Origin of the sequence: Arthrobacter endolithicus (assembly GCF_026627425.1) — a bacterium.
Lineage (GTDB): Bacteria > Actinomycetota > Actinomycetes > Actinomycetales > Micrococcaceae > Arthrobacter_M.
Map to the genome: position 1 here is coordinate 1 of NZ_JAPNLH010000006.1, position 225,968 is coordinate 225,968.

General features: G+C 64.4%; 211 protein-coding genes, 2 tRNA genes, 1 pseudogene and 1 riboswitch. Of the genes and pseudogenes, 157 read left to right on the plus strand and 57 right to left on the minus strand.

The features are described from left to right. From OS914_RS06655 to OS914_RS06690, 8 genes are all read left to right on the plus strand, one after another. The coding region (locus tag OS914_RS06655; RefSeq protein ID WP_267545279.1) for an HNH endonuclease at positions 1–571 on the plus strand (571 nt) is incomplete at its 5' end. A gap of 282 nt (positions 572–853) precedes the next feature. Further along, on the plus strand, positions 854–1,696 hold the full coding sequence (locus OS914_RS06660; protein ID WP_267545280.1) for a PP2C family protein-serine/threonine phosphatase: 843 nt from the start codon (positions 854–856) through the stop codon (positions 1,694–1,696). A gap of 25 nt (positions 1,697–1,721) precedes the next feature. Then, entirely contained in the window at positions 1,722–2,225 is a 504-nt protein-coding gene (locus OS914_RS06665; RefSeq protein WP_267545281.1) for a GNAT family N-acetyltransferase, read from the plus strand. A gap of 166 nt (positions 2,226–2,391) precedes the next feature. Continuing rightward, positions 2,392–3,141, plus strand: coding sequence for a 3-hydroxybutyrate dehydrogenase (locus OS914_RS06670; RefSeq protein ID WP_267545282.1), 750 nt, complete (start codon positions 2,392–2,394; stop codon positions 3,139–3,141). A 480-nt stretch (positions 3,142–3,621) separates the two neighbouring features. Next, a complete protein-coding gene (ligA, locus tag OS914_RS06675) occupies positions 3,622–5,811 on the plus strand; it encodes an NAD-dependent DNA ligase LigA (protein WP_267545283.1) in 2,190 nt (729 codons plus the stop codon). Positions 5,812–5,915: 104 nt separating this feature from the next. Then, positions 5,916–6,719 (plus strand): inositol monophosphatase family protein, encoded by an 804-nt coding sequence (locus OS914_RS06680; RefSeq protein ID WP_267545457.1) that lies wholly within the window; start codon positions 5,916–5,918, stop codon positions 6,717–6,719. Further along, positions 6,716–7,258, plus strand: coding sequence for a DUF2087 domain-containing protein (locus tag OS914_RS06685; RefSeq protein ID WP_267545284.1), 543 nt, complete (start codon positions 6,716–6,718; stop codon positions 7,256–7,258). The genes OS914_RS06680 and OS914_RS06685 overlap by 4 nt, the downstream gene beginning before the upstream one ends. A 241-nt stretch (positions 7,259–7,499) precedes the next feature. Next, on the plus strand, positions 7,500–7,985 hold the full coding sequence (locus tag OS914_RS06690) for a GNAT family N-acetyltransferase (protein ID WP_267545458.1): 486 nt from the start codon (positions 7,500–7,502) through the stop codon (positions 7,983–7,985). A 70-nt stretch (positions 7,986–8,055) separates the two neighbouring features. Here OS914_RS06690 and OS914_RS06695 read toward each other — a convergent pair whose 3' ends face one another. After that, a complete protein-coding gene (locus OS914_RS06695) occupies positions 8,056–8,580 on the minus strand; it encodes a HEAT repeat domain-containing protein (protein WP_267545285.1) in 525 nt (174 codons plus the stop codon). 140 nt (positions 8,581–8,720) lie between these two features. Beyond that, on the minus strand, positions 8,721–9,185 hold the full coding sequence (locus OS914_RS06700; RefSeq protein WP_267545286.1) for a DUF805 domain-containing protein: 465 nt from the start codon (positions 9,183–9,185) through the stop codon (positions 8,721–8,723). Between the two features lie 163 nt (positions 9,186–9,348). Between OS914_RS06700 and gatC the strand changes: the two genes are divergently transcribed. The 4 genes from gatC (at position 9,349) to OS914_RS06720 (ending at position 13,734) form a co-directional block, all read left to right on the plus strand. Then, complete coding sequence (gene gatC, locus OS914_RS06705; protein ID WP_267545287.1) at positions 9,349–9,645, plus strand: Asp-tRNA(Asn)/Glu-tRNA(Gln) amidotransferase subunit GatC; 297 nt, start codon at positions 9,349–9,351, stop codon at positions 9,643–9,645. Next, complete coding sequence (gene gatA / locus OS914_RS06710) at positions 9,645–11,192, plus strand: Asp-tRNA(Asn)/Glu-tRNA(Gln) amidotransferase subunit GatA (protein ID WP_267545288.1); 1,548 nt, start codon at positions 9,645–9,647, stop codon at positions 11,190–11,192. The genes gatC and gatA overlap by 1 nt, the downstream gene beginning before the upstream one ends. Next, complete coding sequence (gene gatB, locus OS914_RS06715; RefSeq protein ID WP_267545459.1) at positions 11,189–12,697, plus strand: Asp-tRNA(Asn)/Glu-tRNA(Gln) amidotransferase subunit GatB; 1,509 nt, start codon at positions 11,189–11,191, stop codon at positions 12,695–12,697. Before gatA ends, gatB begins: the two co-directional genes overlap by 4 nt. A 155-nt stretch (positions 12,698–12,852) precedes the next feature. Next, a complete protein-coding gene (locus OS914_RS06720; protein ID WP_267545289.1) occupies positions 12,853–13,734 on the plus strand; it encodes a hypothetical protein in 882 nt (293 codons plus the stop codon). On the opposite strand, the gene OS914_RS06725 is transcribed toward OS914_RS06720, so the two are convergent. Together OS914_RS06725 and OS914_RS06730 are read right to left on the minus strand one after the other, a co-directional pair. Further along, positions 13,634–15,127 (minus strand): arylsulfatase, encoded by a 1,494-nt coding sequence (locus OS914_RS06725; protein ID WP_267545290.1) that lies wholly within the window; start codon positions 15,125–15,127, stop codon positions 13,634–13,636. The genes OS914_RS06720 and OS914_RS06725 overlap by 101 nt on opposite strands. A gap of 54 nt (positions 15,128–15,181) precedes the next feature. Continuing rightward, positions 15,182–16,180 carry an SUMF1/EgtB/PvdO family nonheme iron enzyme gene (locus tag OS914_RS06730; protein ID WP_476375312.1) on the minus strand — a complete coding sequence of 333 codons (999 nt, stop codon included), beginning with the start codon at positions 16,178–16,180 and terminating at the stop codon, positions 15,182–15,184. 257 nt (positions 16,181–16,437) lie between these two features. On the opposite strand from OS914_RS06730, the gene OS914_RS06735 reads away from it, so the two are divergent. From OS914_RS06735 to OS914_RS06760, 6 genes are all read left to right on the plus strand, one after another. Next, positions 16,438–17,481: an ABC transporter permease gene (locus tag OS914_RS06735; protein WP_267545292.1), complete on the plus strand. Its 1,044-nt coding sequence runs from the start codon at positions 16,438–16,440 to the stop codon at positions 17,479–17,481. A gap of 59 nt (positions 17,482–17,540) precedes the next feature. Beyond that, positions 17,541–18,464, plus strand: a complete 924-nt coding sequence (locus OS914_RS06740; protein WP_420713889.1) for a carbohydrate ABC transporter permease — start codon at positions 17,541–17,543, stop codon at positions 18,462–18,464. Between the two features lie 16 nt (positions 18,465–18,480). Then, complete coding sequence (locus tag OS914_RS06745) at positions 18,481–20,151, plus strand: type 2 periplasmic-binding domain-containing protein (protein ID WP_267545294.1); 1,671 nt, start codon at positions 18,481–18,483, stop codon at positions 20,149–20,151. Between the two features lie 130 nt (positions 20,152–20,281). Then, positions 20,282–21,325 carry a LacI family DNA-binding transcriptional regulator gene (locus tag OS914_RS06750; protein WP_267545295.1) on the plus strand — a complete coding sequence of 348 codons (1,044 nt, stop codon included), beginning with the start codon at positions 20,282–20,284 and terminating at the stop codon, positions 21,323–21,325. A gap of 17 nt (positions 21,326–21,342) precedes the next feature. After that, on the plus strand, positions 21,343–22,545 hold the full coding sequence (locus tag OS914_RS06755) for a Gfo/Idh/MocA family protein (RefSeq protein WP_267545296.1): 1,203 nt from the start codon (positions 21,343–21,345) through the stop codon (positions 22,543–22,545). Between the two features lie 2 nt (positions 22,546–22,547). Continuing rightward, entirely contained in the window at positions 22,548–24,428 is a 1,881-nt protein-coding gene (locus tag OS914_RS06760; RefSeq protein WP_267545297.1) for a glycoside hydrolase family 35 protein, read from the plus strand. 31 nt (positions 24,429–24,459) lie between these two features. Here the strand turns inward: OS914_RS06760 and OS914_RS06765 are convergent, their stop codons facing one another. Continuing rightward, positions 24,460–25,365: a LysR family transcriptional regulator gene (locus tag OS914_RS06765; RefSeq protein WP_267545298.1), complete on the minus strand. Its 906-nt coding sequence runs from the start codon at positions 25,363–25,365 to the stop codon at positions 24,460–24,462. Between the two features lie 212 nt (positions 25,366–25,577). On the opposite strand from OS914_RS06765, the gene tdh reads away from it, so the two are divergent. The 3 genes from tdh to OS914_RS06780 all read left to right on the plus strand — a co-directional run bounded on the left by tdh (position 25,578) and on the right by OS914_RS06780 (position 29,037). Further along, positions 25,578–26,624, plus strand: a complete 1,047-nt coding sequence (gene tdh, locus OS914_RS06770; protein WP_267545299.1) for an L-threonine 3-dehydrogenase — start codon at positions 25,578–25,580, stop codon at positions 26,622–26,624. 13 nt (positions 26,625–26,637) lie between these two features. Beyond that, a complete protein-coding gene (locus OS914_RS06775) occupies positions 26,638–27,861 on the plus strand; it encodes a glycine C-acetyltransferase (protein WP_267545300.1) in 1,224 nt (407 codons plus the stop codon). A gap of 99 nt (positions 27,862–27,960) precedes the next feature. Further along, entirely contained in the window at positions 27,961–29,037 is a 1,077-nt protein-coding gene (locus OS914_RS06780) for an NAD(P)/FAD-dependent oxidoreductase (RefSeq protein WP_267545301.1), read from the plus strand. A gap of 167 nt (positions 29,038–29,204) precedes the next feature. Here the strand turns inward: OS914_RS06780 and OS914_RS06785 are convergent, their stop codons facing one another. Further along, positions 29,205–29,921 carry a LysE family translocator gene (locus OS914_RS06785; RefSeq protein ID WP_267545302.1) on the minus strand — a complete coding sequence of 239 codons (717 nt, stop codon included), beginning with the start codon at positions 29,919–29,921 and terminating at the stop codon, positions 29,205–29,207. Positions 29,922–30,088: 167 nt separating this feature from the next. Between OS914_RS06785 and hutI the strand changes: the two genes are divergently transcribed. The 7 genes from hutI to OS914_RS06820 all read left to right on the plus strand — a co-directional run bounded on the left by hutI (position 30,089) and on the right by OS914_RS06820 (position 37,038). After that, positions 30,089–31,321, plus strand: coding sequence for an imidazolonepropionase (gene hutI / locus OS914_RS06790; protein ID WP_267545303.1), 1,233 nt, complete (start codon positions 30,089–30,091; stop codon positions 31,319–31,321). Positions 31,322–31,556: 235 nt separating this feature from the next. Next, positions 31,557–32,450: an SIS domain-containing protein gene (locus tag OS914_RS06795; RefSeq protein WP_267545460.1), complete on the plus strand. Its 894-nt coding sequence runs from the start codon at positions 31,557–31,559 to the stop codon at positions 32,448–32,450. A 35-nt stretch (positions 32,451–32,485) separates the two neighbouring features. Then, positions 32,486–33,526 (plus strand): ROK family protein, encoded by a 1,041-nt coding sequence (locus OS914_RS06800; RefSeq protein ID WP_267545304.1) that lies wholly within the window; start codon positions 32,486–32,488, stop codon positions 33,524–33,526. Between the two features lie 110 nt (positions 33,527–33,636). After that, on the plus strand, positions 33,637–34,587 hold the full coding sequence (locus tag OS914_RS06805) for a 1-phosphofructokinase family hexose kinase (RefSeq protein WP_267545461.1): 951 nt from the start codon (positions 33,637–33,639) through the stop codon (positions 34,585–34,587). Then, positions 34,578–35,456 carry a class II fructose-bisphosphate aldolase gene (locus tag OS914_RS06810; protein WP_267545305.1) on the plus strand — a complete coding sequence of 293 codons (879 nt, stop codon included), beginning with the start codon at positions 34,578–34,580 and terminating at the stop codon, positions 35,454–35,456. Before OS914_RS06805 ends, OS914_RS06810 begins: the two co-directional genes overlap by 10 nt. After that, complete coding sequence (locus OS914_RS06815; RefSeq protein WP_267545306.1) at positions 35,453–36,244, plus strand: DeoR/GlpR family DNA-binding transcription regulator; 792 nt, start codon at positions 35,453–35,455, stop codon at positions 36,242–36,244. Before OS914_RS06810 ends, OS914_RS06815 begins: the two co-directional genes overlap by 4 nt. Positions 36,245–36,291: 47 nt before the next feature. Further along, positions 36,292–37,038 carry a CPBP family intramembrane glutamic endopeptidase gene (locus OS914_RS06820; protein WP_267545307.1) on the plus strand — a complete coding sequence of 249 codons (747 nt, stop codon included), beginning with the start codon at positions 36,292–36,294 and terminating at the stop codon, positions 37,036–37,038. A 100-nt stretch (positions 37,039–37,138) separates the two neighbouring features. Here OS914_RS06820 and OS914_RS06825 read toward each other — a convergent pair whose 3' ends face one another. Beyond that, complete coding sequence (locus OS914_RS06825) at positions 37,139–37,777, minus strand: VOC family protein (protein WP_267545462.1); 639 nt, start codon at positions 37,775–37,777, stop codon at positions 37,139–37,141. A gap of 165 nt (positions 37,778–37,942) precedes the next feature. Then, a riboswitch (SAM riboswitch) is annotated at positions 37,943–38,056 on the plus strand. Between the two features lie 84 nt (positions 38,057–38,140). On the opposite strand from OS914_RS06825, the gene OS914_RS06830 reads away from it, so the two are divergent. Next, a complete protein-coding gene (locus OS914_RS06830; protein ID WP_267545308.1) occupies positions 38,141–39,457 on the plus strand; it encodes a bifunctional o-acetylhomoserine/o-acetylserine sulfhydrylase in 1,317 nt (438 codons plus the stop codon). Between the two features lie 26 nt (positions 39,458–39,483). After that, on the plus strand, positions 39,484–40,737 hold the full coding sequence (metX, locus tag OS914_RS06835) for a homoserine O-acetyltransferase MetX (RefSeq protein WP_420713890.1): 1,254 nt from the start codon (positions 39,484–39,486) through the stop codon (positions 40,735–40,737). Here the strand turns inward: metX and OS914_RS06840 are convergent. Beyond that, positions 40,653–41,492, minus strand: a complete 840-nt coding sequence (locus tag OS914_RS06840; RefSeq protein ID WP_267545309.1) for an SGNH/GDSL hydrolase family protein — start codon at positions 41,490–41,492, stop codon at positions 40,653–40,655. The two genes, metX and OS914_RS06840, sit on opposite strands and share 85 nt — an antisense overlap. A 208-nt stretch (positions 41,493–41,700) precedes the next feature. Here OS914_RS06840 and OS914_RS06845 point away from each other — a divergent pair, with 208 nt between their 5' ends. From OS914_RS06845 to OS914_RS06855, 3 genes are all read left to right on the plus strand, one after another. Continuing rightward, a complete protein-coding gene (locus OS914_RS06845) occupies positions 41,701–42,465 on the plus strand; it encodes a GNAT family N-acetyltransferase (RefSeq protein ID WP_267545310.1) in 765 nt (254 codons plus the stop codon). Between the two features lie 63 nt (positions 42,466–42,528). Next, complete coding sequence (locus OS914_RS06850; RefSeq protein WP_267545311.1) at positions 42,529–42,975, plus strand: ASCH domain-containing protein; 447 nt, start codon at positions 42,529–42,531, stop codon at positions 42,973–42,975. Next, on the plus strand, positions 42,972–43,637 hold the full coding sequence (locus tag OS914_RS06855; protein ID WP_267545312.1) for an alpha/beta hydrolase: 666 nt from the start codon (positions 42,972–42,974) through the stop codon (positions 43,635–43,637). Before OS914_RS06850 ends, OS914_RS06855 begins: the two co-directional genes overlap by 4 nt. Before the next feature lie 38 nt (positions 43,638–43,675). Here the strand turns inward: OS914_RS06855 and OS914_RS06860 are convergent, their stop codons facing one another. After that, on the minus strand, positions 43,676–43,903 hold the full coding sequence (locus tag OS914_RS06860) for an RNA-binding S4 domain-containing protein (RefSeq protein ID WP_267545313.1): 228 nt from the start codon (positions 43,901–43,903) through the stop codon (positions 43,676–43,678). Positions 43,904–44,196: 293 nt separating this feature from the next. Here OS914_RS06860 and OS914_RS06865 point away from each other — a divergent pair, with 293 nt between their 5' ends. From OS914_RS06865 to OS914_RS06900, 8 genes are all read left to right on the plus strand, one after another. Then, positions 44,197–45,582 carry a glycine--tRNA ligase gene (locus OS914_RS06865; RefSeq protein ID WP_267545314.1) on the plus strand — a complete coding sequence of 462 codons (1,386 nt, stop codon included), beginning with the start codon at positions 44,197–44,199 and terminating at the stop codon, positions 45,580–45,582. Positions 45,583–45,589: 7 nt separating this feature from the next. Further along, the gene (locus tag OS914_RS06870; RefSeq protein WP_267545315.1) at positions 45,590–46,591 is read left to right on the plus strand and encodes a GNAT family N-acetyltransferase; all 1,002 of its coding nucleotides are present in this window, start codon (positions 45,590–45,592) and stop codon (positions 46,589–46,591) included. Positions 46,592–46,715: 124 nt separating this feature from the next. Then, complete coding sequence (dusB, locus tag OS914_RS06875; protein ID WP_267545316.1) at positions 46,716–47,897, plus strand: tRNA dihydrouridine synthase DusB; 1,182 nt, start codon at positions 46,716–46,718, stop codon at positions 47,895–47,897. A gap of 25 nt (positions 47,898–47,922) precedes the next feature. Continuing rightward, on the plus strand, positions 47,923–49,203 hold the full coding sequence (locus OS914_RS06880; protein WP_267545464.1) for a deoxyguanosinetriphosphate triphosphohydrolase: 1,281 nt from the start codon (positions 47,923–47,925) through the stop codon (positions 49,201–49,203). A gap of 77 nt (positions 49,204–49,280) precedes the next feature. Further along, on the plus strand, positions 49,281–51,305 hold the full coding sequence (locus OS914_RS06885) for a DNA primase (RefSeq protein WP_267545317.1): 2,025 nt from the start codon (positions 49,281–49,283) through the stop codon (positions 51,303–51,305). 74 nt (positions 51,306–51,379) lie between these two features. Then, positions 51,380–51,452: transfer RNA gene (locus tag OS914_RS06890), tRNA-Asn, on the plus strand. A gap of 223 nt (positions 51,453–51,675) precedes the next feature. Then, positions 51,676–52,170, plus strand: coding sequence for a hypothetical protein (locus OS914_RS06895; protein WP_267545318.1), 495 nt, complete (start codon positions 51,676–51,678; stop codon positions 52,168–52,170). Positions 52,171–52,498: 328 nt separating this feature from the next. Then, positions 52,499–54,475 (plus strand): APC family permease, encoded by a 1,977-nt coding sequence (locus OS914_RS06900; RefSeq protein ID WP_267545319.1) that lies wholly within the window; start codon positions 52,499–52,501, stop codon positions 54,473–54,475. 5 nt (positions 54,476–54,480) lie between these two features. On the opposite strand, the gene OS914_RS06905 is transcribed toward OS914_RS06900, so the two are convergent. Next, the gene (locus OS914_RS06905; RefSeq protein ID WP_267545320.1) at positions 54,481–55,629 is read right to left on the minus strand and encodes a cation:proton antiporter; all 1,149 of its coding nucleotides are present in this window, start codon (positions 55,627–55,629) and stop codon (positions 54,481–54,483) included. 133 nt (positions 55,630–55,762) lie between these two features. On the opposite strand from OS914_RS06905, the gene OS914_RS06910 reads away from it, so the two are divergent. Further along, positions 55,763–55,921 carry a hypothetical protein gene (locus OS914_RS06910; protein ID WP_267545321.1) on the plus strand — a complete coding sequence of 53 codons (159 nt, stop codon included), beginning with the start codon at positions 55,763–55,765 and terminating at the stop codon, positions 55,919–55,921. A gap of 108 nt (positions 55,922–56,029) precedes the next feature. Here OS914_RS06910 and OS914_RS06915 read toward each other — a convergent pair whose 3' ends face one another. The 3 genes from OS914_RS06915 to OS914_RS06925 form a co-directional block, all read right to left on the minus strand. Next, positions 56,030–56,437, minus strand: a complete 408-nt coding sequence (locus tag OS914_RS06915; RefSeq protein WP_267545322.1) for a hypothetical protein — start codon at positions 56,435–56,437, stop codon at positions 56,030–56,032. A gap of 43 nt (positions 56,438–56,480) precedes the next feature. Beyond that, a complete protein-coding gene (locus OS914_RS06920; protein WP_267545323.1) occupies positions 56,481–56,654 on the minus strand; it encodes a hypothetical protein in 174 nt (57 codons plus the stop codon). Positions 56,655–56,771: 117 nt separating this feature from the next. Next, positions 56,772–57,992, minus strand: a complete 1,221-nt coding sequence (locus tag OS914_RS06925; protein WP_267545324.1) for a multidrug effflux MFS transporter — start codon at positions 57,990–57,992, stop codon at positions 56,772–56,774. Positions 57,993–58,137: 145 nt separating this feature from the next. On the opposite strand from OS914_RS06925, the gene OS914_RS06930 reads away from it, so the two are divergent. The 6 genes from OS914_RS06930 to OS914_RS06955 all read left to right on the plus strand — a co-directional run bounded on the left by OS914_RS06930 (position 58,138) and on the right by OS914_RS06955 (position 63,726). Then, the gene (locus OS914_RS06930) at positions 58,138–59,556 is read left to right on the plus strand and encodes a sugar porter family MFS transporter (protein ID WP_267545325.1); all 1,419 of its coding nucleotides are present in this window, start codon (positions 58,138–58,140) and stop codon (positions 59,554–59,556) included. Positions 59,557–59,709: 153 nt separating this feature from the next. Next, positions 59,710–60,561 (plus strand): phage holin family protein, encoded by an 852-nt coding sequence (locus tag OS914_RS06935; protein ID WP_267545326.1) that lies wholly within the window; start codon positions 59,710–59,712, stop codon positions 60,559–60,561. Positions 60,562–60,594: 33 nt separating this feature from the next. Further along, entirely contained in the window at positions 60,595–61,233 is a 639-nt protein-coding gene (locus OS914_RS06940; protein ID WP_267545327.1) for a CDP-alcohol phosphatidyltransferase family protein, read from the plus strand. Continuing rightward, on the plus strand, positions 61,230–62,153 hold the full coding sequence (locus OS914_RS06945) for a DMT family transporter (protein ID WP_267545328.1): 924 nt from the start codon (positions 61,230–61,232) through the stop codon (positions 62,151–62,153). The genes OS914_RS06940 and OS914_RS06945 overlap by 4 nt, the downstream gene beginning before the upstream one ends. A 240-nt stretch (positions 62,154–62,393) precedes the next feature. Beyond that, on the plus strand, positions 62,394–63,569 hold the full coding sequence (locus tag OS914_RS06950; RefSeq protein WP_267545465.1) for a glycosyltransferase: 1,176 nt from the start codon (positions 62,394–62,396) through the stop codon (positions 63,567–63,569). An 83-nt stretch (positions 63,570–63,652) separates the two neighbouring features. Beyond that, positions 63,653–63,726 (plus strand) — tRNA-Ile (locus OS914_RS06955). 82 nt (positions 63,727–63,808) lie between these two features. Here the strand turns inward: OS914_RS06955 and OS914_RS06960 are convergent. After that, positions 63,809–64,183 carry a DUF4282 domain-containing protein gene (locus OS914_RS06960; protein WP_267545329.1) on the minus strand — a complete coding sequence of 125 codons (375 nt, stop codon included), beginning with the start codon at positions 64,181–64,183 and terminating at the stop codon, positions 63,809–63,811. Positions 64,184–64,456: 273 nt separating this feature from the next. Here OS914_RS06960 and OS914_RS06965 point away from each other — a divergent pair, with 273 nt between their 5' ends. Continuing rightward, positions 64,457–65,644 carry an acyl-CoA dehydrogenase family protein gene (locus tag OS914_RS06965; RefSeq protein ID WP_267545330.1) on the plus strand — a complete coding sequence of 396 codons (1,188 nt, stop codon included), beginning with the start codon at positions 64,457–64,459 and terminating at the stop codon, positions 65,642–65,644. On the opposite strand, the gene OS914_RS06970 is transcribed toward OS914_RS06965, so the two are convergent. Beyond that, positions 65,641–66,192: a M23 family metallopeptidase gene (locus tag OS914_RS06970; RefSeq protein ID WP_267545331.1), complete on the minus strand. Its 552-nt coding sequence runs from the start codon at positions 66,190–66,192 to the stop codon at positions 65,641–65,643. The genes OS914_RS06965 and OS914_RS06970 overlap by 4 nt on opposite strands. 373 nt (positions 66,193–66,565) lie before the next feature. Between OS914_RS06970 and rpsB the strand changes: the two genes are divergently transcribed. The 6 genes from rpsB to OS914_RS07000 all read left to right on the plus strand — a co-directional run bounded on the left by rpsB (position 66,566) and on the right by OS914_RS07000 (position 72,062). Then, positions 66,566–67,504, plus strand: coding sequence for a 30S ribosomal protein S2 (gene rpsB / locus OS914_RS06975; protein ID WP_267545332.1), 939 nt, complete (start codon positions 66,566–66,568; stop codon positions 67,502–67,504). Positions 67,505–67,655: 151 nt separating this feature from the next. Continuing rightward, positions 67,656–68,492 carry a translation elongation factor Ts gene (tsf, locus tag OS914_RS06980; RefSeq protein ID WP_267545333.1) on the plus strand — a complete coding sequence of 279 codons (837 nt, stop codon included), beginning with the start codon at positions 67,656–67,658 and terminating at the stop codon, positions 68,490–68,492. A 173-nt stretch (positions 68,493–68,665) separates the two neighbouring features. Beyond that, positions 68,666–69,451 carry a UMP kinase gene (gene pyrH, locus OS914_RS06985; protein WP_267545334.1) on the plus strand — a complete coding sequence of 262 codons (786 nt, stop codon included), beginning with the start codon at positions 68,666–68,668 and terminating at the stop codon, positions 69,449–69,451. Between the two features lie 122 nt (positions 69,452–69,573). Further along, entirely contained in the window at positions 69,574–70,131 is a 558-nt protein-coding gene (frr, locus tag OS914_RS06990; protein ID WP_267545335.1) for a ribosome recycling factor, read from the plus strand. A 395-nt stretch (positions 70,132–70,526) separates the two neighbouring features. After that, positions 70,527–71,357: a phosphatidate cytidylyltransferase gene (locus tag OS914_RS06995; protein ID WP_267545466.1), complete on the plus strand. Its 831-nt coding sequence runs from the start codon at positions 70,527–70,529 to the stop codon at positions 71,355–71,357. Positions 71,358–71,471: 114 nt separating this feature from the next. Then, positions 71,472–72,062 carry a DivIVA domain-containing protein gene (locus tag OS914_RS07000; protein WP_267545336.1) on the plus strand — a complete coding sequence of 197 codons (591 nt, stop codon included), beginning with the start codon at positions 71,472–71,474 and terminating at the stop codon, positions 72,060–72,062. Between the two features lie 144 nt (positions 72,063–72,206). Here the strand turns inward: OS914_RS07000 and OS914_RS07005 are convergent, their stop codons facing one another. The 3 genes from OS914_RS07005 to OS914_RS07015 form a co-directional block, all read right to left on the minus strand. Then, on the minus strand, positions 72,207–72,929 hold the full coding sequence (locus OS914_RS07005) for a hypothetical protein (protein ID WP_267545337.1): 723 nt from the start codon (positions 72,927–72,929) through the stop codon (positions 72,207–72,209). Between the two features lie 2 nt (positions 72,930–72,931). Further along, positions 72,932–73,351, minus strand: a complete 420-nt coding sequence (locus OS914_RS07010; RefSeq protein WP_267545338.1) for a DUF4383 domain-containing protein — start codon at positions 73,349–73,351, stop codon at positions 72,932–72,934. A gap of 178 nt (positions 73,352–73,529) precedes the next feature. Continuing rightward, a complete protein-coding gene (locus tag OS914_RS07015; protein ID WP_267545339.1) occupies positions 73,530–74,006 on the minus strand; it encodes an Lrp/AsnC family transcriptional regulator in 477 nt (158 codons plus the stop codon). Between the two features lie 267 nt (positions 74,007–74,273). Between OS914_RS07015 and pdhA the strand changes: the two genes are divergently transcribed. From pdhA to OS914_RS07030, 3 genes are read left to right on the plus strand one after another with little or no spacing between them, the layout of a single operon-like run. Beyond that, a complete protein-coding gene (gene pdhA, locus OS914_RS07020) occupies positions 74,274–75,347 on the plus strand; it encodes a pyruvate dehydrogenase (acetyl-transferring) E1 component subunit alpha (RefSeq protein WP_267545467.1) in 1,074 nt (357 codons plus the stop codon). Beyond that, the gene (locus OS914_RS07025; protein ID WP_267545340.1) at positions 75,347–76,357 is read left to right on the plus strand and encodes an alpha-ketoacid dehydrogenase subunit beta; all 1,011 of its coding nucleotides are present in this window, start codon (positions 75,347–75,349) and stop codon (positions 76,355–76,357) included. Before pdhA ends, OS914_RS07025 begins: the two co-directional genes overlap by 1 nt. 2 nt (positions 76,358–76,359) lie before the next feature. Continuing rightward, a complete protein-coding gene (locus OS914_RS07030) occupies positions 76,360–77,805 on the plus strand; it encodes a dihydrolipoamide acetyltransferase family protein (protein WP_267545341.1) in 1,446 nt (481 codons plus the stop codon). A 145-nt stretch (positions 77,806–77,950) separates the two neighbouring features. Here the strand turns inward: OS914_RS07030 and OS914_RS07035 are convergent, their stop codons facing one another. After that, positions 77,951–78,610, minus strand: coding sequence for a TetR/AcrR family transcriptional regulator (locus OS914_RS07035; RefSeq protein WP_267545342.1), 660 nt, complete (start codon positions 78,608–78,610; stop codon positions 77,951–77,953). Positions 78,611–78,745: 135 nt separating this feature from the next. Here OS914_RS07035 and OS914_RS07040 point away from each other — a divergent pair, with 135 nt between their 5' ends. The 8 genes from OS914_RS07040 (at position 78,746) to OS914_RS07075 (ending at position 87,881) form a co-directional block, all read left to right on the plus strand. Next, on the plus strand, positions 78,746–80,353 hold the full coding sequence (locus tag OS914_RS07040; protein ID WP_267545343.1) for a carboxyl transferase domain-containing protein: 1,608 nt from the start codon (positions 78,746–78,748) through the stop codon (positions 80,351–80,353). Between the two features lie 4 nt (positions 80,354–80,357). Next, positions 80,358–82,577, plus strand: a complete 2,220-nt coding sequence (locus tag OS914_RS07045; RefSeq protein WP_420713881.1) for an acetyl/propionyl/methylcrotonyl-CoA carboxylase subunit alpha — start codon at positions 80,358–80,360, stop codon at positions 82,575–82,577. After that, positions 82,570–83,733 carry an acyl-CoA dehydrogenase family protein gene (locus OS914_RS07050; RefSeq protein WP_267545344.1) on the plus strand — a complete coding sequence of 388 codons (1,164 nt, stop codon included), beginning with the start codon at positions 82,570–82,572 and terminating at the stop codon, positions 83,731–83,733. The genes OS914_RS07045 and OS914_RS07050 overlap by 8 nt, the downstream gene beginning before the upstream one ends. 71 nt (positions 83,734–83,804) lie before the next feature. Next, a complete protein-coding gene (locus OS914_RS07055; RefSeq protein ID WP_267545345.1) occupies positions 83,805–84,596 on the plus strand; it encodes a CoA transferase subunit A in 792 nt (263 codons plus the stop codon). A gap of 1 nt (position 84,597) precedes the next feature. Next, complete coding sequence (locus tag OS914_RS07060; protein WP_267545346.1) at positions 84,598–85,251, plus strand: CoA transferase subunit B; 654 nt, start codon at positions 84,598–84,600, stop codon at positions 85,249–85,251. Next, positions 85,248–85,757, plus strand: coding sequence for a MaoC family dehydratase (locus OS914_RS07065; protein ID WP_267545347.1), 510 nt, complete (start codon positions 85,248–85,250; stop codon positions 85,755–85,757). The genes OS914_RS07060 and OS914_RS07065 overlap by 4 nt, the downstream gene beginning before the upstream one ends. Then, a complete protein-coding gene (locus OS914_RS07070; RefSeq protein WP_267545348.1) occupies positions 85,754–86,566 on the plus strand; it encodes an HpcH/HpaI aldolase/citrate lyase family protein in 813 nt (270 codons plus the stop codon). Before OS914_RS07065 ends, OS914_RS07070 begins: the two co-directional genes overlap by 4 nt. Positions 86,567–86,816: 250 nt before the next feature. Beyond that, the gene (locus OS914_RS07075) at positions 86,817–87,881 is read left to right on the plus strand and encodes a sodium:calcium antiporter (RefSeq protein WP_267545349.1); all 1,065 of its coding nucleotides are present in this window, start codon (positions 86,817–86,819) and stop codon (positions 87,879–87,881) included. Between the two features lie 50 nt (positions 87,882–87,931). On the opposite strand, the gene OS914_RS07080 is transcribed toward OS914_RS07075, so the two are convergent. Further along, the gene (locus OS914_RS07080) at positions 87,932–88,942 is read right to left on the minus strand and encodes an aldo/keto reductase family protein (RefSeq protein ID WP_267545350.1); all 1,011 of its coding nucleotides are present in this window, start codon (positions 88,940–88,942) and stop codon (positions 87,932–87,934) included. A gap of 223 nt (positions 88,943–89,165) precedes the next feature. Between OS914_RS07080 and dxr the strand changes: the two genes are divergently transcribed. The 9 genes from dxr to OS914_RS07125 all read left to right on the plus strand — a co-directional run bounded on the left by dxr (position 89,166) and on the right by OS914_RS07125 (position 98,467). Then, the gene (gene dxr, locus OS914_RS07085; RefSeq protein WP_267545351.1) at positions 89,166–90,410 is read left to right on the plus strand and encodes a 1-deoxy-D-xylulose-5-phosphate reductoisomerase; all 1,245 of its coding nucleotides are present in this window, start codon (positions 89,166–89,168) and stop codon (positions 90,408–90,410) included. Between the two features lie 19 nt (positions 90,411–90,429). After that, positions 90,430–91,758 carry a M50 family metallopeptidase gene (locus OS914_RS07090; protein ID WP_267545352.1) on the plus strand — a complete coding sequence of 443 codons (1,329 nt, stop codon included), beginning with the start codon at positions 90,430–90,432 and terminating at the stop codon, positions 91,756–91,758. A gap of 206 nt (positions 91,759–91,964) precedes the next feature. After that, positions 91,965–92,642, plus strand: a complete 678-nt coding sequence (locus tag OS914_RS07095) for a MarR family transcriptional regulator (protein ID WP_267545353.1) — start codon at positions 91,965–91,967, stop codon at positions 92,640–92,642. A 102-nt stretch (positions 92,643–92,744) separates the two neighbouring features. Beyond that, entirely contained in the window at positions 92,745–93,170 is a 426-nt protein-coding gene (locus OS914_RS07100; RefSeq protein WP_267545354.1) for a hypothetical protein, read from the plus strand. 56 nt (positions 93,171–93,226) lie between these two features. Next, positions 93,227–93,520, plus strand: coding sequence for a YciI family protein (locus tag OS914_RS07105; RefSeq protein ID WP_267545355.1), 294 nt, complete (start codon positions 93,227–93,229; stop codon positions 93,518–93,520). 127 nt (positions 93,521–93,647) lie between these two features. Beyond that, on the plus strand, positions 93,648–94,814 hold the full coding sequence (ispG, locus tag OS914_RS07110) for a flavodoxin-dependent (E)-4-hydroxy-3-methylbut-2-enyl-diphosphate synthase (RefSeq protein WP_267545356.1): 1,167 nt from the start codon (positions 93,648–93,650) through the stop codon (positions 94,812–94,814). 19 nt (positions 94,815–94,833) lie between these two features. Continuing rightward, complete coding sequence (locus OS914_RS07115; RefSeq protein ID WP_267545357.1) at positions 94,834–95,661, plus strand: GNAT family N-acetyltransferase; 828 nt, start codon at positions 94,834–94,836, stop codon at positions 95,659–95,661. A gap of 164 nt (positions 95,662–95,825) precedes the next feature. Next, positions 95,826–97,892, plus strand: coding sequence for an NADPH-dependent 2,4-dienoyl-CoA reductase (locus tag OS914_RS07120; protein WP_324290626.1), 2,067 nt, complete (start codon positions 95,826–95,828; stop codon positions 97,890–97,892). A gap of 2 nt (positions 97,893–97,894) precedes the next feature. After that, positions 97,895–98,467 (plus strand): PadR family transcriptional regulator, encoded by a 573-nt coding sequence (locus OS914_RS07125; RefSeq protein WP_267545358.1) that lies wholly within the window; start codon positions 97,895–97,897, stop codon positions 98,465–98,467. A gap of 181 nt (positions 98,468–98,648) precedes the next feature. Here the strand turns inward: OS914_RS07125 and OS914_RS07130 are convergent, their stop codons facing one another. After that, positions 98,649–99,392, minus strand: coding sequence for an ABC transporter permease (locus tag OS914_RS07130; RefSeq protein ID WP_267545359.1), 744 nt, complete (start codon positions 99,390–99,392; stop codon positions 98,649–98,651). 8 nt (positions 99,393–99,400) lie between these two features. Next, positions 99,401–100,144: an ABC transporter ATP-binding protein gene (locus OS914_RS07135; RefSeq protein WP_267545360.1), complete on the minus strand. Its 744-nt coding sequence runs from the start codon at positions 100,142–100,144 to the stop codon at positions 99,401–99,403. Between the two features lie 317 nt (positions 100,145–100,461). On the opposite strand from OS914_RS07135, the gene OS914_RS07140 reads away from it, so the two are divergent. Further along, on the plus strand, positions 100,462–102,261 hold the full coding sequence (locus tag OS914_RS07140; protein ID WP_267545361.1) for a proline--tRNA ligase: 1,800 nt from the start codon (positions 100,462–100,464) through the stop codon (positions 102,259–102,261). After that, entirely contained in the window at positions 102,258–103,058 is an 801-nt protein-coding gene (locus tag OS914_RS07145) for a sulfite exporter TauE/SafE family protein (protein ID WP_267545362.1), read from the plus strand. Before OS914_RS07140 ends, OS914_RS07145 begins: the two co-directional genes overlap by 4 nt. Positions 103,059–103,086: 28 nt before the next feature. Here OS914_RS07145 and OS914_RS07150 read toward each other — a convergent pair whose 3' ends face one another. From OS914_RS07150 to OS914_RS07160, 3 genes are all read right to left on the minus strand, one after another. Beyond that, a complete protein-coding gene (locus tag OS914_RS07150) occupies positions 103,087–104,103 on the minus strand; it encodes an aminoglycoside phosphotransferase family protein (protein ID WP_267545363.1) in 1,017 nt (338 codons plus the stop codon). A 101-nt stretch (positions 104,104–104,204) separates the two neighbouring features. Further along, on the minus strand, positions 104,205–104,939 hold the full coding sequence (locus OS914_RS07155; protein WP_267545364.1) for a VIT1/CCC1 transporter family protein: 735 nt from the start codon (positions 104,937–104,939) through the stop codon (positions 104,205–104,207). Positions 104,940–105,005: 66 nt separating this feature from the next. After that, positions 105,006–106,445, minus strand: a complete 1,440-nt coding sequence (locus tag OS914_RS07160) for a DUF4439 domain-containing protein (RefSeq protein WP_267545365.1) — start codon at positions 106,443–106,445, stop codon at positions 105,006–105,008. Positions 106,446–106,613: 168 nt separating this feature from the next. On the opposite strand from OS914_RS07160, the gene OS914_RS07165 reads away from it, so the two are divergent. The 5 genes from OS914_RS07165 (at position 106,614) to rbfA (ending at position 112,499) form a co-directional block, all read left to right on the plus strand. Then, positions 106,614–107,273, plus strand: coding sequence for a ribosome maturation factor RimP (locus tag OS914_RS07165; RefSeq protein ID WP_324290627.1), 660 nt, complete (start codon positions 106,614–106,616; stop codon positions 107,271–107,273). A 1-nt stretch (position 107,274) separates the two neighbouring features. Continuing rightward, entirely contained in the window at positions 107,275–108,255 is a 981-nt protein-coding gene (nusA, locus tag OS914_RS07170) for a transcription termination factor NusA (protein ID WP_267545366.1), read from the plus strand. A gap of 271 nt (positions 108,256–108,526) precedes the next feature. Then, positions 108,527–108,751, plus strand: coding sequence for a YlxR family protein (locus OS914_RS07175; RefSeq protein WP_267545367.1), 225 nt, complete (start codon positions 108,527–108,529; stop codon positions 108,749–108,751). Between the two features lie 186 nt (positions 108,752–108,937). Then, complete coding sequence (gene infB, locus OS914_RS07180; protein ID WP_267545368.1) at positions 108,938–111,940, plus strand: translation initiation factor IF-2; 3,003 nt, start codon at positions 108,938–108,940, stop codon at positions 111,938–111,940. 85 nt (positions 111,941–112,025) lie between these two features. Beyond that, positions 112,026–112,499 carry a 30S ribosome-binding factor RbfA gene (gene rbfA / locus OS914_RS07185; protein ID WP_267545369.1) on the plus strand — a complete coding sequence of 158 codons (474 nt, stop codon included), beginning with the start codon at positions 112,026–112,028 and terminating at the stop codon, positions 112,497–112,499. Positions 112,500–112,596: 97 nt separating this feature from the next. Here rbfA and OS914_RS07190 read toward each other — a convergent pair whose 3' ends face one another. Then, the gene (locus OS914_RS07190) at positions 112,597–113,760 is read right to left on the minus strand and encodes a ScyD/ScyE family protein (RefSeq protein ID WP_267545370.1); all 1,164 of its coding nucleotides are present in this window, start codon (positions 113,758–113,760) and stop codon (positions 112,597–112,599) included. A 235-nt stretch (positions 113,761–113,995) separates the two neighbouring features. Between OS914_RS07190 and OS914_RS07195 the strand changes: the two genes are divergently transcribed. The 9 genes from OS914_RS07195 (at position 113,996) to OS914_RS07235 (ending at position 123,958) form a co-directional block, all read left to right on the plus strand. Next, positions 113,996–115,630, plus strand: coding sequence for an arylsulfotransferase family protein (locus OS914_RS07195; RefSeq protein ID WP_267545371.1), 1,635 nt, complete (start codon positions 113,996–113,998; stop codon positions 115,628–115,630). 22 nt (positions 115,631–115,652) lie between these two features. Continuing rightward, complete coding sequence (gene truB / locus OS914_RS07200) at positions 115,653–116,591, plus strand: tRNA pseudouridine(55) synthase TruB (RefSeq protein ID WP_267545372.1); 939 nt, start codon at positions 115,653–115,655, stop codon at positions 116,589–116,591. Positions 116,592–116,600: 9 nt separating this feature from the next. Further along, on the plus strand, positions 116,601–117,035 hold the full coding sequence (locus OS914_RS07205) for a hypothetical protein (RefSeq protein ID WP_267545470.1): 435 nt from the start codon (positions 116,601–116,603) through the stop codon (positions 117,033–117,035). Positions 117,036–117,037: 2 nt separating this feature from the next. After that, entirely contained in the window at positions 117,038–117,466 is a 429-nt protein-coding gene (locus OS914_RS07210; RefSeq protein ID WP_267545471.1) for a hypothetical protein, read from the plus strand. Beyond that, the gene (locus OS914_RS07215; RefSeq protein ID WP_267545373.1) at positions 117,463–118,686 is read left to right on the plus strand and encodes a GNAT family N-acetyltransferase; all 1,224 of its coding nucleotides are present in this window, start codon (positions 117,463–117,465) and stop codon (positions 118,684–118,686) included. Before OS914_RS07210 ends, OS914_RS07215 begins: the two co-directional genes overlap by 4 nt. Next, positions 118,686–119,630: a bifunctional riboflavin kinase/FAD synthetase gene (locus tag OS914_RS07220; protein WP_267545472.1), complete on the plus strand. Its 945-nt coding sequence runs from the start codon at positions 118,686–118,688 to the stop codon at positions 119,628–119,630. The genes OS914_RS07215 and OS914_RS07220 overlap by 1 nt, the downstream gene beginning before the upstream one ends. A gap of 182 nt (positions 119,631–119,812) precedes the next feature. After that, the gene (rpsO, locus tag OS914_RS07225; protein ID WP_196396229.1) at positions 119,813–120,082 is read left to right on the plus strand and encodes a 30S ribosomal protein S15; all 270 of its coding nucleotides are present in this window, start codon (positions 119,813–119,815) and stop codon (positions 120,080–120,082) included. Positions 120,083–120,355: 273 nt separating this feature from the next. After that, positions 120,356–122,599, plus strand: a complete 2,244-nt coding sequence (locus OS914_RS07230) for a polyribonucleotide nucleotidyltransferase (RefSeq protein ID WP_267545374.1) — start codon at positions 120,356–120,358, stop codon at positions 122,597–122,599. 3 nt (positions 122,600–122,602) lie between these two features. After that, positions 122,603–123,958, plus strand: coding sequence for a M16 family metallopeptidase (locus OS914_RS07235; protein WP_420713883.1), 1,356 nt, complete (start codon positions 122,603–122,605; stop codon positions 123,956–123,958). Positions 123,959–124,017: 59 nt separating this feature from the next. On the opposite strand, the gene OS914_RS07240 is transcribed toward OS914_RS07235, so the two are convergent. The 7 genes from OS914_RS07240 to OS914_RS07270 form a co-directional block, all read right to left on the minus strand. Beyond that, positions 124,018–125,898, minus strand: a complete 1,881-nt coding sequence (locus tag OS914_RS07240) for a cation:proton antiporter domain-containing protein (RefSeq protein WP_267545375.1) — start codon at positions 125,896–125,898, stop codon at positions 124,018–124,020. A 35-nt stretch (positions 125,899–125,933) separates the two neighbouring features. Next, positions 125,934–126,200: a MoaD/ThiS family protein gene (locus tag OS914_RS07245; protein ID WP_267545376.1), complete on the minus strand. Its 267-nt coding sequence runs from the start codon at positions 126,198–126,200 to the stop codon at positions 125,934–125,936. Beyond that, entirely contained in the window at positions 126,201–127,301 is a 1,101-nt protein-coding gene (gene moaA / locus OS914_RS07250) for a GTP 3',8-cyclase MoaA (protein WP_420713891.1), read from the minus strand. A gap of 203 nt (positions 127,302–127,504) precedes the next feature. Further along, positions 127,505–128,962: a glycosyltransferase 87 family protein gene (locus OS914_RS07255; RefSeq protein ID WP_267545378.1), complete on the minus strand. Its 1,458-nt coding sequence runs from the start codon at positions 128,960–128,962 to the stop codon at positions 127,505–127,507. A 186-nt stretch (positions 128,963–129,148) separates the two neighbouring features. Beyond that, positions 129,149–129,625 carry a hypothetical protein gene (locus tag OS914_RS07260; RefSeq protein ID WP_267545379.1) on the minus strand — a complete coding sequence of 159 codons (477 nt, stop codon included), beginning with the start codon at positions 129,623–129,625 and terminating at the stop codon, positions 129,149–129,151. Between the two features lie 2 nt (positions 129,626–129,627). After that, entirely contained in the window at positions 129,628–130,074 is a 447-nt protein-coding gene (locus OS914_RS07265) for a molybdopterin-dependent oxidoreductase (protein WP_267545380.1), read from the minus strand. Beyond that, positions 130,071–130,787, minus strand: a complete 717-nt coding sequence (locus OS914_RS07270; protein ID WP_267545381.1) for a hypothetical protein — start codon at positions 130,785–130,787, stop codon at positions 130,071–130,073. The genes OS914_RS07265 and OS914_RS07270 overlap by 4 nt, the downstream gene beginning before the upstream one ends. Positions 130,788–131,125: 338 nt before the next feature. On the opposite strand from OS914_RS07270, the gene OS914_RS07275 reads away from it, so the two are divergent. Together OS914_RS07275 and OS914_RS07280 are read left to right on the plus strand one after the other, a co-directional pair. Then, positions 131,126–131,284, plus strand: coding sequence for a hypothetical protein (locus tag OS914_RS07275; RefSeq protein WP_267545382.1), 159 nt, complete (start codon positions 131,126–131,128; stop codon positions 131,282–131,284). Continuing rightward, complete coding sequence (locus tag OS914_RS07280) at positions 131,281–132,909, plus strand: molybdopterin-dependent oxidoreductase (RefSeq protein WP_267545383.1); 1,629 nt, start codon at positions 131,281–131,283, stop codon at positions 132,907–132,909. The genes OS914_RS07275 and OS914_RS07280 overlap by 4 nt, the downstream gene beginning before the upstream one ends. 72 nt (positions 132,910–132,981) lie before the next feature. Here the strand turns inward: OS914_RS07280 and OS914_RS07285 are convergent, their stop codons facing one another. The 4 genes from OS914_RS07285 to OS914_RS07300 are packed head-to-tail and all read right to left on the minus strand — an operon-like array spanning position 132,982 to position 136,205. After that, positions 132,982–134,055, minus strand: coding sequence for a sulfate/molybdate ABC transporter ATP-binding protein (locus OS914_RS07285; protein WP_267545384.1), 1,074 nt, complete (start codon positions 134,053–134,055; stop codon positions 132,982–132,984). A 19-nt stretch (positions 134,056–134,074) separates the two neighbouring features. Then, a complete protein-coding gene (locus OS914_RS07290) occupies positions 134,075–134,905 on the minus strand; it encodes an ABC transporter permease (RefSeq protein WP_420713884.1) in 831 nt (276 codons plus the stop codon). A 2-nt stretch (positions 134,906–134,907) separates the two neighbouring features. Further along, positions 134,908–135,798, minus strand: a complete 891-nt coding sequence (gene modA / locus OS914_RS07295) for a molybdate ABC transporter substrate-binding protein (protein WP_267545385.1) — start codon at positions 135,796–135,798, stop codon at positions 134,908–134,910. Next, entirely contained in the window at positions 135,795–136,205 is a 411-nt protein-coding gene (locus tag OS914_RS07300) for a TOBE domain-containing protein (RefSeq protein ID WP_267545386.1), read from the minus strand. The genes modA and OS914_RS07300 overlap by 4 nt, the downstream gene beginning before the upstream one ends. A gap of 221 nt (positions 136,206–136,426) precedes the next feature. Between OS914_RS07300 and OS914_RS07305 the strand changes: the two genes are divergently transcribed. The 11 genes from OS914_RS07305 (at position 136,427) to OS914_RS07355 (ending at position 145,017) form a co-directional block, all read left to right on the plus strand. Further along, a complete protein-coding gene (locus tag OS914_RS07305; RefSeq protein WP_267545387.1) occupies positions 136,427–137,044 on the plus strand; it encodes a TIGR03086 family metal-binding protein in 618 nt (205 codons plus the stop codon). Between the two features lie 38 nt (positions 137,045–137,082). Then, a complete protein-coding gene (locus tag OS914_RS07310; protein ID WP_267545388.1) occupies positions 137,083–137,487 on the plus strand; it encodes an SRPBCC family protein in 405 nt (134 codons plus the stop codon). 71 nt (positions 137,488–137,558) lie between these two features. Next, positions 137,559–138,893 carry a molybdopterin molybdotransferase MoeA gene (locus tag OS914_RS07315; protein ID WP_267545389.1) on the plus strand — a complete coding sequence of 445 codons (1,335 nt, stop codon included), beginning with the start codon at positions 137,559–137,561 and terminating at the stop codon, positions 138,891–138,893. A 146-nt stretch (positions 138,894–139,039) separates the two neighbouring features. Next, complete coding sequence (gene moaC, locus OS914_RS07320) at positions 139,040–139,465, plus strand: cyclic pyranopterin monophosphate synthase MoaC (RefSeq protein ID WP_420713892.1); 426 nt, start codon at positions 139,040–139,042, stop codon at positions 139,463–139,465. After that, positions 139,453–139,950, plus strand: a complete 498-nt coding sequence (locus OS914_RS07325; RefSeq protein WP_420713893.1) for a MogA/MoaB family molybdenum cofactor biosynthesis protein — start codon at positions 139,453–139,455, stop codon at positions 139,948–139,950. Before moaC ends, OS914_RS07325 begins: the two co-directional genes overlap by 13 nt. Then, a complete protein-coding gene (locus OS914_RS07330; RefSeq protein ID WP_267545392.1) occupies positions 139,940–140,482 on the plus strand; it encodes a molybdenum cofactor biosynthesis protein MoaE in 543 nt (180 codons plus the stop codon). Before OS914_RS07325 ends, OS914_RS07330 begins: the two co-directional genes overlap by 11 nt. 10 nt (positions 140,483–140,492) lie before the next feature. Further along, positions 140,493–141,332 carry a 4-hydroxy-tetrahydrodipicolinate reductase gene (dapB, locus tag OS914_RS07335; RefSeq protein WP_267545393.1) on the plus strand — a complete coding sequence of 280 codons (840 nt, stop codon included), beginning with the start codon at positions 140,493–140,495 and terminating at the stop codon, positions 141,330–141,332. 2 nt (positions 141,333–141,334) lie between these two features. Beyond that, the gene (locus OS914_RS07340) at positions 141,335–141,796 is read left to right on the plus strand and encodes a hypothetical protein (protein WP_267545394.1); all 462 of its coding nucleotides are present in this window, start codon (positions 141,335–141,337) and stop codon (positions 141,794–141,796) included. A gap of 60 nt (positions 141,797–141,856) precedes the next feature. Continuing rightward, complete coding sequence (locus OS914_RS07345) at positions 141,857–142,210, plus strand: VOC family protein (RefSeq protein ID WP_267545395.1); 354 nt, start codon at positions 141,857–141,859, stop codon at positions 142,208–142,210. A gap of 161 nt (positions 142,211–142,371) precedes the next feature. Beyond that, the gene (gene dapA, locus OS914_RS07350; protein WP_267545396.1) at positions 142,372–143,277 is read left to right on the plus strand and encodes a 4-hydroxy-tetrahydrodipicolinate synthase; all 906 of its coding nucleotides are present in this window, start codon (positions 142,372–142,374) and stop codon (positions 143,275–143,277) included. A 78-nt stretch (positions 143,278–143,355) separates the two neighbouring features. After that, a complete protein-coding gene (locus OS914_RS07355; protein ID WP_267545475.1) occupies positions 143,356–145,017 on the plus strand; it encodes a ribonuclease J in 1,662 nt (553 codons plus the stop codon). 66 nt (positions 145,018–145,083) lie between these two features. Here the strand turns inward: OS914_RS07355 and OS914_RS07360 are convergent, their stop codons facing one another. After that, a complete protein-coding gene (locus tag OS914_RS07360; protein WP_267545397.1) occupies positions 145,084–146,613 on the minus strand; it encodes a fibronectin type III domain-containing protein in 1,530 nt (509 codons plus the stop codon). Between the two features lie 479 nt (positions 146,614–147,092). Here OS914_RS07360 and OS914_RS07365 point away from each other — a divergent pair, with 479 nt between their 5' ends. The 5 genes from OS914_RS07365 to OS914_RS07385 all read left to right on the plus strand — a co-directional run bounded on the left by OS914_RS07365 (position 147,093) and on the right by OS914_RS07385 (position 152,530). After that, positions 147,093–150,056: an FtsK/SpoIIIE family DNA translocase gene (locus OS914_RS07365; protein WP_267545398.1), complete on the plus strand. Its 2,964-nt coding sequence runs from the start codon at positions 147,093–147,095 to the stop codon at positions 150,054–150,056. 93 nt (positions 150,057–150,149) lie between these two features. Next, positions 150,150–150,743: a CDP-diacylglycerol--glycerol-3-phosphate 3-phosphatidyltransferase gene (pgsA, locus tag OS914_RS07370; RefSeq protein ID WP_267545399.1), complete on the plus strand. Its 594-nt coding sequence runs from the start codon at positions 150,150–150,152 to the stop codon at positions 150,741–150,743. Further along, on the plus strand, positions 150,740–151,231 hold the full coding sequence (locus OS914_RS07375; protein ID WP_267545400.1) for a CinA family protein: 492 nt from the start codon (positions 150,740–150,742) through the stop codon (positions 151,229–151,231). Before pgsA ends, OS914_RS07375 begins: the two co-directional genes overlap by 4 nt. Positions 151,232–151,360: 129 nt before the next feature. Then, on the plus strand, positions 151,361–151,798 hold the full coding sequence (locus OS914_RS07380; RefSeq protein ID WP_324290628.1) for a helix-turn-helix domain-containing protein: 438 nt from the start codon (positions 151,361–151,363) through the stop codon (positions 151,796–151,798). A gap of 84 nt (positions 151,799–151,882) precedes the next feature. Then, a complete protein-coding gene (locus OS914_RS07385) occupies positions 151,883–152,530 on the plus strand; it encodes a 4a-hydroxytetrahydrobiopterin dehydratase (RefSeq protein WP_267545401.1) in 648 nt (215 codons plus the stop codon). 39 nt (positions 152,531–152,569) lie between these two features. Here OS914_RS07385 and OS914_RS07390 read toward each other — a convergent pair whose 3' ends face one another. Continuing rightward, the gene (locus tag OS914_RS07390) at positions 152,570–153,169 is read right to left on the minus strand and encodes a MarR family winged helix-turn-helix transcriptional regulator (protein WP_267545402.1); all 600 of its coding nucleotides are present in this window, start codon (positions 153,167–153,169) and stop codon (positions 152,570–152,572) included. A 40-nt stretch (positions 153,170–153,209) separates the two neighbouring features. Between OS914_RS07390 and OS914_RS07395 the strand changes: the two genes are divergently transcribed. From OS914_RS07395 to dapF, 7 genes are all read left to right on the plus strand, one after another. Then, a complete protein-coding gene (locus OS914_RS07395) occupies positions 153,210–153,428 on the plus strand; it encodes a DUF3046 domain-containing protein (protein WP_267545403.1) in 219 nt (72 codons plus the stop codon). A 194-nt stretch (positions 153,429–153,622) separates the two neighbouring features. Further along, entirely contained in the window at positions 153,623–154,675 is a 1,053-nt protein-coding gene (gene recA, locus OS914_RS07400; RefSeq protein ID WP_267545404.1) for a recombinase RecA, read from the plus strand. 38 nt (positions 154,676–154,713) lie between these two features. Further along, positions 154,714–155,223 carry a regulatory protein RecX gene (locus OS914_RS07405; RefSeq protein WP_267545477.1) on the plus strand — a complete coding sequence of 170 codons (510 nt, stop codon included), beginning with the start codon at positions 154,714–154,716 and terminating at the stop codon, positions 155,221–155,223. Between the two features lie 78 nt (positions 155,224–155,301). Beyond that, on the plus strand, positions 155,302–156,615 hold the full coding sequence (locus OS914_RS07410; RefSeq protein ID WP_267545405.1) for a coiled-coil domain-containing protein: 1,314 nt from the start codon (positions 155,302–155,304) through the stop codon (positions 156,613–156,615). A 50-nt stretch (positions 156,616–156,665) separates the two neighbouring features. Beyond that, the gene (miaB, locus tag OS914_RS07415) at positions 156,666–158,234 is read left to right on the plus strand and encodes a tRNA (N6-isopentenyl adenosine(37)-C2)-methylthiotransferase MiaB (RefSeq protein ID WP_267545406.1); all 1,569 of its coding nucleotides are present in this window, start codon (positions 156,666–156,668) and stop codon (positions 158,232–158,234) included. A gap of 2 nt (positions 158,235–158,236) precedes the next feature. Further along, complete coding sequence (gene miaA, locus OS914_RS07420) at positions 158,237–159,142, plus strand: tRNA (adenosine(37)-N6)-dimethylallyltransferase MiaA (RefSeq protein WP_267545407.1); 906 nt, start codon at positions 158,237–158,239, stop codon at positions 159,140–159,142. Positions 159,143–159,151: 9 nt separating this feature from the next. Continuing rightward, positions 159,152–160,087, plus strand: coding sequence for a diaminopimelate epimerase (dapF, locus tag OS914_RS07425; RefSeq protein ID WP_267545408.1), 936 nt, complete (start codon positions 159,152–159,154; stop codon positions 160,085–160,087). A gap of 231 nt (positions 160,088–160,318) precedes the next feature. Here dapF and OS914_RS07430 read toward each other — a convergent pair whose 3' ends face one another. After that, on the minus strand, positions 160,319–161,080 hold the full coding sequence (locus OS914_RS07430; protein ID WP_267545409.1) for an alpha/beta fold hydrolase: 762 nt from the start codon (positions 161,078–161,080) through the stop codon (positions 160,319–160,321). 185 nt (positions 161,081–161,265) lie between these two features. Then, the gene (locus OS914_RS07435) at positions 161,266–161,895 is read right to left on the minus strand and encodes a class I SAM-dependent methyltransferase (RefSeq protein ID WP_267545410.1); all 630 of its coding nucleotides are present in this window, start codon (positions 161,893–161,895) and stop codon (positions 161,266–161,268) included. Positions 161,896–162,320: 425 nt separating this feature from the next. Between OS914_RS07435 and hflX the strand changes: the two genes are divergently transcribed. Both hflX and OS914_RS07445 read left to right on the plus strand, forming a co-directional pair. Then, on the plus strand, positions 162,321–163,841 hold the full coding sequence (hflX, locus tag OS914_RS07440) for a GTPase HflX (RefSeq protein ID WP_267545478.1): 1,521 nt from the start codon (positions 162,321–162,323) through the stop codon (positions 163,839–163,841). After that, positions 163,777–165,921, plus strand: a complete 2,145-nt coding sequence (locus OS914_RS07445; RefSeq protein WP_420713885.1) for an ATP-dependent DNA helicase — start codon at positions 163,777–163,779, stop codon at positions 165,919–165,921. Before hflX ends, OS914_RS07445 begins: the two co-directional genes overlap by 65 nt. A 97-nt stretch (positions 165,922–166,018) precedes the next feature. On the opposite strand, the gene lexA is transcribed toward OS914_RS07445, so the two are convergent. After that, positions 166,019–166,765, minus strand: coding sequence for a transcriptional repressor LexA (gene lexA, locus OS914_RS07450; RefSeq protein WP_267545411.1), 747 nt, complete (start codon positions 166,763–166,765; stop codon positions 166,019–166,021). A 384-nt stretch (positions 166,766–167,149) separates the two neighbouring features. On the opposite strand from lexA, the gene OS914_RS07455 reads away from it, so the two are divergent. The 8 genes from OS914_RS07455 (at position 167,150) to OS914_RS07490 (ending at position 173,554) form a co-directional block, all read left to right on the plus strand. Continuing rightward, positions 167,150–167,602 (plus strand): LysM peptidoglycan-binding domain-containing protein, encoded by a 453-nt coding sequence (locus tag OS914_RS07455; protein WP_267545412.1) that lies wholly within the window; start codon positions 167,150–167,152, stop codon positions 167,600–167,602. 55 nt (positions 167,603–167,657) lie between these two features. Further along, positions 167,658–168,755, plus strand: a complete 1,098-nt coding sequence (locus OS914_RS07460) for a histidinol-phosphate transaminase (RefSeq protein WP_267545413.1) — start codon at positions 167,658–167,660, stop codon at positions 168,753–168,755. A gap of 66 nt (positions 168,756–168,821) precedes the next feature. Then, positions 168,822–169,448, plus strand: a complete 627-nt coding sequence (gene hisB, locus OS914_RS07465) for an imidazoleglycerol-phosphate dehydratase HisB (RefSeq protein WP_267545480.1) — start codon at positions 168,822–168,824, stop codon at positions 169,446–169,448. After that, on the plus strand, positions 169,445–170,131 hold the full coding sequence (gene hisH, locus OS914_RS07470; RefSeq protein WP_267545414.1) for an imidazole glycerol phosphate synthase subunit HisH: 687 nt from the start codon (positions 169,445–169,447) through the stop codon (positions 170,129–170,131). Before hisB ends, hisH begins: the two co-directional genes overlap by 4 nt. After that, positions 170,132–170,290 carry a hypothetical protein gene (locus OS914_RS07475; RefSeq protein ID WP_267545415.1) on the plus strand — a complete coding sequence of 53 codons (159 nt, stop codon included), beginning with the start codon at positions 170,132–170,134 and terminating at the stop codon, positions 170,288–170,290. 70 nt (positions 170,291–170,360) lie between these two features. Further along, positions 170,361–171,104 (plus strand): bifunctional 1-(5-phosphoribosyl)-5-((5-phosphoribosylamino)methylideneamino)imidazole-4-carboxamide isomerase/phosphoribosylanthranilate isomerase PriA, encoded by a 744-nt coding sequence (priA, locus tag OS914_RS07480; protein WP_267545481.1) that lies wholly within the window; start codon positions 170,361–170,363, stop codon positions 171,102–171,104. Positions 171,105–171,109: 5 nt separating this feature from the next. Next, positions 171,110–171,979, plus strand: coding sequence for an SseB family protein (locus OS914_RS07485; protein WP_267545416.1), 870 nt, complete (start codon positions 171,110–171,112; stop codon positions 171,977–171,979). Positions 171,980–172,264: 285 nt separating this feature from the next. Further along, the gene (locus tag OS914_RS07490) at positions 172,265–173,554 is read left to right on the plus strand and encodes an MFS transporter (RefSeq protein ID WP_267545417.1); all 1,290 of its coding nucleotides are present in this window, start codon (positions 172,265–172,267) and stop codon (positions 173,552–173,554) included. 10 nt (positions 173,555–173,564) lie between these two features. Here the strand turns inward: OS914_RS07490 and OS914_RS07495 are convergent, their stop codons facing one another. Next, positions 173,565–174,011: a DUF1844 domain-containing protein gene (locus tag OS914_RS07495; protein ID WP_420713886.1), complete on the minus strand. Its 447-nt coding sequence runs from the start codon at positions 174,009–174,011 to the stop codon at positions 173,565–173,567. Positions 174,012–174,386: 375 nt separating this feature from the next. On the opposite strand from OS914_RS07495, the gene infC reads away from it, so the two are divergent. The 4 genes from infC to OS914_RS07515 all read left to right on the plus strand — a co-directional run bounded on the left by infC (position 174,387) and on the right by OS914_RS07515 (position 177,344). Beyond that, entirely contained in the window at positions 174,387–175,574 is a 1,188-nt protein-coding gene (infC, locus tag OS914_RS07500) for a translation initiation factor IF-3 (protein ID WP_420713887.1), read from the plus strand. A gap of 107 nt (positions 175,575–175,681) precedes the next feature. Further along, complete coding sequence (gene rpmI, locus OS914_RS07505; RefSeq protein ID WP_196396269.1) at positions 175,682–175,876, plus strand: 50S ribosomal protein L35; 195 nt, start codon at positions 175,682–175,684, stop codon at positions 175,874–175,876. A 102-nt stretch (positions 175,877–175,978) separates the two neighbouring features. Then, positions 175,979–176,362 (plus strand): 50S ribosomal protein L20, encoded by a 384-nt coding sequence (rplT, locus tag OS914_RS07510; RefSeq protein WP_196396270.1) that lies wholly within the window; start codon positions 175,979–175,981, stop codon positions 176,360–176,362. A gap of 64 nt (positions 176,363–176,426) precedes the next feature. After that, positions 176,427–177,344, plus strand: coding sequence for a TrmH family RNA methyltransferase (locus OS914_RS07515; RefSeq protein WP_267545419.1), 918 nt, complete (start codon positions 176,427–176,429; stop codon positions 177,342–177,344). Positions 177,345–177,470: 126 nt separating this feature from the next. Here OS914_RS07515 and OS914_RS07520 read toward each other — a convergent pair whose 3' ends face one another. Next, a complete protein-coding gene (locus OS914_RS07520; protein ID WP_267545420.1) occupies positions 177,471–177,743 on the minus strand; it encodes a GlsB/YeaQ/YmgE family stress response membrane protein in 273 nt (90 codons plus the stop codon). Between the two features lie 184 nt (positions 177,744–177,927). Here OS914_RS07520 and OS914_RS07525 point away from each other — a divergent pair, with 184 nt between their 5' ends. Then, positions 177,928–178,860, plus strand: coding sequence for a cation diffusion facilitator family transporter (locus OS914_RS07525; RefSeq protein ID WP_267545421.1), 933 nt, complete (start codon positions 177,928–177,930; stop codon positions 178,858–178,860). Here OS914_RS07525 and OS914_RS07530 read toward each other — a convergent pair whose 3' ends face one another. Together OS914_RS07530 and OS914_RS07535 are read right to left on the minus strand one after the other, a co-directional pair. Then, positions 178,861–179,832, minus strand: a complete 972-nt coding sequence (locus OS914_RS07530) for a S1 family peptidase (RefSeq protein ID WP_267545422.1) — start codon at positions 179,830–179,832, stop codon at positions 178,861–178,863. Between the two features lie 457 nt (positions 179,833–180,289). Further along, positions 180,290–181,480 (minus strand): MFS transporter, encoded by a 1,191-nt coding sequence (locus tag OS914_RS07535; RefSeq protein ID WP_267545423.1) that lies wholly within the window; start codon positions 181,478–181,480, stop codon positions 180,290–180,292. Between the two features lie 92 nt (positions 181,481–181,572). On the opposite strand from OS914_RS07535, the gene OS914_RS07540 reads away from it, so the two are divergent. Together OS914_RS07540 and OS914_RS07545 are read left to right on the plus strand one after the other, a co-directional pair. Then, positions 181,573–182,013 (plus strand): (deoxy)nucleoside triphosphate pyrophosphohydrolase, encoded by a 441-nt coding sequence (locus tag OS914_RS07540; protein WP_324290629.1) that lies wholly within the window; start codon positions 181,573–181,575, stop codon positions 182,011–182,013. A 67-nt stretch (positions 182,014–182,080) separates the two neighbouring features. Further along, complete coding sequence (locus OS914_RS07545) at positions 182,081–182,302, plus strand: DUF5302 domain-containing protein (protein WP_267545424.1); 222 nt, start codon at positions 182,081–182,083, stop codon at positions 182,300–182,302. A gap of 156 nt (positions 182,303–182,458) precedes the next feature. Here OS914_RS07545 and OS914_RS07550 read toward each other — a convergent pair whose 3' ends face one another. The 4 genes from OS914_RS07550 to OS914_RS07565 all read right to left on the minus strand — a co-directional run bounded on the left by OS914_RS07550 (position 182,459) and on the right by OS914_RS07565 (position 189,612). Then, positions 182,459–184,894, minus strand: coding sequence for a phosphoketolase family protein (locus tag OS914_RS07550; protein WP_267545425.1), 2,436 nt, complete (start codon positions 184,892–184,894; stop codon positions 182,459–182,461). Between the two features lie 205 nt (positions 184,895–185,099). Further along, positions 185,100–186,278 carry an acetate/propionate family kinase gene (locus tag OS914_RS07555; RefSeq protein ID WP_267545426.1) on the minus strand — a complete coding sequence of 393 codons (1,179 nt, stop codon included), beginning with the start codon at positions 186,276–186,278 and terminating at the stop codon, positions 185,100–185,102. Between the two features lies 1 nt (position 186,279). Further along, positions 186,280–188,394 (minus strand): phosphate acetyltransferase, encoded by a 2,115-nt coding sequence (pta, locus tag OS914_RS07560; RefSeq protein ID WP_267545427.1) that lies wholly within the window; start codon positions 188,392–188,394, stop codon positions 186,280–186,282. A gap of 117 nt (positions 188,395–188,511) precedes the next feature. Further along, positions 188,512–189,612 (minus strand): Rv2578c family radical SAM protein, encoded by a 1,101-nt coding sequence (locus tag OS914_RS07565; protein ID WP_267545428.1) that lies wholly within the window; start codon positions 189,610–189,612, stop codon positions 188,512–188,514. 172 nt (positions 189,613–189,784) lie between these two features. Between OS914_RS07565 and OS914_RS07570 the strand changes: the two genes are divergently transcribed. Next, a complete protein-coding gene (locus tag OS914_RS07570) occupies positions 189,785–191,308 on the plus strand; it encodes a long-chain-fatty-acid--CoA ligase (RefSeq protein WP_267545429.1) in 1,524 nt (507 codons plus the stop codon). Here the strand turns inward: OS914_RS07570 and OS914_RS07575 are convergent. Continuing rightward, entirely contained in the window at positions 191,283–191,984 is a 702-nt protein-coding gene (locus OS914_RS07575) for an SIMPL domain-containing protein (RefSeq protein ID WP_267545430.1), read from the minus strand. The two genes, OS914_RS07570 and OS914_RS07575, sit on opposite strands and share 26 nt — an antisense overlap. Further along, positions 191,981–192,478 carry a hypothetical protein gene (locus tag OS914_RS07580; protein ID WP_267545431.1) on the minus strand — a complete coding sequence of 166 codons (498 nt, stop codon included), beginning with the start codon at positions 192,476–192,478 and terminating at the stop codon, positions 191,981–191,983. The genes OS914_RS07575 and OS914_RS07580 overlap by 4 nt, the downstream gene beginning before the upstream one ends. 172 nt (positions 192,479–192,650) lie before the next feature. Between OS914_RS07580 and pheS the strand changes: the two genes are divergently transcribed. Continuing rightward, positions 192,651–193,733, plus strand: a complete 1,083-nt coding sequence (gene pheS / locus OS914_RS07585) for a phenylalanine--tRNA ligase subunit alpha (RefSeq protein ID WP_267545432.1) — start codon at positions 192,651–192,653, stop codon at positions 193,731–193,733. Beyond that, positions 193,734–196,310, plus strand: a complete 2,577-nt coding sequence (pheT, locus tag OS914_RS07590; RefSeq protein WP_267545433.1) for a phenylalanine--tRNA ligase subunit beta — start codon at positions 193,734–193,736, stop codon at positions 196,308–196,310. A gap of 20 nt (positions 196,311–196,330) precedes the next feature. Here pheT and OS914_RS07595 read toward each other — a convergent pair whose 3' ends face one another. Beyond that, on the minus strand, positions 196,331–197,296 hold the full coding sequence (locus tag OS914_RS07595; RefSeq protein ID WP_267545434.1) for a quinone oxidoreductase family protein: 966 nt from the start codon (positions 197,294–197,296) through the stop codon (positions 196,331–196,333). Between the two features lie 314 nt (positions 197,297–197,610). On the opposite strand from OS914_RS07595, the gene argC reads away from it, so the two are divergent. The 10 genes from argC to OS914_RS07645 all read left to right on the plus strand — a co-directional run bounded on the left by argC (position 197,611) and on the right by OS914_RS07645 (position 208,125). Next, positions 197,611–198,741, plus strand: coding sequence for an N-acetyl-gamma-glutamyl-phosphate reductase (gene argC, locus OS914_RS07600; protein ID WP_267545435.1), 1,131 nt, complete (start codon positions 197,611–197,613; stop codon positions 198,739–198,741). Continuing rightward, positions 198,738–199,889, plus strand: a complete 1,152-nt coding sequence (gene argJ / locus OS914_RS07605) for a bifunctional glutamate N-acetyltransferase/amino-acid acetyltransferase ArgJ (protein ID WP_267545436.1) — start codon at positions 198,738–198,740, stop codon at positions 199,887–199,889. Before argC ends, argJ begins: the two co-directional genes overlap by 4 nt. A 44-nt stretch (positions 199,890–199,933) precedes the next feature. Beyond that, positions 199,934–200,833 carry an acetylglutamate kinase gene (gene argB / locus OS914_RS07610; protein ID WP_267545437.1) on the plus strand — a complete coding sequence of 300 codons (900 nt, stop codon included), beginning with the start codon at positions 199,934–199,936 and terminating at the stop codon, positions 200,831–200,833. Continuing rightward, entirely contained in the window at positions 200,830–202,338 is a 1,509-nt protein-coding gene (locus tag OS914_RS07615) for an acetylornithine transaminase (RefSeq protein ID WP_267545438.1), read from the plus strand. Before argB ends, OS914_RS07615 begins: the two co-directional genes overlap by 4 nt. Further along, positions 202,335–203,372, plus strand: a complete 1,038-nt coding sequence (gene argF, locus OS914_RS07620; protein WP_267545439.1) for an ornithine carbamoyltransferase — start codon at positions 202,335–202,337, stop codon at positions 203,370–203,372. Before OS914_RS07615 ends, argF begins: the two co-directional genes overlap by 4 nt. Next, the gene (locus tag OS914_RS07625; protein ID WP_267545440.1) at positions 203,369–203,908 is read left to right on the plus strand and encodes an arginine repressor; all 540 of its coding nucleotides are present in this window, start codon (positions 203,369–203,371) and stop codon (positions 203,906–203,908) included. Before argF ends, OS914_RS07625 begins: the two co-directional genes overlap by 4 nt. Positions 203,909–204,000: 92 nt before the next feature. Further along, a complete protein-coding gene (locus tag OS914_RS07630) occupies positions 204,001–205,206 on the plus strand; it encodes an argininosuccinate synthase (RefSeq protein WP_267545441.1) in 1,206 nt (401 codons plus the stop codon). A gap of 2 nt (positions 205,207–205,208) precedes the next feature. After that, positions 205,209–206,666: an argininosuccinate lyase gene (gene argH, locus OS914_RS07635; RefSeq protein ID WP_267545442.1), complete on the plus strand. Its 1,458-nt coding sequence runs from the start codon at positions 205,209–205,211 to the stop codon at positions 206,664–206,666. 133 nt (positions 206,667–206,799) lie between these two features. After that, a complete protein-coding gene (locus OS914_RS07640; protein ID WP_267545443.1) occupies positions 206,800–207,318 on the plus strand; it encodes a pyridoxine/pyridoxamine 5'-phosphate oxidase in 519 nt (172 codons plus the stop codon). A gap of 33 nt (positions 207,319–207,351) precedes the next feature. Further along, positions 207,352–208,125 carry a maleylpyruvate isomerase family mycothiol-dependent enzyme gene (locus tag OS914_RS07645; RefSeq protein ID WP_267545444.1) on the plus strand — a complete coding sequence of 258 codons (774 nt, stop codon included), beginning with the start codon at positions 207,352–207,354 and terminating at the stop codon, positions 208,123–208,125. 135 nt (positions 208,126–208,260) lie between these two features. Here the strand turns inward: OS914_RS07645 and OS914_RS18185 are convergent. Continuing rightward, positions 208,261–209,022: pseudogene (locus tag OS914_RS18185) on the minus strand (CDP-alcohol phosphatidyltransferase family protein); the annotation flags it as partial. Positions 209,023–209,525: 503 nt separating this feature from the next. Here OS914_RS18185 and OS914_RS07655 point away from each other — a divergent pair. The 3 genes from OS914_RS07655 to OS914_RS07665 are packed head-to-tail and all read left to right on the plus strand — an operon-like array spanning position 209,526 to position 212,543. Beyond that, positions 209,526–211,256 carry a glycoside hydrolase family 15 protein gene (locus OS914_RS07655; protein WP_324290630.1) on the plus strand — a complete coding sequence of 577 codons (1,731 nt, stop codon included), beginning with the start codon at positions 209,526–209,528 and terminating at the stop codon, positions 211,254–211,256. Continuing rightward, positions 211,253–211,924, plus strand: a complete 672-nt coding sequence (locus OS914_RS07660; RefSeq protein WP_267545445.1) for a TVP38/TMEM64 family protein — start codon at positions 211,253–211,255, stop codon at positions 211,922–211,924. The genes OS914_RS07655 and OS914_RS07660 overlap by 4 nt, the downstream gene beginning before the upstream one ends. Continuing rightward, the gene (locus OS914_RS07665) at positions 211,917–212,543 is read left to right on the plus strand and encodes a CDP-alcohol phosphatidyltransferase family protein (protein ID WP_267545446.1); all 627 of its coding nucleotides are present in this window, start codon (positions 211,917–211,919) and stop codon (positions 212,541–212,543) included. The genes OS914_RS07660 and OS914_RS07665 overlap by 8 nt, the downstream gene beginning before the upstream one ends. Here OS914_RS07665 and OS914_RS07670 read toward each other — a convergent pair. Further along, entirely contained in the window at positions 212,525–213,955 is a 1,431-nt protein-coding gene (locus OS914_RS07670; RefSeq protein WP_267545447.1) for a dihydrolipoyl dehydrogenase family protein, read from the minus strand. The two genes, OS914_RS07665 and OS914_RS07670, sit on opposite strands and share 19 nt — an antisense overlap. 26 nt (positions 213,956–213,981) lie before the next feature. Here OS914_RS07670 and OS914_RS07675 point away from each other — a divergent pair, with 26 nt between their 5' ends. From OS914_RS07675 to OS914_RS07690, 4 genes are all read left to right on the plus strand, one after another. Next, positions 213,982–214,725 carry a class I SAM-dependent methyltransferase gene (locus OS914_RS07675; protein ID WP_267545448.1) on the plus strand — a complete coding sequence of 248 codons (744 nt, stop codon included), beginning with the start codon at positions 213,982–213,984 and terminating at the stop codon, positions 214,723–214,725. A gap of 685 nt (positions 214,726–215,410) precedes the next feature. After that, positions 215,411–216,919 (plus strand): hypothetical protein, encoded by a 1,509-nt coding sequence (locus tag OS914_RS07680; RefSeq protein WP_267545449.1) that lies wholly within the window; start codon positions 215,411–215,413, stop codon positions 216,917–216,919. Between the two features lie 90 nt (positions 216,920–217,009). Continuing rightward, a complete protein-coding gene (locus tag OS914_RS07685; protein WP_267545450.1) occupies positions 217,010–217,150 on the plus strand; it encodes a hypothetical protein in 141 nt (46 codons plus the stop codon). Between the two features lie 52 nt (positions 217,151–217,202). Beyond that, positions 217,203–217,883, plus strand: coding sequence for a haloacid dehalogenase type II (locus tag OS914_RS07690; protein ID WP_267545451.1), 681 nt, complete (start codon positions 217,203–217,205; stop codon positions 217,881–217,883). A gap of 121 nt (positions 217,884–218,004) precedes the next feature. On the opposite strand, the gene OS914_RS07695 is transcribed toward OS914_RS07690, so the two are convergent. Both OS914_RS07695 and OS914_RS07700 read right to left on the minus strand, forming a co-directional pair. Continuing rightward, entirely contained in the window at positions 218,005–218,559 is a 555-nt protein-coding gene (locus OS914_RS07695; protein WP_267545452.1) for a methylated-DNA--[protein]-cysteine S-methyltransferase, read from the minus strand. Then, complete coding sequence (locus tag OS914_RS07700; protein ID WP_267545453.1) at positions 218,556–220,139, minus strand: DNA-3-methyladenine glycosylase 2 family protein; 1,584 nt, start codon at positions 220,137–220,139, stop codon at positions 218,556–218,558. The genes OS914_RS07695 and OS914_RS07700 overlap by 4 nt, the downstream gene beginning before the upstream one ends. A 118-nt stretch (positions 220,140–220,257) precedes the next feature. On the opposite strand from OS914_RS07700, the gene OS914_RS07705 reads away from it, so the two are divergent. The 4 genes from OS914_RS07705 to tyrS all read left to right on the plus strand — a co-directional run bounded on the left by OS914_RS07705 (position 220,258) and on the right by tyrS (position 225,416). Continuing rightward, on the plus strand, positions 220,258–220,905 hold the full coding sequence (locus tag OS914_RS07705; protein ID WP_267545454.1) for a DNA-3-methyladenine glycosylase: 648 nt from the start codon (positions 220,258–220,260) through the stop codon (positions 220,903–220,905). 201 nt (positions 220,906–221,106) lie between these two features. Beyond that, positions 221,107–221,640, plus strand: coding sequence for an adenine phosphoribosyltransferase (locus OS914_RS07710; protein ID WP_267545485.1), 534 nt, complete (start codon positions 221,107–221,109; stop codon positions 221,638–221,640). 161 nt (positions 221,641–221,801) lie between these two features. After that, positions 221,802–224,042, plus strand: a complete 2,241-nt coding sequence (locus OS914_RS07715; RefSeq protein WP_267545455.1) for a HelD family protein — start codon at positions 221,802–221,804, stop codon at positions 224,040–224,042. 60 nt (positions 224,043–224,102) lie between these two features. Next, positions 224,103–225,416, plus strand: a complete 1,314-nt coding sequence (tyrS, locus tag OS914_RS07720) for a tyrosine--tRNA ligase (protein WP_267545456.1) — start codon at positions 224,103–224,105, stop codon at positions 225,414–225,416. Positions 225,417–225,968 lie beyond the last annotated feature (552 nt).

Genomic DNA, 225,968 nt, shown 5'->3' on the forward strand with positions numbered 1-225,968 from the left:
CGGCGGGGCCGGGACCGGCACGAAAAACGGACCCGGCGCTGAAACAGACCACGGACTGGCCACGGCGTTAGCGGACCCGGCGTTCCGGGTCTGGATCCGCCGCCTCTACACCGCCCCCGGCACCGGGCACCTCGCCGCCATGGACTCCAAAAAACGGCTCTTCCCACCCGGGCTACGCAGATTCATCATCACCCGAGACCAAACCTGCCGGACCCCCTACTGCGACGCCCCAATCCGGCACATCGACCACATCATCCCCCACCACAATCAACAAAAAAACAAAAACAACAGAAAAGACGGAAAGGACGGGCCCAGCGGACAGACCAGCGAATCCAACGGCCAAGGACTCTGCGAACGCTGCAACTACCGCAAAGAAACCCCCGGCTGGACCTCCACCCCATACCCCCGAATCCCACCCGGAAACCCGCCCGGTTCCGCACCTGGAACAAGCCCGGCAACCGGAACACCGCCACGACACACCGTCATAACCACAACACCCCTGGGCCATGTCTACACCTCCACAGCACCCGCACTCCCCGGCACCAACAGGAACGAACCACAGCAGCACTAGGGCCGCTACTACGGTCCACGTCGGGCCGAGCGGTAGCGCTCCGAGTTGGGACTCAAGTTCTACCACGGCATGCTATCCAGGCTGGTTCGGCTAAGGCATGGCTTGCGCCGCGCGGTGCGGCCGAAAGTTTCGTAGAGTGATAACAGTGCTCTGCCGCGGAGATCCAAAGCACCCACCGAATGGCCGTATACCCGTGACAGAACAGGACGAAACTTACCTCATGGCCCCTCAGCGCAAGCTCGTTAACTCCTCCGGCGTCCGGCAGTTCGTGGGTGGACGCGCTTGAGCCGCCGTGACGGGCTTGACGCCATTTGTCTCACCCCCGGCCACCGGACCGATATTGGACTGCGTCGGCAGGTTAACGAAGATTCCCTCCTGGCCCGTAGCCCGCTCTTCGCCGTCGCTGACGGGATGGGCGGCCACGAGGCCGGCGACGTCGCGAGCCGCTTGTGCATCGAGGAGCTGGCAGCGAATTCCAGCCTCTCCTCGAAAGGGGAGAAAATTAGCGCTGGGGATCTGCAAACGGCCCTGGAGCTGGCCGATGCCAGGATCCGGCAGGAAACGGGAGGCAGGGCCGGTACCACCGTATCCGGCGTCGTGCTGGTAGAGGAGTCTGGGCAGCCGTATTGGCTGTTCTTCAATGTGGGGGATTCGCGGTCTTACCGGTTGAATGCAAATGGGCTGGAGCAGGTGAGCGTGGACCACTCCGAGGTGCAGGAACTGATGGACCTGGGACAGATCACTGCCGAGGAGGCACTGGTTCATCCACGGCGCCATGTCGTAACGCGGGCACTGGGTGCCGGCACGCAGAACATGGCTGACTTCTGGTTGACCCCCGTGCAGGTAACGGACCGGATCCTCATCTGCTCCGACGGACTCACCGGCGAATTGCGGGATGAGCAGATCCAGGCAATCCTGCAGGCCAATCCCGATCCCCAACAGGCCTCCGAAGAGTTGGTTCAGGCCGCCCTACGCTCCGGTGGCCGGGATAATATCACCGTCATCGTCTTGGACGCAGCGCGACCATCTGCAGCCAACCGGGTTCCGGACGCGGAGCAGCCCGATCAGGACGGGTTAGGGGATACGGCCACAGTTTCCGGCGAACACACGAGGACCCGGAGCTAACCGGTTTTCCTGTCGGACTGGAACCATGCACGACGTCGCACTGACCCTTTCACGCGGCACTGTTGTACTGCGGCGCGCCACCGCCGCGGACCTGCCCGTGATTATCGGGCTGCTCGCGGATGATCCCATCAGCAGGTTCCGCGGCGATGCCGGTGGATCCGATGACTTACCCGCTTTAGACGAGGCCTTTGCCGCCATCGATTCCGACCCGGCCCAGCAACTTCTCGTCGTCGCCGGACCATCCGGAGACGTTGTCGCCACGATGCAGCTCTCCGTTATTCCGGGACTCGCCCGCGCCGGCGCGTCCCGCCTGCAGATTGAGGCAGTCCGTGTCCGGACCGATATGCGGTACCAAGGGATCGGCGGGGCGATGATCCGTTGGGCCGTCGACGCCGCTCCTGCGCTCGGAGCCGGGCTGGTCCAGCTGACTTCGGATGCCGCGCGCGTCGATGCCCACCGCTTTTACGAACGTCTCGGTTTCACCGCTTCGCACGTTGGCTTTGAGTACTCCGTGGCATCAGATTCCTGAGATTTTTTCGGTGCACTGGAGGCCCACGACGCGGCGCTGCGATGAGGCAAGATGGAACTGTAAGCCAAGCGGGCCCGGTCAAGACGGGCTTGGTTGGCTGCATCCCCAGCACAGAGGTCGGGTAGAGCGCAGCACTGGATTACTTAGTGAGATGAGGGAATGAATCATGACACAACAACTTCAGGGCCGGGCAGCCCTCGTGACCGGGGCCGCCAGCGGTATCGGAGAGGCTATCGCCAGAGCATTTGCGGCAGAAGGAGCACGGGTGATTGTTGCGGACCTCAACGGCGACGCCGCGGCAGAGGTAGCGTCGGGTATCGGCGGCGAGGCGTGGACCATTGACCTCACCGACCGGACGGCGGTTATGCAAAGACGGCTCGACGTCGACATCGTGGTGAACAATGCCGGCTTCCAGCACGTGCGTGAAATTCAGGACTTCGACCCGGACACGTTTCACAAGATGCTTGTACTCATGGTCGAGGCGCCCTTCCTGTTGGTACGCTCGGCCCTGCCGGCAATGTACGAACGAGGTTTCGGCCGGATCATCAATGTGTCAAGCGTTCACGGGCTCCGGGCATCCGCGTTCAAAAGCGCCTACGTGACCGCTAAGCATGCCCTGGAAGGGCTTTCCAAGACCATCGCGCTGGAAGGTGCTGAGCATGGCGTCACCAGCAACTGCATTAATCCCGGATATGTGAACACACCGCTGGTGCAAAAGCAACTGGCGGATCAGGCACGAGTCCACAACATCCCCGTATCTGAGGTAGTTGAGAAGGTATTACTGGAACACAATCCGATCAAACGGATGGTCGAGCCCGAAGATGTCGCGTCGCTCGCTCTTTGGCTGGCCGGGCCCCATGCTTCGATGGTGACCGGTGCCTCCTACTCCATGGACGGCGGATGGACGGCGCAGTGACAAATACGCCGCCGATCTCGAGAAGCATCCGGAAAGTGCCGCGTCAGCTTCGGCTGTACGTCGGCCCCTTCCAGACGCGCAACGAGTTGCATGTACTCTTCCAGCGCATGCAGCTGCCGGGCACGGACATGCCGGTGAAGCGGGCGGGGCGCGCTAGTTAGATGTACCCAAGCGCGTGGCCGAGCAGTGAGGTGCCGCTAGGGGCGCCTGCATGACGGTCGCGAAAGATTCCCACTGGGCTGGGCTGAACTGAGTGGATCGAGAGTTTCGGCGAACAGTTGGAGGCTTTCATGCACGCCGGTTGCTGTCCGCTCAAGGGTCGGGGAGGCGAGCGGAGGACGTTCGTTCCGGGGCGGGGATTGCCGACGACGACGGCGGACGGGCAAAGATGTGCTTGGCGTTTAGGTGGGCTCGCCCCGGTTATGAGCACGCCTGCTCACGCGCTGGGCTCGTGTCGGTGCCGTAGGGCAAGATAGAACCGTGAGTAAAGCCAAGGATATTGACGCCGCCATTTCCGGCTCCGCCGGTCGGGTGATTCCGCCTGAGTCACTGCGCGAGGAGTATGAGGCACTGGCCGATAAGGTGCGCGCGTACCGCTTTGCCTATTACAACGACGACGCCCCACTGGTTTCGGACGCGGAGTTCGACACGCTGTATAGACGGCTCGAGGAAATCGAAGCGCTGCATCCCGAGCTGGTCACTAATGACTCGCCCACCCAAGAGGTGGGGGGAGACGTTTCCGCCGCCTTCACCGCCGTCGAACATCTGGCCCGGATGTACAGTCTGGAAGACGTTTTTTCGATCGAAGAACTGCAGGCTTGGCTGCGGCGCGCGGAAGGTTCCGTCGTCAAACTGGGGGCGCAGGCACCGCTGAAGTGGCTGACCGAGCTGAAGATTGATGGGCTGGCTGTGAACCTCTTGTACCGGCACGGGAAATTGATCAGGGCCGCCACCCGCGGGGACGGTACGACGGGTGAGGACATTACCCACAATGTGGCGACGATCAAGGACATTCCGCAGCGGCTCAAGGGCGAGAACCTGCCGGCGGAGGTGGAGATCCGCGGGGAGATTTTTATTGCGTCCAAGAATTTCACTGTGCTGAACGAGACGATAGTGGCCGCAGGGAAAGCACCGTTTGCGAACCCGCGAAATGCAGCGGCGGGCTCGCTGCGGCAGAAGGATCCGGCTGAAACGGCCAAGCGTCCGCTGAGCATGTACGTGCACGGGATCGGCGCCCGATCCGGGCTGGACGCAGCGAGCCAGTCCAACAGCTACGAGTTGCTGAAATCCTGGGGGATGCCCACCAGCCCTTATTTCCAAGTGCTGGACAGCGAGGGCGAGGTGCTGGAATTTATTGCGCACTTCGGTGAGCACCGCCATGATCTGGTCCATGAAATTGACGGCATCGTGGTCAAAGTTGATGACTTTGCCACCCAGCGTGCGCTGGGCTCCACCTCGCGGGTGCCGCGCTGGTCCGTGGCCTACAAGTACCCGCCGGAAGAGGTCAACACCAAGCTGCTGGACATTGCCGTCAACGTGGGCCGCACCGGGCGGGTTACGCCGTACGGGGTGATGGAGCCGGTGCTGGTGGCGGGCTCTACGGTCACGATGGCGACGCTGCACAACCAGGATGTGGTCAAGGCCAAGGGTGTGCTGATCGGAGATACCGTGGTGCTGCGCAAGGCGGGGGATGTGATTCCGGAAATTGTCGGTCCCGTCATGGCGCTCCGCGACGGCTCCGAGCGCGCTTTCGTGATGCCCAGCCACTGCCCGTCCTGCGGTACGGCCCTTGCCCCGGCCAAGGAAGGCGACGTCGATCTGCGCTGCCCCAACGCGAAGTCCTGCCCGGCGCAGTTGGCCGGCCGGGTGGCGCACCTGGCCGGCCGGGGCGCCTTCGATATCGAGGCGCTCGGAGATGAAGCAGCGCTGGCTTTAACCAGCCCGGCCGCTCCCGAGACACCGCCACTGACTAGCGAGGCGGGGATTTTCTCTCTCACCGCCCAGGATCTGTCCAAAGTCATGGTCCGGCGGGAGAAGAAATCCAAGGGGGTGCCCACGGGTGAAAGCGAGCTGGTGCCCTACTTCTACACCAAGGCGGCGGCGAAGAAGCCCTCGGTGCCGGCCGCCAACACGGACAAGCTGTTCCGCGAAATGGAGAAGGCGAAGAGCCAGCCGCTATGGCGGGTCCTGGTGGCACTGTCCATCCGGCATGTGGGGCCGCGGGCCGCGCGCGCGCTGGCGACGGCCTTCGGCTCGATGCCGGCCATCCGGGCAGCCAGCGTTGAGGAGTTGGCGCAGGTAGACGGCGTCGGGCCGATTATTGCCCAGGCGCTGACAGAGTGGTTCACGGTGGACTGGCATCGGGAGATCGTGGACAGCTGGGCGGACGCGGGGGTCCGCATGGCTGATGAGGTGGACGAATCCATGCCGCGGACCCTGGAAGGGTTGACCGTTGTGGTCACCGGTTCGTTGGCTAATTTCAGCAGGGATGAGGCCAAGGAGGCCATCATCACCCGCGGCGGGAAAGCGTCAGGCTCAGTTTCGAAGAACACGAGCTACGTGGTGGTGGGGGAGAACGCCGGCACCAAGCTGGACAAGGCGGAGCAACTGGGGCTGCCGGTACTGGATGAGGTTGGTTTTGTGAAATTACTGGCGGAGGGAAGCGCATGAGCCCGATTTCGGATGTGCCGGCCGCAAAGGGTGCGGCAACAGATAATGCGGCATCGGGCGGTGCTGTGCCAGGGGCTGTGAATGCGGAGCTGTTGGCCGAGCTAATGGCGGTAGCGCAGAGGGCGGCAGCTGCCGGAGCTGCTGTGCTCGCCGGCCGTGATCCCCAGGCCTTTGACGCGACGGCCAAAACTTCCGACGGGGACTGGGTCACCGCCTTCGATCTCGCGTCCGAACGGGCGGTCCGGGAGGCCATTTCCAGCGCGCGCCCGGATGACACGATCACCGGCGAAGAACTGGCGCCCGCTGTTTCGGCCTGCGCCTCCGGTTATCGCTGGTCCGTGGACCCGTTGGATGGAACCATGAATTTCATCCGCAACATCGCCTATTACTGCACGTCGGTGGCCGTTGCCGGGCCCGACGGCGGCTGGCTGGCCGGCGTCGTCGTCGCGCCCGCACTGGGGCGGACTTACTACGCGACCCGCGGCGGGGGTGCGTGGCTGGCGGACCGCGACGTGACGGGGCAGCCGAGGAAGCGTCGGCTCGATGGGCCGACGACGGCGCGCAAAGGAAAACTGCTGGCGACTTCGCTGACCTACGATCCGCAAATCCAACGGCGGTTGGGCGGCGAATTGGCCGGAAGAATGCAGGACTTCAACGACTTCCGCCGCCTAGGATCCGCGGCACTGGAACTCTGCGCCGTAGCGGAGGGCGGGCTGGACGCGTACTTTGAATACGGCCTGTACGAACACGACTTTGCCGCCGGGGCTTTGATTGCCGAGGAAGCCGGTGCGTGGGTGCGGCGCGCCGAGTTAAGTTCCGCGCTCAACGGATTGCCGACGCCGGCGCAGGCCCTGACGAATTGGACGGGGGCTTCTATCCCCTCTCTGGCCGGAAAATATACGCCGTGACCGTCTCCTGGCAACAGCTCGTGGCCGCGCTGGGCAACGATCGGCTGCGCCGGGTTTACGCGGCCTGGGTACTCGCAGACGCGGACTCCCCAGACGCGCCGGATGCCACAGAGGCGGGTGCGGCGGTCGCGTTTGAACGAAGCGCGGAACGAACTGCGATTGATTTAGGAACTGCCGCAGAGCGCGCCAAGCTCACCCACGCGGGCCTGCTCATGGAAGTTGACGGCCGCCATCGGGTGGCCCGGGATGTCTTCAACGACGTCTTGGCTGCCGCGGGCAACAGCCGCCCCACCGGCGTCGACCGGTTCTTTGCGCAGGGCATGCTCACCGGGATTCCCCGCAACGCTGCCGACCGGGACGAGCTGCTGGGCCACCTTGTCATCCGGCTCTTCGGCAGCGAGGACGTACTGAGCGAACCGGAAGTTAATCGGCTGCTGTCCACCGTTACCGGCGATGTTCCCACCCTGCGGCGCGCCTTAGTGGATTTCGGCTTCCTGCGGCGCGACCGGGACGGAAGTCTCTACTGGCGCACCGCCTGACACTCTGTCGACTGGGTACATCTGCCCCTAAAAGGTGCCCCAACAGGTGCAGATCTCCACACTCGACGCCCTGGACGTAGGGCACACGCGCGCCGCTAGAATGGATTTTGCGCCGGCCGTCGGCAGCTCCGAGACCTCTACTGGAAGAACCATGACGCCCATCAGCTCCGCCAATTCATCTGTTCCCACTTCGCCTGTTTCTCAGCGCACGGTCGGCAGCAGCAGCGGGCCCGCCGTTACAGTGCGGTCTGCAGTTCCGGCAGACTATTCGGCAATCGCGCGCATCACCAGGGATTCGTATCTCACGGCGCGCTACTTCGACGACGCCGAGCACCCCTATATGCAGCGGATCCAGCAGGTAGCAGTCCGGGCTGCGGCTGCCCCCATTTGGGTTGCCGAGCGCGACGGCCGGATCGTCGGTTCTGTGACGTTGGCCGTGGCGGGGGATGAGTTTGCCGATATTGCCCTGCCTGACGAGTTGGAATTCAGGATGCTCGTCGTGGATCCAGCCGTCCAACGCGGGGGTATCGGCCGGGCAATGGTGGCGGCGATCATCGCGCACGCCCGGGCGCTGGACGGCATCAGCGCCGTGGGTTTGACCACCGGGCAGGATTGGCACGGTGCACATGCACTCTACGAATCGACGGGGTTCCACCGTGTGCCGGAGCGGGACTGGCTGGTCCCGCAGTCCCGGATCAAGTTGCTGGTGTATCGCCTGGACCTCTGAACGGCGTATCAACCTGCGCAGCGCCACCGAGTTTCCGCCCGGAGGTATCGCCCGGAACGGGCGGGTGCCGTTAGTTCCGCAGCCGCTTCAAAGCCGCTCCGGCCTGGCGTCGAACCTCGATATCCGAGTCCTTCAACAGTGCCTTGATAGCCGGGATCTGCCCGACAGCACCGATTTCCCCCAGCGCGCGGGCACCGGCGGCGCGTACCCGGGGGACGTCGTCGGCCATCAGACGCACCAGCTCATCCGCTACCGGAAGCTTGCGGAACGCAGCAACCTTGGCGCACATTTCCCGTACCCGCCACGCCTGGTTACCCAGTCCCGTCCGGATCGGTTCGGCCGCCGAATCGTCCCAGGTGTACATGAAGACCCGCGCGCCCCAGAGCTCCGGCCAGTACAGCGCCGGGGCACCGTTGATGATGCCCTCGGCATGCGCGCCGCCGGCGAAAAGCAGGAATTCCTTCGTCTCGTCCTCGCCGGCCAGGAGCGTGAGCGCCCGTTCGACGACGTTGTGCTGTCCATAAAGGGCGACGGCGGCGTCGATGCGGTCTGCGGGTGAGGCGTCAAGGGGTACTGGCGTTTCGTCGGTAGACATACCGACTAATCTACGCGGTACACGCACCCTGGACGGGCGAACCTGTACAGACGCCGACGTCCCATGCCGGCCGAACCCGCGCGGACACACACGAACGAGCCGCCCGATCAAGGACCGGGCGGCTCGTGTAGGCGCGGGTTTCAGGGCCGCTTAGCCGTTGGAGGCAGCCGCAATGCGTTGTAGCCGGAACCTTGCTGAACCGCTTCCGGTCCGTCAAAGCGCTGTCCCTGCGGGCTCGACGGCATCAGCGCCATGACCCAGAGGGCGATTGCCCCCACGAACGGGACGAGCCCGAGGAGGATGAACCACGCGCTGAAGTTTCCGTCATGCAGACGACTGGACAGCAGGGCCAGTCCCGGAATGATCGTGGCAAGACCCCATAGCCCAATGATTGCCGCGACAACGCCAAATCCCGGACCTGGAATGGACGTGCCATCGGCGGCGACAGTTGCTCCGGCGCCTCCGGCGATCGCGCCGATAATTTCCAGGACCAGGACGATGACGGCCGAAACCAGGGCCCACCACCAGTATTCGCTACGGCTGGCGCGGCCCGAGAATACGATATTTTGCCGCCAGGTTTTTGATACCGCGCGGTCCAGACCCATCCGGGGACGGCCGCTGCGGAGAATGTCCCTTTTGAGTCAGAGATGCCTTGGTCGGTAAATCGCGGTGCCGGTTCCCGCTTCGATGCTGCACAGTCCAGCCGCTACTGGCCCGCTGCCGCACAGTAGACTGGACGGGAAACAACAACTTCTGCAGGGGAGATCCATGGCTGCGATCAACCGTGACGACGTGGCGCATTTGGCGCAACTGGCTCACATCGAGATGAGTGCTGACGAACTGGACCGGATGGCTGGCGAATTGGCCGTCATCGTCGATTCGGTGAAATCCGTCAGCGAGGTTGCCGGTGCGGACGTACCGGCAACGTCACACCCGATTCCGCTGACCAACGTGCTGCGCGAGGACGTCGTGGGGCACGTGCTGACCGCCGAGCAGGCGCTCTCCGGTGCCCCCGACGCGCAGGGCGGCCGTTTCCGTGTGCCCGCGATTCTGGAAGAGGACTAATGACGGACCTGATTAAGCACTCCGCTGCTTCGCTGGCGGCCAAGCTCGCGGCCAAGGAAGTCTCCGCCGTTGAAGTGACACAGGCGCACCTGGACAGGATTGCCGCCGTCGACGGTGACGCCGAGCATGGTGTGCACGCGTTCCTGCACGTGAACACCGAACAGGCCCTCGCCGTCGCAGCCGACGTCGATACCCAGCGCGCCCGCGGTGGCAGTGCTGCAGCGGACCTGCATCAGCTGGCGGGCGTTCCGATTGCCGTCAAGGATCTGATTGTCACCATCGGCCAGCCGACGACGGCCGGGTCAAGAATTCTGCAGGGCTGGCACAGTCCCTATGACGCAACGGTGGTCAAGAAGCTGCGTGCCGCGCGGATGCCGATTTTGGGCAAGACCAACCTTGATGAGTTCGCGATGGGGTCTTCCACCGAGCACTCGGCGTACGGACCCACCCGCAACCCCTGGGACTTGGACCGGATCCCCGGCGGTTCCGGCGGTGGCTCGGCTGCCGCCGTCGCTGCCTTTGAAGCTCCGCTGGCACTCGGGACGGATACCGGTGGTTCCATCCGCCAGCCCGGGGCGGTCACCGGGACCGTCGGCGTGAAGCCCACCTATGGTGGAGTGTCACGCTACGGCGCTATTGCCATGGCCTCCTCGCTGGACCAGATTGGCCCCGTTTCCCGGACCGTGCTGGACTCGGCGCTGCTGCACGAACTGATCGGCGGCCACGACCCGCACGACTCGACGTCGCTGACGGATCCGTCCACCGGGCTGGTGGTGGCCGCGCGGACGGGCAATGTCAAGGGTTTGCGGATCGGTGTGGTGCAGGAGCTTGGCGGCGAGGGGTACCAGGCCGGCGTGCTGGCGCGGTTCAATGAGTCCCTGGATCTGCTCCGCGACGCCGGGGCCCAGATCGTTGAGGTCTCCTGCCCCAACTTTGTATACGCGCTCGGCGCCTACTACCTGATCATGCCGTCCGAGGCGTCCTCCAACCTCGCGAAGTTCGACGGCGTCCGGTTCGGTTTGCGCACGTTGCCCGCCGACGGCGCCATGACGATTGAGCGCGTGATGGCTTCCACCCGCGCGGCCGGGTTTGGTGACGAGGTCAAACGACGGATCATCCTGGGGACGTACGCGCTCAGCGCCGGTTATTACGATGCGTACTATGGTTCCGCGCAGAAGGTCCGCACGCTGATTCAGCGCGATTTCGACGCGGCCTTCACGCAGGCCGACGTGCTGATTTCGCCGACCGCACCAACCACCGCCTTCAAATTGGGCGAGAAGCTGGATGATCCGCTGGCAATGTACCTCAATGACGTGGCAACCATCCCGGCGAACATGGCCGGCGTCCCCGGTTTGTCGCTGCCGGGCGGCCTTGCCGATGAGGACGGACTGCCCGTTGGCATCCAACTGCTGGCGCCGGCCCGTGAAGATGCGCGGCTGTACCGCGTGGGTGCTGTGCTCGAAGAGATGTTGGAAGAACGCTGGGGCGGCCCGATCCTGAACAAGGCACCCGAGCTGATTCCGACGCAGATCCTGGAGGCAAAATAATGACCGACGCAACCCTGAGCTTTGACGTCGCGATGGAGAAGTTTGACCCGGTGCTGGGCTTCGAGGTCCACGTTGAACTGAACACCGCGACCAAAATGTTCTCCTCCGCGCCGAACGTCTTTGGGGACGAGCCGAACACTAATGTCAACGAGGTGGATCTGGGCCTGCCCGGCGTCCTGCCGGTGGTGAACAAGAAGGCCGTGGAGTCCTCGATCAAGATCGGCCTGGCGTTGAACTGCAAGATCGCCGAATCCTGCACCTTTGCCCGTAAGCATTACTTCTACCCGGACACTCCGAAGAACTTTCAGACCTCCCAGTACGATGACCCGATTGCCTACGACGGTTTTCTGGACGTGGAGCTCTCCGACGGCAGCACCTTCCGGGTAGAGATTGAGCGGGCGCACATGGAAGAGGACGCCGGCAAGCTGACCCACATGGGCGGCGCTACCGGACGGATTCAGGGCGCCGATTTTTCACTGGTGGATTACAACCGTGCCGGCGTTCCGCTGGTGGAAATCGTCACCAAGCCAATCGAAGGCGCCGGCTCCCGGGCCCCCGAACTTGCCAAGGCCTACGTGGCCGCGGTGCGGGAAATCGTGAAGAATCTGGGCGTGTCGGATGCGAAAATGGAGCGCGGCAACGTCCGCTGCGACGCCAACGTTTCGCTGCGGCCGTACGGCCAGGAAAAGTTCGGTACCCGGTCTGAGACGAAGAACGTCAATTCACTGCGCGCGGTGGAAAACGCCGTCCGTTTTGAAATCCAGCGCCACGCGGCCGTGCTAAATTCCGGCAACACGATTGTGCAGGAGACCCGGCACTGGCACGAGGACACTAAATCCACCACCAGCGGCCGGCCCAAATCGGATGCGGATGACTACCGCTACTTCCCGGAGCCGGATCTGCTGCCGATTCTGGCTACCCCGGCGTGGGTGGAGTCCCTGCGGGCCGAATTGCCCGAGCCGCCCGCGACGCGCCGCAAGCGTCTGCAGGCGGACTGGGGCTACACGGACCTGGAATTCCGCGACGTGGTCAACGCGGGTGTGATGGACGAAATTGAGGAGACCGTAGCCGCAGGAGCCACTGCCGCCGTGGCCCGCAAATGGTGGATGGGCGAGATCGCCCGCCGAGCCAAGCTGGCCGACGTCGACCCTGTCGCGCTCGGCGTGACACCCGCCGTCGTCGTCGAACTTGACGCCCTGATCCGCTCCGGCGCGATCAATGACAAGCTGGCCCGCGAGGTTCTGGACGGTGTGCTGGCCGGCGAGGGAACGCCCGCGGAAGTGGTTCAGACGCGCGGTCTGGCCGTCGTGTCCGACGACGGCGCGCTGCAGAGTGCGATCGACACGGCTCTGGCCGCACAGCCGGACGTGGCGGACAAGATCCGCGCCGGCAAGATCCAAGCCGTGGGCGCTATTGTCGGCGGGGTCATGAAGGTCACCAAGGGGCAGGCCGATGCGGGCCGGGTTCGCGAACTGATCCTCAAAACCCTCGGCGTGGAGGCGTAGCGCCGAACTAAGTGGCAGCATCTGCACGCAAAACCCGATTTGGGTGCAGGTGCTGCGACTGAGTTTGAGACGATGGCCACATGGCACCCAAGGCATTGCCGGTCGAGCACAGGTGGAAGATCCGCGCCCGCGTGCAGTCCTAGGGGGACGAACGTGTGCAGGAGGATGCCTGCGGATTTGTCGGAGCGAACGCCTGGATGATCGACGGGGCGACGTCGCTGCTGGAGCCGCTGGGCCTTCCTGCCGCCTCGGATCCGTCCTGGCTGGCGCAGACGCTGTCGGCGGCCTTGGCCGAGGCGGCGTACGCCGGAGCGCTCCGTGCTGCTGGTCCCGAGGAGCGCGTGGGGACCCGGGGGCTGCTGGCCCGCGGGCTGATCACGGTGGACCGTACCGGCGGACCGCTGGTGGGGGCCGAACGTGTGCGCTTTCCCAGCGCGGCCGTTTCCGTAGCGCACTTGCATGACGACGGCGTCGAAGTCCTCAGCCTGGCCGACTGCCACGTGGTGGTGGAGCTGGCAGACGGCGGCGTTGAGCACGTGATGAGTGAGCTGGCCGATGTCCGCGTACAGCGGAAACTGGAGCCGGCGCCGGGAGCACATGACCCCGCCGAGCGCAGCCGGCTGCTGCGGGCGGATCGCGAGCGGCGGAACACCGCCGAGGGACTGTGGGTTGCGCGGCGTGAGCCGGAGGCCGCAGCGCACGCGTTCGTGGCCCAGCTTGGTCCGCCCGCGCTGCTGGTGATGGCAAGCGACGGAGCCTGGCGCGCCGTCGACCTTGGCTTGGTTGCCGGCCCGGAAGAGTTCCTGCGCCGCGTGGCCGACCCTGTCGCGGCGCTTGAATTGATGCACCGGCTCCGGTCCCATCAGCGCGACATCGGTGAGGCTGCCGACGATGCGACGGTGCTCGTCGTCGAACCGGCGGACCAGGACCAGGACGTCACCCGGGCAGATGGGCTTCAGCGCCTGCCAACCGTTCGCGCGTGTGCCGGAGGATGGAGGTCACGGCCTTCCCCGCGACCAGCCGCCCGTCCTCGATAAAGCCCTCCTCCCGGCCGTTCAGGTCCCGGATCAGCCGGGACTTCCACAGTGCCAGCAGCTCGGCGTGCGCCGAATCATCCGCTAAATTGTCCAGCTCACCCGGATCCGCATCCAGATCGAACAGCTCTTCGGTGCCCCAGCCCGAGGCCCACAGGTACTTCACATGACCATCGGTGACCCACTGCAGGGACTGTCCGAAATAGACATGCTCGCCGTGCAGCCAGTCCCGGACCGGAACACCGGCTTCGCCGTGCAGCAACGGAACCAGGGATTTGCCGTCGCACTCCGGCGGGACCGGGATGCCGGCCAGGTCCAGCAGGGTGGGCATCACGTCCCGCAATTCCACAACCTGGTCGACGACAATCTGCCGGGCTGCCTTCGCATCAGAGGGCGCGGGGGCAATGATGAACGGGATCCGGGCCGAGCCTTCATAGCCGACGGCTTTGCGGTAGAAGTCGTGGTCGCCCATCATCTCGCCATGATCGCTGGTAAATGCGATCACAGTGTCGTCGGTGAGCCCAAAGTCGGAGAGAGCCTCCTGCATCCTCATGATCTGCAGGTCGACGTGGGCCATTAGCCCGTAGTAGCCGGCCCTTGCGCGGTGCGTCACCGCCTCGGGCAGGGTGCCGAACGCGGCCTGGTGCAGCCCATCGGTCCGGACGGAATCGAAATGGTGCTCCCAATTGCCCAACCGGCGTCCGAATGCGGGCAGGTCCAGATACTGTTCGAAGGCCCACGCCGGCGGATCGTAGGGCGGGTGCGGCCGGTGGAAGGACAGGTACAGGAAGAAGGGCCTGGTCGGATCCCGTCGGTACAACCAGTTAACAGCCTGGCTGCCGGCCCAGCTGGTCGGGTGCAAGCGCTCGGCCTTGTCCCAGGGACGGGCGACGGTGGAATTACAATTGACCCCGTGGTCGAAGTATTCCTCGTCCGGGTTCACGCCCGGCTGCCGGCGAAGCCAGGGGACGTAGTCGTCGAAGAACCTGAAATTGAGCCGATGCTGCTGCCGGGCGAAGTGTAGGAAACCATCGTGCAGGATGACGTCGTCGAAGCCGATTCGACTCCGCTCCGGGAAGACATGCATCTTGCCGATCGCTTGGGTTTGGTAGCCAGCCTTGCGGAACTCGCCCTGGATTGTAACGGGGTGCGCAACGTCGAAGGGGACGCCCTCCTGGTAGCCGACCCGTCCGTGCCGTTCCTGCGACTGGCCCGTGAAGAGTGCAACGCGGGCAGGCACGCAGGTGGGTGTGGCGGAATACGCGTGCTCAAAACGCGTGCCCTTGCGGGCCAGTTCGTCCAGATGTGGGGTTTGGAGGTAGGGGTGGTCAGCGCCGGAAAGGCAGTCGCCGCGCCATTCGTCGGCGCAGATCAGGACGACATTGGGTCGCCTCATGGGGACTGGCCACCTTTCCTTCGTTCGGTCCGTCCGGTTTTGTCCGGCCGCAACTCAGCCAACCGCCACGGTCCGGAAACCGCAGTTGCCCGCGGCCGAGTCGGGGGAGTTGGAACTGCGGGCGGCCAGCCGGTAACGGTTGCAGTACGACTCGTGGCACAGGTAGGAGCCGCCCCGCATTACCCGTCCGCGCCCGATGCTCGGCCCCTGCGGGTTTTCCACGGTTCCGACGGCGGCGCAGGTCCGGTAGTACTTGGGCAGGAACCAGTCGCTGCACCACTCCCAGACGTTGCCGCTGGTCTGGTACAGCCCAAAGCCATTGGACTCAAAGGTGCGCACGGGAACCGTGGTCGGGAAGCCGTCGTCGAGCGTGTTTCCGGTGGGGAAGACGCCCTGCCAGATGTTGCAGTGGTGCTCCGGGACGCCCCGCGCATCCAGCGGCTGCAGCTCGTTGCCCCACGGATAGCGGGCCTGGTTTAGCCCACCGCGGGCGGCGAACTCCCACTCTGCTTCGGTGGGCAGCCGGCGTCCGGCCCAGGCGCAGTACGCCAGCGCATCATTGTGGGAGACGTGTGTCACCGGGTGGTCCGGCGCCTCCAGCCAAGCGGAAAGGCGGCCCATCGGGTGTGCCCAGTCGGCTGCGCGCACGTTCAGCCACCACGGGACATCGCCCACTGTGCCAAGGATGTCCTGCGGTTCAGCGCGGACCGTGAGATGGAAAACGGCGGACGTGCCGTAGATTTCCGACTCGGTCCGGTATCCGGTCGTCTCGACAAAGGCCGCGAACTGGGCATTATTGACCGCGGCGGAGTCGATCCGGAAGGACTCCAGACTAACCTGGTGGACGGGCGTTTCACCGTCACCGGCGTAACCTTCCCCGAACGGATCCCCCATCGCGAAGGTGCCGCCCGGAATTCTGACGTCCTGATGGAAGACGGCGGCCGGCGGGCTTCCGTTGCCGGCCCCGCCGCGTTGGCTCTCTAGGCCGCCGGCGACATGACCGGCCACATCTGGAGGCTTGTCGCGGCCCTGCGGCCTGCAGCACTGCACCATGGATCCTCGGTTCGGTTCGGTTCGGTTGGTGGCGGCGGCGGCGGCGTTGATCGATGATTTAGGCCGTCCTCCGCTATATAGTAGCCCGACCAAGGCCCGATGTCGCCGGGCTACATGACGAAAGATGCATGTTACTCGTGAGTTCGATCAAGTTATTGCATTTCTGGAATTCATCCCTTACCTTTGTTAAACGGTTAACGAGGTGCAGGTCACAGTTTGCGTCCTTCGCCGCAGCCCAAAAGTAAGAGGAGACACGGATGAGCTCGACAACGAGTGAGGCACCGTCGGCGCCGGCGCCCGAACACGCCGCGGCTTCGACCGGACCGGGTAAATTCCGGGGCGGGAAGAAGAAAGCGTCCGCGGTCGCTAAACAGAGTTTCGCCGGACGTAGTTTCAAGGTGCGGTGGAAGCGCGACCGGCAGATGCTGTTGATGATGGTGCCGGGTGTGCTCTTCCTCTTGCTCTTCTTCTACATCCCCATTCTTGGCAATGTCATTGCCTTTCAGGACTACCAACCATTTCTGGGCATCGGAGACAGCGACTGGGTCGGTTTCCAGAACTTCGTGGATCTCTATTTCAACCCGGACTTCTGGGTGGCGCTGCGGAACACTCTGGTGCTGGCGCTCTGGCAGCTGGTGCTTTTCTTTCCGGTCCCGCTGGGATTGGCGCTGATTGTGGACTCGCTCATGAGCTCCAGGATCCGCAGGTGGTTCCAGAGCATTGTCTACCTGCCGCACTTCTTGTCCTGGGTCCTGGTTATTGCGCTGTTCCAGCAAGTGCTGGGCGGGGCGGGGCTGGTCAACAATGAGCTGCGGCACCTGGGACTGGATGCTCTTCCCTTCATGACCAACCCGGATACGTTCCCGCTGCTGGCCACCGTGCAGCTGGTGTGGAAGGACGCCGGCTGGGCGATGATCATTTTCCTTGCCTCGCTGGCCAGCATAGATGGGTCCCTTTATGAGGCCGCGGCCGCGGATGGGGCAGGGCGGTGGCGCCGGATGTGGCACATCACGCTGCCCGGCCTGCGGTCCATCATCATCCTGCTGCTCATCCTGCGCATTGGGGACATCCTCAGCGTCGGCTTTGAACAGTTCCTGCTCCAGCACGACGCGGTGGGTCCGGGGGCCTCGGAAGTGCTGGATACCTTCACCTACTTTGCCGGCGTGGTGGGCGGCGGCTGGAGCATCGGCGCCGCGGCCGGCCTCGCCAAGGGCATCGTTGGCGCACTCCTGATTTTCGCGGCCAACAAGGTGGCGCACAGGTTGGGCGAACCCGGAATCTTTTCGAAAAAGGCCGGCTGATTACGGGCCTGCGCCCGGAATCCAGCCACCTAAGGAGACATCTCATGGCAACAGACACAATGGTCCGGAAGACATCCGGCAGACAGACCAAGGGACTGACTTTTAATCCCACACGTCCGGCCTGGAAGGAACCGGTCTCGCCGCTCTACCAGGCCATCAAGGCCGTCGTTCTGGGACTTATCACGCTTTCCATCGTGCTGCCGATCCTGCTGGTGGTTTCAACCTCCCTGGCGGATGACCAACAGCTGGTGGCCGCGGGCGGCTACGTGCTGTGGCCCACGCACCCGACGCTGCAGGCCTACCAGGCCATCTTCAGCGGACAGTTCATGTTCCGCGCACTGGGGGTGAGCGCCGTCGTGACGGCGGTCGGAACCGTGTTGGCCCTGTTCGTCACGATCACCATGGCGTACGCCACCAGCCGTCCGGTGCTCTTCGGCCGGCCCGTGCTGCTGATGGTGCTCTTTACGCTGCTGTTCGCCCCCGGCCTGATTCCGATGTTCCTTATGGTCAAGCAACTGGGGTTGCTGGACACCTTGTGGTCGCTGATCCTGCCGGGCATCTTCGGAGCCTTCAACTTTGTGGTGATGCGATCCTTCTTCATGAACATTCCGCAGGAGCTCATCGAGGCGGCCCGGATCGACGGTGCCAGCGACGTCAAAATTCTGTGGAAAATCGTGCTGCCGCTCTCTAAGGCCGTGGTCGCCGTCGTCGGCCTGTTCTACGCCGTCGGATTCTGGAACGCCTTCTTCAACGCAATGCTCTACATCAACGACCAGACCAAGTTCCCCGTCCAGCTGGTGCTGCGCAACTACGTGGTGCAGGGCGGCGGCCTGGCCGACCAGCTGGGGATCGCCTCCACACCGCCGCCGCAGTCCATGCAGATGGCCATCGTCGTCGTGGCGCTGCTGCCCATTCTGCTCGTCTACCCATTCCTGCAGAAGCACTTCAACAAGGGCGTCATTACCGGCGCCATCAAGGGATAAAGAGAAAGGACATGCGATGACTCGCACCTCCAAAGATGCCGGCGTCAGCCGGCGCAACTTCCTGGGCCTCGCGGGGCTTTCCGTCACAGCCGTGGCCGTGGGCGGATCACTGGCCGGCTGCGGCGGTACTGGCTCCGGTGCCAGCGGCGGCGGCGCGGCATCCGCCGGCGTCAAACTGCCCACCTACAAGGAATTCACCGGGATTACCCCGGATTTCGCGGGCAACGCCAAGGGGTTGCAGGCTGGTTTCCTGACGATGCCCAGCCCGGTGCAGACGGTGAAGACGCCGCCGCTCAAGGGCAAGGTCACGGGCCTGACGGAAACCTTCGAGACCATGTCCCCCGCGATGGCGGACAACAAGTTCTGGCAGCGGCTCAACGCCAAACTCGGCGGCACACTGGACCTGCAGATCGCCGAGGACGTCGGAGATGGGTACCCGGCCAAGTTCGCCACCATCCTGGCCAGCGACACCCTGCCGGACATGATGTGGGTACCGCCGAACCAGGGTATCCCGAACATCGGCCCGATGCTGGAAGCCAAATTCCAGGACCTGACCAAGTACCTCTCGGGCGACTCCGTGCTGGAGTACCCCAACCTGGCCGCACTGAAACCGGACTCCTGGAAGACTGCCGTCGTCAACGGCAAGATCTGGGGCGCGCCGATCCCCAGCACCCCCTTCGGACAGGTGATGGCCGGAAACAAGACCACCTGGGCGCAGGTGGGCGGCCTGACCGCGGGCAGCGCGGATGAGTTCTTCCAGAAGGCGAAGGAGCTGACCCGGCCCAACGAGGGCAAGTACGCGCTGGAGCCGGCCTACATCAACATGCTGCACATGATCACCGAATGGCTCGGTGCCCCGAACGGCTGGGCGGTCAACAAGGACCGCACCCTCACCAACCGCTATGAAACGCCGCAGTATGAGGCGGGCCTGGAATATGCGGCCAAACTGTTCACCGCTGGCTGCTTCTACCCGGACGTCAATGCCACGGACATTTCCAACCGGATTGTCAACGGCACCGTCGCCGCCCAGGTGATCGTGGGACCCCACAACATCGCCCGCTACCGCAACCTGGACAAGGATGCCCAGACGGCGATCCTGATTCCCTTCGGTTTCGATGGAAAGATCAGGCCCACCTATGACATGGGTTACGGAACCGTTGGCTTCACGGCTTTCAAGAAGGCCGATGAGGGCAAGATCAGCGAGCTGCTGGCGCTGATGAACTACCTGTCCGCGCCGTTCGGCAGCGCCGAATACCTGCAGAAGAACTACGGCGAAGCCGGCCAGGACTACACGACGGACGGCGGCGGCAACCCGGTCATGACCGAATCCGGGCTGAAGGACATCCCCGGCGTAGCCAGCGCCCTGAACATCATGTCCAGCCCGGAGAACGTGGTGTTCAACCCGGCATTCCCGGATGACACCAAGTACATCTATGAGCAGGAAAAGAAGCTGCTGGACTTCGCCTGGCGCAATCCGACCAACGGCTCGTACTCGGACACCAACGCCAAGGTGGGGGCGAAGATCAACAAGATCATCACGGATAAGACCATCGACATCATCACCGGCCGCGCCAAGGTCTCCGACTTCAAGGATGCGGTGAAGCGCTGGAAGGCCGGCGGCGGAGACAAGATCCGCGAGGAGTACCAGAAGGCGCTGCCCGCGGACGTGCCGGTGTTCGGCGCCTAGCGTGATCCGCCGCGTTCGGCGGCACTGCCGCGGTGGCTGGTCCTCAGGGCCCGCCGCCGCGGCTACAGTAACCATCAGGTAGGACTTCAGCAGTGATTGGGGCATCGGAATGCGGGCTACTATCCGGAGTGTGGCAGGGGAGGCGGGAGTCTCGACGGCGACCGTCTCGTATGTACTCTCGGGGCGCCGCGGCGCCAAGGGACAGGCCGGGGTTTCCCCCGCCACGGTCCAGCGTGTCAGGGACGCGGCTGACCGGCTGGGTTACCAGCCGAATTCCGCGGCCCGGGCCATCCGGACCGGCCGGACGAATACGGTGCTGCTGTCCCTGACGATGCTCTCCGACCCATGGTCGCTGGAGGTCATCGAGGCCGTCCAACGCCTCGCCGCTCCGCTGGGCATCACGCCGATGATCCTGGCCGACGCGGACTGGGCCCAGGTACTGCGGAACCACGACGCGGACGCCGTCTTCATCGACGCCGTGCCGCCGGAGAGCCGGGACAGCCTGGGCAGGCTCGCGGAACGGGGCACCCGGCTGGTGGTATTCGACGAGACGCTGGCGCCGGAGGGCTTCGATGTGATCCGTTCCGTGGCCGGCCCCGGCTGCGTCCTGGCGATGGAGCACCTGCTCAAAAAGCACCGCAAGGTGGGCTGCCTGACCTCCGGCCGGAGCGCAGCGCCGGGACCTCCGTCGCGCTACCTGGCCTATGTCCAGGCCTTGGCCGGTGCCGGTCTGGAGCTGCGCGAGGACTACGTGGAGACCTTCGATGTCACGCCCGCCAGCGCCTACGCCGCCGCGGTGCGGATGCTCTCCGGCCCGGAGCGGCCCACCGCAATCTATGCCACCACGGACTATGCGGCGATGAGCGCGGTCAACGCCGCGCAGCGGCTGGGCCTGGCGGTGGGCCGGGACATTGACATCATCGGCGTGGGCAACACCGGGGAGGGGGAACGGATGACTCCCTCGCTGAGCTCGGTGGGACCCATTGATTTCTTCGACAGGGTGGCGCGGCTGCTGCTGGACCGGGCCACCGGCGCGGAGCGGGAAGCGGCCGTACTGGACTTCCCGTGGCAGCTGTTCGCCCGCGAATCCGCGCCGGCGCAGCGGCAGGCGCAGCAGCAGGTTCAGCCGCTTCAGCAGCAGGTACAGTCAGCAGATTTAGTCAGATTCAGGTAAGGGGAATGCAAAACGCAATGGACACAGTTGATATGAAGATTGGTGTTGTCGGATTCGGGCTGCGCGCGGGACTGTGGAAGCACGCGCACAAACCGGGCCAAGGCTCCGAGGTCACCGTTGTCTGCGACACCAGTAAGCGCGGCCGTGCCGATGCGGCGGCAAAAATTCCGACGGCGAAGGTCACCGACGACCTGGACGTGCTGCTGGCCAGCAGCTTGGATGCGGTCCTGGTCCTGACCCCGGACAACCAGCATGCCGTGGTGGCCGTTGAGACGCTCAGGGCCGGTATCCCGACGTTCTGCGAAAAGCCGCTGGACGTCACCCTGGAGGCCGCGGACCTGGTCCTGCAGACGGCCTTTGAGACCGGGACCCGGCTCTACGTCGGCCACAACATGCGGCACATGCCCGTCGTCGTGCAGATGCGCCAGCTGATACTCGACGGCACCATCGGCGAGGTCAAGGCCATCTGGTGCCGGCATTTCGTGGGCAATGGCGGGGACTACTACTTCAAGGACTGGCACGCCGAGCGGGCCAACACCACGGGCCTGCTGCTGCAAAAGGGCGCCCACGACATCGATGTGATCCACTGGCTGGCCAACGGGTACACAAAGAGGGTGTCGGCGGTGGGTGATCTTGCGGTGTACGGCGACGTAGCGAGCAGACGGGACAACTCTGATCGGCGCATGAGCGACTGGTTCAGCCTGGCCAACTGGCCGCCGACCGAGCAGACGGATCTGAACCCGGTCATCGATGTGGAGGACATCTCGATGATGCAGATGGTCCTGGATAACGGGGTGCTGGCGTCCTACCAGCAGTGCCATTTCACCCCCGATTACTGGCGGAACTACACGGTGATCGGCACCCGGGGCCGGATTGAGAACTTCGGCGACGGCCCGGGCGACGTCATCCACGTCTGGACCACCCGGACCCAGGACGGCTTCAGCGAGCCGGATGCAAAGGTGGAGATCCTCGACGGCGACGGCGGCGACGGCGGCCACGGCGGGGCCGATCCGAAGCTGATCGCCGAGTTCCTGGACTTCGCCCGCCACGGAGGCATGACTCAGACCAGCCCGGTGGCTGCCCGCCAGGCCGTGGCGGCCGGCGTGCTCGCCACCGAATCGCTGCGTACCGACGGCTCCGCGCGCACAGTGCCGGAACTGGCTCCCGAGCTGTTGGAGTACTTCAACGCCGGCCAGCCCGCACGTATGACGGCCCTGTAACCATGACGCACGCTCACCTCCGGCCGGGCATTCCAGGGACACCCCCCGCCGGCGCCTCCGCCCCCGAACCAGCACTCACCATCCGCGAGGGCGCGCTGTTCCGCAATGGCAGGGAGCACCGGATCCTGGCGGGGGCCATTCACTACTTCCGGGTCCATCCGGCGCAGTGGGAGGACCGCATAGCCCGGCTGGCGGCGATGGGCGCCAACACCCTGGACACCTATATCGCCTGGAACTTCCACCAGCCCAGGCCCGGTGAGGCTCCGGAGTTTTCCGGTTGGCGCGACGTGGCACATTTCATCCAGCTGGCGGAGCAGGCAGGTCTGGACGTGATCGTGCGCCCGGGTCCCTATATCTGTGCCGAATGGGACAATGGCGGATTCCCATCCTGGGTTACTGCCATCCCCGGTGTGGGGCTGCGCAGCTCGGACGCCGCCTTCACCTCGGTGGTGGGGACGTGGTTTGACCGGCTCCTGCCCCAGCTGGCGCCGCTGCAGGCGGGCCACGGCGGCCCCATCGTCGCCGTGCAGGTGGAGAACGAATACGGCAGCTATGGCGACGACCGGGACTACCTGCGATGGAACCGGCAGGCACTGCAGGAGCGCGGCATCACCGAGATCCTTTTCACGGCCGACGGCGGCACGGATTACTTCCTGGATGGCGGCGCCCTGCCGGATACCTGGGCCACGGCGACACTGGGCAGCCGTGGCGCTGAGGCCATTGAAACCTGGAAGCGCCGCCGTCCGGGCGAGCCGTTTTTCAATGTGGAATTCTGGAACGGCTGGTTCGACCACTGGAAGGAACACCACCATACGCGGGACGCGGCCGAGGCCGCTTCCGAGGTGCGCCAGATGCTGGAGCGGGACGGCTCCGTCTGCCTCTACATGGCCCACGGCGGAACCAATTTCGGGCTGACCTCCGGCTGCAACCATGACAAGATCCTGCAGCCCACCGTCACCAGCTACGACTCGGACGCGCCGATCGCGGAGGACGGTACCCTGACGGATAAATTCCATGCCATGCGTGCCGAGTTCCATGCCGCGGCCGGCAAAGAACTGCCGCCGCTCCCCGCTGGCCTCACGACGCCGACGGCGACAGTGGCGCCGCAGACGCTGGCCGTGCGCCCCGGCGTCGGGCTTCTGGATTTTGCGCGCTCGGGCCGGCCGGTGCGCAGCGTCCGGCCGCTCAGCTTCGAACAGCTCGGGCTTGACCGCGGGCTTGTCCTGTACAGTGCCACGGCCGTGCTGCCGGAGACGGAGACCACCATCGGCATTCGGGATCTGCATGACCGGGCCTACCTCTGGGTTGACGGCGCCTTCGCCGGGGTACTCGATGATGCCACCGCGGCCGACGGCGTCCCCGTCACGGGTGCGGGGAACCCGGTAAGGCTGGAGATCCTGGTCGAGAACCAGGGCCGGATCAACTACGGTCCGCTGCTGGGACAGGGCAAGGGCATCCTGGGCGGCGTCATGGTCGGACGGCGCCACGTCTTCCACTGGGAGCAGCGCCTGGTGCCGCTGGAGGAATTGGACGAGGGTCGCTTGGATGTGCTCTCCTCCACGGGACCCGCCGTCGAAGGTCACGCGATTGCTGGCGCGGGCTTCGCCGCTGCAGAGTTCGACCTCACAAAAGCCGCCGACGCCTACCTGGCGCTGCCCGGATTCGGCAAGGGCTTCGCCTGGGTCAACGGCTTCCTGCTTGGCCGGTACTGGGAGGCCGGACCCCAGATAACGCTGTACATCCCGGCCCCGCTGCTGCGCCCCGGACGTAACCGGATCACCATTCTCGAGCTGGAACACCTGGGGACCGAGCTGGAACTGCGCGACCAACCAGAGCTGGGATCTGACCCGTCGCCGGCCGAGGCGCTTCCCTCCATGAGCTGACTAGGGCGCGGTCAGTTGGCTCCTGACTAATTCAGCTGACCAGCTCTGCCATGGCTTCGTGCAGCGCATCGATCACCAGCAGGACGGACCGGCGTTTGAGGCTCTCCGGCCTGGCCAGAATGTCTATCCGACGGTGCGTGCTGATGCCGCGCAGGGGACGCAGTGTCACGCCAGGGCTCAGCGCCGGGCTCGCCGTGTAGCGCGGCAGCAGTCCCAGCACGCTTCCGGTGGCAACCAACGCCGCCACCGTGGAGTAGTCGTTTATCCGGTGCACCACGGCCGGCGGTTTACTGGAAACGGCGCCGACGGCGGCAAGGACGTCAGCCGGGGAGTAGCCGCCGCGGCTGGTCACCCAATCGTGGCCGGCGACGTCGCCGGGCGTCAGGGCCTCTAACGCGGCCAGCGGGTGGCCGGCGGCGAGGGCCACATCCAGGGGTTCGCGCGCTAACTCGATCACGCTGATTCTGCCGGCGGGCCATGGTGGGCTGTGATCCATCCGGTGCGCCAGCACAAGGTCATAGCGTGCGGTGAGCGCCGGGAAATCCTGTTGTGCCACGTCTTCATCCGAAAGCTGCACCTTCGGCGAACCCGGACTTTGCAGGAGCCGGACCAACGGGGCAAAAAGCGCTTGTCCGGCGCTGTGGAAACCGCTCATCGTGACGTGTCCGGCGCGGTCGTCCTGGTAGGCGCCGATGGCTGCCCGCGCCTCCGCCATGGCACTGATCACGTCGGCGCCGGCGTCGGCCAGTACCTGGCCCGCCTCGGTGAGGATCAATCTGCGCCCCTGCTTGCGGGTCAGCACGGCGCCGGTGCTCTTGTGCAGCGCGGCGAGTTGTTGGGAAACGGCCGACGGCGTCACAAACAGTGCCTGCGCCACCGCGGTGACGCTGCCGAGTTCGCCTAATTCCCGGAGCATCCGAAGCTGGTGAATTTCCATTCCAGCCAACCTAGCATGTAGGAAAACTTAATCCTCGATGGAGTTACTCCTAGTTGTTCTAAAGTGTCTTCAGACATCTAATGGAGGGTAGAAGCGCTGGGAGGGCCTGCACATAAAGCACGAACAGCGATGAAGCAACGGTCAGATGAAGGCACGGGTCACATGAAGACCCGCTGCGATAAAAGCACCGGTCATATGAAAGCACGGGTCAAATGAAAGCACTGTACAAATCCGGACCCCATGCGGGCTTCGAGCTCGTGGACCGGCCGGAGCCCGACGCCGGCCCGGATGAGGTGAAGATCCGAGTCATGACGACCGGCATCTGCGGCACTGACCTGCACATCGAGTCCTGGGATGCCTGGGCCGCGGAGAACATCAATGCGCCGCTGATCCCCGGGCACGAGTTCTACGGTGAAGTCGTGGAGATCGGAGCCCAGGTGCGGGATGTGAAGGTTGGTGACCGGGTCTCCGGCGAAGGCCACATTGTCTGCGGAATCTGCCGTAACTGCCGTGCGGGGCGCCGTCAGATGTGCATCAATACCGAGTCCGTTGGTGTGCAGCGCGACGGGGCTTTTGCCGAATATGTCGTGATACCGGAAATAAATGTCTGGGTACATCACGACACCTCCGTCACCCCTGCGCTCGGCGCCATCTTTGATCCGTTCGGCAACGCAGTACATACGGCGCTGAGCTTCCCGCTCGTTGGAGAGGACGTCCTGATCACGGGGGCTGGACCCATCGGACTGATGGCCATCGCCGTCGCCCGCCATGCCGGCGCACGGAAGATTGCGATTACGGATGTCTCCGCCCCACGGCTGGAACTGGCCCGCAGTATGGGCGTCGACCTGGCCGTCGATGTTTCGCGCACACGGGTAAAGGACGCGCAGCGTGAGCTCGGTATGCGGGAAGGGTTCGACATCGGCCTCGAAATGTCGGGCCATCCCACGGCGCTGCCGGAAATGATCGACAATATGAACCATGGTGGACGGATCGCCATGTTGGGCCTGCCCAGCGCCCCCATTGACATCAACTGGGGCAAGGTTGTCACCCATATGCTCACACTGAAGGGAGTGTACGGCCGGGAAATGTTTGAGACCTGGTACGCCATGAGCGCCATGCTGTCCTCCAACCAGGTGCTGCATCGGCACATTTCGGCGGTGGTGACGGACACGCTGCCGGCGGCCCGGTGGGACGAGGGCTTCGCGGCCGCGCGCTCCGGCGCCGGTGGCAAAGTGGTGCTGGACTGGACCGGATTCTAAGGAGCAAGGCTATATGTACACCGCAATGAAAGACCAACTGGCTGCCGAATTGGACGAAATCCGGGAGGCTGGACTTTTTAAGACCGAACGCAGGATCTCCTCGGCACAATCCAGCCACATTCTGGCCGGACCGCTGGACGGCAACGGCCAGGGCAAGCCGGTGCTGAACTTCTGCGCCAATAACTATCTGGGTCTGGCGGACCATCCCGAGATTGTTGCCACGGCAAAGTCCGCCATGGATGAACGCGGCTTCGGCATGGCCTCGGTCAGGTTTATCTGCGGCACCCAGGACCTGCATCTGGAACTGGAATCACATGTTTCGGCATTCCTGGGCACCGAGGACACGATCCTGTTTTCGTCCTGCTTCGATGCCAATGGCGGAGTCTTTGAATCCCTCTTCGGGCCCGAGGACGCCGTCATCTCGGACGCACTGAACCATGCCTCCATTATCGACGGGATCCGGCTCTGCAAGGGCAAGCGCTTCCGCTATGCGAATCAGGATATGGCCGAGCTGGAGGCGGCGCTCGTCGAGGCCGCTGCGCTAAATGACGGTGCCGGCGCCCGCCGCACCGTCATCGTCACCGACGGCGTGTTCTCCATGGACGGGTTCCTGGCACCGCTGGCGGCGATCTGCGATCTGGCGGACAAATACGGCGCACTGGTCATGGTGGACGATTCCCACGCCGTCGGCTTCATGGGTGCCACCGGTGCCGGCACGCCCGAGCACGCCGGCGTCTCGGACCGGGTGGACATCTATACCGGGACCTTCGGCAAGGCCCTCGGCGGCGCGTCCGGCGGTTATGTCTCCGGCCGGGCGGAAATCGTTGCGATGCTCCGGCAGAAAGCCCGGCCTTACCTGTTCTCGAATTCCCTGGCGCCAGCCATTGTCGCCGCCACGCTCAAGGCCCTGGAGCTGGTTCAAACCTCCGCGCAGCTGCGCAGCACGCTGTTCAGCAACGCAGAGCACTTCCGGCGCCGGATGACCGAAGAGGGCTTCGAACTGCTGCCGGGGGAGCATGCCATTGTTCCGGTGATGTTCGGCGATGCCGTTCTCGCGGCGACCATGGCGGATCAGATGCTGGGCCACGGTGTGTACGTGACCGCGTTCAGTTTCCCGGTGGTTCCGCGCGGCGCGGCGCGGATCCGGGTCCAGCTTTCGGCCGCACACAGCGCGGACGACGTCGAAACTTGCGTGCGTGCCTTTGTCGCCGCACGCGCTGGGGCGGGCGGAGAGTAGGGACTTGGCAGGCCAACCCCGACCGTATGCGGGAAAGCGTTGACGGGTGCAGGAACGCAGATGACTTTCGAAGGGTTGCACAGTGAATAGGGTTGCACAGTGAATACTGACGTGCTGATCGTGGGCGGTGGGATCGCGGGTCTGTCTCTGGCCTGGCAGCTGGCGCCGAGTGCCGCCGTCGTGCTGGTTGAGGCGGAGGGAACGCTTGCGTACCACACTTCGTCCCGCTCGGCGCGTCAGATGCAGCCCAGCTACGGGCCCGCTCCGATTCAGGAGCTGACAGCCAGGAGCATCGTGATGGTCCGCTCTATTTCCGCGGAGCGGGGGCATTCGATTTTGCTGCCGCGGCCGCTGATCTTCGTCGGCACGGTAGCGGATGTGGCCGCTGGAACCGCCGCCAACGGCCGGCTGAGACCGCTGAGCCATGCGGAGGCGCTCACCCGCTGCCCCGACTTGCGGCCGGATTCCTTCGAAGCCGCCAGTCTGGATGATTCCGCACTGGAAGTCGATGTCCCCCCACTGCTGGACCATTACCGGTCGGGTGCGGTCGCTGCCGGAGCCTTGATCATTACCGGTGCCCCGGTTCACACAGTGCAGCGGACCAGCGCGGGGTGGCTGGTTGGAGCGGGGGACGATGCTGTTGAGGCACCCATTCTGGTCAATGCCGCCGGAGCATGGGCCGATCCGCTCGCGGTGATTGCCGGCGTCGGAATTCAAGGTCTGCGTCCGCACCGACGCACCGCGGCCACCGTCATGACGGAACATCCCGTCGATCCGCAGGCTCCGATGATTGCCGGCGCAGACGATAGTTTTTACTACCGGCCGCAGGGCAGCGGTCTGCTGATTTCGCCGTGTGAATCCGTCCCGAGCGTGGCCGAGGACGCCCGGCCGGTGGAAGCGGATATCCGCCGCGTCATCGAGCGGATCAGTACCGTTTCGTCACTGGGGATCACCTCCGTGCAGCGGAGCTGGACCGGGCTGCGCACCTCGGCGGCTGACGGCCTGCCGGTCGTCGGCTTCGACCCCGAGGCGCCCGGATTCTTCTGGCTGGCCGGACAGGGCGGCTACGGCATCCAGACCTCCGCGGCCATGGCGGAGCTTGCCGCGGCGATGATCCTCGCCCCGGAAAGTCCGCTCTGTGCAGAGGCCCGGGCGCTGGCACCGGACCGACGGTAGGCGGCGCACGTACCGTAAGCGGCGGATAGGCAGCAGACGGTGAGCCTGAAAGTTCAGCAATCGTCCCCGGCGCGGAGGACGGGGGTCATGATGGCTACTGCCGGGACGGGGTGCCCTCGATGGTGCCGTTTAGGACGCAAAGGCTCCGCCCCGGCGCACCTTCCGATTCAGTTGGCGGCGCTGGAGACCAGGATACCGAGGCCGAGCCCGCCGATGATGGTGTTACTTGCTCGGTCCAGCCACAGCTCGACCTTGGGTTTGCGCAGCAGTCCCATGGCTTTGGCTGCGGCGAAGGCCACCAGGGACAGATAGGCGCCTCCGATCAGGGCCTCCACGCCGCCGAGCACCAGCGCGGTCAGCAAAGTGTCTCCGCCGTGTGGAATGAATTGAGGAACCAGGGCAAGGTAAAACAAGCCGACCTTGGGGTTTAATAAGGTGGAGAGAGCGCCCGCACCAAAACCGGCCAGATTCCCTTTCCATCTGGGCTGCCCCGCCCGCGCCTGTCCAGCGGCCTGCCGTGCGGCTTGCCCGGACAACTGTCCCGGCAGCGGCGCAGAATTTGCGGCCTCTGCGGTCCTGGCAGCTATCCGGACGCGTTCACGCCGGCCGCGCAGAAAAGCGGAAACGCCGAGATACAGCAGGTACACCCCGCCAGCGATCTTCAGCCAGCGGAAAACTTCGGCTGATTGTTCCAGTAGTGCTGCCAATCCAACCCCGACCAGCAGCGCCCACAGGATCCCGCCAATGGAACAGCCTGCCGCGGTTGCCAGCCCCGCACCGACGCGGCGCAGGGCGGTCCGCAGCACCAAAAATGTATCCGGCCCCGGTGTCAGGGACAGCAGCAGACAGAGGCCGGCGAAGGCCAGCAGGGAGGCGAAAGTCATGGTCCTATCTTCCTCGCCGATTCCCTGCGGTGCCAATGCCAAAACGCAACGTTGCCTGCGCCATCGCGAATGTTGCGTCCGGCGCGCGCTTCGGAACGTCCGGGATCCCAGACGCGGGGGCGCCGGGCTATCATGGCCGGCCCGCATGCCCGCCGTAGGGTGGACTTATGAGCCTTGTGATTACGAATATCGGCGAGCTGATGAGCCAGGACCTGCGCAATGGAGCGGGGGCTGCGGTACTGAGGGACGCCGCCGTCGTGATCGAAGGGGAACGGATCAGCTGGCTGGGACCGGCCGCATCCGTCCCCGCGGCCGACGAGTCCTTTGACGCGGGCGGCCGCGCGCTGTTGCCCGGCTGGGTGGACTCGCATACACACCTGATATTTGCCGGCGACCGGACCGCGGAATTCGAGGCGCGGATGGCCGGGCAGAGCTACAGCGCCGGGGGCATCGCCGTCACCATGGGGGCGACTCGCAACACCAGCGACTTCGACCTGACCCGACTGGCGATGGGGCGGGTGGCGGAGGCCGTTTCCCAGGGCACCACCTATATGGAGACTAAAACGGGGTACGGGCTGGATGTGGAGAACGAGGCCCGCAGCGCCCGGATTGCGTCCACCGTGGTGGATGAGGTGACGTACTTGGGCGCCCATTTGGTGCCGACGGGTGCGGATCCGGACGACTACACGGACCTGGTGTGCGGGGCCATGCTCGACGCCGTCCGCCCGTTCGTGCGCTGGGCGGATGTTTTCTGTGAGCGCGGCGCTTTTACCGAGGAGCAGTCCCGCCGGGTGCTCACTGCCTGCCGGGACGCCGGGCTGGGGCTGCGCGTGCATGGCAACCAGCTCGGCACCGGTGCCGGTGTGCGGCTGGCCGTCGAATTCGGCGCCGCCAGTGTGGACCACGTGAATTACCTGGACGACGACGACGTCGCCGCCCTTGCCGGCAGTTGGTCCGGTTGGGATCCGGTGACCGGTGGCGGTGTCCGCGGTACGGTGGCCACGGCGCTGCCCGCGTGTGACCTGTCCACGCGTCAGCCGCTGGCCCCGGCGCGGCAGCTGCTGGATGCCGGCGTCCAGCTGGCGCTGGCGTCCAACTGCAACCCCGGAACCTCGTACACTAGCTCGATGGCTTTTTGCGTAACGACAGCGGTGCTGCAAATGGGACTCAGTGTGCACGAAGCCGTGCGGGCCGCCACGTATGGCGGGGCGCTCGCACTTGGCCGCGAAGGCGGGATGGACGTCGACGGCGCGCGGGCAGTGGGTTCGATTGCCGTCGGGCATCGGGCGGATCTGCACCTGCTGAACGCCCCCGCGGCGACGCACCTTGCCTACCGTCCGGGGATTCCGCTGACCGCAGCCGTCTGGCGCGCCGGCGTCCGGCAGGGCCATTCTGTCTGAAAGACCGGCGCCGCTGGGGCTACCAGGGATTGAACGTGACTGAATATAGCAGAAAGCGATCATTAGTAATCATTTGAGTGTTAGACTGTGGTCAGAATCCCAGCTTGCCTGTACATGAGACGCAAGGAGATCTTCCCAGATGACCGACACTGCTTCCACCGCCCGCGCAAATGAAGGCCCCGCACATGCCGGCACCGCTGTCGCCGGGCCGACAAATACCCACGGCGGCGCGCATATGGACGAAGAACTGAGCAGTCAGCCCCAGATGTGGACCCGTGCCATTGCACAGGCGCTTGCGAACGGGAAGGAAGGGAAGCTACTGCCCGCCGACGGCGAGCGCGTCGCCGTGATCGGCTGCGGTACCTCCTGGTTCATGGCGCAGAGCTATGCAGCGGCGCGTGAAGCTGCCGGCAAGGGAGTCACGGACCCATTCGCCGCCTCGGAGGCATTTCTGGGTGCGGACAGGCAGTATGACGCCGTCGTTGCCATCACTCGCTCCGGCACGACATCCGAGGTGCTGGAGATCTTGCGCCGGCTCAAAGGAAAGGTGCGGACCGTAGCCCTGGTGGGGGATTTGAACTCGCCGATCATGACGCTGGCGGACGCCGTCGTCGAGCTTCCTTATGCCGATGAGAAATCCGTAGTCCAGACGCGTTTCGCGACAACGGCGCTGACTTATCTGCTCACCAGCGTCGGCATGGACCTGAGCCCGGCGGTGGAGGATGCGAAAACCGCGCTCACCGCGCCGGTGCAGCAGGAGCTGATCGACGCCGAGCAATTCACTTTTCTGGGCCGCGGTTGGACTGTCGGGCTGGCCCACGAGGCGGGACTGAAAATGCGTGAGGCCGTGCAGGGCTGGACCGAGAGCTATCCGGCGATGGAATACCGGCACGGACCGATCGCAATTGCCGCGCCGAACCGTGTGACATGGATGTTCGGCGAGCTGCCGGCGGGACTGGCCGACGACGTCGCCAAGACCGGCGCGTTGCTGGTCAACTCCGGGATGCATCCGCTGGCTGATCTGGCCCGCGTGCACCGTGTGACCTTGGAGCGTGCCCGCGCCCGCGGCTTGGATCCGGACGCCCCCCGCAATCTTTCGCGCTCGGTGATTCTGGACGCTGCGCAGTAAGGGCAGGGACGAGTAACCCGATGCCAACTGACCGAATGCCAACTGACCCGATGAACCCCCGGTCAACTCAGGCCGGGGATCTTCCGGCGGTCCTGGCCTTTGACGTCGGAGGTACGGACATGAAGACCGGAATCCTGGCCGGACCGATTGATCCGGGCGACGCGGTGGTCCGGGATCTGCAGCGGTTCCCCACGCCGAGGTGTCCGGAGCCAGCGGCGGGCACCGGGCCAGCGGCGAGTCGGCAACTGCACGACGGCGCCGTGCCGGGCTACACAGCCGGCTGCGGCGATGCGATAGTGCAACGGATCGTGGAGCTCACGGAGCGCTACCGGCGAAGCCACCCCGATATTGCACCGGCCGCTGTGGGCGTTACCGTCCCGGGGCTGGTGGACGAGGCGGCAGGAGTGGGACTGCTCTCGGCGAACCTGGGCTGGCGCAACTACCCCTTCGTGGAGCGGCTTGAGTCCCGGCTGGGCCTGCCGGTGGCGTTCGGACACGACGTCGGGATGGCGGGCGAAGCGGAGTTCCGGATCGGCGCCGCCCGCGGCCAGTCCGACGTCGTCGTGCTAGTGATCGGTACCGGGATCGCCGGTGCCGTCTTCAGCGACGGGCGGCGCGTGGCCGGTGGTGGCTTTGCAGGGGAACTGGGCCACGCCATGGTTCCCGCGGCTGACGGTTCCCTGCAGATCCTCGAAGCCACCGGATCGGCCGGCGGCATTTCCCGCCGGTACGAACAATTTAGTGGAACGCCAGTCAACGGTGCCCGCGACGTGCTGGAGCGCGCCGGAGCCGGGGACGTGCTGGCGGCCCGGATCTGGGCCGATGCGGTGGCAGCGCTGGCCTTTAGCATCGCCCAATGCGTGTCCATCCTGGGGACCGAAACCGTGGTGCTCGGCGGTGGGCTGGCCGAAGCCGGAGAGGCTCTGTTGGTGCCGCTGGCCGAGCGGGTGGAATCCCTGCTGACATTCCATCGCCGCCCGCACCTGGTGGCGGCGGAACTCGGACAGAATTCCGGTTTGATCGGCTCGGCCCTAAAGGCGCGCGACCTGCTGGCGCAACGGCAGGCGGCGCTGTGAGCGACTCAATAGGACGTGCTGTACGCGCCGCGGCGGCAGGCACGACGGCGGCCGCGACGGCGGCCGGTACTGTCGGGTCAGGCGCAGCAGCTGCCGGGCCAACGGGGGTCATAGTCACCGTCACGGCGAATCCCGCGGTGGACCTGACCTACACGGTGGCCGGCGTGCATCCGGGCGGTTCACACCGCGTAACTGCTCCGCTCCTGCGCGCCGGAGGGAAGGGGATCAACGTCTCCCGGGTCGCGCACCAGCTGGGCTTCCAGACGCTGGCCATCGCCACGACCGGGGGCAGCACCGGAGCCGAGTTTGCCTGGGAACTGGGCCGCAGCGGTGTCCCGCACCGGCTGATTCCGGTCGCCTCCGCAACGCGGCGGACCATCGCCCTGGTGGACACCGTTGCGGGGAATACTAGTATCTTCAACGAAGCCGGCCCCGCGCTCGCCGCCGGAGACTGGCAGCGGCTCGCTGCCGCCGTCATCGATTGCCTCGGGACCGCGGGCGTACTGGTTGGTTCGGGGAGTCTGCCGGCTAAGGCGCCGGCGGATTTCTACCCGACCCTGGTGGCCTTGGCTCAGCAGGCGGGTGTACCGGCGGTGATTGACACGTCCGGGCCCGGTCTGCTGGCGGCCGCGAGGGCCGGCGCGGACCTGCTCAAACCCAATAATGAGGAACTCGTTCAGGCCCTCGGTGAGAGCGACCTGGTCAGCGCTGCGCGGAAGCTGGTGGGAATGGGTGCACGGATGGTTCTGGTCAGCGCCGGCGCCGACGGTATGCTGGCCTTTGACGCACGGAGCCCGGACCGGTACCTGCGCGCACGCCTGCCGGAAGCGCTGCAGGGAAACCCGACCGGGGCCGGGGACGCGGCGGTCAGTGCCGCCGCCGTCGCGCTGGCCTCCGGCAACACCGATACCGAAGAAATCCTGCGGCGCGCCACCGCCTGGAGCGCGGCCGCGGTGCTGATGCCAGCGGCCGGCGAAATTTCGCCGCAGTATCAGGACTTAGCCGCCCGGCTGATCGTCAGCGCACACACCACCAACAACGCAAGGACACCATGGGACTGACCCCTACACGGACATTAATGGATGCGGCAGCGGCCGCGGGGACGGGGCAGGGTGCGTTCAACGTTATCCATTTGGAGACCGTCGAGGGCCTGGTCGCGGGGGCCGAGCGGGCCGGGCTGCCGCTGATTCTGCAGATCTCCGAAAACTGCGCCAAGTACCACGGCGGCCTTGAGCCGCTCGCGCTGGCCACCCTCGCCGCCGCCCGCGCAGCGTCCGTTCCGGTTGCGGTGCACCTGGATCACGCGGAGGACGAGCAGCTGGCCTATCAGGCGGTTGAGCTGGGCTTCGGCTCAATTATGTACGACGGCGCCGGCTTTGACTATGCGGAAAACGTGGCGGTGACGAGGCGGGTTACCGACTACGCACAGGCCCGCGGTGTGTACGTCGAGGCCGAGTTGGGGAAGGTGGGCGGCAAGGATGGAGCGCATGCGCCCGGCGTGCTGACCGACAAGGACGAGGCTGCGGCGTTCGTGGCCGCCACCGGCGTGGATGCGCTCGCCGTCGCCGTCGGCTCTTCGCATGCCATGACGGAGCGCAGCGCCGCGCTGGATCTGGACCGGATTGCCGGACTCAAGGCGGCTCTGCAGGTACCGCTGGTATTGCATGGCTCCTCCGGGGTTCCCGACGGTGCGATCGTGGCAGCGATCGCCGCCGGGATGACTAAGATCAACGTCTCAACGCACCTAAACGGGTTCTTTACCCGAGCCGTGCGGGGGTATCTCGCAGCCAATCCCGCCGTCGTCGACTCGCGGAAGTACCTGCGCGCCGGGCGCGATGCGCTAATTCCGGAGGTGGCGCGGCTGTTACGTTTGTTTGCGGACGTGCCCGAATCCGGGCCTGTGCTGACATCAGGGCAGGCCGGCAAATGAACCGGACCGAGCGGCTAAACGCCATCCTGGATTTATTGGCCGGTTCCGGGCAGGTCGAGGTGGACGACATTGTCCACCGTCTCGGTGTTTCGCCGGCCACCGCACGACGGGACCTGGATTCGCTGGCCAACGAGCGGCTGCTCACCCGCACCCGCGGCGGGGCCGTCCAGGGTTCCGTCGCCTACGACCTGCCCGGGCGCTACAACCGCGACGACAATGGCGGGCAAAAGCAGCAGATCGCCCTCGCCGCCAGCGCCCTGGTGCATAAAGGTGCAGTGATTGGGCTCTGTGGGGGAACCACCAGCACGGCGCTGGCGCAGGTCCTCTCCACCAGGGCTGACCTGATGGAGCATTCCGTCAGGCCAACGTTGACCGTGGTGACCAACGCGATCAACATTGCCGCGCAACTGGTGGTCCGACCGAACTTCAAGATCATGGTCACCGGGGGAATCGTCAATCCGCGCTCTTATGAATTGGTGGGCCCCTACACGGACATCATTTTGCAAAAGGTCGCGCTCGATTTTGCGTTCATCGGTGTCAACGGGATTGATCCGGAGGTCGGTCCCACCGTTGACGATGAGGGCGAGGCGACGGTCAACTCACTGATGGCGCGGCGCGCGTCCGAGGCCTACATGCTGGCGGATTCGTCCAAGATCGGCAAGCGCGCCTTTGCCACCATGGAGGGCTATCACTTCCACAAGCTCATTACGGATTCGGGAATCACAGCCGATGAGCTGGCGGCGTTCCAACGCAACAAGATTGACGTGATCGTCGCTCCAGGCGCCTGAATTGGCAGTGGATGAGAACGGTCAGCAAATACGGGCAAGATGGGCGTATGAACTCGTCAACTGGAACTACACGCGTGCGGCTGCGCATCGAGGTGTGGATTGTGCTGGGGCTTTCCTTGGGCCAGTCAGCCGTGTACGCCGTCGTCCAGCTGCTGGACAAGCTGACCCGCGCACCGCTGGCCCAGGGCACATCGACCCTGAATGCGGCACAAAGCACTCGGGAGTACTTTGACCTGACCTACCAGCTGCTGGGGATTATCTTCGCGCTGGTTCCGGTGGCCCTGGTGCTGTACCTGCTCTGGCAACCCGGACAATCCGCCTTCCAACAGCTCGGTTTCACGCTCCGGCGCCCCGGCCGGGATTTCCTTTGGGGTCTGGGCCTGGCCGCTGTCATCGGCATCCCGTCCCTGGGGCTCTATGCCGTCGGTCGGGCGCTGGGCATCACCACGGAGATAATCCCCAGCGCCCTCAATACGTACTGGTGGACGGTGCCGGTCCTTGTGTTGTCGGCCCTGAGGCATGCCATCGTGGAAGAGGTCATCGTCGTCGGATACCTGCTGGAGCGCTTCGGCCGGTTCGGCTGGCCAGCAGTGGCAGCTGTATTAACCAGCTCGCTGCTGCGCGGCAGCTACCACCTGTATCAGGGGTTCGGCCCGTTCGTGGGCAATTTCCTGATGGGGCTGATATTTTGCTGGATCTACCGGCGCTTTGGCCGGCTCACGCCGCTGGTGGTTGCGCACGCGCTGCTGGATGTCGCAGCCTTCGTAGGCGGCCCGGCGCTCGGGTTCGGCTGAGGTTTGCATCCTCCCGCGGCGCGCCCTTCTTAGTCGGCCTATCTGGCCGGACCGTCGGGGGGACTAAGTTAGCTGAACACCGGTCTGCCCGGATATGCGGCTAAATGGTGACAAGCCCATTTGCCGTCTCGAACGTGACACTCATGATGCCCGGCGTGCCGCGCGGCGCGATCCATTCCACGGCTACGTCATCCAGTGGCTTCTCCACTGGCTCGCCGAGCCACTCGGTGACCCGTTCGGCGCTGCCGGCAATGGTCAGCTTCGTCAGTCTGACGTTGGTCGGGGTGGCCAGCGACGGGTGCAGGGCCGGGTCGCCTTCCCACTTGAGCATGTAGGGAACCTGGGGATCGGCGATGAGTCCCTTGATGCCGATCTGCTGCCAGATGAGTTCCTGCCCGTCCGGGAACTTCCGATTGCCGGGAACGGCGCTTCGGCCAAGGCGTTCTTCGAAGGGGGAGAGATCGTCCACGGCGACACACCAGCCCATCCAACCACCGCCTGCTGCCGAGCGGGCACGCACCGCCTGACCGAAGGGAGCCTTGTCCGACGCCGGGTGCTCCAGGGCCTCCACGACCTCCAAATAATGGTGGTCCGTGAGCGGAAAAATGATGTTGCGGGTGCCGAACCGGGGATGGACTCCACCCCGAACGCGTTCGATTCCCAGGGCATCCGAGATGCGGGCGGCGGTGGCGGCCAAACCATCTGATTCACAGGCGTAAGAAACATGATCCATGCGCATGCCGTTCATCTTGGCACTTTGTGAGGAGCGTCTCGAGTTAGGTTCCACTTACCAAGGTGGGATCTCCATCCCGGGTTTCGGGCGGCCGATCGTCAGCAGCAGTAGAAACGTCATATTCAGTCATGTTATTGCCACCATCGGCATGGCAGCAGCACACTGGTCTGAGGTCATGAGTGCCAGCGACAAGCCCCGGCTCGCTGGCCGGCAACCCTCCGCTGCGGTGGGGTGCCCCGGGTGAAGACCAGGCCTTAACCACACGGTTAAGTGCAAGCGCAGGTCACAAAACCATCTTGGCTCAGCAGAGCGGGTACTTCCCTGTCTGCCCCGGATGAGTTTTGGTGACCCGGTTATGAGGAGCCACCCATGAGCAATGCATGGTCATTTGAAACCCGCCAGATCCACGTAGGCCAGGAACCCGATGCCACCACCGGCGCCCGCGCACTGCCGATCTACCAGACCACGTCCTTCGTCTTTCCCAGCACGGAAAGTGCGGCCAATCGGTTCGCGCTGACCGAACTCTCCCCGATCTACACCCGCATCGGCAACCCTACGCAGGATGCCGTGGAGCAGCGCATCGCCAGTCTGGAGGGCGGAATTGCTGCGCTCCTGCTCTCCTCCGGCCAGGCCGCGTCCACCTTCGCGGTGCTGAACATTGCCCAGGCGGGGGACCATATCGTCTCCAGTCCCAACCTTTACGGCGGCACGTTCAATCTCTTTGCGCACACGCTGAAAAAGTTCGGCATCCAGGTCACGTTCGTCGCGGATCCGGACAATACCCAGCAGTGGCGCGACGCCGTCCAGCCGAACACCAAGCTCTTCTTCGGCGAGGTCGTGTCCAATCCGCGCCAGGACGTGCTGGACATCGAAGGCATCAGTGCCGCCGCGCACGAGGCCGGTGTGCCGCTGATCGTCGACAACACCCTTTCCACGCCGTACCTGATCCGGCCGCTGGAGTGGGGCGCCGACGTCGTCATTCATTCGGCCACGAAGTACCTGGGTGGCCACGGTACCGCTATTGCCGGCGTGATTGTCGACGGCGGCACGTTCGACTACACGGCGGAACCGGAGCGTTTCCCGGGCTTCAATACCCCGGATCCCAGCTACAACGGACTGGTCTACGGGCGCGACCTGGGAGCGGACGGAGCGCTGGGGGCGAACCTCTCCTACATCCTCAAGGCCCGGGTGCAGTTGCTCCGCGACCTGGGATCCGCCGTCACGCCGTTCAACGCCTTCCTGATTGCCCAGGGCCTGGAAACGCTGAGCCTGCGGGTGGAGCGTCACGTGGAAAACGCCGTTAAGGTGGCCACCTGGCTGGAGGCCAACGAAAACGTGGAATCCGTCGCCTATGCCGGTCTGCCGTCGAGCCCGTGGTTTGAACGCGGCCGCAAGTACGGGCCCAAGGGCACCGGCGCCGTCATCGCCTTCAACATCAAGGGCGGTCTGGAAGCCGGGAAGCGCTTTGTCGACGGGCTGGAACTGCATTCCCACGTGGCGAATCTAGGAGACGTCCGCTCGCTGGTGATCCATCCGGCGTCAACAACGCATGCCCAGCTCACGCCGGAGCAGCAGCGCGCGGCGGGCGTGGAGCCCGGCCTGGTACGGCTGTCCGTCGGGCTGGAAAACATCACCGATATTCTCGCGGACCTTCAGGCCGGCTTCCGGGCGGCGAAAACGGCGTGAGCGCCCGCGCTGTGCCTGGGTTGCCGATCGGCGCCCCGGTCACAACCCGTGCGCCGCGCACACCGGCCGACGGCGGGGTGGAGACCGACGGCGAGATCCAGTACGCGCGGATCGGTGAGCTCGATCTGGAGGCGGGCGGGCGCCTCCCCGATGTCACGCTCGCCTATGAAACCTGGGGGACGTTGAACGCCGATGCCTCCAACGCGGTCCTGATCGCGCACGCACTCACCGGCAGTACCCATGTTTCGCGCGGCGGTTCTGCCGACGACGGCTGGTGGGAAGGGCTGGTGGGTCCGGGCCGGGCAATCGATACGGACCGGTACTTCGTGGTCTGCGCGAACATGCTTGGCGGCTGCTACGGCAGCACCGGCCCGTCCAGCATCGCCCCGGACGGGCGCCCCTGGGGGTCTCGATTCCCCTTTGTCACCCTTCGTGATTCCGTCCGGGCGGAGGCGCTGCTTGCGGATCAGTTGGGGATCGTGTCCTGGTACGCGGTCCTGGGCGGCTCGATGGGCGGAGCCCGGGCGCTGGAGTGGGCCGCAACGCTGCCCGCCAGGGTCCGCCGTTGCGCCGTCGTCGCCGCCTGTGCCGCCAGCACAGCGGAGCAGATCGCCTTCGCGCAGGCCCAGGTGCTCGCAATCCGGTTGGACCCGGACTTTGCCGGCGGCGATTATTACGACGGCGCTGCGCCAGTTGCCGGGCTCGGCCTGGCACGCCGGATTGCCCACATCACTTACCGGTCCGAGCCGGAAATGTCAGCACGTTTCGGGCGAAGGGCGCAACCGGGGGAGAGACCGGTGAGCCAGGGACGAATCCGCAACATCGCCGGTTCGTCCGCGGGGGAGCGGTACCAGGTGGAAAGCTACCTGGACCATCAGGCGCAAAAACTCGCCGGGCGCTTCGATGCCAACAGCTATCTGGTGATCACCGAAGCCTTGATGAGCCACGACGTCGGCCGCGGCCGGGGTCCGCTGCCGGAGGCGTTGACGGCCGCTGCTGACGTGGAATTTTTGGTGGCAGCGGTAGCGAGCGACAGGTTGTATTTCCCGGCCCAGTCTCAGGAGCTGGCCGCGGCGCTGCCCGGAGACGTCGCCGTGCACACCATCGAGTCCGGGATCGGGCACGACGGTTTCCTCACCGAGACCGACGCCGTCGGGGCACTGCTGCGCGGAACCTTCTTCGCTGAGCGCATCAGCTACCCGGCTCCTGGCGGCATCCCGGGGCCAAAGATCGGACCCGCCGTCGGCCGCTTCGCACTGACGCCGTCGCCGGAGGACTGATGGCGTACCCGTCGGAGCACCCAGGGGACAAAGAATTCGCGTGCCCAGACCAGGTCCTCCGACCGGGCGGTGCGCCAGTTCCGCACCGCGAGCGGCTTGGGGAACTGGGCCTGAAGGGTATGCGGTACGTTCAGCGACTCCAGCGCCATCAACGCGATGGTGTGGTGCCCCAACGGCGAGAAATGCAGCCTGTCCTCGGCCCACATCTGCGGATCCTTCAGCTGCCGCAGCGACCACATATCCGCAATAATGGCGTCGTGGCGTGCCGCGATGGTGCGCAGGTTTTCGTTGTAGATGGCGACTCTCCCGCGGACCAGGCCCAGCACCGGGGTGTCCCGGATATCGGGGCCATTGAACAGCAGGACGGTCGCTCCCGCCGCCGTCATTCGTTCCACCGCACCGTCCAGGGACTCGGCCAGCGCGTCCGGGTCCGAGCCCGGCCGGATCAGGTCATTGCCGCCGGCGGAGATCGACATCAGTCCCGGCTTGAGGCCCAGGGCCGGTTCCAGCTGCTCATTGAGGATCTGCTGCAGCAATCGACCCCGGATGGCAAGATTCGCATAGGCGAAATCCTCGTGCCCGCGGCTGAGCTCTTCAGCCAACCTGTCTGCCCAGCCGCGGTGGCCTCCAGGGCTGGCGGGCTCAGGATCTCCGATGCCTTCGGTGAAGGAGTCACCGATGGCAACGTAGCGGAGCCAGGGGTGCAGCCTCCCGGGCAGCTGTTCGGAGACGATGGGGGTGGCCTGCTCAGTCATGGGCGCCGCTTTCGATCGGGAGTTACCTCCCATCCTGCCCCTTTCGACCGGCGTCACGCGAGTCACTGGGAGTGGGCGGGCCGGGTGGATGGGCTAAGTGGACGGCGGGTGAGGGAAGGTACGACGGCGGCAGGCAAGCGCTGGGCGGCCGGCTCTGGTTTCCCATCGTGGCGGGGTTCTGGTTGACTTCTGCGAATGGAGAATCAGCATGAATAGGGACGCCGTACTCGCAGCCTTCACTGAGCAAATACGCCGACGTGCCGGGCACTCGTCCGAAAGCGACGGGTCTGTCGTCAGGCACATTGGCGCTGACTGGGCAGGCGTAACCTTCAGCGACCTGGCGCAAACCACCGCCGACGCCGCCATCGCGGCGCAGATTGAGCGCTTTGCAGGAGTGGGCCGCCCCTGGGAGTGGAAACACTATTCCTATGACCTGCCGGCGGATCTGCCGCAGCGGCTTCTGGCCGCCGGACTGACCGCCGAGCCCGCGGAGACCTTGCTGGTCGCCGAAATGTCTGATTTGGAGCTTAATCCCCGGCTGCCGGCAGGGGTGGAACTACACCCCGTGGTGGACGCCCAAGGCGCCGCGGCCGTCGTCGCGGTCCATGACCAGGTCTTCGGCGGGGACCATCGTGCAATCGGGCGGCTTCTGCTGTCCGGACTCGCAGAGGCTACCGAAACTGTGGCCGGCGTGGTTGCCATGGCCGGTGGAATCCCGGTCGCTGCCGGACGAGTGGAGTTTCAGGCCGGTACCGACTTTGCAGGCATCTGGGGCGGCGGCACCCTGCCCGGGTGGCGCGGTAAGGGCGTGTTTCGGGCGTTGGTGGGCTACCGCGCCGCACTGGCTGCGGACCGCGGATTCCGCTACGTCCAGGTGGACGCGTCGGCGCAGAGCCGGCCGATTCTCGAGCGGCTGGGCTTCGTGGAACTGGCGACAACAACGCCGTTCATGCACCCGGGAGGCCCCCGCTGATGACTTGCCGGGATGACTTGCCGGGATGGCTGCCCGGATGATGGAGCGGCCAGGCGGGCAGTCATGACCCTCCACTATTCGCCCGCGGAGGTCGCGGCCCTGCCTCCCGCGGAGTTCGGGTTTCCAGGACCACTCCGGGACCAACTTGTCGCCGCCATCCTGGACGGCAGCAAGACCAGCACCACCGGCCTGGTCATCGACTATGCGGTCTGCGGCGAGGCACTTCCCCGTGTCGGGGAGCGGTCAGCTGTCATCGATTCTCACTCGCGACCGGCAGCGGTGCTGGAGGTGACCGCCGTCGACGTCTGCGCCTTGGGCCACGTGGATCTGCAGCATGCTGTGGACGAGGGGGAGGGCTACACATCGCTTGCCCAGTGGCGGGCGGACCACGAGGCGTACTGGCACAGCACCCAGATGCGGGCCGCTCTTGAGTGTCCGGATTTTACTGTTGACGATCAGACCCAGGTGGTGCTCGAGCGGTTCCGGCTGATAGGTATCGTGGAGAGATGACAGACGCGACGAATGACCCCGGCTCTGCCCCCATCGTGACGTGGTCCAAAGCCGAACCGGACCGGCAGGGAACGCCGCTGCTGCTGATGCTGCACGGCTATGGCGCCGACGAGGCGGACCTCTTCAGCTTGGCACCGACACTGCCGGAGGAGTTTACCGTCGCGTCGCTGCGCGGACCGGAGCGTGCCGGGCCAGGCTATTGCTGGTTCCCGTTGCGTGCTGATGTGTCTTATGCGGTGGAGAACGTGACGTCGGCGACGGAGGCTGTGACGGCTTGGCTGGACACCGTCCGAGGCCAGCACAGCAGTGTCACGCTGCTCGGATTCTCGCAGGGCATGTGCATGGCCACCTCCCTCGCCCGACACCGGCCGCACGACTTTGCCGCCGTCGTCGGCCTGTCCGGCTTTGTTGTTGACGCCGGAACCCAGGGGGAGGGATTCTTCCACGACGCCGAACTCGCCGCCGCCCGACTTCCGGTTTTCTGGGGCCGTGACCAGGCGGATCCGGTGATTCCGGCCGAGGCCGTGGACTACACCGCAACGTGGCTTCGCACGCATTCGAAGCTGACGAAGATCCTCTACACCGGAATCTGGCACGGCATCAACGCCCAGGAAATGGCGCACGTCAAGGAGTTCCTGTCCCTGACTGTGCTCCAGAGGTAAGGCCTGCTCAACGGATGATCTGCGCAGTCACCGGCCGGTCAGGGTGCCGCTATCCGAACGGTTTCGCCGTTGACTGTCACGGTGTCTCCGGCGTGAAGTTGGCGTCCCCTGCGTTCTTCGATTTCGCCATTGACCTGCACCAGCCCGTTCTTGATCAGTTCCGCCGCCTCCACTCCGTCCTCCACAAGGGACGCCAGTTTCAGTAGCTGCCCCAGTCGGATCATGTCGTCGCGGATGGAAATTTCATTCGTATTATGGTTGCTCATATAAACCATGATCCCCGACCGCGGCTGGCGTTGCGCACCCGGGCGCGCGTCGCCGTCGTGCACGCAGCTCCGCCGTCGTGCACACCACCATGCCCGATTGCTGACGCGCGGATCATTGTGCCGGCCATCGGTAAGCTAGGCTTTAAACTTCTCCGGCGCATCGTCCGCCGCATCCCGGTACCGAAGGAAATCACCGTTGGTACCGGCCGCACTTCAACCGCAGGGCACATCCTCGGTTCAGGCGGACCGCACCCAGCGGCCCCGCATCGCTCCTAGAAAGGGACACCGCCGCCATGGCTAATAAATCCTCACTTGACCCGATCATTTCCCTGGCCAAGCGCCGCGGATTTGTGTTTCAGGCCGGTGAGATTTACGGTGGTTCCCGCTCCGCCTGGGACTACGGCCCCTTGGGCGTGGAGCTGAAAGAGAACATCAAGCGCCAGTGGTGGCAAACCTTTGTCCGGGGACGCGCGGACATGGTCGGCTTGGATTCCTCCATCATTCTTCCGACGCAGGTCTGGGAAGCGTCTGGGCACGTGGCCACCTTTACGGATCCGTTAGTGGAGTCCCTGCACACGCATAAGCGCTACCGGGCGGATCACCTAATCGAGGCGTACACCGCCAAGCATGGCCACCCGCCGGAGAACGGGCTCGCGGACGTGAAGGATCCGGACACCGGCCAGGACGGCAAATGGACCGAGCCGCAGATGTTCTCCGGGCTGATGAAGACCTTTCTGGGCCCGGTGGATAACGAGGCGGGCATGCATTACATGCGCCCGGAAACCGCGCAGGGCATTTTCGTGAACTTTAACAACGTGCTCACCACCTCCCGCAAGAAGCCGCCGTTCGGCATCGGCCAGATCGGCAAGGCCTTCCGCAACGAGATCACCCCCGGCAACTTCATCTTCCGCACCCGGGAATTCGAGCAGATGGAAATCGAGTTCTTCACCCCGCCGGCGGACGCGGACGAATGGTTCAAGCACTGGGTGGACGCGTGCTGGGAGTGGTTCGTGGATCTGGGCATCAAGCCGGAAAACCTCCGCAAATTTGATGTCCCGGAAGAAGACCGCGCGCACTACTCCGCCGGCACCATCGACGTGGAGTACCGCTTCGGCTTCCAAGGCTCCGAATGGGGCGAGCTGATGGGCATTGCCAACCGCACCGACTTTGATCTAAACAACCACTCCGCTGCCTCAGGCACCGAGCTAAGTTACTTCAACCAGGCCAGCGGTGAGCGTTTTACTCCGTACGTGATCGAACCTTCCTTCGGGCTGACCCGTTCGATGATGGCCTTTTTGGTGGACGCCTACACCGAAGATGAGGCCCCGAACGCCAAGGGCGGCGTGGACAAGCGCACCGTGCTGCGCCTGGATCCGCGGATCGCGCCGGTCAAGGCAGCCGTCCTGCCGTTGAGCCGCAATGAGGATCTGTCACCGAAGGCCCGCGACCTGGCCACCGCTCTGCGCAAGCACTGGAACATTGACTTCGACGATGCCGGAGCCATCGGCCGCCGCTACCGCCGACAGGATGAGATCGGCACACCGTTCTGCATCACGGTGGACTTCGACACCCTCGAGGACCAGGCAGTCACCATCCGCGAGCGGGACACCATGAGCCAGGAGCGCGTCTCTTTGGACAAGGTGGAGGCCTACCTGGCCGCCCGTCTGCTCGGCGCCTAGGACCCCGATGAGCGAATTGACCTACCGCGCCTGGCGCGAGGGGGATGACCTGGCGCTCAATGAGCTCTGGGGCGATCCGGAGACCTACCAAAGCGGTCAGTTCCGTGCCGCGTTCGCGCCGAATTCGGTTGGAAGGAACGGCGGCGGCACTGACGACGGCGGCAGCACCGTTACGGATGGCAGCTGGCGGCGCTGCATCGTGGCAGAGGATCAGGGTATTCCCGTCGCGGCCGGGGTGGTCTACGAGACCCGGCTGCATCCGGAGCGCCTTTGGGCCTACCTGGAAGTCGCAAGAGACCATCGCCGTGCCGGCGTCGGGGCCACCTTGCTGACCATGCTGCGCCGCGAAGCGGAGCGCGCGCCGTCCGGCGTGCGTGCGCTGCGGACCAAGGTGGAACCGGGAACGCCCGGAGCTGCCTTTGCCCAGGCCGCCGGATTGCGGCAGCTCCAGCGCAGCCGAATTGTCCGCGTGCAGCCGGGGGCATTGCGCCTTCCGGTCTTCGGGGACGGCAGCGAGGCGGCGGCCACCGCCCGGGTCCAGGATCTGGCCACCGGATCGGTGGAGTTGACGGACGTAGTGGGCCGTTACTACGCGGATGTCCATCAGTGGGACGCCACCGGTGTACTCCCGCCGGGGACGGTACAGCGGCTCTTCCTCGATGATCTGTCCGGTGCGCACGGGGCCGTCGTGTTGCGTCAGACGCCGGAAAGCGCGTTTGGTGCGACGGTGGCACCGAGCAAGAAAGGCAGTCTCCAGGCCTTCGCCGTGAGCTACAGCCAGGGTGCGACGGATGAGCCCACGGATGTTTTCCTCGGACATGAGCCGGCACTGCCCGCCGGAGAGGCAGTTGCAGCCGTCCGGGACCTGCTGGCCCTGATTGCCCACCAGTACCCGGTAGTGCTGGAACTGGACGATTCCATGGCGGCCCTGTCCGCCGTCGTCGAACCGATGCTTGCCAGCTCAGCGGCGCAGGTCCTGGGAGCCGAGACCCTCGTCGTCGGCGACTAAACTCCGCCCCATATCGCTGAGTGGGTACCTCTGCCCCTTCCGCAGCCTCCGGAAGGGGCAGAAGTACCCACTCGACGAAGGGTGCCTGTGGGCACGATTTGCGAACCTTTGAGAGAATCGATGTGTGACTGTTACCGATTTTCCCTCCAGTGCCACCAGGCTTGAGTTGCCACCGCTGCAGCTCGGACCGATTACCGTGCCAACTCCGGTGGTGCTCGCGCCAATGGCCGGCATTACGAACACCGCCTTCCGCCGGCTCTGCCGCGAATACGGGGGTGGCCTGTACGTCTCCGAAATGGTCACCTCCCGCGCACTGGTTGAGCGGACGCCGGAATCCCTGCGGATCATTGAGCACGACGACGACGAAAAGGTCCGGTCGGTCCAGCTGTACGGCGTGGACCCGGCCACCGTCGGCAAGGCCGTCCGGATGCTGGTGGAGGAAGACCGTGCGGACCACATTGATTTGAACTTCGGCTGCCCGGTGGCCAAGGTCACGCGCAAGGGCGGCGGCGCGGCGCTTCCTTGGAAGACGGACCTGTTCACCGGCATCGTGCAGACAGCCGTCCGTGAGGCAGCCAAGGGGAACGTTCCGCTGACGATTAAAATGCGCAAGGGCATCGACGATGACCACCTGACCTACCTTGAGGCCGGCCGGATCGCGCGTGACAGTGGCGTTGCCGCCGTCGCCCTGCACGGACGAACGGCGTCGCAGTTCTATTCCGGCACGGCAGATTGGACCGCCATAGCGCGGCTGCGCGAGGCGCTGCCGGACATTCCAGTTCTGGGCAACGGCGACATTTGGAGCGCCGAAGACGCCATCCGGATGGTCCGCGAGACTGGCGTCGACGGCGTCGTGATCGGTCGCGGCTGCCAGGGACGGCCGTGGCTGTTCGGCGATCTGATGGCGGCTTTTGAAGGCAGCGAGCGGCGGTTCAAACCCGGGCTGGCGGACGTTTCGGACAGCGTTTACCGTCATGCTCAGCTGTTGATCGACACCTTCGGGGATGAGGACAAGGCGCTGCGGGATATCCGAAAGCACATGGCCTGGTACTTCAAGGGCTACGTGGTCGGCGGGGACCTGCGGGCCAAGCTTTCCACGGTTCCCACCCTGGAAGTGCTGCGTTCGCTGCTGGACCAGTTGGATCGGGACGCACCGTACCCGGGGTCCGACGCCGAGGGTCCACGCGGGCGGGCGGGTACTGCGAAACGGACGGCACTGCCGGAGGGCTGGCTCAACGACCGCGGACTGAGCCCGGTGCAGCAGGCCGGCATCGGCGCCGCGGAACTGGACGTGTCCGGTGGGTGAGACCGACTCGCCGAACGGGCAGGGCCTGCACGGATACGCCGCAGCCCCGGGGGCCTACACCGGGCAGGATGCGCAGCGCTGGGTCCAGGAGGCCCCCAAGAGCAACTACCGAACGCCGTTTGAACGGGACAGGGCCCGGGTGCTGCACTCTTCGGCTCTGCGCCGGCTGGGGGCAAAGACCCAGGTCGTGGCCCCGGATACGGACGATTTTGTCCGCACACGGCTCACCCACAGCCTCGAAGTGGCGCAGGTCGGCCGGGATCTGGGGCGGGCGCTGGGTTGCGACCCGGACGTGGTGGACACGGCCTGCCTGTCCCATGACCTGGGCCACCCGCCCTTTGGCCATAATGGCGAATCCGCGCTGAACGACATCGCGCACGCCATCGGCGGTTTTGAAGGCAACGCACAGACCCTGCGGCTGCTGACCAGGCTCGAACCGAAGGTCCTCGACGTCTATGGCGGCCCGGCCGGGCTGAACCTGAGCCGGGCCAGCCTCGACGCCGCCTGCAAATACCCCTGGGCTGCGCCGGACGCGCCCATCATACACGGCCAGCGGACCAGTAAATTTGGTGCCTACCAGGATGACCTGCCCGTTTTCAGCTGGCTTCGTGAAGGTGCACCGGAGGCACATTCCTGCATCGAAGCACAGGTAATGGACCTGGCGGATGACATCTCCTATTCGGTCCACGACGTCGAAGACGCCATAGTGGCCGGGCATTTCCAGCTCAAATGGCTGGATAATTCGGACCAGCGCAGCCGGGTTCTCGGCTATACACAGCAGTGGTACCTTCCACACAGTGACACGGCGGAAATCGATCACGCTCTGCGCCGGCTGGAGGCAACCCCTGTCTGGGTTCGGCATGCGGACGGCAGCAGGGCCTCGATGGCCGCGTTGAAGAACATGACCAGTCAGCTGATCGGCCGGTTCTGCCAGAGTGCGCTGGAGGCCACCCGCGGGCTCTACGGTCCGCAGCCGCTGACCCGCTACGCGGCGGATGTGATTGTGCCGCAGGAGACCGTGACGGAAATAGCCGTCATGAAGGGCCTGGCCACCACCTTCGTCATGACCACAGACCACCGCCAGCCCATCTATCAGCGCCAGCAGGACGTGCTCCAGGAGCTGGTCGCCGTGCTCAGCGCAGGAGGTGCGCAGCATCTGGAGACAATGTTCGCCGCGGACTGGGCGCAGGCCGCCGACGACGGCGCAAGGCTTCGCGTCGTCGTGGACCAGGTGGCGTCCCTTACCGACGTATCAGCCTTAGCCCTGCATGAGCGCCTTGTGGGCGCACGCCGGACGCTGCTGTAGGCAGCCGGGGGGGCAGTGACTGCGGCAGCAGTGGTGGCCTAGCCGGCCGTGTCCGAGCGGTCACGTAAGCTTGTTCCATGGCCGGGCTGATCAAACGCGAAGACATTGACGAGGTCCGGTCGCGCACGGATATCAAAGAGGTCGTTGACGGATACGTCACGCTCAAGACTGCCGGAATCGGTTCGTTCAAGGGACTGTGCCCCTTCCACGACGAGCGCAGCCCCTCCTTCCACGTCCGTCCGCAGATGGGCTATTTTCACTGCTTCGGCTGCCAGGAAAGCGGCGACGTGATCGCCTTCGTGCAGAAGATGGACCACAGCAGCTTCAGTGAAACTGTGGAAAAGCTGGCGGCCCGAATCGGCTTCGAACTCCATTACGAAGACGGCGGCTCCGGACCGCGGCGAGAGGAAATCGGGCGGCGCCAGCGGCTGCTCGACGCGCATAAAATAGCCGGCGAATTCTTCCGCGAACAGCTGCTCACCCCGGCAGCGGCCACCGGCCGCAGATTCCTGGCCGAACGCGGCTTTGAACGCTCCGCAGCGGACCATTTCGGGGTCGGGTTCGCGCCGCAAGGCTGGGATTCACTGCTTAGGCACCTCCGTGGCCGCGCCTTCACGGAAGAGGAACTCAGGCTCACCGGAATGTTCTCCGGCGGGGCAGCCGGTGGGGCCGGGACGAACCGATCGGGCGCCGGCGGCAGGTCAGGCGGAGCGGGGCAGGAGCGGTTCTATGACCGCTTCCGGGGCAGGCTCATCTGGCCGATCCGGGATATCTCCGGGGACACCATCGGCTTCGGCGCGCGCAAGCTCTTCGAGGACGACCAGGGACCGAAGTACCTGAATACTCCGGAAACGGCCCTCTACAAGAAGTCCCAGGTGCTGTACGGCATCGACCTTGCCAAACGGAACATCGCCAAAAAACGCCAGCTCGTCGTCGTTGAGGGCTACACGGATGTCATGGCGTGCCACTTGGCCGGCGTGGACACCGCCGTCGCCACTTGTGGAACGGCCTTCGGAGCCGACCACATCAAGGTGGCCCGTCGGCTGTTGTCCGACGACGGCAGCGGGGGTGAAGTCGTCTTCACGTTCGACGGCGACGCGGCAGGCCAGAAGGCGGCGCTGAAGGCCTTCGACGAGGACCAGCGCTTCGTCGCCCAGACGTACGTCGCCGTCGAACCTTCCGGCGCGGACCCCTGCGAACTCCGGCAGCGCAAGGGCGACGACGCCGTGCACTCACTGATCCGCTCCCGGCGCCCGCTCTTTGAATTCGCGATCCGTTCCGAGCTGGCGAAATTCGACCTAAGCACTGTTGAAGGCCGGGTGCAGGGTCTGCGCGCCTGCGCCCCGGTGGTCGCCGCCATTCGGGACGGATCCACCCGGACGGGCTACAGCCAGGAACTAGCAGGCTGGCTCGGGATCGCCGATCCCAACGAGGTGTTGCGGGCTGTCAACACGGCGCTCAGGCGCGGTCCCGCCCCCGCCCGCTCAGGCCGTCCGGGATCACCGGCGACAGGCACCCTCGATTCCGGACCCGCTGATCCGAGAGGCGTCCAAAGGCCCGGTACCCAGCGGCCCGGCACGCACGCCGGTACGCAGCAAGCGGCCGTCCAGTCCGCCGCGCCGCGGCACGAGCGTCCCGATCCCAAGGATCCTGCCGTCCGGATGGAGCGTGAGGCGCTGGAAGTGGCTTTGCAGCAGCCGGGGCTGCTCAGCACCGACGATTGGGCACAATTCTCCGAGGCCGAATTCGCCGTCCCTGCTTATCGGGCCGTCCACCAGGCCATCCGTGCGGTGGGGGACGCTGGAACAACGCCGGCACAGTGGCTGGAGCAGGTCCGGCAGGAGCTTCCGGAACCTCTACGGCCGGTCGTTGCCGAGCTGGCCGTAACGCCGCTCCCGGCCACCAACGACGATACCCTGCGCAATTATTGTCTGGACATCATGCGCAGGCTCTTTGAAATGCAGATAACGCGGCTCAAGGCCGAGAAAATGGGCGCTCTGCAGCGCATGGATCCCAGCGCAGATCCTGCCGCTTCGCAGCAGCTGCAGAGGGAACTAATGGAACTCGAGATCCGCCGCCGGAGCCTGCGTGGAGACCGCTGAGCGCAGGGAAGGGAAGGCTCCCGCCTGGCGATTTCGCGCCAGTGAAAACCTTTGTTATTGTTGATTCTGCGCGATCCCCTGTAGCTCAATTGGCAGAGCATTCGACTGTTAATCGAAGGGTTGCTGGTTCAAGTCCAGCCGGGGGAGCGATAGGGAGGCTCTGGCCAGCGGAAACGCCGGTCGGGGCCTCTTTTCTTCTTGGTGTTGCGACGCTGGCGGTGGGCAGGTCCCCGTTTGGAAAGCGTAAAAACCCGGTTCTGACCGTTAAGGATCCGTTAAAGCCACGGCCCCGCAGGGCCGGCCAGCCGTAAAATCGATTGAGCCGGATAATCACCTTCCTCCCGGTCACCCGTTGTGGATTGGAACCGTCATGTGGAAACTGCAGCGTGTCCTTCCGGCCCGGTCCACCCGACGGACCACGTCGCTGGTCACCCCGGGCAGCCCTGTGCAAGGGGGGCCCGGGCAGGAGGCGGCCGTCACGAACGACACCGATTTCATCACCGTCGACGACGGCGGCACGTTCACTTACTACCCCTCCTCGGCCGCCCTGTGCGGGGACTTTGAATACGCCGGTCAAACCGAATCCATCATCGACCGCGGTGCCAACCACTACCCGCTCATTCTTGATAAAAGCCGCCATGTCGCGCTGGGACGTAGCCTGGGGAAGGCGGACATGCTTTGGCTGCGCACCGCGTGGCGCGAAGTCCAGGAAGCGGCGCCGCAGCTTTATCCGCTCAACCGTGAACTCGCCGTCGCTGACCCGGCGTTTTTGTCCGGTCTTCGAAATCCTGGAACTGACCGCCGGCTATCGGCCGGCAGACCGAGTTTGGACAGTAAGCCTGCCTGGGCAGGACAGCAACCTTGAATCGCTGCCCGATCTGACGGCGCTGCTCTTAGGACTGGCAGATCTGTCTGCAGTCACGGTCGAAGACCCGTACGGATGTCACTATCGGCCTACCTGTATTGACCGGCAAGGCCCCAGCATCCCGGGACGGCATTTTGTTCTCTACACCGAGATATCCGCAGCAAAGCCGGGGCGGAGGCCGCTGTAACAGCGCGGGACAATGCGCGATGCCGTGAGCCGTCCCGGCGTCGCGGCGTAAAGGTATCGTCAAGACCGCACTGCAGCTGTGCTGGCGGTGCTAGTGTCTGCTGTGATCGCGGTGCAGGGTATAGCGCGGAAAAGAGATACAGTGACGACGTTGAGCAGGCCGCCGGCGGATCCGGGTGAGCCGAGGGTCCGGCCGGGCGCGGCCATGAAGGCATGGCTCTTACATGGTCTGCCCCAGACGAAGGGGCTGCATCAAGGTCCTCATGCGGTGCCTGCCGCTGATGAGAAGAAGCACGCATGGTGGCAGGTCATGTGCCTCACGGGGGTGGATTATTTCTCCACCCTCGGCTACCAGCCGGCCATCGCCGCATTGGCCGCCGGTGTGATCTCGCCGCTGGCTACGCTGGTGCTCATCGGCGTCACCTTGTTCGGCGCACTGCCTGTCTATCATCGGGTGGCCACGGAAAGCCCCCATGGCTCGGGTTCCATCGCCATGTTGGAGCGGCTTCTTCCCAAGTGGGGCGGCAAGTTCTTTGTTCTGGCGCTGCTCGGCTTCGCGGCGACCGACTTCATGATCACCATGACCCTCTCGGCTGCCGACGCGACCGCCCACCTGATCCAGAACCCGTTGATGCCCGGCTGGCTGCATGGCCAGAACGTTCTCGTCACTGTTTTCCTGCTGGCGTTGCTGGGCGCGGTGTTCCTGCGCGGTTTCAAGGAAGCCATTGGCGTCGCTGTGGTGCTGGTGGGGATTTACCTGGGGCTGAACGCCGTGCTTGTGGTGGCGATGCTCGTGCAGGCCCTGACCCACCCGGTAGCGGTCGGAAACTGGTGGACGGCTCTGTCCACGTCCCACGGCAATCCGCTGATGGTTGTCGGGATCGCCGTGCTCGTGTTTCCCAAGCTTGCCCTTGGCCTTTCCGGTTTCGAAACCGGCGTGGCCGTGATGCCCCAGATCCGCGGAGATGCCGCCGATACCGAAGAAAAGCCGACAGGGCGCATCCGTGGCACGAAGCGGCTGCTGACAACAGCCGCGCTCATCATGAGTGCTTTCCTGATCACCACCAGCTTCACGACGGTGGTGCTGATCCCGGAACAGGAATTCCAACCCGGTGGCCAGGCCGACGGACGCGCTCTGGCCTTTTTGGCCCACCAGTACATGGGGGTGGGGTTCGGCACCATCTATGATCTGAGCACCATCGCGATCCTGTGGTTCGCCGGGGCCTCGGCGATGGCCGGTCTGCTGAACCTGGTGCCCCGCTATTTGCCCCGGTACGGGATGGCCCCGCAGTGGGCCGGTGCCACGCGGCCGCTGGTGCTGGTCTTTACTTTGATCGGGTTCGTCATCACTTTCCTCTTCAACGCCAATGTCGATGCCCAGGGCGGCGCGTATGCCACGGGGGTGCTGGTCCTGATGACCTCCGCCGCCGTCGCGGTGACGCTTTCAGCCCGGCGCCGAAGGCAGCGCCGGCTGGCGCTGGGATTCGGGGTGATTGCGGTCGTCTTCAGCTACACAACGATCACTAATATCATCGAACGACCCGAAGGCATCCGGATCGCCGCCATCTTTATTCTCGGCATCGTCGTGATTTCGATGCTCTCCCGGGTGCGCCGTTCTTTTGAACTGCACGCAACCTCCATCCGTTTCGATGAGCAGGCCATGGAATTTGTCGCGACGGACGAGACCGGACCGATCCAGATCATCGCGCACGAACCGAAAAAGCTCAGTGCCGCAGCCTACCGGCACAAACTGACTACCGCGATGGAGAGCAGTCACCTGAATGTTCAGGGACAGGTGATCTTTCTCGAGGTCGTGGTGGATGACTCCTCGGACTTTGAGACGGACCTTGAAGTGCACGGTATTACTCGGCATGGGTTCCGCGTTCTTCAGGTTCACGGACCGGTAGTGCCAAACACCATCGCCTCGGTACTGCTTCGCATCCGTGACGTCACTGGGCTGATGCCGCACATCTACTTCCGCTGGACCGAGGGTAACCCGATTAAAAATCTGTTGCGCTTCCTTTTCTTCGGACAGGGCGAAATTGCTCCCGTCACCAGGGAAGTGCTGCGCGAGGCCGAACCCGACGTGACCCGGCGGCCCTGGGTCCATGTTGAATGACCTCCCTACCTGATTCGTCCGCTGCTGGATTTTGCCCGCCGCGCGTAGATACTCGCGGCCGCCGCCGTGGTGGCCACAGTCACCAGAGCGCCAAGCAGGATTCCGGCATCCTCGCCTGCAGAGAGCAGACCCGATTGCACGCCCAGGGTCGCTGCCGCGATCGGAACGCCGAGCTGGCCGGCGGATACGATGCCCAGCAGCCATGGCAACCCGACTGCGCGCGCGGCCAGATGCGCAACGACTGCCGCACCGCCAAGGCACAGCCCGAGGATAATCATGCCGGGGTGCATGGCGAGTCCGTGCAAATCGATCGAGGAACCGAGCCAGATGAAGAACAACGGGCCGAAGAATCCTTCCGTGATGCCGAAAAGCTGCCGGGCAAGCCGCCGCGGTTCACCGATCGATCCGACCACCGAGCCGAGCGCGAATCCGGCCAGCATGATCGAGACATGGGAGACCTGTGCGAGCGCCGCCAACGTGAGCAGCAGAAGCAGGCTCACGCGAAGCTCGAGGGCAAACCGACGGCTCTCGGACCAACGGTGAAAACGCCGCAAAGCCTTCCGACGATCCAATACATGCAAAACGGCGAAAAGGACTGCGGCGGCTGCAGCGATTCCGAGTGTGCCAAGAGCCGCGGGCCCGGCATGGGCAGGGTCAATCGCCGACGGCAGGGCTACGATGCACACCAGATCGGCAACGGCCACCTGAACGGTCAGCCGCAGAACTGCGTTCCCACGCAGGTGCAGGGAACTCGTAATCGGCAAGATCAGAGCCGCCGACGAGGATGCGATCAGAACCGCATACAACGTGGCATGCCCTGTGCCGAATACGGCGGACAACGCCGCGCCCGCCCCCACGGCAACGGCACCGACAAGGACAGCGCCTTGGATGCCATGCTTGAGTGCTACGGCGACTGCCGGGTTATGTAGTGGTACGTGCGCCCCGACGATGAACATGGTGAGGCCGAATCCGATGTTCGCGAGCAAGCGGAACGTTGGCTCGGAGGGATCCACAAGTCCTAATCCCGACGCGCCGATGACAACGCCGGCCAACAACTCACCAACCACAACGGGAATATTCCACGAACGCCGGCCAGCGACGATCGGACCCAGTAAGCCGGCGAGCACAACGAGCGTAAGGGTTGCGAAGCTCATGTGCTCACACTAACCGCAGGCTCAGGTCACCGAACTGTCCCTGCGGGTGTTGGCGAACAGCACCGATGACCGGCAGCATCGGGCCCTGCCCGCGCTGCTATGCATATTTGGACTCGCATAGTACGTTTGTATAATGGTTGGATTAATAGCTGTACTTCTTGTCGTTTGGCTGGTCCTCGCGATCCTGGGTTTTGTGGTCAAGGGACTGGTTTGGTTGGCCGTCGTCGGAATCATCTTGTTCGTGGCCACTGGAGTCATCGGTTGGGTCCGGCGCAAGGCATTGAGTAAGTAATTCCCGAAAGGTCGGCCGCTTTGCAGCGGCCGACCTTTTGAGCTCCGTAGCCCCGTTCACGGTTGTTGGTTCCCTCTGCGGAAACAGCTGGAACTGCGGCGATGATTTCTAGACGAAGCTCATCTCAACCTGCAGGAAGCGTTCAGCTTCGGCCACCGCGGCCGCAAACGCTTCATCCTCGGTTGGGGATTGCCGTGGCAGGCGGGGGTGCCATTCGTGTGCGGATGAACGCACGCGTTCAAAGCCGGCTCCGGGCGGGGCATAAAAGATGCCAAAACGTTGTACCGGCCATTCCGGTGATGTCTCCGGAGCCACCAGCATTGCCGCACCGAGGGCTGGATTGAACCACTGGGCTATTGGCCGGCGTCGATCCTCGGCAAATAACCCGCCCGCAAAAAGGGTGGCAGATTCGTGGCCGGATTCCGCACACAAGCGATCCCACCACAGGCTCAAGAGAGAATTGTCCTGCCTTTGCCACGTGGCTGGAATCGGCTCAGGATACTGCCTTTTAGGCATGTACCGATTTTATCCCTGCGGGCGTCCCGGGAACAGAGGGCGGCTACTTGCCGCCGGGATTGACGCGGTACATGGCTGCTCCGAGGACTGCGGCGCCGATAATGGCGGGCCATAACCTGTTGCCGAAGTAGCCGCCCAGTAGCAAACCAAGAATGCCACCGAGGAGGATGCCGGCGAAAAGGCCGCGGCCATTGCGGTTCGGGCGGGAGTTGGACATGGGAAAATCTTACCAACCGTGAATGCCGACGACCGGGTCCATGTGGAAAGGACGACGGCGGCGGGCGGGGTACCCGCCGCGGGAAGCGGGCGCCGGACCCGGGTGGCGGACCCGGCACTACAGGGCAGGCACGGTTCGTGGCCTGACAACGAGCCAAAGGGAAATAATGAGCAGGGCTATACAGCCGGCCATAACGGCACCCATCGGGGTAGCGCTGCCAACGCCGAGCAGTCCCACAACAGGGGAGATGAGGCCGGCCACGCCGAATGTTGCCGCGCCGAGCAGAGACGCCGCTGTTCCTGCCTGATGTCCATGGTTGGAAAGTCCGAGAACCTGGATGCACGGGAAGACAAAACCGGTGGCCATGATGTAGAACCACAGCGGCACCATCACGCACCACAGGCCAAGATGGAACTGATCAAAGACCACGATCAACACAGCCATCAGCAGCTGCATGGCACTGGCCGCGGCAATCACCCATTGTGGACCAAGCCGACGCAGCAGCCGGGCGGAGGTCTGCACGCCGGCCACGATTCCGAGCGAATTTATTCCGAAGAGCAAACCGTACTGTTGCGGTGAAAATTCGTAGATTTTCTGAAAGAGGAACGGGGAAGCAGACAGGTAGGTGAATAGACCGCCGAAATTCAGACCGCCAACCAGCAGCGTGCCGACAAAGATCCTGTCCGAGAAGAGGATCCGGTAGCGCTGGCGCATGGTTGATCCGGAGCGTCGTCGTTGTTCTATCGGTAGAGTCTCGACGATCAGGAAGGACGCCGCCAGCAGCACGATGAGTCCATAGGAGGCCAGGAACCAAAAGATCCCGGGCCACGCCACTATGCCTAGCAGTTGGGAGCCGATGACCGGCGCCAGAATGGGCGCCATCCCGTTTACCAGGGCCAGACGTGAGAGCATCCTGACAAGCGGGTAGCCGCTGAATAGATCACGGACCATCGCCATCGCAACGACGCCACCGCCGGCTGCGCCGATTCCCTGCAGCACGCGGAACACCCCCAGCATGGTGATATCAGTGGACAGCGCAGCCCCCGTCGATGCCAGTACATGGACGGCAGTGGCCAGGATCAGCGGCATCCGGCGGCCGAATTTGTCGCTGAACGGTCCCACCACCAGCTGGCCAACGGCAAAACCTATGGTGGTCGCGGTGAGAGTCAGCGCAATTGCCGTGGCGCTGGCATTGAGTTCCTTTTCCAGGATGGGGAACGCCGGCAGATAAAGATCCACAGTGAAGGGGCCTAGGGCCGTGAGCAGCCCGAGGACCAGGATGTAGACAAATTTCTGCCGATGCGACAATTCGTCGCCGGGATGGGTATTCGAGCTCAAAAAAAGAATCCTCAGATGTTTAGGAAGCCGTAGCGTGCGGTTGGCCAGTCACTATGCTGGTAGTTCAGTGGTCACCTGCCGGCAATCCGAAAAGCAGATCGGCTGCGTCCTCATCGTAGGGCCTGAGTCAGTGGAGGAGAAAGTGATGGAATCCGAACAAGGGGCGGCCGCACCCAAACGGGGCAAGGTTATCGGGGTCACCATTGCAGCGGCACTGGGGGGGCTCCTCTTTGGGTTCGACACGGCCGTTATCAACGGTGCCAACGAGGCGATCCGCCAGGAGTTCGCCCTGGATCCTGCGGTCTTGGGATTTGTTGTCGCCGTGACGCTGCTTGGCTGCGCGGCCGGTGCCTGGTTCGCTGGCCAGTTGGCCGATCTTTGGGGCCGAAAAAAAGTCATGGTGTTGGCCGCCATTCTCTTCGTTGCCAGCTCGTTAGGCGCAGGCTTCTCCTTCGCCGCTTGGGATTTGATGATCTGGCGGTTTATCGGCGGCTTGGCAATCGGGACGGCCTCGGTGATTGCTCCGGCCTACATTGCCGAGGTCGCGCCCGCCAGGATGCGCGGCGCGTTGGGATCGCTGCAGCAGCTGGCCATCACCTCCGGAATCTTTCTGGCATTGCTCTCGGATGCGTTCCTGGCCGACTCCGCCGGGAGCGCTATGGACCAGTTCTGGCTCGGCCTGCCTGCATGGCGCTGGATGCTGCTGGTGGGCGTGATTCCGGCCGCTGTCTATGGTGGGCTATCGCTGGGAATCCCGGAGTCCCCGCAATATCTACTGCGAGTGGGGCGGGTCGACGAAGCGCGAAAGGTCATCACCAACGTCGTCGGCAGCCGTAACCCGGATGCGCGGATCAAGGAAATACAGGACAGTTTCGAGCGCGAAGATAAGTCAAGTTTCCGCGAACTGCGTGGCCCGATGCTGGGCCTGCAGCCCATTCTTTGGATAGGTATGGCGGTGGCGGCGCTTCAGCAACTGGTGGGCATTAACGCCATTTTCTACTACTCGAACACTCTTTGGCAGTCGGTGGGCTTTAGCGAAAAAGACTCCTTTACGACGTCGGTCATTACCTCGATCATCAATGTCGCCTTGACGTTCGTGGCAATATTCTTTGTGGACAAGGTGGGGCGCACCAAGCTTTTGCTGGTCGGTTCGGTGGGAATGTTCCTTGGTCTGCTGGCGGCGGCTATTTCCTTCTCGCAGGCATCCGGCAGCGGCGCCAATATCTCGCTGCCGGCACCGTGGGGTGCTGTGGCACTGGTGGGTGCCAACGTCTTCGTCATTTTCTTCGCAGCCACATGGGGACCGGTGATGTGGGTGGTGCTGGGCGAGATATTCCCCAACCGCATCCGCAGCATGGCCCTCGGACTGACGGCTATGGTCAACTGGATCTTCAATTTCATTGTGACGTTGTTGTTCCCGATACTCAGCGCGGCCGTGGGACTTGGCTACGTCTACGGGGGATTTGCGCTCTTTGCCGCCTTGTCCTTCTGGTTCGTGAAAACGAAAATGCCTGACGTCAGCGGCCGGGAGCTTGAAGACAAGGGCAAGCTGCTCAAGGCATGAGTTATTGGGGCGCTTTGCATCGGTGCCGGAGCACCATGGCACCGGCACCCGTTGGCTCGATGGTAATTTTGAGAAGTAAGGCGCCGGAGCGATCGGTGCATAGTGCACGTGCGGCCAGCACGTCTGCAGGTTCCAACGATGGAGGCGGTTCCGATGAGTAGTGCTCGACACGCCAAGACCGGTCCCCTGGAAGCGCGTTCCGCGGGCACCGGGTCCACCCTGATGGGCGCGCTTAAGCTGGTGTCCCGGCTGGTCCCCAAGCAGCTCAATGATGAATTGGCGCTGGCTAAGGCCGAGCTTAAACGCAAGGGTGTGGCTCTGGGCATTGCGTCGGCAATATTCGCGGTCGCGCTGGTCTTCCTGGCCCTCCTGGTGGTTGCCTTGATCGTGGCTGGCATTATGGGGCTCGCCTCGGTCATGCCGGCGTGGCTGGCTGCTCTCCTGGTTGCGGCGTTCTTCTTAGTGCTGCTGCTGATTGCTGGTTTGATCGGGTTCCTTAAGCTCAAGAAGGCTCTACCGCTTAAACCGGAGCAGGCTTTGACGGGGTTGCGCTATGACGTCGGCATTGCCAAGGAGGGCGGCACCTTCGATGCATCAACGCTGGTTGCCGAGCCGATGAGCAAGGCGGAGACGAAGGCCAAAAAGGCGGAGAAGGCGGCGAAGGCCAAGCGCGCCAAGGCCGAGAAGGAAGCCAAAGCAGTCCAGAACGGTCCTGCCCCCAGTGAGCACGATCTCAGCGCGCGGACCGCAGCGCGGCGGGAGCATTTGCTCGCACTGCGGGCCACGATCATTGCCCGCGCGGATATCCGAAGGGACGCGCGCATTCTTTGGCAAAACGCCAAAATTACGGCCGACGACGCCGCCGCTGACACCCGGCACAAGATGGCTGAGCTGTCGGGCACAGCTGCGGTTGAAACGGCCAAGGAACGTTGGATCCCAGCCAGTGTCTTTGTTGTTTCGACGGCCGTACTGGTTGTCCTCCTGCGAAGGCTGATCCGCAAATAGCAGGCTCGACCACGAGGCGCAGAGAGGGGCGGTGTGAGACTGATCGGCGCGGGTACCCGACGGGGTGCGGCCCTGACGGACCACGAGGTGGTCTTCACCGTCCCCAATGTACTCACTGTGCTTCGTTTTCTTGGCGTGCCCCTGTTCATGTGGCTCGTTCTGGCCAGGGAGCAATACGGCTATGGGGTCCTGGTCTTGGCTATCATGGCAGGCACGGACTGGGTGGATGGCTACGTCGCGCGCCGTTTCGACCAGATGTCCAGACTGGGACGGGTCCTGGACCCGATCGCGGACCGGCTGGCGCTGACTGCGGTGGCGGTGACATTGGTGATTGCCGGTATTGCGCCGTGGTGGTTGCTCGCCGCGCTGGTTATTCCGGATGCGATTTTGCTGGCGCTGTGCATAGTCTTCTTCCGTTGGCACCCCGACCTGCCCGTCAGCATCCTGGGCAAGGTGCGGATGGCCGCGCTGCTTCTGGGAACTCCGTTGCTCCTGCTCGCCAAGGCGGTGGGATCGGAGCCTAATGCGCTTCAGGTTGTCGCCTGGATTATTTTGGTCATTGGCCTTGCCGGGCATCTGATTGCGGCCGTGAGCTATTATCGGGCCATCGTGGAAAAGCACCGCCGGGAACCGAGGCCGAAGGGCCCGGCGGCAGAAGGTAGACCAACATGATGTTGCTTGCCGTCGCCTGTGCAGTGGCGGGAGCTTTTTTTCTGGCCTTCGGGGCCCAACGCCAGGGCAGCGCCGTTCAGGCTAACACCGGCGGGTTGGCCTTGGGGGGAAACGGTTTTCTCCGGCTGCTGCGCAATCCCCGCTGGGTGCTGGGCCTGTCGCTATTGGGTGCTGGCATGGCGTTGAATGTTGTGGCCCTGACGTTGGGTACGCTGACGGTGATCCAGCCGATCGGTGCCATCGCACTGGTGATCACCACCGTGGTCAATGCCAAGGATCAAGGCATCAGACTCAACCGGGGCACGGTCGTATCAATTTCTTTATGTGTGACCGGCAGCGCCCTGTTCGTCCTCCTCGCCGTGAACGTGGTGCGGGAAAACACGCACGTCACCGCTGTGGAGGAACTGACGGTCGTGCTGCTGCTTGCCGTCGTCGTCGGCATTCTCGGCTCGTGTATGGCGCTGTTCAAACACCGGCTGAAGGCCTTTTTTTACATCCTCGGCGCCGGCGTCCTCTTCGGTTTCGTGGCGGTGCTGACCCGAATAATCTCCAAGCAGCTTTTCGACCCGAACGGGCTGTTTCTGCTGAATTTGCAGTGGTACTCCATCCTGGCGATCGCCACAGCCGGCGGCCTTGGATCCTGGTTCGTGCAGAATGCCTATGCCAGTGGCCCCCCGGATCTGGTGATCGCCGGGCTGACCGTGATTGATCCCATGGTGGGCATTGCGATCGGCATCAGCATCCTCGGTGAATTGCGTCCGGATGTTCCCGCCGTGGTCGCGATTGGCATGGCTGGAGCCGCTTTGCTTGCTATCGTGGGAGTCATCGCGCTGTCCCGGCACCATCCGGATGTGGTCAAAAAACGGGACGAACCCCGAAAAGACCGCAGGAAGGGTCCGCGGAAAGCCGTGAAGCGGTAGCCGAGAAGGTTGCAGCAGCAGTACCGCAGATGCAGGACAGCAGAGCGGAAGTACGACGGCGCCGAAAAGCCCGGCGTGCGCCGGTTCGGTAGGAGCCGGTCCAGTGAGAAGCCACCAGGAGTAATTTCAGTGACATCCGCACAACGCACCGAACCGCAGCCGAAGCCGCAGGTCAGCACTGAGCCTACGAGCCAACCCAGGGCGCGTGCCAGCGCGGGGGGTCGGGCACAGACGAAGCCGCTGACAATCTTGATTGCCGCAGACACCTATGCTCCTCAGATCAATGGTGCGGCGATGTTCTGCTATCGACTGGCCAAGGGACTGACCGGCCGCGGACACGACGTCCATGTGCTCGCCTGCCGCGCCGACAAGGGCAAAAGTTTTACCGAAGTCCGTGAAGAAGGGCAAGTACACCGGTTGCGGGCGCATTCGGTGCCGACTCACGAATATTTTCGGGTCTGCCTTCCCTGGGAAATCAAAAAGGACATCGCGCTGCTCTTTGACCGGATCAAGCCTGACGTTGTGCATGTCCAGAGTCATTACATGATCGGTGAGCAGGTCGTCTATGAAGCCCAGCGCCGCGGTATCCGGATTGTGGCCACTAACCACTTCATGCCAGCGAACCTGAATCCCTTCCTGCCATTCCCGCAGTGGCTCAAAAACATTATCGCCCGTGTTTCCTGGCGGGACATGGGCAAGGTGATGGGCCGCGCAGATGTTGTCACCACACCCACTCCCTTGGCGGCCAAGGCCATGGTGGAGCACGCCTTCCTGTACCGGGTGCTGCCGCTGTCCAACGGCATAGACTCCGCCGCTTATGAGCTTCAACCTGGCGAAGTGGTTGAGCGCCATCGGTACCCTACCGTTCTCTTTGCCGGTCGGTTGGCGGAAGAAAAGCATGTCGATGTCCTGATCGACGCGGTGGCCAAGACGCCGGCTGGGCTCAACGTCCATTTGGAAATTGTAGGCGGCGGCGAGGTGAAGGCTGCCCTCCGGATGCAGGCCGAACGTCTGGGTCTGAAGGACCGGGTGAAGTTTTTCGGGCTGGCCAGGGACGAAGACCTGCGCAAGGCCTATATCCAGGCGGATCTCTTCTGCATGCCGGGAACCGCCGAACTGCAGTCGCTGGTCACGCTGGAAGCCATGAGCGCTTCCACCCCCGTGGTGTTGGCCGATGCCATGGCGCTTCCGCATCTGGTGGACCAGGGAGTCAACGGATACCTGTTCACACCCGGAGACAGTGCCGACCTGGCCCGCAAGATCACGACTATTCTGCAGCTCCCGGCACAGGAACGGGCCGCCATGGGGGAGGCCAGCCACGAGATGGTCGAAAAGCACAGCATCGCCCAAACGCTGGATACCTTCGAGGACCTGTATCGCGGGGGCACGTACGACGATTATGCTGATTCGCCCTGAAAGTGGAGATCGGCGCGGCCAATGTGCGGATCGTGACCGACGACTATTAGGATGGCCTTGTCAGTCATTCATCCGACGGACTTGGGGCTATAGCTCAGCTGGTTAGAGCGCGGGACTCATAATCCTTAGGTCCTCGGTTCAAGTCCGAGTAGCCCTACTACGAACACACGCAAGGCCCGATCCCCTTGGGGACCGGGCCTTGCGCAATTTACTTGTGATTTGTTTGCCTACCTACGCACCTAGGGTGCGGGTGGGGAGGCCGGGTAACCGGCATATGGCTGAGAGGGACCCTGACCATAGGCCGAGGAGGTGGCGCTGCCCTCCGGTGGCAGCGATCCGCCGGCCAGTCGCACCAGTTCCGCGGTGTTTTGGGCGGTCTTGATGCTGGCCAGCAAAGATTCCAAGCCGATCCGGATGAAGACTAGGTAAAGTAGTCCCACCAAGGGCCCGAGGATGAGTAAGACGACTACACCCAAAAATGCGTTAGCTCTGAAGGACGAGATGACGAAGATCAAATATCCCAGCGCGATAATCACCATTGCAAGGATGTAAACGATTTTCGCCACAGTCGGCGCAATGTACCTGTTGAAACTCAGGTCAAAAAGACTTTTCATAAATTTCCCCCTATTGACACGTGCGGTGAGGCCGGCCGGGTCGCTGAATGGACAGCCCCGGCAGTAAATAAGTACTGCCATCTGGGCAGTACTCTCCAGAGCATACTCGGCGGCCGCCTTCGCAGGGGAAGTGAAGTCATTTGTTGGAGCTGGCAGGGGAAGACTTTGCTGTCGCGGGCCATGTACGGTATGTTACTGATGAGTAACAAGCTCCAAACCGCTGATCCGCGAAGTAACCTCAGATCACCATTGATCACGAGCGAAGGAACGCCGATGCCCAAGGCCATTGACCTCAATAATCTCCCCTACGCCGATGGCGATTTCTATTCATTCGAGGATCTCCTCACGGGCGCGGAGCGTGAGCGCCTGCAGGAGGTCCGGGATTTTCTGACCAAGGAAGTCCGTCCGATTGCCGTGGACTGCTGGAACCGGGCCGAATTCCCGATGGACATTATTCCGAAGCTGGCCGAACTGGACATGGTAAGTCCCGTCCGCCGGCAGGGGTATTCAAATGTCTTTGCCGGTATGGTGCACGCGGAATTCACTCGCGCTGATGCCTCCATTGCCACATTTATGGGGGTCCACGACGGGCTGTTCACCGGTTCCATCGAGGAACTCGCGTCCGAGGAGCAGAAGGCCGCTTGGCTGCCGGACATCTACGCGCTGAAGAAAATCGGGGCCTTCGGACTGACCGAACCGTTGGGTGGATCGGACGTTGCCGGCGGGACCAGGACCACTGCCCAGCGCGACGGCGACAGCTGGATCCTCAACGGCGCCAAGCGGTGGATCGGGAACGCGACCTTTTCGGACTGGGTGGTAATTTTTGCCCGCGACGTAGCGGACAACCAGGTCAAGGGCTTTCTGGTGGATACGAAGTCCGACGGTTATGCAGCGACCAAGATTGAGAACAAGATTTCCTTGCGGACGGTCCAGAATGCCGATATCACGCTGACCAATGTGGTGGTTTCGGATGACTTCAAATTGGCCGGGTCGAACAGCTTCCGGGACACGAACAAGGTGCTGAAGGTGACCAGGCTGGGCGTAGCGTGGCAGGCTGTGGGTCAGCAACTCGCTGCCTTCGACGTTGCGCGCAGGTATGCGGTTGAGCGCCAGCAGTTCGGGCGACCGTTGGCGTCCTTCCAGCTGGTCCAGGATCAGCTGGTCCAGATTCTGGGTAATGCGGTCAGCTCGATGGGTATGATGATCCGGCTCGCGCAGCTGGAGGACGCGGGCGTGGCCAAGGACGAGCAGTCAACGCTGGCCAAGGCCTTCACCACGGCACGTATGCGAGAGAGCGTTGCCTTAGGCCGCAGCATCCTGGGCGGGAACGGCATTGTCACGGACTACGGGATGGCAAAGATTTTCGCCGATGCCGAGGCGATCTATTCCTACGAGGGCACGCACGAAATCAACACCCTCGTGACAGGTAGGGCCATTACAGGTGTTTCCGCAATCGTTTAGGGCGGATGGAGCGGCAGCAGGACTGAGGGCCGCCGGTCGAGGATAAACTGCAGCGGGTCCAGGTAGTGTTCGCCCTGCCGCACGCCCCAGTGCAGGCAGCCCGCCGGCGAGCAGTGGCCGCTGACTGCCAGGACGCCGACAGGCTGACCGATAATTACGGAGGTTCCTGCCGTCAGCGGGCTGTCCACAGGTTCGAAGCTGCTGCGAAGTCCAGGTGCGTGTTCAACGGTGAGGACGGGGCGGTCGACCACCCAGCCGGAGAAGACCACTGTTCCACTTGCTGGCGCCAGGATCGGGGTCCCCGAAGTCGCCGCTAGATCGATACCTCGATGTCCGGCCAGCCACGGCCGGGCAGGGGGATCAAATTTCCGGATGAGCCAAGGGCGGGGATCGACCGGCCAGCGCCAACCGGCCTTCGACGGTGCAGAAAGCGCAGCGTTGCCTGCGTGGGCCGCAGGGACGATCCCGGCGAGGGGGAGCGCCAGCTGCAGCAGCGCTGCTCCCAACGCCAGGCCTCGAAGTCCGGCAGACCGCCGTCGTGCATTCATGCACTCAGCTTCCCGCCTGCCCGCGCACAGTGGCAGCCCCGCTCGCTGGTTTGTGCATCAATGAACCTTCGCCGCACCTGTGGAGGATCAAAGGGCGCATGCCACAGACGACCGGGCTGCAGGCGGTACAGGACAGGTCAGGACTGCGAAGGGTCAGGCATCGCTGTAGTAGGATGAAAGAAGCAGTCTGCTGTGCAGGCTGACTACGCGTGCCCGAACCGCTATGGAAACAAGCGGACGGCGTCTCTTTCGGTCCGAGGGTCAGTAACTGATTCCCGGGTAGGGACGCTCTGGGCGCCAGGAGCAAGCCCCAGCAGAAATGTCTGCGGGGGTACGAGGCTAACAACCGTTAAATCATAGAAGGAGCGCCGGCATGCCCGTCGTAACCATGCGCCAGCTGCTTGACAGCGGCGTCCACTTTGGACACCAGACCCGCCGTTGGAACCCGAAGATGAAGCGTTTCATCTTCACGGAGCGCAACGGCATCTACATCATTGATCTGCAGCAGTCGCTGTCCTACATCGACCGTGCCTACGAATTTGTGAAGGCCACCGTCACTCACGGCGGAACCGTCCTTTTCGTGGGGACCAAGAAGCAGGCGCAGGAGGCCATTGCCGACCAGGCCACCCGCGTTGGCCAGCCGTACGTGAACCAGCGCTGGTTGGGCGGTATGCTCACCAACTTCCAGACCGTCGCCAAGCGCATCCAGCGGATGAAGGAACTCGAAGAGATTGACTTCGACGACGTTGCGTCCTCGGGCCACACCAAGAAGGAACTGCTGCTGCTGCGCCGCGAGCTGACCAAGCTGCAGACCAACCTGGGCGGTATCCGCAACCTGACGAAGGCTCCGTCCGTCGTCTGGATTGTTGACACGAAGAAAGAACACCTCGCCATTGACGAGGCCAAGAAGCTGAACATCCCGGTTGTCGCCATCCTGGACACCAACTGCGATCCTGACGAGGTCGACTTCCCGATTCCGGGTAACGACGACGCGATCCGCTCCGTAAATCTGCTGACCCGCGTGGTTGCTGATGCCATCGCTGAAGGCCTGATGGCCCGGAACAACAAGGCGTCGGGCAATACCGAGGCACCCGTGGAGCCGATGGCCGAGTGGGAGCGCGAGCTGCTGGTTGGTGCCGAGGCTACGGAAGGCGAAGCAAAGGCCGCTCCCGCTGAAGATGCAGCCGCTGCCGCCGAGACCCCAGCCGAGCAGGCGCCCGTCGAGGCTCCGGCCACCGAGGCTGCTGCCGTTGAAGCTCCGGCAACGGAAGCTGCTCCGACCGTCTCCGAAGAGACGACCGAGGGCAAGTAACTCCCTGGTGCTGCCGGGATACCTTTCGGTATTCCGGCAGCGCCATCTGCGCTCCGCGCAGCTTTGCCCGATTAGCGGGCCCTCAGCAATTGGCCCGATTAGCGGGCCCTCAGCAATTGGCACAAGAAAAGATTAGAAAGAGGAGTTCACTATGGCGAATTACACCGCTGCTGATATCAAGGCTCTGCGCGAGCGCACGGGCGCTGGCATGATGGACGTCAAGAAGGCTCTCGACGAGGCCAACGGTGATGCGGAAAAGGCCATGGAGCTCATTCGTATTAAAGGCCTGAAGGGCGCCACCAAGCGCGAAGGACGCTCCACCGCAGAGGGCCTCGTTGCCGCTGCTGTCAACGGCGGCGTTGGCGTCATGGTGGAAGTCAATTGCGAAACCGACTTTGTCGCCAAGGCCGGACCTTTCATTGAGTTCTCCAAGAAGGTCCTTGCTGCAGCGTTTGATTCCGGCGCGTCTGACGTCGATGGCCTGCTGGCGCACACCGTGGATGGCAAGCCGCTGTCCGAACTCGTGATCGAGGCCGGAGCACTGCTGGGCGAGAAGGTTGCCGTCCGCCGCATTGCCCGCATCGAAGGCAAGACCGTCGATGCATACCTGCACAAGACCTCCAAGGACCTTCCGGCCCAGGTTGGCGTGCTGTTCGCAGTCGACGGCGAAGGGGATGCCGCCGCGGAAGCCGCCCACGACATCGCCGTGCACATCGCTGCATACTCGCCCACCTACCTGACCCGCGACGAGGTTCCGGCAGACCTGGTCGAGAGCGAGCGTCGCATTGCGGACGAAACCGCACGCGCCGAGGGCAAGCCCGAGGCCGCCATGAGCAAGATTGTTGAGGGACGCCTGACGGGCTTCTTCAAGGAGAGCGTTCTGGTTGACCAGTCGTTTGCGAAGGATGCGAAGAAAAGCGTCGCCCAGGTTCTCACCGAGGCTTCAGTCAAAGCTACTGCGTTCGCCCGCTTCCGTGTCGGTGCGTAGCCCACGGAGCTGGTAATGCGGAGCTGGTAATGCCAAGGGGGCGGTCACTGCGGTGGCCGCCCCCTTGGCATGAGGAAGCTAAAATCTTAGAAGCCCATCGGATCAGACCGGACTTCGGGACGCAAGACATCAAGGCATAATGTCAAAGGCGCCAGCGCCAAATGGAAGGCGATATGAGCATCGATAATCTAGTTTCCACTGCCGGTTCGACACCCGTGCCTGCTACCCGCCGGGAGCCGCTGGGCGGGCACGCTGAGCCGCGCCGCCGCGTGCTCCTGAAGCTCTCCGGTGAAGTCTTCGGGGGCGGCAAGCTGGGCGTTGACCCGGACACTGTTCGCGGTATCGCCGAACAGATTGCCAGCACCAACGGCACCGTAGAAGTGGCCATAGTTGTTGGCGGCGGCAATTTCTTCCGCGGTGCTGAACTGGCGCAAAGCGGTATGGACCGGTCGCGTGCGGACTATATGGGGATGCTCGGCACGGTGATGAATTGCCTGGCACTGCAGGACTTCCTGGAGCAGGCCGGGGTGGAAACGCGGGTGCAGAGCGCCATCAGCATGGGACAGGTAGCCGAGGCTTACATTCCCCGCCGCGCCATCCGCCACCTGGAGAAGGGGCGGGTAGTAATTTTCGGCGCGGGTGCGGGACTGCCGTACTTTTCCACGGACACGGTGGCCGCCCAGCGTGCGCTGGAGGTGCATGCCGACTTGGTGCTGATGGCTAAGAACGGTGTTGACGGCGTCTATACAGCCGATCCGAAAAAGGATCCATTGGCGCACAAACTGGACAGGCTGACTTACGACGAGGCCATCCAGCGGGATTTGCGGGTGATGGATCAGACGGCGCTGAGCCTGTGCAAGGACAACAACGTCACCATGCTTGTTTTCGGTATGGAGGGCGAAGGCAACGTTGCCCGGGCCATCCTGGGCGAAGAGCTGGGTACGCTGGTCACACCCTGAACGAGGTCCTTGCTGGCTCCACGCTAGGATGAAGTCAGGACATCGGCGGGCGAAGCGCGGTTCCGGGGAACCGGAAAGGCTAACGCCCGCGCTAAAGCATCAATTTTTTCGAGGGAGAGACTGTGATCGACGAAACCTTGCTGGAGGCCGAAGAAAAGATGGACAAGGCTGTTGAGGTGGCGAAGGAGGATTTCGCTTCGATCCGCACGGGGCGGGCAAATCCAGGCCTGTTCTCGAAGGTCCTCGTGGAGTATTACGGGTCGCCGACGCCGTTGCAGCAGCTGGCGTCCTTTGCCGTGCCTGAGGCCCGCACGCTGCTGATCACTCCCTTTGATAAGACATCGCTGAGCGCCATCGAGCGCGCGCTAAGCAACTCCGACGTAGGCGCCAACCCGTCTAACGACGGCAATGTGATCCGCATTGTGATGCCGGAGCTGACCCAGGAGCGCCGCCGCGAGTACGTGAAGATTGTCCGCAGCAAGGGCGAGGACGCCAAAGTGTCGATCCGCAATATCCGCCGGAAGGCCAAGGAAGGCCTGGATAGGATCGTCAAGGATGGCGATGCAGGCGAAGACGAGGGTTCCCGTGCCGAAAAGGAATTGGACGCCCTGACCAAAGCCCACACGGACAATATCGACGACCTGCTTAAGCGAAAAGAAGCGGAGCTCCTCGAGGTCTAATGAGCGATTTACCGCCTCCGGGACCCGGCTCCGGCTCGGCCGGATCTTCAGGACCAGGAGCTGCCGGCCCGGAATCTAGCTTTCCCTCCCGGCGTTCCTTGCGAAACGCCGAGCGCTTCCGGGACAGCAGACCGGCGGGTAAATCCGCCGGCCGTTCAGCTGACGGCGTGCCGAAGGTTCCCACGGCTGCGTCACCGATTGTGCCGCTGCCACCCGAGGCGTCCGCCGTTCCGCTTCGCGGGCAGCTGCCGGAGGCCCGGGTTAACGATGCCCTTGCCAGTAATGCTGCCGTCGGAACCCATGGATTTGAACCGGCCGTCCCGGCTGCCGGCGCGTTACCGCTCGGGCCCGAGACGGAGAAGGCTGCGAAGCGGAGGCCGTCCGCGGGCCGGGACCTGCCGGCAGCCGTCGCCGTCGGTCTGACCATGCTCGTCGTCGTGCTGGGAGGGCTGCTGATTTACCCGGTGGCTTTCGTCGTCATCGTGACAGTCTTTGCCGGCTTTGGTGTCTGGGAATTTAGCCGCGCCCTGCTGCAGCGCGGTATCGCCGTACCCGTTGCGCCGGTAATGATTGGCACCGTTGCCATGCCCGCGTCGGCCTATTTCTCCGGCGCGGAAGGGCTGTTGTTTGCCCTGGTAGCCAGCGCAACGGCGGTGCTCATCTGGCGCTGTCTGGACCCTGCGGAGGGCGCCATCCAGAGTGTTTTTGCCGGCGTTTTTGCGCTGACCTGGATTCCGTTTTTCATCAGTTTCGTCTTTCTGCTGCTGCGCGGCGCGGACGGGCCGACGACGGGCATCACCTGGGACCTGTCGCAGCCGCGGACCGGTGCGCTGCAGGTGGCGATCATGCTCATGCTGGTGGTGGCGAACGATACCTTCGGTTATCTGGTGGGGGCGTTGTTCGGTAAGCACCCGATGGCACCGAAAATCAGTCCGAAGAAATCCTGGGAGGGCTTTGCCGGTTCGGCCGGCGGTGCCATTGTGCTGGCCGTCCCGGCGACCGTCTTCCTTCTCAACGCGCCGTGGTGGGTAGGGTTGGTTCTGGCCTTAGCCATGGTGGCCGCCGCAACTGCAGGTGATTTCGCCGAATCCATGATCAAACGCGAACTGGGGGTGAAGGATATGAGCAGTATTCTTCCCGGACATGGCGGCGTCATGGACCGGCTGGATTCGATCCTTTTCGCGGCTCCGGCGGCGTTCCTCGTCTTCACTTTGCTGGGCCGATAAAATTGCCGGGCCGGTAAGATTCCCCGGTAGAATATCCGCAGAGATTAGTGTGGAGCCTGCCGCGCCGCGGACACGGACTTCACCGGTGACTGAATCGAACGACTGACAAAAGGAATGACTGTGACCGTGGACAATCAGCAGCGGACAAGCACTTCTTTTGTTCGTGTGGGTCGCAGCGAGCTCGGCTATAGCACCAAGCAGGTTGACGTGTTCCTGCGCCGGGCACGTGCCTATTACACCTCACAGGACGCAGAGCAAAAGGCCTTGACCAGCCGAGACGTGCGGTCCGTGTCGTTCGATCCGGTCAGGGGTGGCTACGAGGCGCTGGCTGTTGACGCCGCCCTGGATCGTTTGGAGGACGTTTTTGCCCAGCGGGAGCGGGACGAGCTGGTCAGCAGCCAGGGCGAAGAAGCGTGGCTGCTGCAGATCGGCCGTATGTCCTCGGTGCTGCGGGCGCGCCTGCACCGCGGCGACGGCGAGCGGTTCCGCCGGCCAAAGGGCAAGAAGGCCTGCAGCTACAACGTAGCCGAGGTGGACCTGCTATGCCATGATTTGCTCGCCTACTTTGAAGCGGACAAGTCGATGAGCGTTGACCTCGTCCGGCGGGCGGTGTTCGCTCCGGCGAAGGGCGTGAGCGGATATGAGGAGAGCCAGGTGGATGCCTTCCTGGATCGCGTGGTTGAGCTGATGGCCTCCGTCGACTAGCAGAAGGGCAGGGCCAGCGCGGATCTCCGTGCAGGTCCTGCCCTTCTGCTCGTTAGCGGGCGCAATTCACCCTGAACGCAATTCTGATCGAACGCATCTGTCATTGGGCGCAGCGGTCAGCAAGCCTGTTCCGCCCGCGGGAAGTCAGTGGTGATGCCCGGCCGGGTTTTGGAGTGCGGGAACCGAAGGGCTGTGGGCGCCGTGTTCTCCGTGCGGGACTGCATGCAGCCCGGCGGTGGTGGCGGCCAGGCCCGGTGTTGCCACGGCCGCGACAAGCACGGCGGCGGCGAACATCGCCGCCAGCAGTCGTCCGGCCGGTGGAGCCTTGAGCTGAGCAGGCTCCGAAGGCGCCGCAGCCGTCGGCTGGTCCGGTCCGCCTCTGCGGCGCAGCCAGCCGACGGAGCCCAGAATTGCCAGCTCCAGTACGACGGCGCACGCGGAGCTGCGGTCGAACGTCCGGTTAGCTGCCGGCAACTGCCACAGGCCGTAAATAATTGCTCCCAGTTGGAGGGCCACCGCTGCCGGCAACAGCCTGCCGGTCAGCAGCGGCCAGACGGGGGCGCCCCGGCGCAATGACCCGATGGACCACAGCAGCAGGCAAAGAGCCCAAGCGCCAACAACAACCGCAGCCGCAACCCCAAGGGCAGCAGCCGCCGTCGTACTCCCGGACTGCGCTGCCGTTGACCCGGCTTCCTGGACGGCGGCGGCAACGAGGTTGGAGCTCAGCCCAAAGATGACCGCCGCCGCGCCGATACCCGCGAAACCGGTGAAGAGCCGGACCGCTTCCGGGAGCAAAGCGGCCGTGCCGGAGGAACCGGCGCCGGCAACATTTCCGGAAAGCTCACGGTGCGCAGTAGCGGCGGACATGGTTATACAGTCTGCGCGGCAGTGGAGCGGCGCGCTACGGACTTGTCCTGCGAGAGCCCGACGCCCAGCAGCAGAACGGCGCTGGCCAGGTGCAGGACGTTGTCCGCACCGTTGAGGGCGATGATGTTCAGCGAACTGCCGAGCAGGAACAGGCCTACGATACCAACGAGCAGGTAGACCGCACCCACGGTGGTGTTCACGCCCTTGGCAGAGGGGATGGATGTCAGGCCGGCGATCAGCAGCGCTGCGCCGATCGCGAGGTGGATGATGTTGTGCAGGGGATTGACGGCGAAGATGATGAGATTCTGACCCTCGGTGGCGAAGAAACCGACTCCGGATGTGACGAAGAATCCGAGGATACCCACCAGAAGGTAGACGGCACCGAAGATCGTGGCAATCAGCCTGTTGGGTGAAGTACGCATGAGGAAAAACCTTCCGTAGCGGGATCCGCAGCACGGCGGTTCCCGGGGGTGTCGACAGTTCCAAGCGGAACGTGCACCCATAGTTCGCTGCCCTGACGGTAATGGATTGGCGCTCACTCTGGAATTCTTCTGCACGCCAGCCGTGTGGATCCCGACGGCTGCCTTTGCCCGCTGGGCCTTACCCGGCGGGGCGGGGCCCGCGCTGCAGCAGCGGATTGAGCCGGAAGGGGATCAACTCACCCATGGCCAGCGACGTATCAGTCCTTTCAACGCCGTCGCAGGCCTGAATTTTGCCATTGATCCGAAAGAGGTCTTCGGCGTCCGTGCAGACCACCCGGACCAACAAGTCGGCGGCGCCGGTGAGCCCGAAGGCCTCAACCACCTCGGGAATCTGTGCCAGCGAATTGGTCAGCACGCCAAGCTTGTGCTGCTGGACATGGATGGAGATGAAGGCCAGCAGGGGGTAACCCAGAGGGACGGGATTGATCCGCCGCTCGAAGGAGAGAAAGACGTTCCGCGACTCCAATGCCGCCATCCGCGCCTGGACGGTATTGCGCGAGAGCCCCAGCTTCTGTGCCAGCGCCACCACGGTGCGCCGCGGGTCTTTGGCCAGTTCCAGCAGGAGCCGCAGGTCGGTACCATCGGGGGTTTGCATAGTGCGCAACAATAGCACGGAGAAGGGGAGCAAAATGGTGCATTTTGCTCAGTTTCACGGCTCCCGGTTGAACCTTCCGACTCCTGTGAGTAGGGTCACACTACATACGGGCAAGGGAGCCTGGATGCAGCCGCGCGGCCACAAACCGCAGACTGGGACCGGCCGGGGACCACAATTTCCCGGGTCTGTCAGGACAACAGATAAAGGTTGTGTGTAACTGTGTTGAAGGACAAAACAGCCCCGACCGCGGGCTTTGCGGAGCCGGACATGATCCAGCTCGTCACCGCAACGGGAGCCCGGGTCAGCCACCCGGATTTTGACCGCTGGCTGGAGGACATTGACGCCGACCGTCTTGGTGCACTCTATGAGGACATGGTGGTCATCCGCAGGATCGATACCGAGGCTACGCACCTCCAGCGTCAGGGCGAACTGGCGCTGTGGCCTCCGCTGCTCGGTCAGGAAGCTGCACAGATCGGCTCCGGGCGTGCCCTGCGCAGAGATGACTTTGTCTTTTCCAGCTACCGCGAGAACGGCGTTGCGTACTGCCGGGGCGTGGACCTGACGGACCTGCTGCGCGTGTGGCGCGGAAATGTCTCCTCCGGCTGGGATCCATTTGAGATCAACATGGCGACGCCGCAAATCATCATCGGTGCCCAGACGCTGCACGCCACCGGTTACGCGCTGGGAATCCAGAACGACGGCGCGGACTGCGCCGCGATCACCTACTTCGGTGACGGCGCTGTGAGCCAGGGAGATGTCAATGAGGCGCTTGTTTTTGCGGCCAGTTTCCAGGTACCGGTGGTCTTCTTCTGTCAGAACAACCACTGGGCCATTTCCGAACCCGTCGGACTGCAAAGCCACGTTCCGATCGCGGACCGCGCCCCGGGCTTCGGCATTCCGTCGCTGCGGGTTGACGGCAATGATGTGCTTGCGGTCCTGGCAGCCACCCGGATTGCCCTGAACCGCGCCCGGACCGGTGGCGGGCCGACCTTCATCGAGGCGGTCACCTACCGGATGGGCCCACACACGACGGCGGATGATCCGACCCGTTACCGGGACGCCAATGAGCTGGAGGATTGGGCGGCCAAAGATCCCATCACCCGGCTGGAGGCGCTGTTGACGCACGCAGGCCTATTCACACCGGAATTGCAGGCCGCCGTCGCCGCCACGGCCGACGCGGTTGCCAAGGAAATGCGGGCCGGCTGCATTGGCCTGCCGGAACCGGAACCGATGGACGTTTTCGACAATGTTTACAGCACGCCAAACTCCTGGCTGGAGCGCCAGCGGGATCACTATTCCCGCTATCTGGACACTCTTGCCGATGCGGAAGGGAGCAACTGATGTCCACCATGACATTTAGCCGTGCCATCAATGCCGGTCTGCGCAAGGCGATGGATGACGACCCGAAGGTCCTGCTGATGGGCGAGGACATCGGCAAACTCGGCGGAGTGTTCCGCATTACCGATGGGCTGCAAAAAGATTTCGGCGCCCGACGGGTCGTCGATACGCCCCTTGCCGAATCTGCCATTCTGGGTACCGCCGTCGGCCTTGCCTACCGCGGCTACCGACCGGTCTGCGAAATTCAGTTTGACGGTTTTATCTACCCGGCCTTTGACCAGATCGTGGCGCAGGTCGCCAAGCTGCATTACCGCACGCAGGGCAAGGTCAAGATGCCGATCACCATCCGGGTCCCGTTCGGTGGAGGTATCGGCTCCCCGGAGCACCACTCCGAATCCCCGGAGGCGTACTTCACCCACACCTCGGGGCTGCGGGTCATCAGTGTGTCCAACCCGCAGGACGCCTATTCGATGATCCGCCAGGCCATTGCGTGCGACGACCCGGTGCTGTACTTCGAACCGAAGCGGCGGTACCACACCAAGGGCGAAGTCAACGAGAATCAGGACCTGGCACAGATGCCCTCGATGGAAAGTGCTCAGGTGGTGGTGCCGGGAACGGATGTCACGCTGGTGACCTATGGGCCGCTGGTGCAGACCGCACGGGAGGCCGCCATGGCCGCAGCGGATGAAGGGATCTCCATCGAGGTAATTGATCTGCGCTCGCTGGCACCCCTTGACTTCGCCCCGCTGGAGGCCTCGGTTCGCCGGACCGGCCGTCTGGTGATTACGCACGAAGCCGCGCAGTCCGGCGGTTTGGGGGCGGAGATCGCGGCCAGCATCACGGAGCGCTGCTTCTCCTACCTTGAGGCAGCGCCGGTGCGCGTCACGGGCTTTGATATCCCGTACCCGGCGTCGAAGTTGGAGAAGCATCATCTGCCGGACCTGGACCGGATTCTGGACGGCGTGGATCGCGCGCTGGGCCGGCCGAACTCGCTGAGCGGACTGGAAGGGTGAGGATGATCAAGGAATTCAGGCTTCCGGATCTGGGCGAAGGCCTGACGGAATCCGAGATTGTGGCATGGAAGGTTGCGGTGGGGGATACCGTCGCGCTGAACCAGGTGATTGCCGAGGTGGAGACCGCCAAAGCCGTGGTGGAGCTGCCTTCGCCGTATGCCGGAGTGATCGCGAAACTGCACGAGCAGCCCGGCACCGTGGTGGAGGTCGGGTCCCCGATCGTCTCCTTTGAGTTGCCGGGCCTCGATGACGGCGGCAGCGTCGGTGCCGCCGGCGGCGGAGGATCGGCGGCGGTCGGCCAAGCGAATTCTGCCGAGCTCGTGGAAACCACGGACGCAAAGCGGATCCCCACCCTCGTCGGGTACGGCGCAGAAGTGGAAAAGGGCGGCCGGCCGGTGCGCCGCCGTCGTACGATTTCGTCCGGTGATCGATCAGTACCGTCCGCGGGTGCGGGGAGTTCCAACGACGCACCAGCTCAAACTACTGCATCTGTACCTGCATCTGCACCTGCACCTGCACCTGCGGCCGCGGCCGCAGCCGTCGCCGGAGAGCGTCCGCGCTCAACGCCTCCGGTGCGCAAACTGGCGAAGGATCTCGGGGTGAAACTGGCAGCCGTTGCTGGAACGGGTCGCGGGGGGCTCATTGTCCGCGAGGACGTGCTGGCCGCTGCGGATCCTGCCGCGGCCGCCGACGGCCTTGGTCTTGCAGCGGAAAGGGCAACCGATCTCCCTATGCCAGCGGGTGCCGGGCGTGAAACCCGCACCCCCATCAAGGGGGTCCGGAAACATACCGCCGCGGCGATGGTTGCCAGTGCGTTCACCGCTCCGCACGTGAGCGAATTCCTGACCATCGACGTCACTCCGACCATGGAACTGCTGGCAAAGCTCAAGGCTGCCCGGGCTTTTGCCGGATATAAGCTCACCCCGCTGACACTCGTGGCCAAGGCGCTCTGCATTGCAGCGGCGCGGCAGCCATCGGTGAACTCGCGGTGGGATGAGGCAGCAGCTGAAATTGTCACCATGAATTACGTCAACCTCGGCATCGCCGCCGCTACTCCGCGCGGACTCATGGTACCCAATATCAAGGATGCCCAAGGCCTGAGCCTGATGGAGCTGTCCACCGCGCTGACGGAGCTGACGGACACGGCGCGGGCCGGGAAAACCACGCCTGCGGCACTGAGCGGAGGCACCATTTCGATCACGAACATCGGTGTTTTCGGCATTGACGCTGGGACACCGATCCTCAACCCGGGGGAGGCCGCCATTTTGGCCATGGGTGCGGTGCGCCGCCAGCCGTGGGAGTTCAACGGCGGGATCGCCCTGCGTGAGGTGATGACCCTGAGCCTTTCCTTCGACCACCGGCTGGTGGACGGCGAGCAGGGTTCACGGTTCCTGGCCGATATTGGCGCTATCCTGTCGGAACCCGGCATGGTTCTCACCATGATCTGACGCTGCGGCGAAAGGTCGCTAAGTGCCGTCAAAAGCGGCTCATAACGGCACTTAGTGACCTTTGGGGGCGCTGGCTGGGGCTTTGAACGCGCTGGCGTGGCTGGGAAGGCGGGCCGATGGTGGGAAGGCGGCCGATGTCGGCGTGTCAGGCGCGGGCCAGCAGGCCGGCCAGGGCCATCGCCTCCAGAACCGGGCGCGCCGTTTCGCCGCAGACACCGCCATGCTGGCTCCGGGCGCTGTGCGGAGTGGAGTTGATCAGGCCAAACGTCGCCTGCACCTTCAGCCGCAGAATGGCTGTTGCCGTTCCGGGCTGGAGGCGTCCGAGCAGTTTTACCCAGACATCTATGTAGCTGCGCTGGAGGGTGCGGACGGCGGCCTTGTCGTCGGCGGCGAGGCTGTCCAGATCCCGGTCCTGCACGCGGATGACGTCGCGATTAGCAAGGGCGAAGTCCACATGGAAGCGGATCAGCCCGCAAAGGGCCGCCTGACCGTCAGCGGCCTGAGCAACGACGGCGCTCCCGCCCTGGAGCAGATCGTCGCTGACGCCCACCAGCAGGGCGCCAAGAACGGCCTGTTTACCGCTGAAATGACGGTAAACAGCCGGGCCACTCACGCCCGCGGCGGCGCCGAGGTCTTCAATGGAGACGCGGGAGAAGCCGTGCTGCGCAAACAGCTCCGCAGCGGCAGTGAGCATCAGCTGCCGCCGGCTGGCCTTGGCGCGTCCGCGCAATGTTAGCGACGGCACTGTCTGCTTCTGTGCGGCGCCGCTCTGTAAGGCTCCTGCCTGTACGGCTCCTGCCTGCATAGCGCCAGTCTGGGCCGGCCCCGGGGCGGGTGTTTCCCTGCTCATCGGTCTCCTGTGGTGGACATCACGGTTAATCCAGACTAACCTAAATTCAGTTAATCGGTACTAACTGATTGTTGAAATAGGAAGTTGTCGATGGAGACGATTGAAAGCCGGGTGGATGCGGGCAGCACCGCCTTCAGGGCCAACGATGCAGCCCAACGGGCACTTGCCGCCGAGCTCCGCGAGCGGCTTACGGTGACCGCCCTCGGCGGCCCGGAGCGTTCGCGGGAGCGGCATCTGGCCCGAGGAAAACTGCTGCCGCGGGACCGCGTAGACCAGCTGCTGGACGAAGGGAGCCCCTTCCTGGAGATCGCACCCCTGGCAGCTGCCGGCATGTACGGTGGTGCTTCTCCGGGAGCCGGTGTGATTGCCGGCATCGGCCTGGTGCACTCTCGCCAGGTTCTGGTGATTTCCAACGACGCCACGGTCAAGGGCGGCACGTACTACCCGATGACGGTGAAAAAGCACCTGCGGGCGCAGGAAATAGCACTGGAGAACAGGCTGCCGTGCATCTATCTGGTGGATTCCGGCGGCGCTTTCCTGCCAAAGCAGGATGAGGTTTTCCCGGACAAGGAGCACTTCGGCCGGATCTTTTTCAATCAGGCCAAGATGTCAGCCGCCAAAATTCCGCAGATCGCCGCGGTCTTGGGATCGTGCACCGCTGGGGGCGCGTATGTACCGGCAATGAGCGACGAGACGGTGATAGTGCGGAACCAGGGGACCATCTTCCTGGGCGGACCGCCGCTGGTGAAGGCCGCCATCGGGGAGATTGTCACCGCAGAGGAGCTCGGCGGCGGGGACGTGCATTCGCGGATTTCCGGCGTTACCGACCACTTGGCGGACAACGACCGTCACGCGCTGCAGATCGTCCGGGACATTGTGGCCACCTTGGCCAAACCGGCGGCGCCCGCGTGGGACATCGAAACCAGCATTGAGCCGGAGGCGGATCCGGCGGAGCTTTACGGCGCCGTCCCGACGGATCTCAACACCCCCTACGATGCCCGGGAAATCATTGCCCGGTTGGTGGACGGCAGTCGATTCCACGAATTCAAGATGAACTATGGCACCACGCTGGTCACCGGATTCGCGCGGTTGCATGGCCACCCCGTAGGGATCGTGGCCAATAACGGAGTGCTGTTCAGCGAATCAGCACTCAAAGGTGCGCACTTCATCGAACTATGCGATCAGCGCGGGATTCCGCTGATTTTTCTGCAGAACCTCTCCGGCTTCATGGTCGGTAAGGACTATGAGCGCGGCGGCATTGCCAAAAACGGGGCCAAGATGGTCACCGCCGTCGCCACCGCCCGCGTGCCCAAGCTGACCGTCGTCGTCGGCGGTTCCTTCGGTGCAGGCAATTACTCGATGTGCGGGCGGGCCTATTCGCCGCGTTTCCTGTGGATGTGGCCGGCCAGCCGGATTTCGGTGATGGGCGGCAATCAGGCCTCGGGCGTGTTGGCCACGGTGAAGCGTGAGCAGATCGAGGGACGCGGGGGTGAATGGACCGCCGCAGAGGAGGAGGAGTTCAAGGCGCCGATCAAAGCCCAGTACGAGGAACAGGGCAGTCCGTACTACTCCAGCGCACGGTTGTGGGACGACGGCGTGATAGATCCGGCGGATACGCGCCGGGTGCTGGGACTGGCACTGGACGTCTGTTCCAGGGCACCGCTGCCCGAAACCTCCTTCGGCCTCTTTCGGATGTGAGCATATGACCAACCTGAACGTACCTGCCCCGCCGGCCGCCGGCAGTAACCTCGCCGGCATGCCGGCCTTGGGCCCACCCCTGTTCACCACCGTCCTGGTCGCGAACCGTGGCGAGATCGCCAGCCGCGTGATCCGCACCCTGCGCCGCATGGGCATCCGCTCCGTGGCGGTCTACAGCGAGGCCGACGCCGGCGCCCGGCACGTGCTCGACGCCGATCTGGCCATCTGCATCGGACCAGCCGCCGCGAGTGAAAGCTACCTCAATAGTGACGCGATCATTGCCGCCTGCCGGGAAACGGGGGCGCAGGCCGTGCATCCCGGCTACGGGTTCCTGAGCGAAAACCTGGCCTTCGCGCAGGCCCTGGAAGCGGCGGGCATCGTCTTCATAGGCCCCGGCGTGGAAGCCTTGAACGTCATGGGGGACAAGATCCGCTCGAAGAACCATGTGGTTCAGGCAGGCGTTCCGGTGGTGCCCGGTATCGCCGAGCCTGGCCTCAGTGATGAGCAGCTGATCGCGGCAGCCGTGAATGTAGGCTATCCGCTGCTGATCAAGCCGTCCGCGGGCGGTGGAGGGAAGGGCATGCATGTGGTGGAACGCGCCGAGGAACTGCCGGCCACGCTGGCAACGGCGCGCCGTGTTGCGGCGTCCGCCTTCGGTGACGACACGCTGTTCCTGGAACGTCTCATTTCCTCGCCGCGGCACATTGAAGTTCAAGTACTGGCGGACAACTTTGGCACTGTGATCCATTTGGGTGAGCGCGAGTGCTCCCTGCAGCGCCGGCACCAGAAAGTTGTCGAGGAGGCGCCCTCACCGTTGCTGAAATCCCAGCACGACGGCGCCGCCATCCGGGCGCGGCTCGGCGAGGCCGCGTGCAACGCGGCCCGGTCCGTTGCTTACACCGGCGCCGGCACCGTCGAGTTCCTGGTCTCCGACGACGCGCCCGGTGAGTTCTTTTTCATGGAAATGAACACCCGCCTCCAGGTGGAACACCCGGTGACGGAGATGATTACCGGAGTGGATTTGGTTCAATGGCAGGTGCGCATCGCGGCCGGGGAGCCGCTCACGTTGGCACAGGCCGACGTCGAACTATCCGGCCATGCGGTGGAGGCGCGGGTTTACGCGGAGAGCCCCGAGCGCGGTTTTATGCCCTCCATTGGCACCGTGCTGGAACTGGATGAGTCCATCACCGGGCAGCCGGGCATCAGGGTAGACAGCGCGCTGATCCGCGGACTGGAGATTTCCCCCAACTACGACCCGATGATTGCGAAAGTGATCGCCTGGGGCGAAGACCGGGCCACCGCGCTCGACCGTCTGGATCGGGCGCTGAGCGAGTATGTGGTTCTCGGCGTGGAGACGAACATCGAATACCTGCGGCTGCTGATCAACGACGACGACGTCCGCGCGGGCAGGCTGGACACCACACTGATCGAACGCAAGCTGCCCGGGCTCGATTTTCGCAAGGCCTCCGATCCGGAGTACATTGCGGCGGCCCTGCTTTATCGCCAAACACCGGACTATTCACATCCCCGGCTCTCACCGTGGGGGTTGCACGACGGGTGGCGGCTGGGCGAGGATGCCCCGTGGCGGGTGGTGCTGGCAGGTCCGGGTCCCTACGCGTTGGTGACTGTCACCGGCCGGGGCTATGGTTTTGCTGCCCGGGTTCAGCTCAATGGCGGACCAATCCGGCAGGCGACCTTGCAGCCGGCAGCGCCGATGGGGACAGCGTCAGCGGGGACAGCAGCGTCGGCAGCTTCCGGGATCCCGACGGCGCAAGTGACCGTGGATGGAGAGGTTCACCGGTATCGGCTGGCCGCCACAGGTGCGGGTACCGGCTACCAGTTCTTCGAGGGTGGCTGGTCCTGTTCCCTGCGCGTGCTGGACCGTGAGGCGGTCACGGCCCGGATCCGTGCGGGGATGCCCAGGGAGGGCAGTGCAGCGGATCCTCAAGTGCGCTCGCCCATGCCCGGGACCGTCGTCGCCGTCAACGTCAATAACGGGGATGCGGTGGAAGCCGGACAGACGCTGCTGGCCGTGGAGGCAATGAAGATGGAGCACCAATTGACGGCCTCCGTCGACGGCACCGTCCACATCAGCGTCAAGACCGGGGACCTGGTCAGGGCAGATCAGATCGTGGCAACGATCCATCCGGGGGAGACAGCAGATCCGGCAAAGACAGCAGAGACAGCAAAGACAGACCCAAAAGGAGCTTCCAGCAATGCCTGATTTTGAACTCAGTGAGGATTACCAGGATCTCAGCGACATGGTACGCGACTTCGCGGACACCGTGGTGGCTCCGGTTTCTGCCAAGCATGACCAGCAGCACAGCTTCCCCTACGAAGTAGTCTCCCAGATGGCTGACATGGGGTTGTTCGGACTGCCCTTCCCGGAGGAGTTCGGCGGCCAGGGCGGAGACTACTTTGCGCTCGCCCTCGCCTTGGAACAGCTGGGGCGGGTGGACCAGTCGGTGGCGATCACGTTGGAGGCCGGTGTCTCCCTCGGCGCCATGCCGGTCCATCGGTTCGGCAACGAGGAGCAGAAACAGCAGTGGCTGCCCATGCTGGCCTCCGGCAAGGCGCTCGCAGGCTTCGGGCTGACCGAACCGGAGGCCGGCTCCGATGCAGGGGGGACTAAAACGCATGCTCATCTGGACGACGGGCAGTGGGTGGTCAACGGCAACAAGGAATTCATCACCAATTCCGGAACGGACATCACCAAACTGATCACGGTCACTGCCGTTACCGGGACCTCAGAACGCAGCGATGGCTCCGTCAAAAAGGAAATCTCCACCATTCTGGTTCCGGCCGACACGCCAGGGTTTAAGGCGGAGAAGGCCTACAACAAGGTGGGCTGGAACGCCTCGGACACTCACCCGCTGACCCTGCAGGACGTCCGCGTCCCCGAGGCGAACCTGCTCGGTGCGCAGGGCCGCGGCTTTGCTAACTTCCTGAGCATTCTGGATGAGGGACGGATCGCGATTGCCGCTCTGGCTACCGGTGCCGCGCAGGGCTGCGTGGACGAATCCGTCCGCTACGCCCGGGAGCGCCGCGCCTTTGGCCACAACATCGGCAAATACCAGGGCATCTCCTTCAAGATCGCCCGGATGCAGGCCCGCGCCCACACGGCCCGGCTGGCCTACTACGACGCAGCGGCCCGGATGCTCGCGGGTAAGGACTTCAAGGTCCAGGCTGCCATCGCCAAAATGGTGGCAGGCGAGGCCGCGATGGACAATGCGCGGGACGCCACGCAGGTGTTCGGGGGCTATGGGTTCATCAACGAATTTGTGGTGTCCCGGCACTACCGTGATTCCAAGATCCTGGAGGTCGGCGAGGGCACCACCGAGGTCCAACTCATGCTGATTGCCCGCGACCTCGGTCTGTAGCCCCCGGTGGCCCGGCATCCGTCGGGCACTCGCCAACCCCCTATGATCGGTACAACGGAAAGGATCAACGAATGATTGATAAAGTCGTCCACACCGCCGCGGAGGCCGTGGCCGATATCCGTGACGGTGCCTCCTTGGCCGTCGGCGGGTTCGGCCTGTGTGGTATTCCGGTGGCTCTGATCGCCGCGCTGCATGATCAGGGCACCACCGATCTGGAAACCATCAGCAACAACTGCGGCGTCGACGACTGGGGGCTGGGTATCCTGCTGTCGGACGGCCGCATTCGGCGCACCATATCGTCCTATGTTGGCGAAAATAAGGAGTTTGCGCGGCAGTTCCTGGCCGGCGAGCTGGAGGTCGAGCTTACTCCGCAGGGCACGCTGGCGGAGAAGCTGCGCGCCGGCGGGGCAGGTATCCCGGCTTTCTACACCACCGCAGGCGTCGGCACGCAAGTCAGTGAAGGCGGCCTGCCGCGCAAGTACGACGGCGGCGGCAACGTAGCCGTTGCCTCCGAACCTAAGGAGGTGCGCAGCTTTGCCGGTGCGGACTACGTGCTTGAGGAATCAGTCACCCCGGACTTTGCGTTGGTGCATGCGCTGAAGGGGGACAGGCACGGAAACCTCGTGTTTCATGCCACCGCCATGAACTTCAACCCGCTCTGCGCGATGGCCGGCAGGATCACCATCGCCGAGGTGGAGGAACTAGTGGAACCGGGACAGCTAGATCCGGAACACATCCACGTGCCGGGCATCTTCGTCCAGCGAGTGGTCCACGTCCCCGCGGGCGCGCCGCACAGCGAGAAGCGAATCGAGAAGCGCACCGTTTCGGTCCCCGACTCCTCGACCGCAACGAACGGAGTATGAGATGGCCTTGACCCGCAACGAACTCGCGGCACGCGTGGCAAAAGAATTGACGAACGGCCAGTACGTGAATCTTGGCATCGGCATGCCGACCCTGATTCCCAACTACATCCCGGCCGACGTCGAGGTGGTGCTGCACTCCGAAAACGGGATCCTCGGCACCGGACCATACCCCAGCGAGGAAAACGTCGACCCGGATTTGATCAATGCCGGGAAGGAAACCGTGACAGTTAATAAAGGCGCGGCATTCTTCGATTCCGCGGCATCCTTCGGCATGGTCCGGGGCGGCCACGTGGATGTGGCAGTCCTCGGCGCCATGGAGGTCGCCGAAAACGGCGATCTGGCCAACTGGATGATCCCCGGCAAGATGGTCAAGGGCATGGGCGGCGCCATGGATCTGGTCTTCGGAGCGAAACGGCTGATTATCATGATGGAACATACGGACCGCAGCGGTAAGCCGAAGATCGTGCATCGTTGCACTCTGCCGCTGACCGGCAAGGGATGCGTGGACCGTATCATCACAGATCTGGCCGTGATCGACGTGACGGAGGACGGCCTGGTGCTGCGGGAAATCGCGCCGGGGGTGACCGTTGATGAGGTTGTTGCCGCCACTGGTGCGGAACTGGAGATCGAAATCCATAACGAGGATGACGTATGAGTGGACAGCGGGTGGTGGAGCAACGTGGACTGTACTTCGATGAACTGGACGTCGGGGTGAGCTACGCACACAAACCCGGCCGTACGGTCACTGAAGCAGACAACGTGCTCTTTACCACCATGACCATGAATACTCAGGCCCTGCACCTGGATGCGGCGTGGAGTTCCACCCAGCCGTTCGGGCAGCGGCTGATGAATTCGATGTTCACCCTCGCCACCGTCGTCGGCCAGTCCGTCACTCAGCTGACGCAAGGCACCATCGTGGCGCAGCTGGGACTGACGGACGTGAATTTTCCGCACCCGATGTACCACGGCGACACCCTCTATACGCAGACCGTGATTACCGCCAAAAGGCTCTCGGCCTCCCGTCCGGGACAGGGAATCGTCACCATGGCGCACACCGGCCGGAACCAGAACGGGGTAGTGGTGGCAACCCTGGAGCGCAGCTGCCTGATGTGGACCGCAGAAGGGCACGCCGCAGCGAAGATCCAGGGGCCCGACGCATGACCTTCACCATGGGCCCGGCCCTGCTCTTCTGCCCGGCTGACCGTCCGGAGCGCTATGACAAGGCCGCGGATCGGGCAGATGCGGTGATTCTTGATCTCGAAGACGCCGTCGCACCCGTGGATAAGCCGGCCGCGCGTAGGCATCTGATCGACAATCAACAGGACCCGGGCCGGACCATTGTGCGGGTCAACCCGCTGGGTACACCGGAGGCGGATGCAGACCTCGCGGCGCTGCGGCAGACCCAGTACCGGACCGTCATGGTGGCGAAGGCAGAGGACGCCCGGGCGCTGTCCGGACTCGTCGGGTACGACCTTATCGCGCTGTGTGAAACGGCCCTGGGCGTGCTGGAGGCCCCCCGGCTCGCCCAGGTTCCCAACGTAGTCGCGCTGATGTGGGGCGCGGAAGACCTCGTTGCCTCCCTGGGCGGCGCGTCCAGCAGGAAGGACGACGGCGGTTACCGCGCCGTGGCCGTGCACGCCCGGTCAAGTGTCCTGCTGGCGGCCGGGGCATACGGCAAAACGGCAATCGATGCCGTCTACGTGGACATTCCCGATCTCGCGGGCCTGGCAGCTGAGGCACGAGACGCCGTCGCCTCCGGGTTCGGCTCTACCGCCTGTATCCATCCCGGCCAGGTTGCCGTCATCCGGGATGCCTATACCCCGGCGGCGGAGGATGTGGCGTCCGCGCAGGAATTGCTCGCCGCCGCTGCCGCGTCAGGATCGGGAGTCTTTGCCTACAAGGGCAAGATGATCGACGGGCCCATCCTCAAGCATGCACGCCAGACCCTGCGGCGCGCCGGCCTGCAGTAGCTTTTGGCGGACGGATGCGTGTCTGCGATCTGGCTATTCCCGCGCATCTGTCAGCGGTTCTATCGGGTTCTCAAACTTGCAGTCGGGCACACGCCCTTCCGCTACAACGACCTCATCGTCATGCTGAGCCGATCCCACCGTTACCCTTCCTGCCGGACTAGCCACGGCACTCACTTGATAAGTAGGCTGGCTATTGCGCAAATGCAAGTAGGTCCGGCGGGGCCTCGGGGTGCGGGAAAGGTTACTGAGGATGGAATCACTGCCCTTGGCGGTCCTGATCTTGATTTTCGTCGCCGGAGCGGCGGTTATTTGGGTGGCGGGCAGTCAATTGTCGAAACAGACGGATGTGCTCGATGACCGGCTCCACCTCGGCGCGGCCCTGGGCGGACTGATCCTGCTGGCGATTGCCACCAACCTGCCGGAGCTCGCTATCACGGTCAGTGCTGCCGCGTCCAACAACGTCGGCGTAGCTGTCGGCAACATCTTGGGCGGCATCGGCGTCCAGACAGTGGTGCTGGTGATTCTTGATGTCTTCGGCACCAAGGGCAGCGAACCGCTTAGCTATAAGGCAGCCTCGCTGGCTTTGGTGATCGAGGCGGTGACAGTCGTCGCTGTCCTCGGCGTCGTGATTGCCGGCAGCCAGATGCCCAACAACCTCATTGCTTTCCGACTGACCCCAGCTGCCGTGCTCATCGCCGGTATCTGGGTTGCCGGCCTGGTCCTGGTCCAGCGGGCACAAAAATCGCTCGCCTGGCAGCAGCAGGGAGACGCACCGGGCGGCCAGGAGAAACCAAAGGGACACTCCAAGAAAGCAACCAGCCGCCGTAACCAGCACATCAGTACGGGAAAATCCGTGCTGATCTTCGCCATCGCGGCGGTGGCTACCTTGGGTGCCGGCGTTGTCCTGGAGCGCAGCGGCGAGGCGATCGCCGTGCACATCGGCCTGTCCGGGGTTCTCTTTGGAGCCACGTTCCTGGCTTTGGCCACTTCTCTGCCGGAGATTTCAACCGGGCTGACCTCGGTCAAGCAGGGAGACTACAAGCTGGCGTTCAGCGACATTTTCGGTGGCAACGCCTTCCTGCCGGTGCTGTTCCTGGTGGCGGTGCTTATTTCCGGAAAACCTGTGCTGCCGCAGGCCCAGGCCACGGACATTTACCTCACGGCGCTGGCAATCCTGCTGACCCTGGTCTACGTTCTCGGGCTCATTTTCCGGCCCAAAAAGAAAGTGCTGGCGATGGGCATGGATTCCCTGGTCGTGCTGGCCCTCTACTTGCTCGGTATCGCCGGGCTCTTCGCGGTCGCCTCCACCACCTGATGTACCAATGCGTGCACGTCATCTCCGCAGCCCCACTCCTGGCCTGCATCTTAGGCCTCGCGTGACCTTGGTGAGCTGTCCTTGGTTTTTTCCGGGTCGCGTTCGGCCAGCGAGCCGATCGCGTCCTCGATCCCGGCCAGTACCTCCGCGTCGAGTTTCACGCCGGCGGCCTTCACATTGGACGCGACCTGCTCCGGACGGGAGGCCCCGATGATGGCGGAGGCAACGTTCTTGTTCTGCAGCACCCACGCGATGGCCAGCTGCGCCATGGTCAGGCCAGCCTGGTCGGCAATGGGCTGGAGCTTGTGCACTCCGGTGAGGACGTCGTCGGACATCCAGCGCTTGATCATGTCCGCACCGCCCTTCTTGTCCGTGGCGCGGCTGCCTTCCGGCGCGGGCTGCCCGGGCTGGTACTTGCCCGACAGGACGCCCTGGGCGATGGGGGACCAGACGATCTGGGACAGGCCCAGTTCCGCCGAGGCCGGGACAACCTTCTCCTCGATAACACGCCAGAGCATGGAGTACTGAGGCTGGTTGGAGATCAGCTGCACACCCAGATCCTCGGCCAGCGCATGGCCGGCGCGAATCTGCTCCTCGGTCCATTCGCTGACGCCGATGTAGAGCGCCTTTCCTGCGCGGACCACGTCCGCATAGGCCTGCATGGTCTCCTCCAAGGGGGTTTCGACGTCGTAGCGGTGCGCCTGGTAGAGGTCAACATAGTCCGTCTGCAGCCGACGGAGCGAGCCATCGATTGATTCCAGAATGTGCTTACGGGACAGGCCGACGTCATTGTGCCCCTTGGGGCCGGTGGGACCAAAAACTTTCGTGAAGATTTCCAGGGACTGGCGGCGTTCGCCCTTCAGTGCTTCACCGAGAACCGTTTCCGCGGCCGTGTTGGCGTAGACGTCCGCCGTGTCGAAGGTGCTGATGCCGGCATCCAACGCAGCGCGGACGCATTGGCCGGCGACATCGTTTTCGACTTGCGAGCCGTGCGTGAGCCAGTTGCCGTAGGTGATTTCGGAGATCTTGAGACCGCTGTTGCCGAGGTACCTGAATTCCATGGGTCATTCCTGCTTCCGCCGATGTCTGGTGCTGAAGGACCTTGTTCGCCCCTCCGCCTGCGGGGCAGACGGCGACGGCGAGCGGTCAGTCCCAGCCTATGCCGCCGTCGTCCGTCCTGTCGCCGTCGTCTTTCCTGGCACTGATCGGCGGACCAGCAGCCGGCGGCCCAACTTCTCCCGCGGGCGGCCAGCCCGGACCGGTTTCTGCTGGGATACTGGAAGCATGCAGACATACCGGGAACACGATGGGCAGAACGGACCGCGGCAGATCATTCTACTGGGCTCGACGGGCTCCATCGGCACGCAGGCACTGGACGTCATCGACCGCGCCCGGCTCGACGATGGCAGCCCGCGGTTTGAGGTTCTGGCGCTCAGCGCCGGCGGGGCTAATCTGCAGCTGCTGGCCAGGCAGGCAGTGCTCACCGGTGCGGCGGCGGTCGGCGCGGCGGTCGGTGATGCCTCCGTACTGCAGGAGATGATCGACGACGCCGCCGCCGCTGCGGGGGTGCGCGGCTACCGCCCGGAGATCGTCACCGGACCCGACGCCGCCACCGCCATCGCCGGCTGGCCGGCACCCGGGCCGGGCCCCGTCGTCGTGCTTAACGGCATTACCGGGTCCATCGGTCTCGCCCCGACGTTGGCCGCGCTGAGATCCGGCGCCCTGCTGGCCCTTGCGAACAAGGAATCCCTGATCGTTGGCGGCCAGCTGGTCAGGGACGCAGCCGCACCCGGGCAGCTGGTGCCGGTTGATTCGGAGCACTCCGCGCTGGCGCAGTGTTTGCGCTCCGGCAGCGCCGCGGAAGTCGACCGGCTGATTCTCACTGCCTCCGGTGGGCCGTTCCGGGCGATGAGCCGCGAACAGCTGACCGATGTTACTCCCGCGCAGGCTCTGCAGCATCCCACGTGGTCGATGGGTCCGATGGTGACCACGAACTCGGCTACGTTGGTGAACAAGGGTCTCGAATTGATTGAAGCCCACCTGCTGTTCGATGTCCCGCTGAACCGGATCGACGTCGTCGTGCATCCGCAGTCGGTGGTGCATTCCATGGTGCAGTTCACGGACGGCTCCACCCTTGCGCAGTGCTCCCCTCCGGATATGCGCCTGGCCATCGCGCTGGGGCTGGCATGGCCGGATCGGGTGGCCGGTGCCGTACCCGCGTGCGACTGGACCAAGGTGGCCAGCTGGACCTTTGAACCGCTGGATTCCACGGCTTTCCCCGCCGTTGAGCTGGCCCGGACGTCGGCGCAGCAGGGGAGTACCTTTCCCGCCGTCTACAACGCCGCGAACGAGCAGACCGTGCATGCGTTTCACCAGGGAAAAATCCGTTTCCTGGACATCGTTGAGACCATTGAGCGGGTTCTCGGCGAGCACTCAGCGAATCCACAGCTCACCCTCGATTCCGTACTGGATGCTGAGAAGTGGGCACGGGCCCGCACCACCGAGCGTTTAGCTCTGATCAGCCGCTAAGCGAGACGGAAAGATTACTGTGACAGTTGTGCTATTTATCCTGGGCGTCGTTTTCGTCGCCGTGGGCGTTGCCGTGTCCATTGCCCTGCACGAAGTGGGGCATCTGGTGCCCGCGAAGCTCTTCAGAGTGCGCGTGACGAAGTACATGATCGGCTTCGGCCCGACGCTGTGGTCCAGGAAGAAGGGCGAAACCGAGTACGGCTTCAAGGCCATTCCGGCCGGCGGTTATGTGGCCATGATCGGGATGTATCCGCCGAACGCCGCGGACGGGAGCGTCCGGCCCTCCAGCACGGGAATGTTTCAGACGCTCGCCACCGAGGCCCGCAGCCTTGCCCACGAGGATGTAGGCCCGGGGGACGAACACCGTTTGTTCTACAGGCTGCCGGTCTGGAAAAAGATCATCATTATGCTCGGCGGCCCCTTCATGAATCTGCTCATTGGCGTGGTGCTCACGGGAGTGCTGCTGATGGGCTTCGGCACGCCGCAGGCGACGACGACGCTGGCCGAGGTGAACGCCTGCCAGGTTGCCTACGGCCAGAGTGCACCGGCGGATCAGAGCACGTGCAATAAGACTCCGGCCGCCGCTGCCGGGCTCAAGCCCGGTGACGTGATCACGGTTTTCGATGGCAAGGCCGTGACCGGGTGGGCCGATATGACCGCGTGGATCCGTGCTTCGGCCGGGCGGCAGGTCCCGGTGACCGTCCGGCGCGCCGGCCAGGATGTCACCATGACCATCACTCCGGTTTTAACGGCGCGACCCGTTACCGACGCCAGCGGCGCCGTCGTCCTTGACAGTAAGGGCCAGCCTGCCACCCAGGAAGTTGGCTTCATCGGAGTGGGGCCAACATCGGCCATGGTGGCTCAGCCCGCTAGCGCGGTACTTCCCGCGGTGGGCGAGAGCTTGGTGAAGATTTCCGGCGTCGTGGTGAACCTGCCGCAGCGGCTGGTGGGCGTGGCCAAGGCCGCCTTCAGCAGTGAGCCCCGCGATCCCAACGGCCCCATTTCCATGGTTGGCGTCGGCAGGGTTGCCGGTGAGGTCGCGGCGATGGAACAGGTGCCGCTGAGCGCCCGGATTGCCACCCTGGTCGGTCTACTGGCCGGCGTTAACCTGGCGTTGTGTATCTTCAATCTGATTCCGCTGCTGCCACTTGACGGCGGGCATGTTGCGGGCGCGCTGTATGAAGGTGCCAGGCGACGGGCGGCCAAGCTCCTGGGCCGCAAAGATCCCGGCGCCTTCGACATTGCCAAGCTGTTGCCCCTGACTTATGTGGTGGCATCCCTGCTACTGGTGATGGGTGCACTGCTGATGTATGCGGACATCGTCAAGCCGATCAACATCTTCGGGTGATGCTCCCTGCCGGAGCCGGGCGTTGCGCGGCGAGGCTGCGCCAGCTGCAGGTTGATATTGCTCAATCAACCACAAGAGGTTGCCTTATCCGGGCGGTTTTAAGTTGTGCCAAGGTCTGGGGCGCACTCATTTACCTCCCAAAGCAACCCGATAGACATCACCGTAAATTGGTTGTTTTGGAATGATCAACGTAATATAGTTGTTTTATGTTTGTCCTCACTATGGATCAGCGGGCCAGCCGGCTGGGACGTGATCTGGTCCCGGACTTTTTGTCGACCCTGCGAGACGTCAGCACGACGCTGACCTTTGAGCGGTCGGTAGGCGATGAGGTACAGGGCGTCGTGGCGGACGCAGGGACCGCCGTCGAAGTGGCCATGCGGGCGCTGCGTTCCGGGCATTGGTACGTGGGTGTAGGACTGGGGTCCGTGGATCTGCCGTTACCGGCCAGCTCGCGGGAGGGCAGCGGATCGGCCTTTGTCGCGGCCCGGTCGGCCGTGGAAGCGGCCAAAAAGTCGGGAGAGAGAGTCCCGCTCGCCGTCAGATACGGCTCACCCTCGGCCAGCTCCGGAAAACGCGAACCGGGCTGCGGCCTGCTGGAACCGGCACACTTGGCGGCGGGCGCCGAAGCCGTCCTGGTGTTGATCGGCCGCCTCGTCCGGGCCCGGACCGACGCCGAATGGCGTGTGCTAGACCTGCTCACGCCCGGTGAGCGGGGAGGGCAGGCGGCCGTCGCGCAGCGGCTGGGGATCAGTCCACAGGCGGTCAGCAAGGCGGTGCTGCGCTCCGGCTGGAAGGAAGAGCAAAAGGGGAGGGTAGCGGCTGCGGCCCTGTTGGGCCTCGCCGGCACAGGGCCCGTACCCCGCGAATCCCCGGGCGGGCAGTAGGACCGAAGCCACTGTCGGATACCACCGTTAGGCTGTGCGGAACGGGCCGTGTGCGGAACGGGCCGGAAACGGGGTAGCCGTGAAGCGGACGAAAGGGAAGTGATGCAGGGACTGTGGACTGTGTTGACCGTCCTCGTGGCGGCAGGCGCGGGCTGGCCTTTCACCACGGCGATGCTACGACTGGCCCGGGCGGTGGAGGTCCTGGACGCGGAGGGACCACCGGCCCCGGCCGGGTCGACCACCGGCACGGCTGTTCCACCCGTGGCTACACCGGAGCGTCCGCCCCCTGGTGTTTTGCGCGGAGGACTGGTTATCGGCTTCCTGGAGCGGACCGCCGTCGTCGTCGCCGTCCTCGCGGACCAGCCGGTGGCCATCGCCTACGTCGTGGCAATCAAGGGACTGGGCAGATATCCGGAACTACGACAAAGTCCGGCCGCCAGTGAGAGGTTCATCATCGGCACCCTTAGTTCCATGCTGTGGGCCGCGGCTGTCGCGGTGCTGGTCAAGTGGCTCCTGCTGAGTCCCTGAGCCCGTTGGGGCCTGCGATGACGATGCTCCAAGGCACCTCCCGCTAGGCTAGCTGCATGAATATTTATGCAGTGGAATATGTCTACAGTCCGGAGACCGCGGATATCCGCGATGAGCACCGTCCCGCGCACCGTGCCTGGCTGGCTTCTCTCGTCGACGACGGACGAATCCTGGCCTCGGGTCCCTTTGGCGACGGAACCGGCGCGTTGTTGATCGTCAAAACCGAGGATAAAAACGCCCTGAACCGCCTATTGACGGAGGATCCTTTCAACATCGCCGGCTGCATTACCGGGTTGAAGTCCACCTCCTGGAGCCCCATTCTCGGACAGCTGAGCAGCCACGTGCAGTGACCAGGAACCAGGGCTGTGAACAGTTCAGAAGGCCTATAATTGAAGTTGACCGAGGTTGCGTCACGTCTGCGCGGCCACGGCAAGCCCGCGAGACAACAGGTTCACGCAGAACCACAAGGAGCACATTTTGACCTCGGTCAGTCTTGGAATGCCGGAAGCACCTCCTCCCGTACTCGCCCCGCGACGCAAAACACGGCAAATAAAGGTTGGCTCAGTCGGCGTCGGTTCGGATTCGCCGATCAGCGTCCAGTCCATGACGACAACGCCGACCACGGACATAAACGCCACGCTTCAGCAGATCGCCGAGCTCACGGCCTCGGGCTGCGACATTGTCCGGGTGGCGTGTCCGTCCGCAGACGACGCCGAAGCGTTGCCGATCATTGCACGGAAATCCCAAATTCCGGTTATCGCAGATATCCACTTCCAGCCGAAGTACGTTTTTGCGGCAATTGACGCCGGTTGTGCGGCAGTCCGGGTGAATCCGGGAAACATCCGCAAATTTGATGATCAGATTAAGGAGATCGCGCAGGCCGCCAAGGACCATGGCACATCCATCCGGATCGGCGTCAACGCCGGCTCACTGGACCCGCGCCTGATGGAAAAATACGGTAAGGCCACGCCGGAGGCACTGGTGGAGTCGGCGGTGTGGGAGGCATCCCTGTTCGAGGAACATGATTTCCACGACTTCAAGATCTCCGTCAAGCACAATGATCCGGTAGTCATGGTGCGGGCCTATGAGCTGCTGGCCGAGCGCGGTGATTGGCCGCTGCACCTGGGCGTGACGGAGGCCGGGCCCGCTTTTCAGGGCACCATCAAATCCGCCACCGCCTTCGGGGCGCTGCTGTCCAAGGGCATTGGCGATACGATCCGGGTATCCCTCTCCGCGCCGCCGGTGGAGGAGATTAAGGTGGGCAATCAGATTCTGCAGTCCCTGAATCTGCGGCCCCGCAAACTGGAAATCGTTTCCTGCCCGTCCTGTGGCCGGGCCCAGGTCGATGTGTACACCTTGGCCGAGCAGGTGACCGCCGGGCTGGAAGGCATGGAAATCCCGTTGCGCGTGGCGGTGATGGGCTGTGTGGTCAATGGCCCCGGCGAGGCCCGTGAGGCTGACCTTGGTGTTGCTTCCGGAAACGGCAAGGGCCAGATTTTTGTGAAGGGAAAGGTCATCAAGACTGTTCCCGAGGACCAGATTGTTGAGACACTCATTGAAGAGGCCATGAAAATCGCGGAGCAGATGGAGGACGCCAGTGGCGACGATTCGCTCAAGGGTGGCCCCGTGGTTAGCGTCTCGTAGTGCCCCCAGCGCCGGCCCGGTGCGGCCCCTGGGTCCCCAGGATACGGCGGCCCTGGCCCAGCTGGCCGGTCGCGACCCGGTAGCCAATGTCTTTGTGGCGTCCCAGCTGGCGGCAGGAGGAACTGCTGTCCCGCCGTCTTCGGGCACGGTGATGCTGGGGTATTTTGAGGACGACGGCGCACTGGCGGCCGCCTGCTGGGTCGGCGCGAATGTTATCCCCGTCCAGGCGACTGCTCTGCACGCCCAGACTTTCGGGCGCTGGCTCGCAACCTCCGCGCGCAAGCCGGCGTCAATCTTCGGACCTGCCGAAGCCGTCCTGACCATTTTCGCTGAGTTGGAGGCCGCCGGCGTCAAGCCGGTTGACGTCAGAGCCAACCAGCCGCTCCTCGTGATGGCCTCGGACCCGATTCTGCCCGGTCATCCGGGACTGGTCCGCACCAGAGGGGAATATTTTGACGCCATTCTTCCGGCGGCCGCGGCGATGTTTGAAGAAGAAGTGGGCTATTCGCCATTCGTCGGTGGCGAAGAGCACTACCGTCGACGCGTTGCAGGGCTGATCGATCAGGGCCACTCCCTAAGCCATGTAAACGACGCCGGAGAGGTTGTTTTTAAAGCAGACCTGGGGGCCATTTCCGCCGAAGCCAGCCAGATCCAGGGCGTGTGGCTCAACCCCGACTACCGGGGACATGGCCTCAGCGCCGGCTATATGGCCGCCGTCGTCCGCCTTGCACTGCGGCACGCGCCGCTGACCAGCCTTTATGTCAACGACTACAATCTACGGGCCCGTGCCACCTACCAGCGCGTGGGTTTCCGGCAGGTGGGGACGTTCGCCACGGTCTTGTATTAGATTTTCCAGTTTGTTCTCCGCAGCACACGGGCGTGGGGAATTTCTTGCGCAGAACGCGTCCTGCAGGAACTTCAGCGGCCACGCTGGCCGCTGACCACGCACTGGCTCCCGGTCCAGGCCTGCCGTATCCTTTATGCAACTAGTTGCCTTAAGGAGTTGCATCCGTGACGAACTATCCTCATCTGATGAAGCCGCTGGATCTGGGTTTCATGACGTTGCCGAACCGGGTGCTGATGGGCTCCATGCACGTGGGTCTGGAGGAGCTGCCGCACGGCTTTGAACGGATGGCGGCGTTTTATGCCGAGCGGGCCCGCGGCGGTGTCGCCTTGATGGTCACCGGTGGCATTTCCCCCAATGAGCAGGGACGCCCCGCTGCGGGCGGAGCGAAGCTGAGCACCGAGGGTGAGGCGGAGCAGCACCGGCTTGTCACCGCTGCCGTACATGCCAATGGCGGCAGAATCGCGCTGCAACTGCTGCATTTTGGACGTTATTCGGCGCAACCGGAACCGGTGGCCCCGAGTGCCGTGCAGGCGCCGATCAGCCCGCTGGTGCCGCGTCCGCTTAGTTCGCAGGAGGTGGAACAGACCATCGAGGACTTCGTGGACGCCGCAGGACTGGCACAGCAGGCCGGTTATGACGGCGTGGAAATCATGGGTTCTGAGGGCTACCTGATCAATGAGTTCATCGTCTCGCGCACCAACGAACGCCAAGACGCCTGGGGCGGTCCGTACGAAAATCGGATTCAGTTCCCGTTGGAAATCGTGCGCCGCACCCGCGAACGGGTGGGCCGGAATTTCATTATCATTTACCGCCTGTCCATGCTGGATCTGGTGGAGGGCGGGTCCACTTTGGCAGAAGTTATCCAGCTGGCGCAGGCGGTGGAAACCGCCGGGGCAACCATTATTAATACCGGAATCGGCTGGCATGAGGCACGCATCCCCACGGTGGCCACATCCGTGCCCCGGGCCGGTTTTGCCTGGGTGACCAAGAAGCTGATGGGCTCGGTGTCCATCCCGCTGATCACCACTAATCGGATCAATACTCCAGAGGTGGCCGAGGAGCTGCTGGCCAACGGATTTGCGGACATGGTGTCGATGGCCCGGCCGCTGCTGGCCGATCCGGCCTTTGTCCTGAAGGCCTCCCGTGGGGCCGCGGATGAAATCAATACCTGTATTGCCTGCAACCAGGCCTGCCTGGACCACACCTTCGTTGGCAAGACCAGCTCCTGCCTGGTCAATCCCCGCGCCTGCCACGAGACGGAAATCGTGATCGAGCCGACGTCGGCAGCCAAGCGGATAGCCGTCGTCGGCGCCGGTCCGGCAGGTCTGAGCTTTGCGGTAACGGCGGCAGGGCGCGGGCATTCGGTGACGCTGTTTGAGGCGGACGCCCAGCTGGGCGGCCAGTTCAACATTGCCAAGCAGATTCCCGGCAAGGAGGAGTTTTATGAAACCATCCGCTACTTTGGCCGCCAGCTCCAGCTGCTCGGGGTGCAGGTCCGTTTGAACACGCGAGTCGGAGCCGTCGAGCTGGCAGCGGGCGGCTTCGATGAAATCGTTTTGGCCACCGGGGTCACCCCGCGGATGCCGCAGATCGAGGGGCTGGACCATCCCAGTGTGTTGACCTATCCGGAAGTGGTCCGGGACGGGAAGTTTGTCGGGGCGAGGGTCGCGATTCTGGGTGCCGGCGGCATCGGCTTCGACCTGGCGGAGTACATTACGGCCGACGGCGCCAGCGCCACCATGGTGCCGGATAAGTTTTACCGTGAATGGGGGATCGATCCGGACTATGCCGAGCGTGGTGGCATCCGGCCAGCCCTGCGGCCAACCACGGCCCGTACGGTTTACCTGCTGCAGCGCAAGGCCAGCAAGATCGGGGCGGGGCTGGGTAAAACAACCGGCTGGATCCACCGCACGGAGCTCAAGGCCAAGGGCGTGCTGATGATTCCCGCAGTCACCTATCACCGAATTGACGACGACGGCCTGCACCTAAGCGTCGACGGCACGAAGCAGATTCTCGCCGTCGACACGGTGATCGTGTGCACCGGGCAGGATCCGCAGCGGGAGCTGCTGGCGGAGCTGGCAGAACTAGCGGCACTCTCCGTGCAGGGGGGACCGGCTGGGCAGGCCGGAAGCCGTGCTCCGGTGCACCTTATCGGCGGGGCAGACGTGGCCGCGGAACTCGATGCCAAACGGGCAATCAACCAGGGTACCCGGCTGGGGGCCGTTCTTTAGCCATGTCGCTGCCGCATGCAATCCTTACTTCCCTGCTGGAAAAGCCCGGCTCCGGGGCGGAGTTGGCGCAAAGGTTCGATAAGTCGATCGGCTATTTCTGGCAGGCCACCCATCAGCAGATCTACCGCGAGCTGGCCCGGCTGGAGGAACGCGGTCTCATCCGGTCCGCGGCCCGGGAAGCGACCCGCGGGCGAAAGCGCGACTTCGCCGTCATCCCCGCCGGATTGGCGGAGCTGGAGCGTTGGACCAGCCTGGCGCAGGATCCGCAGCCCGTCCGGGACGCTCTCCTGGTACGGCTCCGGGCGGCGGCGGTCATCCAGGCGGGCACCGTGCAGGCGGACACGGCGCGGGCGGGCATCCTTCGCGCGGAACTGGCCCGGCACCGTGAGCTGCATCAGCGCCAGCTCTCCTTTTACCAGGCGGTAGAGGCCCATGACTTTGCGGCCGGTTCCGAGGCGCGGGCACCAGGCACGCCGGATCACCGGCTGCAGCACGCGGTGCTGCGGGCCGGGATCATGTTTGAACGGGCCTGGGTCAGCTGGGCCGAGGAGACGCTCAGGACGCTGGAACCCTGAACACTACGGTCCCGCAATGAGGTCGGCGGTGCCCTCAGGGCAAACCTCCCGTCAGGTACTGCTGCAACGTCGGTGCCACGAGGGCTATGGCCTCCTGGCCGGGCGCACAAGCCAGCGGTTATGAGGGTTTCGCCGCGGACCCCCGGTGCGGTGTCGCCGCCCAACCGCGCCGCGCCTGCCATCACGGCGTACGTCTGCGCAGCGTGGGGGACGCGAGCAGCAGCACCGACAGAACAAAGCCGACCATCACCAGCAGGTCTGCGGCCATGGTCGCGGTGGACGTTGTGTGTGCGGCGATTTCCTGCAGCGCATCCACCGAATAGCTCAACGGGAGCACATTCGAGATCAGCTCCAGGACGGAATTCATCTGATCCCGGGGGACAAAGAGACCGCAAAGCAGAATCTGCGGGATCACTACCACCGGCATGAATTGCACAGCTTGGAATTCGGTCCGCGCAAAAGCCGAACACAACAGCCCCAGCGCCACCCCCAGCACTGAGTTAAGGACCGCCACCACAACCACCCAGCCGGGATTGCCCTTGATGTCCAATCCGAAGACCCAATAGGCGACGGCGGTGGCCACCAGAGACTGCAGGGCCGCCATGATGGAGAAGGCCAATGCGTAACCAAATAACAGATCCGCCTTATGGATGGGCGTAGTCAGCAGCCGCTCCAAGGTCCCCGACGTCCGCTCGCGCAGCATCGTGATGGAGGTGACCAGGAACATCACCACGAAGGGGAAGATAGCCAGCATCATCAGCCCCACCCGGTTAAAAGTGCGGGGGACGCCCGGTGGCAGCGTTTCATTTTCGAACAGGTAGTAGACAAAGGCCAGCAGCACGGCCGGAACCACCAGGATCAGGGCTATGCTGCGGGGGTCACCACGGAGTTGCCGGAGCACGCGGGCAGCTGTTGCTCCCAGCATCGAAGGATTCATGCCGCGCCGGCCCGGCCGGCAATGTCCGCCTTGATCATGTGCAGGAAGGCCAGTTCCAGATCATCTGCTGCGCCGCGGAGGCGGAGCTCGTCGGGGGTGAGCTGGGCCAGTAACCGACCCTCACGCAAGAGGAGCAGGGTGTCGCAGTGACTGGCCTCTTCCATGACGTGGCTGGAGATGATCAACGTTGTGCCGTCCGCGGCGAGCCGGGCGAAGCGTTCCCAAAGTTCCGCCCGCAGTACCGGATCCAACCCGACCGTTGGTTCATCCAGGATCAGCAGGCGCGGGTCGGAGACGAGGGCGCAGGCCAGCGAAACGCGGCTGAACTGACCGCCGGACAGATCCGCCGTCCGGCGTTTTGCCAGCCCGCCCAGCCCGACGGCGTCGATCGCTTCTTTGGCCTGCGCCCGGTTTCGCCCATGCATGGCACCGAAGTAGCGGACGTTGTCCTCAACGCTCAGATCCCGGTAGACACTGGGTGCCTGAGTAACATAACCGACCTCGTGGCGCAGTTCCGGGCTGCCCGCAGCCCTGTTCATCACCTGCACTGAACCCGAGGTGATGCGCTGGACCCCAACGATCGCACGCATCAGTGTGGTTTTGCCGCTTCCCGAGGGTCCCAGCAGTCCGGTGATACGCCCGGTAGGAATGCTGAAGTCCACGTCGGTCAGGACCATGGTTTTCCCGCGGAGCACGTGCAGGGCGCGGACTTCGACGCTGGGCGCCGCGTGGTGGCCCATACGATCCTCCTGTGGAACTGCCGGTTATTCATCAGTCGATGAATTCCAAACTAGGCCCACGGGATACCCGTGTCCACAGAATAGTTCTCCGCGTTCTGCTTCGGAAGGTGCGGCACCAAACCACAGGCCCACCAGCAGCAACTCGGCCCAGCCGAGGGCCCAGCGACTGTCTGCACCACCAGCATCACGCGCATCAGCATGTGGCGTGCAGCGGAAACCGGTAGATTGGAAGTCGCCCTCTTTGTCCCGAATTGCCCCGGTAGCCACCGAAACCTACCGGCACGTTCAAGCAACACCTCAAGAAACGGAACTCCCGCGTGGTCCTTCGCCTTTCCAGCCTCTTCCTTCGCACCCTTCGCGAAGACCCTGCCGAAGCCGAGGTCGCCAGCCACAAGCTGCTGCTGCGTGCCGGTTATATCCGCCGTGCCGCCCCCGGTATTTACACGTGGCTGCCGCTTGGCCTGCGGGTGCTGCGCAAGGTGGAGGAGATCATCCGTGAGGAAATGACGTCCATCGGCGCGCAGGAGGTGCATTTCCCGGCGCTGTTGCCGAAGGAGCCCTACGAGGTCACCAACCGGTGGACCGAATATGGGGACGGTATTTTCCGCCTGAAGGACCGCAAGGGTGCGGATTACCTGCTGGCGCCTACGCATGAGGAAATGTTTACTCTGCTCGTCAAGGATCTTTACGGCTCCTACAAGGATCTGCCGCTGAGTATCTACCAGATCCAGAACAAGTACCGCGACGAGGCGCGTCCTAGGGCGGGACTGCTGCGCGGACGGGAGTTCATCATGAAGGATTCGTATTCCTTCGACATTGACGACGACGGACTGGAAGCCAGTTATCAGGCTCACCGGGGCGCCTATCTGCGGATCTTCGAACGCCTCGGCCTTGACATCGTCCCTGTTGCTGCCACGGCCGGTGCCATGGGCGGGTCCAAGAGCGAAGAGTTTCTGCACCCAACGGCGATCGGGGAGGACACGTTCGTGCGCTCGGCCGGCGGCTATGCGGCGAATGTTGAAGCTGTCTCGACGGTGCCGCCCGCGGAGATTGACTACAGCATGGCGCCCGCTGCCCGGGTCCTGGATACTCCCGCTACGCCCACAATCGCCACCTTGGTGCAGTCTGCCAATACGATCGCCCCCCGCGGGTCGGACGTGTGGACCGCAGCCGATACGCTGAAAAACGTCGTGCTCGCGGTGGATCTGCCCACCGGTGAACGGCAGATCGTCGTCGTTGGCCTTCCGGGCGACCGCGCGGTGGACCTCAAGCGCATCGAAGCCAATATTGGCTCCTACCTGCCAATGGCAGGCGAAATTGGCGTCGAGGCCGCCAACGAGGAAGATCTCAAGAAACACGCCCTGCTGGTCAAGGGGTACATCGGTCCGGGCCTGAGCCTGGATGCTGCGGTGCTGGGCTCCGAAGGGGCCAGCAAACTGCTGTACCTGGTGGATCCCCGTGTGGTCTCGGGGACCTCCTGGATCACCGGGGCCAATGAGAGCGGGAAGCATGTTTTCGGGCTAATTGCCGGCCGTGACTTTGGCTGGGACGGCACCATCGAAGCCGTGGAGGTCCGCGCCGGGGATGAAGCCCCGGACGGGTCCGGCCCCCTGGAAGCGGCACGGGGCATCGAAATGGGACACATTTTCCAGCTTGGCCGTAAGTACGCACAGGCGCTGGACTTAAAGGTCTTGGATCGTAACGGCAAGCTGGCGGTGGTGACGATGGGATCCTATGGGGTCGGCGTGACGCGGGCCGTAGCTGCGTTGGCCGAATCGAACCACGATGACAAGGGTCTGTGCTGGCCGCGATCCGTCGCCCCTGCGGATGTCCATATTGTCGCCGTCGGACGCGGCGAGGAGATTTTCGCCGCTGCGCAGAAGCTGGCCGATGACTTCGAAGCGGCGGGCCTGGAGGTCATTTACGACGACCGGCCCAAGGTCTCGCCGGGCGTGAAGTTCTCCGATGCCGAGCTGATCGGAGTCCCCACCATCCTGGCTGTCGGCCGTGGCCTGGTGGACGGCGTCGTGGAAATCAAAGACCGCGCGACGGGTGAAGCCGAGAACATTGCCGTCGGCGATGCAGTGCAGTACGTGCTCAGCACCGCCGGAAGGTGATCTCCGGATTCGAAAACCTTCAGCTGGCCACGATCATTTTGGTGATCGTGGCCGGCTTCGCCGCCGGCTGGGTTGACGCCGTCGTCGGTGGCGGGGGTTTGATCCAGCTTCCCGTCATGCTGATGATTCCGGGGATTAGCCCCGTGCAGGCGTTGGCGACCAACAAAATGGGCTCCATTTTTGGCACGACCACCAGTGCCGTGACGTATTACCGTCGGGTGGGGCCGGACCTCAAGACGGCCATTCCTATGGCGGTGGTGGCGCTCGGCGGGAGCTTCGGCGGTGCGGTGCTGGCAGCCCATCTGCCGCAGTCAGTATTTAAGCCGATCATCGTCGTCGCCCTCGTTGCGGTGGCCCTCTTTACCGCTCTCAAGCCCAACGTCGGTGAACTGACCGCCCTGCGGCACACCGGCCACCGGCATTACGTCCTGGCCGGCATCATCGGCGCGGTCATCGGTTTCTACGACGGACTGATCGGCCCGGGAACCGGCTCTTTTTTGATCATTGCCTTGGTGACCCTGATGGGCTATGCATTCCTGGAGGCCAGCGCGAAGGCCAAGATCGTCAATATGGCAACGAACGTCGGCGCCCTGCTGTTCTTCCTCCCGCATGGCTCGCTGCTGTGGGGTGTGGGCCTGCTGCTGGGCGGGGCGAATATGGCCGGTGGCTATCTTGGCGCCCGCACCGCAGTCAGGCAGGGCAGCGGCTTCATTCGCGTCGTGTTCCTGCTGGTGGTCGGGGTCCTGATCGTCAAGCTTGGCTATGACGTGTGGCAGGAGAACTTCGCGCACGGCTAGGCCCTGTCAGGATTTTGGTGTTTGGTGGTCACAGGGTTTTAAGCTCGTGGGCTGCCGGCAACCAGGACAGTGTTCTGCCGGCCAAGGTGCTGGCCACCCAGAGTGATCTTTGGGCATCGCCCGCCGAACTGCCGGAGTTCATGCTGCCAGGATGCGCCCGATCGGCTAAATAGCACAGGGCGTTGTCCACTTCACGCGCGATAGTCCACTGCCGGGCGATCTCGTAGTCCAGGCCGGCGGCAGCACACAGATCCGCGCATCGTTCGCGCAACGCCGTCTGCGGATCGCTCCGGGCAAGCTCCGGAATCCTGTTCCATAGGCAGGGAGCAACCGCAAATTCTGCCTCGCCCACCGTCGGTTGCGGGTCGATTGCTGCGTAGCTCGCATCCGCGGGCCGGCCGAGGATGTTCATAAAATGCAGATCGGAATGCACCAGGACATCCAGGGATGATCGTCGGCCCACGGCCCCGCGTGTCTGGCACACCTCCAGCGCGGCTTCCAGGAGCCAGCGGTCGAAGGGCCGTCCCAGCTCATCCCAGTCGGCCGGCAAATCGTCACTCCAGCGCTCGGCAGTGTCCGCAATGTTTGATAGCTCGGACCCCCCGGGCCAGACGTTCGGGGATACCGAGAGCAGCCGCACAATGCCGCCCCAGACCTCAACGGCCAAATCCACCGGGCACACCTGCAGGGAGCGGTAGGCATCCAGTCGTTCCAGCACCATTGCGCAATCGCCGGCATCGCGCTGCAGCAGGCGCACGGCACCGTGCCCGTCCCACACTTGCAGGGCCAGCGGCTCCAAACGGGTCTCGGCCGAAGGAAAGGCGATCTTCAGGACGGCCGGAGTGCCGTCGTCGGACTTCACCGGCAGCACAATTCCCGTCTTGCCGTTCCACGGTTCCAGTCCGGACGGTAAATCCACCGAGAGATTCCAACGCTGCAGGGATTTATCCAGCAGCCCGGGCAGGCTCGCCAGCCACGTGCGCCGGACGCTGCTGGTGGCGTATCGCCTCAGCAGGTCGGCGGGGATTGGTACGACGGCGGCCACAGTCCATAGCCTACTGCTCGGACAGCCCGGTGGCGCGTCCGGGGAAAGAATGTCATAGCGCGGCACATGCCGCGGGCCGGGCCTAACGTATCCGGTGTGAATCAGCCGCCGACGATGCCGCTGGCACCGAGCAGATGCCCGATCGCATAGGTAGCAGCCAGTGCCACGGCTCCGCCGATGACCACCCGCCACGCTGCGCGCGTGCGCGAGCCACCGCCGATCCGTGCACCCAGCCAACCGGTGGCACCCAGGGCGATCAGGACGGCGACGAAGGTAACGGGCACCCGCCACCCTTCCGGAGGCAGCAGAATCGCCAGGAGCGGCAGAATCGCCCCGATGGTGAAGGCAACCGCAGAGGCCAGCGCGGCGTGCCATGGACTGACAACGTCCTGCTCATCGATATTGAGCTCAATGGACAAATGCGCAGCCAGCGCGTCGCCGGCTGTGAGTTCCTCCGCCACCTGCGCAGCGGTAGCCGCGCTCAGGCCCTTGGCCTGGTACATCGCCGCCAGCTCGGCCAGCTCCTCCTCGGGCTGTTCGGCCAGCTCGCGGCGCTCCTTGGCAATCAGATCCCGCTGACTGTCGCTCTGGCTGCTGACCGAAACATATTCACCCAGCGCCATAGAGATTGCGCCGCCAACCAACCCTGCCATCCCTGCGGTCAGAATCGGACCGGTACTGACGGTGACGCCGGCAACCCCGACAACGATGGCAGCTACTGAAACGATTCCATCGTTGGCGCCCAGCACGCCTGCGCGAAGCCAATTAAGCCGCTGCGCGGTGTCCTGCTGGTGCGGTTCGTTGTCGTGCGTATGGAGTCCCTGTGCCTCGCTCATGGAATAAGCAAACCACTGCCCACCCGGCAACGCCAGCAAGGAAAGGATGCCCTAGTTTCGCTGGCCCTATTTCGGACTCTTCCGGAAATCGACCGGCCCGACAGCTGCCGGCCGGTCGATTCCCGGAAGAGGCACTTCCGGCTGCCCCCAACTCCAGCGGTGCTGGGCGTTATGAACCAACGCCATTAGGGCTGTCGTGCGCACAACGGCAGCTGAGCCGCCGTCGGCAGGCTCGCTGAGCGCCAGCAGCTGCGCATAGACAATAGCAAGCTGGTCCTCCAGAGTTGCCAGCGCAGCGGCCGGAGTTGCGGTGAATCCCGGGGCCAGCTCGTACCCGGGCTGCAGCGCCGGAAGCGCAAGGCACCGTGCGGTGAGCAAGTCCTGGAGCGAGGACAGGGTCGATTCATGGTCCGACAGAATCCGCACGGCCAGGCTTGAGGTCGGGTTGGCCAGCCGTGTCGCCGCTACCTGATACGCATAGACGGCCTTGTGTTCGGCTTCCACCGCGGCCAGCAGGGCCTGGTCGTCATTGACCCCCGCAGGCGCTGTCCGCTGCGTGGCACACGGCGCCGGGGTGGGCGCGGCGACAGGGACCGCGGTGGGGGACGCGCCGGGCTTGGGCGACGTCCCGTTTGCCCCGCCGGTTCCCGCCGGGCCGCGTGAGCCGGAAGCAGCCAGATAGGGGGATTCGGGAACGGTGTTCCCGACGTCCGCGGCAAGCGCGCGGGCCTGCATGAGGGCGGCTGCGCCTCCTGCCGCCAGTACCCGTGCCAGGCCTCCCGGTGCAGTACGGGCCGCCGTGAGAGAGGCAGTGCTGCTGGCCGTGAGCCCTAGGATCAGTTCCGGGATACCCGCCGGCCCGGGCTGGGTCCGGCTGGTCTGCTCCATCGACGACGTCGCCGCAGTGGCGGAATCCGTGGCTACGTCGCCGGGGACCGACAGCGCGGCCGCGTAGACGTCCAGCATTGTCCTGGCGCTCCGGAGCTGGAGGGCAACGGCGGGCACGCCCGCCGCGGCTTCCAGGGTGGCGGCGGAACCGGCAAGGGCCGTGACACGGTGAAGCTCGTCCACTCGCGCCCGCTCGCTGGTCGACGGACCGGCAGGCCCCACTGCTTTAACACTGACGATGGCGGTCCCCATTCCGAGGACTACGGTGCCCGTGAGCAGCAGCAAGAGCAGCCGCCTCAGGGTACCTCCCGTGGTCTGCAGGGCGGTTTCCGGCGCTGGCGAGGGCGTGAGTTTGGTCTCTACCGGTGCACTCAGCTGGGCAGCCACTCCCGCGGATGGTTCGGCATCCCGCACGTAAGCCGCCGCTGTTTCGGGGCCCGTGGCGGCTGCGACAGCAGAAGAAGTACCCCCGGCGGGACCGGCCAGGGGACCGGAAGGGTCAGCGGCCCGGCGCGGCCCGTTGGGGCCGGTGCCGTGGGTGATTCCGGAGGATGTGGCACCGGGCGGGCGGCTGTCATCGTCGGCGGCGCCGTCGGCGCGGGAGCGGGAGTCGGTCACAACACTTGATGATGTCACGACCCGCGGCTCCGCATTCACCTGCGCATCGGAGCCGTCGGTGGGAAGCCACCAGCACGTGCGGTTAAGGACGGTCCCGGTTCACCGGATCGGCCGGGAACTCGGTAGGCTATGGGCTACAACATCATCTAACCGGGAGGCGGCAAACTCATGAACCAGCCGAATCAGCCCAACGCTCACGGTGCGTCTGACACTCTGCATTCGGACAGCCTTTCGGATGGTGGAAACCTTGCCGGCACCGCGGAAGCACAGCGGCTCTTTGACCTGCTCAATCCCACGGTCGCCAACCATGGACTCTTTTTGGAGGACGTGAGCGTCCACCTTGCGGGGGCGCACCGGACAGTTAGCGTCGTCGTCGACCTTGAACAGAATCTTCGCGGCGGAGTCGGCCTGGACGTGATCGCGACAATTTCCCGTGAGATCTCCGACGTCCTGGAAGCCGATCCGCATGATGACGGCCGCCCCTTCGACCTGGAAGTGTCTTCCCCAGGTGTGAGCAGGCCGCTGACCGAGCGTCGGCACTGGTACCGCGCCCGCGGCCGGATGGTGAAGGTCAACGTGGTGCAGGGCGAGAATGTGACCGGAAGGCTCCTGGAGGTCGACGACGACGGGATAACCATCCGTCCGGAGCTGACAGTTAAAAAGGGGATGAAGCCCAAACAGGGCAATCCGGAACAGATATCTTTCGATAAAATCCGCCGGGGCACGGTCGAAGTTGAGTTCAGCCACTTGGACGAGGGCAGCCCCGATGCCGAGGGGAATGAAGATTTTGGTCCGGCCGCAGGTGCGGTCGGGGGAGAGGAAAGCTGACATGGATATCGATATGAGCGCGCTGAGATTGCTGGAGCGTGAACGCGAGATCCCGCTGGATCTGCTGATTCCCACAATCGAACAGGCATTGCTGGTGGCTTACCACAAGTCACCGGGAGCAATCCCTGCGGCCCGGGCGGAACTGGACCGCAAGAACGGGCACGTCACAATTTGGGCCGCCGAGCTCGATGAAGACGGGACGGCTGTGGGCGAATTTGACGACACGCCCGCCGGTTTTGGCCGGATCGCGGCAAGCACGGCACGGCAGATCATTTTGCAGCGGCTGCGCGATGTTGAAGATGACAACGTTCTGGGCGAATTCCGCGGCAAGGAGGGTGAGCTGGTTTCCGGACAGATCCAGCAGGGCCATAACCCGAAGATGGTCCAGGTGAACCTGGGCTCGGTGGAGGCTCTGCTGCCTCCCACGGAGCAGGTCCCGGGCGAGCAGTACAAGCACGGGAACCGAATCCGGGCCTTCGTCATTGACGTACGCCGCGGGCTCAAGGGTCCCTCGATTACGCTGTCGCGCTCACACCCGGGGCTCGTGCGGAAACTATTCGAGCTGGAAGTTCCGGAAATCGCGGATAAATCGGTGGAGATTGTGGCACTGGCGCGGGAAGCCGGGCACCGGACCAAGATCGCAGTCCTCGCCCATCAGCCCGGCATCAATGCCAAGGGCGCCTGCATCGGTGAAATGGGCTCCCGTGTGCGCGCTGTCATGAGCGAGCTCAACGATGAGAAGATCGACATCGTCGATTTCAGTGAGAATTCGACAACCTTTATTGCCAATTCACTTTCACCGTCCAAGGTCATTTCCGTCACGATCACCGACGCGGACACCCGAAGCGCCCGTGTTGTTGTTCCGGATTACCAGCTGTCGCTGGCGATCGGCAAGGAAGGGCAGAACGCGCGTCTGGCTGCCAAGCTCACCGGTTGGCGCATCGACATCGTCTCCGATGCGGCCGTGGCCGCAGCCGAGTAGCTTTCCGCAACAGTTCCGCCACACACGGATGAAACTGAAGCCGGGCCGCCGTCGGGCATTTTCCCGCGTGCCAACTAGCGGGCCCGATGGTTCGGGTTTAGGATCGCTTCGCCCTAGGCGCTAGAATGGGTATGACCGGGTCAGCGACCGTCAACTCCCATTTGAGGCAACTGCAGTGTTTGAAGCTCCACTGGTGGTTCAAACACCGGCTTTACCGTTGCGTACATGTGTTGGTTGCCGTTGTCGTGACACCCAGTCAAAGTTACTGCGGATGGTGCGGGAAAAATCTGCCGACGGCGTCATTGCCGCGGTGGCCGATCCCCGCCGTCGCCTCTGGGGCAGGGGTGCCTGGTTGCACCCGTGTCTTCAGTGCCTTGCGCTGGCGCTTAAGCGACGTGCCATCGGCCGCGCCCTTCCGGGCGTCGTCGACTGCTCGTCCGTGCAGAGCCACATACGCGCTTTGGGCTCTGCTGAAGTGGTAGTGGGAGAGCAGTAACGCAGACCTAGAACTGTCCAACCTGAAAGCGGGTCAGAACACTGATGGAAACCCGATGAGTACCCAGCGATGAGTGCCCAACGATGAGTGATTTTTTATGCTCTCACACCGCACGTTCCAGCATGGAATGTCGCATTAAGAATTAGAGGCTCGTACCTGTCCGGTGCGGGCCGAGACAGGAGAAATGTGGCCAAGGCCCGCGTACACGAGCTCGCTAAAGAGCTCGGCATCACCTCTAAAGAAGCTGTCACCAAGCTTCAGGAACTGGGCGAGTTCGTCCGTTCCGCTTCCTCGACCATCGAGGCCCCCGTCGTGAAGAAGCTTCGCGACGCGTTCCCCACCGCACCCAAGGCATCCGCCGGTACCAATGGCTCCGGGTCTGCCCCCGCGGCAGCCAAGACCGGGCCGAAGCCGGCCGGACAGGCTCCCACAGCCTCGGCCACTCCGGGACCGGTCAGCCCTGCACCCGCAGCGCCCTCGGCCGCAGCGGCTGCGCCCTCGTCGGTTCCGGCTGCTGCTTCGGCCCCGGCCGCCGCAGCATTCTCCGGGCCCGCGCCGACAGCGGCTGCCCCAGCTCCGGCAGCACCGGCACCCGCTCCTGCTGCGTCGGCTACTGCTGCCCCCGCGCCGGCAGCCGCTGCACCGGCGGAGGTCGCACCGGCAACAGCTGCTGTGCCTGCCGCTGCTTCCACCGGCGTCAAGCCCGGTGCCCGTCCGGCACCAGCTCCGGCCGCCCCGGCCCCGTCCCGTCCTGCCGCTACAGGCCGGCCAGGTGGCGCCGGCCCGCGTCCGGGCAACAACCCGTTCGCTCCCTCGCAAGGCATGCCCCGCTCGGGTCGCCCCGACCGCGGTGAAGGCGAACGTCCGGCACGACCCGGTGCGGCTGGCCCGCGCCCGGGCAATAACCCGTTCGCTCCGTCGCAGGGTATGCCCCGAACCGGAGCCCCCCGTACTGCTGAAGCAGGCACGGGCGGTCCTCGTCCCGCAGCCGGCGCCGGTGGACCTCGTCCTGCAGCAGGTGCAGGTGGTCCCCGTCCGGGCGCTCCGCGTCCCGGCGGAGCCCGCCCGACTCCGGGAATGATGCCAAACCGCACCGAGCGGCCTGCGGCCCCGGGCCGCGGCAATGATCGTCCCGGCGGAGCCGGCCGTGGACGTCCGGGTGCACCGGGCACCGGCGCTGCTCCGGGTGCCGGCGGCGGCACCGGCGCACCGGCAGGCGGCGGTTTCGGCAAGGGTGGCCGTGGACGCGGCGGGACCCAGGGTGCCTTCGGTAAGGGAGGCGCCGGCCGCGGCAAGCAGCGCAAGTCGAAGCGGGCAAAGCGGCAGGAACTTGAGCAGATGAGTGCTCCGTCGCTCGGCGGCGTGAGCGTGCCCCGCGGCGATGGCAACTCCATTGTGCGGTTGCGCCGCGGTTCGTCGATTACCGACTTCGCTGACAAGATCGAGGCGAACCCGGCGGCTCTGGTGACGGTGCTCTTCCACCTCGGTGAGATGGCTACCGCCACACAGTCGCTGGACGAGGACACCTTTGCCCTGCTCGGCACCGAGCTTGGGTACAAGCTCCAGGTTGTTTCGCCGGAGGATGAGGAGCGCGAGCTGCTCAGCAACTTCGACATCGACTTCGAAGCCGAGCTCGAGGCCGAGGGCGACGACGACCTTGAGGTCCGTCCGCCCGTCGTCACCGTCATGGGACACGTGGACCATGGTAAGACGCGTCTGTTGGACGCTATCCGTAACTCCGATGTCATGGCGGACGAGCACGGTGGCATCACTCAGCACATCGGTGCGTACCAGATCGTGCACGAACACGAGGACACTGAGCGTCGGATCACCTTCATCGATACTCCCGGCCACGAGGCGTTCACCGCTATGCGTGCCCGTGGTGCGAAGGTTACCGATATTGCCATCCTGGTGGTCGCAGCCGACGACGGCGTCATGCCGCAGACGGTGGAAGCGCTCAACCATGCGCAGGCAGCCAACGTGCCGATCGTCGTCGCGGTTAACAAGATCGATAAGGAAGGGGCCAACCCGGAGAAAATCCGCGGTCAGCTCACCGAATACGGCCTGGTCCCCGAGGAATACGGCGGCGACACGATGTTTGTGGACGTCTCGGCTCGGGAAAACCTCAATATCGATGAGCTCCTGGAAGCGGTCCTGCTGACTGCGGATGCGGCGCTGGATATGCGCGCCAACCCGAACAAGGACGCCCGCGGTATTGCGATCGAAGCGAATCTGGACAAGGGCCGCGGAGCCGTTGCCACGGTGCTGGTACAGTCCGGTACGCTGCGCGTCGGCGACACGATCGTGGCGGGAACTGCGCACGGACGCGTCCGGGCCATGTTTGACGAAGACGGCGGCAACATCACAGAGGCGGGCCCGTCCCGTCCTGTGCAGGTGCTCGGTCTGTCCAACGTGCCGCGTGCCGGCGACACTTTCTTCGTCACCGGGGATGAGCGCACGGCCCGACAGATCGCTGAAAAGCGTGAAGCTGCGGACCGTAACGCGGCCCTGGCCAAGCGCCGGAAGCGGATCAGCCTGGAAGACTTCGATCAGGCAGTCGCCGCGGGTAAGGTTGACACGCTCAACCTCATCCTCAAGGGTGACGTCTCCGGTGCCGTTGAGGCGCTGGAAGACTCGCTGCTCAAGATCGACGTCGGTGAGGGTGTCCAGTTGCGCGTCATCCACCGCGGGGTCGGTGCCATCACGCAGAACGACGTCAACCTGGCCACCGTGGACAATGCGATCATCATCGGGTTCAACGTCAAGCCGGCGGAGCGCGTTGCCGATCTGGCGGACCGTGAAGGCGTTGACATGCGCTTCTACTCGGTCATCTATGGCGCAATCGATGACATCGAGCTGGCGCTGAAAGGGATGCTCAAGCCGGAGTACGAGGAAGTCCAGCTTGGTACGGCGGAGATCCGCGAGATCTTCCGTTCGTCCAAGTTCGGAAACATCGCCGGTTCCATCGTTCGCTCCGGTACCATCCGTCGGAATTCGAAGGCACGCGTGCTGCGCGCCGGCAAGGTTATCGGGGAGAACCTCACCGTCGATTCGCTCAAGCGTTTCAAGGATGACGCCACCGAGGTCCGGGATGGCTTTGAGTGCGGTATCGGTCTGGGGTCGTTCAACGACCTGCAGGCCGAGGACATCATCGAGACGTTCGAGATGCGCGAGAAACCGCGCGCTTAATATTGACATCTGAGGTGCGCAAAATGGGGCTGAACAAGCTAAAAGGCCCCATTTTGCGCACCTCACCTGATTGAGGAGAATTTTTATGGCCGATACGGCACGCGCTGCTAAGTTGGCGCAACGGATAAAGGTTATTGTTGCTGAGGGCCTGCGCCGGCGGGTCAAGGACCCGAGGGTGGAGGGCGTCACGGTAACCGATGCCCGTGTCACCAACGATCTGCAGCACGCAACGGTGTATTACACGGTGCTTGGTGATGACACAGCCCAGGCAGATGCAAAGGTAGGGCTGGAAAAGGCCCGCGGAGTGCTGCGCCAGGAAGTGGGCAAAAACGTCACGGTCCGGTTGACGCCGACGCTGGAATTCGTCGCAGACGAAATCCCTGTCAACGCCGGCCACTTGGAGGATCTGATTCGGACAGCCAAGGCGCGCGACGCTGAGGTCGCCGCGATTGCGCAGGGGGCGACCTTCGCCGGAGATGCGGATCCGTACAAGAAGGACGACGATGTCGCCGGCACCGAGGCGGACGACGCCCCCGGGGCCGAGCCAGGGGAGAAGTAAGCCCGCAGGTTCACTGCTGTAGCAGTCAGGGCGTCCGATCCGAAGATCGGACGCCCCTGACGTATTTCGCGACCGGGTTTCTGCCAACCAAACGGCGTCAGTCGTCGTACTGGTTCAGGGACGGATAGTTGTCCTCGCCGGTATTGAGCCGAACCTTGATGACCTGGCCCGCGGGCGGTGTGCCGTTACCGGGGAGTGCGTGGACGGTGGCGTAGAGCGTTCCGCCGTGGATAGCCACATCGGCCGGCAGCGGAACCGCCAGGAACGGCTTTGCCGTCGAGGTGCCGCGCTGGATCACCGAGATCTGGCCGCCGAAAAGCTCGGCGACATAGATGTCTCCGCTCCGGCTGAGCGCAAGTCCGGTCGGTGCATTGAGCCCGGAGGCAACCAACCGCACAGTTGAGGACCACGGACTGACCTTGTACACGCTGCCCCGGGCCCCGAGTGCGGCACCTTCGGGGCCGCCGGGCAGTGTGCTGACGTACAGCCACCCATCCCGGCCCCAACGGACGTCCGTGGGAACCGGTTCGAAATAGTAGTCGTGGCCAACGGCACAGGCGGGCAGCCCGAAGGACGTTGCGACGGCAGCAGTGACGTGCGTTATCGAGGGCGGGAGCACCGCGACCGTGCGCACCCGGCCGGTGAACTGGTTGACAGCGACGATGTCATTGCCGCCCGCGTCGGCGACATAGATCTCGAAGAGGCCGGGCTCGGTGGCGTAGGGGTGTGAGTCCGCCAGGCCGGTGTAGCTGCCAGGGAGGGCGGCAGGGATTTGTGCCAGACAGGCCGCGTCCAGATCGCGGAAGCCATAGGTGACGTTTCCATCGGGATTGTGTGTGGCCTCGTACTGGGCGACATCCGCGATCGAACGAACCTTTCCAGTGGACGAAATAGACTTGATGATACCGATGTTGGGGGCCGGAGCTTGGCCTGCTCCGGCGTTCTCCGCAAAATAGGTCATGCCGAACCGGGAAGAGACCGCGCCGATCTCATGGCCCGGGACGGAAGCCTGGTAGACGGTACTGACTGCGCCTTTCGCGTCCACCTTGTTCAGCGAACCGGCAAAGTTCTGCGTGAAGTAAACGGATTTGGATGAGCCAACGCTCAGACTCAGCGGTGTTAAGAGGCCGCTGGCCAATGTCTCCGGTGTGCCGGGAACCGGTATCGGGTTGTTGCCGGCCGCGTGGACGGGACCGGCGCCTAGCCCCACGAGGGCGGTCAGCGCGACAACGGCGCTGACCCGGATGACTATTCTGCGCATTTTTTAGCTCCAAAGGTGACGTAGCGAGTGTTCGAGACCAATGGTTCGCTGGATGCCCTCCACATCGCCCATCAGGGCCTGCAATTCACCGCGGTATGGGCGGCGATCAACATCAACTGCGCCCACTGTAGGCCTCTGCCGGAGACGTGTCATCCATTGTTGCCTTGCCGAACTTCACAGAAAACATTCGGACGGCGTACTGGCAGCGCACAGCTCCCGGTTTTTATCATGAATCATGAAATCATTCCAGCAGAGCGCGGAAGAAGACCCGGACGGGGACGGTGATTCGGAGCCGAAACGCCAGCTTCGGCCACGCGAACGCAGTGTCTTCAGCCGCCGCGGCTTCCTGGCGGGTGCAGGACTAGTGGGCGCCACAGCCGTAGCGACGGCCAGCTACGCCGGACACGATGCGATTTCCGGAGCGCTGACACGGGTGGCCGGCCATCCGGGCGGGGCGTCGTCGTCGGGCTCCACGCTCTCCGGGGCTGCGGCGCCGGCCAGCGGCAAACCGCCGGGACCGGCAGCCCCGCCGGATCGGACCTTTGTCAGTACGCAGCTGACCGCAGCGCACGTCTCCAGCTGGGCCACGGCTGCCACGGCAGCCGGCCTGATCTTCGCCGGCCCGCAGGGGCACGGCTCCAGCGGGCTGATCGTGGACAATCACGGTGAACCGGTCTGGATGGAACCGACGGGTGTTGGCGTCACAGACCTTCGCGTTCAGACGTTCGAGGGCAAACCGGTATTGACTTATTGGACGGGGACCGGTACCGGCGGTCATGGGATGGGCTCCGGCAGCATTTTGGACACCGGCTACCAACCCGTGGCCCAGGTCAATGCCGGCAACGGGCTGAAGGCCGATCTGCACGAGTTCACGCTCACCGAGGCGGGGACCGCTCTGCTGATCGCGTACCCCACGGTGCCCTATGACCTGCGGCCGGTGGGGGGACCCGCCAACGGATTCATCTACGACTGCCACGTCCAGGAAGTCGACGTCCGATCCGGGGCGGTGCTCCTGGACTGGTCGGCCGTGGCGCATATCGATATCACCGAAACCTATGTCCAGCCGGGGGACAACAACGCCAGCGCGGACGGGACTTCGGAGGCGAAGGCGTTTGACCCGTTCCACCTGAACTCCGTGGACGAAAGCGGGGACGCGCTGCTGGTCTCCAGCCGGCACATGCATGCCCTGTATTTGGTGGACCGCACGGCTGGAACTCTCCGGTGGCGGCTGGGTGGGAAGCGCAGCGATTTCAAGGTCGCGGACAATGCAGCCTTTGCCTGGCAGCATGACGCGCGGCGCAGGTCGGCAACGTCCCTCACTGTGTTCGATAATCACTACTCCTCAGGCAGTACCGGGATTTCCCGTGGCCTGCTGCTGAACGTCGACGAGTCGGCGCGGACGGTGACGCTGCAGCAGGAGTTCAGCCACGCCGGTCACCGGGGAAATGCCGAGGGTAATGTGCAGCTGCTCGGCAACGGCCATTACCTGGTCGGTTGGGGCGCGGATCCTGCCGTCACGGAGTTCACGCCGGACGGGACAGCGCTTTACGAATCGATTGGCCTGGGGAACGCTTCCTACCGCACCTACCGATGCGCCTGGACCGGCAGACCGGCTACCGTGCCGGACATCGCGGTGCTGCCGGGCAACGGCTCCAGCATGCAGGTCTACGCCAGCTGGAACGGGGCCACGGAGGTAGCCAGCTGGCGTTTCCTCACCGGCGAAACTCTTCAGTCGCTGATGCCGGCCGGAACCGTCCCGCGGCGCGGGTTCGAGACCTCGACGGCGGTCGCCGCGGCGGCCAAGGTGGCCGTGCAGGCCCTGCACAGCGACGGCTCCGTGCTGGCCACTTCCAAGGCGGTCAGCACCTAGCCCGTCCCATATACTGGAAGGCGTGCATTCTGGACTGATCATCGTGGACAAGCCCCCCGGCCTCACCAGCCACGACGTCGTTGCCCGGCTGCGGCGCCTGACCGGAACCCGCAAGGTCGGCCATGCCGGAACCCTCGATCCGATGGCCACCGGGGTCCTGGTGATCGGAATCAACAAGGCCACCCGGCTGCTTACGTACATCGTGGGGACCGCTAAGACATACCGGGCCACCATCCGGCTCGGCGCCAGCACGCTCACCGACGATGCCGAGGGTGGGATCACCGGCAGTACGACGACGGCGCAGGTCACCGATGCGGCAATTATCGCCGGAATCGCCGCGCTCACCGGGGAGATCCGGCAGGTCCCCAGCAGCGTCAGCGCGATCAAGGTCAAGGGCGAACGCGCCTATGCCCGGGTTCGGGCGGGGGAAGAAGTGGTCCTGGCCGCACGGCCGGTAACCGTGCACAGTTTTGAGCTGAACGCGACACGCAGGCTCACCGGAGAGAATCCTGCCGGGGAGGGAAGCGAAGTCATCGATCTGGATGTTACGGTCGAATGTTCCTCCGGGACGTATATCAGGGCGTTGGCACGCGATCTGGGGGCCGGGCTTGGCGTCGGCGGTCATCTGACCGCGCTGCGCCGGACCCGGGTGGGACCGTATGAGCTCGGACAGGCCAAGACCCTCGAGCAGCTTGAGCAGGAGGCGGACGGTGACGGCTCGGTGCAGATCCTTGACATCGCCGACGCCGCCCGTGCGCTGATGCCGGTCCGCGAGTTGACGGACACCGAAGCCTCTGAGCTCTCCTTCGGCCGTAGGATCGCGCGCAGCACCGACGGCTCGCACTCGGTGGAACGGCCGGCCGCGGCCTTCCGGCCCGATGGCGAGCTTGTGGCGCTGCTGGCCGATGCGGAAAGCCATGCCCAGCCCGTCCTGGTCTTCACCCCGGATCTGGGAGCCTAAGCGGTGACTGTGGACGGCTGGTTTATTGCTGCCTTGGTGGTCGGATTGGTCTCCAGCGCGATCTGCGTCATTGCTGCGCTGCTGAAGAAGGGCCCCAATGACGTCACCTTGCTCGCCGTGGCGGCCGTTGAATTATTTTTGCTGAGCTATCTGGTGGCCTCGATTGTGCGCACCGCGGCCGGAACCGCGATTGCCGGGGCCCCGTGGGAATTCTGGGCATATCTGATCACCGCGATTTCCCTGCCGGTGGCAGGATTCTACTGGGCCATCCTGGAACGCAGTTTCTGGAGCAACTACGTCCTGGCCGCGGTGGGCGTCACCGTGGTGGTCATGATGGCCCGGATGGCGCAGATTTGGTACGGCGCGGCCGCGCCGGCGACGGCGACTGGGGCGGCATTGCGGACAGGGCTGGGGATGGCACTAGGAACAGGATCAGTACAGTGAGCATGAACCAGCCGGCAGCGTCCCGAACGCAGGATACAAAATCGACCGGGCCGGGCCGTCTGCTGATCGCGGTCTACGGTATTTTTGCCCTGGCAGCTACAGCCCGTGCCGGATTCCAGATCATCAGCAAGTTCGCCGAAGCGCCCGTGGCTTATCTGCTCTCCGCGCTGGCCGCCGTCGTCTATATTGCTGCGACGATCTCGCTCGCCAAAAAAGGCAGGTCCTGGTTCAAGGCGGCGGCCGTCGCGGTGTGCATCGAGCTGCTCGGCGTTCTCATCGTCGGGGCGCTGAGCATTTTTGACGCGCAGGCATTCCCGCAGGACACGGTCTGGAGCCAGTTTGGCCGTGGCTACGGCTTTGTCCCGCTGCTGCTGCCGATTCTCGGTCTCATCTGGCTGTACCGGCATCGGAAGCCGGCGGAGCAGCCATGAGTGCGATGGTAGCGGATATGTCCGGCCTCCCTGAGCTTTCCGACGACGTCGTCACCCTGCGGGTTTTCCGGCGCGCGGACGCGGCCGATTATGCGGCGTTGAATCGGGACCCGCTCAACGTCCGTTGGGCCAATTCCCTGGCTGGCATGACTGCAGCCGAGGCCGAAGCCGCGATCACCGGGCCCATCCCCGAGGGCTGGGCGAGCGGTCACACGCTTAGATTTGCGATCGCGGATCAGGCCGGGGGACTCGTAGGAACAACGGCGCTGCACAATGTTGGCCGGGGGAGTGCATCACTGGGCATCAAGCTTGCCGCGGACGCCCGAGGCAAGGGCCTGGCCCGGCGTTCGGCCAAACTAATGACAGACTACGCCTTTGACACCGTTGGTCTGGACGTCCTGCACTGGCATGCCGTCGTCGGCAATACGGCCAGCAGGCGGCTGGCCGAGCACCTGGGGTTCAGGCTCGAGGGCACCATCACCGGATACAGCAACGTTGGCGGAACGCTGGCCGACGACTGGATTTTCACCCTGACGGCGCAGGACCGGCTGGCTCCTGCCATGGTGGTGCCGGTCTTGCGCGGGGACACCGTGGTGCTGCGTGCTCTGGAGCGTGGGGATGCGGACCAGCTGGTGGCCAATTGTCTGGATCCCGCGGCGGTGCGGTGGACCACCGTTCCGTTGAACTACGGCCGGGCCGACGCGCTGGCGTTCATCGACGACTTTGTACCCCGGGGCTGGACCGTCGGCGCGACGCACACCTTCGCCGTCGCAGATTCCCGGACCGATGCCCTGCTCGGCACCATTGATCTGCACAATTTCAGGCCCGGAACCGCGGAAATCGGCATCAATATGGGTCCGCGGGCGCGCGGCGGCGGGGCGGCGCAGGCGGCGGCGCGTCTGCTGCTTGACTACGCCTTTTCGGGGCTGGATCTGCAGTATGTGTATTGGCGTGCGCTGGTGCCGAATTGGGCCAGCCGCAAGCTGGCCTGGCGGCTGGGCTTCCGGCTCGAAGCACAGGTGCGCGGCTTCACCGATGACAGGGGCACGCCCGCCGACGCCTGGATTCTCAGTCTGGCTGCCTCGGATCCGCGGCAGCCGCAACAGCCGTGGGACGGAGACCCCGCTGGCGACGCCGGTAGCCTAGGAGAGGCTTCGGACCTGCAAGGGCCGGACGCGAACGAGGCTGCGCACCTGTGTGCGGCAAAGGGGCGAGGGTGATGGTGCACTTCTGGAACGGACTTCATGAGGTTCCTGCCGGCTACGGCCCTTCGGTGGTCACCCTCGGAAATTTCGACGGCGTGCATCGCGGGCACCAGCACGTACTGTCCACGCTGGTGGAGACCGCGCACGGGCGCGGCGCCAGCGCCGTTGCCATCACCTTCGACCCGCACCCGGCCACGGTCCACCGCCCCGACACCGCGCCGGACCAATTGATGGGCTTAGCGGACCGGCTTGCCACCATGGCCGCGTGCGGGGTTGATGCCGTGCTGGTGATGCCCTACACCCTGGCGCTCGCGGCGCAGACACCGGAAGAGTTCGTACATTCGGTCTTTGTCGACACCTTGGGCGCGGCTGCTGTGGTGATCGGCCACGATGTGCGCTTTGGCCGTGGCAACTCCGGAGACCTCGCCACGATGCAGGCCCTGGGCTGCCGGCTCGGCTTTGACGTCGTCGTCGTCGATGAATTCGGGGCGGACCGGCGCTGCTCCTCGACCTGGGTGCGGGAGGCGCTGGCTCGCGGGGACGTCGACACGGCAGCCGAAGTGCTGGGACGTCCGCACCACATGCGCGGCGAGGTCGTTCACGGCGCCGCCCGCGGACGGGCGCTCGGCTTCCCGACAGCCAACCTGGCACCGGAAGCCGATGGCTACATACCGGCCGACGGCATCTACGCAGGCTGGTTGACGGACGCCGGCGGCGCCCGCTGGCCCGCGGCCATCTCCATTGGTTCAAACCCGACGTTCGCCGGAGTCAGCCGCCAGGTGGAGGCCTATGTGCTGGACCGCCCGGTGGAACCGGTGGAGGCCTTCAATCTGTACGGCCAGTGGGTCGTCGTGGAATTTGTCAGCAGACTGCGCGGCATGGTGGCGTACACCGGACCCGAAGCGCTCGTGGAGCAGATGCGCCTTGATGTTAAGCAGGCACGGGAAATTCTGCTCTGACGAGGCGGTGCGGACACAAAGCCTTAACCGCCCATTTCGACAGAGTCAACCCGGGCAGAGTAAACTTGGCAGAGTTGGATCCGGCTGCAGTCCGTGGCGGCTGGATCCTGCCCCGAGTTCGGGGGCGTACCCGGCAGCGCAACGCTGACTCCGGGCCTCACGGCACAACACTAGGAGTATCTGTGGCATTAGACGCCGCTGTAAAGCAAGAAATCATGAAGGCTTACGCCACCAGCGAGGGCGACACCGGTTCACCGGAGGTCCAGGTCGCGATGCTCTCCAAGCGCATCCTCGACCTGACCGAGCACCTCAAGGAGCACAAGCACGATCACCACACCCGTCGCGGTCTGATGGGTCTGGTCGGTCGCCGTCGTCGTCTTCTGACGTACCTGCATGACACCGACATCACGCGCTACCGTACGCTGATCGAGCGTCTCGGCCTGCGCCGCTAGCAGCACCGTGAGGCGGTCCCTTCCGATTCGGAAGGGCCGCCTCTGCCGGTATTAGCCCGGCACACCGCAGGAAATAAGAAATCAGGAGCCGGCCGGCGTCGCGCATTCGCGGTCCTCGGTAGTGATTTCCGGGACAATCGCCCCATCTGGCGGCAGGTCCCGTGAGTCTCGATCGAAGACCGGGTGTTGTTCAGGTCCCACAGCTAAAGACGGTGGGCTTGAGGATGTTGGTCGCCTCCTGCCATCTACGCAAGGAAACGGAGGTGACTCTCTATGGAGGGTCCCGAAATTCAGTACTCAGAGGCCGTTATTGACAACGGCCGCTACGGCAAGCGCGTTATCCGCTTCGAGACCGGCCGGCTGGCCCAGCAGGCCGCCGGAGCGGCGATGGTCTACATCGACGAGGACACTGCACTGTTGTCGGCGACGACAGCGGGCAAGCACCCGCGCGAAGGGTTCGACTTCTTCCCGCTGACCGTTGACGTCGAGGAGCGCATGTACGCTGCCGGACGCATCCCCGGTTCGTTCTTCCGCCGCGAAGGCCGCCCGTCCACGGAGGCCATCCTGGCCTGCCGGCTGATGGACCGTCCGCTGCGCCCCGCGTTCGTCAAGGGTCTGCGCAACGAGGTCCAGATTGTCGTCACCGTGCTGGCCATCAACCCGGACGTGCTCTACGACGTTGTTGCCATCAATGCCTCCTCGATGTCCACCCAGCTCTCCGGTCTGCCGTTCTCCGGCCCGATCGGCGGCGTCCGCGTCGCCCTGGTCAACAATGAGCACGGTTCCCAGTGGGTTGCCTTCCCGAAGCACTCCGAGCTGGAAAACGCCGTGTTCAACATGGTGGTTGCCGGTAAGGTCACCACCGACGGCGACGTTGCGATCATGATGGTCGAAGCGGAAGCGACGGATAACTCCTGGAAGCTGATCAAGGAAGAGGGCGCCACCGCCCCGACCGAGGAAATCGTTTCCGAGGGCCTGGAAGCTGCCAAGCCGTTCATCAAAGCACTCTGCGAGGCGCAGGCGGACTTGGCAGCACGCGCTGCTAAGCCCACCGCGCAGTTCCCGGTGTTCCTTGACTACCAGGATGACGTCTTCGCAGCCGTGGAAAACGCCGCGGCCGCGAAGCTGACCGAAGTGTTCCAGATCGCTGACAAGCAGGAGCGCGATACCGCATCGGACTCGCTCAAGGACGAGGTTGTCAGCTCGCTGGCGGGCGCGTTCGAGGGACGTGAAAAAGAGCTCTCCGCTGCTTTCCGTTCGGTGACCAAGCAGGTGGTGCGTCAGCGCATCCTCAAGGACCAGATCCGCATCGACGGCCGCGGCCTGACGGACATCCGCCAGCTTACCGCCGAGGTAGAGGTTCTGCCCCGCGTACATGGTTCGGCCATCTTCGAGCGCGGCGAGACCCAAATCCTGGGCGTCACCACATTGAACATGCTCAAGATGGAACAGCAGATCGACTCGCTGTCTCCGGTCACGCGCAAGCGCTACATGCACAACTACAACTTCCCGCCGTACTCCACCGGTGAAACGGGCCGCGTCGGTTCCCCGAAGCGCCGCGAGATCGGTCATGGTGCTCTCGCCGAGCGCGCCCTGATTCCGGTGCTGCCCTCGCGTGAGGAGTTCCCCTACGCGATTCGACAGGTCTCTGAGGCATTGAGCTCCAATGGTTCGACCTCGATGGGCTCGGTCTGCGCCTCGACGCTGTCCCTGCTCAACGCGGGTGTGCCGCTGAAGGCGCCGGTTGCCGGCATCGCCATGGGTTTGGTGTCCGATCAGGTTGACGGGCAGACCCGCTACGCGGCCATGACCGACATCCTCGGTGCCGAAGATGCCTTCGGTGACATGGACTTCAAGGTTGCCGGAACGTCTGAGTTCGTCACGGCCATCCAGCTGGACACCAAGCTGGACGGAATTCCGGCCTCCGTGCTCAGTGCGGCCCTGAAGCAGGCCCGTGAGGCCCGCCTGCACATCCTTGGCGTGCTGAATGCTGCGATCGACGTTCCGGACGAGCTCTCCGAGTTCGCGCCCCGCGTCATCGCGGTCAAGATCCCGGTGGATAAGATCGGCGAGGTCATTGGGCCGAAGGGCAAAATGATCAACCAGATCCAGGAGGACACCGGCGCCGACATCTCAATTGAGGATGATGGCACGGTCTACATCGGTGCGACCAATGGTCCCTCCGCCGATGCTGCCCGTTCGGCGATCAACGCGATCGCCAACCCGCAGATCCCGGAAATCGGCGAGCGCTACCTGGGTACCGTCGTGAAGACGACCACCTTCGGGGCGTTCATTTCGCTGACTCCGGGCAAGGACGGCCTGCTGCACATCTCCGAGCTGCGCCAGCTCGCCGGTGGAAAGCGCGTGGATAACGTCGATGACGTTGTCTCCGTGGGCCAGAAGATCCAGGTGGAAATCACCAAGATCGATGACCGTGGAAAGCTCTCCCTCTCGCCCGTCGTGGCCGAGGAAGCCGCTGCCGAGTCTGCCGTGACGGCAGATAGCGCTGCTGAGTAACTCATGGCATTTACCCCTTTGCCGCTCATGTCCGCCGCCGGAACGGTCGGTCAGGATTCCGCAGTGATTTCGGGCCAGGCCGGTGGCGCCGTCGTGCGCCGTTCCGTCCTGCCCGGGGGAGTGCGGGTGCTGACCGAGTCCATGCCCGCGCAGCGGAGCGCGACAATCGGGTTTTGGGTCGGTGTTGGCTCTCGGGATGAAGCCGAGGGCCAACACGGCTCGACCCATTTCCTCGAACACCTGCTGTTCAAGGGAACCCGGCGCCGCACGGCGCTGGAAATCGCCTCCGCGTTTGACGAGGTCGGCGGGGAGTCCAATGCGGCCACCGCCAAGGAAAGCACCTGCTACTACGCTCGCGTGCTGGATACTGACCTGCCGATGGCGATTGACGTCATCGCGGACATGATCACCGGCGCTGTGCTGGACCCCGCCGAGCTGGAGCAGGAACGCGACGTTATTCTCGAGGAAATCGCGATGGACAGCGACGACCCGACCGACGTCGCCCACGAAAATTTTGTTGCCGCCGTGCTGGGCGGCCACTCACTGGGCCGCCCGATTGGCGGCACACCGGATGCCATCCGCGCAGTTTCGCGCGATTCCGTATGGGCGCATTACCAGCGCTATTACCGGCCCGATGAGCTCGTTATTACTGCTGCGGGCGGGTTGGACCATGACGCGGTCTGCAGCCAGGTCCTCTCCGCCCTCAGTGCGGCGGGCTGGACAATGAACGACGACGCCGCACCGACCGCTCGTCGGTCCAGTGAGCCCGTGCAGATTTCCGGGACCGCTGGCCTGCACGTGATCAAGCGGCAGGTCGAGCAGGCCAACATCATTCTGGGCTGCCCGAGCATCGTTGCCACCGACGAACGACGCTTCGTGATGAGCGTGCTTAACGCCGTTTTGGGCGGTGGAATGTCCTCCCGCTTGTTCCAGGAGATCCGGGAAAAGCGAGGCTTGGTCTACTCGACGTACTCCTTTGCCTCCGGCTACGCGGACGCGGGCTACTTCGGCATGTATGCCGGCTGTGCACCGCAAAAGGTGGGCCAGGTGATTTCCCTGCTGACTGCTGAGCTGGAAAAGCTTGCGTCGGACGGGATCACTGTGGCGGAACTGAGCAAGGCAGAGGGTCAGCTATCCGGCGGCATTGTGCTGGCGCTGGAGGACACGGGCTCGCGGATGTCCCGGCTGGGCCGCTCGGAACTGGTCTCCGGAGAATTCCTGGATATCGACGAGACACTGGAGCGCATCAGAAGGGTCACCGCGGAAGAAGTCCAGGCGCTGGCGCGCGAACTTGCAGCCGCACCCCGGACGATCACCGTAGTTGGCCCGTTCGAGGAAAACGAAACCTTCGGCCTCTGACCCCTCGGGTGGACTAAAACGCGCAGGTGTGGCGTAAGGCTGTTGGGGTAGCGGCTGAATTATCCGAGCAGCTCGTCCGGGTAACACCAGCGCCAGGTTTCGCCCGGTTCGGCGCTGCGCATCACCGGATGTCCGGTGGCACGGTGATGCGCGGTCGCATGCAGGCCGGGGGAGGAATCGCAGCAGCCGATGTTGCCGCAGGCAAGACACATCCGCAGGTGTACCGGGGTAGTGCCCTCCCGGATGCAGTCCTCGCAGACCGGTTCGGCCGGTACCGCAGGAGCCTGTGCAGCCTGCAGATGCTCGCAGCCGCCGGACTCCCCGAAAGGGGCGCGCGCAGCCATAGCCGCGGCCTCGCCGTCGTTTGTTTCTTCCATCGTCGAATCCAACATTGATTCCTCCACATCCAGACTTTCCAGGACACCGTCGAAAACTTCGTCGTCAAACTCACCGGAACGGCGGACGCTCAGCACCTTATCCCGTTCCGCTTCCAGCATAGACAGCCGCAGCCGGGCATACCGTTGACTAGGCGTTCGCTGATCGGCTTCCGGTCTGCCCAAGCGCTCCCAGGCAGCCAGCCCGCGTTCCTGTGTGCGTCGCCTGAGCATGGCCAGGACTTCCGGCGGATCGTCGGCCGTCCGCATTTCGAGCAGCCGGGCAAGGCCGGCTGTGGTCGCCATCTGCATCAGGGAGGCCTGGCTCAGCACGTCCTCCCGCCGGTCCGGCCCGCGCACGCCGAGCTTTCGCACCAAGGCCGGCAGGGTAAGCCCCTGCAGCCCAAGGGTGCCGCCGACGACGATCAGCGCTGCGAGGATCAGGACGGATCGGTGTGCAAGGGAGACTGGAAGCACCAGAACCGCCGCGAGGGTCACGACGCCGCGCATACCTGCCCAGGAAATGATGGCTGGATACTGCCACGGTGGCGCCGGGTCGTTCCGCCGGACGGCGGGAATCAGGCGGGGAATGTAGGTGGCGGGAAAAACCCAGATCGGCCGCAAGAGGAGAACGGCCAGCAGAATAACGCCGCAGCCGCCCCAAATCCTACCGGGGCCGAAGGTATCGCTGCCGACAGCTGTGATGATGGCCCGCACCTGTAAACCGATCAGCAGGAAGACGGCATTTTCCAGCAGGAACTGGACCGTGTTCCAATTGCTGCGCTGGCTCAGCCGCGCCGCACCGCCGGGCATCATCGGTGCTTTGGCCCCCATGATGAGCCCGGTAACAACAACGGACAAAACACCGGAGGAGTGAATGGCCTCGGCGGGGAGATATGCCACCAACGGTGCCACCAAGGACAGGGACGTGTTAATCGGAACATTGCGGGTGCGCTTGCGTAGCTGCAGCAAGACGAAGGCCGCGCCAACTCCGACGGCGGCGCCACCGCCGGCAGCGAGCAGGAAATCGGCGCCCACCCCGACGACGGAGACGGTGCCTCCGATCGATGCTATCGCCGCCCAGAGGCAGACCAGTGCGGTGGCGTCATTGACCAGCGATTCGCCCTCCAGAATATTTACGATGCGTCGAGGCATCCCGACCTTACGGGCAATCGCAGTAGCCGCGACAGCGTCCGGCGGTGCCAGCACGGCGCCCAGCGCGATGGCTGCGGCCAACGGTATTTCCGGGAACAGCCACCAGGAAACAAACCCGATGGCAACGGTCCCGAAAATCACGTAACCGACGGAGAGCAGCGCAATGGACCTTTTATTGGAGCGGAAGTCGACGATGGACGTCCGCAGTGCTGCTGCATACAGCAGTGGCGGTAATAGCCCGATCAGCACCAGATCCGGGTTCAGGACAATCCGCGGCACAAAGGGCAAAAAGGATCCGCCCACTCCGACGAGAACCAGCAGCAGCGGAACCGAAAAGCTGATTTTACGACCCACCGCGCTGCAGGCGCACACCACGGCCACCAGCGCGAGCAGCCCCAAGGCTACGTCCATGGCCCTAGTCTCTCAGGTTCATGCCCGGTGCGGGCCTAACCGCCCGCGAACGGCGGCAGAACATCGACGACGTCGTCCGGGTGCAGTTCCGTTGTGAGATCCCGGACAGCGGTCTCGTTGCGCAGGAAGCTGCACCGGGACAATAGGTCCGCCAGCGGCTGTGCGTGGGCGGTCGCGGAAACAGGATGCAGGGCAATCAGCTGCTCCAACAAATCGTGGACACGGAGGGGGCCCGCATGCAGCAGCGTTTCCTCGTTCATGCCTGTGGCCGCCCGGGCAGCAGCGAAATAGCGGATCAGCATCTATCCGCCGATCGCGCTCATGGTGCGGTCCGGCTGGACGTAATCCGCGTCACCGAGCCCGGTATGGTCCATTCCGTGGGCCTTTGGCTTGGCCCACATGGCTTCCTGCCAGCGGGTGGCGACGGCGTCGTCGTCGGCCGCCGTGTCGCCGGCGCGCAACAGGGCCAGCAGGTCCACCTCGACGCGCGAGAACAGGCAGCTCATCACCTTGCCCTCCGCCGTGATCCGGGTCCGCTTGCAGTCCGAGCAAAAGGGTTCCGTGACCGAAGCGATAATGCCGACCGTGCCCAGCAGTTCCGCGGAGTCGTGCCGACGCACCTCGAAGCGCTCCGCCGGCGCGCCGTCACGCTCGCGCGGGTCCGGGGAAAGATCAAATTCGGCGGCCAGCAGCTGCCGGATTTCCGCGGCCGTGATCATGTCAGCCCGGGTCCATCCGTGGTCCGCGTCCAAGGGCATCTGCTCGATGAAGCGCAGTTCATACCCGCCTGCCAGCGCCCATCCCAGCAGTTCCGCGGCGCCCTGGTCATTGATGCCGCGCATCAGCACGGCATTGATCTTGATGAGGCCCAGCCCGGCCACGGCTGCAGCCTCCACGCCAGCGAGGACCTGATCCAGGAACGGCCGGCGGGTCAGCTGGGCAAACGTGTCCGGATGCAGCGAATCCAGCGAAATGTTGATCCTGGTCAGCCCGGCGTTCTTGAGGGCCTGCGCCTTCTTCGCCAGACCCACACCATTGGTGGTCAGGGAGATCGGCAGCTGGGGATGGGCCTGACGCAGGCCGGCGATGATGCCCACCAGGTCCGCCCGGACCAGCGGTTCGCCACCGGTGAGCCGTAGTTCACGGACACCGAGCCGGTCCACTCCGATGCGAACTATCCGCAGGATCTCCTCCGCGGTCATGACTTGGTTCTTGGACAGCCAGGCCAGACCCTCGGCCGGCATGCAGTAGCTGCAGCGCAGATTGCATTTGTCGGTCAGGGACAGACGCATATCCGTCGCCCGGCGCCCGTACCTGTCGGCAAGCCCGACCTGGCCGAGCGGCCTTGCGGTCGGATCCACAGCGGGGGCCGGGGCCTGGGCAGGAGCCGTGACCGCGGGCATACCCAAAAGCACCGGTTCTTTCGTTGCGTGGACATGGTCGACACTCATACCCCCACGCTACGCCACCGGGACCGTGCCGGCACCACGTTGGCGCTGGATCGCCTGACGCGTGGGCAGGATGCCGTGGCCGGGCGGGTCCATCGTCGGTTGCCGAAAAGGTAAGGCAGCCGTCGTCGTGCTGGTCCGTTGGCCGTGTACTGTGATCATTCCGGAGCCGACGAAGTTCGGCGTGGGCCGGCTTCTTCCGCCGTACCGACCGCCGCCTGCCGCGCGGCTTGCCGACTGCGATACCACTTGGTTCCGGCAATAACGACAACGGCGGCAACCAGTCCCAGCCTCGCCACGAATTGCCCATAGGACTGTGCCCCGGTGAAATAAATCATTGCCAGCACCGGGGGAATGGTGAGGAATTCATAGCGCCGGCTCAGCACGACGAAGGGCAGGAGCACAAGCGCATACCAGGGGTAGCTGGGGCTGGCGATCAGGAGCGTGCCGCCAATCATCAGCACCTGCTTGTCCCACGGTCCTTCCGGATCCACCCGGTGCCAGACGTACACGGCCAGCACCGCCAGCAGCAGAACGCCGGCCGGCACGGCCCAACTCTGCGGCAGGATCAGCCGCAGCAGCGTGAAGCGCGGACTGTCCTTGCTCCGGTAGCCCTCCTCTGTCAGGTAACCCGGCAGGAAGCCGATCACAGCCCAGCCGCTGGCCAGCAGATACGGCAGGTACAGCACGCCGAACGAGGCGATCGCCGCCAGCACAAAGCGCAGCGGCCGCCGGTACAGCAGCGCCGGTGCCGCGATCGCGGGGATCAGCTTGGCAGCGACAGCGGCACCGAAGGCCGCACCGGAAGATAGCGCCCGGCCGCGCACCAGCAGCAGCACTGCGGCCGTGAGCAGCGCGGCCCCGAGAACGTCCACGTGCGCGTTATTGATGGCCTCGAAGAGCACCAGCGGGGACCAGGCCCACCAGACCGCCTGGTGCAGGGGCCGGCCGGTGTGGCGCAGGAAGCGCAGCAGCAGGACGGTCACGGCGAGGCTGAGCGCGAAGCCCGCCAGCTGGAACGCCAGCAGGCCTGTCCCGACGCCCGGAATCAGCCGGACCGCGAGGAAATAGATCTCCGCCAAAGCCGGGTAGATGGTGGGCACATGCGGCCGGTTGATCGCTGTGCACAGCGGCGTGCCGCCGGGAACGGCCGTGGTGGCCTCCGTTCCGCTGGGGAACAGCTTTGCCGTACAACTGCCGTCAGCGGCCGCCGGCTGGAACAGCCACCCCGGCCGCAGCCGTTGCAGCGCCTCATCGGCGGGAACGTACCGGTACGGGGAAACGCCCGCCGTCTGGACAATCCCATCCCAGGCATACCGGGCCGCGTCGTTGCTGGTGGCCGGAGCTGCGGATATGGCCACAGCACCGAGCAGCAGAGATCCGAGGACGACGACGGCGGCCGCACGGCGGGCGGGAATGCGGCGGACCGCCACCGCGGTGGGAACAAAGACGGCCCACGCTGCCAGGGTGCCGACCGGAGAAACCCATTCCGCCCCGGCGTCCTGGGTTACGGTCCAGAAGATGACGGTGGCGAGCCCGAAGAGCAGGGCCAGCGGGAGCAGCCACTGGCGCAGCGCCGAGTTGTCGCCACCTGGCCCATCCGGTGTTTCGCTCACATACCGATCCTGCACCGTCACGGCCGTCAGCGGTAGCAGGAACGGCCCACCGTTCGGATTTCTTGAGGTCTCAATGGGGTGCCGGGGGCGCCAGAATCAAGCCAACATCTGACATCCGCCATCCGACATCCGCCATCACGCTGCGGATGTCGGCCAGGATGCGTGCACCTGCGCCGCCCGAAAAGATCAAGCCTTCCCAAACCATGGAGGACGCCGTTGAAGTTTCGGGGAGGTGTTTCGCTTGCGTTGCCGGTGTTCGGCGATCACGACACCGGCGGTGGTCGCGGCCGCAAGACCCAGGAGGAACCCCAGCAAATTCAGCGCGTAGGGCAGGGTCAACGCGGTGGGCGTCCCGGTGCGGGGCGCCGTATAAATCAGTGGCAGTACAACGAGCAGGACGACCCCGCCAATGATGAGGGCCAAACGGATCAGGTACCTTCCGGTCCGTGAGAGTTTCCGGGCAAGAAATACCGTGACGGCTCCTAGGATGAGCATACCCGGTACTAATAGACCGTCATGAAGAATCACGCTGCCGGCCAGCCACACTATGATCCCTACGATCTGGCCCGGCGGCACCCTCGTCGCAATCCCGTAGATTCCCCAAGCCAGGGGCAGGAGGCCAAGGATTATGAGGAGGATCCGGGCCTTTCTTAAACTGCTCATCCCTACCGCACCGCCAGACTGGACAGCCACTTTGTCTGCAGCACACCGGGCCGGTTGGGGGCGATCAGGCGTGCCGGGTAGCCGTGTTCAAGGTCCAAGGGCTGACCATTGACGTCCAGGGCGATGAGGGTCAGCTCATCCCATGCGTACTCGCGTGGTACCTGGGCCCCGGTGTAGGCGCCCTCGGTTTCCAGGGAACGGACCTCGGCCGCTTGCCGGGGATCGGCCCCCACCATGGCCAGAAGCTCGCGGACGCGAACACCGCCCCAGCGCGCGTTTTGGCTCCAACCCTCTACACAGGCGATCGGCAGAACCACCTCGGTTTGCGGCATCGCACGGAGTTCGGCCAGGGTGAACATGCGTGTGAGGTCCTTATTGATGACATTAAGGGCCCATGCGGGATCCGTGGCGGGTGCGTGGATCTTCGCCTCCGAGGCCGTCCGGTTCACCGGCAGTGCGGCCGGGCCTTCCCCGGGCGGCGCGGCGCGAACAGATCGACGGAGCCCAGGGCAGGAATCGACTGACCGACCGTGGTCACGGTCAAAACCGCCGCCGCGGCGACAACTGCGCCCACGAAGCCGCGGCGCGAGGTCAGCACTTCGTGCTCGACGACCGTGGCGGGACGGGAGGCCCGCCAGTGTGCATGGATAAGGGGCAGTTTCACCCCGATATGGATGGCCAACGACCCAACGATAATCCAGGCCAACCAGAAGTGCACCTCGCGGAAACTGAATGGCCACGGATGCCACTTATAAATGTTAAGCAGACCCATTCCCAGTTCGAGCACGGAGCTGGCGACGAAGAGCGCAATTGACGCTCTCTCGACCGCGCTCTTGACCCCAGTGATCACCGGCCAGCTGAAGAGCTTCGGATAGACCGTCCACAACTTGGCCAGCAGGAGCGGAATGCAGGCAACACCAGCGGCCACGTGAGTGCCCTGGCTGAGACGGTAAAGCCAGGTCGGTCTGACCAGCACCGGTTGGTACGGTAATGGGTCCTGCAGAAAATGGGAGTACAACCCGGTGAAAAAGCAGGTCACAAAGGCTACTCCGAGTAACCGGCCCACGACCACGGCCGTCCGCGGGGAATGCAGCGTTGAAGTGAAACTGCCCTGCAGCCACCCAAAAATCTTCCCGAGGAGCCAACCAAGAATCCTTCGCATACGTCCATTCCAGCAGCTCGGCGCCAGGCGGGGAAGGAGGTAATCCTTACGATCTGCGTACCAAACCCGTGCGAAGTCCGGTGGTCGGCGTGGACATCGGCACGCAGCGGACCAGGTGTCCGTCCTGTTGGTGCAGCGCCAGAGCCCAGAAGCCACCGCCGTGCGCCGGACCACGGGAACACGGTGACTTCCTTGGAAATAGAGCTTTTCCTTCACCCTTTGACCGTTGGATCATGGCCGCTGTTGAGCCCCGGCGAAATTCTTACGGAACGCTGACAAATGTGCATCCGCCTCCTTGTACGGGCGACGAAGCGGCGGGGCGAATCTATGCTGGAAGAGTGAACAGTGCGCAGTTTTCCGCCGGACCCGCCGTGGAGGGCTACCGCCGCAGCCTTGTGGCCGGGGACGTGCGGGGTACCGGCGGCGACCGCATCATGGGCCCGGAAATGGGCGCGCACGACGACATTGCAACAGCCAGCCAAGGAGATCCATCATGAGCATCCGCACCAGGTCCTGGCCAACCGGGCACGGCGGGCCGCCGGGAGACCCGGGCCGGACGGCCAGGATCGACCGGCGGCGGCTGACGCAGTGGGCCGGGGCCGGCGGCCTGGTAGCCGGGGCCTTGGGCGTAGTCGCCGGGGAGCTGACCGCCGCGGCCGTTAGTCCCTCGCTCTCACCGATCACCGCGGTCGGTGGGGTGGCGATCGATGCGATGCCGCCCGGGGTGAAGGACTGGGCCATTTCGCTGTTCGGCACCTCGGACAAGCTCGCGTTCCTGCTGGCCATGTCCCTGGTCATCGCGGCGCTGGCCGTGCTGGGTGGGATCGTGGAGCTCCGCCGCAAGTTCACCGGGCTGGCCGGTTTCGCCGTCTTTGGCATCATCGGCGTTGTTGCCGTGCTCACCCGCGCGCAAAGTACGACGACGGCCATCGCGCCACCGCTTGTGGCGGCGGGGCTGGCGATGGTCCTCCTCACGGCCTTCCGGAACCGGCTGCTGGAATGGATGCCGCGCCATGCGCTGCCGGACTCGACAGCAGCCGCTGGTCCATCAGCCCCAGGGCGGCGTAAGTTCCTGCAGTCCATCGGCGTCGGCGCGGCCGTGGCCGTAGTCGCCGGATTCGCAGCAGCGGTGCTGCGCTCGACCGCCGTCGGCATCGCGCAGGCCCGCGCAAATCTGGTCCTGCCTGCGCCCGCCACGCCCGCCGTCGCCCTACCGGCGGGTGCGGAACTGGCCCTGCCGCATATTACGCCGTTGGTGAGCCCGAATGCTGACTTTTACCGCATCGATACTGCGCTGGTGGTTCCAACGGTGAATCCGGACAGCTGGAAGCTCAAGGTCAACGGCATGGTCGATCATGAGGTGGAGATTGACCTGAAGACCCTGCTGGCCAAGCCGCTGGTGGAGAACTACACCACGTTGGCCTGTGTATCCAACGAGGTGGGCGGCTCCTTGGTGGGGAATGCGAAGTGGCTGGGCTGGCCGGTCCGGGAACTGCTGGCGATGGCGGGTGTGCAGCCCGGAGCTGACATGGTGCTGTCCCGCAGTACGGATGGATTTACCGCCGGCACCCCGCTGGAGGCCATGACGGACCAACGCAACGCGATCATCGCCGTCGGCATGAACGGCGAGCCGCTGCCGCAGGAACACGGTTTCCCTGCACGGCTGGTAGTCCCGGGCCTGTACGGTTTCGTCTCTGCAACGAAGTGGGTCACCAGCTTGACGGTCACCCGGTTTGCCGATGAAAAGGGCTATTGGTCAACCCGCGGCTGGTCCGACCACGGGCCCATCAAAACCGAATCCCGGATAGATACACCCCGCGACGGCACTGCACTCAAGACGGACACCGTTGCTCTCGGTGGCGTCGCGTGGGCACCGCACAGGGGCATCTCGAAGGTCCAGGTCCGAGTCGATGGCGGCACGTGGCAGGACGCTGTGCTGGGGGCCGGCATCTCGAAGGACACGTGGGTGCAGTGGACAGCGCGGGTCACTCCCGGATCCGGTCAGCATGAGTTTCAGGTCAGGGCGTTCGACGGCGGCGGTGAGCCGCAGACAGATCAGGTGGCACCGGTGGTACCGGACGGGGCCACCGGATATCACACAATCCGGGTGCAGACGGCCTGAGCGGATGTCGCGGGCGCACTGGTTCCACGCCAAACCGGCGGGACCGCCCCTGCGTCGCGGCCCGGCCCCGCCTCACAGCGCCTCCCCAGTTTTCGCGGGATAGACGACGACGGCGGCGGCCTTGATGACGAAGTAGACGACGGCACCGTGGGCGGGATCTAGGTCCGCAGCGGCGGACAGTGTGACATCGGCGGCCAGTGCGCCCGCCCTGATCCGCAGCTGGTCTCCATGAGGTTCCAGGTCCGTGATGGTGGCGGCGAAGACGTTGCGCGGACTGCCGTGGACCGGCTCCGGGAAGACCGAAACGGCGGCGGGCCGGAAAACCGCAACACCAGGTTCGCCAGGCACGGCGGCGTCATCCAGGACTCCCGAAATGGACATGCCGTCGGCGCTGACGAGCCCCTGTTCAGTGACGGTTCCGGTGATCTGGTTGAGCCCGGCCAGACCGGCGGCAAAGGCGCTTTGCGGCCGTTCCAGCACCAGCCGCGTGGGCCCCTCCTCGACGATCCTGCCGGCGTCGAGCACGACGAGCCGATCGGCCAGGACCAGGGCGTCGACCACATCATGGGTGACAATAAGGGCCCGGCGGCCGGCCAGGACGCGTTTGAGGAGTTTGCGCAGCATCGGCGCCACGGTGACATCGAGGGCCGCCATCGGCTCGTCGAGCAGCAGCAGGTCCGGCTCGGCAGCGAGAGCTCTTGCGATGGCGATGCGCTGGGCCTGGCCGCCGGAGAGCTGACCGGGGCGGCGTTGCGCGAATTCGAGGGCCTCGACTTCGCCGAGCCAGTGCCTTGCGGCACGCCGGGCGTCGGCCCTGCTGGCGCCTGCCGACCGAGGGCCGAAGGCCACATTATCCAGCACCGTAAGGTGTGGAAAGAGCAGGGGTTCCTGCGCCAGCAGCGCGATTTTCCGCTGGTGCGGCGGGACCCATCGGGTTCCCGCATCGAACAGCACCCTGCCATCGAGCTCGGCGTGGCCGGAGCTCGGCCGGAGCAGGCCCGCGATCACCCCAAGCAGGGTCGATTTTCCGGCCCCGTTAGGGCCCAGCACGGCCACCGTTTCCGCGTCGGCAAGCTCAAGGGAAACACTAATCCCACGGTCGGCTACGGCGGCGTCAATGCTAAAGACCGCGGGACCAGTCGTCATGGGTGTGGACGTTCCTGGGCTAAGCGTCACGGGTCCGTCCGGACTTTAAGAGCCCGGATGTCGTTCGGCGGAAGGTCAGCCCAACGATCACGACGGCGATCAGCACGAGTACCAGGGACAGCGCGACGGCGGTGTCCGGGTCGGTTTCACGCTGCAGGTAAATTTCCAGCGGAAGGGTCCTGGTGACACCCTCCAGACTACCCGCGAACGTCAGAGTGGCTCCGAACTCGCCGAGGCTGCGGGCGAAAGCGAGCACCGCTCCGGATGCCAGCCCCGGCAAGACCAGCGGCAACGTAACTCGGCGCAGCACCGTGCCGGGCCCGGCGCCCAGGGTTGCTGCGGCTGCCTCATACCGGGTTCCGGCGGAACGGAGCGAGCCCTCGAGGCTGAGGACAAGAAACGGCAGTGCCACAAATGTCTGCGCCAACACCACCGCCGTGGTGGAAAACGTTATCTGAATGCCGAGCACGCTCAAGGATGAACCCAGCAGACCGCGCCGGCCAAAGGTGTACAGCAGCGCTATTCCGCCCACTACCGGGGGGAGCACCAGGGGCAGCAGCACCAGCGAGCGCAGCAGCCGTTGACCGGGGAACTGACCGCGTGCCAGCACCATAGCCAGAGGAACGCCCAGCACAAGGCACAGGACCGTGCTGACCGCGGAGGTGCGCAGGCTCAAGCCCAAAGCCGTCAATGACGGAACGGACGTTACCAGCGGAACAAACTGCGGCCAGTTGACCCGGGTCACCATGGCCGCCAGAGGCAGGAGAATAAAGAACCCTCCGGCGGCGGCGAAAACCCAGATCCACAGCGGAATGGTTATGGTCCCGTGGCCGCGTCCTGCCCCGCGCACGCTCAGGGTTTCCCAAAACCAGCGGCGAGAAGGACTTTCTGCCCCACCGGCCCGGTGACCAGTGCGATGAAAGCCGCTGCGAGTTCCTTGTGCGGGCTGCCGGCCACTGTGGCAATCGGATAGGTATTTACGGCCTTGGCTGCCTCGGGAAAATCAATGGCGGTGACCTTACTGCCCGCGCCCCTGGCATCTGTGACATAGACGAGGCCGGCGTCGGCCTCGCCGGAGCTGACTTTTCCGAGCACGTCCGTCACCGAGGACTCCTCGCTGACGGGTTTCACTGTGCTGCCTGTGGCCTGCTCAACCTTTGCCGCCGCGGCCCCGCAGGGGACCTGCGGGGCGCACACCACCACCTTCACGCCGGACCGGCCCAGGTCCTTGAAACTGCCGATGCCAGCCGGATTCCCCGGAGGAACCGCGATGGTCAGCACATTGCTGGCGAAGTTGGCGGAAGCGGCCGCGAGCAGGGAAGCAGTCTCGAGTTTTGACATATTGGCATTGTCCGCGGAGGCAAAGACATCCGCCGGGGCGCCCTCGGAAATCTGCGTGACCAGATCGGAGGAACCGGCGAAACTGAGCCGGATCCTGCTGCTTGGATGGTCTGACTCGAACTTTGTGGCCAGGTCAGTAAAGGTGGACTTCAGCGAGGCCGCCGCGAAGACGGTCAGAGTCCCGGACAGATCCGCGCCGGCGGACGCAGACCCTGTTCGGGGGGATGCCCCCGTTGCCGGCGCAGAGCCTGTTCCGGTGGTGCCGACGCCCGGGGAACCACAGCCGGCCAGGACCGTGCAAAGGAGGAGTCCGCAGGTCAGGCCGGCCAGGTGCGTAGGCCGACGGTGCAGGAAAGCCCGGCTTAACCTCCTCGGTCGAATGCGGGCCGAATGTGGGCTCATTCGGCACTCTCGCGTTGCGCCGTCTCGACGATCACGGTCGTCGCTTTCACTACGGCGGTCGCCACGGATCCCGGCTCCAGCCCCAGCTCGCGGACGGCTTCGCTGCTCATCAGCGAAACGATCCGATGCGGGCCGCACTGGATTTCAACCTGGGCCATCACCTTGTCGGCCACGATTTTTGTCACCAGTCCTACAAACCTGTTGCGCGCGGAACTGCTGACCTGTGCCGGGTCCTCCGGCAGCACCGACTGTTTTCGCGCCAGCGCGGCGAGTTCCAGGCCTTCCACCACGGCCAGACCCGAATCATCCTTGGCACCGGAAAGCGTCCCGTTTTCAATCCAGCGCCGCACTGTGTCGTCGCTGACACTCAAAAAGCGGGCGGCATCGGAAATCCTTATCTGCGTCATCTAAGCCAGATTATTTCCTCAGAAGCGGTTAGGCAAGCGGGTGGCATCAGCGTGAACAGCGCAGGCGCCCATCTGGGTATTTTGTGGTGTTAATCCCATCTTGCGCGCCAAAGATCTTGGCACATGCTCGGAGTAGGATGCTGCCCACGGAACGTGACTTGCTCCATGATCGGCCGGACAGAAATGCTGACCGCTTAACAAACCCTTCGGAAGGACTAGTTATGACGATGTACGCCGGTAATGCCCTGAACCTGCTCGAACGCGCCTTGCTGCAGACGGGGAACCTCGTTGCTGGCGTAAAACCGGAGCAGGCATCACTGCCCACGCCGTGCAGCGGCTGGGACGTCAATGCCCTGCTGGCACACATGGTGGTGCAGGACCTGGATAATTTCACTCTTGCGGCCCGTGCCCAAACACCGGACTGGGCACAAATGCCGCATGTTCCCGAAAGTGACTGGTCGTCCACCTTCCAAGCACGCGCACAGGCTCTGCTCAGTACCTGGCGGGAGGTGGACCCGGAGGTGACTGTCGCCGGGCCGGGCGGCCAGGACGTCCCGCTGATGAGCCGCGCCGACCAGCAGATCACCGAGTTGAGCGTCCATGCGTGGGATCTTGCCCGTGCCACCGGGCAGCCCGTTGAGCTGGATTCTGATGTGGCGTCCTATGCACTGGGCTGGGGGCAGCATATGCTGCGACCTGCCTACCGCGGTCCGGACCTGGCCTTCGGCGCGGAGGTCCCGGTACCGGAGGACGCCCCGGTCCAGGATCGGCTTGCCGGTTGGTTTGGCAGGGATCCCGGCTGGGAGCCGGCGTCCGACGTCGGGAACGTCGGATGCTGAGCCGACTATGCACCGGGTAAGTGAAAGGGGGCCATGAGATGACCCAGCAGTCGCAGCATGTTTCTATCGTGATCAACCGCCCGATGGCGGAGGTCTACGCTTACGCCTCAGATCCCGCCCACCTGCCGCAATGGGCCGCGGGGCTCACCGGAAGCCCGGTGCAGCGGGTGGATGACTACTGGCTGGCGGATTCACCGATGGGACGGATTCGTATCGATTTCATCGGTGCCAATCCTTACGGAATCCTGGACCACGATGTGACGCTGCCTTCAGGGGAGAGCGTCTACAATCCGGTGCGTGTGATCGCTGCCGGGGACAGCTGCGAGGTGGTTTTCACCGTCCGCCGCAGGCCCGGGATGAGCGAGGTGGACTTTGCCGGCGACGCGGCGGCGGTCGCCAAAGACCTTGCGGTGCTCAAGCGGATTGCGGAGAACGGCTGCTAGCTGCGGTGGCGGCTTTCCTGGCAGGATGCTGTGGCAAGCTAGTGGGGAACCGCTAGTGAAAAGGATGGGCCATGCGCAGAACCGTTGCCGAACATCAGCTGGCGGTGCTGTCGCTGTTGAGTGACGCATGGGCCGGAAAGTTCGACGGCGGCACGCCGCTGCCGCTGATCGCGACGTTGGGTCGGGTGGCTGCGGAGAATCTGCTGGCCCCGCTGGATCTTCCGCCATTCGCCAACTCACAGATGGACGGGTTCGCGGTCAACAGCGCGGAGGTGAAGAGCCCAGACGTCAGCAGCCCGGACGTCAGCAGCCCGGACGTCAGCACCTCAGACGCCAACAGCTCCGACGGTGCGGGGGGCGCACATGGATCGGAGCTCGCGCTGGCCGCGGCCATCCCCGCAGGTGCCGTTCCGCCCGCGCTGCTTCCCGGCCAGGCGGCGCCGATCATGACTGGCGCCATGTTGCCGGTGGGCGCGGACGCTGTGGTCCCGGTGGAACGGGCCATTCCTCCGCTTTTCCCGGTCGTAGCACCGGGTTCCGGCCAAACCGTCGCGCTGCCTGCCACCGCGGCCGGGGCCTTTGTCCGTGCCGCCGGCAGCGACGTGCGCCGCGGCGAGCTCGTCATCAAGGCGGGGACGAGGCTGACGGCCGGGCACCTCGGCTTGGCCGCCGCGCTGGGACTGACGACGCTGTCCGTCCGGCGCCAACCCCGGATTCTGCTGCTGACCACGGGGGACGAGGTTGTCCTGCCCGAAACGTTGCCGCCGGGAGCCGAGCTTCCGGCGGGCAAGATCTATGATGCCAATTCGATGTTGCTGCAGGCCGCTCTGCTCGAGGGGGGCGTGGAAGTGCTGCCGGCGGGGCTGGTGCCCGATGATCCCGCGATGTTTCTGCAGACGGTCAGGGAGCATCTGTCCGCCGGCGGGGTGGACGCGATCGTGACCACCGGTGGCATCAGCGCCGGGGCCTATGAGGTGGTGAAACAGGGGATGGCCGGAGAGCAGGTGGATTTCGTCTCCGTGGCGATGCAACCCGGTGGCCCGCAGGGGCTGGGAACCTTCGACGGCGTACCCTTCCTGGGTTTTCCGGGGAACCCGGTGAGCGGGGTGATGTCCGTCGAGATGTTCCTGCGGCCGGCCCTGACGGCGCTCATTGGAGCTCCACGGCCACGGGTCAGGATCATGACGGCGCTGACCGAAGCGCTGACCTCGCCAGCAGGCAGGCACCAGATCCGCCGGGCCGTTTTCGAAGACGGGGGCGCTGCGGCTCACCCCACCGTCCGTCCCGAGGGCGGCCCGTCATCGCATCTGCTCGGTGCGCTTGCAGCGTCAAACGCGCTCATTCACGTCCCGGCCCAGGTAACGGACGTTGCCGCGGGGGAAGAGGTGGAAGTATGGCTGCTATGAGTAATTCACCGATCCCGCCGGAAGCCGCCCCGGACGACAGACAAACGCAGGCGCGTGCCGACGGCCTGACCCATTTGCGTGCCGATGGCCTGACTCAGTCGCGTGCCGATGGCCTGACTCATTTGCGTGCCGATGGCACGGCGCAGATGGTGGATGTTTCGGGCAAGCCGGAGACCACGCGGCAGGCCACTGCGCAGGCGGTGGTGACGACGACGGCGGCGGTTATGGCGCTGCTCGGGGCCGGCGAACTTCCCAAGGGCGACGCCCTGGCCGTGGCCCGGGTGGCCGGGATCATGGCAGCCAAGAAGACACCGGAGCTGATCCCGCTGTGCCACCCGCTGCCGATCAGCAAGGTCACCGTTGACTTTGAGCTTTCGGATTCCTCGATCACGGTGCAGGCGACGGTCAAGACGCGTTCCGTGACGGGTGTGGAAATGGAGGCATTGACGGCGGCGAGCGTGGCGGCGCTGAGTGTGTACGACATGATCAAAGCCGTGGATAAACATGCGGTCATTACGGATATCCGGGTGCTGGCGAAAAGCGGCGGCAAGAGCGGGGACTGGGCGCTGTGAACGCCGCCCCACGCCGGGTGGCCGGAATCGTCATTGCTTCCACCCGGGCCGCTGCCGGGGCGTATCCGGACGCCAGTGCCCCGCTGATCGGCGAATGGCTGGCCTCGCGTGGATTCGAGCTGCTCCCGGCGCAGATAGTGCCGGACGGAGAGAACGTCCACGATGCGCTGCAGAGGATGCTCAGCCAGCGTCCCGCCGTCATTATCACCAGTGGCGGCACCGGACTGAGCGCGGATGACCTGACGCCGGAGATGACGCGGCCGCTGCTGGAACGCGAGATTCCAGGCATCATGGAGGCGATCCGTGCGGCGGGGTCCGTCAAGACACCAACGGCGGCGCTGAGCAGAGGCTACGCCGGCGTCTCCGGACGGACCTTTGTGCTAAACCTGCCGGGCTCCGCCGGCGGGATTCGGGACGGATTGGCCGTCCTGGCGCCGATGCTGGAGCATATCTGCGATCAATTGGAGGGCAGTCATGAGCACTGAAATTATTACGGCACTGTTGAGTGCAGCTCCGATCAGCGTGGATAAGGCCATTGCCGCCGTCCAAGCCCCCGGCTGTGGGGCCGTGGTGAGCTTCAGCGGCGTGGTGCGCGATCACGACGGCGGCAAGGACGTGCACCGACTGGGCTACTCGGCGCATCCGAGCGCCGAACGGGTGATGGCTGATGTGGTGGCAGCTGTCGTGGCTGAATACGCCGCTGACCGCGCCAAGGACGGCCACAGTAGCGCAGACCAGGACAACGATCAGGTAAGCGCAGGGCCGAAAAACGCAGAGCACAAAAACTCAGACCAGGCGGATATCCGGATCTGGGCTGCGCATCGGGTAGGCCCCTTGGAAGTCGGCGACGCCGCGCTGGTATGCGCCGTGGCAACCCCGCATCGGCAGCTGGCTTTCAGCCTCTGCGATGCGCTGGTGGACCGGATAAAGGAGGAGGTGCCGATCTGGAAGGAGCAGTTCTTCGCGGACGGCACGGTTGAATGGGTCGGTGCCGGACAGGGCTCCGACCGCCGGTAAACTGGGCGGTATGACTGAATACGGGCGCAATATCCGCACTGACGAGTTCGCGGGTGACCGGCAGGACTCCGCCAAGCAGCCCGGTGGGTCAACGGGCGCTTTGGTGCCGGTGGCGGTGCTGGGTGCGCGCGGACGGATGGGGCAGGAAGCCGTCAAGGCCGTCGACGCCGCGCCGGACCTTGAACTGGTCGCGTCGCTGGGCCGCAACGACCCGCTGGAGACATTGTTGACGGCGGGTGCACAGATCGTCATCGACCTGACCGTTCCGGATTCCACCGAGTCCAACGTCAGGTTCGCCGTCGAACACGGCATGCACGCTGTCGTGGGCACCACTGGGTGGACGGATGAAAAACTGCATGCGCTGCGCTCCCTGCTGGCGGAGCATCCGGACACCGGCGTGCTGATTGCACCGAATTTTGCCGTCGGCTCCGTGCTGGCGAGCAGGTTCGCCGCTACCGCCGCCAAGTATTTTGATTCGGTGGAGATCATTGAGCTGCACCATCCGCGCAAGATCGATGCCCCCTCCGGAACGGCCCTGCGTACCGCGCGGCTGATCGCCGCAGCCCGCGCGGAGGCTTTGGTGCCGCCGTCGCCGGATGCTACCGAAACCGCGCTCGACGGCGCCCGCGGGGCTTCGGTGGCCGGCATCCGGGTGCACAGCGTGCGGCTGGCCGGATTGACCGCCCATCAGGAGGTGCTCCTGGGCGGATTCGGCGAGCAGCTGACCATCCGCCATGACTCGTTCACGCAGGCATCGTTCATGCCCGGTGTCCTACTCGGCGTGCGAACCGTCGCGTCCCGTCCCGGTCTGACCATCGGGCTTGACGGTTATCTGGACTTGGAGGCCTAAGAATGTCGAAAACAAAAGTCTGGGTCGGGCTCATCTGCCTGCTGCTGGTCCTGTATCTGGTGATCATGGTGCAGCGTGCCTTCCTGCTGCTCGCGGACCCCAACCTGACCTCTAAAGGCCTCGGTGCCGCGTATCTGGTGCTGCCGCTAGTGGGCGCCTGGGCCCTGGTCCGCGAATTGCTCTTCGGCGCGCGGATGGAACGGCTGGCGAAAATCCTGGAAGCGGAGGGCGGTCTGCCGGTGGATGACCTGCCCCGTACTCCCGGCGGCAGGATTGTCCGCGCGGCCGCGGACGCAGAATTTGCGAAGTATCAGCTGGAAGCCGAAGCTGCCCCGGAGAACTGGCGTTCCTGGTTTAGGCTTTCCTGCGCCTACGATGCCTCCGGGGACAGAACGCGGGCCCGCAAAACCATGCGTGCGGCCATCACCATGTTCCGCGCTGCCCCGGCCGCCGCAGACCGCTGACCGCAGCAACGGCGCCGTGTAGCGTATGAAGGAACATCCGTTGCAGACAGGAGTGCCGGCATGCGCGCCACAAGCATCATCACGAACCTTCGGGTGGCTGACGTTGAGGCAGCGAAGGGCTTCTACACCGGCTATCTGGGACTGAGTACCGAGGACTTCAACATGGGCTGGGTGGCACGTTATGTTTCCCCCGATACGGGAACGACCGTACAGCTAGTTACGCACGACGCAACCTCACCGGAAGACTCGGTCATTTCCGTCCACACGGATGACATTGAAGGCGCCTATGAAGAAGCTCAGCAACTCGGCTACGAGATTGTGTATCCAATAACTACAGAGTCATGGGGTGTGCGCCGGTTCTTCCTTAGGGCACCGGACGGTACCGTGATCAACATCGTGAACCACCGGGACTAAAACTCCCGGCGCAGGGCAATCAACCCGAAACGACGGTCCAGGATGTTGCGGCCAAGTTCTGGAAAACGATGCGGTCTTCGTTGGCCGGATTAGGGTGTCCGCAGGCCGCTGCTCGGTAAGCGTTGCGTCAAACCGGCGACGGACCGGGTAACGTTTTAGCCATGGCTGAGTCACAGACGCGCAATTTTCCCTTTGGGACGCTGGTAACCGCGATGGTTACTCCCTTTACCGCCGATGGTGCCGTGGACTATCGGCAGGCGGCCAAACTTGCCGGCAGGCTCGTGGACGACGGATGCGACGCCCTGGTGGTCACCGGAACAACCGGTGAGACGTCAACGTTGACGGATGACGAAAACCTCGGCATGTTCGAGGCAATCGTGGGCGCCGTCGGCGGCCGTGCCAAGGTAATCGCCGGGACCGGCACCAACGACACGCGCCACTCGATCAGCCTTTCCCAGCGTGCCGCCGCGTTGGGGGTGGACGGGCTGCTGCTGGTCACGCCCTATTACAACAAGCCGAGCCAGGCCGGAATTCAGGCGCATTTCGAGGCGGTGGCGGACTCGACTGAGCTTCCGGTAATGCTGTACGACATTCCCGGCCGCAGCGGTGTCCCGATCGCCACGGAGACGATTATCCGGCTGGCGGACCACCCCCGGATCCTTGCGCTCAAGGATGCGAAAGCGGATTTTTCCGCCGCGACGCGGGTGATGGCAAATACCGATCTCGACGTGTACACGGGCGACGACGGCCTGACGCTGCCCTGGATGGCCGCCGGCGCCGTCGGACTCGTCAGCGTTTCCGCGCACGTTGCCACGAAGAAATTCCGCGCCCTCATTGACGCGGCGCACGCCGGTGACTTTGCCACCGCCCGCCTCGTGCACTTTGAGCTGGATCCGGTGGTGCGGGCCGTGATGACTCATATCCAGGGTGCCGTGTCCGTCAAGCAGATTCTCAAGTGGCAGGGCGTACTATCCAATTCGGTGGTTCGGCTGCCGCTGGTGGAACCGGGCCAGGCCGACATTGACGTCATCAAGGCCGATCTCGCCGAAGCGGGAATGGAATTTTAACCGTTGGCTGACATCGGTGCGGTGCAGCCGGCTGCCAGCCGGGAAACTACGCCGCAGACATCCTTGGGCGGCCTGCGGATGCCGCCGCCGCTTGCTCCCGAGACGCTGCGGATTGTGCCGCTGGGCGGGCTGGGGGAGATCGGCCGTAATATGGCCGTCTTCGAAATTGGCGGGAAACTGCTGATCGTCGACTGCGGCGTGCTGTTCCCGGAGGAGACACAACCCGGCGTGGACCTGGTGCTGCCGGACTTCTCCTACCTCGAGAACAGGCTCCAGGACGTTCTCGCCATTGTCCTGACGCACGGCCACGAGGATCATATTGGGGCGGTCCCGTACCTGCTGCGGCTGCGTGCGGACATCCCGCTGATCGGCTCGCAGCTGACGCTGGCATTGATCGAGGCTAAGCTCGCTGAACACCGTATTAAACCCTGCACGCTGAGCGTTGCCGCCGGCGGCGTTGAACGGCTTGGCCCGTTCGAATGTGAATTTGTCGCGGTAAATCATTCGATTCCGGATGCGCTGGCCGTTTTCATCCGCACCGCTGGCGGGAACGTGCTGCACACCGGCGACTTCAAGATGGACCAACTGCCACTGGACGGCCGGATCACCGATTTACGTCATTTTGCCCGGCTAGGTGAAGAGGGCGTCGATCTGCTGATGGCGGACTCCACCAACGCGGATGTCCCCGGTTTCACCGCGTCAGAGCGGGAGATTGGCCCTACCTTGGACAGGTTGTTTGGGCAGGCCCGCAAACGAATCATCGTGGCCAGCTTTTCCTCCCACGTGCACCGTGTTCAACAGGTCCTCGATGCCGCCGCGCTGCACGGGCGTAAGGTCGCTTTTGTTGGCCGGTCGATGGTCCGCAATATGGCGATTGCCGCCAAACTGGGCTATCTGCACGTTCCCGGGAACGTCGTGGTGGACCTGAAGAACATCGCGGAGCTACCGGACAACAAGGTGGTGCTGATGTCGACCGGGTCCCAAGGTGAGCCGATGGCCGCCCTGTCCCGGATGGCCAACGGCGACCATAACATCGTCGTGGGAGCCGGGGACACGGTGATTTTGGCGTCCTCGCTGATTCCCGGCAACGAAACCGCCGTCTTCCGGGTGATTAACGGCCTGCTCAAGCTCGGTGCCGAGGTAATCCACAAAGGAACCGCCAAGGTGCACGTGTCCGGGCACGCCGCGGCGGGGGAACTTCTGTACTGCTACAACATTCTCCGGCCCCGAAACGTCATGCCGGTCCACGGGGAAACCCGGCATCTGATTGCCAACGGCAGGCTGGCGATGGCAACCGGCGTGCCGGCCGATCACGTCCTGCTGGTCGACGACGGCACCGTCGTCGATTTGTCCGCCGGCATCGCGAAGATCGTCGGCCAGGTGGAATGCGGATTCGTCTACGTCGACGGTTCATCCGTCGGCGCAATCACCGACGCGGATCTGAAGGACCGGCGGATCCTAGGGGATGAAGGCTTTATTTCGATCGTTGTGGTGGTCAACAGGACCACCGGCAAGATTGTCTCCGGTCCGGAAATCCACGCCCGCGGGGTCGCGGAGGACGATTCGGTCTTTGATGAAATCAAGCCCCGGATCGAAGAAGCCCTTCAGGAAGCTGTGCTGGCAGGCAAGGACCACACCAGCTATCAGTTGCAGCAAGTGGTCCGTCGCACAGTTGGATCTTGGGTGAACCGCCGGCTCCGCCGCAAACCGATGATTATTCCGGTGGTCCTGGAAGCTTAGGCACGAGCCGTCGAACCAGCGCGGGTGCGCGCACTATGCGCGCACCCGCGCTGGGTTGGCCGGCAGCTAGGGAGCGGTGCCGGTTGTCGTCACGGTGATGGGCTCGGACTCGTAGTAGCTCGCCCCGACCTTCGCCTTGACTATGAAGGTGTAGCGCGTGCCGGGAGTCAGGCTCCTGACCAGCTCGTGCGCGTTTGAGCTAAAGACGTCTAGCACGCCGTTCTTGAAGACCTGGTAGGTCGTCGCGTTCGGCACCGCGTTCCAGTAAAGGTCCGCGCTCGTGTTCGTCATTGTCGCCCGCAGGCCTGTGGGCGTGTTCGCGGTCCCTGCCGAGGACCCGGTGGTCACCTTCAGCGGCGCTGACTGGTACCAGACTCCCTTGACCGTTGATCTGACGGTAAGGGAGTAGGAGGTGTTGCTGCTGAGGTTGGAGATAAGTTGGCGTGTGCCCGTCAGGGATGCGTAGTACACGCCGTTCTTGAACACCTGGTAACCGGTGGCTCCGTTGACGGCATCCCACTGCAGGTCGGCGCTGGATCCGGTCATATTGGCCCGAAGATTCACGGCGACCGTCGACGACGCCGGCGGGGGAGTAGGCGTTGGCGTTGGCGTGGGCGTTGGGCTGGGCGTGGGCGTCGGCGTCGGGCCAGTGCCCGAATTTGCTGCGACGGAGGCCTTCAACGCCTTGATGAAGGACTCCTGCTTGCCGATCGGGGAGATGAGGCGCCAGTCGGTGCCGGGAGGGCTGGATTTCGCCGTGTCAAAGTACGCCATGGCCAGTGCGCCATACTTGACACCATCGGCGTAGGCCCGATCGATCCAGTGCTGGCCGTCCTTGCTGGTCAGGTTGTAGCCGTCGGTGTCGATGCCAAATTCAGCGACAGCCCATTTCACGCCCTTGGAATCTGCGAAGGCTTTGGTCATCGGGAAGAACTTTCCACCCTCATCCCAAGTCGTTCCGGTGCTCCCGTACCAGTTGTAGGGGTCGATTCCGATGCCATACGGTTTAGCTGTTTTCGGCCAGAACGCCTCGAATGTATAGATTTTTCGTGGATCGAAGGTCTCATGCCAGCCGCACAGGATGATCCAGGTGCGGATGTTTGGCGCGGTCAGTAGCGGCAGCAGCCGGTCCTGCATGGGGGCAAACCCGGCTGTCGGCTCGTCCGTCTCAGGTTCGTGGTGGATCGTCACCCACACCTGCTTACTGGGGTCGAGCTTGGCCAGCTCGGTGTTGAGGTTCTTCACCCAGCTGTCGGCGCACCCGTCAGCCGCTTGGACCCAGGTGCAGCCCCTGAGCTTGAATGACACCCAGGGAATGCGTCCCTTAGCCTGGTCTATCTTGATCTGGTTCATTGCTGCCGAAAGATCACCGGGAAGGACGTAATAGATCCGGTGCAGCCCCACATTCATGCCGGCCGCCTGCTCCAGCGGGGAGGGATCTTCATTGGCGTTGCCGATACCCATGATCGGGGCGGCTTGCGACACCTCGGCGACACGCTCCAGGGCGGGTGTTGGCGGTGGGGTAAATCCAGAAAGGGCTATCACCGCTGCTGCCGTCGCCGCAGCGGTTATCAAAGCAGATCTTATTCTGGGCATATTCCGTTCTCCTTAGACGTAGTAGGAGGACGACTGCCAGCCCGGTAGTGGTTCGGAATAGAACAACAAATCCCTGACCGACGAAGCTGGAGCGTCCGTTTCGAGACCAGGTATGAGAGCAAGCAACGCATAAAGACAGACATGGGAAAGCAACATGCCCACTTGCTCTTGCAGCAATCCCTTCTATCGGCAGGTTCCGCTCGGGCTTGCGCCGCCGGTCCCTGCCAATCGGTTGGTCAAATTCCCCCCTGAGTTACGTGCACCATAACGACAATGCCGACGAATGGGAATAGGAGGTGGTGTGCCGGTACGGGTAATTAGGCGTTGGCGCCCGGCCCAGGCCGCACGTGCGGCGACTTCGAGCCCGCAGATGCCCGCTCGTGCGCACAGCGGATTCACTGATGCTGTGCAGGAAACGGCGACCCGTCCGCGATGGCCAAATCCCGGGGTCCACTGGGTGCCCGGCTAAGCTTGTGGATATGGCGACTAGAACTTCCCCCGCCCGCCCGTCTGCCGGCCGTTCGGGCGGTACCTCCGGGCGCTCCCCGAAGTCCACCAACCGGCCGGCCTCATCAATTAAGCACTCGGGCACCCACCCGAGGTCACAGTCGCGCGCAAAAACGCCCGAGCCCGAACCGGAAAGCCGTCCCATCTGGCCGGCGCGGATCGTTGCGGCCTGTTGGCAAGGAATCGGGCACCTCATCGGGGGTGTTGCCCGCAGGATGGGGCATGATCTGAGTGCGCTGCCGCCGGAGGAACGCCGAGACGGCAGCGGTCTGTTCTTCGTGCTGCTGGCCGTCTTCATCGCGACCTTCGAATGGTGGGGGCTGACCGGCGGATTCGTTGATGGGGTACACGGTGTGCTGCGCGGTACGTTCGGCTGGTTCGCCGTCGTCCTTCCGCCGATGCTGCTGATCTTCGCCATCCGGGTCTTCCGGCGGCCCGCCGATGTGCGGGGGAACAATCGCGTTGCCATCGGCTTTAGCCTGCTGACCCTGGCCGGAACGGGCCTGGCCCACGTCGGTGGCGGCATGCCGGGGCCGGGCGGGGACTTCGCGGACCTGCAGGCCGCGGGCGGCATGCTCGGCTTCCTGGCCGGCGGGCTGTTGGCCGGCGTCAATGTCTGGCTCGCCGTGGCCGTCTGGTCCGTGCTGGCGTTTGTCAGTGTGCTGATCCTGACGGCTACGCCGTTCCGTGCGATTCCGACCCGGCTGCGTGCGCTGTACGAGGCCCTGATGGGGCAGTATCCGGACGAGGCGGCAGCGGACGCCGAGGGGCATGATCAGAGCTACCTCTACGACGAGGACGGCCAGGGGTCCGGGCGGAACACCGATGCACGGTCCGGCCGGAAAAAGGGCAAGGGGCTGTTCGGACGCAAGCGCGGGCCCGACGATGGCGCGCTGCTGGACGGTTACGTTGGAGACGAAGCCTTTGAGCGCGCACTGGTGGACGACGATGCCACTGACCCTGCGTCGTCGGCCGGCGCTGTTGCGGTACGGGCTGAGTTGGCGGTGGCTCCCGGAGTCCGCCGTCCCACCCAGGCGGAAATCGCCGCCGACAAGATCAAGGCGCGGCAAGGGCTGCCCACCAGTACGGATGCGGCTCCGGTGACGGAAACCATTTCTACCGTGGCTGCGGGCAGTGCCGGCGCGGGTTCGATTCCCACGGGTCCCGGTGCTGCAGGCACGGTGGCCGTACCAACGGTTCCGGTGCTGTCCCGGGTTCCAGCTGCGCAGCCGCCGATTCCGCAGCGCACCGAGCAGCTCTCGCTCGCCGGGGACGTCACCTACACGCTGCCCGGTGCCGAGCTGCTGGCTCCAGGCACACCGCCGAAGGAACGCTCCGAAGCCAATGACGCCGTCGTCGCCGCCCTGACCGATACGCTCACCCAGTTCAACGTGGACGCGCAGGTAACCGGCTTCTCCCGCGGGCCCACCGTGACGCGCTACGAGATAGAGCTCGGTTCCGGCACCAAGGTCGAGCGGGTCACGCAGCTGTCCAAGAACATTTCCTACGCGGTTGCCAGTGCCGACGTCCGCATTCTCTCGCCCATTCCGGGCAAGTCCGCGATCGGGATCGAAATCCCCAACACGGACCGTGAAACCGTCTCGCTGGGGGATGTGCTGCGGAGCCAGAACGCGCGCCGCAATGAGCATCCGATGGTGATGGGCGTCGGCAAGGACGTGGAAGGCGGCTTTGTGGTGGCCAACCTCGCCAAGATGCCGCACCTTCTGGTCGCCGGGGCCACCGGCGCCGGCAAGTCCTCGTTCGTCAACTCGATGATCACCTCCATTCTAATGCGGGCCACCCCGGATGAGGTGCGGATGGTGATGGTGGACCCGAAGCGCGTGGAACTGACCGCGTATGAGGGTGTCCCGCACCTGATCACGCCCATCATCACCAACCCGAAGAAGGCCGCCGAGGCGCTGCAGTGGGTGGTCCGGGAAATGGACACCCGCTACGACGACCTCTCCAACTACGGCTTTAAGCACATCGACGACTTTAACAAGGCGGTGCGCGCCGGCAAGGTGCACCCACCGGTGGACTCCAAGCGCGTCGTCAAGCCGTACCCGTATCTGCTGATTATTGTGGACGAACTCGCGGACCTCATGATGGTCGCCCCGCGCGATGTCGAGGATTCGATTGTCCGCATCACTCAGCTGGCCCGCGCGGCCGGCATCCACCTGGTGCTGGCCACTCAGCGTCCCTCCGTTGATGTGGTGACCGGTCTGATCAAGGCCAACGTCCCCTCCCGCATGGCGTTCGCGACGTCCTCGGTGACGGATTCCCGCGTCGTCCTGGACCAGCCCGGCGCGGAGAAGCTGATCGGCCAGGGCGACGCGCTCTTTTTGCCGATGGGTGCCTCCAAGGCCATCCGGGTGCAGGGGGCCTGGGTCACGGAATCCGAAATCCACCAAGTGGTCGAACATGTGAAGGGCCAGTTGCAGGCGGTCTACCGCGAGGACGTTGCGGTCGAGGCGCCGAAGAAACAGATCGACGACGACATCGGCGACGATCTGGACGTGCTGCTGCAGGCCACCGAGTTGGTGGTGACTACACAGTTTGGCTCCACCTCGATGCTGCAGCGCAAGCTCCGCGTCGGCTTTGCCAAGGCCGGCCGGCTGATGGATCTGCTTGAGTCCAGAGGGGTAGTGGGGCCCTCTGAGGGGTCCAAGGCCCGCGACGTGCTGGTCAAGCCCGATGACCTCGCAGCGACTTTGGCGGCCTTGCGCGGGGACGACGCCCTGGTCCAGTCCCCGGTCAACCCCTCCACAGCGGCACTGGCGGAGAACGCGAATGCGAACCACGGCTACGGCCCCGATCTGGTGGCGGATGACCTTGCCGCCCGTACTCAGGCGGTGGAGTACTACGACGGCGCGGATGTGCCGTCCGAGGAGGACGACGACGGCGACACCGACGCTTGGTCCCTGACCGGGCGCTGAGGGAGGCACCGGCGGGTCCCTCGGCGGGTAGCGGCTCCCGCCTCCCACCGGCCGAGGGCCGCCGGCGGGTCCCTCGGCGGGTAGCCTTAGACGGTGAGCGAATCGACGGCGCCGGTTGCGCAGCTATGGAATTTACCCAACATCCTGACGATGTTGCGGATTGTGCTGGTGCCGTTCTTCATCTGGTTCCTTCTGGCCGATAACAGCGCGGAGGGGATCTGGCGCTGGGTAGCCGTTCTGGCGTTCGCCGTCGCAATTTACACGGACAAGCTCGACGGCGATATCGCCCGCAAGCGCGGTCAGGTGACTGATTTCGGCAAAATCGCCGACCCGATTGCTGACAAGCTGCTGATTGGCTCCGCCCTAATAATTCTTTCGGTGCTCCAGGAACTGCCATGGTGGGTAACCATCCTGATGCTGGTGCGCGAAGTAGGCATTACCCTGTTGCGCTTTGTGGTGATCCGGTACGGCGTCATTCCGGCCTCCCGAGGGGGGAAGCTCAAGACGGTGCTGCAGACAGCGGCAATATTCCTTTATTTGCTGCCGCTAAGCACGATTGCCCCATGGCTGGGGATCGTGGCCTTCGTCGTCATCCTTGTCGCCCTGCTGGTCACGTTGGTCACCGGCGTCGACTACATCGTTCAGGCCTTCCGGTTGCGGACGGCAGCAAAGGCGGGGCACTCGTGATTATTTTGGATCTTCCGCGGATTATTGCCGATGCAACGGCTACCGGACTGAGCGTGGCCACGGCGGAGTCCCTGACCGGGGGGATGGTAGCCGCGGCGCTGATCCAGGTTCCGGGCGCATCGGGCATGTTCCAGGGCGGGGTCGTGGCGTACCAGAATTCCGTCAAGTCCGCGGTCCTCGGCGTCAACGCCGAACTGCTGGACAGCGCCGGGGCCGTTGATCCTGAAGTGGTCCGGGAAATGGCGCTGGGGGTGTGTCGGATCACCGGTGCCAGAGTGGGCGTATCCACCACCGGGGTCGCCGGTCCGGAACCGCACGGCGGAAAGTCAGTAGGCAGTGTTTACATCGGTATAGCGCTCGACGGCGTGGCCCAAGCCTACGAATACCACTTCGCAGGTGTCCGCTCCGACGTCCGGCAGCAGGCCTGTGATGAGGCATTGTCCCTGCTGCAGCAAGTGGTGGCGCAGGTCCGGGAACAAAACCCGTGACCTAATAGTTAGTCATAATGAAAGCGGGCAGGGGAGTTCCGGTCTTAGGATTGGATGACCAGCCCGCCGACACGGCTACCGGGCAACGCCGGTAGCTGTACCGAACAAAGAGGGAGTAAGGCGATACCGATGGTGAAGCAACCCGTATCCGTAAACGGCGTAGTGCGCTGGCGGGATGTGGGTTTGGCCGAGGCTAAGCACGAGCAGAAAGAGCGCAAAATGGTTGTTTTACGCCATGAAATCGGCGATGTTTTGCGCGATGTCCGTCAACGCCAGGGTCGTACCCTCCGTGAAGTCTCACATAACGCGCGTGTTTCGCTGGGTTATCTCAGCGAAGTTGAACGTGGGCAGAAGGAAGCGTCCTCTGAGCTGCTGTCCTCTATCTGTTCGGCCCTTGAGGTTCCGCTGTCACTGATGCTCCGGGAGGTCAGCGACAGGCTGGCCATCGCCGAGGGTGTCTCGATCCCGGACACCGTCCCGCAAGAGTTCTCGGCCCGCTATGGCAGGGACCTGGGCGAGGAAATCTCCACTGAACTGAGCAAGGATCTCCTGTCCAACGCGTTCTAGTTTTATAGTACTTAACTCAGAAGGGCCCGACACCGCTGGTGCCGGGCCCTTCCGTGCCTGCACGCTCATTGACACAATGGGGGCATGGAAAAGCTCAGCAGCGCACAGATCCTCGATGCCGGACTGGCTGATTGGCGTAAGCTCGCCCAAGCCCTGCACGGCCGGTTCCTGACCGGAGACTTTACCGGCGGCCTGGCCTTTGTCACGGCCGTGGCCAGGGCCGCCGAGACAGCCAATCATCATCCCGAGGTCACGCTGACCTACCCGTCGGTGGAGGTGAAGCTGATCAGTCACGACGCCGGCATGGTCACCCGCCGGGACCTCGACCTTGCTGCGCGGATCAGCGAGATCGCCCGTGAGCTGGGGATCATCGCGGACCCGAGGGCCGTCACCGAGCTCGAGCTCGCGTTGGATACCGCCGACCTCGCCGCCACCGGGCCCTTTTGGGCCGCCGTCCTCACCGGAAACCGCGCCGGGCTGCGGGGCGATGACGTCGTTGATGCCAGTGGTCAACTACCGTTGCTCTGGTTCCAGCACACAGAACCACATCAGGCTCCGCGTCAACGCTTCCACCTCGATCTATGGCTCCCGCACGACGTCGCAGAGGAGCGGATCGACGCCGCGGTCGCCGCGGGTGGCCGCGTGGTCGACGATTCCCGAGCGCCGGCCTTCGTTGTCCTGGCTGATCCGGAGGGCAATAAGGTGTGCCTGTGTACGTTCCTTGATCGGTGAAAAATCATTAAACGACCCAGGCGACAGGTGCAGGGCCCGCTAGAGGGGTGACTGCGGCTCCCGGACCGTTTCTCTGCGTAGGTCTTTAGGCACGCGGACCGCAAACTCCTGGCCGTAATCTTCATTGAGCTTGGACATCAGCTCGGCCAGATCGAGCAGTTGTGCTCGGGACCAGTGCTGCAGCTGGGAGCGAAAGGCGTCCTTGCGGGCCGAATGTACCGCCCGCATCCGTTCGGCTCCTCTTTCGGTCAGTAAAATCGCCTGTGCCCTGCCGTCCAAGGGGTCGGCTTCCTTGCGGACCAGCCCGATGGATTCCAAGAATGCCACCTGCCGGCTGACCGAGGGCTTACCCACCCCGATGCACGCCGCGAGATCGGTCAGCCGCATGGAACCTTCGCGGACCAAAATGGTCAAAAGGCCATAGGCTGCCGGTTCCAGCTCCGGATGAACACTGCGGGAGAGGTTCAGCGAAACCGAGCGGGCGCGGCGCCACAGCAGCGTCAATTGACGTTCGACGGCGTCGACGGCGTCGTCGTCGTCGACGGGCTGCGCTTGCGGCTGGGCTTGCCGGGGGTGGGCCAGATCGGCTCCGGGAGGCGCGGTGTCGGCCGGATGCGAGCCAGGGGCTGAAGCAGTCATTTCTTCATTGTAGATCGGGGGACCGTGAGAGACTCTAAGAGTGCGAATAAGCGATTTTTGGCGTTTGATGGATGACGAATTCGGTGCGGGCTATTCCCGGGTTCTAGCCCGGGATCTGGTGTTGAACACGGCGGGCGGACGCAGCGCGCAGGAGGCTCTTCAGGCGGGGCTGGATCCCCGGTCGGTGTGGCTGGCGGTGTGCCAGATGCAGGATGTTCCGCTTGATCGTCGATTGGGCAAGGATACCCCGGCAACGTGACACGCCCTCTTTTATACTCGAAGATTTGTTCGTATGCGGATATCCTGTAGAGGGTGACTATGGCACGCATTCCGTTCGGTTGTTGTCCACACCCGGGAGCCTCCCGCTCAAAATGTCGGTGGCCTGGACTAGCGTCTCAATTGACGGATATGGCAAAACCAGAAATGGCAAAAAAGGAAAGACCGAGGTGAATCATGGCAGCTCCGGCAGACCGTGAAAAAGCACTGCAAGCAGCACTGGCGCAGATCGACAAGCAATTCGGCAAGGGATCGATCATGCGGCTGGGGGACGAGGTCCGCGTTCCGATCGAGACCATTCCGACCGGCTCCATCGCGTTGGACATCGCTCTGGGCATAGGCGGCCTGCCGCGCGGACGGATAGTGGAAATCTACGGGCCCGAGTCCTCGGGAAAGACGACCGTGGCCCTGCATGCCGTGGCCAACGCACAGAAACTCGGTGGAATTGCGGCCTTCATCGACGCCGAACACGCCCTGGACCCTGACTACGCCGCCAAGCTGGGCGTTGACGTGGACGCGCTTCTCGTTTCACAGCCGGACACCGGTGAGCAAGCCCTGGAAATCATGGACATGCTGATCGGCTCCGGGTCGTTGGATATTGTCGTCATCGACTCGGTCGCAGCGCTGGTGCCGCGGGCCGAAATTGAAGGTGATATGGGTGACAGCCATGTGGGTCTGCAGGCTCGCTTGATGAGTCAGGCGCTCCGAAAGATAACCGGCCGGCTGAGCCAGACCAAGACCACCGCTATATTCATCAACCAGCTGCGCGAAAAGATCGGGGTCTTCTTCGGCAGCCCGGAAACCACCACCGGCGGCAAGGCGCTGAAGTTCTATGCCTCCATCCGCATCGATGTACGCCGTATACAGACGCTGAAGGAAGGCTCGGACGCGGTGGGCAACCGCACCAAGGCCAAAATCGTCAAAAACAAGATGGCTCCGCCGTTCAAGATCGCCGAATTCGACATTATCTATGGCCAGGGCATCTCCCGCGAGGGTGGCATCATCGACATGGGCGTGGAGCACGGCCTCATCAAGAAATCGGGTTCCTGGTTCACGTATGACGGCGATCAGCTCGGCCAGGGCATGGAGAATTCCCGCCGGTTCCTGCGCGATAACCCTGAACTGACCGAAGAGCTGGAACGGCTGATCAAGGAAAAGCTGGGCGTCGGGGTCAAGCCAGAGGCCGCCGAGGATGCCGAACCCAAGCTCAAAGCCGTCGACGGCTTTTAGGCAGGACACGAGTGACCGGTAACCGGGGGCAGGCCGAAATGGACCCGGATGCGGATCCGGCCGCCGTGGCGCGGGCGATCGTGCTGCGGCAGTTGACGAGTTCGGCCAAGAGCCGGTCGCAATTGGCCGGCAAACTCGCTGAGCGTCAGATCCCCAAGGACGTCGCTGATGCGGTGCTGGACCGGTTTGAAGAAGTCCGACTGGTTGACGATGCCGAATTCGCCCGGATGTGGGTCCGCAGCCGGGCGCAGACGCGTTCCTTGGCCCGTGGGGCTCTCCGGCGGGAGCTGACGCAGAAGGGTATTTCCGGGGACTGGGCTGAGCAGGCGCTCGAACAACTCACGGACGATGACGAGCAGCGCTCGGCCGCTGCGCTGGTACGCCGCAAGCTCCGTCCCGAAATGGCGCTTGCGGACGGTGCGGAAAGGGACAAATATGTGCGCCGCCTGGTGGGCATGCTCTCGCGCAAGGGTTACGCCCCCGGTTTGGCGTTCAGCATTGTGACGACGGAAATTGATGCTTATGGGGACCGGCCCCAGCAGGACTAATGACGGCTGCGGGGAACCGGTGCAAGCTACGGTTATGCTGGTCGAGATATGTTCACGTCCACCGCTTGGTTGAGAGTCATGAGTACAGCGGCCCTGCTGGCCGCTGTACTGCTGTCCGGTGCCGTGCTACCCGTCGCTTTGGCCGGACGGGCCAGCGCCGATGAGGCAACCCCGCCGAGTGGATTTCCGACTTGGCAGGATGTTCAGACGGCGAAACAAAACGAATCCGCCAAAGCCTCCGAGATCACGAGGATCAACGCGCTGCTGGACGGGTTGCAGGGGCAGGCAGACCAGCTCGGTAACGCCGCCGTTAGGGCCGGAGCCAGTTATGCCGAGGCGAAAGCCGGGCTTGACTCCGCCAGCGCCACGGTGGATTTGCTCGCCGCAAAGGCGCAGAGTGCAGGCACAGTTGTGGCGCAATACAAGAAGGAAGCCGGGACCTTGGCGGCGCAAAGTTACAAATCCGGCGGCTCAAGCCTTGGCCTGTTTGCCGCCCTCGACGCGCTGGGAAGCAAGGACGGTCTGCAGCGTCTGGATGTTTTGGGTATTGTCACCGACAGGACGACCGCCCTGTACAACAAGTCCACGGCGGCTCAGGGCACGGCCACGTCGCTGGCCGACCAGGAAAAGGTGGCCCGGGCCGAGCGGGAGCGGCTCGCCGGCGAAGCCCAGCATCGGCTTGATGACGCCGCGGCGGCGCGGTCAGCCGTGCAGGCACAGGTTCTTCTCCAACAACAGCAAAGCGTGCAGCTCGTGGCTGCGCTGGCGTCCCTGAAGGACTCCACTGTTGCCACCGAAGATCAGTACCGCCAGGGCCAGGTGGCCATGGCAGTTTACGAGGCGGCGCAGCAGGCCAAGCGGGCGGCGGCCGAGGAGCAGGCACGGCAAAAGGCCGCTGCCGCAGCTGCTGCCACGCAGTTGGTGACCAGCAGCAGCGCCCCAAGCCCGGCCGGGACCGGGGGCTCCGGCCCTCCTCGGGCGCCGGCCTCCGGAACCTCAGGCTCTCCCGATGGCGGAAGCACCGGCAGCAGCGGGTACATTCCCGTGAACGTGTTGCTGCCGAATATCCCGGGAAACCAAATCAATGATCCCGCAGGGGCGAAGGCCTACGCCTCGGCCCGCTTGGGGGCGAACGGCTGGGGACAGGATCAGTTCCCGTGCCTGGTGCAGCTGTGGATCCAGGAATCCGGCTGGCTGACCAATGCGACTAATCAGTCCAGCGGGGCCTATGGCATTGCCCAGGCACTGTTGCCGAGCAAGTACGGCTCGCAGGGCAGCGATTGGCTGACCAGCTACCGGACACAAATTGACTGGGGCTTGGGGTATATCCGGGACAGATACGGATCCCCCTGCGGAGCCTGGGACCACGAGGTCTCCCACAATTGGTACTGACAAAAGCCACTGGTTAACGACCACCGCGGCGCAGGTCTTAAGCTGGTGGGGTGAGTTTGACCATTTCCGGCGTTGAAAATTCCGCCACCGACAACACGACCCGCCCTCGCACCTACCAGGTGCGCACCTTCGGCTGTCAGATGAACGTCCATGATTCCGAGCGGATGGCGGGTCTGCTCGAGGCGACAGGCCTGGTTGAAGCCTCCGGCGGCCCCGCCGACGGACACTTCGAAAACTATGCTGACGTCGTCGTCTTCAATACCTGTGCTGTGCGTGAGAATGCCGACAACAAACTGTACGGGAGCCTGGGTATGCTCGCGCCGGTCAAGAAGGCGAATCCGGGCATGCAGATTGCGGTCGGCGGCTGTCTGGCGCAAAAGGACCGGGACGCCATCCTCAAGCGCGCACCCTGGGTGGACGTGGTTTTCGGGACGCACAATGTGGGCGCGCTGCCGATTCTTCTGGAGCGCGCCCGGCATAACGACGATGCGCAACTGGAGATTCTGGAGTCGCTGGACGTCTTCCCCTCCACGCTTCCCGTTAAGCGCGATTCGGTCTACGCCGGCTGGGTCAGCATCTCGGTAGGCTGCAACAACACCTGCACGTTCTGCATCGTTCCTTCGCTCCGCGGGAAGGAGCGCGACCGCCGGCCGGGCGAAATCCTGGCCGAGATCCAGGCCCTGGTGGACGACGGCGTCATTGAGGTCACCCTGCTGGGCCAGAACGTGAACTCCTACGGCGTGGAATTCGGTGACCGGCTGGCTTTCAGCAAGCTGCTGCGCGCCTGTGGCGACATCAAGGGACTGGAACGGGTGCGCTTCACCAGCCCGCACCCCGCGGCCTTCACCGATGACGTGATCGAGGCGATGGCGCAGACGCCCAATGTTATGCCGCAGCTGCATATGCCGCTGCAGTCTGGCTCGGACAAGGTCCTCAAAGACATGCGGCGCTCCTACCGGTCCGCAAAATTCTTGGGCATCCTGGACCGGGTCCGGGAGCAAATGCCGCACGCGGCAATTTCCACCGACATTATTGTCGGTTTCCCCGGTGAGACCGAGGAGGATTTTCAGGCAACCCTCGATGTGGTGGAACGGTCCCGGTTTGCGACCGCGTTCACTTTTCAGTACTCCAAGCGTCCCGGCACGCCCGCAGCGGATCTGCCGGACCAATTACCCAAGGCAATCGTCCAGGAACGTTTTGAACGTCTGACCGCGCTGCAGGACCGGATAGCTGCCGAGGAGAACACCCGCCAGATCGGGCGCACAGTCGAGGTCATGGTCACGGCCCAATCCGGACGCAAGGCAGCACAGACCCGCCGTCTCTCCGGCCGCGCCCAGGACCAGCGCCTGGTGCACTTCACCGTGCCCGACGGCGGCGCTGTTCCGCGCCCGGGCGATCTGGTGACCGTGACCATCACCTCGGCCGCGGCGTTCCATCTGGTCGCCGACCCAGAGAGCGGTTCTCAGTACAGCGTTCGCCGCTCCACTGCCGGCGACGCCTGGGACCGCTCGCAGGCAGATACCTGCGGCGCACCGTCCGCAGGGCAGGCCGGTTCCGAGGGAGCCCGGAGGGCAGTTGCCCTAGGCATGCCGGCGCTCCCGGCGCCGCTGGTCGGTTAGGCGTGCCTGCGCGCCGGCCCGTCGTCGCCGTCGTCGGTCCTACCGGTTCCGGGAAGTCCGACCTTGCCGTCGCCGTCGCCCTTGAGCTGGACGGCGAGATTGTCAACGCCGACTCGATGCAGTTTTACCGCGGCATGGATATCGGAACAGCGAAAATGCGCGTGTCTGAGCGCCGGGGCGTGCCGCACCATCTGCTGGACATTCTCCAGGTGCGTGAAGAGGCCAGCGTGGCGGACTTCCAGAGGGTGGCGCGCGCTGTCATTGCGGACATTTACCGGCGGGGCAAGACGCCTGTCCTGGTCGGCGGTTCAGGGCTTTATGTCCGGGCGGCCGTGGACGTGCTGGAGTTTCCCGGGACGGATCCGGATATCCGGCTGCGGCTCGAACATGAACTGGCGGAGCACGGATTCGCGCCGCTGTTGGAGCGCCTGCACACGGTGGATCCGGTCTCAGCCGGCAGGATAGGCGATGGCAGGCGTGTGGTCCGGGCGCTGGAGGTGCACGAACTCACCGGCAGGACGTTTAGTTCATTCATGCCCGAACGGGTCTATTTTCAGCCGACCGTCCAGATCGGGCTCAGTGTGGAACGTCCCGTGCTGTACCGCAGGTTGGAGGATCGCGTCGCCCGGATGGTTCAGGCGGGACTGGCTGCGGAGGTCGCGGGGCTGGATCGGGACGGTCTGCGGCAGGGCAAAACTGCCTCCCGTGCCCTGGGTTATCAGCAGTTCCTGCGAATGCTCGACGGCGACGCGACGGTAGGGCAGGCCAGTGCGGAAACGGTGGTGGCAACAAGGCAGTTCGCGCGCCGCCAGCTGACGTGGTTCCGCGCTGATCCCCGGATCAGCTGGTTCGACAGTGACGCTGCGGATCTGCTGCCGGCAGTGCTGGCCCGCATCGCGCTGACGTAGGGTTAAGAGATGACGACTGAACCACAGGCCGCCGGACTACCGGGGCTCATGGGCCTTGACTTTGCCAAGGGCCATGGCACCGGGAATGATTTTGTCTTAATTGCCGACCCGGACGGGCTTCGGGACATCTCCGCGGACCACGTCGCCGCGCTGTGCGATCGGCACCGCGGGATCGGGGCGGATGGGCTGATCCGTGCGGTGCGTTCGGAGGCGCTTGCCGAGGGGCGGGCCCTGCTGGCAGAGGCCCCGGAGGCGCACTGGTTCATGGACTATCGCAATGCGGACGGCTCGGTCTCGGAAATGTGCGGCAACGGCGTTCGGGTCTTTGTTGAGTTCCTGCGGTCCCGGAAGTTGGTTTCGCTTTCGATTGGACAGACCCTGACCATTGCCACCCGCGGGGGCGCTAAGATCGTCCTGCGCACCCCGGGCGGGTATGCGGTGGATATGGGACCGTGGACATTCATCCGGCCCGGACACGCGGATGCACGCGGGATGGATTCGCTCGTCACCGCCGGTGGCCTGGACGTGGCGCGTCCGGGAATCTCAGTCAGTATGGGTAACCCGCACACCGTCGTCGCGCTGGCCCACGTCGATGAATTAGCCGCGACGGATCTGACGGGGGCGCCCCTCGTGGATCCGCTGCCGGAGGACGGAACCAACGTGGAGTTTGCCGTCCCGGCCGATCCGCTGGTGATCGACGGCGTCGGCGTCATCGCCATGCGTGTCCACGAACGCGGTGTGGGGGAGACCCTGTCCTGCGGTACCGGCGCCTGCGCCGCCGCGGCGGCAATCCGCTTCTGGGCCGGCGCTGGGGCGCCGGATGTCTGGCGGGTTAGTGTCCCCGGCGGTGACTTGGGCGTCAGGTTCCTCCCCGGCGCCGATGGGAAGGAACACGTGGAACTCAGCGGGCCGGCAGTTATCGTTGCCACCGGCACTATCGGCTAAAAAACTCAAGGCTGCCGGAACCTTCGGGCGGCCGCCGCGGGCACTTTCGCGTTTGCGGCGGCGATCCGCTCCCTGGGTTGGCCACGACGGTCATAAGTTTCCCGGCCCGCAGGAGTGAACGGCTGGCCCTTGAAGCGCCGTCATTCGCAGTAGATCTGGAGGCTTCGGCTGAGCCGTTTTCCGATCGATTCGACCATGGCCGGGATAGCGAGGCTCTCGCAGTGTCTCGAGTCACCCAGCGCCGATGACGAACTCCGATACGCGGGCCGCGAATTGATCGGGTTCGGCCAGGTGTGCCATATGGCCCACATCGGACCAGGTCTCGATGCGTGCCTGCGGGACGTGGGCCATTATGTGGTCCCGGTCGGCGTCATCGACGAGTCCTCCCGCAAGCCACAGGTAAGGTACTTTCACGCGGTCGAGAATCAGGTCTATTCCGGTCTGGAGATCGGCGGGGGTTTCGATGAGGGGCTGGGACCAATAATCGAGGACCAGTTGCTGGTCGATGCGTTGTGTCATGAGCACCCGCGTCCGTTCGGGCTCCGGGAGCCTCCCGACCCCAATGCTGGCAACAAAGGGTTCAAAAGCTTTGACGAAGTCCGGTCCGCGGAGCGCTGGCGCCAGCTGCTGAACGAAACCGGCGAAGGGCCCAACACGTGGGGGCTGATCGACGTTGAGCACCCCGGCGGTGTCATGGAAGGCGGCGTATGCGGTGGCGTGGAGCGCCCCGGCCGAATGGCCGACGACGACCGGCCGAACCACCGCGCTGGCGACCATCGTGGCATGGATGCGCGCGATCACTGCCTGCGGATCGGCACCTGACCCGGGAGATCCGCCGTGCCCGGGCAGATCGACGGCCAAGCAGCGGAACCGATCCCTCAGCCGATCCACGATCGGGTCCCACGTCTCCTTGGAGAACGTCATTCCGTGGATGAAAACGATGGTCGGAAAGTCCCCACCGGTGTCCAGGTAAGCAAGGGATTCAGCGGCCACGGCGGCACTCCCGATCAGAGATCACGAACAAGATTTCGTACCACGGAAGCTATCGGCGTTAGGACACGCTGTCAATGCCCTGCACAATGGTCTGGTAATCCGGGCAGACCCTGTTATTCCTGAACGGCACCAAACCGGGGAATAGAAGGACTGCCTCAGTCAAGATCCTGGATAAGGAGACAGCCCTAGTCCGGCGGGACTGATCCGAGGCGTTTGGAAGAGATTTCCAGAATCCGGAACGTCTTTGACGTGCTGAACCGTCCGACAGCCAGAGTTGGAAATTCCTCGGCCAGCCAGCGCTGCAGTGAATCCGCTCCAAGGTTCTTCTGCACCACCAAATACGCCGAACCGCCGGGGGCGAGCCGGGGCAGCCAGAGCCGGAGCAGCGCATGCAACTCGTCTTTTCCCACCCGGATCGGCGGATTTGACCAGATCGTGTTAAAAGTCAGCAGCGGGTCCACGTCCAACGGGAGGCTGGCGGTGACATTGGTCAGACCGAGCGAATCCGCATTGTCGCCGGTCAGTGCGACGCAGCGTTCATTGACGTCCACCGCAAAGACCTGGGCCGCAGGGGAGCGTAAAGCCAGCGTCAACGCCACCGGCCCCCAGCCGCAGCCAATGTCCAGGAGATTGCCGCGCTCCGCCGGAGCCGGAGCGTCGGCCAGGAGGATCGACGTTCCTTTGTCGATGGCATCCGGGCTAAAGATGCCCGCCGCAGTGGTCAGTTGCCTTTTCTGGCCGGCGAGGACCACCTGAAGAGGCCGTCGTTTTTCCGGCCCTGCCGGTTGTGCGCTGAAGTAATGATCCGAGCCCATAGTTTGTCACGTTAGTGTGCGGGAGCCGGAAACGGAATCCGACGGCGAACTCGTCCGCCGCCCGCATAATTTTCGGTCTCGCCGCATAGACCACTGGTAGTATCGCTGCATGTTTACTTTGTAATTGGGCTGTTTCCCGCCCTTACGAGGTTGTCCCGCTCCTGCCGTTGGTTTTGCGCCACGCACCGTGAGCGGCTTCGCGGGCCGTTGCGTTCACCGGTGTTGATGCAGCCCCGGTACGCGGCCCCGCGATGCTCCCTAGGCCCGGCCGCGCAGGCTCCGGTGTCCCCGGACCGGACTACGATATTAAGCATCACCCTCTGAAGGAGACTATGACCCACGTGAACCCGCCCTCCGGCCCCGAAGATATCCGCCGAGGCGAAACCGGTGCCGCTGAACCCGGTACCACCGGCGATGGGCAGGACATGTCCGCTGCGGACATCCAGGCCGTCATTGACCGGATTTTGGCCAAGGACGCCGGGGTGACTGCACACACGGGTGCCCGTGCGCTCAGCACCAATTTGGGTAAGGCGCAGGCAATCTCTGCCTTGGAGCGCGAACACGGCACCTATGACGGTGAGCAGGAGGATCTGCAGGACCGGCGTGCACTGCGCCGGGTCGCCGGACTCTCCACCGAGCTGGAGGACGTTACCGAGGTCGAATACCGCCAGTTGCGGTTGGAACGAGTGGTGTTGGCGGGACTGTGGACCGAGGGGACGCTCGCCGATGCGGAAAACTCGCTGCGTGAACTGGCTGCGCTGGCCGAAACGGCCGGATCGGAAGTTTTGGACGGCATTGTCCAGCGGCGGATGAAGCCTGACCCGGGCACCTTTCTCGGGTCCGGCAAGGCGCAGGAGCTCAAGGACATCGTCGCCGCGACCGGGGCTGACACGGTCGTTGTGGACGGTGAGCTGGCGCCGTCGCAGCGCCGTGCACTGGAAGACATTGTGTTGGTCAAGGTGATCGACAGGACCGCCCTGATCCTTGACATCTTCGCCCAGCATGCCAAATCCCGCGAGGGCAAGGCGCAGGTGGAACTGGCCCAGATGGAATACCTGCTGCCACGGCTGCGGGGCTGGGGTGAATCCATGTCCCGGCAGGCGGGCGGCCGGATCGGTGCGGCCGGCGGCGGGATCGGTGCCCGGGGTCCCGGTGAGACGAAGATCGAGCTGGATCGTCGGCGGATCAGGACAAGGATGGCGAAGCTGCGGCGCGAGATCAGCGCGATGAAACCGGCCCGCGATACCAAACGGGCCAACCGTCGTCGCAATTCCGTGCCTTCCGTGGCCATCGCCGGCTACACAAATGCTGGTAAATCTTCCCTGCTGAACCGACTCACCAACGCTGGTGTCCTAGTGGAAAATGCCCTGTTTGCCACGTTGGATCCGACAGTCCGTAAGGCCGAAACGGCTGACGGACTGGGGTACACCCTGGCAGATACCGTGGGATTTGTCCGGTCCTTGCCGACCCAACTTGTCGAGGCTTTCCGATCGACGCTGGAGGAAGTGGCGGATTCGGACCTGATCCTGCATATCGTGGATGCGTCTCATCCCGATCCGGAGGGCCAGATTGCAGCTGTCCGCCAGGTGTTCAGTGAAGTGGACGCCCGGAAGGTTCCTGAAATTATTGTCCTGAACAAGGCAGATTCCGCTGACCCCTTTGTGATCGAGCGGCTCCGCCAACGTGAGCCGCGCAACGTAGTCGTTTCGGCGCGCACGGGTCAGGGCATTGACGACCTCCTCGCCGCCATCAGTGAGGCGATCCCGCGCCCCTCAGTAATGCTGGAGCTGCTGATTCCCTATGACAGGGGGGACCTGATCAGCAAACTGCACGAATCCGATGCAGAAATCCTCGCCCTGAACCACGGTGAGTCGGGAACCCATGCCAGCGTCAGGGTGCGCGAGGGCCTGGCCGCCGAATTGGATCCCTTTGTCCTCCGCAGCTAAGGCTCCGGCCCGGACAGCTGGAACCGGCCAGCCGCAGGGCCGGGGTTCTTCCGGTGAACAGTTTGCCATCGGGCTCCTCGATGCGGCGGTGGAGTCGATGGGAGGCCAACGCCGCGACGGACAGGATGAAATGGTCCGGCAGGTGGTCAGGTCGATCCAGACCGGTGACCACCTGCTGGTGCAGGCCGGCACCGGGACGGGAAAGTCGCTGGCCTATCTGATTCCGCTGATTGCCCATGCGCTGCAGAGCAACAAACCGTCGCTGGTCTCCACCGCCACGTTGGCGCTGCAGGCGCAGATTGTCAGCCGAGATTTGCCGCGTCTGCTCGCCTCCATCGCCGGAATGCTGCCGCGCCCGGTCAAGGTGGCGTTAGTGAAGGGTCGCAGTAACTACGTCTGCAGGCACAAGCTTCAGGGTGGCTTTCCGTCCGAGGAACCTTCTGAGGGCCAGTTGTTCGCCCTCGGGGAGGACACCAGCGTTGTGCACCCTGCCGGGGTGTCCTCGGGACCGGGAAGCCAACTGGGCCGCGAGGTGGTCCGGCTGCGGGATTGGGCCGAGGAAACCGAAACGGGGGATCGGGACGAACTCACCCCGGGAGTCAGCGACCGCGCCTGGCGTCAGGTGTCGGTGACCTCGATGGAATGCCTGGGCGCGCAGAAATGCCCGCTGGCGTTGGAGTGTTTCAGCGAGCTGGCCAAGGCCCGCGGCGCGGAGGCGGACGTGATCGTGACCAACCACGCGATGCTGGCCATCAGTGCCTTTGAAGGCCTTGCCGTCCTGCCGGAGTATGACGTCGTCGTCGTCGACGAGGCCCACGAACTGCTGGACAGGGTTACCGGGGCTGTCAGCGGCCAACTCTCCGTCCAGATGATCCATGTTGCGGCGTCCAGCGCCCGCAAGAACACGGGCATCTCGGCCGAGGCACTTAATTCTGCCGCCACATATCTTGAGGCCGCCATCGAAGGTGCGCCGTCCGGGTTGCTGGTTTCCGGACTGAACGAGGCCCAACTGACGGCCCTTGACCAAGCGCGGGACGCATGTCGGGCGGCGCTGTCGGATTCCAAGGCGGACTCCGGCACCGCCGCCGACGGTGGACGCCAGATGGCCCGTTCGCGAATTACCCTGATCCTGGAACTGGCTGAGCGGCTACTGGTAGCACGCGAGGCCGGGGAAGTCGTCTGGATCTCCCGCCCCAGCGGGTTTACGCCTCAGCAGGGCTATTCCCCGCCCGACGAGTCGGCCCCGGCGCTGATCAACATTGCCCCGCTCAGCGTCGCCGGCAGGTTGCGTGATGGGCTCTTCGCCGATCACACGGTGGTGTTAACTTCGGCAACATTGGCTATCGGCGCAGCCTTTGATCCCGCCGCGGCGGGTCTGGGACTGCTGGGGCCCGGAGCACCCAGCTGGACCGGTGCGGACGTTGGATCGCCGTTCGACTATCCCAAACAGGGGATGCTGTACGTGGCAGCGCATTTGGCCAAACCGGAGCGCGGCACTTCAGCCGAGCAGCTTGACGAGCTGGAGGCACTGATCCTTGCCTCCGGAGGCGGGGCACTGTGCCTGTTCTCTTCCCGGCGTGCTGCCGAGGATGCGGCAGAAGCTCTTCGACCGCGGTTGGATGTCGATGTGCTGTGCCAGGGTGAATCTTCGATGGCAGCCCTGGTGAAGCAATTCGCCGCGGAGCCGGACACCTGCCTGTTCGGCACAATGTCGCTTTGGCAAGGGGTTGACGTGCAGGGTGCTTCCTGCCGTCTGGTGGTGATAGACCGGATCCCGTTCCCCCGCCCGGATGATCCGCTGATGACCGCGCGCTCGCGGGCGGTCGCAAAGGCCGGCGGCAACGGCTTTATGTCAGTTTCCGCCACTCATGCGGCGATCCGGCTTGCGCAGGGGGCCGGCCGACTGATCCGTTCCTCCACTGACCGGGGTGTGGTTGCGGTGTTGGATTCGCGCCTCGCCACAGCCCGGTATGGCGGCTTTCTGCGCGCCGCCCTGCCACCGTTCTGGCCAACCACCGATCGTGCGCTGGTGATGAGCGCACTCCAGCGTCTGCGGCCCGACAAAGAGTCGGCACGGTAGCAGGAGGACGGCGCGGGCCTGCGGGCCGATTACGGCAGTCCCCCTCCCGAAAAAAACGGAGGCTGCCGTAATTGGGGCGCTTTGTCCCGCAGCTGTCCTAGATGGACCGCAGCACGCTGACAACGCGGCCCATTATGGTGGCATGGTCGCCCATGATCGGCTCGTAGCGGGTGTTTTGCGGCAGTAGCCAGGTGTGCCCATCGCGCTGACGGAACGTCTTGATGGTCGCCTCGTCGTCGAGGAGAGCGGCCACAATGTCGCCATTGATCGCGTTCGGCTGTTGCCGGACCACTACCCAGTCGCCGTCACAGATTGCTGCGTCGACCATCGAATCTCCGCTGACCTTGAGCATGAAGAGCTCGCCGTGGCCCACCAGCTGCCGGGGCAGCGGCATGACGTCCTCAACCACTTGGTCGGCGAGGATAGGGCCGCCGGCGGCAATGCGTCCGACCAGCGGCACCAGAGCCGTGTCCGAGGAGCTGCCCAGTTCCGCCATGTTAAGGCCACTGGCACTGCGGAGCTGATCCGGCGCCGGCACTCCTTCGATTTCAACTTTGCCGTTGTCCAGTGTCAAGGGGATCAGGACTTCCATGGCCCGCGGCCGTTTCGCATCCCGACGGAGATAGCCCTGCTTCTCCAGCTGGGCCAGTTGATGGGTGACGCTGGAAAGACTTGCCAGGCCTACGGCGTCGCCGATCTCGCGCATCGAGGGGGGGTAGCCCTTGTCGCTGATCGAACGCTGGATGCATTCGAGGATCTTCTTCTGACGCACCGTCAGGCCTTTGAAGCCGGCGCGGCTGGCGCTGTTCCCGCTGTGGAGGATAAATTCCGGAGCTGACGACATGACGTGCTGTCCCTTTCGTGAACGTGCTGCGTGCCCAGTCGGCGGTTGATGTCAGTGGGCTCTGATGGACTCTTCCTGTGACCGAATCCTGCTACCAATCTAGGTCAGTTTGACGCGTATCTCAAACATATGTTCTAGCGAGTCTTGGCAGGCATCGTCACTTAGTGCTACAACTGATGAATACAGTTTCGAATAAGTGTTCTAAGCAACTTCTTCCACCCGAAACACCTTCCCCGGACGGCAAGGCCAGGTAGTGAAAGGCCCGCTCCGGGCTAGGCCAGCAAGGACAAGGCCGGCATGGCGAAAGGCCAGCAAGGACAAGGGGACAAGGGGACAAGGGGAGTTGCGCCGCACCGGAACTTCGTACCGCGAAAGGTGAAGACAATGAACGCCACACCAGTATTTGATTTCACGACCCCCCGGATAAAGCGCGCGGGCGCTGCCGCCCACTCAGTCCGTCCGGTGTGGGCGCCCAGGGCTCCGCAGGTCGCCCACACCGCCGCTGCCATCCGGTCTGCCGGCCGGGCGCCGCTGCATTTGACCCGGCGGGGGCGCTTCTTACTTGTCGGCGTGCCGCTGATGCTGGCCGCTATCGTGGTGCTGGTGCTGGCCGGGTTTTTCACTGCACCGGCCCAGGCCTCGGTCGGCCCCGGTTCGGTAGGCGTTCATGCTTCCATGGTGACCGTGCTGACCGGCCAGACGCTGTGGAGCATCGCGTCGACGGCGGATTCGACCCGTGATCCGCGGGAGGTCGTGGCGGACATCGTGGAGCTCAACGGCCTATCCACTTCCGTTGTCCAGCCGGGCCAGCAACTCTTCGTTCCGTTGCCGGGCTAGGGGATTGTTACTGCCGCGGTTCGACCCTGAGCGCGGGGACGCTTAAACTAGGGATGTGAACCAGATTGAGCGTCTAGACCGGCTGCCCCTGCGCGATGACCTTCGCGGACTGCATCCTTACGGCGCTCCACAGCTGGACGTCCCCATTCTGCTCAACGTCAATGAAAACACATACGGTGTTCCGCAGGATGCGCGAGAGGCGATTCTGAAGGCCGTCGATGACGTTCTCGCCGGCCTTAACCGCTATCCCGACCGTGAATTCACCGAGCTCCGCCGGGCTCTCGCTGCGTACTTAGGACATGGGCTTGCGCCAGAGAACATCTGGGCCGCCAACGGCTCCAATGAGGTGCTGCAGCAGATTCTGCAGGCATTTGGCGGTCCCGGACGCAGGGTTTTGGGTTTTCCGCCCACCTACTCGATGTATCCGCTGCTGGCCAGCGGCACCGGTACGGAATATGTCAGCGGGGATCGCGCCGCAGATTTTTCCCTGACCGCCGAGTCGGCGGCGCGGCAAGTACTCGACATTGCGCCGAACGTGGTCTTCCTTTGCTCGCCGAACAATCCTACGGGCACGGCTCTGGACAATGACGTCGTCGAGGCAGTGTATGAGGCGGGGACAGCGTCGCGGACCGTAGTAATAGTTGATGAGGCCTATGCCGAGTTTGCCCACGACGGGACCGCCAGCGCCATCGCTTTGTTACCGGGCCGGGAAAGGCTGATCGTTTCCCGGACTATGAGCAAGGCTTTCGCCCTGGCAGGGGCCAGACTGGGATATCTGGCCGCGGCAGCGGAAATTTCCGATGCTCTGCGGCTGGTCAGGCTGCCGTACCATCTCTCCGCTATCACCCAGGCAACGGCCGTCGCAGCCCTGCGAAACTCGGATTCGCTGCTGGCCAACGTGGAGCAGATCAAAATTCAACGCGACCGGATTGTGGCAGGGCTGGCCCGTTTGGGATTGCAGCCCGCTCCGTCGGACTCGAACTTTGTCTTCTTCGGGGGCCTGGAAGACCCGCAGGCGGTCTGGGAGGGACTGCTCGCCGGCGGGGTTTTGATCCGGGATGTTGGCATCGCCGGCCATTTGCGGGTCACGGCCGGCACCGAGGCTGAAACGACGGCTTTCCTGGACCAGCTTGGGGTCCTGTTGGGCCGCTGACACAGATGGCAGTTTTTTGAAGATCCCCCCAATATTTTCTGTTCGATCCAGCACTAAGGACCCGCCATCAGCGAGAACCAAACTCCCACCGGAACTGCCCGCACCGCCCGGCTGACACGGAGCACCAGCGAGTCGTCGGTGCTGGTTGAGGTCGATTTGGACGGCACCGGCCAGTCCAGCATCGATTCCTCCGTCCCGTTCTTCGATCACATGCTTACGGCGTTGTCGAAGCACTCGCTCATTGACCTGACGGTCAAGGCGTCGGGGGATACGCACATCGACGCGCACCACACGGTGGAGGATGTTGCCATCACACTCGGGGAAGCCTTGGGCCAGGCGCTTGGTACCAAGGCAGGAATCAGGCGTTTCGGGGAGGCCACCATTCCGCTGGATGAGGCACTGGCGAATGCAGTTGTCGACGTTTCCGGGCGCCCCTATCTGGTGCATACCGGAGAGCCCGCAGGGCAGGAGTATCACTTGATCGGCGGCCACTTCACCGGGTCCCTGACCCGGCACGTCTTCGAATCGATAGCGTTCCATGCGAGGATTTGTCTACACATGACCGTGCTCTCCGGCCGGGACCCCCACCACATCGTCGAAGCGCAGTTCAAGGCGTTTGCGCGGGCCCTGCGGAGCGCGATTGAACCGGATCCGCGCGTCAGCGGCATTCCCTCCACGAAGGGCAGCCTGTGACTGCAGAACAGGGTTTAACCGGGCCCGACGGCACCCTAAAACCGACGGTGACAGTGCTGGACTACGGCTCCGGCAACGTCCGCTCGGCCGTCCGAGCGCTGGAACGGGCCGGTGCAGTGGTGACCCTCAGCGCGAAGCCCGAGGACGTCCTCACGGCCGCTGGGCTCGTCGTGCCCGGAGTCGGAGCCTTTGCGACCGTAATGAAGGAGCTCAAGAGCGTAGATGGGCTGCGGATGATCGGCCGTCGAGTGGCCGGTGGCCGCCCGGTTCTGGCCATCTGCGTGGGGCTGCAGATCCTTTTCGACGGCGGCGTTGAACACGGAAACAGCGAGCCGGGAATGGGCGAATGGCCAGGAACGGTGGAACTCCTGCCCGCCTCCGTGGTGCCGCACATGGGGTGGAATACCGTTCAGGTGCCGGCGGGTTCTACTCTGTTCGAGGGCGTCGAGGCCGAACGGTTCTACTTCGTGCATTCGTATGGGGTTCAGGACTGGGACTTCGACGTGGTGCAGCCGCGGATGCGGGCCCCGCTGGTTACCTGGTCGGAGCACGGGGCGCGCTTCATTGCAGCCGTCGAAAACGGACCGCTGTGCGCCACCCAGTTCCATCCGGAAAAGTCCGGTGACGCCGGTGCTCGTCTGCTGCGCAACTGGGTTGGCTCGCTGCGCAAGGCGGTGGCCTGAATGTGGTCCGTCATTCTGATGGGATTGGCCGGGCTCCTGGCCGGCGGCGCCATCGCCTTCCACCAACAGAAGAAGCCCCGCTGGACGGTGTTCTCCTTCGCCGGCCTGGCCGTGATGGCGCTACTGGCCGCATTTCTGCTGACCCTGCCCGGTAAATAATCCTCCTGTGCTAAATAATTACGCCGGAATCAGCGTCCCGGCCATGAAACCACCGACCGATGAGGACCCGATGAACAGTACTGACACCGCCATCCTGGAACTGCTTCCCGCCGTCGACGTTGCCGATGGCCAGGCCGTGCGCCTGGTTCAGGGCGAGGCCGGCACCGAGACCGGATACGGCGCGCCCTTGGAAGCTGCCTTGGCGTGGCAAAATGACGGCGCGGAATGGGTCCATTTAGTGGATCTGGACGCGGCGTTCGGCCGTGGCTCCAATCTGGAACTATTACGCGAGGTAGTTAGGTCGCTGAACGTGAAGGTAGAGCTCTCCGGCGGAATCCGCGACGATGCCTCGCTGGAAGGCGCGCTCGAGCTCGGTGCAGAGCGGGTCAATTTGGGGACCGCTGCACTGGAAAATCCGGCGTGGACCGCCCGGGCCATTGATCGCTTCGGCGACAAGATCGCCGTCGGCCTCGATGTGCGCGGCACCACCTTGGCCGCCCGCGGCTGGACCAAAGACGGTGGAGATCTCTGGGAGGTGCTGGCCAGGCTCGAGGACGCCGGCTGCCCACGCTACGTAGTCACGGATGTAACGAAGGACGGTACGTTGCGCGGCCCGAACGTCGAGCTCCTTCGTGAGGTCCTGCAGCGTACTGGCAAACCGGTGGTCGCCTCGGGCGGTATCTCAAGCCTCGCGGACCTGAGCGAACTGCGTACCCTTGTTCCATTGGGGTTGGAAGGCGCGATCGTCGGCAAAGCGCTCTATGCCGGCGCCTTCACCCTCCCACAGGCACTTGATGTCGCGGGGCGGCGCTGAGCAGGATGGCAAGAGGACCAGCACACCGTCCGCTGCCCGGGCACATTTCGGCTGCGCTGGTGGCTGCGGGCGGTTCCGCTGACTCTGCCGGCCAGCCCTGGCAAGGACGTTTGCTGGATCCAGCGCAGACTTACCACAACTTCGACGACGACGACGGCGGCACGGACGGCGGCTACGCGGCGGCGCTGGCGGACCTTCGGGCAGGGACAGGCGACGAGGCCGCGGTAGTCCAGAGCCTCGCCGCTGCCCGGGTGTTCGTGCCGATTGTGGCAGAAGTGGCGCAATCGCAGGTGCGGGACAACTCGCTGATCTCGGATAAGGAATCCGATATGGCGTTGGTGACCTTGACCGCGGCGGACGGACGGCGGGCCCTTCCGGTGTTTAGCTGCACCGCAAACCTTGCCCGCTGGCATCCGCAGGCTAGACCGGTGGCGGTGTACGCCGCCCGGGCAGCGCTTTCGGCAGTGGCCGAAGAGGCGCAGCTGCTGGTGGTGGATCCAGGCGCCGGGCAGACCTTTGTCGTCCGCCGGCCAGGGGTGTGGGCGCTGGCCAGGCAGGAGCGCTGGCAGCCCAGTTATGCCGACCCGCGGATAGCGCAGGTGCTCGCCGTATCGATGGCTACGGTGGCCCATCCGGCACTGCTGGGAATCACCGCTAAACCCGGCTCCGGAGTCGCTTCTGCCGACAGCGCGGGACATGTCTTCGCCGGTGGTGGCGCCGGACCGGAATTACGGGTTGACGTGGCACTCGCCGATGGCCTTGATCGGGATGAACTGAAGACCCTGATGGAACAATTGCAAAGGTTATGGTTCGGCGACGAATATTTCGCTGTTGCGGTGGATTCTTTGGAGGTCCGCCTGCAGGCGGTGCGCTGACAGCGGAGCCTGGTTCCCGCTGCCGGGCAGCCTCTGTCCCTCAGCGTGCTCTTGGGGCGCGACAGGAGTTTCCCCCGTTGAACCAAGATAGGATTCGGGAAGCTTCGCAGTCTGGAAATTTTCGTCCTCGCCCCGAACGCCGGGGTTAGACAATTCTAATCTGGCCGCGTCGACGGCCCGGAGCGAGTTTGCCGGCTGCGTCCGGGAGGTGCAGCTTCGACATCCACATTTTGGGACGGCCCGCATGACTTGCGGCCGATGAACGGATGAAAAGGAACACAAAGGGTGAATTTCGCCGGTTACCGGGAACTGCTCTCGATGGCGCCCGTTCGCAGGTTGCTGCTGGTGGCGATGCTGGCCCGCATTCCGCATGCCGCGGCGGGTGTGCTGGTGACACTGCACGTCGTGGACACGATGGGTCTCGGTTACGGGGCGGCAGGCGGCGTGGCGGCCGCAGTGACCGTCGGTATTGCACTCGGCGCCCCGTGGCGGGGGAGACGGGTGGATCTGGTGGGCCTGCGACGGGCCCTGATTCCGTCGGTAATTTCGGAAGTCGTGGTGTGGTCGGTGGCACCGTTCCTGAGCTACCAGCTGCTGCTCGTGGCGGCCGTCATCGGCGGTCTGTTTTCGGTGCCGATCTTTTCGGTGGTCCGGCAGGCTCTGGGAGTGATGGTACCCCCGGCGAAGCGTCGGACCGCCTACGCCCTCGATGCGGTGGGCGCGGAACTGACCTTTATGGTGGGCCCCGCTGCGGGGGTCATGCTCGCCACCACCTTGCATTCGGTGGCGGGCCTGATCCTGATTGGCGCAGCATCGGCCGTGGCCGGTTTGCTGCTGATGTGGTTCAACCCGCCGACCCGGTCTGGACAACCGGGCAGCTACCAGCAGGACGTCAACGACGAGGTTGCGTCGATGGAGGAGCTTTCTCCGGCCGAGGCCGCCGGCAGCCAGTCCTTCGCGGGGGCCAACGCGCTGGGCAGGTTCTGGGGGCGCACCCGGGGGAACCTGGCGTGGCTCAATGTCACCGTGATCGCGGTTCTTGGAGCCTCGTTGGGTGCCGGGCTGGTGCTGTCCGGGACGGATGTGGGCATCGTGGCGGTACTGCGCCACTCCGGCCAGATCTCCGAGATGGGCATGGTGCTGGTGGTCTGGTGTGCCGCATCTGTGGTCGGCGGCCTCATTTACGGCGCATGGAGCAGGTCCGTGAACCCATTATGGCTGTTGGCGGCGATGGCCGTGCTGACGATCCCGATGGGTTTCGCCACGGACACCTGGACCTTGGCCATGTATTCGATTCCGCCTGGCTTGCTGTGTGCACCGGTCCTCAGCTCCAGTGCGGAGCGGATCGCCGAGCTGGTAGCCGAAAAGCGCCGCGGCGAGGCAATGGGCTGGTATGGCTCATCGCTGACGCTGGGGAGCGCCATTGGGGCACCCTTCGGCGGAATGATGATCGATGCCGTCGGTCCCTGGGGAGGTTTCACCATGATCGGGGTCCTGGCCGCAGTCTTGGCGTTCGCTGGTCTGCTGGCGCAGACTGTGCGACGGCGGTCCGTCAGAAATCCGGCCGGCGTCTAAGTCTTCGCGATCAGTTGACGGCGCCGGTGAACTTCTCCCCGGGCCCCTTGCCGGGTGCGTCGGGAAATTCGGACGCCTCGCGGAACGCCAGCTGCAGGGACCGCAGGCCATCGCGCAACGGACCGGCGTGCTGGCTTCCGATCTCCGGGGCGGCTGCGGTGACAAAACCGGCCAGCGCTGTGATCAGCTTGCGGGCCTCATCGAGGTCCTTGAGCTCCTGGGCATCGGCCCCGTCGGCAAGCCCGCACTTAACGGCAGCTGCGCTCATCAGGTGCACGGCCGCCGTCGTAATAACCTCGACGGCGGGGACCTCGGCAATGTCGCGCATTTGGGCGTGCGCCCGTTGGTCATCGGCGACCCCGGAGGAGGATTGCTGGCCCATTGAGGCGTGCTCCGGCTCGGGACTGAAACTGTGACGGGTGTGCTCTGCCGGTGAATTGTTTCCTGGGGTACTCATGCTGGTAAGCTTGTCACAGACCAACTGAATGTCGTTACTTTTCTCCGCACCCCAGCCTGCTGGCAACAGCAGGCTGGGGTCGGCGAGGAGGGCGCGTTGAGTTAGCAAGCGGAGTTCTCTCCCACCCGTCGACCCGGAAAGGTCCTCCCGATTGATGCGGGCAGGCCCCCGGAGTTACCGGGTATAGGTCGGCCGAGGCTTCGACAGAAGCCCGTGGATACCCTTTCGGGGACGTCCAAATGCCGATCCCGAGGCCTCTGATTGCGCCAGCAGTCGGAGGCCTTCTCCTGTTCCTGGTGTCAGTTACGTTCGTCAATACCACAGGAGTTACACATTAGCGAGCCACGAATCAACGATCGGATCCGCGTCCCCGAGGTGCGGTTGGTAGGGCCAGCAGGTGAGCAGGTCGGAATCGTTCGCATTGAAGACGCTTTGCGCCTTGCCGCTGAGTCGGACCTGGATCTTGTTGAGGTAGCACCGACTGCGAAGCCGCCGGTGTGCAAACTGATGGACTTCGGCAAGTACAAGTACGAGGCTGCCGTCAAAGCCCGTGAAGCGCGTAAAAACCAGACCAATACGGTCCTTAAGGAAATCCGTTTCCGCCTCAAGATCGACAAACATGACTATGAGACGAAGACCGGCCATGCGCTGCGCTTCCTCGGAGCCGGCGACAAGGTGAAGGCCATGATCCAGTTCCGTGGCCGCGAGCAGCAGCGTCCGGAAATGGGCATCCGCCTGCTCCAGCGCTTTGCCGCGGACGTCGGTGAGGTCGGTGCAATCGAGTCCAGCCCGCGCATCGACGGCCGGAATATGGTCATGGTGATCGGGCCGTTGAAGAACAAGGCGGAGGCCAAGGCCGAAGCCCGCCGCGCCGCGCAGCGTGCGGATTCCAAGGCGCACAATGAGGCCGTGGCTTCCGGCCATGAGCGCGTCGATGTGGACCGTGACAGCCAAGCGCCGATGACGCAAAGCCTTGCCGATTTGCTGCCCGAGGGATTGCGCCTGAACGAAAACCTCCCGGCGGTCCCCGCGGCCGCTGCAGCGGTGGAGACTCCAGCAGCTAAAAAGACGGTTTCGGATAGCGCCGCCACCAACGCTCCGGCAGCAGCGGCTGCGGGCAGTACCGCTGACAAACGGCCGATGTCGGCTCCTGCCGCGACCGGCACGACGTCGACGGCGCGGCAGTCCAGCCCGACACGGCCGGCTAGCTCGGCACGGCCGGCTACGTCTACGCGGCCGACGGCAGCGACCGCTCCGTCAGTGGCACGGCCCGCAATGGCCGTGAAAGCCCCGGCGGCACGTCCCGCGGCTACCGGCGCCGCTGCTGCCGCACGGCCGGTGACGAAACCGGCGGAAGCGGCGAAGCCGGTGACTGCCAAGCCTGTTCCTGCTCCAAAACCGGTGCCGATGCCGAAGCCGGTAGCAAAGCCCGCGCCGGTGAAGCCTGCGCCTGTTAAGCCGGCAGCTACCAAGCCTGCGCCGAAAGCGGCTCCGCGTGCTACGGCAGAGAGCACGCCTGCTGCTGCCGGGGCCAGCAAGGAATCAACAGACTCAGCCGGATAGGGCAGCCGCCCTATCCGGCCGTGAAGTACCCCCCCCCAGTGACCTAACCGGTTGCTGCAAAGAGAACCACAGGCAGCGCCGGTGGATACGTAAGGAGATCGGTTCCCATGCCGAAAATGAAGACCCACAGCGGTGCCAAGAAGCGCTTTAAGCTCACCGGAAGCGGAAAGCTCAAGCGCCAGCAGGCAAACCGCCGCCATTACCTGGAGCACAAGCCGTCGTCGCTGAAGCGTCGTCTGGCTGGCGACAGGATTGTTGCTCCGGCAGATGCACGCAACATCCGCAAGATGCTGGGTATCTGACCCACAGTCAATCGGCTGCTTGCCCGAACCGGGTGGCGGCACCGCAATAAGCCTTCTCAGGCACGTTTGGCTTGGGATGTAAGTAATTTAAGGAGTACGCACGTGGCACGTGTGAAGCGGGCGGTCAACGCCCATAAGAAGCGTCGGGTTATTCTTGAGCGCGCCAAAGGTTACCGGGGACAGCGCTCACGCCTGTACCGCAAGGCAAAAGAGCAGCTGCTGCACTCGTTTGTCTACAGCTACGGTGATCGCCGTAAGCGCAAGGGCGACTTCCGTCGCCTGTGGATCCAGCGGATCAACGCTGCATCCAGGGCCAACGGGCTCACCTACAACCGGCTGATTCAAGGGCTCAAGGCCGCTGAGATCGAGGTTGACCGCCGCATGCTGGCCGACCTGGCCGTCAACGACGCCAGGGCGTTCGCTGGCTTGGTTCAGCTGGCCAAGGCTGCACTTCCGGCCGATACCTCGGCACCGGTGGCTCGCTAACGTAGAACGCAGCCTTTCCGGCACGGCTTCTTAGGCCGCGGCGGAACACTGCTACAGTCCTAGAATGACTGAATCCGGGCGTCCGCCAGCAGATGCAATGACCAATCCCCGAGCAGATCGGGTGCGGGACGTTGCCAAGCTGGCCGGGCGCCCGGTCCGTTTAAGGCGCGGACAGTTCCTGGCTGAGGGCCCGCAGGCCGTAGGCGAAGCACTCAGGGCGCACCGTGATGCTCTAACCGCCGGCGGCAGTGAATTAGTGACCGAGGTATTTGCCAGTCTTGAGTGCCTGAAGAAACATCCGCAGTTGCTCGAACTGGCAGAAGATCCGGTGAGCCGGCTGCACGTGCGGGTGGCCAGCGAGCTGGTGCTGGAAGCCATGACGGACACCGTCACACCGCAGGGGATCCTCGCTGTCTGCAATTTTGTGGACGTTCCGCTGGACCAGGTGCTGGCGGGGAAGCCAAAGCTCATCGCGGTGCTCTGCCAGGTCCGTGATCCCGGTAATGCCGGAACTGTCCTGCGCGCCGCGGACGCGGCGGGGGCCGACGCCGTCGTCCTGACTGCCTCCAGTGTTGATATTTATAATCCGAAGGCGGTGCGCTCTACTGTCGGCTCGCTGTTTCATCTGCCGGTGGTCACCGGGGCGGACGTCGGAGAGCTGGTCAGCCAGTGCAAAGCGGCGGGCATGATGGTCTTGGCTGCCGACGGCTATGGGCACCTGAACCTCGATGACCTGCAGGACGAAAGTGCTGCTCGGGGCTTTGATCAGGAAGTGCCGGAATCCCAGTGTGAGCTGGAGAAGCCCACTGTGTGGTTGTTCGGCAATGAGGCACGCGGCCTTTCCGAGGATGAGCTGATGGAAGCGGACCACCGCGTAGCGGTGCCGGTGTACGGCTCAGCGGAAAGCCTGAACTTGGCCACCGCCGCTACCGTCTGCCTTTACGCCAGTGCCCGGTCCCAGCAGCGAGGCGGCCGAGAGTAGGCGGCCAGCACCGACCTGACCTACTCCGACCAACACCTAGAACCGGACCGAAGAACGGACAGAAAGGGCCGGCACCCATGGTGCCGGCCCTTCCCGTGTTTACTGATTTCTGCTCTCGTTCTGCTCTCAGGCGTGGCTTTTGTTCCGGCCGGTGATCATTCCGTAGACACCGGCAACCACCAGGCCACCGATGATGGCGAAGATCCAAGTGCCGATGTGGAAGAGACCGTTCATCGAGTCTCCGCCAAATACCAGACTGGAAATCCAGCCGCCGACAATTGCACCAACCACACCGAGGATGAGGCTGGTAGCCCAGCCGCCGCCCACTCGACCAGGCATGACAGCCTTCACGATCGCCCCTACGATGAGACCGAGAATAATCCAACTTATGAAACCCATGACTCCTCCTTCAGGTCAGCTTACGAATAGAAGACTAGCATCCCGAAGGGCACGATAGAAAGTAGGCTGAGGGCATTTAACTACCGTGTTTGGATTTTTTCCCTCGGCCGGTAGGATTTGACCGGGCATGATTGCCAAGGATGCACAATCTATATGGAATTGTAATCAAAAAGGGAGCGTCATTGTGTCCAGCAGCGGGGGAAGTAAAGCTATCGTCGCGGCGCTGTCGGCCAACGTATCAATTGCGATTCTGAAATTCATTGCGTTCCTGCTGACAGCCTCGTCGTCGATGCTTGCAGAATCGATCCACTCCCTTGCGGATTCCGGAAACCAACTGCTCCTACTGGCGGGTGGAAAGCGGTCCAGACGCCAGGCCAGTGCGGAACATCCCTTTGGTTATGGCCGCGAACGCTACATTTACGCATTTATTGTCGCAATTGTGCTATTCACTGTCGGTGGTCTCTTTGCACTCTATGAGGCCTACGGCAAATTCCATGATCCGCACGGCATCGATGCCAAATGGGCTTGGGTTCCGCTGCTGGTGCTGATCGGTTCAATTATTTTGGAGGGATATTCGTTCCGTACTGCCGTTAGGGAATCCAACGTCACCCGGGGAAGGAAAAGCTGGATTCAGTTCGTCAAGACCGCAAAAGCTCCGGAACTGCCCGTGGTGCTGCTGGAGGACTCCGCAGCGCTGGTCGGCCTGATATTTGCTCTGTTCGGTGTATCCATGACCCTCGTGACCGGGGATGGACTGTGGGACGCGGCCGGAACCGCCCTGATCGGCCTGCTGCTGGTGGCAGTAGCCGCCATTTTGGCAATTGAGACGAAGTCGCTGCTGCTGGGCGAATCTGCCACGGTGGCCGATGTGCGTGCCATCGAGGCAGCCCTCATCGGCGGGGGAGTGAGCCGAATCATCCATCTTAAGACGATGCATCTGGGACCGGAAGAGCTGCTGGTTGCCGCGAAGATCGCGGTTCCCGCTACAGAGTCGGCAGTTGGCATTGCCGACGCCATAGATGCCGCGGAGCAACGCGTCCGTGCGGCGGTCCCGATCGCCAGGCTAATCTACTTGGAGCCGGACATCTACGCGGCGGCCGCGACAGAATCCGGGTAATCAACAGGAATCGCTCGGGACGGTAGCGGCTGCCTTCGCGATCTGCCAGATGACGACATCCCAGACGAGCGTGTACTTCATATGCCAGATAGAGCACTTCTGGCCCCTCGGCCCGTGGGAAGCATCCTGCGTGGTGTGGAAGCTCACGTTGGCGGTGATCCCGCCGTTGATGTTTGCGATGTCACCGACTTCGATGGAATGCCAGTAGGAGGAATCCATCTCTGAGCTCCAGCTGGCAAACCCGCCCTGGTCCGCTTGGGCCTCTGGCGTGAAAACGCCGTAGGCCAGGCTGTACGCTCCGCCGTTGATGGCCTGGGCGTGGATGAGCAGGCTCTGTGCCACCTGGCTGCCGCGCTCGTCTGGGGTGTCGACAGTGACGGAGATTTGATTGTCCGTGGGCAGTGCTGCGGCGTCGCATGTGGTCAAAGGAACAGGGGCCGGACCCGCCGTCCATTTATCTACGAGGGTCTTGGCGAACGCGCCGGAGACGGCATAGTTGGTTCCCTCACCGACGCGTTCGACTGGCTGTCCCGTGCTGTCCACAACCAGAATACGAATGGATTTGACGATGCCCACGACGTCGCCTGATTTGGTCACCAGCGGGCCGCCACTGTTGCCCGGGTTAATGACGGAATCGGTCTGGGTGATGTGCCCGACGCCATCGGAGCCCGGACCATTCTGAACGTTGAGCCCATTGATACGCCCGACGTTGAACTTGAAGTTCTCAGCCAGGGGAAATCCGAGCACACCAACCTCGGTACCAACTGGCGGGTCGGTTGATGCCATGGTGAAAGTGTGGCCGGTAACGGGCTTATCGGTCGTGATGAGCGCGATATCCTCGCTCACATTGCGTCCGGTGATGGTTGCCGTGACCACCTGCCCGTTCACCGCGACCGTGATGCCGGCTGCACCTTCGATCACGTGCGCGGCCGTGACGAGATGTGTGCTGTCAACGAGAAACCCGGTTCCCATGCCGGCTCCATCACACTTCGGCACTGCAATACGTCCGACCCCGGATTGCATCGCCGGGACCACATCAGGCCAATCGGGTGCCGGCGCAGCAATGGGTGTCGATGGCGGAGCAGCCGGCGTTGGTGACGGCGCGGCAATCGACGGTGATAACGGCGGCTGGACTATGTCGGACGGCGTGGTGGCCGCCGTTGGCTGCCCGGAAGGGGGAGCTGGGGTACATCCGGTGGCAAGTAAAAGGGCTAACCCGACGGCGGTGACCAGGCTCTGGCGCTGTAGTTTGTGCATCATGCTGGGGCCTGCCTTCGAAAGTCCTGAAATTCGACCGGCCGTCGCGCACCCGCCGCTCGAACCAGCGCCGTTGTCGCCACGAGTAGGCCTAGGCTAGCGCCGACTGACAGGAATGGGTAGGGGTAGTTATCGGGCCGCTCAGCTACGTCCGGAAGGGGCAGCGCGCTTTCTAGTTGAGGCGGAGGCGACGGCGATGGTCCACCCGGCCGCTGATCAGCGCGATCACGAGCCCGATGACGGCCAGGCCCGCACCGACCACGGCGGGCGCGACATATCCCCAGCCCCAAGAGATGACGAGCCCGCCGAGGAAAGCGCCGAGGGCGTTGGCTACGTTCAGCGCGGCGTGGTTCAGTGAGGAGGCCAGCGACGGCGCATCGGGGGAGACATCCAGCAACCGGGTCTGTAGCGCTGGGACGAGCATGGCCCCGGCCGCGCCGACAACGAAAATCATCACCAGGGCGCTCCACTGGACATGGATGGCCAGGCTGTAGAGCAGCAGCATCAGGGCGATGAAGGCCATGACGGCGTAAATGCTGCCCAACACCGATCTATCCGCGATCTTCCCGCCGATGACGTTTCCGGTGACCATGCCCAGCCCGTACAGGGCCACGACGACGGGCAGGAAATCGGCTTGGAATCCCGCGACGTCCGTCATCGTTGGGGCGATGTAGGTGTACACGGCAAAGAAACCGCCGAATCCGACGATGCCGATCAATAGTGCGAGCCAGACCTGCAGGCGTTTGAGCGCGCCGAGCTCGGTGCGGATGCTGGCGTCTTTTGCGGCCTTCTGCGCCGGGACAAACCGGACAATGCAGGCCAGCGTCAGCAGACCTATCAGGGCCACCAGCACAAACATCAGGCGCCAACCGAATTGCTGGCCGATCAGGGTTGCCAGCGGGACACCGACGACGTTGGCGATCGAGAGCCCGAGCATCACCATGGAGATGGCGTGACCGCGCTTGGTCGGCGCCACCAAGGAGGCCGCGATCACGGCCGCCACGCCGAAGTACGCTCCGTGCGGCAGGCCGGCCACGAACCGGCTGACCAATAGTGAGCCGAAGTCTGGCGCAAAAAAAGAGGACAGGTTCCCCAAGGTGAAAAGCACCATCAATCCCAGCACCAGCTTCTTGCGCGGCAGACGGGCGCCGACGGCGGCCAGCACCGGAGCGCCGACCACCACCCCGAGCGCGTAGCTGGAAATCAGATGCCCGGCATCGGGAATACTGACGTGCACACCGTCGGCGACGTTGGGCAGCAGACCCATCATCGCGAACTCCGTCGTGCCGATGCCGAATCCGCCGACGGCGAGGGAAAAGATGGCCAGCGTAACCTGGCGGGGGGACAGGGAGGTCGTCGTCATTCGTCTCTCGGTAGCGTTTGGTTCAGAACAGCTGTTCATTGTCACGGACTGCGCTGTCCGGTTCCATCCTAAGTGGCCCTAAACTGGGGCCCGTGACAGTACTGAAGCAAATCGTCGGCGGGGCCATCGTGGATTCGCTGCAGAATCCCCGTAGGCTGCTTGCCGGCCGCCGCACCGCGCCCGTTGCCTACGCCGGAATGTGGGAATTTCCCGGCGGGAAAGTGGAACCGGGCGAAGCCCACGAGGCCGCGCTGCACCGTGAACTGCGCGAAGAGCTCGGCGTCGGGGTGCGGCTGGGGCCGGAACTGCCGGGTCCGACGGCGGCGGGCTGGCCGCTGAACGATCGGGCGGCTATGCGCGTCTGGCTTGCCGAACTGGTCCGCGGGACACCGGAACCGCTGCAGGACCATGATGAGCTGCGCTGGGTTGCACTCCACGGCGCTGCCGGGGAGCTGCTGGCCATGCCGTGGATACCGGCTGACCTGCCGATCGTGCACGCGCTGCTGTCCGCCGTCGGCCCGCAACAGGGCTGAATCCGGTTCTGTCCGTGGTGGCGGAAACTATGCCAGACTGGAGTTTCACCACATCCAGGAGGATCAGATGACGACGTCCGATGACCCTAAGGGCACTGACCCGCAGCAGGGGCAGTCAACCGGAGCGAAGGCCGGCCCCAGCGAAGACATGAAAAAGAAGTTCCGTGAAGCCCTGGACCGCAAGAATGGTCAGCACCATGCGACGGTCGAGGCGTCCACCGGCGCCAAGATCAACCATGAGCATGGCTCCGCCTCGCAGAAGCGGGAATTCCGGCGCAAGAGCGGGTAGGCAGCCGGCCTTCAGCTCCAGCAAGCAGACGACTGACTCATCCGCCTCATAGCGCCGACCTGGCGCGATGAGGCGGATGATTTTTTAGGGACGTCCCCAACCAGGTTGCCGTCTGCCTCGCGGCGGCTGCCGGCGCGGTCTGCTGAGGCACTCGCGTCACGGCCGGGGCGGGGTCCAGACCCAGTCCCGGATCTCCGGCAGGTCTTCCAGATACTGGTGAATGTACGCCTCATGCCGGGTCAGCATCTGCTGGCAGTGTTCTACGAGGGTCTGCGCGCCGTCGAAATGTCCCCGCACGCGCCGCAGGGCTTCCATCGCCAGATGAAAGCGGCTCATCTTGTTCAGCACGACCATATCGAACGGTGTCGTAGTGGTGCCCTGCTCGCTGTAGCCGCGGACATGGAAACGCTCCGGCATACTGCGCCCGTGCAGCAGCTGGTGGAACGCGCGGGCATAGCCATGCCATCCGACCACCACATCCACATCGGCAGTGAAGAGCTTATTGAATTCGGCGTCCGAGAGTCCATGCGGGTGGGCGTCCCGTGGCGGAAGCACCAGCAGGTCCATGACGTTGACGACGCGCACTCGCAGATCCGGCACATAGCGTTGAAGCAGCCAGGAGGCCGCCAGAATTTCCTCCGTCGGAACGTCGCCGATGCAGGCCAGCACAATGTCGGGCCGGGTCTCCGGCGCATCCTCGGCAGCGGTGCTGACGTCCGGATGGAGCTCCTGCAGTTCGTTCCCGGCCCAGTTCCAGATGGACGCTCCGGCTGCGGCATGCCGCCGGGCCTGCTCAAGCGTCAGATACTGCGGATGAGCCTGCTTGTCCACGACCAGCAGGTTGACGTAGTTCCGGCTCTGCAGCACGTGTTCGGCCGCGGCCAGCAGGGTGTTAGAGTCCGGCGGCAGGTACAGTCGCACCACAGAACCGGAGAGCGAGAGAACCGTGTCGATCAGCCCGGGCCCTTGATGGCTGAAACCGTTGTGGTCATTGCGCCAGCAGGTGGAGGTGAGCAAAATGTTCAGGCTCGGGACGGGTTTGCGCCATGCCAGCCCGCGCGCGTGCTGCAGCCACTTGACATGCTGAATGGTCATTGAAGCGCTCACCATGGCAAAGGCCTCATAGGTGGCGAACAGCCCGTGCCGCCCGGTGAGGAGGTAGCCTTCCAGCCAGCCTTGGCACAGATGCTCCGACAGGACCTCCATCACCTGGCCGCCGGCGGAGATGTGCTCGCCGCCGTCGTCGGCTTGTTCGAGCAAACAGCGGTCCGTTACCTCGAAGACGGCACCGAGGCGGTTGCTGTTTGTCTCATCGGGACAGAACAAACGGAAGCGCGCATCGGCCTGCGTATCGGTGTAGATATCGCGCAGCATTTCACCCAGCGGGCGGGTCGTCTCGTGTTTCGTGGAGCCCGGCACCCCGACCGTGAGTTCGTAGTTCTCCAGCGCCCGCAGCGGCAGGCTCTGCTGATCCGCACCCCCATTGGCAAACGGCGTGGCACCCATTCGCAGTTCGCCCGCCGGCGCCAGCGCGGCCAGCTCCGGCAGCAGCCGGCCGGACTCATCAAAGAGCGTTTCCGGCCGGTAGGAGCGCAACCAGTCCTGAAGCTGCCGCAAATGGTCGGGGTTTTCCCGCACCCCGGACAGCGGCACCTGGTGCGAACGGAAGGTTCCCTCCATCTTGATACCGTCCACTACCGCAGGACCGGTCCAGCCCTTGGGCGTGCGCAGGATGATGGCCGGCCAGCGCGCCGGACCCGTGACCGCGTTCTCCCGCGCGTCCTGCTGGATGTTTACGATCCGCCGATGTGCCTCGTCCATGGCTGCCGCGAGGGCCGGATGGACCTTGGCAGGGTCGTCGCCGGAAACCACGACAGGATCCCAGCCGTAGGCGGCTAAGAGGGCGGTGACCTGCGCGTCGGACTGGCGGCCCAACACCGTGGGACCAGAGATCTTATTGCCGTTCAGGTGCAGAATCGGCAGCACCGCACCGTCCCGGGCGGGGTTCAGGAAGGCGGGGGCCTTCCACGAAGCGGCCAGCGGCCCGGTTTCGGCCTCGCCGTCGCCGATCACGCAGGCCACGATCAGTTCCGGGTTGTCCATCGCAGCACCGGTGGCGTGGGCCAGAGCGTAGCCGAGCTCGCCGCCCTCGTGGATGGAACCGGGCGTCGGAGGACCCACGTGGCTGGGAATACCGCCGGGGGTGGAGAACTGGCGGATCAGCCGGCGCAGCCCGGCACCGTCCTCGGTGACCTCGGGATAAATCTCGGAGTACGTCCCTTCCAGATACACGTTGGCCACCACCGCCGGGCCGCCGTGTCCCGGGCCTGACACGAAAAGGACCTTGGCCCCGGTCTGGCGAATGAGCCGGTTCAGGTGGACGTAGAGCAGGGACTGCCCCGGGCTGGTGCCCCAGTGACCTAGAAGCCGCGGCTTAATGTGTTCCACCAACAGCGGTTCGCGCAGCAGTGCATTTTCCTGCAGGTAAATCTGCGCCACTGTGAGGTAATTCGCTGCGCTCCAGTAACGGTTCATCAGGTCGAACTCAGTGGATGAGCTGGTGGATGGGGAGTCTGGGAAACTGGAATTCAAGGCCGCCTGCTTACTGTTTGGCCGACGATTATGGTCGCTGGACGCGACAAGCCGGTGTCGGATAGTGGCTGCGGTCCCAGCGTGTCACAGGTCCGCGGTGATTGTTAGAGCCGGCGACCCGCTGGTGCTGGCACCCAACCGCAATCAGCGACCGCACCAAGAATGACGGTTCACCCGGGACCGACGATTCAGCCGGACCGACGATTCAGCCGAGACCGACGACGGCGGCTGTTGCCTCCGCGATGGCCCGCTCCTCATCGGTGGGCACCACCAGCACCGCGATAGCGGAATCAGGTGTGCTGATAACCCGGGCGTTTTTGCCGTGCACGCGGTTGGCGGCCTCGTCGAGGCTGATTCCCAGGGCCGTCAACCGGTCCGCTACCAGGGCGCGGAATTGCCAGGAATTTTCCCCGATACCGGCGGTGAAGACAAGAGCTTGAGCCCCGCCGACCGCCACGTGGTAGCCGCCGATGTATTTGGCCAGCCGGTAGGAGGCAATCCGCAATGCAGTCTGCGCTGCCTCCGCACCGCCGTCGGCCGCCTCGACCACCGAGCGCATATCGTTATTTCCGGCCAGACCAGTGAGGCCGGATTTCCTGTTCAGCAACTCATCGAGCGCGTCGGCGTCCAGGCCCTGGCGCTGCAGGAAGATCAGGATGGACGGATCGATGTCTCCGCTCCGGGTGCCCATTACCAGCCCTTCCAACGGAGTGAAGCCCATCGAGGTGTCGATGCTCTTCCCACCCCGCAAAGCAGTGACGGAGGCGCCGTTGCCCAAATGCGCAATAACGGCGTTGAAATGCTCCGGCCGGATGTCCAGCAGTTGGGCTGCCCGGACCGAGACGTAGCTTAGCGACGTGCCGTGGAAACCGTACCGGCGGATGCCAAAGTGGCGGTAGAGCTCATCCGGGACTGCGTACCGCCAGGCGTGCTCCGGGAGCGTGCGGTGGAAGGCGGTGTCAAAGACGGCTACTTGGGGAAGCTTGGGCCACTTTGCGGCAATCGCGCGGATGCCGAGGACATTCGCCGGATTGTGCAGTGGCGCCAACGGATTCAGCCGTTCAATGGCGCGGGTGATCTCGTTGTTGATCAGCACCGGTTCGCTGAAACGCTCCCCGCCGTGCACCACCCGATGTCCGACGGCATCGAGCTGACGGTCCCTGAGCACGCGCGAAACGGCCGCGTCGATCCGGTCCAGCGCCTCGGCGTGGTCCGCCACGGCGTCCGGCCCGGGATCCGAGCTGCCGATCCGGTCGATCAGGCCCTCCATCACGATGCCGCCGCTGCCGCCGTCGTCCCTGCTGCTGCCGCCGTCCCTGCCAGCGATATCACGGACCTGGTACTTGATCGAGGAAGAGCCGGAATTGAGTACCAGAATGAGCATGTCAGAGTGCCTTCTTGTCGATGGAGGAGACCTCGTTGTGCGCCGGGACGGTGTGCGCCTGGACGACGGTGATCGCCACCGTATTGACGATGTCCTCCACCGTGCAGCCGCGCGAGAGATCATTGACGGGCTTGCGCAGTCCCTGCAGGATGGGGCCGACGGCGACAGCTCCGGATGACTGCTGCACCGCCTTATAGGTGTTGTTGCCGGTGTTCAGATCGGGGAAAATGAACACCGTCGCCTGTCCGGCTACTGCTGAACCCGGCATTTTGGAGGCCGCGATGGACACATTGACGGCAGCGTCATATTGGATGGGCCCTTCGACGGGAAGATCCGGGCGGAGCGCGCGGACCAGGGCCGTGGCGCGGCGGACGCTTTCGACGGCGCCGCCGGAGCCGGATTCGCCGGTCGAGTAGGAGAGCATTGCGATGCGTGGCTGCACGCCGAACTGCGCCGCAGTCTCGGCGGAGGCAACGGCAATATCGGCCAGTTGCTCCTCATCCGGGACCGGATTGACCGCGCAGTCGCCATAGACCAGCACCCTGTCGGCGAGCAGCATCAGGAAGACTGAGGAGACTATCCGCACTCCGTCCCGGGTCTTCACGAATTCCAGTGCCGGTCGAATGGTATTGGCCGTGGTGTGCGCCGCGCCGGAAACCATTCCGTCCGCCTTGCCGAGCTGAACCATCATGGTGCCAAAGTAAGAGCCGTCAAGCATCACTTCGCGGGCCGCGGCCAGGTCGATGTTCTTGTGCGCCCGCAGCCTTGCGTATTCAACCGCGAATTCCTCCCGCAGCGGACTCTGGGCGGGATCCACGATGGACAGGCCGGCCAGGTCGACACCGGTGGCCGCGGCCAATTCGCGGATCTGTGCAACGGGTCCCAGCAGCGTCAGGTCACAGACGTCGCGCCGGCGCAGAATCTCGGCCGCCTGCAGGACGCGCACGTCAGTTCCTTCCGGCAGCACAATGCGCCGACGCTGCAGGCGCGCGCGTTCGATCAGCTCGTGCAGGAAGCGCAGCGGGGTCATCCGTTCGGGCCGGGGAAGAGTGAGCCGCTCCAGCAATTCGGACTCGTCCACGGCTTTGACCCAGGCGCCCAAGGCCGCGGCGGCCTTCCGGCGCTCTCCGGTGGCAATTTCACCCCGGACCTCGCTGACCCGCTTAGCGCTCTGGTAGGTGTCTTCCGGCACCGTGAAAACGGGAAACGGCGCATGCTCCAGCAGCGGCCTGATGTGTTCGTCCGGTGCCAGACCGCCGGTGAGGACAAGTGCCGAGGGAACGGGCAGCCTGGGCGAAAGCGCGGATGCCAGGGTGGCCACAATTACATCGGCACGGTCGCCGGGAGTGATGACCAATTCGCCGTCGAGCAGTACATGCAGGAAATTGCCGACGCTCATCGCGGCAACCTTAATGCCAGTCACATCTCGTTCCAGGTTCGCAGTACCGGCGATTCTGGTCCCGTTCAGAGCAGCGACGACGGCGGCCACGGTAGGGCGGGAGAGCTCCTCCAGCTCCGGAATCACATACACCGGGCGGTGTGACTTTCCGGGACGTACCGCGGCGAGAATATCCGCAACGTCGGCACCGTCAGCGCGGTTAACGATCATTGCCAGCAGCGAACAGCCCGCGGCGTCCAACTCGCGGCGGGCCACATCGACGGCGTCGGCTGCCTGCGCCGCGGTCAGGTCGCGTGCGCTCACCACCGCTACGACGAGGGCTCCCAGATTATTCGCCAGCCGGGCATTCAGATCAAATTCAACGGCGGCGTTCTGCCCTACCAAGTCTGTCCCCTCGACGATGATCACGTCGCAGTGGCGGGCCAGTTCGGCATAGATGGCGACGCAGGCCGCGTCGATTTCCTCGCGCCGCCCGGACGCCATGAGGCCGCGGGCCTGCGCATCCGTCAGTCCGCCCCGGCACCGTGACGCGTCGAGCCTGAAGTTCCGGCGCATCAGCAATACCATCGGATCCTGTTCGGGATCCGCCACCTGCACGATCGGGCGGAAAAATCCGATTCTGTCCGCGTGCCGGTGCAACGCATCCGCCAATCCCAAGGTGACCAGTGATTTACCCGATCCTGGCGACGTTGCGCTGACATAGATTCCGCGGGTCATCGGTTCTCCTCAACTGCTCGCTTCGTTTCAAGGATGGGCTGCTGCCTACCACGCTACCCGTGGCCGGAACCGGTGGATGCCGCCGCGGAAACGGAATCTCCCTTGCAGCAGTTTCTGTCAGAACAGCGTTGGCGCAGATGCGGCGAGGGAGAGCGGTGCGGATTCAGCAACCGGAGCGGGACTGTACCGTCCGGGTCCCGGAGCGGCCGGAAGGCTCCCGTCTGGGTAGCGCGCTTCCTCCGTCCGGGCGTCGTGGATGAATCCGTCGGTTCCGGCAAAGCCGTGCCGGGCCTTGAAGTGGCTGATCCGCCCGGCAAGCCATTGCCGGTAGTCCTTGTGCGCGTAGGAGCCCGTTGCATAAAGCCGGCGGTACCGTCCCACCAGCGCCGGGTGTTCCCTGGCCAGCCACTGCATAAACCACTCCCGTGTTCCGGGCCGCAGATACAATGCACCGGCGCTGACCCCGGTGGCGCCGGCCTTGGCCAATGCGCCGAACAGCGTGTCAAGTGCCTGATCTGAATCGGTAAGCCACGGAATGATTGGCATCGCCATCACACCGCAGGGCAACCCGGCCTCGCGCAGCCTGCTGATCAGGGCCAGCCGGGCCCGCGGGGAGGGTGTACCAGGCTCCAGCGTGTGTGCCAATGCCTCATCGGTGAGGGCCAGCGAGATCCCCATCCCGATGGGGACCTGCTGCCCCGCAGCCTTAAGCAAGGGGGTGTCGCGTCCGAGCAGGGTGCCCTTGGTCAGGATGGAAAATGGCGTCCCGGAATCAGTCAGCGCGTTGATGATATTGGGCATGAGTTTGTACCTGCCCTCGGCGCGCTGGTAGGGATCCGTGTTGGTGCCCAGCGCTACATGCTGGCGGCACCAGGTGGACTTCGCCAGTTCCCTGCGCAATACCTCACCGGCGTTGATTTTCACGACCACTTGACTGTCAAAATCCATCCCCGCATCAAAATCAAGGTAGGTATGGCTCTTCCGCGCAAAACAGTACACACAGGCGTGCGAGCAGCCGCGATAGGGGTTAACCGCCCAGCCGAAGGGCATTTTGGAGCCGGCGGCAACTTTGTTGAGTACGGACTTGGATACCACTTCGTGGAAGGTAATGCCCGCAAAATCCGGAGTGGATACGGTCCGGACCAGGCCCGCCAAGGGAAGCAATGCCGGGGCGGCTGCTGCCGTTTCCGGTGCCAACTCCTGGGTTTCCCAACGCATGCCTCAAGTCGAACATACATTCGATGCATTTGCAAGGATCGTCCCTCTGCTCCGTGCCCCGGGGCGCTGCGGGGGTACTGCCCTGCCGGGGGCTGGACAGCTAGGTTAGCGTGAGTACATGCAGCGCCGCGGTTCCTGCCCGGCGTCGCCCCGTCGAGCAAAGGAGCCCGCGATGTCCAACCTGGCCACTATTTTGACCAAGTCCGTAGAGTCCAACCCAGCCGGTATTGCGGTCAAGATGGACGACGTCGAGATCAGCTATGCTGCGATGGACGCCTTGAGCAGAAAGGTGGCCGGCCTGCTCAAGGACCGCGGGCTGGCGCCGGGGGACAGGGTTGCGTTGATCAGCCCGAACCTGCCGCTGATGCCCCCGATCTACTACGGCATTTTGCGGTTCGGCGCCATCGTGGTGCCGCTGAATCCGCTGCTGAAGTCCAGGGAAGTCCAGTACCATCTGACAGATTCTGGTGCCAAGATCGCCTTCGCCTGGGACGGCGTGCTCGGTGAGGTTGGTCCCGGGGCGGAGGCTGCCGGGGCGGACGTGATTTTGATCAATGCCGATCTGATGGGCCTGCTGGGAGCGGTCGAATCCGTGGATGAGACCGCCGAAGCGGCACCGGATGACAGCGCTGTCATCCTTTACACCTCCGGCACCACGGGCCGGCCAAAGGGGGCCGAGCTCACGCATGAGAACCTGCGCAGCAACGCCGAGTGTTCCACCGGCCTGTTCGGCGCGCAGATCAACGACGTGGTTTTCGGGGGCCTGCCGTTCTTTCACGTCTTCGGCCAGACTTGCGCGTTGAACGCGGCGGTCATGGCCGGCTGCACGGTGACCATCCTGCCAAAATTCGATCCGGTCAAGGCCCTGGAAATCATCGAGCGGGACAAGGTCACCATCTTCGAGGGCGTTCCCACCATGTACATCGCCCTGCTGCGGGCCCGCGCGGCTGAGGGGAACCGGGACAGGTTTGACGTCTCCAGCCTGCGCGTGGCAGCGTCCGGCGGATCCGCGCTGCCGTTGGAGGTGCTGCACGAATTTGAGCGGACCTTCGCGGCCACGTTGCTGGAGGGCTACGGCCTCTCCGAAACCTCCCCGGTGGTCTGCTTCAATCAGTTGGACGGGATCCGGAAGCCCGGTTCGATCGGCACGGCGGTCCGCGGAGCTCAGCTGCGGGTGGTCGACGAGGACGGACACGACGTCGAAGCCGGGACCGTGGGTGAACTCGCCGTCGCCGGCCCTTACGTCATGAAGGGCTATTGGAACAATCCTGAGGCCACGACGGCCGCCATCCCGGATGGGTGGTTCCGCACCGGAGATCTGGCCCGGATGGACGAGGACAGCGTGTTTTACATCGTGGACCGGAAGAAGGACATGATCCTGCGCGGCGGGTACAACGTCTACCCGCGTGAGGTCGAGGAGGTGCTGTACGAGCATCCCGCGGTGGCGGAAGCCGCCGTCGTCGGGCGCCCCGATGAAGTCCACGGTGAGGAAATTATCGCCGTCGTCGCGCTGAAGGAGAACGCGGCGGGTGCAGAGGACCCTGAACGCCTGGCCGCTCAGATCCAGGAATTCGTCAAGGACAGGATCGCGGCCTACAAGTATCCGCGCCAGGTGCTGATTGTCAATGCGCTGCCCAAGGGGCCAACGGGCAAGATCCTCAAGCGTGAAATTAGTACAGCTCCCACGTCACCGTAACAGCTGCGCCGACGCTGGATTCCCCGGCGGCCAGCGGGAGCGCGGCAACGCTCACCGCGCGGGTCATCATCGGCGTAGGCGCAGGCCCGACGGCGGCAAGCTCGCCTTCGGTGACGGCGTGCACCGCCCCGAGGGAGCGGCCGGCCAGTGCCGCGAACTGTCCGGCCTTGGCCTTGGCATCGGCCCAGGCCGCGTCCCGTGCCTGTGCGGCCGCTCGGGACGGATCGGCGACGGAGGACTCTAAACCGTTAAGCCGGACGTCGTTGCCGCCGGCCTCCACCGCCGCTGCAATGACGCCCTGCACTTCGCTCCCGAAGTCCAGCTGCACGGCCAGCGAACTGCTGACCAGGTAACCGGTCACCACATTTCCCGATCGCTCCTGCCAATTGGTCTCCGCCCGGATATTGAGCGCATTGCTGCTGATGTCAGTCCCCGGAATGCTTAGTTCGTGCAGCCGGGCCAGAATTGCCGTCACCGCGGCGGCCGCGGCGGAAAAGGCATCCGGCACCGAACTCTGCCGGGTTTCAATGCCGATGTTAACAGTCAGCCTGTCGGGTGCCTGGCTGCAGGAGCCCCGGCCGGTCACTGTTACCTGCCCCGGCCCGGCCGCCGGGCCTATACCAGTCGTGGGGCCGGCCGCAGCAGAGGGCGGGAACTTCTGCTGCCGTGCCGTCATCGGGATACCTCGGTTTCGGTGCGGGTTGTTTCGGTGCGGGTCATTGTGTCGGCCGTTGTACGTGTTCTCTGGCGGCAAATACGCCGGACGGTAGGATGCTGCCGGTACCCGCCATCGTCGAGCCCGGCCTGGCGTTCGAAGAGGTTCCGGCTTCCCGGCTCCCCGGTGCGCCACAGCGAAAACAACGCGCAGGCGGCGTAAAGGGGCAAAAATGGCAGGCCCAGACACCAGACGTATTGCGTGCTGTGCCGCGCTTCATGATTCAACAGCGCCGGATTTGCATCAATGAACAGGCGGTCGGCGCGGTAAAGCACCACATTCCCCACGGTAAAGGCTCCGGCAATGGGGAGCCGGGGTCGGTAGCCGATAGCCAGGATCAGTCCCTGCGGGCCGGGCTGCAGTGCGGTGCCTGCCAGCAGCGCCAGCGCAAGCCCGGCGGGGGTGGACAGATTCAGCAGGTTCAATATCCTCCGGAGCCGCTGCCAGCCAGTCATGGATCCATCGTAAGCCTGCCTTATTACGGCGCCCGGCCGATGGCATTCCGGCGCCGTGCCGCCCGGGGCCGGTGCGAAGCCGCGACTCGGCCCCGCGCCGCGTTCAACTAGACTAAGCGGGGCGGGAAACCGACCCGCACTTTATCCTGACGAACTTAGGTAATAACAGTTGATGTCTGAGAATACAGAGACTCCCGGGGGCTCCGGGATCACCGCGTCGGCGCCGGACCCGACCGATAACGCCGCCGTAGGTGCCGCCGTCGAGCATGCCGTAGCGGCCTTTGCCGCAGCCGTCACGCTGGACGAACTCAAAGCTGCCCGCCTGGCGCACACGGGGGAAAAATCTCCCTTGAGTCTGGCCAACCGCGGCATCGGGGCGCTCGCAAAGGAGCAGAAGGCCGCGGCGGGAAAGCTGATGGGTGCATCCCGCGGCCGGGTCAATAAGGCGCTCGCAGCCCGGACGGCGGAGCTGGAGGCGGAGGACGCAGCGCGGATCCTGCTCGAGGAAACCGTCGACGTCACCGCAGCGCCGCGTCGTCGCCGCGCGGGTGCCCGGCACCCGTTGTCCACCCTGCAGGAACGGGTGAGTGACATCTTCGTGGGCATGGGGTGGGAAATTGCGGAGGGGCCGGAGCTGGAGAGTGAATGGTTCAACTTTGATGCGTTGAATTTCAAGCCGGACCACCCCGCCCGTGAAATGCAGGACACGTTCTTCGCCGAGCCGGCCCAGGCGCATCTGGTGCTGCGCACGCACACCTCGCCGGTTCAGGTGCGGTCCATGCTCGAACGCGAGCTGCCGATTTATGTGCTGTGTCCGGGCAAGGTGTTCCGCACCGATGAACTTGACGCCACGCATACCCCGGTCTTCCATCAGTTCGAGGGCCTGGCGATTGACCGCCATCTGTCCATGGCAGACCTGCTGGGTACATTGGAGCACTTCACCCGCCAGCTGTTCGGCGAAGAGGCCAAGGTCCGGCTGCGGCCCAACTATTTCCCCTTCACCGAACCGTCCGCAGAGCTGGATATCTGGCATCCGGGCGCCAAGGGCGGCGCCCGCTGGATCGAATGGGGAGGCTGCGGGATGGTCAATGCCAATGTGCTGAGGGCCGCCGGCATTGATCCGGAGATCTATTCGGGGTTTGCGTTCGGTATGGGCATTGAACGCGCACTGATGTTCCGCAATGAGGTCGGGGACATGCGGGACATGATAGAAGGCGATGTACGTTTCAGCGAGCACTTCGGGATGGAGATCTAAATGCGAATCCCTCTTTCATGGCTGCGCGAGTATGCCCAGGTACCGGCGGATGCACGCGCCGAGGATGTTATGGCCGAGCTGGTCAAGGTGGGGCTGGAGGAAGAAGCCGTCCACCGGCCGATGGACCAGCTTCAGGGTCCGATTGTGGTGGGTCAGGTGCTGTCCATAGTCAAGGAGCCGCAGACGAACGGCAAGACGATCAACTGGTGCGAGGTCCGGGTTGTCCCGGCGGGTCAGCAGCAGACGCTGACGGGCGACGGCGTCGACCCCTCCGGGGTGCAGGGGATCGTCTGCGGGGCGCACAACTTCGAGGTGGGCGACAAGGTTGTTGTTACCCTGCCCGGTGCGGTCCTGCCAGGGGATTTCCGCATTTCGCCGCGTAAAACCTATGGTCATGTCTCCGCCGGGATGATTGCCTCGGTCCGTGAGCTGGGCATCGGCGAGGATCATGACGGGATCCTGGTGCTCGGTACATTGGCCCTGGATCCGGAGCTGGGCTCGGATGCGCTGGAGCTGCTGGGTCTCTACGACGAAGCCGCGGAAATCAATGTCACGCCGGACCGCGGGTACTGCTTCAGCATCCGCGGAGTGGCGCGGGAATACGCACATGCCACCGGGACGGCCTTCACTGATCCGGCCGACGGCGTCAAGGTCACCGCCGCGTCGGGCACGGGCTACCCCGTGCAGCTGCAGGATGATGCGCCGATTTACGCCAGGCCCGGCTGCGACCGGTTTGTGGCCCGCACCGTGCGCGGCGTCGATGCCGCTGCACCCACTCCAACCTGGATGTCCGCCCGGCTTCGGCTGGCCGGCATCCGGTCTATCTCGCTCGCGGTGGACATCTCCAATTACGTCATGTGGGAGCTGGGTCAGCCCCTGCATTGCTACGATGCGGACAAACTTTCCGGCGACATTGTGGTGCGCCGGGCCCGCAGTGGGGAAAAGCTGGAAACCCTGGACGGCAAGGTGCGTGCCCTGGACGTGGAGGACCTGCTGATCAGCGATGATTCCGGCGGCATCGGGATTGCAGGCGTAATGGGCGGGGCCGCGACGGAGGTTTCCGCCGGCACCACCAACGTGCTGATCGAATCCGCGCATTTTGATGAGGTCAGCATCGGCCGGTCGCGCCGCCGCCATAAACTGCCCTCGGAGGCCTCCAAGCGCTTCGAACGCGGAGTCGACTGGGAGATTGCCGACGTTGCAGCCCAACGAGTGGTGGACCTGCTGGTCGAGCTGGCCGGCGGCACCGCTGAGACGACGGCCACTGACGTCGGCACTAAACCTGTGCCCGTGGTGATTGGCCTCTCCGGCGGCTATGCCTCCGCGCGCATCGGCATCGATTTCACTGATGAGCAAATAACGACGGCGTTACGGGACATAGGCGCCACACTCACCCCCGGCGCGGCCCACGGTGCCCAGACCGCCGTCGGCAATTGGTACGACGTGACGGTTCCTAGCTGGCGTCCCGATCTGGAAACCCGTGACGATCTGACCGAGGAAATTGCCCGATTGGTGGGCTATGACAAGATTCCCTCCACCTTGCCGGTTGCTCCTCCCGGGCGAGGGCTGACACGGGTGCAGCAGCAGCGCCGTCGGCTGGTACAGGCACTGGCCGATGCCGGTCTCACCGAGGTACTGGCGTATCCCTTCGCGGCCAAGGCAGCTAACGAGACGTTTGGCACGGCCGATGCGGATGCGCCGCGGCAGATGATTAAACTGGCGAACCCGATCAGCGAAGAACAGGGTTACCTGCGGACCTCGATCCTGCCCGGCTTGCTCGAGATCGCACGGCGGAACCACTCCCGCGGCTTCCGGGATCTTGCCGTGTTTGAGGCCGGCCTGGTGTTTCTGCCCGACGGCGGAACGCTGGGCACCGACCAGATTCCCCCGCTGGGCATCAGGCCGTCCGAGGCGGTGCTCGATACACTGTACGACGGGTTGCCCGCGCAGCCGCTGCACATTGGGGCGGTATTAACCGGTAAAGATTCACCGCTGGCCGCCGGCCACAGCGCCCGTGCCTGGGACTACGCCGATGCACTGGACCTGGCCCGGCTGGCCGGAGATGTGCTGGGAGTTGAGGTGGTGCTCACGCAGGGGTCACACCAGGCTTTTCACCCCGGGCGCACGGCCGAGCTGTCGCTGCGCAGCGGAGAGCGCATCGGTTATGCAGGCGAGCTGCACCCGAAGCTGCTTGCGGAGCTGGATATGCCGGCCCGCTCGGTGGCGCTGGAGTTGGACGCCGATAAGCTATTCGACGCGGCCCCGGACGTCATAGTGGCCAAGCACCTTTCCACCTTCCCGATCGCCACCCAGGACGTTGCCCTGGTGGTCCCGGCCCAGATTCCTGCAGTACAGGTGTTGGAGGCCTTGCGCTCCGGTGCCGGCGAACTGCTGGAGGATGTTGCGCTGTTCGACGATTACCGCGGGCCGGGCCTGGGCGAGGGAATGAAGTCCCTTGCCTTCGGGCTGCGCTTCCGGGCGCCGGACCGTACGCTCACCGCCGAGGAGGCCTCCGCGGCACGGGAAGCGGCCGTCGCCGTTGCTGCGGAAAGGTTCGGGGCCATCCTCCGGGCATAAAGCGCCGGCTTTTGCGGCCGTTAGGGAATGAGGAGGACCTTGCCGGTGGTTTTGCGTCCGGCGAGGTCAGTATGGGCGCGGGCGGCATCCGCGAGCGGATAGCGCGCCCCGATCCGGACCTTCAGCGTCCCGTCCGAGGCGGCGCCGAACACCTCGCTGGCGCGCCACCGGCGTTCCTGCGGATTCTGCAGGAAGTCCCGGAGGGTGGGACGTGTAGTACTCAGGGAACCGCCGGTATTGAGCCGCTGCAGGTCAAACGGGGGCACCGGGCCGGACGCCCCGCCGAAGAGGACCAGCATGCCACGGACCCGCAGCGACGAAAGCGAGCCGTCGAACGTGTCCTTCCCAACGCCGTCGAACACTACATCGACTCCGGCACCGTCCGTCAGTTCACGCACCCGGTCGGAGAATCCCTCGTAGCGCAGCACCTCGTCCGCACCGGCTTCCCGTGCCAGCTGTTCCTTTTCATCGGAGGAGACCGTCGTGATTACTTTGGCGCCGCGTGCCTTGAGCAGCTGAGTCAGCAACAGTCCCACACCACCTGCTCCGGCATGCGTGAGCACCGTTTGTCCGGGCTCCACCCGGAAGGAAGAATTCATCAGGTAGTGCGCCGTCATGCCCTGCAGGGGCAGAGCTGCAGCAACGTCATCCGGCACGCCGTCCGGAACGGGCAGCGCCTTGAGGGCATCGACGAGGACGTATTCCGCGTACGCGCCGCTGGCTTCACCGGTGGCCACCCGCTGCCCGAGAGTAAACTCCTCCACGCCCTCGCCCAGGGATTCGACGGTGCCTGCCGCCTCGGCTCCCGGCGTCAGCGGGAACGGGACCTTGTACAGGCCGCTGCGCTGATAAGTATCGATGAAGTTGACGCCAATGGCGGAAACCTTCATCAGCAGCTGTCCGGGCCCCGGTGTCGGTTGCTCTACGTCTGCGAGCCCAAGCACCTCCGGGCCGCCGAATTCCTGCGCCACGATTGCCTTGCTCATAGGTGTACCTTTCTGTTGATGCCGCTCGTGCCCGTTGCTGCCGCTGGTGTTGCGCCGCGGACGACGGTCCGGGCAGCCGGGCCGTCTGATTCCATGCTACGGCCGAGACAGCGGCGCCGTGCAGTGGCACCATGGAAGGACAGGCCGCGCCAAAGCGAAACGGGTGCGAAATCGGACACGCCGCGCGCGGCAGCCCCGACTACACTCTCAATTCTGAAGAGCCGGTTATGGCGACCATCTCCGGCGGGCCGGCAATCCTCTTGGTGATGCATAATTATTCGCAGCAGCGCATAAATGTACGGTAGGATCGGGGCATGACGATTTCTGTAGCGGTATCCGGAGCGAGCGGTTATGCCGGGGGAGAGGTGCTCCGCCTCCTGGCCAGCCACCCGGACGTGACGATCGGCGCCATCACGGCGCACAGTAATGCCGGCACGCGTCTGGGAGAAGTGCAGCCGCATCTGCATTCGCTGGCGGATCGACTGCTGGAGGAAACCACCGTGCAGAACCTTTCCGGCCATGACGTAGTGTTCCTGGCGCTCCCGCACGGTGCATCCGCGCAGGTCGCCCGGCAGCTTCCCGCCGAAACGCTGGTCATCGATGCCGGGGCGGACCATCGGCTTGAGGACCCGGCGGCGTGGGAAAAGTTTTACGGCTCCGCGCACGCCGGCACCTGGCCCTACGGACTTCCGGAACTGCCCGGACACCGGCAAAGGCTGCGCGACGCCCGCCGCATCGCCGTTCCGGGGTGTTACCCGACGTCCGCCCTGCTCGCGCTGGCCCCGGGGTTTGCCGCCGGCGCGCTGCTGCCCGACGACGTCGTCATCGTCTCCGCGTCCGGCACCTCGGGCGCAGGGAAGGCGGCGAAGGTGAATCTCCTCGGCTCCGAGGTGATGGCCTCGATGAGCCCTTACGGTGTGGGCGGCGGGCACCGGCACACGCCGGAAATTGAACAGGGACTCTCCGCCGCAGCGGGAACGGCCGTCACGGTGTCCTTCACCCCGACGCTTGCGCCGATGAGCCGCGGCATTCTTGCCACGGCCACCGCCAAGGTGGCGCCCGGGCTGCTCAAAGACGCTCCCGGAACCGCTACAGCATCTACCGGCGAGGATGCCGGCACAGCGTCGGTAGGCACAGCGTCGGCCGGCACGGATGCCGGTGTTGCCGTCGCTGCGCAATTGCGCCAGATCTGGCTCGATGCCTATGAGGACGAGCCGTTCGTCCATGTCCTGCCGGAGGGCCAGTGGCCTTCCACGAAATCCGTGCAGGGGTCCAATCATGTGGCGATGCAGATTGCCTTTGACGCCCATGCGGGCCGGGTGATCGTGTGCTGTGCCATCGATAATCTGACGAAGGGCACCGCCGGCGGCGCGGTGCAGTCCATGAACATTGCGCTCGGTCTCGACGAGACGAGCGGCCTGAGTTTCCAAGGAGTAGCACCATGAGCGTGACCACAGCGAAGGGATTCCGGGCTGCCGGCGTCACTGCCGGGCTGAAATCTTCCGGCTCGTCGGATCTTGCCCTGGTCCTCAACGACGGCCCGTTAAAGAACGCGGCGGCGGTTTTCACCTCCAACCGGGTAGCAGCGGCTCCCGTGCAGTGGTCCCGCCAGGTTCTGCGCGACGGCCGGGTGGACGCTGTCCTGCTCAATTCCGGCGGCGCCAATGCCTGCACCGGGCCGGAGGGTTTCCAAAACACGCACCGGTCGGCGGAGAAGGTGGCTGAGCTGCTGGGCCTGTCCGCAACCGATGTTGCCGTTTGTTCCACCGGCCTGATCGGCGAGCAGCTGCCGATGGAGAAGCTACTGCCCGGCATTGAGGGCGCTGCGGCGGCGTTGACGGAAAGCGGCGGTCCGGCGGCGGCAGCGGCGATCATGACCACGGACACCGTGGCCAAAGAAGCGGTATTCGCCGGTAGCGGGTATTCAATTGGTGGCATGGCCAAGGGTGCCGGCATGCTGGCCCCCGGGCTGGCGACGATGCTCGTCGTGATCAGTACCGACGCTGTCGTCGAACCGGATGGACTGGACGCGGCGCTGCGCGATGCGGTCCGGGTCAGTTTTAACCGCACCGACTCGGACGGCTGCATGTCCACCAACGACACGGTGCTCCTGCTGGCCTCCGGTGCTTCCGGAAGCTACCCGGACATGGACGAATTCAGTGCCGGGCTGGCCGGGCTGTGCCAGGAGCTGGCCCGGGCGTTGATCGGCGATGCCGAAGGCGCCAGCCATGACATTGCCATCACCGCGGTGAATGCTGCCAGCGAGCAGGATGCTGAGCTGGCGGCCCGGGCCGTGGCACGCTCCAACCTGTTCAAGACCGCGATCTTCGGCAACGACCCGAACTGGGGACGGGTGCTCGCCGCAGTCGGCACCACCGACGCGATCTTCGAACCCGATCAGTTGAATGTGGCCATCAACGGGGTCCAGGTCTGCCGCGATGGGATGATCGGGGACTCACGGGATTTGGTCGATCTGACGCCGCGGCAGGTCAATGTGGAGATCGATCTGCGGGCAGGGGACGCGACGGCCACCATCCTGACCAACGACCTGACGCATGAGTATGTGGAAGAAAATAGCGCCTACTCGTCCTAAAGGAGATCCGTCCTGAGGAACACCACAACCAGCCGAGGAACCGCATGAACTCCGTAGCAGCAGCGCAGGATAAGGCCGCCACACTGATCGAGGCACTGCCCTGGATCCAGCGTTTCGCCGGGACCGTCGTCGTCGTTAAATACGGCGGAAACGCGATGATCAATGATGAGCTGCGCCGGGCGTTCGCCGAGGACATCGTCTTTTTGCACCATGTAGGGATTAAGCCGGTCGTGGTGCACGGCGGCGGTCCGCAAATTAACGCCATGCTGAACAGGCTGGGCATCGAATCTGAGTTCAAGGGTGGTTTGCGCGTCACCACGCCGGAGGCCATGGACGTGGTCCGGATGGTGCTGACCGGCCAGGTGGGCCGCGAGCTGGTGGGACTGATCAATGCGCACGGTCCCTACGCCGTGGGATTGTCCGGCGAAGACGGGGCCCTGCTGCAGGCCGAGCGGACCGGGACCATTGTCGACGGCGAGCTGGTGGATCTGGGCCAGGTGGGCGAGGTGGTGGGGGTGAACCCCGGTTCCATCCTTGACCTGCTCGACGCCGGGCGGATTCCGGTGATTTCCACCGTTGCCCCGGAACTCTCCAATGCGGAATCGGTGCTCAACGTCAACGCTGACACGGCCGCGGCGGCACTGGCCGTGGCGCTGCAGGCTTCCCGCCTGGTCATTCTGACCGATGTGGAGGGGCTGTACGGGAACTGGCCGGACAAGTCATCGCTAATCTCCGCGATTGGTGCCACCGAGTTGCGCAATCTGTTGCCGGTCCTCGAATCCGGGATGATTCCCAAAATGGAAGCGTGCCTGAAAGCGGTCGACGGCGGCGTGCCGCGTGCCGCCGTCGTCGACGGCAGGAGCGCCCACTCGATGCTGCTGGAGCTCATCACGACCGCCGGTATCGGCACCCAGGTTTTTCCGGACGAAGAGGATCAGTCATGACCGAGGACGTCAGCAAGCCGCAGCCCGATGCCCTGGTTCAGCTGCTGGCGACCAGTTCCGCCCTGGAGTCAGCTCAGACCACTGCGGCAGCTCAGACCACGGTGCCAGCTCAGACCACAGTGCCAGCTCAGACCACGGTGCCAGCTCAGACCACGGGGGCTTCGCCCACAGAGGCTGCGACCAACGCAGCTGCCAACCCGACCGCCGGGAACGCGTGGTTGGCCCGGTATTCACATTCCCTGATGGGGGTCTTTGGCACCCCGCAGCGGGTTCTGGTGCGCGGCAACGGTGCCGTGGTCTGGGACGCGGATGGCAAGGAGTATCTTGATCTGCTCGGCGGCATTGCCGTCAATGCGCTCGGCCACGCCCATCCGTTCGTGACGTCGGTGGTGGCAAGTCAGCTATCCACTCTTGGACACGTCTCCAATTTCTTCACCAGTCCCACCCAGATCGCCCTGGCCGAAAAGTTGCTCGCACTGTGCGGGGCGCCAGAGGGCTCCAAGGTGTTCTTCGCCAATTCGGGGACGGAGGCCAATGAGGCCGCCTTTAAGCTGGCGCGCGCGCACGGCAAGAAGCACAGCCCGGAAGGCGGCCCGGCACGGAACATGATCATCGCTTTGGAGGGCGCTTTTCACGGCCGGACTATGGGGGCCCTGGCCATGACGGCCAAGCACGCCTACCGCGAACCCTTCGAACCCATGCCCCCCGGAGTGCTGCACATTCCCTTTAATGACATTGCCGCGCTGCGAAGCGCCGTCGATGAAACCGTGGCCGCCGTCATCCTGGAGCCCATCCAGGGCGAGGCGGGCGTTCGCCCGCTGTCCGCCGAATACCTGCAGGCTGCCCGGGACATCACCCGCAGGGCTGGAGCATTGCTGATCCTGGACGAGGTTCAGACGGGCATCGGCCGGACCGGCGAATGGTTCGCGGGTCTTCCAGGAGCCGGTGCAAATGACGTCCCGGCGGACGCGGCGAACCTCCCGGACGCTGTGACCCTGGCGAAGGGCCTGGGTGGGGGATTCCCCATTGGTGCGCTGATAACCCTGGCGGCGGGACCGTCGGAGTTGCTTTCCGCCGGCCAGCACGGGACCACCTTCGGCGGCAATCCTGTCGCCACGGCTGCCGCGCTGGCGACGCTTCATGTGATCGAGTCAACCGATGTGCTGGACAATGTGCGCCGCGTCGGTGCCGTTTTGGGGCAGGGGCTGGCCGCCACCAAGGGTGTGACGGAGGTCCGGGCGTTCGGGTTGTTGATTGGCTTCGATCTGGACCGTCCCATAGCGGCGGAGGTGGTCCGGGTGGCCTTGGATGCCGGTTTCATCATCAATGCCCCGGGCGCCGCGACCATCCGTCTTGCCCCGCCGCTCATTCTGACCGAAACCCAGGCCCACCAATTCCTGGCGGCGTTGCCTGGAATTCTGGCACAGGCAGCACAGGCAGCACAGGCAGCACCCGCAGCCACTGCCACCAGCCCCAGCACCAGCACCAAGGGAGAATCATCATGACCCGCCACTTTCTTCTCGACACTGATCTTTCACCGGCAGAGCAGGCCGAGGTCCTGGCACTGGCGGCCGCGCTGAAAAAGGAACCGTATTCGCGCAGCACCTTTGCCGGCTCGGGTGCCGGTCGCCAAACCGTCGCCGTGATCTTCGATAAGACGTCCACCCGCACCAGGGTCTCCTTCGCCACCGGCATTGCCGACTTGGGCGGCGCACCTCTGATCATCGGAGCGGGCGATTCCCAGCTGGGGCACAAGGAATCCATCGCCGATACCGCCAAGGTGCTCGAGCGGATGGTGGCCGGCATCGTTTGGCGTACCTATGCGCAGGCCGGCCTGGAGGAAATGGCGGCACATTCTTCCGTTCCGGTGATCAATGCGCTCTCCGATGACTACCACCCGTGCCAGCTGCTGGCGGATCTGCTGACAATTCAGGAGCACAAGGGCACCCTGGCGGGACTGACCATGACGTATCTGGGCGACGCGGCCAATAATATGGCCAATTCCTACCTGCTGGCGGGCGTGACCGCTGGGATGCATGTGCGCGTTGCCGGTCCGCAAGGCTACCTGCCGGATACCGCCGTCGTCGCTGCAGCCAAGACCCGGGCAGCGGAAACCGGCGGTTCGGTTCTGATCACAACGGATGCGGCGGCGGCCTGCGCCGGAGCCGACGTGCTCGCCACCGACACCTGGGTGTCGATGGGGCAGGAAGACGAGAAGGCGGCGCGGCTGGAGCTGTTCAAGGACTACGCGCTCGACGACGACGCCCTCGAGAAGGCGGCTCCGGACGCCATCGTCCTGCATTGCCTGCCGGCATATCGCGGCTACGAAATTTCCGCCAGCGCCATTGACGGGCCGCAGTCAGTGGTCTGGGACGAGGCAGAGAACAGGCTGCACGCGCAGAAGGCGTTGCTGGTCTGGCTGGTGGAACAGTCCGCCAGGGAAGCAGCCACGGGTGCTCCAGCACCGGCAGTAGCAACGGAAGCAGCAGCCGCCGGAGCGGAAGCATCCGGACCAGCAGCGCGGGCACCGGCCCAATGACAGCGGCGGCTGCCGTTCCGGGCGCTGGGACGCCCGCAACAAAAACGGCACGGCAGGGGCGTCTGGTTGCCCTGTTGACCAGCCGGCCGGTGCGCTCGCAGGCGGAGCTTGCTGCACTTCTGGCCGACGACGGTTTGGTCGTCGGCCAGGCAACCCTGTCGCGGGACCTGGTGGAGCTCGGCGCGGTCCGGGTCCGCGGTGAGGGCGGCACCTTGGTGTACGCGCTGCCGCAAGAGGGCGGCGACCGTAGCCCGCAATGGGCCCTCTCGCAGGAATTGCTCGATGCCCGCCTGACCCGGCTGTGCGCCGAGCTGCTGGTCACCGCGGAGGCATCAGCGAATATCGTGGTGCTGCGGACGCCTCCGGGGGCTGCGAATTTTCTGGCCCTGGCCATTGACCACTCGGTCATGCCCACGGTGCTCGGCAGTATTGCCGGGGACGATACGGTCATGCTGATCACCCGCGACCCGCAGGGCGGAGCCGACGTTGCGGAGCGTTTCCTGCAGTTTGCGGCCGAACCGGCGGCGGGCTGGTAATGCAATAGCGCCGCCGGCGGGCTGGTACTAAAACGGCGCCGGAACCCCTAACGTAATTCAAGACGAATGAACCCTAATTCAAGGAGCATGAAGTGACTGATCGCATAGTTTTGGCCTATTCCGGTGGCCTGGATACTTCCGTTGCCATTGGCTGGATCGGGGAAGCCACCGGTGCCGAGGTTATCGCCGTCGCCGTCGACGTCGGACAAGGCGGCGAGTCGCTGGAAACGATCCGCCAGCGCGCTCTGGGCTGCGGCGCCGTCGAGGCCTACGTTGCCGACGCCCGCGAGGAATTCGCTGACGAGTACTGCGTCCCCACTTTGAAGGCCAACGGTCTATACCAAGGACACTACCCACTGGTTTCCGCCATTTCCCGGCCCGTCATCGTCAAGCACCTGGTCAAAGCGGCCCGCGAATTCGGCGCCAGCACCGTCGCTCACGGCTGCACCGGCAAGGGCAATGACCAGGTCCGCTTCGAGGTCGGCATCCAGACCCTTGGGCCGGATTTGAAGTGCATCGCACCGGTCCGCGACCTGGCACTGACCCGCGACAAGGCCATAGCCTTTGCCGAAGAAAAAGGTCTGCCCATTGAGACGACGGCTAAGAATCCTTACTCGATCGACCAGAACGTCTGGGGACGTGCCGTGGAGACGGGGTACCTGGAAGATATCTGGAACGGCCCCACCAAGGACATTTACGACTACACCGTCACCCCGGAATTCCCGCCGGCGGCTGACGAAGTCATCATTTCCTTCGAACGCGGCGTTCCTGTCGCCGTGGACGGCGTCAAACTTTCCGCCCTCGCCGTCATTCAGGAACTGAACCGCCGGGCAGGGGCGCAGGGCGTGGGCCGGATCGACGTCGTCGAAGACCGCCTGGTGGGCATCAAGAGCCGCGAAATCTACGAAGCTCCCGGTGCCATGGCCCTGATCACCGCCCACAAACACCTCGAAGACATCACCATTGAGCGCGAGCAGGCTAGGTTCAAGGCCACGGTGGGCCAGCGCTGGAGCGAGCTGGTCTACGACGGCCAGTGGTTCTCCCCGCTGAAACGTTCACTGGACACCTTCATCGAGGACACCCAGCAATACGTCACCGGGGACATTCGGATGACCCTGCACGGCGGCGCGGCCGTGGTGACAGGACGACGGTCCGGGACCTCGCTGTACGATTTCAACCTCGCAACCTACGACACCGGAGACACCTTCGATCAGTCCCAGGCCAAGGGTTTCATCGAGCTCTGGGGCATGTCCTCCAAAGTTGCATCCTCCCGCGACCAGCGCGTGGCCGGGCAGTAGCGGTGGTTGACCTGAACCCGTCGGCCGGACAGAGCGGGGGCGGGGAGAGCTCGGGGACGAACACCGGTGCGCTCTGGGGTGCCCGGTTTGCCGGTGCCCCGGCGGATGCGCTTGCCGCGCTGAGCAAATCCACGCATTTCGACTGGCGGCTGGCGCTGTATGACATTGCCGGTTCCAAGGCGCACGCGCGCGTGCTGCACCAGGCAGGACTGCTCGACGGCGGCGAGCTGGCCGGGATGCTTGACGCCCTTTCCCAGCTGGCCGCCGACGTGGAATCCGGTGCCTACACCGCGGCGGAAACCGATGAGGATGTCCACGGTTCACTGGAGCGGGGGCTGATAGAACGTGCCGGGGCGCCGCTGGGCGGCAAACTCCGGGCCGGCCGCTCACGCAATGACCAGATCGCCACGCTGGGCCGAATGTACCTGCGCGACCACGCCCGCATCGTTGCCCGTGGAGTGCTCAGCGTTATTGACGCCCTGGTGGGCCAGGCGAAGGCGCATCACGGCGTGGCCATGCCCGGCCGCACACATCTCCAGCACGCCCAGCCGGTGCTGCTCAGTCACCATCTGCTGGCCCACGCCTGGGCGCTGTTGCGCGATGTGCAGCGGCTGCAGGACTGGGACAAGCGCGCAGCGGTGTCACCGTATGGCTCGGGCGCGCTGGCGGGCTCTTCGCTGGGTCTGGACCCCAACGCGGTTGCCGCGGACCTGGGTTTCGACTCGGCCACCTGGAATTCTATTGACGGCACCGCTTCCCGCGATGTGTTCGCCGAGTTCTCCTGGGTCGCCGCCATGATCGGCGTGAATCTGTCGCGGATCAGTGAGGAAGTCATTCTCTGGGCCACCAAGGAATTCTCCTTTGTCACCCTCGATGACTCCTACTCCACCGGCTCCTCGATCATGCCGCAGAAGAAAAACCCGGATGTCGCGGAGCTGGCGCGCGGTAAGGCCGGGCGTCTGATAGGGGATCTGACCGGGCTATTGGCGACGCTGAAGGGACTGCCGCTGGCCTATAACCGGGACCTGCAAGAAGATAAGGAACCGGTCTTCGACGCCGCGGACACCCTCGAACTGCTGCTCCCGGCCGTCGCCGGCATGATCGCCACCTTGGTCTTCAACACCGACCGGATGCAGTCCCTGGCCCCGCAGGGCTTCGCGCTGGCCACGGACATCGCCGAATGGCTGGTCCGGCAGGGAGTGCCGTTCCGCGACGCCCACGAGCTTTCGGGCGCCGCCGTGAAGGTGGCGGAGACCCGCGGTGTGGAGCTGTGGGACCTGACGGATGAGGAGTACGCGGGAATTTCTGCACACCTCACCCCGGACGTCCGCAACGTGCTGAGCACGGAAGGCTCGTTAAACAGCCGCAGCGCCCAAGGTGGCACGGCGCCGTCCGCTGTCCTGGAGCAGTTGGCCGCCCTCCAGGGGCAGCTGGGGGAGGTCCGCGCCTTCCTGGCCTGACCGTCGTCGTGCTGACGTCGTGCTGGATATGAGGTCGTGACGACTATGAAAATGCCCGCGTCCGCCCTTGTGGATGCGGGCATTTTATGCGCTAGATTCGCGGTGGCGCGGCCAGTGGTGGGAGCATGTTGCCATGAGCGAATCCTTCCGGCGCAGACTGCGGGCGCTTCCCGACTTTCCTGACTTAATGCCGGATTTTGATCCGGAGAAGGCTGCGGCGGACCCAGCCGTGCTCTTCCGCGCATGGCTGGAGGACGCCGTAGCGGCGGGCGTTCCGCAGCCGCACGCCTGCAGCCTGGCGACGGCGGACGCCGGCGGCAACCTGTCCTCCCGCATGCTGATCCTGAAGAACCTCGACGACGACGGCTGGCACTTTGCCACGGCGCGTACGTCTCGTAAGGGCCGCGAACTCGCAGCAAATCCCCGGGCGGCTATGAACTTCTACTGGCCGCAGGTCGGCCGGCAGGTCCGGCTGGCGGGAACCGTCGTAGAATTGTCCGCCACGGCTTCCGCTGCGGACTGGGCGGACAGACCCGCGGCCGACGGCACCGCGAATCCGCAGTGGCAGCTGTATGCGCTCCGGCCTTCGGAGATTGAGTTCTGGCAGGCCCGGGCCGATCGCCGGCATATCCGGCACCGCTACGTTCTCTAAACGAAACTACCGCTTGAAGGATAGGCTGGGGCGATGACCGAGTCTTCTCCCGCAGCGCTTAACCCGACGCAGCCTTCCGCAACGCAGCTACTGGCCAATCTGGACGGCGCGGCAGCCGTCATGCTGGACAAGGTCGCAACACTTACCGATGACGATGTCGGCGGCGCGTCTGCGCTCGCCGGCTGGACGCGCGGACACATATTGGCGCATCTGTGCGGGGTTGCGAACGCCTTGGCTCGGCAGGTCGAGTACGCCGTGAGGGGCGAAAAGATCGCATTTTACGACGGCGGCTATGAGGGACGGACACACGCCATCGAGGTCGCCGCGGGTAACGGTGCGGCGGAGCACCTGCGTGATTTAACGAGCGCTCTGGACCGCGTCCTGGCAGATATGCACGGCCTGGCTGACGCGGGCTGGCAGCTGCCGATAACCTACCGGGACGGCGTCATCTATGACGGCGGACTGGCGCTGTGGCGGGAACTGGTGATCCATCTGTCCGATCTGGAGCTGGGACGTGGGCCGGAAACCTGGACCGCGGGCTTCTGCAGCCACCTTTTTGACTTCCTCCAGGCTCGCGTGCCTGCCTCGTTGTTGTTAAAGCTTCAACCGCTCGGTCTGCCGGCCTTCACGCTGGGGCACGGCGGTGCGGGCGCCAGGACCGTTTCCGTGGGTGGAATGCTGACGGACCTTGCTGCTTGGCTCGCCGGCCGTACGCCAAGCCTGGGCAGCCTTCGCGCAGAAGCCGCGGCAGACGCCGTCGACCTTCCCGAACTGCTCCCATGGCCGGCAGCCATCGCCCCGAAATAACGCGCGAGGTGCTGAAACTTCGCTCTGCTTAGCCCATCCCCTAGGCCTTCGCGCCGGGCCACAAGGACAAGGTCCAGCCGGAAGGCGGTCTCGGCGTAGTTTGCCGCTGGTGTCGGTGAACTGTCTCAGCACAATCCTAAGACCGGTGATGACCTGTAGGGTTGCGGCCGGACGAATCCAGCGGGACCGTGGCATGTCCTTCATGGCACCACTGGCAAAACTTGCCGTGGTGACGGCGATAACGGTGACACCCCATGCCGCGAACGACGCCGCGCGCAGCCAGCGGTTGGGCTCGTGCCGGAGGGTGAACCAGGTCCACAGCGCGGTATCGGCCAGGAAGTCCGCTTGCCGCCCGAACCGGGTCTCGGTACCGGTCGCGCGGGAAATCCGCCCATCGAGCCAATCCGTCGCCAGCGCCATGATCGGCACCGCGTTTCCCAGGCGATTCTCCAGTGCAGGAAGGTTCGCGCGAATCAGGGTGAGGGTATTCGCGACCCCGAGCGTGCACCGGCCCTCCAACATGCCCAGATGGCTGACTGTGAGAAGCCAGCTCGCTGCCACCCACGTGCGGTGGCGCGGATCCGCAAGAGCGGCAAGTCCGGCATGCAGCATGGTCGATTCGAGCAGGGCCCGACGACGAAGGAGAGCCTGCCGAACGGAGCGCCTGGTTGCCCGGGCAAGAAATCGCGACCACGCGGACGGCGTGTAGCGACCGGCGCGAAGCGTGCACAGGAGCTCATCGGTTGCGGCACGACTATCCGGTTCATCAAGGACGCCATCACTGACAATCCCTACCGTGACCCCTCCCGGGAACACTTCCCGTCCGTCCCCCTCCGGAGCGGTCTCCGCCAGGGAGATGCCGGGCATAGAGACCTCCTGAGCGCGATGGGTGGGCATGATGGCTCCATTTCGTTCCGGCTTTGTCCCCTCTACGGTACGGCGGTCCAGAGCCAAGGCACCTCGATCCCGGCGCCTATCTATGGCCGCAGGCAATTCTCACTCCGCTACGATGGATTTCCTGGGCCCGGACCTCACCCGGGGAAGAAATCGTCGGCGGGGGAGACTTCATTCGGATTCCCGCACAGGACGCTTCGGGCGTTATGTGTCCTCGATTGCGGAACGTGGGCCAGAATCATCCCTACATTGGTAGGGCCGGGTTGCACGGATTAAAAGTTCGCCGCCACGAAGCGTTACCGCGTAATGAAAGCGATATGCTCGGATTTTTCCACCGCGCCCTTGAAAACGCGCTGGACCGTCGTGAATGAAATTAGGCAGGGTGTACCGATGACCAGCGAACCGATTGCCAACTACGCCATGCTCTCGGATTGCCGCTCCGCGGCCCTGGTGAGCGGCTCGGGTTCCGTGGACTGGCTGTGTTTCCCCCGTTTTGACAGCCCTCAGTGTTCGGACGGATCCTGGGCGAGGACGCGGGTTTCTGGTCGATCCGGCCTGCGGCTCCATACGCCTCGACCCGGCAGTACCTCGGCCCGACGATGGTCCTTGAAACGGTCCACACCGCGGTGGACGGGACGGTGACAGTCACCGATGCGCTGGTGCTGGGAGACGGGAACCGGGGCCACGAACTGGGTGCCGGGGCTCCTGGAACGTTGCTGCGTCAGGTGGCCTGTATCCAAGGAGAAGTCGAGCTGGAGGTGACTTTCGCGCCGCGGCCGGAGTACGGCCTGGTCCGGCCGCTCCTTGAAGAATCGGCCGGCGGAATCGTCGTCCTCGGCGGGCCCGATCTGCTGGCTTTCTCCACTCCGGTTACGTTCGAACTCGATAATGGTCAAGCGCGGGCGAAGCTGGTTCTGCGTACCGGAGACGTTCTGGGATTCGCGCTTCACCACCAGAGCGCCGGGCCGGTATCGCAGGTGTTCTGGAGCCAGGAAGAGATAGGCCGCCGGATGGAGGACACACTGGAGGGCTGGGGCAGCTGGTCGCAGCTGCATCAGAGTTACGACGGTCCCTGGCAGGACCTTGTCGCTTCCAGCGGCCGGATCCTGCAGGCACTGACGTTCTATCCGACCGGTGCGATCGTCGCAGCCCCCACGACGTCCCTGCCCGAGGTCGCCGGCGGCACCCGGAACTGGGATTACCGGTACACCTGGATCCGGGACGCCAGCATGACCCTGCAGGCGCTGTGGGTGGCCGCGTGTCCGGACGAGGCCGGGAAATTTTTCCAGTTCCTCGCGACGGCGGCCGGCCGGCTGAACGGCGGCGACGAGCTGCAGATCATGTACGGCATCGGCGGGGAACGGGACCTGTCCGAGCGCGAACTGGCACACCTTCCGGGGTGGCGCTCGAGCGCCCCGGTGCGGGTGGGCAACGGCGCCTGGGACCAGCGCCAGCTCGACGTCTACGGCGAACTCCTCGACGCAGCCGCCACCCTCCCGGAATATCTCAACGATCTGGATCCCGGGACGCGGCGGTTTCTTGCCGATGCGGCCGACGCTGCCGCATCGCGCTGGCAGTCCACGGATCAGGGCATCGGGGAGGTCCGCGGCACTCCCCGGCATTACCTGCATTCAAAGCTGATGTGCTGGGTGGCCGTTGACCGGGCCATCAGCCTCGCCGGGGTCCTGAACACGGAAGACCGGGTTCCGCACTGGACGCAGACCCGGGCGCAGCTCGCCGACTCGATCCGGAAGAACGGCTGGAACGAAACAGCCGGCGCCTATACCCAGGCCTACGGCTCCGCGGACCTGGACGCGTCGGTGCTGATGCTCGCCATCGTGGGGTTCGTGCCCGCCGACGATCCCCGGATGCTTGCCACGATCGACGCCATCGAAGACAGGCTTACGGACAGCCGGGGTCTGGTGTACCGGTACCAGGCAGACGACGGGCTCGCCGGGGAGGAAGGCACGTTCCTCCTGTGCACGTTCTGGCTGGCCCATGCCCTGGCCCTGGCCGGACAGACCCGGCGCGCCCGCGCCGTCTTCGAACGAGCCGCGGGGTTCGCCACGGATCTGGGCCTGCTGTCCGAGGAGGTTGCCCCGGACAGCAGCGAGCTGCTCGGAAACTTCCCGCAGGCCTTCAGCCATATCGGCCTCGTCAACGCAGCCTGGGCCATCCGCACGGCAGAGGACGAAGACGGGCTCCCTGCCGCCGGCGGCGGCGGGGAAACCCCGTGACGGGTGCCATTCCGGGCGGACGGCGCCGGGCGCTGATTCGGCTGGGGATCCTAGTGTTTCTCGTGGCTGCCGCCGCAGCAGCGGTGCTGGTCTTTCCGCTCCCGCCGGTCGGGGAGATCCGCAGCTATTTCGGCAGAACGGGCTGGTGGGGGCCGGCGGCGTTCATCGTCGCCTATGCAGCGCTGACGCTGGCTCCGGTGCCCAAAAACGTCCTCTCCGTTGCAGCCGGGTTGATCTTTGGGCTCGGCGGCGGTGTCACCGTCGTCTATGCCGGTGCGATGCTCGGTTCCGTGGCTGCCTTCTGGCTGGGCCGCTGGCTGGGCCGGGAAGCGGTGGAGAGTTTCACCGGCACGCGGGTGGAGAAAGTCGACCGGCTGCTGCGGCGGCGCGGGATGGCGGCCATAATCGGTGTCCGTCTAGTGCCCGTTCTGCCGTTTACGGCCATCAATTATGCGGCAGGGCTGACCTCCCTGGGCTGGTGGCAGTACCTCCTTGGGACTGCGATCGGCATCCTTCCCGGCACGGTGAGTTTCGTGGCGTTGGGTGTGTTCGGACTCAAGCCGGGATGGCAGCTCGACCTTGCGCTCGGCGCCCTCGGAGTGCTGACTTTGGCCGGGCTGGTGGTCGCCGTCCGGCGGCGCCGGACGGGGAAGGGTGCCGATGTTTGATGCCAGGTTGCGGCGGGTCATGGAGCCGGCTCTGGGAAGGGCCGCCGCCTGGCTGGACCGGCCGGGGATCACTCCGGACAGGCTGACGGCCGTGAACCTGATTCTTGGCCTGGCCAGTGCGGCCCTGGCAGCCGGGCAGTGCTGGCTGCCTGCCCTGGCCGCGTGGCTGTTGTGCCGGATCGCCGACGGCCTCGACGGTCCACTGGCCCGGCGCCGGAACCGCCGCACCGGAAACCGGGACACCGGCAGGGGCGGATTCTGGGACATCTGCGCCGACTTCGTCGTCTACGGGGCAACGGTGGTCGGCGTGGGCATCGGCGCAAGCGCCGCGTTCGCCGCACCCTTGCTGCCGTTCCTGCTGGTCCTTTTTGCCTACTACATCAACGGCACCGCGTTCCTGGCGTTCTCCTCCATCGCGGAAAAAGCCGGCCGCCAGATCCGGGACGGTCGGTCGCTGTCGTTCCTGCCCGGCCTGACCGAGGGCGCGGAGACCATAGCCGTGCACAGCCTGTGGCTCATCTTCCCCGGTGGTGCGTCGGAAATCGCCGCCGTCTGGGCGCTGCTGGTCACAGCCAGTGCGGTCCAGCGGATCATCGCTGGCTACCGCTCCCTGCGGTGAAGCGCAGCGCTATCCAGCCAGCGGCGCCGCCCCCAGACCAGGGCCGCCGTGGCCCGCCCCATCAGGGGGGAGGCCAAGCGCTCCCTGACATCAGCAACGGCAGCGTTCCACACGCCGTCCGAATAGGTGGGGTAAGCATGAGTTGTTCCGGCAATATCCGAGGTGGTCATGCCCTTCTGCACGGCCAGGGTCAGCTCGGTCAGCGACTCCCCGGCCCGGGGGCCCACCAGGGTGCCGCCGAGGATTTTCCCCCGACCGTCCACGACCAGCCGGGTGAATCCACCCGTGTGGCCTTCGGTCACGGCCCGGTCAACGTGGGAGTGCTGGACCGTCCGGACGCGGTGCCTCGAACCGCCATCGGCCGTGGAAAGCCCGACGGCGGCAACCTCCGGGGACGTGAACGTCACCCGGGGCACCGTGGCGCTGATGCGCCGTTTGAGCCCCAGGACGGCGTTGGCGGCCGCTACTGATGCGTGGACGCCGGCCAGATGCGTGAACTGCCGGTGCGCGGTCACATCCCCCGCGGCCCAGATGAGAGGGTTGGTGGTCCGCATCCGTGCATCCGTAGTGATGTGGCCGCCCCCATCCAGCTCCACCCCCACCCGCTCCAGGCCGAGGCAGGCGGTCCGGGGCACGCGCCCGATGGCCATCAGGACCGCGTCGGCCGGAACACTGGCGCCGTTCCCGAGCCGGAGGCGCGTTCCCGCGTCCGTGCCGGCAGCGTCCTGTATGCCGGTGTGCTCCAGGATGCGGACGCCGTCGGATTCGAGGGCTTGTCGCACCAGCGAGACAGCGTCGGGGTCTTCCCTGGGAAGGATGCGGGAGCGGACCACCATGGTCACCTGTGCTCCCATCCGGGCGAAGGCCTGCCCGAGTTCGCACGCGATGGGACCGCCTCCCACGATGGTCAGCCGGGCTGGGAGGGTCTCCAGGTCCCACACCGTCTCCGAAGTCACAGCAAAGGCCGGATCCAAGCCCGCGATACCGGTGGTGGCCGGCGCAGCACCAGTGGCGACCAGCGCCTGCCGGAAGCGGATTGTCTGGCCGTCGATTTCGGCCACGCCGGGTGCGCGGAACGTCAGGGTGCCCTTGACAACCCGCACCCCGGCGGCTTCGAGCGCTGCCGGGGAGTCGACAGGTTCAATGAAGTTGATAGCGGCGAAGATCCGTTCCCGCACTGCCTTGAATGCCGGCGCCTGCCCGGTCAGTGCACGCACTTTAGCCGCGTGTTCGGCGGCTGAGAGGAGCGTCTTGGACGGGACGCAGCCGGTCCACAGGCAGTCACCTCCCGTGCGGGCTCGTTCAACCAGCACGGTTCGCGCCCCCAACCCGGCCGCTGTCGTGGCGCCGACGATTCCGGCCGTGCCGCCGCCCACCACCAGCAGGTCTACGAGTTGGTGCTGGTCTGTCATGATGGAGTCCTCTTCAGCGAGCTTAAGTGCCGGACGCGGCACCGGCCGGTGAGATCCACAGCGACCGTGCCGCTGCCGCGGAGCGCATCGGAACAGACCGGAAGGAGCGCATGGTGAGCGATAAATACACGCGGTTTGCCCCGTTCTATGACGTGTTGTCGGGGGAATACCCTCTCTATCATGCCGGACGGGTGCTCGGCATCGCTGCCCTCGCCCCCACTCAGGGCCAGCAGGTGCTGGACATCGGGTGCGGAACGGGGTTGAATTTCCGCCTTCTGCAGCAACGCATCGGTGCTTCCGGGACCATCGTCGGCATCGACCGCAGCGCCCAAATGCTCCGCCAGGCCCACCGCCGCGCCGAGGCGCGCGGCTGGTCCAACGTCATCCTGGTCCAGGCAGACATGGTGCTGGTGGACCCCGGCGCCCTCTCGGGGCGCATCGTGGAGGCAGGGGGATCGGCACTCTCGGACGCCGCCCTGGCAACATACTCACTGTCGCTGATGGGCGATTGGAAACGCGCCTGGGCAACCATGACGTCCCTGCTGGGCACCGACGGCCGGATCGGCGTCGTCGACATGCAGGACCCCCTGAGTTGGGCGCGGTGGCTCGCTCCGCTGGCGCGGCTGGCCTGCGCGCTTGGCGGGTCCGACATCCACGCCGCACCTTGGCGGGCCGTCGAGGAACAGTGCGCCGACGTCGTGCGGGCCTCCGCACGGGCCGGCCACCTCCAGATCCGGGCCGGAAAGACGGTGCCGTTAGGGACGATGTGAACTGAAACAACGTGCGCCCCTGGGGCGGGGCGGTCCTCCCGAAATAGAAGATGCCGGCGGGGAGACCCTGGCAAACGCCGAGGTGTTGTGTACTCCAGATGACTGAAGTGGGCTCCGCACACGCCATAGCGTGGGCCGGCAACCACACCTTGCAGGAAAGGACACCGCCCATGGCTGCTGACCACCGTGCTGAGTCTGGTGCGTCAATGATCTGTGGCGCTATTCTAGGACTGGTGGCAGTTCGAATCATGGCGAGCCGGCCATGAGGTACAAATGCCAAAGTGAGCTGGCCGCCGTCCCCGGCGACCTCCGCTCTTCCAACGCCCTGGTCCTACCCCCTGCTCTCCACCGCTTGCCCGGAAATTCAACGGCCAAATCGTCTTCGATCCCCACAGCGGCATCGATACCCGCGACGACGGCAGCTAAGTAGCCCTAGGCTCGCCACCTTTCCTTACCCCCCACATTACGAAAGGCTGGAGATCACCCCCAAGCCACGCATTCCCACACATGCGGTTGCCACAGCACCCGAAGCATCCCGGGATACAGCCAGGAAATTCGAGCAGAAAACGGGCAGGCTGCTACTTTAACCACTACGCCGGCACCGAGCCGGATCTCGCGGCGGAAGCGGAACTGCACGTTGAAAAAGGAACGGGACCACCACGGGCCTCCGGTTCGCCTCCGCAGTATGACTAAGAGGATCACCATGAAGATCGCAGCCCTCCTCCGAGCTATCGAAATTGCCACCAGGCCGATTCATCCCGAGAGCAGGACTGCGTTGGAGCGGCGCTGGGCGCAGCTGCCTGACCACGTCAAAACCCCTGGTCAGCTGCTGGGGCGGGCCGCCGTCGGATGCGAAGGCACGCACGGGGTGTTCCCTAAATGCAACCTGACCTGCTCACCCTGCTACCACTCGGCCGACGCAAATAAGGTCAGGATCGACGGCGGCCATACCGTCAAAGGGGTCACGGAGCAGATGGAGTATCTCCGCGGCGTTCGTGGTCCCCGCGCGCACGCACAGTTGATCGGTGGCGAAGTCAGCCTGCTCCCCGCAGGGGACCACGCCGCGGCGTTGCTGGCCATGCGCGCCAACGGCCGGGAACCGATGTCCATGACCCACGGCGACTTTGACTACCAGTACCTGCTCGACGTCGTGCTGGGCCCGGAGGGTAGTCCACGCTTTGACAGGATCTCCTTCGCCGCGCACTTTGATTCGTTGATGCGCGGACGCCGGGACGCCGTACGCCCCCGCGACGAGGCCGAGCTCAACCCGTTCCGGGCACGATTCGCTGACATGTTCACCACCCTTAAACGTGATCACGGCGTCCGCTCGTACATCGCCCACAACATGACCGTCACACCTGCCAACCTCGACCAAGTCACCGAGGTGGCCCGGGCCGTGCTGGAGATGCCCTATGACATGCTCTCGTTCCAGCCGGCGGCCTACATCGGGGATGACCGCAGGTGGTCAGGAGGATTCGAGGCCGTCTCCATCGACGCCGTGTGGTCCCGGATCGAGGCCGGGGCCGGACATGCCATCCCTTGGCAGGGCACCCAGTTCGGGGACCCACGCTGCAACAGGACCGCCGTCACCGTCACCGCCGGGACCCGGAGCGCGGCTCTGCTGGACCCGGAGGATCCGCGGGACCTTGCGGCCCGCGACCGCGTTCTGGCGCACTTTGGCGGCATGATTTTTGGTGGCACGCCAGGATGGATTGTGGCCGCAAAAATCCTGCGGGCGCTCCTAGTCCACCTTGGCGACGTTCCTGTCCTGGCGTCCTTCGCCCTGCGCCTTGTTCACCGGGCCGGAGGGCCGGCGGCCGTTGTGGCTGCGGCTTGGAAGCGGCGGCTGTCCTTCAAAACGTTCGTGGTACACAATTTCATGGATGCCGTCGACGTCGCCCCTGCCTGGGCTCTGATGGAGCAAGGCGTGGCCAGCGAGGACCCGAAAATCAGGGAAACCCAAGAACGCCTCGGCGCCTGCATGTACACCATGAGCCACCCGGAGACCGGGCAGTTGGTACCCGCCTGCGTCCAGCATTCGGTTCTGGATGCCGGCGAAAACCTCGGATTGCGCAAAATGCTCCCCATCAGGCCCCTTACGCACCCTCCGGCGAACGGGGATCCTGCCTCCACCGCTCCTGCCTCCACGGATTCGGTCACCGGCCTGGCCGGCACCCGCACAGGAAAAGGCTGACATGCGAAGATTTGGCACCCGCCGCCCACGGTCCGGCATCTACGCCGAAGACCTTGATCCCCGCAGCCCAACACGTCGCTGACCAAGCCTTTGGATCCGCTGCTGGTCAACGACTTCGGAACCGCCGTCAACGGCTGCGAGGCACCATGGAACAAGGCGCAGTTCACCATCGTCTACAACTCGGCCACCATCACCGACCCGCCGCACACCCTGGATCAGGCAGACTGGTGATGAACCTCAGAAGTTCCATACCGGATTTTCCCTACTCGAAGGAGAACTTCTTGTGAAAAAACCGTCGGTGATTGTTTTTGACGTCAATGAAACCCTTTCGGACATGTCTGCTATGGCAGAGAGGTTCACCGAGACCGGCGCACCTGCTTCGTTGGCGAAGCTGTGGTTTGCGACCCTGCTGCGGGACGGGTTCGCCCTGACCGTGGCGGGGGATAATCCCGGCTTCGCCCGGATCGGCGCCGAGGCTCTGCGTGGGCTGCTGCCCGGCGCCGGGATCGACAAGTCTCTGGAGGAGGCGGTCGGGCACATCATGGCTGGCATGGAGTCCCTGGGCCTGCACCCGGATGTGGCAGCGGGCGTCGGTGCACTAAAAGCGGAAGGCTACCGGCTGATCACCCTCACGAACGGATCGACGCAGATTGCGGAAGAATTGTTCGCGCCAGTGGGAATTCTGGACCAATTTGAGGCCCTGCTCTCCGTCGAACAGGCGCCGGCGTGGAAACCAAACCCTGCCGCTTACTCCTATGCCGCGGGGGTGTGCCGGACAAGCCCTGAACAGATGCTGCTGGTCGCTGTCCATCCGTGGGATATCCACGGCGCCGCCCGGGCCGGACTGCAGACGGCGTGGCTCAACCGCACCGGCGCGGCCTACCCCGCCTATTTCAGCGCACCCGACCTTACCCTGACGGCGCTCACCGACCTCCCGGGAGCCCTTCGGAGCGCCACCCACTGAGTCTGGGCGGAGTCTTTACTGCCATCTCAACCGTTGAATAGTCCGCCGGGTCCGCAGGAAAAAGCGAGGAACCCCAGGCGGGACTTGATGAGGTCGCCACAGTAACTCTATGACGGGCGGTTCAACAGTTCCCGTATCTACTCCGGCAGCTATCTACTCCGGCATCGTAGTCACCACATGAGGCGTTTGCCTCGCGTGCCAGCAGGCTTTCCTTCACGGCCAGACCCCAGCGGAAGCCGCCCAGCGTCCCGTCCGTGCGGACTACCCGGTGGCACGGCACGAACAGCGCTGCTGCGTTGAACGCGCAGGCACTGGCCGCGGCCCGGACTGCCGCCGGATTACCGGCCAGCAGTGCGTATTCGGTGTAGCTCACGGGCTTCCCGGGGGAAACCGTCCGCAGGACTTCCCACGCGTGTGCCCGGAACGGCCCGGATTTCTGCAGCACCGGCACCTGCATGATGTCGCTGGCTTGCCCGTCGTAATAGGCGGTGACGGCGTCGGATATGGATCCAAGGGACGCCACTGCGGTGTAGCCGGTGGGGCGGAGCAGTGCATGGATCTGGCCGGTCAATTCGTCCAGCTCGGCGGTCCAGCCAGCGGACAGCACGGCGCCCTCGGCGGCAACAATGGTGAAGGGTCCGTCCGGCGTGCTCATAGTCAAGGTTTCGGCGATCATTGTGATGCCCTCTCAATGCGTGTGGTTGATGGAGCTTCTGCAGGAGCTGTTGTAGTCGGTACTGCGGTGGCGGCACGCCAAAGATGCATGGTCGCGTAGGAACGCCAGGGGCTGAAGCGCGCTGCATAGCCCGTCAGCACCGACGCCCCAATCCCCGCAGCCGCGCCCGCGTCACCCCCGCTGGCCTGGCCGACCGGGCTTTCGCTTAGCCTGGCGAAGCCGTTGCGGACGGCCGCATCAGTGGGCAGAAAAATATCCGGCGCCCCGAGCACCCGCATTGCAACGTAGCCAACCGTCCACGGACCGATCCCGGGCAGCGGCAACAGCTTGGCGCTCAGTGACGTCAGGTCATCTTCAAGTCCGATGGCCAACTCGCCAGTGGCCAGCATGCGGGCGACAGCGCAGACCGATTCGATCCGTTTGCGCGGTCCGCGCAGAATTTCCGGACCGTATTCGGCAATCAGCTCCGGCGTGGGGAAATGCCGCAGTAACGTCCCCGACGGGGTCCGGCCGGTAAGTCCGACGGCGGCCAACTGGTTGAGCGCGGTACGTGCGGCCGCGACGGTAATCTGCTGGCCGATCATGGCCCGAATCAGAATTTCGCCGGCATCCAGTGCGCCGGGCAGGCGGATTCCGGGAAGCATCGCGACGCGGCGGGCCATACCGGGCTCCACACTCAACACGGCATCTATCCCGGCAGGGTCCGCATCAAGGTCGAGGAGCCGGCGCACGCGGCTGAGCAGGGCCGGCAGGTCGCGCAGATCCTCCAGCCGTGCGGAGAGTTCCAGCGCAGTCCCCGTCCAGCGCAGCTCAAAACAACCGTGCCCGCAGGGCAGAGCCAGGGCCCGGGCATACCGGCTTGCGTTCCCCTCCTCGACACCCAGCACGGAACGCGCGGCCAGGAACGCGAAGATTCCCGGATCGAAGGGTTTTCTGAACGGCAGGGCCAGGGAGAGTTCGGCCGGCGGGCCTGCCGTCGATCCGGGAACTGCCGGGCTGGACGATGGAACGTGCGGATGCCGGTGCTGACCCCGCGTCCGGAGCGCCGTTGGCGTCATCGAAAATACCTCGGCGACCGTTTCATTAAACTGGCGGACGCTGCTGAAGCCGGCGGCGAAGGCAATATCGGATGCCTTAATGTCCGTTGCCGTTAGCAGTGTGCGGGCCGTCTGGGCGCGGCTGGCGCGAGCCAGTGCCAGCGGGCCGGCCCCTAGCTCGGCGGTCATGATCCTATTTAACTGCCGGCTGGAGTAGCCCAGGCGGGCGGACAGTTCCGGCACACCGCCCCGGTCCATGACGCCGTCGGCAATTAACCGCATGGCGCGTGCGGCCACATCCGAGCGGACGTTCCACTCCGGACTGCCGGGGACCGCTTCGGGAAGGCAGCGTTTGCAGGCGCGGTACCCGGCCTCGTGGGCCGCAGCCGAAGTGCGGAAGAAGGAAACATTGGCGGGCTTCGGGGTCCTGGCGGGGCAGGAGGGGCGGCAGTAGATGCCGGTAGTGCGCACCGCAGTGAAGAACTGCCCGTCGAATCGGGCGTCCCGGGATTCGATCACCCGGTACTGCTGCGAAAAGTCCATGACTCCATGTTCGCAGGGATCGGGGTGCTTCGCTGGCGGAAATCGGACATGGCGGGGCTGCCGATTGCGGCGCATAGGCGACTCGTATCATCGAACCGGGGACTGCTACGGTTTTGCCATGGCCGCCAAATTCGAGCTGCTGGAACTGCTCCAGCAGCCCTCCGTTGTTGTTGCACCCAGATTACTCGGCGCCGTCGTTCGGCATCGAAGCGCCGAAGGCACCGTCGGCATCCGCCTGACGGAGGTTGAGGCGTACATGGGGCCAGCAGACTCTTCTACACCGGATCCGGGAGCGCACAGCTACCGCGGACAGACACCGAGGAACACCTCCATGTTCGGACCGGCCGGGCACTTCTACGTCTACTTCACCTACGGTATGCACTATTGCGCCAACCTGGTGTGCTCACCGGCTGGTACATCCTCCGGTTGCCTGATGAGGGCGGGGGAAGTTGTCGAAGGCCACGAGCTGGCGCGGACCCGCCGACCGGCTGCCCGCAAGGACAAGGAACTGGCGCAGGGCCCGGCTCGGCTGGCCTCGGCATTGGCGATGGATCTGAACCACAACGGTGCCTGGGCTCTTGGCGGGGATTTCAGTATTGAATTGGGGCCTGCAATGGAGCCGGACGATATTCTCACCGGGCCCAGAGTGGGATTGGGCGGACCCGGCGGATCGGCAGATTACCCGTGGCGGTTCTGGATTGCCGCAGATCCTACTGTTTCCCGTTACAAGCCCGCTGTAGTGCGAAAACGGCCTGCTGTTCCATAATTGCAGAGCGCAGGGAACTAACGGCGCTCCGCGCAGCTGCACCAGCCCTGTGGCCCAAGGGCCCGCCAGCGTCGTCGGTTTTCCACAAAGCCGTCCGCCGGGAGGAGGCGCGATCGTGACGTGCGGGCCGGCTTCCCTCAGCGATGCGGGTACCGTGGAGACGTGACTTCTGCTGCTTCCGCCGTACCCGCGCCGCGCACAATGCCGCCCCGCGAAGGGGTTGAATCCATCATTTCGCGGCTGACCAAGACGGTTCCGGATTATCCGCAGCCGGGGATTTCCTTCAAGGACCTGACACCGGTTTTCGCCGACGGACCCGCGTTTCATTCGGTCGTCGCTGCGTTGGTGGAGCCATTTGCGGGCCGGTTTGACGCCGTCGCCGGCGTTGAAGCGCGCGGTTTCCTGCTGGCGGCCGCGGCGGCCTACGCCACGGGAACGGGCGTCATTACGGTCCGCAAGGCGGGAAAGCTGCCGCGGGAGGTTTACCGGGAGGAATACGCGCTGGAGTACGGCCGGGCCGCGCTGGAGTTGCACAAGGGCGATGTCCCGGCGGGTAGCCGTGTACTGATTCTTGACGATGTACTGGCCACCGGCGGCACCCTTTCCGCTGCAGCACGGCTTTTTGAACGCGCCGGCGTGCATGTGGCGGGTTTCGGCGTCGTGCTTGAGCTCGGGGAACTGCGTGGCCGAGCGTCTCTGGCAGGCCACCGGGTGCGTTCACTGATGCGGCTTTAGCCCCTGCGGCGTCGAGTACGACGGCGCGTGTGGCAGCCGTGAAGAAGCGCCGTCCGGCACGCAGAATAAGCGTCGTCCGCGCGTTTGAGACGCGCGCCATATGAGAAGCGGGAAATACCGGTAGAATGGACGGTCTGCCTTTTGCGAAAGGGATCGCCGCAATGCTTGATGCTGAACTCGCCCATGAGCGGGAGTACGTAGCGGGGCTTTACACCCGTTTGGATGAACTGCGTGAGGAGAAACTGCGACAGCTGGAGCAGGTCCGGCGCAGTACGGCCATGGGGACCCATCAGATGAGGTCCGAGCGGGACGCATTTGCCTCACTTTATGAGAACCGCCTGGCACAGCTGAATGCGGTGGATGACAAACTCGCATTCGGCCGCTTGGATTTGGATTCCGGGGAGACCCGTTACATCGGCAGAATCGGTTTGTCCACCGAGGACCTGCAGCAGTTAATGGTGGATTGGCGCGCGCCGGAGGCCGGAACCTTCTATCAGGCAACTGCCTTTGAACGCCAAGGCGTGCGCCGCCGCAGGCATTTGATCCTGAGCGGGCGTGACGTGAAGGCCATCGAAGATGATGTGCTGGATTCGCACATGCTCATGGAGGGGACCTCGCTGCAGGGTGAGGGCGCGTTACTGGCGGCGCTCAATTCCAAGCGGACCGGGCGGATGTCGGACATTGTTGGCACCATCCAGGCTGAGCAGGACAGGATAATCCGTGCCCCGCTCTCGGGCGCGCTCGTGGTGCAGGGCGGTCCCGGCACGGGCAAGACGGCTGTCGCACTGCACCGGGCAGCCTACCTGCTGTACACGCACCGGGACCGGCTGAAGTCTGCCGGCGTCCTACTGGTGGGACCGTCGTCGTCATTTATGAAGTACATTGAGCGCGTGCTGCCGTCCTTGGGCGAGACCGGTGTGGTGATGGCCAGCGTGGGGCGGCTGATGCCCGGGATTGTAGGCGCGGCGGGTGAAGATCCCGAGACTGCCGAGATCAAGGGCCGGCTGCTGATGGCGGAGGTGATCCGCAATGCCGTTGCGAACCGGCAGCGGATTCCGGCGCAGGATATCAAGCTCGACGTCGAAGGTACTACGCTGCTGCTGACGCAACGGCAGGTCCGGCGCGCCCGGGACAAGGCCCGCGCCACGGGGAAGCCGCACAACGAAGCGCGGCTGACGTTCGTGCGGATTCTGCTGCGCGAGCTGACCGAGCAGCTGACGGATCATATCGAATCGTCGGGCTTCGGCAATACGGCGGATCGCGCGTATCTGGCGGAGGACGTTCGGCAGGCACGGGAGGTGCGCATCGCGCTGAATCTGGCGTGGATGCCGATGACGCCGCAAAAGCTGGTGGCCGAGCTGTTCAGCAAAACGGCCATTCTGGACGCTTCGGCACCGATGCTCAGTGTCAAGGAGCGGGAGTTGCTGCGCCGCGGGGCGGATTCGCCGTGGACGGAGGCGGACGTTCCATTGCTGGACGAGGCGGCTGAGCTGCTCGGCGAGCAGGATGCCACCGGCGGCCGGAACCAGGCTGCCCACGAAGCGGAAAGGCGCCGGGACATCGCCAATGCCGAGCGTGCGATTGACAATATGACCCAGGCCATGGCGGATTCCGGCGTGGATGGGATTCTCACCGCGGAGGACTTGGCGGACCATAACGCCGTGCAGGAGAATCGGCTCACGCCCGCCGATCGAGCCTTGACGGACCGGACGTGGGCGTTTGGCCACATTGTGGTGGATGAGGCGCAGGAGCTCTCGGCTATGCAGTGGCGCCTGCTGGTGCGTCGTTGCCCGGTCAAATCCTTCACCATCGTCGGTGATATTGCGCAGACGAGCTCGTCCTCGGGAGCCGGATCCTGGCAACAGGCACTGGCACCGTTCGTGGGGGATCGCTGGCAGCTGGAGGAACTCACGGTGAACTACCGGACGCCGGCGCAGATTGCCGAAGCGGCGGTGCGAATGGCGAATGCGGCCGGCCAGAGGGTTTCCGCGCCCAAGGCGGTCCGCGAGGGGCTGTGGGATCCGGTGGTCGATCGCGTCGCCTCGGACGAGTTGCTGTCTAAGCTCGTGGCGGTTGTACCCGAGGAAATGACGGCGATCGACGGCGGCCTGTTGGCCGTGATTACCCCGCGCAGCCAGGTCCGGGCCGCTGCCGACGCGCTGCGCACTGTTTACGGTCGGCGGATCGGGCACGGGGCAGGCTCGATTGAACAGGACATCGTGGTGATGGACCCGCATGAGGCGAAAGGGCTGGAGTTCGACGGCGTCATCATCGTCGAGCCGTCGGCCCTCCTAGTGGGCAACGCCGGGAGGGTGGGGGACCTGTACGTCTCGATGACCAGGCCCACGCAGCGGCTGCGGCTGATTACCTCGACGGCGCTTCCGGCCGGAATCGAGGGCTGAGCGCCACGACGCTGCGGACCGAAGGCGGGCCAACCGCCGTCGGGCTGGTAATTTTGAACTGTGCCAGAACCGACAGCTATCGCAGCCCAGCGCAATGATCCGACTTTTGCCAACATTTGGCAGGAACTCAAGTGGCGCGGCCTGATTCAGGTCTCCACCGACGAAGGGGACTTGGAGGCACTGCTCTCCGGCGCCCCGGTGACGTACTACTGCGGCTTCGACCCGACCGCGCCAAGCCTGCACCTGGGCAATCTGGTGCAGCTGCTGACGATGCGGCGTCTGCAGCTGGCAGGCCACAAGCCGCTCGGGCTCGTCGGCGGATCCACCGGGCTGGTGGGGGATCCGCGGCCCACGGCGGAACGGACCATGAACACCAAGGAAACCGTGGCCGAATGGGTGGACTCTCTTCGTGCGCAGATCCAGCGTTTCCTCAGTTTCGAGGGCGAGAACGCCGCACGACTGGTCAATAACCTGGACTGGACCGCCCCGATGAGCGCCATCGATTTTCTCCGGGATGTCGGCAAGTACTACCGCGTGGGCACCATGATCAAAAAGGACATTGTTGCCTCGCGGTTGAACTCCGAGGATGGCATCAGCTACGCGGAATTTAGCTACCAGGTGCTGCAGGGGCTGGATTTTTTGGAGCTTTTCCGCAGCTACGGGTGCGTGCTCCAACAGGGCGGCTCGGATCAGTGGGGCAACCTGACCAGCGGTACGGATCTGATCCGCAAGGTGGAGGGTAAGAGTGCGCACGCAATTGGCACACCGCTGATCACCAATTCGGACGGAACCAAGTTCGGCAAAAGCGAGGGCAATGCGATCTGGCTCGACGCCGCGATGTGCAGCCCGTACGAGATGTACCAGTTCTGGCTCAATACCTCGGATATAGACGTTGTCGAGAGGCTGAAAGTGTTCACCTTCCTGAGCCGGGAGGACATTGAAGAATTTGCTGCGGCCGTGGCGCAGCGCCCACAGCTGCGTGAGGCGCAGCGAAAGCTGGCCTATGACGTTACCTCCCTGGTCCACGGTGCCGATGCCGCGGAAAAGGTTATCGCTGCCTCCGCGGCGCTTTTCGGGCAGGGCGATCTGGCGGGGCTGGACGTGGCGACGCTCGTAGCGGCGACGAAGGAGCTCCCGCATGGAACGGTGGAACGCGATGGCCTGGGCATTATCAATCTCCTGGTGCTCTCCGGACTGTCCGCGAGCAACTCGGCGGCCAGGCGGACGGTGGCCGAAGGCGGGGCCTATGTCAATAATAGGAAGATTACCGATCCGGACGTCGTGATCTCCAGCGACGACCTCCTGCATGGCAGCTACCTGCTGATGCGCCGCGGGAAGCGGACGCTGGCTGTGCTGGAAGTCCGCGCCGACTGAGGCTGAGGTTGGCTGCCGACACCGGCTTGGTACCAAGTTCGGTACCGGCGGGGGCACCGGCGTCCGCAGCTGCTTCGGCATCGGTCCAGGCCCCGCACAGGGGTGGATTTGCACCTTCCCCGCTGCGCGTGTAGTGTCTTCTAAGTCGCCCGCTGAGGAGCGGAGATAGCCGTTTGAAACATGACGGACTATCTCGTTGGAGCGGTGACAAAACCTCCTACCAAATCCGGCTGTTGGTTCCTGCGCTCTTTTAGGGCAATGCAGAATTAGCAGCGCATTTGGCGTGGGGAAATGTGAAATCCGGTAGAATCCGCGGATTTGACAAAAGAAAAGTAATTGAAATATGCTTTAGATGTTGCAGCGAGGAAATGCAGTCGAAATAATAAATTGATTTTATATCAATTTACGACTGCGAAGTACTTGAATGCGTCTGTTGTTTGAGAACTCAATAGTGTGCCAAGTTTTGTCGATACCGATTATTTTTATTGGTTGAGATTGTTGTTGTCTGCCACCCCGTGGTGGGTGACAATTTTTTTGGCTGGTTTCGAATTT

Bases quoted from the DNA above. Each gene is read 5' to 3' on its own strand.
- OS914_RS07570 (WP_267545429.1), top strand. From the start codon at position 189,785: ATGTCCAACCTGGCCACTATTTTGACCAAGTCCGTAGAGTCCAACCCA.
- OS914_RS07175 (WP_267545367.1), top strand. From the start codon at position 108,527: ATGGTGCGGGAAAAATCTGCCGACGGCGTCATTGCCGCGGTGGCCGAT.
- OS914_RS07700 (WP_267545453.1), bottom strand. From the start codon at position 220,139: ATGGACTTTTCGCAGCAGTACCGGGTGATCGAATCCCGGGACGCCCGA.
- OS914_RS07030 (WP_267545341.1), top strand. From the start codon at position 76,360: ATGATCAAGGAATTCAGGCTTCCGGATCTGGGCGAAGGCCTGACGGAA.
- OS914_RS07045 (WP_420713881.1), top strand. From the start codon at position 80,358: ATGACCAACCTGAACGTACCTGCCCCGCCGGCCGCCGGCAGTAACCTC.
- OS914_RS07715 (WP_267545455.1), top strand. From the start codon at position 221,802: ATGCTTGATGCTGAACTCGCCCATGAGCGGGAGTACGTAGCGGGGCTT.
- OS914_RS07435 (WP_267545410.1), bottom strand. From the start codon at position 161,895: ATGGGCTCGGATCATTACTTCAGCGCACAACCGGCAGGGCCGGAAAAA.
- OS914_RS07240 (WP_267545375.1), bottom strand. From the start codon at position 125,898: ATGGACGTAGCCTTGGGGCTGCTCGCGCTGGTGGCCGTGGTGTGCGCC.
- OS914_RS07520 (WP_267545420.1), bottom strand. From the start codon at position 177,743: ATGGGTTTCATAAGTTGGATTATTCTCGGTCTCATCGTAGGGGCGATC.
- rpsB (WP_267545332.1), top strand. From the start codon at position 66,566: ATGCCCGTCGTAACCATGCGCCAGCTGCTTGACAGCGGCGTCCACTTT.
- OS914_RS07475 (WP_267545415.1), top strand. From the start codon at position 170,132: ATGTGGTCCGTCATTCTGATGGGATTGGCCGGGCTCCTGGCCGGCGGC.
- OS914_RS07595 (WP_267545434.1), bottom strand. From the start codon at position 197,296: ATGAGCAAGGCAATCGTGGCGCAGGAATTCGGCGGCCCGGAGGTGCTT.
- OS914_RS07535 (WP_267545423.1), bottom strand. From the start codon at position 181,480: ATGACGACGACCTCCCTGTCCCCCCGCCAGGTTACGCTGGCCATCTTT.
- OS914_RS07055 (WP_267545345.1), top strand. From the start codon at position 83,805: ATGATTGATAAAGTCGTCCACACCGCCGCGGAGGCCGTGGCCGATATC.
- OS914_RS07455 (WP_267545412.1), top strand. From the start codon at position 167,150: ATGAACGCCACACCAGTATTTGATTTCACGACCCCCCGGATAAAGCGC.
- dxr (WP_267545351.1), top strand. From the start codon at position 89,166: ATGCAGACATACCGGGAACACGATGGGCAGAACGGACCGCGGCAGATC.
- argB (WP_267545437.1), top strand. From the start codon at position 199,934: ATGAACTCCGTAGCAGCAGCGCAGGATAAGGCCGCCACACTGATCGAG.
- OS914_RS07625 (WP_267545440.1), top strand. From the start codon at position 203,369: ATGACAGCGGCGGCTGCCGTTCCGGGCGCTGGGACGCCCGCAACAAAA.
- OS914_RS06945 (WP_267545328.1), top strand. From the start codon at position 61,230: ATGATGTTGCTTGCCGTCGCCTGTGCAGTGGCGGGAGCTTTTTTTCTG.
- tdh (WP_267545299.1), top strand. From the start codon at position 25,578: ATGAAAGCACTGTACAAATCCGGACCCCATGCGGGCTTCGAGCTCGTG.
- OS914_RS07005 (WP_267545337.1), bottom strand. From the start codon at position 72,929: ATGTCCGCCGCTACTGCGCACCGTGAGCTTTCCGGAAATGTTGCCGGC.
- OS914_RS07105 (WP_267545355.1), top strand. From the start codon at position 93,227: ATGAATATTTATGCAGTGGAATATGTCTACAGTCCGGAGACCGCGGAT.
- OS914_RS07710 (WP_267545485.1), top strand. From the start codon at position 221,107: ATGCCGCCCCGCGAAGGGGTTGAATCCATCATTTCGCGGCTGACCAAG.
- recA (WP_267545404.1), top strand. From the start codon at position 153,623: ATGGCAGCTCCGGCAGACCGTGAAAAAGCACTGCAAGCAGCACTGGCG.
- pyrH (WP_267545334.1), top strand. From the start codon at position 68,666: ATGAGCATCGATAATCTAGTTTCCACTGCCGGTTCGACACCCGTGCCT.
- OS914_RS06965 (WP_267545330.1), top strand. From the start codon at position 64,457: ATGCCCAAGGCCATTGACCTCAATAATCTCCCCTACGCCGATGGCGAT.
- dapA (WP_267545396.1), top strand. From the start codon at position 142,372: ATGGCTGAGTCACAGACGCGCAATTTTCCCTTTGGGACGCTGGTAACC.
- OS914_RS07015 (WP_267545339.1), bottom strand. From the start codon at position 74,006: ATGCAAACCCCCGATGGTACCGACCTGCGGCTCCTGCTGGAACTGGCC.
- OS914_RS07285 (WP_267545384.1), bottom strand. From the start codon at position 134,055: ATGACGACTGGTCCCGCGGTCTTTAGCATTGACGCCGCCGTAGCCGAC.
- OS914_RS06810 (WP_267545305.1), top strand. From the start codon at position 34,578: ATGGGACTGACCCCTACACGGACATTAATGGATGCGGCAGCGGCCGCG.
- OS914_RS07065 (WP_267545347.1), top strand. From the start codon at position 85,248: ATGAGTGGACAGCGGGTGGTGGAGCAACGTGGACTGTACTTCGATGAA.
- OS914_RS07010 (WP_267545338.1), bottom strand. From the start codon at position 73,351: ATGCGTACTTCACCCAACAGGCTGATTGCCACGATCTTCGGTGCCGTC.
- OS914_RS06870 (WP_267545315.1), top strand. From the start codon at position 45,590: ATGAGCGAATTGACCTACCGCGCCTGGCGCGAGGGGGATGACCTGGCG.
- OS914_RS07060 (WP_267545346.1), top strand. From the start codon at position 84,598: ATGGCCTTGACCCGCAACGAACTCGCGGCACGCGTGGCAAAAGAATTG.
- OS914_RS07070 (WP_267545348.1), top strand. From the start codon at position 85,754: ATGACCTTCACCATGGGCCCGGCCCTGCTCTTCTGCCCGGCTGACCGT.
- OS914_RS07190 (WP_267545370.1), bottom strand. From the start codon at position 113,760: ATGCGCAGAATAGTCATCCGGGTCAGCGCCGTTGTCGCGCTGACCGCC.
- OS914_RS07300 (WP_267545386.1), bottom strand. From the start codon at position 136,205: ATGACGCAGATAAGGATTTCCGATGCCGCCCGCTTTTTGAGTGTCAGC.
- OS914_RS07095 (WP_267545353.1), top strand. From the start codon at position 91,965: ATGTTTGTCCTCACTATGGATCAGCGGGCCAGCCGGCTGGGACGTGAT.
- OS914_RS07355 (WP_267545475.1), top strand. From the start codon at position 143,356: ATGCCGCCGCCGCTTGCTCCCGAGACGCTGCGGATTGTGCCGCTGGGC.
- argF (WP_267545439.1), top strand. From the start codon at position 202,335: ATGACCCGCCACTTTCTTCTCGACACTGATCTTTCACCGGCAGAGCAG.
- OS914_RS07210 (WP_267545471.1), top strand. From the start codon at position 117,038: ATGAACCAGCCGGCAGCGTCCCGAACGCAGGATACAAAATCGACCGGG.
- OS914_RS07575 (WP_267545430.1), bottom strand. From the start codon at position 191,984: ATGACGGCACGGCAGCAGAAGTTCCCGCCCTCTGCTGCGGCCGGCCCC.
- dapB (WP_267545393.1), top strand. From the start codon at position 140,493: ATGACTGAATACGGGCGCAATATCCGCACTGACGAGTTCGCGGGTGAC.
- OS914_RS06820 (WP_267545307.1), top strand. From the start codon at position 36,292: ATGAACTCGTCAACTGGAACTACACGCGTGCGGCTGCGCATCGAGGTG.
- OS914_RS06915 (WP_267545322.1), bottom strand. From the start codon at position 56,437: ATGCCTAAAAGGCAGTATCCTGAGCCGATTCCAGCCACGTGGCAAAGG.
- moaA (WP_420713891.1), bottom strand. From the start codon at position 127,301: ATGCCCGCGGTCACGGCTCCTGCCCAGGCCCCGGCCCCCGCTGTGGAT.
- OS914_RS06735 (WP_267545292.1), top strand. From the start codon at position 16,438: ATGAGCTCGACAACGAGTGAGGCACCGTCGGCGCCGGCGCCCGAACAC.
- OS914_RS07025 (WP_267545340.1), top strand. From the start codon at position 75,347: ATGTCCACCATGACATTTAGCCGTGCCATCAATGCCGGTCTGCGCAAG.
- OS914_RS06695 (WP_267545285.1), bottom strand. From the start codon at position 8,580: ATGTCTACCGACGAAACGCCAGTACCCCTTGACGCCTCACCCGCAGAC.
- OS914_RS07040 (WP_267545343.1), top strand. From the start codon at position 78,746: ATGGAGACGATTGAAAGCCGGGTGGATGCGGGCAGCACCGCCTTCAGG.
- OS914_RS06665 (WP_267545281.1), top strand. From the start codon at position 1,722: ATGCACGACGTCGCACTGACCCTTTCACGCGGCACTGTTGTACTGCGG.
- OS914_RS07035 (WP_267545342.1), bottom strand. From the start codon at position 78,610: ATGCAGGCAGGAGCCGTACAGGCAGGAGCCTTACAGAGCGGCGCCGCA.
- OS914_RS07220 (WP_267545472.1), top strand. From the start codon at position 118,686: ATGGTGCACTTCTGGAACGGACTTCATGAGGTTCCTGCCGGCTACGGC.
- rpmI (WP_196396269.1), top strand. From the start codon at position 175,682: ATGCCGAAAATGAAGACCCACAGCGGTGCCAAGAAGCGCTTTAAGCTC.
- OS914_RS07580 (WP_267545431.1), bottom strand. From the start codon at position 192,478: ATGACTGGCTGGCAGCGGCTCCGGAGGATATTGAACCTGCTGAATCTG.
- OS914_RS07360 (WP_267545397.1), bottom strand. From the start codon at position 146,613: ATGCCCAGAATAAGATCTGCTTTGATAACCGCTGCGGCGACGGCAGCA.
- OS914_RS06885 (WP_267545317.1), top strand. From the start codon at position 49,281: ATGGCCGGGCTGATCAAACGCGAAGACATTGACGAGGTCCGGTCGCGC.
- OS914_RS07445 (WP_420713885.1), top strand. From the start codon at position 163,777: ATGCCAGCGTCAGGGTGCGCGAGGGCCTGGCCGCCGAATTGGATCCCT.
- OS914_RS07705 (WP_267545454.1), top strand. From the start codon at position 220,258: ATGGCCGCCAAATTCGAGCTGCTGGAACTGCTCCAGCAGCCCTCCGTT.
- OS914_RS07405 (WP_267545477.1), top strand. From the start codon at position 154,714: ATGGACCCGGATGCGGATCCGGCCGCCGTGGCGCGGGCGATCGTGCTG.
- hflX (WP_267545478.1), top strand. From the start codon at position 162,321: ATGTCCGCTGCGGACATCCAGGCCGTCATTGACCGGATTTTGGCCAAG.
- OS914_RS07195 (WP_267545371.1), top strand. From the start codon at position 113,996: ATGAAATCATTCCAGCAGAGCGCGGAAGAAGACCCGGACGGGGACGGT.
- OS914_RS07615 (WP_267545438.1), top strand. From the start codon at position 200,830: ATGACCGAGGACGTCAGCAAGCCGCAGCCCGATGCCCTGGTTCAGCTG.
- OS914_RS06760 (WP_267545297.1), top strand. From the start codon at position 22,548: ATGACGCACGCTCACCTCCGGCCGGGCATTCCAGGGACACCCCCCGCC.
- OS914_RS07305 (WP_267545387.1), top strand. From the start codon at position 136,427: ATGACGATGTACGCCGGTAATGCCCTGAACCTGCTCGAACGCGCCTTG.
- OS914_RS07530 (WP_267545422.1), bottom strand. From the start codon at position 179,832: ATGGGAACCGGGTTTCTCGTTGACAGCACACATCTCGTCACGGCCGCG.
- rbfA (WP_267545369.1), top strand. From the start codon at position 112,026: ATGGCCGATACGGCACGCGCTGCTAAGTTGGCGCAACGGATAAAGGTT.
- OS914_RS06960 (WP_267545329.1), bottom strand. From the start codon at position 64,183: ATGAAAAGTCTTTTTGACCTGAGTTTCAACAGGTACATTGCGCCGACT.
- OS914_RS06725 (WP_267545290.1), bottom strand. From the start codon at position 15,127: ATGAGGCGACCCAATGTCGTCCTGATCTGCGCCGACGAATGGCGCGGC.
- OS914_RS06765 (WP_267545298.1), bottom strand. From the start codon at position 25,365: ATGGAAATTCACCAGCTTCGGATGCTCCGGGAATTAGGCGAACTCGGC.
- dapF (WP_267545408.1), top strand. From the start codon at position 159,152: ATGACGACTGAACCACAGGCCGCCGGACTACCGGGGCTCATGGGCCTT.
- priA (WP_267545481.1), top strand. From the start codon at position 170,361: ATGAACAGTACTGACACCGCCATCCTGGAACTGCTTCCCGCCGTCGAC.
- OS914_RS07365 (WP_267545398.1), top strand. From the start codon at position 147,093: ATGGCGACTAGAACTTCCCCCGCCCGCCCGTCTGCCGGCCGTTCGGGC.
- OS914_RS06775 (WP_267545300.1), top strand. From the start codon at position 26,638: ATGTACACCGCAATGAAAGACCAACTGGCTGCCGAATTGGACGAAATC.
- OS914_RS07410 (WP_267545405.1), top strand. From the start codon at position 155,302: ATGAGTACAGCGGCCCTGCTGGCCGCTGTACTGCTGTCCGGTGCCGTG.
- OS914_RS06935 (WP_267545326.1), top strand. From the start codon at position 59,710: ATGAGTAGTGCTCGACACGCCAAGACCGGTCCCCTGGAAGCGCGTTCC.
- OS914_RS07075 (WP_267545349.1), top strand. From the start codon at position 86,817: ATGGAATCACTGCCCTTGGCGGTCCTGATCTTGATTTTCGTCGCCGGA.
- OS914_RS07390 (WP_267545402.1), bottom strand. From the start codon at position 153,169: ATGACTGCTTCAGCCCCTGGCTCGCATCCGGCCGACACCGCGCCTCCC.
- OS914_RS07000 (WP_267545336.1), top strand. From the start codon at position 71,472: ATGACTGTGACCGTGGACAATCAGCAGCGGACAAGCACTTCTTTTGTT.
- OS914_RS07080 (WP_267545350.1), bottom strand. From the start codon at position 88,942: ATGGAATTCAGGTACCTCGGCAACAGCGGTCTCAAGATCTCCGAAATC.
- OS914_RS06825 (WP_267545462.1), bottom strand. From the start codon at position 37,777: ATGCGCATGGATCATGTTTCTTACGCCTGTGAATCAGATGGTTTGGCC.
- OS914_RS06910 (WP_267545321.1), top strand. From the start codon at position 55,763: ATGGTTGGATTAATAGCTGTACTTCTTGTCGTTTGGCTGGTCCTCGCG.
- OS914_RS06895 (WP_267545318.1), top strand. From the start codon at position 51,676: ATGTGGAAACTGCAGCGTGTCCTTCCGGCCCGGTCCACCCGACGGACC.
- OS914_RS07270 (WP_267545381.1), bottom strand. From the start codon at position 130,787: ATGCGAAGGATTCTTGGTTGGCTCCTCGGGAAGATTTTTGGGTGGCTG.
- OS914_RS07230 (WP_267545374.1), top strand. From the start codon at position 120,356: ATGGAGGGTCCCGAAATTCAGTACTCAGAGGCCGTTATTGACAACGGC.
- tsf (WP_267545333.1), top strand. From the start codon at position 67,656: ATGGCGAATTACACCGCTGCTGATATCAAGGCTCTGCGCGAGCGCACG.
- nusA (WP_267545366.1), top strand. From the start codon at position 107,275: ATGGATATCGATATGAGCGCGCTGAGATTGCTGGAGCGTGAACGCGAG.
- OS914_RS06785 (WP_267545302.1), bottom strand. From the start codon at position 29,921: ATGACTTTCGCCTCCCTGCTGGCCTTCGCCGGCCTCTGTCTGCTGCTG.
- OS914_RS06730 (WP_476375312.1), bottom strand. From the start codon at position 16,180: ATGGTGCAGTGCTGCAGGCCGCAGGGCCGCGACAAGCCTCCAGATGTG.
- OS914_RS07640 (WP_267545443.1), top strand. From the start codon at position 206,800: ATGAGCGAATCCTTCCGGCGCAGACTGCGGGCGCTTCCCGACTTTCCT.
- pheS (WP_267545432.1), top strand. From the start codon at position 192,651: ATGTCTGAGAATACAGAGACTCCCGGGGGCTCCGGGATCACCGCGTCG.
- OS914_RS07315 (WP_267545389.1), top strand. From the start codon at position 137,559: ATGCGCAGAACCGTTGCCGAACATCAGCTGGCGGTGCTGTCGCTGTTG.
- OS914_RS07645 (WP_267545444.1), top strand. From the start codon at position 207,352: ATGACCGAGTCTTCTCCCGCAGCGCTTAACCCGACGCAGCCTTCCGCA.
- OS914_RS07555 (WP_267545426.1), bottom strand. From the start codon at position 186,278: ATGCTCATTCTGGTACTCAATTCCGGCTCTTCCTCGATCAAGTACCAG.
- OS914_RS06815 (WP_267545306.1), top strand. From the start codon at position 35,453: ATGAACCGGACCGAGCGGCTAAACGCCATCCTGGATTTATTGGCCGGT.
- OS914_RS07565 (WP_267545428.1), bottom strand. From the start codon at position 189,612: ATGCGTTGGGAAACCCAGGAGTTGGCACCGGAAACGGCAGCAGCCGCC.
- OS914_RS06795 (WP_267545460.1), top strand. From the start codon at position 31,557: ATGGACGAAGAACTGAGCAGTCAGCCCCAGATGTGGACCCGTGCCATT.
- OS914_RS07215 (WP_267545373.1), top strand. From the start codon at position 117,463: ATGAGTGCGATGGTAGCGGATATGTCCGGCCTCCCTGAGCTTTCCGAC.
- OS914_RS07680 (WP_267545449.1), top strand. From the start codon at position 215,411: ATGACTAAGAGGATCACCATGAAGATCGCAGCCCTCCTCCGAGCTATC.
- OS914_RS07100 (WP_267545354.1), top strand. From the start codon at position 92,745: ATGCAGGGACTGTGGACTGTGTTGACCGTCCTCGTGGCGGCAGGCGCG.
- OS914_RS07310 (WP_267545388.1), top strand. From the start codon at position 137,083: ATGACCCAGCAGTCGCAGCATGTTTCTATCGTGATCAACCGCCCGATG.
- OS914_RS06740 (WP_420713889.1), top strand. From the start codon at position 17,541: ATGGTCCGGAAGACATCCGGCAGACAGACCAAGGGACTGACTTTTAAT.
- pta (WP_267545427.1), bottom strand. From the start codon at position 188,394: ATGACCCGCGGAATCTATGTCAGCGCAACGTCGCCAGGATCGGGTAAA.
- OS914_RS07330 (WP_267545392.1), top strand. From the start codon at position 139,940: ATGAGCACTGAAATTATTACGGCACTGTTGAGTGCAGCTCCGATCAGC.
- OS914_RS06850 (WP_267545311.1), top strand. From the start codon at position 42,529: ATGACCCTCCACTATTCGCCCGCGGAGGTCGCGGCCCTGCCTCCCGCG.
- OS914_RS07515 (WP_267545419.1), top strand. From the start codon at position 176,427: ATGACTGAATCCGGGCGTCCGCCAGCAGATGCAATGACCAATCCCCGA.
- OS914_RS07695 (WP_267545452.1), bottom strand. From the start codon at position 218,559: ATGATCGCCGAAACCTTGACTATGAGCACGCCGGACGGACCCTTCACC.
- OS914_RS06700 (WP_267545286.1), bottom strand. From the start codon at position 9,185: ATGGGTCTGGACCGCGCGGTATCAAAAACCTGGCGGCAAAATATCGTA.
- OS914_RS06920 (WP_267545323.1), bottom strand. From the start codon at position 56,654: ATGTCCAACTCCCGCCCGAACCGCAATGGCCGCGGCCTTTTCGCCGGC.
- OS914_RS07235 (WP_420713883.1), top strand. From the start codon at position 122,603: ATGGCATTTACCCCTTTGCCGCTCATGTCCGCCGCCGGAACGGTCGGT.
- OS914_RS07260 (WP_267545379.1), bottom strand. From the start codon at position 129,625: ATGAGCAGTTTAAGAAAGGCCCGGATCCTCCTCATAATCCTTGGCCTC.
- OS914_RS07135 (WP_267545360.1), bottom strand. From the start codon at position 100,144: ATGGGCCACCACGCGGCGCCCAGCGTCGAAGTCCGCGCCCTGCACGTG.
- OS914_RS07125 (WP_267545358.1), top strand. From the start codon at position 97,895: ATGTCGCTGCCGCATGCAATCCTTACTTCCCTGCTGGAAAAGCCCGGC.
- OS914_RS07670 (WP_267545447.1), bottom strand. From the start codon at position 213,955: ATGACAGACCAGCACCAACTCGTAGACCTGCTGGTGGTGGGCGGCGGC.
- pdhA (WP_267545467.1), top strand. From the start codon at position 74,274: ATGATCCAGCTCGTCACCGCAACGGGAGCCCGGGTCAGCCACCCGGAT.
- OS914_RS06845 (WP_267545310.1), top strand. From the start codon at position 41,701: ATGAATAGGGACGCCGTACTCGCAGCCTTCACTGAGCAAATACGCCGA.
- modA (WP_267545385.1), bottom strand. From the start codon at position 135,798: ATGAGCCCACATTCGGCCCGCATTCGACCGAGGAGGTTAAGCCGGGCT.
- OS914_RS07155 (WP_267545364.1), bottom strand. From the start codon at position 104,939: ATGAGCGAGGCACAGGGACTCCATACGCACGACAACGAACCGCACCAG.
- OS914_RS06670 (WP_267545282.1), top strand. From the start codon at position 2,392: ATGACACAACAACTTCAGGGCCGGGCAGCCCTCGTGACCGGGGCCGCC.
- OS914_RS07130 (WP_267545359.1), bottom strand. From the start codon at position 99,392: ATGCTGGGAGCAACAGCTGCCCGCGTGCTCCGGCAACTCCGTGGTGAC.
- OS914_RS07665 (WP_267545446.1), top strand. From the start codon at position 211,917: ATGTTTGATGCCAGGTTGCGGCGGGTCATGGAGCCGGCTCTGGGAAGG.
- OS914_RS07495 (WP_420713886.1), bottom strand. From the start codon at position 174,011: ATGAGTACCCCAGGAAACAATTCACCGGCAGAGCACACCCGTCACAGT.
- OS914_RS06970 (WP_267545331.1), bottom strand. From the start codon at position 66,192: ATGAATGCACGACGGCGGTCTGCCGGACTTCGAGGCCTGGCGTTGGGA.
- OS914_RS07280 (WP_267545383.1), top strand. From the start codon at position 131,281: ATGAGCATCCGCACCAGGTCCTGGCCAACCGGGCACGGCGGGCCGCCG.
- OS914_RS06855 (WP_267545312.1), top strand. From the start codon at position 42,972: ATGACAGACGCGACGAATGACCCCGGCTCTGCCCCCATCGTGACGTGG.
- OS914_RS07340 (WP_267545394.1), top strand. From the start codon at position 141,335: ATGTCGAAAACAAAAGTCTGGGTCGGGCTCATCTGCCTGCTGCTGGTC.
- OS914_RS06865 (WP_267545314.1), top strand. From the start codon at position 44,197: ATGGCTAATAAATCCTCACTTGACCCGATCATTTCCCTGGCCAAGCGC.
- OS914_RS06840 (WP_267545309.1), bottom strand. From the start codon at position 41,492: ATGACTGAGCAGGCCACCCCCATCGTCTCCGAACAGCTGCCCGGGAGG.
- OS914_RS06800 (WP_267545304.1), top strand. From the start codon at position 32,486: ATGCCAACTGACCCGATGAACCCCCGGTCAACTCAGGCCGGGGATCTT.
- OS914_RS07345 (WP_267545395.1), top strand. From the start codon at position 141,857: ATGCGCGCCACAAGCATCATCACGAACCTTCGGGTGGCTGACGTTGAG.
- OS914_RS07380 (WP_324290628.1), top strand. From the start codon at position 151,361: ATGGTGAAGCAACCCGTATCCGTAAACGGCGTAGTGCGCTGGCGGGAT.
- argJ (WP_267545436.1), top strand. From the start codon at position 198,738: ATGAGCGTGACCACAGCGAAGGGATTCCGGGCTGCCGGCGTCACTGCC.
- OS914_RS06930 (WP_267545325.1), top strand. From the start codon at position 58,138: ATGGAATCCGAACAAGGGGCGGCCGCACCCAAACGGGGCAAGGTTATC.
- lexA (WP_267545411.1), bottom strand. From the start codon at position 166,765: ATGTCGTCAGCTCCGGAATTTATCCTCCACAGCGGGAACAGCGCCAGC.
- OS914_RS07050 (WP_267545344.1), top strand. From the start codon at position 82,570: ATGCCTGATTTTGAACTCAGTGAGGATTACCAGGATCTCAGCGACATG.
- moaC (WP_420713892.1), top strand. From the start codon at position 139,040: ATGGTGGATGTTTCGGGCAAGCCGGAGACCACGCGGCAGGCCACTGCG.
- argC (WP_267545435.1), top strand. From the start codon at position 197,611: ATGACGATTTCTGTAGCGGTATCCGGAGCGAGCGGTTATGCCGGGGGA.
- OS914_RS07485 (WP_267545416.1), top strand. From the start codon at position 171,110: ATGGCAAGAGGACCAGCACACCGTCCGCTGCCCGGGCACATTTCGGCT.
- pheT (WP_267545433.1), top strand. From the start codon at position 193,734: ATGCGAATCCCTCTTTCATGGCTGCGCGAGTATGCCCAGGTACCGGCG.
- OS914_RS06905 (WP_267545320.1), bottom strand. From the start codon at position 55,629: ATGAGCTTCGCAACCCTTACGCTCGTTGTGCTCGCCGGCTTACTGGGT.
- gatA (WP_267545288.1), top strand. From the start codon at position 9,645: ATGACGGACCTGATTAAGCACTCCGCTGCTTCGCTGGCGGCCAAGCTC.
- OS914_RS07245 (WP_267545376.1), bottom strand. From the start codon at position 126,200: ATGCTGATCCGCTATTTCGCTGCTGCCCGGGCGGCCACAGGCATGAAC.
- OS914_RS07545 (WP_267545424.1), top strand. From the start codon at position 182,081: ATGACGACGTCCGATGACCCTAAGGGCACTGACCCGCAGCAGGGGCAG.
- OS914_RS06680 (WP_267545457.1), top strand. From the start codon at position 5,916: ATGGCGGTAGCGCAGAGGGCGGCAGCTGCCGGAGCTGCTGTGCTCGCC.
- OS914_RS06830 (WP_267545308.1), top strand. From the start codon at position 38,141: ATGAGCAATGCATGGTCATTTGAAACCCGCCAGATCCACGTAGGCCAG.
- OS914_RS06755 (WP_267545296.1), top strand. From the start codon at position 21,343: ATGGACACAGTTGATATGAAGATTGGTGTTGTCGGATTCGGGCTGCGC.
- OS914_RS07385 (WP_267545401.1), top strand. From the start codon at position 151,883: ATGGAAAAGCTCAGCAGCGCACAGATCCTCGATGCCGGACTGGCTGAT.
- OS914_RS06860 (WP_267545313.1), bottom strand. From the start codon at position 43,903: ATGAGCAACCATAATACGAATGAAATTTCCATCCGCGACGACATGATC.
- hutI (WP_267545303.1), top strand. From the start codon at position 30,089: ATGAGCCTTGTGATTACGAATATCGGCGAGCTGATGAGCCAGGACCTG.
- OS914_RS06745 (WP_267545294.1), top strand. From the start codon at position 18,481: ATGACTCGCACCTCCAAAGATGCCGGCGTCAGCCGGCGCAACTTCCTG.
- OS914_RS07165 (WP_324290627.1), top strand. From the start codon at position 106,614: ATGAACCAGCCGAATCAGCCCAACGCTCACGGTGCGTCTGACACTCTG.
- gatC (WP_267545287.1), top strand. From the start codon at position 9,349: ATGGCTGCGATCAACCGTGACGACGTGGCGCATTTGGCGCAACTGGCT.